200 protein-coding genes, 3 tRNA genes, 2 pseudogenes and 1 riboswitch are annotated in these 227,351 nt (G+C 73.1%); of the genes and pseudogenes, 89 read left to right on the top strand and 116 right to left on the bottom strand.

Annotation, left to right across the window (positions count from 1 at the left end):
- Positions 1–330: 330 nt before the first annotated feature.
- From M1O15_RS08950 to M1O15_RS08940, 3 genes are all read right to left on the bottom strand, one after another.
- Positions 331–1,305, bottom strand: coding sequence for a tetratricopeptide repeat protein (locus tag M1O15_RS08950; RefSeq protein ID WP_248632731.1), 975 nt, complete (start codon positions 1,303–1,305; stop codon positions 331–333).
- 362 nt (positions 1,306–1,667) lie between these two features.
- The gene (locus tag M1O15_RS08945) at positions 1,668–2,327 is read right to left on the bottom strand and encodes a hypothetical protein (RefSeq protein ID WP_248632730.1); all 660 of its coding nucleotides are present in this window, start codon (positions 2,325–2,327) and stop codon (positions 1,668–1,670) included.
- 19 nt (positions 2,328–2,346) lie between these two features.
- Positions 2,347–7,380 (bottom strand): LamG-like jellyroll fold domain-containing protein, encoded by a 5,034-nt coding sequence (locus M1O15_RS08940; RefSeq protein WP_248632729.1) that lies wholly within the window; start codon positions 7,378–7,380, stop codon positions 2,347–2,349.
- A gap of 742 nt (positions 7,381–8,122) precedes the next feature.
- On the opposite strand from M1O15_RS08940, the gene M1O15_RS08935 reads away from it, so the two are divergent.
- On the top strand, positions 8,123–8,761 hold the full coding sequence (locus M1O15_RS08935; RefSeq protein ID WP_248632728.1) for a TetR/AcrR family transcriptional regulator: 639 nt from the start codon (positions 8,123–8,125) through the stop codon (positions 8,759–8,761).
- Here the strand turns inward: M1O15_RS08935 and M1O15_RS08930 are convergent.
- Complete coding sequence (locus tag M1O15_RS08930) at positions 8,709–9,608, bottom strand: AraC family transcriptional regulator (protein ID WP_248632727.1); 900 nt, start codon at positions 9,606–9,608, stop codon at positions 8,709–8,711. The genes M1O15_RS08935 and M1O15_RS08930 overlap by 53 nt on opposite strands.
- Positions 9,609–9,716: 108 nt before the next feature.
- Here M1O15_RS08930 and M1O15_RS08925 point away from each other — a divergent pair, with 108 nt between their 5' ends.
- Entirely contained in the window at positions 9,717–10,877 is a 1,161-nt protein-coding gene (locus M1O15_RS08925; protein WP_308282258.1) for an MFS transporter, read from the top strand.
- 22 nt (positions 10,878–10,899) lie between these two features.
- On the opposite strand, the gene M1O15_RS08920 is transcribed toward M1O15_RS08925, so the two are convergent.
- Positions 10,900–11,907: a GDP-mannose 4,6-dehydratase gene (locus M1O15_RS08920; RefSeq protein ID WP_248632726.1), complete on the bottom strand. Its 1,008-nt coding sequence runs from the start codon at positions 11,905–11,907 to the stop codon at positions 10,900–10,902.
- Positions 11,898–13,034, bottom strand: a complete 1,137-nt coding sequence (locus M1O15_RS08915; RefSeq protein WP_248632725.1) for a UDP-N-acetylglucosamine--N-acetylmuramyl-(pentapeptide) pyrophosphoryl-undecaprenol N-acetylglucosamine transferase — start codon at positions 13,032–13,034, stop codon at positions 11,898–11,900. Before M1O15_RS08915 ends, M1O15_RS08920 begins: the two co-directional genes overlap by 10 nt.
- Positions 13,035–13,099: 65 nt before the next feature.
- Between M1O15_RS08915 and M1O15_RS08910 the strand changes: the two genes are divergently transcribed.
- A complete protein-coding gene (locus M1O15_RS08910; protein ID WP_248632724.1) occupies positions 13,100–13,798 on the top strand; it encodes a response regulator transcription factor in 699 nt (232 codons plus the stop codon).
- Complete coding sequence (locus M1O15_RS08905) at positions 13,795–15,270, top strand: sensor histidine kinase (RefSeq protein WP_248632723.1); 1,476 nt, start codon at positions 13,795–13,797, stop codon at positions 15,268–15,270. Before M1O15_RS08910 ends, M1O15_RS08905 begins: the two co-directional genes overlap by 4 nt.
- Here M1O15_RS08905 and M1O15_RS08900 read toward each other — a convergent pair.
- The 8 genes from M1O15_RS08900 to M1O15_RS08865 form a co-directional block, all read right to left on the bottom strand.
- Positions 15,251–15,742, bottom strand: a complete 492-nt coding sequence (locus tag M1O15_RS08900) for a GNAT family N-acetyltransferase (protein WP_372499408.1) — start codon at positions 15,740–15,742, stop codon at positions 15,251–15,253. The genes M1O15_RS08905 and M1O15_RS08900 overlap by 20 nt on opposite strands.
- Positions 15,743–15,882: 140 nt before the next feature.
- The gene (icmA, locus tag M1O15_RS08895; RefSeq protein ID WP_248632721.1) at positions 15,883–17,583 is read right to left on the bottom strand and encodes a coenzyme B12-dependent isobutyryl-CoA mutase large subunit; all 1,701 of its coding nucleotides are present in this window, start codon (positions 17,581–17,583) and stop codon (positions 15,883–15,885) included.
- A gap of 91 nt (positions 17,584–17,674) precedes the next feature.
- A complete protein-coding gene (locus tag M1O15_RS08890; protein ID WP_248632720.1) occupies positions 17,675–18,001 on the bottom strand; it encodes a DUF3817 domain-containing protein in 327 nt (108 codons plus the stop codon).
- A gap of 66 nt (positions 18,002–18,067) precedes the next feature.
- Positions 18,068–18,577: a MarR family winged helix-turn-helix transcriptional regulator gene (locus tag M1O15_RS08885; RefSeq protein ID WP_248632719.1), complete on the bottom strand. Its 510-nt coding sequence runs from the start codon at positions 18,575–18,577 to the stop codon at positions 18,068–18,070.
- Positions 18,578–18,639: 62 nt separating this feature from the next.
- Positions 18,640–20,676, bottom strand: a complete 2,037-nt coding sequence (gene glxA, locus M1O15_RS08880; protein WP_248632718.1) for a radical copper oxidase GlxA — start codon at positions 20,674–20,676, stop codon at positions 18,640–18,642.
- Positions 20,677–20,679: 3 nt separating this feature from the next.
- Positions 20,680–22,446, bottom strand: a complete 1,767-nt coding sequence (locus M1O15_RS08875; RefSeq protein ID WP_248632790.1) for a glycosyltransferase family 2 protein — start codon at positions 22,444–22,446, stop codon at positions 20,680–20,682.
- Positions 22,447–22,608: 162 nt separating this feature from the next.
- Positions 22,609–22,902 (bottom strand): MTH1187 family thiamine-binding protein, encoded by a 294-nt coding sequence (locus M1O15_RS08870; protein ID WP_248632717.1) that lies wholly within the window; start codon positions 22,900–22,902, stop codon positions 22,609–22,611.
- Complete coding sequence (locus M1O15_RS08865; protein ID WP_248632716.1) at positions 22,899–23,246, bottom strand: DUF3817 domain-containing protein; 348 nt, start codon at positions 23,244–23,246, stop codon at positions 22,899–22,901. Before M1O15_RS08865 ends, M1O15_RS08870 begins: the two co-directional genes overlap by 4 nt.
- Positions 23,247–23,446: 200 nt before the next feature.
- Here M1O15_RS08865 and M1O15_RS08860 point away from each other — a divergent pair, with 200 nt between their 5' ends.
- The 4 genes from M1O15_RS08860 (at position 23,447) to M1O15_RS08845 (ending at position 26,117) form a co-directional block, all read left to right on the top strand.
- Positions 23,447–24,079 (top strand): AIM24 family protein, encoded by a 633-nt coding sequence (locus tag M1O15_RS08860; RefSeq protein ID WP_248632789.1) that lies wholly within the window; start codon positions 23,447–23,449, stop codon positions 24,077–24,079.
- Positions 24,079–24,729 (top strand): AIM24 family protein, encoded by a 651-nt coding sequence (locus M1O15_RS08855; protein ID WP_248632715.1) that lies wholly within the window; start codon positions 24,079–24,081, stop codon positions 24,727–24,729. Before M1O15_RS08860 ends, M1O15_RS08855 begins: the two co-directional genes overlap by 1 nt.
- Complete coding sequence (locus M1O15_RS08850) at positions 24,726–25,508, top strand: AIM24 family protein (RefSeq protein ID WP_248632714.1); 783 nt, start codon at positions 24,726–24,728, stop codon at positions 25,506–25,508. The genes M1O15_RS08855 and M1O15_RS08850 overlap by 4 nt, the downstream gene beginning before the upstream one ends.
- A gap of 132 nt (positions 25,509–25,640) precedes the next feature.
- A complete protein-coding gene (locus tag M1O15_RS08845; RefSeq protein WP_248632713.1) occupies positions 25,641–26,117 on the top strand; it encodes a MarR family winged helix-turn-helix transcriptional regulator in 477 nt (158 codons plus the stop codon).
- Here M1O15_RS08845 and M1O15_RS08840 read toward each other — a convergent pair.
- Both M1O15_RS08840 and M1O15_RS08835 read right to left on the bottom strand, forming a co-directional pair.
- Positions 26,114–27,487: a sensor histidine kinase gene (locus M1O15_RS08840; protein ID WP_248632788.1), complete on the bottom strand. Its 1,374-nt coding sequence runs from the start codon at positions 27,485–27,487 to the stop codon at positions 26,114–26,116. The genes M1O15_RS08845 and M1O15_RS08840 overlap by 4 nt on opposite strands.
- 5 nt (positions 27,488–27,492) lie before the next feature.
- The gene (locus M1O15_RS08835; protein ID WP_248632712.1) at positions 27,493–28,152 is read right to left on the bottom strand and encodes a response regulator transcription factor; all 660 of its coding nucleotides are present in this window, start codon (positions 28,150–28,152) and stop codon (positions 27,493–27,495) included.
- A gap of 121 nt (positions 28,153–28,273) precedes the next feature.
- Here M1O15_RS08835 and M1O15_RS08830 point away from each other — a divergent pair, with 121 nt between their 5' ends.
- Positions 28,274–28,600, top strand: a complete 327-nt coding sequence (locus M1O15_RS08830) for a PepSY domain-containing protein (RefSeq protein WP_248632711.1) — start codon at positions 28,274–28,276, stop codon at positions 28,598–28,600.
- A 491-nt stretch (positions 28,601–29,091) separates the two neighbouring features.
- Here M1O15_RS08830 and meaB read toward each other — a convergent pair whose 3' ends face one another.
- Together meaB and M1O15_RS08820 are read right to left on the bottom strand one after the other, a co-directional pair.
- The gene (gene meaB, locus M1O15_RS08825; RefSeq protein WP_248632710.1) at positions 29,092–30,048 is read right to left on the bottom strand and encodes a methylmalonyl Co-A mutase-associated GTPase MeaB; all 957 of its coding nucleotides are present in this window, start codon (positions 30,046–30,048) and stop codon (positions 29,092–29,094) included.
- Positions 30,049–30,084: 36 nt separating this feature from the next.
- Positions 30,085–31,287, bottom strand: coding sequence for an acetyl-CoA C-acetyltransferase (locus tag M1O15_RS08820; RefSeq protein ID WP_248632709.1), 1,203 nt, complete (start codon positions 31,285–31,287; stop codon positions 30,085–30,087).
- 137 nt (positions 31,288–31,424) lie between these two features.
- Between M1O15_RS08820 and mce the strand changes: the two genes are divergently transcribed.
- From mce to M1O15_RS08780, 8 genes are all read left to right on the top strand, one after another.
- The gene (gene mce, locus M1O15_RS08815; RefSeq protein WP_248632708.1) at positions 31,425–31,862 is read left to right on the top strand and encodes a methylmalonyl-CoA epimerase; all 438 of its coding nucleotides are present in this window, start codon (positions 31,425–31,427) and stop codon (positions 31,860–31,862) included.
- Positions 31,863–32,203: 341 nt separating this feature from the next.
- Complete coding sequence (scy, locus tag M1O15_RS08810) at positions 32,204–36,304, top strand: polarized growth protein Scy (RefSeq protein ID WP_248632707.1); 4,101 nt, start codon at positions 32,204–32,206, stop codon at positions 36,302–36,304.
- A gap of 123 nt (positions 36,305–36,427) precedes the next feature.
- Positions 36,428–37,366, top strand: a complete 939-nt coding sequence (locus M1O15_RS08805) for a coiled-coil domain-containing protein (RefSeq protein WP_248632706.1) — start codon at positions 36,428–36,430, stop codon at positions 37,364–37,366.
- Positions 37,367–37,573: 207 nt separating this feature from the next.
- Positions 37,574–38,575 carry an ABC transporter ATP-binding protein gene (locus tag M1O15_RS08800; protein ID WP_248632705.1) on the top strand — a complete coding sequence of 334 codons (1,002 nt, stop codon included), beginning with the start codon at positions 37,574–37,576 and terminating at the stop codon, positions 38,573–38,575.
- A 3-nt stretch (positions 38,576–38,578) separates the two neighbouring features.
- Positions 38,579–39,358: an ABC transporter permease gene (locus M1O15_RS08795; protein WP_248632704.1), complete on the top strand. Its 780-nt coding sequence runs from the start codon at positions 38,579–38,581 to the stop codon at positions 39,356–39,358.
- Between the two features lie 124 nt (positions 39,359–39,482).
- On the top strand, positions 39,483–40,730 hold the full coding sequence (locus tag M1O15_RS08790) for an ABC transporter ATP-binding protein (protein WP_248632703.1): 1,248 nt from the start codon (positions 39,483–39,485) through the stop codon (positions 40,728–40,730).
- Positions 40,727–41,566: an ABC transporter permease gene (locus M1O15_RS08785; protein WP_248632702.1), complete on the top strand. Its 840-nt coding sequence runs from the start codon at positions 40,727–40,729 to the stop codon at positions 41,564–41,566. The genes M1O15_RS08790 and M1O15_RS08785 overlap by 4 nt, the downstream gene beginning before the upstream one ends.
- A 238-nt stretch (positions 41,567–41,804) precedes the next feature.
- Positions 41,805–42,380 carry a hypothetical protein gene (locus tag M1O15_RS08780; RefSeq protein ID WP_248632701.1) on the top strand — a complete coding sequence of 192 codons (576 nt, stop codon included), beginning with the start codon at positions 41,805–41,807 and terminating at the stop codon, positions 42,378–42,380.
- A 16-nt stretch (positions 42,381–42,396) separates the two neighbouring features.
- Here M1O15_RS08780 and M1O15_RS08775 read toward each other — a convergent pair whose 3' ends face one another.
- A complete protein-coding gene (locus M1O15_RS08775; RefSeq protein WP_248632700.1) occupies positions 42,397–42,726 on the bottom strand; it encodes an Rv1322 family protein in 330 nt (109 codons plus the stop codon).
- Positions 42,727–42,999: 273 nt separating this feature from the next.
- Here M1O15_RS08775 and M1O15_RS08770 point away from each other — a divergent pair, with 273 nt between their 5' ends.
- Positions 43,000–44,049, top strand: coding sequence for an LLM class flavin-dependent oxidoreductase (locus M1O15_RS08770; RefSeq protein WP_248632699.1), 1,050 nt, complete (start codon positions 43,000–43,002; stop codon positions 44,047–44,049).
- A gap of 283 nt (positions 44,050–44,332) precedes the next feature.
- Here the strand turns inward: M1O15_RS08770 and M1O15_RS08765 are convergent, their stop codons facing one another.
- Positions 44,333–44,725, bottom strand: coding sequence for an SCO5389 family protein (locus tag M1O15_RS08765; protein ID WP_248632698.1), 393 nt, complete (start codon positions 44,723–44,725; stop codon positions 44,333–44,335).
- Positions 44,726–44,941: 216 nt separating this feature from the next.
- Here M1O15_RS08765 and nucS point away from each other — a divergent pair, with 216 nt between their 5' ends.
- A complete protein-coding gene (gene nucS, locus M1O15_RS08760; protein WP_248632697.1) occupies positions 44,942–45,604 on the top strand; it encodes an endonuclease NucS in 663 nt (220 codons plus the stop codon).
- Positions 45,605–45,739: 135 nt separating this feature from the next.
- On the opposite strand, the gene M1O15_RS08755 is transcribed toward nucS, so the two are convergent.
- The 4 genes from M1O15_RS08755 to M1O15_RS08740 all read right to left on the bottom strand — a co-directional run bounded on the left by M1O15_RS08755 (position 45,740) and on the right by M1O15_RS08740 (position 51,201).
- Positions 45,740–48,634 carry a P-loop NTPase family protein gene (locus tag M1O15_RS08755; RefSeq protein ID WP_248632696.1) on the bottom strand — a complete coding sequence of 965 codons (2,895 nt, stop codon included), beginning with the start codon at positions 48,632–48,634 and terminating at the stop codon, positions 45,740–45,742.
- Positions 48,635–48,869: 235 nt separating this feature from the next.
- Positions 48,870–49,193 carry an STAS domain-containing protein gene (locus M1O15_RS08750; RefSeq protein WP_248632787.1) on the bottom strand — a complete coding sequence of 108 codons (324 nt, stop codon included), beginning with the start codon at positions 49,191–49,193 and terminating at the stop codon, positions 48,870–48,872.
- A 356-nt stretch (positions 49,194–49,549) separates the two neighbouring features.
- Positions 49,550–50,398 carry a 3-hydroxyacyl-CoA dehydrogenase family protein gene (locus M1O15_RS08745; RefSeq protein WP_248632695.1) on the bottom strand — a complete coding sequence of 283 codons (849 nt, stop codon included), beginning with the start codon at positions 50,396–50,398 and terminating at the stop codon, positions 49,550–49,552.
- A gap of 158 nt (positions 50,399–50,556) precedes the next feature.
- On the bottom strand, positions 50,557–51,201 hold the full coding sequence (locus M1O15_RS08740) for a TetR/AcrR family transcriptional regulator (RefSeq protein ID WP_248632694.1): 645 nt from the start codon (positions 51,199–51,201) through the stop codon (positions 50,557–50,559).
- Positions 51,202–51,326: 125 nt separating this feature from the next.
- Here M1O15_RS08740 and M1O15_RS08735 point away from each other — a divergent pair, with 125 nt between their 5' ends.
- The 3 genes from M1O15_RS08735 to M1O15_RS08725 are packed head-to-tail and all read left to right on the top strand — an operon-like array spanning position 51,327 to position 53,465.
- Positions 51,327–52,109 (top strand): ABC transporter ATP-binding protein, encoded by a 783-nt coding sequence (locus tag M1O15_RS08735; RefSeq protein WP_248632693.1) that lies wholly within the window; start codon positions 51,327–51,329, stop codon positions 52,107–52,109.
- Between the two features lie 24 nt (positions 52,110–52,133).
- Positions 52,134–52,883: an ABC transporter permease gene (locus tag M1O15_RS08730; protein ID WP_248632692.1), complete on the top strand. Its 750-nt coding sequence runs from the start codon at positions 52,134–52,136 to the stop codon at positions 52,881–52,883.
- 9 nt (positions 52,884–52,892) lie between these two features.
- Positions 52,893–53,465 carry a cob(I)yrinic acid a,c-diamide adenosyltransferase gene (locus M1O15_RS08725; protein WP_248632691.1) on the top strand — a complete coding sequence of 191 codons (573 nt, stop codon included), beginning with the start codon at positions 52,893–52,895 and terminating at the stop codon, positions 53,463–53,465.
- A gap of 274 nt (positions 53,466–53,739) precedes the next feature.
- On the opposite strand, the gene M1O15_RS08720 is transcribed toward M1O15_RS08725, so the two are convergent.
- Positions 53,740–54,321, bottom strand: a complete 582-nt coding sequence (locus M1O15_RS08720; protein ID WP_248632690.1) for a hypothetical protein — start codon at positions 54,319–54,321, stop codon at positions 53,740–53,742.
- Positions 54,322–54,484: 163 nt separating this feature from the next.
- On the opposite strand from M1O15_RS08720, the gene M1O15_RS08715 reads away from it, so the two are divergent.
- From M1O15_RS08715 to M1O15_RS08705, 3 genes are all read left to right on the top strand, one after another.
- A complete protein-coding gene (locus M1O15_RS08715) occupies positions 54,485–55,723 on the top strand; it encodes a sensor histidine kinase (RefSeq protein ID WP_372499403.1) in 1,239 nt (412 codons plus the stop codon).
- A gap of 47 nt (positions 55,724–55,770) precedes the next feature.
- The gene (locus M1O15_RS08710; RefSeq protein ID WP_248632785.1) at positions 55,771–56,418 is read left to right on the top strand and encodes a response regulator; all 648 of its coding nucleotides are present in this window, start codon (positions 55,771–55,773) and stop codon (positions 56,416–56,418) included.
- 273 nt (positions 56,419–56,691) lie between these two features.
- A complete protein-coding gene (locus M1O15_RS08705; RefSeq protein ID WP_372499402.1) occupies positions 56,692–58,551 on the top strand; it encodes a glycosyl hydrolase family 18 protein in 1,860 nt (619 codons plus the stop codon).
- 261 nt (positions 58,552–58,812) lie between these two features.
- On the opposite strand, the gene M1O15_RS08700 is transcribed toward M1O15_RS08705, so the two are convergent.
- The 27 genes from M1O15_RS08700 to M1O15_RS08570 all read right to left on the bottom strand — a co-directional run bounded on the left by M1O15_RS08700 (position 58,813) and on the right by M1O15_RS08570 (position 89,216).
- Complete coding sequence (locus M1O15_RS08700; protein WP_248632689.1) at positions 58,813–59,277, bottom strand: DUF2550 domain-containing protein; 465 nt, start codon at positions 59,275–59,277, stop codon at positions 58,813–58,815.
- A gap of 148 nt (positions 59,278–59,425) precedes the next feature.
- Positions 59,426–59,800, bottom strand: a complete 375-nt coding sequence (locus M1O15_RS08695) for a F0F1 ATP synthase subunit epsilon (RefSeq protein ID WP_248632688.1) — start codon at positions 59,798–59,800, stop codon at positions 59,426–59,428.
- 186 nt (positions 59,801–59,986) lie between these two features.
- On the bottom strand, positions 59,987–61,429 hold the full coding sequence (gene atpD, locus M1O15_RS08690) for a F0F1 ATP synthase subunit beta (protein WP_248632687.1): 1,443 nt from the start codon (positions 61,427–61,429) through the stop codon (positions 59,987–59,989).
- Positions 61,429–62,343 carry a F0F1 ATP synthase subunit gamma gene (locus tag M1O15_RS08685; RefSeq protein ID WP_248632686.1) on the bottom strand — a complete coding sequence of 305 codons (915 nt, stop codon included), beginning with the start codon at positions 62,341–62,343 and terminating at the stop codon, positions 61,429–61,431. The genes atpD and M1O15_RS08685 overlap by 1 nt, the downstream gene beginning before the upstream one ends.
- 20 nt (positions 62,344–62,363) lie before the next feature.
- Positions 62,364–63,962 (bottom strand): F0F1 ATP synthase subunit alpha, encoded by a 1,599-nt coding sequence (gene atpA / locus M1O15_RS08680; protein ID WP_248632685.1) that lies wholly within the window; start codon positions 63,960–63,962, stop codon positions 62,364–62,366.
- A gap of 181 nt (positions 63,963–64,143) precedes the next feature.
- The gene (locus tag M1O15_RS08675) at positions 64,144–64,959 is read right to left on the bottom strand and encodes a F0F1 ATP synthase subunit delta (protein ID WP_248632684.1); all 816 of its coding nucleotides are present in this window, start codon (positions 64,957–64,959) and stop codon (positions 64,144–64,146) included.
- On the bottom strand, positions 64,956–65,501 hold the full coding sequence (locus tag M1O15_RS08670) for a F0F1 ATP synthase subunit B (protein ID WP_248632683.1): 546 nt from the start codon (positions 65,499–65,501) through the stop codon (positions 64,956–64,958). Before M1O15_RS08670 ends, M1O15_RS08675 begins: the two co-directional genes overlap by 4 nt.
- 40 nt (positions 65,502–65,541) lie before the next feature.
- A complete protein-coding gene (gene atpE, locus M1O15_RS08665; RefSeq protein ID WP_248632682.1) occupies positions 65,542–65,790 on the bottom strand; it encodes an ATP synthase F0 subunit C in 249 nt (82 codons plus the stop codon).
- A gap of 78 nt (positions 65,791–65,868) precedes the next feature.
- Positions 65,869–66,702: a F0F1 ATP synthase subunit A gene (gene atpB / locus M1O15_RS08660; protein WP_248632681.1), complete on the bottom strand. Its 834-nt coding sequence runs from the start codon at positions 66,700–66,702 to the stop codon at positions 65,869–65,871.
- Between the two features lie 244 nt (positions 66,703–66,946).
- Complete coding sequence (locus M1O15_RS08655; RefSeq protein ID WP_248632680.1) at positions 66,947–67,375, bottom strand: Cg1360 family ATP-synthase-associated protein; 429 nt, start codon at positions 67,373–67,375, stop codon at positions 66,947–66,949.
- Positions 67,376–67,638: 263 nt separating this feature from the next.
- Positions 67,639–68,976: an MraY family glycosyltransferase gene (locus M1O15_RS08650; RefSeq protein WP_248632679.1), complete on the bottom strand. Its 1,338-nt coding sequence runs from the start codon at positions 68,974–68,976 to the stop codon at positions 67,639–67,641.
- A gap of 163 nt (positions 68,977–69,139) precedes the next feature.
- Positions 69,140–70,480, bottom strand: a complete 1,341-nt coding sequence (gene glyA / locus M1O15_RS08645; RefSeq protein ID WP_248632678.1) for a serine hydroxymethyltransferase — start codon at positions 70,478–70,480, stop codon at positions 69,140–69,142.
- A 90-nt stretch (positions 70,481–70,570) separates the two neighbouring features.
- Entirely contained in the window at positions 70,571–71,215 is a 645-nt protein-coding gene (locus tag M1O15_RS08640) for an arsenate reductase/protein-tyrosine-phosphatase family protein (protein WP_248632677.1), read from the bottom strand.
- Positions 71,212–71,859, bottom strand: a complete 648-nt coding sequence (locus M1O15_RS08635) for an L-threonylcarbamoyladenylate synthase (RefSeq protein WP_248632676.1) — start codon at positions 71,857–71,859, stop codon at positions 71,212–71,214. The genes M1O15_RS08640 and M1O15_RS08635 overlap by 4 nt, the downstream gene beginning before the upstream one ends.
- 34 nt (positions 71,860–71,893) lie before the next feature.
- The gene (gene prmC, locus M1O15_RS08630) at positions 71,894–72,775 is read right to left on the bottom strand and encodes a peptide chain release factor N(5)-glutamine methyltransferase (protein WP_248632675.1); all 882 of its coding nucleotides are present in this window, start codon (positions 72,773–72,775) and stop codon (positions 71,894–71,896) included.
- Between the two features lie 69 nt (positions 72,776–72,844).
- The gene (gene prfA / locus M1O15_RS08625; RefSeq protein WP_248632674.1) at positions 72,845–73,912 is read right to left on the bottom strand and encodes a peptide chain release factor 1; all 1,068 of its coding nucleotides are present in this window, start codon (positions 73,910–73,912) and stop codon (positions 72,845–72,847) included.
- A 135-nt stretch (positions 73,913–74,047) separates the two neighbouring features.
- On the bottom strand, positions 74,048–74,272 hold the full coding sequence (gene rpmE / locus M1O15_RS08620) for a 50S ribosomal protein L31 (RefSeq protein WP_248632673.1): 225 nt from the start codon (positions 74,270–74,272) through the stop codon (positions 74,048–74,050).
- A 617-nt stretch (positions 74,273–74,889) separates the two neighbouring features.
- Positions 74,890–75,984 (bottom strand): LCP family protein, encoded by a 1,095-nt coding sequence (locus tag M1O15_RS08615; RefSeq protein WP_248632672.1) that lies wholly within the window; start codon positions 75,982–75,984, stop codon positions 74,890–74,892.
- 269 nt (positions 75,985–76,253) lie between these two features.
- Positions 76,254–76,697 carry a hypothetical protein gene (locus M1O15_RS08610; RefSeq protein ID WP_248632671.1) on the bottom strand — a complete coding sequence of 148 codons (444 nt, stop codon included), beginning with the start codon at positions 76,695–76,697 and terminating at the stop codon, positions 76,254–76,256.
- A gap of 817 nt (positions 76,698–77,514) precedes the next feature.
- A complete protein-coding gene (locus M1O15_RS08605; protein WP_248632670.1) occupies positions 77,515–79,329 on the bottom strand; it encodes a trypsin-like serine protease in 1,815 nt (604 codons plus the stop codon).
- A gap of 273 nt (positions 79,330–79,602) precedes the next feature.
- Positions 79,603–81,696 carry a transcription termination factor Rho gene (gene rho, locus M1O15_RS08600; protein ID WP_248632669.1) on the bottom strand — a complete coding sequence of 698 codons (2,094 nt, stop codon included), beginning with the start codon at positions 81,694–81,696 and terminating at the stop codon, positions 79,603–79,605.
- Between the two features lie 379 nt (positions 81,697–82,075).
- On the bottom strand, positions 82,076–82,993 hold the full coding sequence (gene thrB, locus M1O15_RS08595) for a homoserine kinase (RefSeq protein WP_248632668.1): 918 nt from the start codon (positions 82,991–82,993) through the stop codon (positions 82,076–82,078).
- A gap of 653 nt (positions 82,994–83,646) precedes the next feature.
- Positions 83,647–84,705, bottom strand: a complete 1,059-nt coding sequence (gene thrC / locus M1O15_RS08590; RefSeq protein ID WP_248632667.1) for a threonine synthase — start codon at positions 84,703–84,705, stop codon at positions 83,647–83,649.
- A 6-nt stretch (positions 84,706–84,711) separates the two neighbouring features.
- Complete coding sequence (locus M1O15_RS08585; RefSeq protein ID WP_248632783.1) at positions 84,712–86,043, bottom strand: homoserine dehydrogenase; 1,332 nt, start codon at positions 86,041–86,043, stop codon at positions 84,712–84,714.
- A 155-nt stretch (positions 86,044–86,198) separates the two neighbouring features.
- Entirely contained in the window at positions 86,199–87,590 is a 1,392-nt protein-coding gene (lysA, locus tag M1O15_RS08580) for a diaminopimelate decarboxylase (protein ID WP_248632666.1), read from the bottom strand.
- 34 nt (positions 87,591–87,624) lie between these two features.
- Entirely contained in the window at positions 87,625–88,608 is a 984-nt protein-coding gene (gene nrtL, locus M1O15_RS08575) for an ArgS-related anticodon-binding protein NrtL (RefSeq protein WP_248632665.1), read from the bottom strand.
- Positions 88,609–88,700: 92 nt separating this feature from the next.
- Positions 88,701–89,216 (bottom strand): response regulator, encoded by a 516-nt coding sequence (locus tag M1O15_RS08570; RefSeq protein WP_248632664.1) that lies wholly within the window; start codon positions 89,214–89,216, stop codon positions 88,701–88,703.
- 133 nt (positions 89,217–89,349) lie between these two features.
- Between M1O15_RS08570 and M1O15_RS08565 the strand changes: the two genes are divergently transcribed.
- Positions 89,350–89,421 (top strand) — tRNA-Arg (locus M1O15_RS08565).
- Positions 89,422–89,516: 95 nt separating this feature from the next.
- On the opposite strand, the gene M1O15_RS08560 is transcribed toward M1O15_RS08565, so the two are convergent.
- The 4 genes from M1O15_RS08560 to M1O15_RS08545 all read right to left on the bottom strand — a co-directional run bounded on the left by M1O15_RS08560 (position 89,517) and on the right by M1O15_RS08545 (position 95,278).
- A complete protein-coding gene (locus tag M1O15_RS08560; protein ID WP_248632663.1) occupies positions 89,517–90,203 on the bottom strand; it encodes a DEAD/DEAH box helicase in 687 nt (228 codons plus the stop codon).
- Positions 90,188–92,935, bottom strand: a complete 2,748-nt coding sequence (locus tag M1O15_RS08555; RefSeq protein WP_248632662.1) for a hypothetical protein — start codon at positions 92,933–92,935, stop codon at positions 90,188–90,190. Before M1O15_RS08555 ends, M1O15_RS08560 begins: the two co-directional genes overlap by 16 nt.
- A 140-nt stretch (positions 92,936–93,075) precedes the next feature.
- The gene (locus M1O15_RS08550; protein WP_248632661.1) at positions 93,076–94,581 is read right to left on the bottom strand and encodes an HNH endonuclease; all 1,506 of its coding nucleotides are present in this window, start codon (positions 94,579–94,581) and stop codon (positions 93,076–93,078) included.
- A gap of 160 nt (positions 94,582–94,741) precedes the next feature.
- Positions 94,742–95,278: a DM13 domain-containing protein gene (locus M1O15_RS08545; RefSeq protein ID WP_248632660.1), complete on the bottom strand. Its 537-nt coding sequence runs from the start codon at positions 95,276–95,278 to the stop codon at positions 94,742–94,744.
- A gap of 123 nt (positions 95,279–95,401) precedes the next feature.
- Between M1O15_RS08545 and M1O15_RS08540 the strand changes: the two genes are divergently transcribed.
- Positions 95,402–96,295: a metallophosphoesterase family protein gene (locus M1O15_RS08540; protein WP_248632659.1), complete on the top strand. Its 894-nt coding sequence runs from the start codon at positions 95,402–95,404 to the stop codon at positions 96,293–96,295.
- Complete coding sequence (locus M1O15_RS08535) at positions 96,292–96,951, top strand: 4'-phosphopantetheinyl transferase family protein (protein WP_248632658.1); 660 nt, start codon at positions 96,292–96,294, stop codon at positions 96,949–96,951. Before M1O15_RS08540 ends, M1O15_RS08535 begins: the two co-directional genes overlap by 4 nt.
- A 160-nt stretch (positions 96,952–97,111) precedes the next feature.
- On the opposite strand, the gene M1O15_RS08530 is transcribed toward M1O15_RS08535, so the two are convergent.
- Both M1O15_RS08530 and ku read right to left on the bottom strand, forming a co-directional pair.
- Positions 97,112–97,594, bottom strand: a complete 483-nt coding sequence (locus tag M1O15_RS08530) for a peroxiredoxin (protein WP_248632657.1) — start codon at positions 97,592–97,594, stop codon at positions 97,112–97,114.
- A 202-nt stretch (positions 97,595–97,796) separates the two neighbouring features.
- Positions 97,797–98,873, bottom strand: a complete 1,077-nt coding sequence (gene ku / locus M1O15_RS08525) for a non-homologous end joining protein Ku (protein WP_248632782.1) — start codon at positions 98,871–98,873, stop codon at positions 97,797–97,799.
- Between the two features lie 55 nt (positions 98,874–98,928).
- On the opposite strand from ku, the gene ligD reads away from it, so the two are divergent.
- The 7 genes from ligD to M1O15_RS08490 all read left to right on the top strand — a co-directional run bounded on the left by ligD (position 98,929) and on the right by M1O15_RS08490 (position 107,331).
- Positions 98,929–99,813 carry a non-homologous end-joining DNA ligase gene (ligD, locus tag M1O15_RS08520; protein ID WP_248632656.1) on the top strand — a complete coding sequence of 295 codons (885 nt, stop codon included), beginning with the start codon at positions 98,929–98,931 and terminating at the stop codon, positions 99,811–99,813.
- Positions 99,810–100,763, top strand: coding sequence for an ATP-dependent DNA ligase (locus tag M1O15_RS08515; protein ID WP_248632655.1), 954 nt, complete (start codon positions 99,810–99,812; stop codon positions 100,761–100,763). The genes ligD and M1O15_RS08515 overlap by 4 nt, the downstream gene beginning before the upstream one ends.
- Positions 100,764–100,915: 152 nt before the next feature.
- Positions 100,916–103,234 (top strand): HEAT repeat domain-containing protein, encoded by a 2,319-nt coding sequence (locus tag M1O15_RS08510; protein WP_248632654.1) that lies wholly within the window; start codon positions 100,916–100,918, stop codon positions 103,232–103,234.
- A 48-nt stretch (positions 103,235–103,282) separates the two neighbouring features.
- Positions 103,283–103,522: a zinc-ribbon domain-containing protein gene (locus tag M1O15_RS08505; RefSeq protein ID WP_248632653.1), complete on the top strand. Its 240-nt coding sequence runs from the start codon at positions 103,283–103,285 to the stop codon at positions 103,520–103,522.
- 133 nt (positions 103,523–103,655) lie between these two features.
- Positions 103,656–104,669 (top strand): NAD-dependent epimerase/dehydratase family protein, encoded by a 1,014-nt coding sequence (locus M1O15_RS08500; RefSeq protein WP_248632652.1) that lies wholly within the window; start codon positions 103,656–103,658, stop codon positions 104,667–104,669.
- Positions 104,670–105,271: 602 nt separating this feature from the next.
- Entirely contained in the window at positions 105,272–106,081 is an 810-nt protein-coding gene (locus M1O15_RS08495) for a hypothetical protein (RefSeq protein WP_248632651.1), read from the top strand.
- Positions 106,081–107,331, top strand: coding sequence for an ATP-binding protein (locus tag M1O15_RS08490; RefSeq protein ID WP_248632650.1), 1,251 nt, complete (start codon positions 106,081–106,083; stop codon positions 107,329–107,331). Before M1O15_RS08495 ends, M1O15_RS08490 begins: the two co-directional genes overlap by 1 nt.
- 18 nt (positions 107,332–107,349) lie before the next feature.
- Here M1O15_RS08490 and M1O15_RS08485 read toward each other — a convergent pair whose 3' ends face one another.
- Positions 107,350–108,375 carry a questin oxidase family protein gene (locus M1O15_RS08485; RefSeq protein WP_248632649.1) on the bottom strand — a complete coding sequence of 342 codons (1,026 nt, stop codon included), beginning with the start codon at positions 108,373–108,375 and terminating at the stop codon, positions 107,350–107,352.
- A 186-nt stretch (positions 108,376–108,561) separates the two neighbouring features.
- On the opposite strand from M1O15_RS08485, the gene M1O15_RS08480 reads away from it, so the two are divergent.
- Together M1O15_RS08480 and M1O15_RS08475 are read left to right on the top strand one after the other, a co-directional pair.
- The gene (locus tag M1O15_RS08480) at positions 108,562–110,013 is read left to right on the top strand and encodes an FtsW/RodA/SpoVE family cell cycle protein (RefSeq protein WP_248632648.1); all 1,452 of its coding nucleotides are present in this window, start codon (positions 108,562–108,564) and stop codon (positions 110,011–110,013) included.
- A gap of 37 nt (positions 110,014–110,050) precedes the next feature.
- Positions 110,051–111,511, top strand: coding sequence for a penicillin-binding transpeptidase domain-containing protein (locus tag M1O15_RS08475; RefSeq protein ID WP_248632647.1), 1,461 nt, complete (start codon positions 110,051–110,053; stop codon positions 111,509–111,511).
- A gap of 36 nt (positions 111,512–111,547) precedes the next feature.
- Here the strand turns inward: M1O15_RS08475 and M1O15_RS08470 are convergent, their stop codons facing one another.
- Complete coding sequence (locus M1O15_RS08470; protein WP_248632646.1) at positions 111,548–112,294, bottom strand: hypothetical protein; 747 nt, start codon at positions 112,292–112,294, stop codon at positions 111,548–111,550.
- Positions 112,295–112,734: 440 nt separating this feature from the next.
- On the opposite strand from M1O15_RS08470, the gene M1O15_RS08465 reads away from it, so the two are divergent.
- The 5 genes and pseudogenes from M1O15_RS08465 (at position 112,735) to M1O15_RS08445 (ending at position 116,432) form a co-directional block, all read left to right on the top strand.
- Positions 112,735–113,670 carry an AurF N-oxygenase family protein gene (locus tag M1O15_RS08465; RefSeq protein ID WP_248632645.1) on the top strand — a complete coding sequence of 312 codons (936 nt, stop codon included), beginning with the start codon at positions 112,735–112,737 and terminating at the stop codon, positions 113,668–113,670.
- Between the two features lie 71 nt (positions 113,671–113,741).
- Complete coding sequence (locus M1O15_RS08460) at positions 113,742–114,464, top strand: TetR/AcrR family transcriptional regulator (RefSeq protein ID WP_248632644.1); 723 nt, start codon at positions 113,742–113,744, stop codon at positions 114,462–114,464.
- 83 nt (positions 114,465–114,547) lie between these two features.
- Positions 114,548–114,823: a DUF8847 domain-containing protein gene (locus M1O15_RS08455; protein ID WP_248632643.1), complete on the top strand. Its 276-nt coding sequence runs from the start codon at positions 114,548–114,550 to the stop codon at positions 114,821–114,823.
- A gap of 65 nt (positions 114,824–114,888) precedes the next feature.
- Positions 114,889–115,035 (top strand): annotated as a pseudogene (locus M1O15_RS08450) (cytidine deaminase); the annotation flags it as partial.
- 131 nt (positions 115,036–115,166) lie between these two features.
- On the top strand, positions 115,167–116,432 hold the full coding sequence (locus M1O15_RS08445; RefSeq protein WP_248632642.1) for a C40 family peptidase: 1,266 nt from the start codon (positions 115,167–115,169) through the stop codon (positions 116,430–116,432).
- A gap of 15 nt (positions 116,433–116,447) precedes the next feature.
- Here M1O15_RS08445 and M1O15_RS08440 read toward each other — a convergent pair whose 3' ends face one another.
- The 5 genes from M1O15_RS08440 to M1O15_RS08420 are packed head-to-tail and all read right to left on the bottom strand — an operon-like array spanning position 116,448 to position 122,519.
- Positions 116,448–117,686: a styrene monooxygenase/indole monooxygenase family protein gene (locus M1O15_RS08440; protein WP_248632641.1), complete on the bottom strand. Its 1,239-nt coding sequence runs from the start codon at positions 117,684–117,686 to the stop codon at positions 116,448–116,450.
- A gap of 46 nt (positions 117,687–117,732) precedes the next feature.
- Entirely contained in the window at positions 117,733–118,425 is a 693-nt protein-coding gene (locus M1O15_RS08435; protein WP_372499400.1) for a GTP-binding protein, read from the bottom strand.
- A complete protein-coding gene (locus M1O15_RS08430; protein WP_248632640.1) occupies positions 118,406–118,837 on the bottom strand; it encodes a DUF742 domain-containing protein in 432 nt (143 codons plus the stop codon). Before M1O15_RS08430 ends, M1O15_RS08435 begins: the two co-directional genes overlap by 20 nt.
- Positions 118,834–119,475 (bottom strand): roadblock/LC7 domain-containing protein, encoded by a 642-nt coding sequence (locus M1O15_RS08425; protein WP_248632639.1) that lies wholly within the window; start codon positions 119,473–119,475, stop codon positions 118,834–118,836. Before M1O15_RS08425 ends, M1O15_RS08430 begins: the two co-directional genes overlap by 4 nt.
- Entirely contained in the window at positions 119,472–122,519 is a 3,048-nt protein-coding gene (locus M1O15_RS08420) for a sensor histidine kinase (RefSeq protein WP_248632638.1), read from the bottom strand. Before M1O15_RS08420 ends, M1O15_RS08425 begins: the two co-directional genes overlap by 4 nt.
- Before the next feature lie 426 nt (positions 122,520–122,945).
- Here M1O15_RS08420 and M1O15_RS08415 point away from each other — a divergent pair, with 426 nt between their 5' ends.
- On the top strand, positions 122,946–123,722 hold the full coding sequence (locus M1O15_RS08415; RefSeq protein WP_248632637.1) for a hypothetical protein: 777 nt from the start codon (positions 122,946–122,948) through the stop codon (positions 123,720–123,722).
- A 20-nt stretch (positions 123,723–123,742) separates the two neighbouring features.
- Here M1O15_RS08415 and M1O15_RS08410 read toward each other — a convergent pair whose 3' ends face one another.
- The 3 genes from M1O15_RS08410 to M1O15_RS08400 all read right to left on the bottom strand — a co-directional run bounded on the left by M1O15_RS08410 (position 123,743) and on the right by M1O15_RS08400 (position 125,251).
- Positions 123,743–124,159, bottom strand: coding sequence for a MarR family winged helix-turn-helix transcriptional regulator (locus M1O15_RS08410; RefSeq protein WP_248632780.1), 417 nt, complete (start codon positions 124,157–124,159; stop codon positions 123,743–123,745).
- Between the two features lie 204 nt (positions 124,160–124,363).
- Complete coding sequence (locus M1O15_RS08405; RefSeq protein ID WP_248632636.1) at positions 124,364–124,777, bottom strand: RidA family protein; 414 nt, start codon at positions 124,775–124,777, stop codon at positions 124,364–124,366.
- A 57-nt stretch (positions 124,778–124,834) separates the two neighbouring features.
- Positions 124,835–125,251, bottom strand: a complete 417-nt coding sequence (locus M1O15_RS08400) for an ATP-binding protein (protein WP_248632779.1) — start codon at positions 125,249–125,251, stop codon at positions 124,835–124,837.
- A 152-nt stretch (positions 125,252–125,403) separates the two neighbouring features.
- Between M1O15_RS08400 and M1O15_RS08395 the strand changes: the two genes are divergently transcribed.
- Both M1O15_RS08395 and M1O15_RS08390 read left to right on the top strand, forming a co-directional pair.
- The gene (locus M1O15_RS08395; protein ID WP_248632635.1) at positions 125,404–125,946 is read left to right on the top strand and encodes a GntR family transcriptional regulator; all 543 of its coding nucleotides are present in this window, start codon (positions 125,404–125,406) and stop codon (positions 125,944–125,946) included.
- Positions 125,943–126,725, top strand: coding sequence for a GntR family transcriptional regulator (locus M1O15_RS08390; RefSeq protein ID WP_248632634.1), 783 nt, complete (start codon positions 125,943–125,945; stop codon positions 126,723–126,725). Before M1O15_RS08395 ends, M1O15_RS08390 begins: the two co-directional genes overlap by 4 nt.
- Positions 126,726–126,800: 75 nt before the next feature.
- On the opposite strand, the gene M1O15_RS08385 is transcribed toward M1O15_RS08390, so the two are convergent.
- A complete protein-coding gene (locus tag M1O15_RS08385; protein ID WP_372499399.1) occupies positions 126,801–129,635 on the bottom strand; it encodes a M4 family metallopeptidase in 2,835 nt (944 codons plus the stop codon).
- Between the two features lie 148 nt (positions 129,636–129,783).
- On the opposite strand from M1O15_RS08385, the gene M1O15_RS08380 reads away from it, so the two are divergent.
- Positions 129,784–131,124 carry a helix-turn-helix domain-containing protein gene (locus M1O15_RS08380; protein WP_248632633.1) on the top strand — a complete coding sequence of 447 codons (1,341 nt, stop codon included), beginning with the start codon at positions 129,784–129,786 and terminating at the stop codon, positions 131,122–131,124.
- A gap of 2 nt (positions 131,125–131,126) precedes the next feature.
- On the opposite strand, the gene M1O15_RS08375 is transcribed toward M1O15_RS08380, so the two are convergent.
- Positions 131,127–132,725 (bottom strand): MFS transporter, encoded by a 1,599-nt coding sequence (locus M1O15_RS08375; RefSeq protein WP_248632632.1) that lies wholly within the window; start codon positions 132,723–132,725, stop codon positions 131,127–131,129.
- Between the two features lie 134 nt (positions 132,726–132,859).
- On the opposite strand from M1O15_RS08375, the gene M1O15_RS08370 reads away from it, so the two are divergent.
- The gene (locus M1O15_RS08370) at positions 132,860–133,873 is read left to right on the top strand and encodes an Lrp/AsnC family transcriptional regulator (protein WP_248632631.1); all 1,014 of its coding nucleotides are present in this window, start codon (positions 132,860–132,862) and stop codon (positions 133,871–133,873) included.
- Positions 133,874–133,961: 88 nt separating this feature from the next.
- On the opposite strand, the gene lon is transcribed toward M1O15_RS08370, so the two are convergent.
- A complete protein-coding gene (gene lon / locus M1O15_RS08365; protein ID WP_248632630.1) occupies positions 133,962–136,406 on the bottom strand; it encodes an endopeptidase La in 2,445 nt (814 codons plus the stop codon).
- 232 nt (positions 136,407–136,638) lie between these two features.
- On the opposite strand from lon, the pseudogene M1O15_RS08360 reads away from it, so the two are divergent.
- A pseudogene (locus M1O15_RS08360) lies at positions 136,639–137,829 on the top strand (MFS transporter); the annotation flags it as partial.
- Between the two features lie 167 nt (positions 137,830–137,996).
- On the opposite strand, the gene M1O15_RS31625 reads toward M1O15_RS08360, so the two are convergent.
- Entirely contained in the window at positions 137,997–138,896 is a 900-nt protein-coding gene (locus M1O15_RS31625) for a rhomboid-like protein (RefSeq protein WP_308282255.1), read from the bottom strand.
- Between the two features lie 313 nt (positions 138,897–139,209).
- Between M1O15_RS31625 and M1O15_RS08355 the strand changes: the two genes are divergently transcribed.
- From M1O15_RS08355 to M1O15_RS08340, 4 genes are all read left to right on the top strand, one after another.
- Positions 139,210–139,929 (top strand): spermidine synthase family protein, encoded by a 720-nt coding sequence (locus M1O15_RS08355; protein WP_248632628.1) that lies wholly within the window; start codon positions 139,210–139,212, stop codon positions 139,927–139,929.
- A 143-nt stretch (positions 139,930–140,072) separates the two neighbouring features.
- Positions 140,073–140,819, top strand: coding sequence for a response regulator transcription factor (locus M1O15_RS08350; RefSeq protein WP_248632627.1), 747 nt, complete (start codon positions 140,073–140,075; stop codon positions 140,817–140,819).
- Entirely contained in the window at positions 140,816–142,003 is a 1,188-nt protein-coding gene (locus tag M1O15_RS08345) for a HAMP domain-containing sensor histidine kinase (protein ID WP_248632626.1), read from the top strand. Before M1O15_RS08350 ends, M1O15_RS08345 begins: the two co-directional genes overlap by 4 nt.
- 377 nt (positions 142,004–142,380) lie before the next feature.
- Entirely contained in the window at positions 142,381–146,241 is a 3,861-nt protein-coding gene (locus M1O15_RS08340) for a multifunctional oxoglutarate decarboxylase/oxoglutarate dehydrogenase thiamine pyrophosphate-binding subunit/dihydrolipoyllysine-residue succinyltransferase subunit (protein ID WP_248632625.1), read from the top strand.
- 76 nt (positions 146,242–146,317) lie between these two features.
- On the opposite strand, the gene M1O15_RS08335 is transcribed toward M1O15_RS08340, so the two are convergent.
- The 3 genes from M1O15_RS08335 to M1O15_RS08325 all read right to left on the bottom strand — a co-directional run bounded on the left by M1O15_RS08335 (position 146,318) and on the right by M1O15_RS08325 (position 147,360).
- Positions 146,318–146,887, bottom strand: coding sequence for a DUF1851 domain-containing protein (locus M1O15_RS08335; protein ID WP_248632624.1), 570 nt, complete (start codon positions 146,885–146,887; stop codon positions 146,318–146,320).
- Positions 146,884–147,096: a DUF6191 domain-containing protein gene (locus M1O15_RS08330; protein WP_248632623.1), complete on the bottom strand. Its 213-nt coding sequence runs from the start codon at positions 147,094–147,096 to the stop codon at positions 146,884–146,886. Before M1O15_RS08330 ends, M1O15_RS08335 begins: the two co-directional genes overlap by 4 nt.
- Positions 147,097–147,177: 81 nt before the next feature.
- A complete protein-coding gene (locus M1O15_RS08325; protein WP_003961784.1) occupies positions 147,178–147,360 on the bottom strand; it encodes a DUF6104 family protein in 183 nt (60 codons plus the stop codon).
- Positions 147,361–147,476: 116 nt separating this feature from the next.
- Between M1O15_RS08325 and M1O15_RS08320 the strand changes: the two genes are divergently transcribed.
- From M1O15_RS08320 to M1O15_RS31620, 3 genes are all read left to right on the top strand, one after another.
- Positions 147,477–148,340: a DUF4097 family beta strand repeat-containing protein gene (locus M1O15_RS08320; RefSeq protein ID WP_248632622.1), complete on the top strand. Its 864-nt coding sequence runs from the start codon at positions 147,477–147,479 to the stop codon at positions 148,338–148,340.
- Between the two features lies 1 nt (position 148,341).
- The gene (locus tag M1O15_RS08315) at positions 148,342–149,319 is read left to right on the top strand and encodes a PadR family transcriptional regulator (protein ID WP_248632621.1); all 978 of its coding nucleotides are present in this window, start codon (positions 148,342–148,344) and stop codon (positions 149,317–149,319) included.
- Between the two features lie 250 nt (positions 149,320–149,569).
- Complete coding sequence (locus tag M1O15_RS31620) at positions 149,570–150,958, top strand: ricin-type beta-trefoil lectin domain protein (protein ID WP_248632620.1); 1,389 nt, start codon at positions 149,570–149,572, stop codon at positions 150,956–150,958.
- 13 nt (positions 150,959–150,971) lie between these two features.
- Here the strand turns inward: M1O15_RS31620 and M1O15_RS08305 are convergent, their stop codons facing one another.
- From M1O15_RS08305 to M1O15_RS08290, 4 genes are all read right to left on the bottom strand, one after another.
- Positions 150,972–151,553, bottom strand: coding sequence for a Clp protease N-terminal domain-containing protein (locus M1O15_RS08305; protein ID WP_248632619.1), 582 nt, complete (start codon positions 151,551–151,553; stop codon positions 150,972–150,974).
- Between the two features lies 1 nt (position 151,554).
- Entirely contained in the window at positions 151,555–151,764 is a 210-nt protein-coding gene (locus M1O15_RS08300; protein ID WP_248632618.1) for a helix-turn-helix domain-containing protein, read from the bottom strand.
- A gap of 32 nt (positions 151,765–151,796) precedes the next feature.
- Positions 151,797–153,224, bottom strand: a complete 1,428-nt coding sequence (locus M1O15_RS08295) for a glycoside hydrolase family 5 protein (protein WP_372499398.1) — start codon at positions 153,222–153,224, stop codon at positions 151,797–151,799.
- Positions 153,225–153,298: 74 nt separating this feature from the next.
- A complete protein-coding gene (locus M1O15_RS08290; RefSeq protein WP_248632617.1) occupies positions 153,299–154,297 on the bottom strand; it encodes a GlxA family transcriptional regulator in 999 nt (332 codons plus the stop codon).
- Between the two features lie 150 nt (positions 154,298–154,447).
- On the opposite strand from M1O15_RS08290, the gene M1O15_RS08285 reads away from it, so the two are divergent.
- The gene (locus M1O15_RS08285) at positions 154,448–155,047 is read left to right on the top strand and encodes a cysteine hydrolase family protein (RefSeq protein ID WP_248632616.1); all 600 of its coding nucleotides are present in this window, start codon (positions 154,448–154,450) and stop codon (positions 155,045–155,047) included.
- A 7-nt stretch (positions 155,048–155,054) separates the two neighbouring features.
- Here M1O15_RS08285 and M1O15_RS08280 read toward each other — a convergent pair whose 3' ends face one another.
- The 4 genes from M1O15_RS08280 to M1O15_RS08265 all read right to left on the bottom strand — a co-directional run bounded on the left by M1O15_RS08280 (position 155,055) and on the right by M1O15_RS08265 (position 159,779).
- Positions 155,055–156,017 (bottom strand): zinc-binding dehydrogenase, encoded by a 963-nt coding sequence (locus M1O15_RS08280; RefSeq protein ID WP_248632615.1) that lies wholly within the window; start codon positions 156,015–156,017, stop codon positions 155,055–155,057.
- Positions 156,018–156,102: 85 nt separating this feature from the next.
- On the bottom strand, positions 156,103–157,656 hold the full coding sequence (locus tag M1O15_RS08275) for an alkaline phosphatase D family protein (protein ID WP_248632614.1): 1,554 nt from the start codon (positions 157,654–157,656) through the stop codon (positions 156,103–156,105).
- Positions 157,653–158,225 (bottom strand): phosphoesterase, encoded by a 573-nt coding sequence (locus tag M1O15_RS08270; protein WP_248632776.1) that lies wholly within the window; start codon positions 158,223–158,225, stop codon positions 157,653–157,655. The genes M1O15_RS08275 and M1O15_RS08270 overlap by 4 nt, the downstream gene beginning before the upstream one ends.
- A gap of 327 nt (positions 158,226–158,552) precedes the next feature.
- Positions 158,553–159,779, bottom strand: a complete 1,227-nt coding sequence (locus M1O15_RS08265; protein WP_248632613.1) for an NAD(P)-dependent malic enzyme — start codon at positions 159,777–159,779, stop codon at positions 158,553–158,555.
- Positions 159,780–160,534: 755 nt separating this feature from the next.
- Between M1O15_RS08265 and M1O15_RS08260 the strand changes: the two genes are divergently transcribed.
- Genes M1O15_RS08260 through M1O15_RS08250 form a run of 3 tightly spaced genes read left to right on the top strand, consistent with a single transcriptional unit; the run spans position 160,535 to position 163,273 of the window.
- Complete coding sequence (locus M1O15_RS08260) at positions 160,535–161,527, top strand: ABC transporter substrate-binding protein (RefSeq protein WP_248632612.1); 993 nt, start codon at positions 160,535–160,537, stop codon at positions 161,525–161,527.
- A 43-nt stretch (positions 161,528–161,570) separates the two neighbouring features.
- A complete protein-coding gene (locus M1O15_RS08255; protein WP_248632611.1) occupies positions 161,571–162,515 on the top strand; it encodes an amino acid ABC transporter permease in 945 nt (314 codons plus the stop codon).
- Positions 162,512–163,273: an amino acid ABC transporter ATP-binding protein gene (locus tag M1O15_RS08250; RefSeq protein WP_282576471.1), complete on the top strand. Its 762-nt coding sequence runs from the start codon at positions 162,512–162,514 to the stop codon at positions 163,271–163,273. The genes M1O15_RS08255 and M1O15_RS08250 overlap by 4 nt, the downstream gene beginning before the upstream one ends.
- Positions 163,274–163,351: 78 nt before the next feature.
- Here M1O15_RS08250 and M1O15_RS08245 read toward each other — a convergent pair whose 3' ends face one another.
- On the bottom strand, positions 163,352–164,041 hold the full coding sequence (locus tag M1O15_RS08245) for a class I SAM-dependent methyltransferase (RefSeq protein WP_248632774.1): 690 nt from the start codon (positions 164,039–164,041) through the stop codon (positions 163,352–163,354).
- Between the two features lie 192 nt (positions 164,042–164,233).
- Between M1O15_RS08245 and M1O15_RS08240 the strand changes: the two genes are divergently transcribed.
- Positions 164,234–164,860: a CGNR zinc finger domain-containing protein gene (locus tag M1O15_RS08240; RefSeq protein ID WP_248632610.1), complete on the top strand. Its 627-nt coding sequence runs from the start codon at positions 164,234–164,236 to the stop codon at positions 164,858–164,860.
- On the opposite strand, the gene sodX is transcribed toward M1O15_RS08240, so the two are convergent.
- A complete protein-coding gene (sodX, locus tag M1O15_RS08235) occupies positions 164,767–165,189 on the bottom strand; it encodes a nickel-type superoxide dismutase maturation protease (RefSeq protein WP_248632609.1) in 423 nt (140 codons plus the stop codon). The genes M1O15_RS08240 and sodX overlap by 94 nt on opposite strands.
- A 151-nt stretch (positions 165,190–165,340) precedes the next feature.
- Here sodX and sodN point away from each other — a divergent pair, with 151 nt between their 5' ends.
- On the top strand, positions 165,341–165,739 hold the full coding sequence (gene sodN, locus M1O15_RS08230; protein ID WP_248632608.1) for a superoxide dismutase, Ni: 399 nt from the start codon (positions 165,341–165,343) through the stop codon (positions 165,737–165,739).
- A gap of 161 nt (positions 165,740–165,900) precedes the next feature.
- Positions 165,901–166,716, top strand: a complete 816-nt coding sequence (locus M1O15_RS08225) for a hypothetical protein (protein WP_248632607.1) — start codon at positions 165,901–165,903, stop codon at positions 166,714–166,716.
- A gap of 104 nt (positions 166,717–166,820) precedes the next feature.
- On the opposite strand, the gene M1O15_RS08220 is transcribed toward M1O15_RS08225, so the two are convergent.
- On the bottom strand, positions 166,821–167,771 hold the full coding sequence (locus tag M1O15_RS08220; RefSeq protein ID WP_248632606.1) for a LysR family transcriptional regulator: 951 nt from the start codon (positions 167,769–167,771) through the stop codon (positions 166,821–166,823).
- Positions 167,772–167,951: 180 nt separating this feature from the next.
- Between M1O15_RS08220 and snpA the strand changes: the two genes are divergently transcribed.
- On the top strand, positions 167,952–168,596 hold the full coding sequence (snpA, locus tag M1O15_RS08215) for a snapalysin (RefSeq protein WP_248632605.1): 645 nt from the start codon (positions 167,952–167,954) through the stop codon (positions 168,594–168,596).
- A 143-nt stretch (positions 168,597–168,739) separates the two neighbouring features.
- Here snpA and M1O15_RS08210 read toward each other — a convergent pair whose 3' ends face one another.
- The 4 genes from M1O15_RS08210 to M1O15_RS08195 form a co-directional block, all read right to left on the bottom strand.
- The gene (locus tag M1O15_RS08210) at positions 168,740–169,201 is read right to left on the bottom strand and encodes a DUF6304 family protein (protein WP_248632604.1); all 462 of its coding nucleotides are present in this window, start codon (positions 169,199–169,201) and stop codon (positions 168,740–168,742) included.
- A 130-nt stretch (positions 169,202–169,331) separates the two neighbouring features.
- Positions 169,332–169,916 carry a dihydrofolate reductase family protein gene (locus M1O15_RS08205; protein WP_248632603.1) on the bottom strand — a complete coding sequence of 195 codons (585 nt, stop codon included), beginning with the start codon at positions 169,914–169,916 and terminating at the stop codon, positions 169,332–169,334.
- 109 nt (positions 169,917–170,025) lie between these two features.
- Positions 170,026–171,084, bottom strand: a complete 1,059-nt coding sequence (locus M1O15_RS08200; RefSeq protein ID WP_248632602.1) for a family 2 encapsulin nanocompartment cargo protein polyprenyl transferase — start codon at positions 171,082–171,084, stop codon at positions 170,026–170,028.
- A gap of 115 nt (positions 171,085–171,199) precedes the next feature.
- Positions 171,200–172,642: a family 2B encapsulin nanocompartment shell protein gene (locus M1O15_RS08195; protein ID WP_248632601.1), complete on the bottom strand. Its 1,443-nt coding sequence runs from the start codon at positions 172,640–172,642 to the stop codon at positions 171,200–171,202.
- A gap of 523 nt (positions 172,643–173,165) precedes the next feature.
- On the opposite strand from M1O15_RS08195, the gene M1O15_RS08190 reads away from it, so the two are divergent.
- Both M1O15_RS08190 and M1O15_RS08185 read left to right on the top strand, forming a co-directional pair.
- Complete coding sequence (locus tag M1O15_RS08190; RefSeq protein WP_248632600.1) at positions 173,166–173,756, top strand: N-acetylmuramoyl-L-alanine amidase; 591 nt, start codon at positions 173,166–173,168, stop codon at positions 173,754–173,756.
- Between the two features lie 187 nt (positions 173,757–173,943).
- Positions 173,944–174,900, top strand: coding sequence for a 1-aminocyclopropane-1-carboxylate deaminase/D-cysteine desulfhydrase (locus M1O15_RS08185; RefSeq protein ID WP_248632599.1), 957 nt, complete (start codon positions 173,944–173,946; stop codon positions 174,898–174,900).
- Between the two features lie 69 nt (positions 174,901–174,969).
- Here the strand turns inward: M1O15_RS08185 and M1O15_RS08175 are convergent, their stop codons facing one another.
- A complete protein-coding gene (locus tag M1O15_RS08175) occupies positions 174,970–176,571 on the bottom strand; it encodes a Na+/H+ antiporter (protein ID WP_248632598.1) in 1,602 nt (533 codons plus the stop codon).
- Positions 176,572–176,668: 97 nt separating this feature from the next.
- Between M1O15_RS08175 and M1O15_RS08170 the strand changes: the two genes are divergently transcribed.
- The 3 genes from M1O15_RS08170 to M1O15_RS08160 all read left to right on the top strand — a co-directional run bounded on the left by M1O15_RS08170 (position 176,669) and on the right by M1O15_RS08160 (position 178,683).
- Positions 176,669–176,929 (top strand): UBP-type zinc finger domain-containing protein, encoded by a 261-nt coding sequence (locus M1O15_RS08170; protein ID WP_248632597.1) that lies wholly within the window; start codon positions 176,669–176,671, stop codon positions 176,927–176,929.
- A gap of 333 nt (positions 176,930–177,262) precedes the next feature.
- Entirely contained in the window at positions 177,263–177,676 is a 414-nt protein-coding gene (locus M1O15_RS08165) for an ATP-binding protein (protein WP_105868145.1), read from the top strand.
- On the top strand, positions 177,673–178,683 hold the full coding sequence (locus M1O15_RS08160) for an RNA polymerase sigma factor SigF (RefSeq protein ID WP_372499397.1): 1,011 nt from the start codon (positions 177,673–177,675) through the stop codon (positions 178,681–178,683). Before M1O15_RS08165 ends, M1O15_RS08160 begins: the two co-directional genes overlap by 4 nt.
- Positions 178,684–178,704: 21 nt before the next feature.
- On the opposite strand, the gene M1O15_RS08155 is transcribed toward M1O15_RS08160, so the two are convergent.
- The gene (locus tag M1O15_RS08155; RefSeq protein ID WP_248632595.1) at positions 178,705–179,172 is read right to left on the bottom strand and encodes a hypothetical protein; all 468 of its coding nucleotides are present in this window, start codon (positions 179,170–179,172) and stop codon (positions 178,705–178,707) included.
- Positions 179,173–179,262: 90 nt separating this feature from the next.
- On the opposite strand from M1O15_RS08155, the gene M1O15_RS08150 reads away from it, so the two are divergent.
- Together M1O15_RS08150 and M1O15_RS08145 are read left to right on the top strand one after the other, a co-directional pair.
- Positions 179,263–180,231 carry a diacylglycerol/lipid kinase family protein gene (locus M1O15_RS08150; protein WP_248632594.1) on the top strand — a complete coding sequence of 323 codons (969 nt, stop codon included), beginning with the start codon at positions 179,263–179,265 and terminating at the stop codon, positions 180,229–180,231.
- 318 nt (positions 180,232–180,549) lie between these two features.
- Positions 180,550–180,807: a WhiB family transcriptional regulator gene (locus M1O15_RS08145; protein WP_003953983.1), complete on the top strand. Its 258-nt coding sequence runs from the start codon at positions 180,550–180,552 to the stop codon at positions 180,805–180,807.
- 170 nt (positions 180,808–180,977) lie between these two features.
- Here the strand turns inward: M1O15_RS08145 and M1O15_RS08140 are convergent, their stop codons facing one another.
- Entirely contained in the window at positions 180,978–182,447 is a 1,470-nt protein-coding gene (locus tag M1O15_RS08140; protein ID WP_248632773.1) for a PAS domain-containing sensor histidine kinase, read from the bottom strand.
- A gap of 726 nt (positions 182,448–183,173) precedes the next feature.
- Here M1O15_RS08140 and nagB point away from each other — a divergent pair.
- Positions 183,174–183,959 carry a glucosamine-6-phosphate deaminase gene (gene nagB / locus M1O15_RS08135; RefSeq protein ID WP_248632593.1) on the top strand — a complete coding sequence of 262 codons (786 nt, stop codon included), beginning with the start codon at positions 183,174–183,176 and terminating at the stop codon, positions 183,957–183,959.
- Between the two features lie 99 nt (positions 183,960–184,058).
- Here nagB and M1O15_RS08130 read toward each other — a convergent pair whose 3' ends face one another.
- The 4 genes from M1O15_RS08130 to M1O15_RS08115 form a co-directional block, all read right to left on the bottom strand.
- A complete protein-coding gene (locus M1O15_RS08130; RefSeq protein ID WP_248632592.1) occupies positions 184,059–185,627 on the bottom strand; it encodes a glycoside hydrolase family 3 protein in 1,569 nt (522 codons plus the stop codon).
- Between the two features lie 7 nt (positions 185,628–185,634).
- Positions 185,635–186,516, bottom strand: coding sequence for a carbohydrate ABC transporter permease (locus tag M1O15_RS08125; protein ID WP_248632591.1), 882 nt, complete (start codon positions 186,514–186,516; stop codon positions 185,635–185,637).
- The gene (locus M1O15_RS08120; protein ID WP_248632590.1) at positions 186,513–187,520 is read right to left on the bottom strand and encodes a carbohydrate ABC transporter permease; all 1,008 of its coding nucleotides are present in this window, start codon (positions 187,518–187,520) and stop codon (positions 186,513–186,515) included. Before M1O15_RS08120 ends, M1O15_RS08125 begins: the two co-directional genes overlap by 4 nt.
- Positions 187,521–188,017: 497 nt before the next feature.
- A complete protein-coding gene (locus M1O15_RS08115) occupies positions 188,018–189,319 on the bottom strand; it encodes a sugar ABC transporter substrate-binding protein (protein WP_248632589.1) in 1,302 nt (433 codons plus the stop codon).
- Between the two features lie 304 nt (positions 189,320–189,623).
- On the opposite strand from M1O15_RS08115, the gene M1O15_RS08110 reads away from it, so the two are divergent.
- From M1O15_RS08110 to M1O15_RS08085, 6 genes are all read left to right on the top strand, one after another.
- A complete protein-coding gene (locus tag M1O15_RS08110; protein WP_248632588.1) occupies positions 189,624–190,388 on the top strand; it encodes a GntR family transcriptional regulator in 765 nt (254 codons plus the stop codon).
- A gap of 269 nt (positions 190,389–190,657) precedes the next feature.
- Complete coding sequence (locus M1O15_RS31335; RefSeq protein WP_282576454.1) at positions 190,658–191,002, top strand: DUF3311 domain-containing protein; 345 nt, start codon at positions 190,658–190,660, stop codon at positions 191,000–191,002.
- Positions 190,999–192,663, top strand: a complete 1,665-nt coding sequence (mctP, locus tag M1O15_RS08100) for a monocarboxylate uptake permease MctP (RefSeq protein ID WP_248632587.1) — start codon at positions 190,999–191,001, stop codon at positions 192,661–192,663. The genes M1O15_RS31335 and mctP overlap by 4 nt, the downstream gene beginning before the upstream one ends.
- 98 nt (positions 192,664–192,761) lie before the next feature.
- Positions 192,762–193,256, top strand: a complete 495-nt coding sequence (locus M1O15_RS08095; RefSeq protein ID WP_248632586.1) for a GNAT family N-acetyltransferase — start codon at positions 192,762–192,764, stop codon at positions 193,254–193,256.
- Between the two features lie 236 nt (positions 193,257–193,492).
- Positions 193,493–193,650: riboswitch (cobalamin riboswitch) on the top strand.
- 144 nt (positions 193,651–193,794) lie between these two features.
- On the top strand, positions 193,795–196,206 hold the full coding sequence (locus tag M1O15_RS08090; protein WP_372499395.1) for a ribonucleoside-diphosphate reductase subunit alpha: 2,412 nt from the start codon (positions 193,795–193,797) through the stop codon (positions 196,204–196,206).
- Positions 196,206–197,228: a ribonucleotide-diphosphate reductase subunit beta gene (locus M1O15_RS08085; protein ID WP_248632585.1), complete on the top strand. Its 1,023-nt coding sequence runs from the start codon at positions 196,206–196,208 to the stop codon at positions 197,226–197,228. Before M1O15_RS08090 ends, M1O15_RS08085 begins: the two co-directional genes overlap by 1 nt.
- Before the next feature lie 66 nt (positions 197,229–197,294).
- Here the strand turns inward: M1O15_RS08085 and def are convergent, their stop codons facing one another.
- Both def and M1O15_RS08075 read right to left on the bottom strand, forming a co-directional pair.
- Positions 197,295–197,927 carry a peptide deformylase gene (def, locus tag M1O15_RS08080; protein WP_248632584.1) on the bottom strand — a complete coding sequence of 211 codons (633 nt, stop codon included), beginning with the start codon at positions 197,925–197,927 and terminating at the stop codon, positions 197,295–197,297.
- Positions 197,928–198,063: 136 nt separating this feature from the next.
- Positions 198,064–199,044, bottom strand: coding sequence for a tetratricopeptide repeat protein (locus M1O15_RS08075; RefSeq protein WP_248632583.1), 981 nt, complete (start codon positions 199,042–199,044; stop codon positions 198,064–198,066).
- 422 nt (positions 199,045–199,466) lie between these two features.
- Between M1O15_RS08075 and M1O15_RS08070 the strand changes: the two genes are divergently transcribed.
- Entirely contained in the window at positions 199,467–200,696 is a 1,230-nt protein-coding gene (locus tag M1O15_RS08070) for a glycoside hydrolase family 64 protein (RefSeq protein ID WP_248632582.1), read from the top strand.
- Positions 200,697–200,783: 87 nt separating this feature from the next.
- On the opposite strand, the gene rsrA is transcribed toward M1O15_RS08070, so the two are convergent.
- From rsrA to M1O15_RS08050, 4 genes are all read right to left on the bottom strand, one after another.
- Positions 200,784–201,083, bottom strand: a complete 300-nt coding sequence (gene rsrA / locus M1O15_RS08065; protein ID WP_248632581.1) for a mycothiol system anti-sigma-R factor — start codon at positions 201,081–201,083, stop codon at positions 200,784–200,786.
- The gene (locus M1O15_RS08060) at positions 201,080–201,733 is read right to left on the bottom strand and encodes a sigma-70 family RNA polymerase sigma factor (protein ID WP_248632580.1); all 654 of its coding nucleotides are present in this window, start codon (positions 201,731–201,733) and stop codon (positions 201,080–201,082) included. Before M1O15_RS08060 ends, rsrA begins: the two co-directional genes overlap by 4 nt.
- Before the next feature lie 302 nt (positions 201,734–202,035).
- Positions 202,036–202,686, bottom strand: a complete 651-nt coding sequence (locus tag M1O15_RS08055) for an alpha/beta hydrolase family protein (RefSeq protein ID WP_248632579.1) — start codon at positions 202,684–202,686, stop codon at positions 202,036–202,038.
- Between the two features lie 39 nt (positions 202,687–202,725).
- Positions 202,726–203,541, bottom strand: coding sequence for an SOS response-associated peptidase (locus M1O15_RS08050; RefSeq protein ID WP_248632578.1), 816 nt, complete (start codon positions 203,539–203,541; stop codon positions 202,726–202,728).
- A gap of 147 nt (positions 203,542–203,688) precedes the next feature.
- Here M1O15_RS08050 and M1O15_RS08045 point away from each other — a divergent pair, with 147 nt between their 5' ends.
- The 6 genes from M1O15_RS08045 (at position 203,689) to M1O15_RS08020 (ending at position 208,865) form a co-directional block, all read left to right on the top strand.
- The gene (locus tag M1O15_RS08045; protein WP_248632577.1) at positions 203,689–204,441 is read left to right on the top strand and encodes a M50 family metallopeptidase; all 753 of its coding nucleotides are present in this window, start codon (positions 203,689–203,691) and stop codon (positions 204,439–204,441) included.
- A gap of 83 nt (positions 204,442–204,524) precedes the next feature.
- On the top strand, positions 204,525–205,868 hold the full coding sequence (gene aroA, locus M1O15_RS08040; RefSeq protein WP_248632576.1) for a 3-phosphoshikimate 1-carboxyvinyltransferase: 1,344 nt from the start codon (positions 204,525–204,527) through the stop codon (positions 205,866–205,868).
- 12 nt (positions 205,869–205,880) lie between these two features.
- Entirely contained in the window at positions 205,881–206,891 is a 1,011-nt protein-coding gene (rsgA, locus tag M1O15_RS08035) for a ribosome small subunit-dependent GTPase A (protein ID WP_248632575.1), read from the top strand.
- Positions 206,892–207,024: 133 nt separating this feature from the next.
- Complete coding sequence (locus tag M1O15_RS08030) at positions 207,025–207,348, top strand: DMT family transporter (protein ID WP_248632574.1); 324 nt, start codon at positions 207,025–207,027, stop codon at positions 207,346–207,348.
- 79 nt (positions 207,349–207,427) lie between these two features.
- A complete protein-coding gene (gene hisN, locus M1O15_RS08025) occupies positions 207,428–208,240 on the top strand; it encodes a histidinol-phosphatase (protein WP_248632573.1) in 813 nt (270 codons plus the stop codon).
- A 196-nt stretch (positions 208,241–208,436) separates the two neighbouring features.
- A complete protein-coding gene (locus tag M1O15_RS08020) occupies positions 208,437–208,865 on the top strand; it encodes a CBS domain-containing protein (protein WP_248632572.1) in 429 nt (142 codons plus the stop codon).
- 94 nt (positions 208,866–208,959) lie between these two features.
- On the opposite strand, the gene M1O15_RS08015 is transcribed toward M1O15_RS08020, so the two are convergent.
- A complete protein-coding gene (locus tag M1O15_RS08015) occupies positions 208,960–210,411 on the bottom strand; it encodes a catalase (RefSeq protein WP_248632571.1) in 1,452 nt (483 codons plus the stop codon).
- 126 nt (positions 210,412–210,537) lie between these two features.
- On the opposite strand from M1O15_RS08015, the gene M1O15_RS08010 reads away from it, so the two are divergent.
- Positions 210,538–210,957 (top strand): Fur family transcriptional regulator, encoded by a 420-nt coding sequence (locus tag M1O15_RS08010; RefSeq protein ID WP_248632570.1) that lies wholly within the window; start codon positions 210,538–210,540, stop codon positions 210,955–210,957.
- Positions 210,958–211,089: 132 nt separating this feature from the next.
- Here the strand turns inward: M1O15_RS08010 and M1O15_RS08005 are convergent.
- Positions 211,090–211,163: transfer RNA gene (locus tag M1O15_RS08005), tRNA-Met, on the bottom strand.
- A gap of 67 nt (positions 211,164–211,230) precedes the next feature.
- Positions 211,231–212,079: an SDR family oxidoreductase gene (locus M1O15_RS08000; protein ID WP_248632569.1), complete on the bottom strand. Its 849-nt coding sequence runs from the start codon at positions 212,077–212,079 to the stop codon at positions 211,231–211,233.
- 87 nt (positions 212,080–212,166) lie between these two features.
- On the opposite strand from M1O15_RS08000, the gene M1O15_RS07995 reads away from it, so the two are divergent.
- A complete protein-coding gene (locus tag M1O15_RS07995; RefSeq protein WP_248632568.1) occupies positions 212,167–212,763 on the top strand; it encodes a TetR/AcrR family transcriptional regulator in 597 nt (198 codons plus the stop codon).
- 69 nt (positions 212,764–212,832) lie between these two features.
- Here M1O15_RS07995 and M1O15_RS07990 read toward each other — a convergent pair whose 3' ends face one another.
- The 3 genes from M1O15_RS07990 to M1O15_RS07980 form a co-directional block, all read right to left on the bottom strand.
- A complete protein-coding gene (locus M1O15_RS07990) occupies positions 212,833–214,683 on the bottom strand; it encodes a tetratricopeptide repeat protein (protein WP_248632567.1) in 1,851 nt (616 codons plus the stop codon).
- A gap of 271 nt (positions 214,684–214,954) precedes the next feature.
- A tRNA-Met gene (locus tag M1O15_RS07985) sits at positions 214,955–215,028 on the bottom strand.
- Positions 215,029–215,170: 142 nt separating this feature from the next.
- A complete protein-coding gene (locus M1O15_RS07980; RefSeq protein WP_248632770.1) occupies positions 215,171–218,179 on the bottom strand; it encodes a UPF0182 family membrane protein in 3,009 nt (1,002 codons plus the stop codon).
- 170 nt (positions 218,180–218,349) lie between these two features.
- On the opposite strand from M1O15_RS07980, the gene M1O15_RS07975 reads away from it, so the two are divergent.
- Positions 218,350–218,907 (top strand): PPA1309 family protein, encoded by a 558-nt coding sequence (locus M1O15_RS07975; RefSeq protein ID WP_248632566.1) that lies wholly within the window; start codon positions 218,350–218,352, stop codon positions 218,905–218,907.
- Between the two features lie 85 nt (positions 218,908–218,992).
- Here the strand turns inward: M1O15_RS07975 and M1O15_RS07970 are convergent, their stop codons facing one another.
- The 4 genes from M1O15_RS07970 to M1O15_RS07955 all read right to left on the bottom strand — a co-directional run bounded on the left by M1O15_RS07970 (position 218,993) and on the right by M1O15_RS07955 (position 222,358).
- Complete coding sequence (locus M1O15_RS07970) at positions 218,993–220,081, bottom strand: YlbL family protein (protein WP_248632565.1); 1,089 nt, start codon at positions 220,079–220,081, stop codon at positions 218,993–218,995.
- A gap of 98 nt (positions 220,082–220,179) precedes the next feature.
- Positions 220,180–220,365: a hypothetical protein gene (locus M1O15_RS07965; protein ID WP_248632564.1), complete on the bottom strand. Its 186-nt coding sequence runs from the start codon at positions 220,363–220,365 to the stop codon at positions 220,180–220,182.
- A gap of 273 nt (positions 220,366–220,638) precedes the next feature.
- On the bottom strand, positions 220,639–221,100 hold the full coding sequence (locus M1O15_RS07960) for a molybdenum cofactor biosynthesis protein MoaE (RefSeq protein ID WP_248632563.1): 462 nt from the start codon (positions 221,098–221,100) through the stop codon (positions 220,639–220,641).
- A gap of 148 nt (positions 221,101–221,248) precedes the next feature.
- A complete protein-coding gene (locus M1O15_RS07955) occupies positions 221,249–222,358 on the bottom strand; it encodes an SDR family oxidoreductase (protein WP_248632562.1) in 1,110 nt (369 codons plus the stop codon).
- A 230-nt stretch (positions 222,359–222,588) separates the two neighbouring features.
- Here M1O15_RS07955 and M1O15_RS07950 point away from each other — a divergent pair, with 230 nt between their 5' ends.
- Positions 222,589–224,052 carry a zinc-dependent metalloprotease gene (locus M1O15_RS07950; RefSeq protein WP_248632561.1) on the top strand — a complete coding sequence of 488 codons (1,464 nt, stop codon included), beginning with the start codon at positions 222,589–222,591 and terminating at the stop codon, positions 224,050–224,052.
- Positions 224,049–224,588, top strand: a complete 540-nt coding sequence (locus M1O15_RS07945) for an NUDIX hydrolase (protein ID WP_248632560.1) — start codon at positions 224,049–224,051, stop codon at positions 224,586–224,588. Before M1O15_RS07950 ends, M1O15_RS07945 begins: the two co-directional genes overlap by 4 nt.
- A 96-nt stretch (positions 224,589–224,684) precedes the next feature.
- On the opposite strand, the gene M1O15_RS07940 is transcribed toward M1O15_RS07945, so the two are convergent.
- The 3 genes from M1O15_RS07940 to M1O15_RS07930 all read right to left on the bottom strand — a co-directional run.
- Positions 224,685–225,440, bottom strand: coding sequence for an AIM24 family protein (locus tag M1O15_RS07940; protein WP_248632559.1), 756 nt, complete (start codon positions 225,438–225,440; stop codon positions 224,685–224,687).
- An 18-nt stretch (positions 225,441–225,458) separates the two neighbouring features.
- Positions 225,459–226,139 (bottom strand): AIM24 family protein, encoded by a 681-nt coding sequence (locus M1O15_RS07935; protein WP_248632558.1) that lies wholly within the window; start codon positions 226,137–226,139, stop codon positions 225,459–225,461.
- A gap of 14 nt (positions 226,140–226,153) precedes the next feature.
- Positions 226,154–227,351 (bottom strand): AIM24 family protein (locus M1O15_RS07930; protein ID WP_248632557.1); only part of this gene is annotated, 1,198 nt, incomplete at its 5' end.

The raw sequence follows: 227,351 nt of genomic DNA, 5'->3' as shown, positions 1-227,351 counted from the left end.
AGTAACGGCCAGATAACCGGGCCGCGACAGACCGGCGTCGACCGGACACACAGGGTGTTACCGGCCGGTTCGGCGAAGAAGGAAATGTGGGGAGAAAGCCGGACATTAACGCGGCGTTCATTTACTGCAAGTAACAGCGGCCGCGTTTACCAAGTTTTGGTAAAGCGCGGCCGCGATTTGTCACTGTGTCGCCAAAACGCTCAGCGGGCGGGCCGTCGATCGCGCGTCAGGCGAGTGTCCCGTCGGGCGCCCGGCAAACCAGGCACTCATACCGACGTGTGCCGGGCGCTGGCGCTCATGCCGAGACGTCGGCTGCCCGGCTCGGCTCGGTCAGAAGAGCACCCGGGCGAGGGCGCCGCGAGCCTTGACCACCCGCGGGTCGTCGGCGCCGACCACCTCGAACAGCTCCAGCAGCCGCAGCCGGGCCGTGTTGCGGTCGTCGCCCGCGGTCCGGCGCACGGTCTCCACCAGGCGGCCGAAGGCGTCCTCCACATGCCCGCCGACCAGGTCCAGGTCGGCCGCCTCCAGCTGGGCGCGGACGTCGGACGGGTCGTCGGCGGCGGCCGTGCGCACCGCCTGGGCGTCCAGTCCGCCCACCCGGCCCAGCAGCTCGGCCTGGGCCAGGCCGAGGGTGGCCTCGGAGTTGGTCGGGTCGTCGACCAGCACGTTCTTGTACGCCTGGACGGCACCGGCGAAGTCGCCCGCGTCCAGCGCCTGGACCGCCGCCTCCAGCAGGGCGTCGTACGGGCCGGCCGGCTGGACCGGGGCGGCCGGCTGCTCGCCGGGCACCGCCTCGCCGTCCACCGCGATACCGGTGAGGCCGAAGCGCTCCTCGGCGACCTGCACCAGCTGGTCCAGCGTCTGGCGGATCTGGGCCTCCGGCGCCGCACCCTGGAAGAGCGGCAGCGCCTGCCCGGCGACCACCGCGAACACGGCGGGGATGCCCTGGACGCCGAACTGCTGCATCAGCAGCTGGTTGGCGTCGACGTCGATCTTGGCCAGCACGAAGCGGCCGCTGTACTCGGTGGCGAGCCGCTCCAGCACCGGGCTGAGCTGCTTGCAGGGCTGGCACCACTCGGCCCAGAAGTCGATGACGACGGGCACCTCGGTGGAGCGCTGGAGGACGTCGCGCTCGAAGCCGGCCTCATCGACGTCGATCACCAGGGCGGAGGGCGAGACCGCCGGCGTACCGCCCTGCCGGGCGGCATCGGCGCGGGCCTGCTCGGCCTTGGCCTTGGCCTCTCCGGCCGCCTTCACCGCGGCGAGGTCGACAACGCCGCTCATGGACATGTTCCTAGGCTGCATGGGTACATCCTCCCCCCTCCGCGCGCGTAACCGGTAAGCCGCAGCCGGTGGGCCACGACCGGTGGCCGACGCCGCCGTCCTTCATATGGCTCGGGGTCCCCACCCGGGCCGTGCACCGGGGTCCCCACCCCGGACGTGCGTGGTTGTCGCGCAGAGCCCGTACAGGTCTTCGTACAGAAGCACCGGGCTTTCGCTACGGGTCGTAGCGTAACTGGACGGAGGAGCTCCCGGGGCGGCAGGGCCCGTGAACTGGCTCACAGCCACACGCCTGCGGGCCGAGGCGGCGGACGAAGGACGGCGCCCCGGGGGTGAGTCCCCCGGGGCGCCGTCCTTCTCCGTCGTACCGTGCTCGGCACGGTTCTCTAGTACCGGGTCAGGTACTCCACGTCGGAGACATGGAAGCGGCCGTAGCCGAACGCCGACCCCAGGCTCTCGTACCGGTCGTACTGGCCCTGCGAGATCGGCACCCGGCAGGCGCCGAGCACCCGCAGGAAGAGCCGGAAGCCGAGGTCGGGATCGACCTGGGTGGCGACCAGCTCCAGGCCGCGGACCACCTCGCCGGCCGGTTGGCCGTGGTACGTGGCGGCCTTGGCCTCCAAGGCGGGCGCCGCCGACCTGATGGCCTCCACGACGGCGCGCACCGACTCTCCGGACACGGTGACCGGCTCGACGGTTGGCAGCGAGGCGCCACCGGTCCGCTCCGATCGCCCGGCACCGGCGCAGACCGCCGCCACCCGGCGCAGCCAGTCCCGTGCGTCGACCCCGAAGTAGGCGAGATCGTACCCACCGTCCGAGGCCACCGCCCACAGCGTGGCGATCACCTCGGTGGGCAGGGACGACTCCTCCAGGCGGACCGCGTCCGCCAGGATCACCGAGGCCGCCGCTCCGGGCGGCTCGTCGGTGTGCCCGGCGGCCGCGTCCGCGATGGTCTCCTCGACGGTCCGCTCGTGGGACCACGGCCCGGCGAAGAACTTCGTCAGCCGGCTGAGACCGAAGTCCCAGTCCGATCGGTGCGCTGTCATGGCTGCTCTCAGGTTGCTCTCATTGCGGATAGGCGGTGTACACGACGAAGCCACCGCGTCCCTTGTGGGACCACTTCTTGAGGAGGACCGTCACCTGGTTGCCGGCTGTCGTGATGGTGCGGCCGTCAGGATGGTACGTCTTGCCCAGCGACGGATAGGCGTCCCACTTCCCCGCGATGTCGAAGTAGTCGCCCGGACCCGCGGTGCGCCGCCAGCTCTCCAATTTGGCGAAGGCCGAGTTGCTGCGGACACCTCTGGGGTAGAAGTAGTCCGACACCACCCGGTCCACCGCCTGCTGGGCTATGTCCGCGTTGGTCCACACGGTGTTCGGCCTGCCCGTATCGGCAGCGATCTCGAACGCCCTGGCCGCGTCGGGCTGGACGTGTTTGCTCAACGTGTGCGCCCCGCTGGCGGGCAGGGCCGCCTCGTCGGAGAGGCTCATGCAGTTGTGGACGAGGACGTCCCGGCTGCGCGAACCCCGCGTGCTCACATAGAACGTGTGCAGGTCGTCCACCGTCAGGTCGAACACCAGGCGCGGTGTCAGGCCCGAGCGGTCACGCAGGCCGCTCACCGTGCGCTCCGCCCCGTCGGGACCGCGCAGCCGGTCGCCCGGCCGCAGGTCCGAGACGAGCGTCCAGCCCTCTCCGACGACGTAGATCTTGTGTCCGGCGGTGCTGGTGAGGGATTCACCGGGGCGGAACGAGACGGTGACCAGGCGGTCGGTGTCATGGCGGAAGGTCGCCGTGACCCGCTGCGCCCTCCGTTCCCCGTCGGCGGGGTCGGTCGCGAGCACCCGGTCACCGACTCGCACGGAACTGATCGCCCGGTGTGTCCCGTCCGCCATCAGCACCTGGGTGTCGGCGGGGAAGCTGTTCCTGGCGCAGGAGGTGAACAGGTCCTCCGCCGTGTCGGCCTGACGCTCCAGGTTGGCGAGGACCGCCGGGTCGAGGTCCAGGTTCTTCAGGGCCCGGTAGGCGTCGCCGACGCCCACCCCGGTCTTCATCGCCGCGTCGAGGGCGCGTACCGCGTCCACCGCGTCGGCGATCTTCTTGCCCGGTACGAAGTTGCTGGCTGCCCAGAGGCAACCGCTCACACTGCCCTTCGAGCACTCGACGAAGTCGTCGACGAGCATGTGCCACAGGGTTTGCAGCACCATCTTGTCGAAGATCATCGTGATTTCGAGGCGGCTGAAGTACTTGTCGACGTACGCCGTCTGGTTCTCGTGCTTCTCGCTTCCGAGCCACACGATGGAGTCCGCCGGGCAGGTCGCGGCGGTGACGTCGGCGCCGGCGTCCTCGTCCGCGCACAGGTAGAAGTCGACGGTGACGTTGAAGCGCAGCTTGTACTTCACCGTGCAGCCTTCGAAGCCGATGTCCAGTACGCAGTCGTTCTGCGGCGTCGGCTCCCCGATGTGCTCGATCTTCTGCTTGGTGAACATCTGGCCGATGCCGGTGGCACCGCCCTTGGTCACGGTCTCCCGTTCCTTGGCCTTCTCCGTGCGGACGGCGGCCTCCTGCGCCTCGCGAGCCAGGTCCTGAGCTCGGGCGGCGGACGCCTCGGCGGCCGTGGCGTCGCGTTCGGCCTGGTCGGCGACCCCGCGTGCGTTGGCCGCGTCGGCCTCGGCCGCCGTGGCCGCGCCGCGTGCCGAGGCCGCGTCCAGTTCGGCGGCGTCCGCCGAGTTGCGGGCCTCGGTCGCGTAACCGGTGGCGGTGGACGCCGCGTCGGCTGCCGCCGAGGCATCGCTGACGGCCTGCCGGTTGTACTCGATGGTGTTGGCCTCGGCCTTGAGCGTCGCCTTGACGGCGGCGGCCGCCTCGGCGGCGGAGGCGCGGGCCTTCGCCACGGACGCGGCGGCCCTCACGGCGGCGTCCGCGGCCTGGGAGGCGGCGGTGGCCGCGGCCTTGTCGTCGGCGGAGGCCTTGGCCGCGAGCGCCTTGGCCGTCGCGGCGGCCTTGGCCGCCTCGTCCGCCCTGGCCTTGGCTACGGCGGCCTGCTGCTCGGCCAGTGTCTTCGCCGTCTGACCCACCAGTACGGCCAGGCCGGCCGAGGAGTCGGTCTCACGGAACGGGGTGCCCAGCGAGATGGCGGTGTTCGCCGCCGCGACGGCCGCCACGGCGGCGTCCCGGGCGGCGTCGGCCGCCTGCGAGGCGGCGTAGGCGTACCCCGCGGTGCGTGCGGCGGCGGCCGCGGTGGCGACGGCCTCGATGTGGGCCATGTCCGCGTTGGCCTTGGCCTCGGCGGCCTTGGCCTTTGCGGTGTCGGCGAGCGCCTTGGCCGCGCGCACGTTCTGTGCCGCCGCGTCGGAGGAGGCGATCGCGTCGGCCGCGGCCGAGTGCGCCTTCGCCACCGCGGCGGTGGTGATCGCCACGTCGCGCTGGGCGGCGTCGGAGGCGGCTCGGGCCCTCGATGCCGCCGCTTCCGCCTTGGTCGCGGCCTCACGGGCGTTGGCGGCGGCCGTGGTCGCCGTGTTGGCGGCGGCACGGGCGTTGGACGCGGCCGTGGTGGCGTCGTTCGCCGCCGCACGGGCCTGATCCGCGGCCGTCCGCGACGCGGCCGCCGCGGCCGTACCCTCGTCGGCGTCGGCCTTGGCCTCCAGCGCCCACTGCTTCGCCAGTGCCACGTCCCGGTCGCTCTCGGCGCGCAGGGCGCCGTCACGGGCCTCCTTGGCTCGCCGTTCGGCCGCCAGGGCCTCGTCCTTCTTCGTCGCGGCGGTGGCTCCCGCCGCCTGGGCCGCGCCCAGTGCCCGGCCGGCGGCCTCCCGCTGGGCCCGTGCCTCCTGGTCGGCCGCGGCTGCCTTGGCACGCTCGCGGGCGGCAATGTCCTTCTGGGTCTTGGCCTTGTCCCGCTCGGCCTCGGCGACGGCGCGCTTGGCCTTCGCGTCGGCAGCGGCCAGTTTGGCGGTCTGCTCGGCGCTTTCGGCCTTGGCCTGCGCCGCCTTGGCCTTCGCGGCGTTCTGCGCGGCCTGGGTGGCCTGCTGCTCGGCGCCGGTGGCGGCGGCCTTCGCCTGCGCGGCGGCCTCTTCCGCGGCCGCGCGCTTGAAGGCCGTCTGGGCGGCGTGGGACTGGGTGTCGCCCAGCGCGTAGAGGGCCTTGCTGTCGGCCGCGGTGGCCGAGACCGCGTTCAGCGTCGCCTCGATCGCCTTGGCCGAGGACAGCGCGGCGGAGGCCGAGGCCTTGGCCACCTGCGCGGACTGCCGGGCGTAGGTGAGGCCTCGGCCGTACGGGGTGCCGTTGGCCAGCGCGATGGCCCCGGCGTCGGTCTGCGCCGTGGCGGCCTTGTCCGCCTGGGTCTGAGCCGAGGTGGCCGCGCTCTTGGCGAGCGTCAGCTGGGCGGAGATCGCCTTCTTGGCGTTGGCGATCGCGGTGGTGGCGTTGGTGAAGACGGCGGCCTTGGGATAGCTCGGGTCGGTCTTCGGCTTGCCCTGCCAGTACTTCTGGAAGACCAGCATGCGGCTGACGATGAAGGCCTGGCCCTGCGCCTCGATCATGGCGTCGGACGCCTTGCGCAGGTCCTTGTACGCCTGGATCTCGGCGGCCACGAGGTCACCGCGCTGCTTGGCCTGGCCGGCCTGCTCCGCCTGCCATTCGGCGTCCGCGGTCTCCACCACGTCGCCGAACTTCTTGAACGGGTCGTAGGGGTCGTCGCTCGCGCAGCCGGCCCACTGGGTCTTGAGCTCCTCGACTTCCATGCGGTGTTCGAGGGAGTCGGTCTCCGGGCGGACCGAGGGGAGTCCGCCCAGGCGGATGAACCGGGCGATCTCGTACGCCGACAGCTTCCTGAGGTCGTCCTCCGAGGTGAAGGCGTAGATACCGCCGAACGACTCGTTCTTCGACTCCTCCTTCCGCAGTTTGAGGATGGCGATCGCCTGGTCGAGCGACGCCGTGGAGGGCTTGGTCGGCGGCACCCCGTCGAAGTTCTTCGCCCCGTCGTCGCCCAGGAACCGCAGCATCGTCTGCGCGTAGTCGGGGGCCTGCAGGAACGTCATGTAGTCGTCGTTGTGGACGGCGAACGGCTTGGTGACGCCGGCCCAGCCGGTCTGACGGGTCTCATGGGCGGCGGCGAGTACCCGCAGGTCCTCCTGGTCCTCACGGCGGGCGATGCCGAGCGTGCCGAAGCCCCAGGTGTACACGGCCAGCCGGGCGTTGACCGCGGGGCCCACCAGGCCCTGTGCGGCGGCTGCCTTGACCTTCGGTCCGCCGGCGTGCAACCAGTTGCCGGTGGTGCAGTAGTCGGCGCGCGCCTTCCACTGCGGGATGGCCACCCCGGACGCCTGGAGATCGTTCAGCGCACGGTTCCAGACCCGTACCTCGTCCATCCGGCCCGGAAAGTAACCGGTCGGCTGTCCCGCGGCCATGCCCCGGCCGACCTCGATGTCGCCTTTGGCCCGCCAACCCTTGAGGTGGGGCGCGACGGCCACCCGGGCTCCGTTCACATACAACCGGATCTGGCCGGCCGCCGCGTCGAAGACGCCCGTGAGATGGGTCCAGTCGTCGGAGGTCGCCACGGGAGCCGTGCCGGTGACGGTGTCCCAGGCCGTGGCCGCGGTGTCCTCCTTCGGCATCGCGAAGGAGGGCTTGCCGTCAGTGTTGATCTTCAGCGCGAAGCCGGAGACCTGGTCGCCCGGCTGCGAGATGACCGTGTACGCCTTGCCGGGCTTCTCCGATCGCAGCCACGCCGAAACGGTGAAGGACTGATCCGTGGCCAGGGGCACCGGGACGGTGAGGTAGTCGTCCACGCCATCCAGCCGTAGCGTACGGCCGCCGGACCCACCTCCCCAGATGTCCTCGTTGTCGGTCCGGGGTCCGGCGTAGGCGCCGTTGTGGTGGGCGGCCTCCGGTCCGCCGTCCAGGTCCAGCCCGGTCGGTGTGTACTCCGGTTCACTCCACTCGAAGTCGTAGTGCGCGACTTCGCCCTTGAGCGGGTAGACGGGCGTCTCGGCCTGGGCCGTCGCGGCAGCCCGCTGCGCCGGGGAGGCCTGGGGTACCGCATGGGCGAGGGTCGTCATCGTCGACAGCGCGGCGACGAACGCCGTCGCCGTCGTCAGTCTGGCCACACCGCGCCGGGTGCGGCCTGGTCTTACCGGGACTTTCATCTGCACGGTTCACCGTTTCCTGGTCATCGGAACGCGCCCAGGACAAGGCAGAACCAGCGCGACGCGCGAAGGAGCAGAGCCCCCCGGCGACGCCTTCGCACTCCTCCCCCCGGAGCTGGCGTGATCATTACATTCATGACGCAGCACCACAATGGCTTCGCTTGATCTACGTGGTATGCCCACATATCTGCGCCGCGCCGGCGAGGAGCGAGAACCGGCCAGGGGCGCTCCGGATGACGGTCACCGGAAGTTCGAAGGCGCGCCGGCGGGACAGCGTCCTCATGTCCGCGCCGACCTCAATCGCGGGACCCGGAGCAGTGCCCCCGGTCCCGTACTCCCCCGGCCGCCCGCCCGCCGCGCTCCCCGCCGGTTCGCGGGGCCGCGCGGACCGTGGACGGCCCGATGTCGTCGTTCACTTGTCGCTGGTCCGGGGTCCCCACCCCGGGCCGTGCACCGGGGTCCCCACCCCGGATGCCGGGGCTCAACGGCCCCGGTCTTGCTGTGGTTGTCGCGGGAAGCCTTCGGAAGGCTTTCGCTACGGGTCGTAGCGTAACCGCACGGGAGGAGGGGTGGCGCGGGCGGGGGCCGTGAACTGGCTCACAGCCGCGCCCCCATCGACCTCGGGTTTTGTTGCGGGCGCGTGAACGGGAACACATCTACGCGCCGGTAACACCGGACGTACTGGCCGGTATGGTCGGGCGTCATGTGCAGCACCCTCTCCGGCGGCGGCCGGGCCCCCCGTACCGGCGGCCGCCCCCGCAGCGCCCGGGCCGACGCGGCCATCCTGGAGGCGACCAGGGCGGCGCTGGTCGAGCTGGGCTGGTCCAAGCTGACCATGGGGGACGTGGCCACCCGGGCGGGCGTCGCCAAGACCACCCTCTACCGGCGCTGGGCCGGCAAGAACGAGCTGGTGGTGGACGCGGTCGCGGTGCTCTTCGACGAGCTGGAGCTACCGGACCTCGGCAGCCTCGCGGCCGATATCGAAGACGTGGTGCGACAGTTCGCCGCGCTGCTGGAGCGGCCGGAGACCAAGACGGCGCTGATGGCGGTGATCGCGGAGTCCACCCGGGACGAGCCGCTGCGCGAGCGGATCCGGGAGTCGATCGTGGCCCGGCAGAAGCGGCTGGTGCTGGAGGGCCGGCGGCGGGCGCAGACCCGCGGCGAGCTGCCGGCCGGCGCGGGCCCGGCCACCGGCACCGACGACCTGATCTTCGACGTGATCGCGGGCGCCGTGGTGCACCGCGCCCTGGTGAGCGCCGAACCGGTGGACGCCCAGTGGGTGCGGCGGTTCACCGCGCTGCTGCTGGGGGGCCTGGCGGCGGCGGCCGACGAGACCGGCTGAGGACCGGCTGCCGCCCGGCGGCGCTGCCCGGGGTGTGGCCGAAGGTACGGCGGAAGACCTCGATGAAGGCGCTCGCCGAGGACCAGCCGCAGGCATGGGCGACGGCGGTGACCGGGGCGCCCTCGGCCAGCAGCACCAGGGCGTGGTGCAGGCGCAGTTGGGTGCGCCACTGGGGGAAGGTCATTCCGAGGTCGTGGTGGAAGCGCCGGGACAGGGTGCGTGCGCCGGCGCCCACCGCGCGGCCCAGTTCGGCCAGGGTGCGGCCGTCGGCGGGGTCCGCGCGCAGCAGCTCGCAGAGCGCCGACAGGAGCGGGTCGGTGGGTGCGGGCAGATGCAGTGGCTGCTGGGGCGAGGCGCGCAACTGGTCCAGCAGCACCGCCCGCAGCCGCCGCCGCTCCGGGGTGTCCACGGCCGGAGCGGCAGTGTAGGCGACGATCAGTTCGCGCAGCAGGGGGGCCACCGCGAGGACGGTGGGGGTGTCCAGGCCCAACGGGTTGACGGTGGCGGGCAGTCCGAGCAGGTGCAGGCGGAGTTCGCCGTGCGCCTGGTGGGCGTGGACGGTGCCGGCCGGGATCCAGAGCGCACGGTCGGCCGGGGCCACCCAACTCCCGGCCTCGGTGGTGACGGTGAGCACCCCGCGCCCGGCGTAGACGATCTGGTGCTCGTCATGGCGGTGGGCGTCGATCGCGGCGCCGGGGGTCAGGAACTGGGTCCGGGTGGGGGCGGTTGGGTCGTGGCGGGCCTCATCACGATTCTGCTGGCGGGCCCCACGGCAATTCTCGTGGCGGGCCGCGTGGCAATTCTCGTGGCGGGGCGCGCCATCGGGGGTGTGGCGGTTCTCCGGCATGGTGCGGCAGGTTATCGGAAGCGGGCCACCAGGGTGGCGGGCCAGGCTGGCGGGGTGCGAAGCCAGGGAAGACAGGGAAGACAAGGGCCGGGGGGCCGGAAGAGTCTGGTGCCGCTGCTGGCGGTGGGCCATGCCTGTGTGGACGTCTACCAGGGCGCGGTGGCGTCGCTGGTGCCGTTCTTCGTGGCCGAGCGCGCCTATGGCTATGCCGCGGTCTCGGGGGTGGTGCTGGCCGCCTCGCTGCTGTCCTCGGTGGCGCAGCCGGTGTTCGGCGCGCTGACGGACCGCCGGCCGATGCCCTGGCTGCTGCCGCTGAGCACGCTGCTGGGCGGGGTGGGCATCGCGCTGAGCGCGCTCGGCGGCTCGTACGGCTGGACCCTCGCGTTCGTCGCGGTGTCCGGGGTGGGGGTGGCCGCCTACCACCCGGAGTCGGCCCGGGTGGCCCGGGCGGTGAGCGGGGGCAGCCACCGGGCGATGGGCTGGTTCTCGCTTGGCGGGAATGTCGGCTTCGCGCTGGCCCCGCTGCTGGTGGCGGGGGTGGACGGGGCCGGCGGACTCGCGCTCGCCCCGCTGCTGGTGGTGCCCGCGCTGGTGGGCGCGGTGCTCTGCCTGCCGGTGGTGGGGGAGGGGAGGAGGCAACCGGAAGCGGAAGGGGAGGCACCCGTACGGGTGGCGGACGACCGGGGGTCGTTTCTGCGGCTGTCGCTGGCGGTGGTGTGCCGGTCGGTGGTCTTCGTCGGTCTGGGCACCTTCGTCTCGCTCTACGCGGCCGGACGGTTGGGCGGTGGTACGGCGGCGGGCACGGCGGCGCTGGTGGTGCTGTACGCGGGTGGGGCGGTGGGCTCGTTGCTGGGCGGCGCGCTGGCCGACCGCTGGGGGCGGGTGGCCGTCGCGCGCTGGTCGTATCTGCTGACGGCCGGGGCGCTGGCGGGACTGCTGCTGGTGCCGGGCCCGGCCCTGTACGGGTTCACGGCGCTGACCTCGATGGGGCTGTATGTGCCGTTCTCGCTCCAGGTCACCCTGGCCCAGGACTATCTGCCGTCCCGGATCGGCACCGCGAGCGGGGTGACCCTGGGGCTGACGGTGAGCGTGGGCGGACTGGCCGCGCCGCTGGTCGGCGCCCTGGCCGACGCCACCTCGCTGCGGACGGCGCTGGCTCCGCTGGTCCTGATGCCGCTGCTGGCCTGGCTGTTCTTCCGCACCCTGCCGGAGCCGGTCACCGAGGCCGCCGCTTCCCCCACGGTGGCGGCCGGGGCCCCCGGGTCGTGACTCGGGGGCCCCGGACATCGGATCAGACCTGGTAGCGGTCCGGGGCGAAGAGGTGGAGGTGCTCGGCGACCCACTCGGAGGTGTGCTTCAGGCCTTCCTCCAGGGAGACTTCGGGGCGCCAGCCGGCCCACTCGCGGGCCCGGCGGTTGTCGGAGAGCAGCCGCTCGACCTCGCTGCCGGAGGGGCGCAGCCGTTCGCGGTCGGTGGTGATCTCGACGCCGTCCCGGCCGGAGGCCTCGATCAGCCGCCGTGCCAGATCGCCGATGGCGATCTCCTGCCCGCTGCCCAGGTTGACCACCTGGCCCAGCGCCCGGTCGCAGTCGGCGAGGGCCAGGAAGCCGCGCGCGGTGTCGGCGGCGTAGGTGAAGTCCCGGGTGGGGGTGAGTGAGCCGAGGCGCAGCTCCCGTACGCCCGCGTGGAGTTGGGCCAGGATGGCGGGGATGACCGCGCGGGCGGACTGGCGGGGGCCGTAGGTGTTGAACGGGCGGACGACCGTCACCGGCAGCTCGAAGGCGTGCCAGTGGGAGAGCGCCATCATGTCGGCGCCGATCTTGGAGGCGGAGTACGGGGACTGCGGCTGGAGCGGGTGGTCCTCGCTGATCGGGGCGGTCCGGGCGGTGCCGTAGACCTCGCTGGTGGAGGTGTGCACCAGGCGGCGTACGCCGTGCCGGCGGCAGGCCTCGGCGATGTTCTCGGTGCCGTTGACATTGGTCTGGACGTACGCGCCGGGCGAGTCGTAGCTGTACGGGATGCCGATCAGCGCGGCCAGGTGGAAGACCGTGTCGCAGTCGGCGACCGCGTCCATCACCCGCCCGGGGTCGCGGACGTCCCCGGCGATCAGCTCGATGTCGCCGAGCAGATGGGCCAGGTTGCCCTTCTCCCCGTACGGCTTGTAGTGGGCGAACGCCCGTACCCTCGCGCCGCGTTCGAGGAGCTGGTCGACCAGGGTGGAGCCGATGAAGCCCTCGGCGCCGGTGACCAGCACGGTGCGGCCGGTCCAGTCGATGGCAGGAGTGGGGTTCAGTTCCATGAGGCGTGCTCCTTCAGCAGCGGGACGGTGGGGGCGGCGAGGCGCATGACGTGCTCGGCGAGCAGGTCGGCGGCGCGGGCGTGCGGGCCGGGTTCGGCGGCGCCGCTCATCGCGGCGAGCCGGGCCGGGTCGGCGAGCAGCGGCTCGACCAGGGCGGCGAGCCGGCCGGCGGTGGTCTCGGCGTCGGGCAGCAGCAGCCCGGCACCGGCGTCGGTGAGCACCCGGGCGTTGTGGGTCTGGTGGTCGCCGGGGGCGTGCGGGTAGGGCACCAGCACGGCCGGTACGCCGGTGGTGGCGAGTTCGGCGACGGTGGCCGAGCCGGCCCGGCAGACCACCAGGTCGGCGGCGGCGTAGGCGAGGTCCATCCGGTCCAGATAGGGCACCGCGCGGGCGGTCGGATGGCCGTGCAGCGCGGTCCGGGCGGCGGGCAGCGCGGCGGGGCCGGTCTTGATGAGCAGGTGCAGGCCCTCCCGGTCGCGCCAGCGTTCGGCGAGGCCGAGGGCGGCCTCGGTGAGCCGGGCCGCGCCGAGGCTGCCACCGTTGACCAGGACCAGCCGGGCCCCCTTGGGCACGCCGAGGGCGGCCCGGGCGGCGGGGCGCAGCGCGGCCCGGTCCAGTCCGGCCAGGGCGGCGGCGATCGGCATCCCGGTGGTGATCGCGCCGGGCAGGTGCCCGGTGTCGAAGGCGACCGCGATATGCGGGGTGAGCCGGGCGGCGAACCGGTTGGCCCGGCCGGGCACCGCGTTGGACTCGTGGATGAGGCTGGGCAGTCCGGCCATCCGGGCGCCCAGGACGACCGGGGCGCTGGGGTAGCCGCCCATGCCGACGGCGATCCGCGCGCCCTGGTCGCGCAGCACCGCCCGGGCCTGGGCGGCGGACTTCAGCAGCGCGGCGGGCAGCAGATAGCGGCGGGCGCCGAGCGCCGGGTCGAAGGGGATCATGTCGACGGTGTGCAGCCGGTAGCCGGCCGCGGGTATCAGCTCGCCCTCCAGTCCGCGCCGGGTGCCGACGAAGGAGACGACCGCCTCCGGCACGGCGCGGCGCAGGGCGTCGGCGAGGGCGAGCCCGGGATAGATGTGGCCGCCGGTGCCGCCGGCACCGATGACCACGGACAGTGGTGTGCGCATGGCACGCAACGGTGGCGGGGCGTCCTAAGAGGGTTCTAAGAGGCCGCTGCGGCAGGGTGGGGCCCATGAGCGTGGTGAGCAGGGTGCTGGTCGTGGACGACGAGCCGGAGGTGCGGGCGGCCGTCGAGGACGGGCTGACCGTGGAGGGGTACGAGGTGCGGGGCGCCGCCGACGGGCTGGCGGCGCTCTCCGAGGTGGCGGCCTGGCAGCCGGACGCCATCGTGCTGGACGTGCTGATGCCGGTGCTGGACGGGCTGGCGGTGTGCCGGCGGCTGCGGGCGCTCGGGGACCGCACGCCGGTGATCGTGCTGACCGCGCTGGACGCGGTGAGCGAGCGGGTGGACGGCCTGGACGCCGGGGCGGACGACTATCTGGTGAAGCCGTTCGCGCTGGACGAGCTGGCGGCCCGGCTGCGGGCGCTGCTGCGGCGCACCGCGGTGGAGGGGGCGGAGAGCGGGGACGGCGGTCTCCTGGGGTACGGGGACCTGGTGGTCGATCCGGTGAGCCGGACCGGGCGGCGGGCGGGGCGGCCGCTGGAGTTCAGCCGGACCGAGTTCGCCCTGCTGGAGCTGCTGCTGCTCCACCCCGGACAGGTGCTGCCGCGGGAGCTGATCCTGGAGCGGGTCTGGGGCCGGGACTTCGGCCCGGAGTCCAACTCGCTCGCGGTGTACGTCGGTTACCTGCGCCGCAAGCTGGAGGCGGCCGGGGAGCCGCGCCTGGTGCACACCGTGCACGGGGTCGGCTACCGGCTGGGGGCCGCGTGAGCGCGCGGCGGCGGCTGGGGGCGCGGTGGCGCAGGCGGCGGCCGGTGCGGACCCGGCTGGCGCTGGCGGCGAGCGCGGCGGTGGCGCTGGTCGCGGTCGGGATGTGCCTGGCCGCCTTCGCCGTCATCCGCTACGAGCTGGCCCACCAGCTGGAGCTGAACCTCACCCAGTCGGCGACCCGGACCGTGCAGAGTGAGCGGGACGCCGAGCCGGGCGTACTGGCCGGGGAGTGCCGCTTCCTGGCGGCGCCGGCCTGCGCCCAGGTGGTGCCGGCGGACCCGGCGGACGACCCGGGGCAGCCGTATCTGCTGCCGGTGGACGGCCCGGTGCGCCAGGTGGCGGCCGGGCAGCGGGCCCCGTACTACCGGCAGACGGTCCTCCAGGGCCATCCGGTACGGGTGCTGACCACCCCGCTGCGGCGCGGCCAGGCGCTCCAGGTGGCGCTGCGCTCGGACACCGTGGAGCGCGGGGTGCGGCAGGCCGCGGTGCTGCTCACCGGGGTGGGCGCGGTCGGGGTGGCGGTGGCCGCCGGGGCCGGGTTCTGGGTGTCGCGTACGGGGCTGGCGCCGGTGGCGCGGCTCACCGCGGCGGCCGAGCGGATCGCGGCGACCCGGGACGCCCGGCACCGGATCGAGCTGCCGCCTGGGCCGCCCGGCCGCGAGGACGAGGTGACCCGGCTGGCCGGGGCTTTCAACACCATGCTGGGCGAGCTGGAGGAGTCGGTGGCGGTGCGGCGGCGGCTGGTGGCGGACGCCTCACATGAGCTGCGCACCCCGCTGACCGCGCTGCGGACCAACGCCGAACTGCTGGCGAAGGGCGACCGGTTGACCCCGGCGCAGCGGGAGCGGGCCTCGGCGGCGCTGGGCCGTCAGCTGCGGGAGGTGACCGGGCTGGTGGGCGATCTGATCGAGCTGGCCCGGGACGAGGAGCCCCGGCCGCTGCTGGAGGAGGTGCGTCCGGCGGCGCTGCTGGAGCACACGGTGGCGGCGGCCCGGGCGCACTGGCCGGCGACCGGCTTCGAGCTGCGGGTGGACGAGGAGGCGGCCGCACTGGTGCTGCCGGGGGTGCCGGCCCGGCTGACCCGGCTGCTGACCAACCTGCTGGACAACGCGGCCAAGTTCGGCCCCCGGCTGCCGGGCCCGCCGGTGGAGGTGGAGTTCACCGGGCGGACGGTGACGGTACGGGACCACGGCCCGGGGATCGCCCCGGAGGACCTGCCCCATGTCTTCGACCGCTTCTACCGGGCCGGTTCGGCGCGGGCGCTGCCCGGGTCCGGGCTGGGCCTGGCGATGGCCCGGCAGATCGCCCGGGCCCACGGGGCGGAGCTGACCGCCGCCGACGCGCCCGGCGGCGGCGCGGTCTTCCGGCTGCTCTTCGCCGAGCCGGGAACAGGGCCGGGGCCGGGAACGGGACCGGGAGCGGGAACGGGGCCGGGCGCGGACAGCCCCCCGCTCACAGGGGACGGTGCATGACGTGCAGCCCCACATACCCCTCACGCGGGTGGTGGAAGGCCTCGGGCACGGTGCCGACGATCCGGAAGCCGAGCCGCTCGTAGAGCCGTACCGCATGGGTGTTGGTGGCGGCGACCGCGTTGAACTGCATCCCCCGGTACCCGGCCGCGCGGGCCCAGTCGAGGCTGTCCTCCACCAGCGCCCGCCCCACGCCCCGGCCCCCGTACGCCGGGTCGACCATAAAGCTGGCGGAGGCGACATGGCTGCCCGGGCCCGACTGGTTGCGGTTCATCTTGGCGGTGCCGACGACGGTGCCGGTGCCCTCCTCCACGGCGACGACCGTGCGGTTCGACTCCGGCAGCAGCCACCAGCCGCTCGCCACCTCCCGATCGAGGTCCATCGGGTAGGTGAAGGTGTCCCCGGCGGCGGTGATCTTCCGGAAGAACGGCCAGATGGCCGCCCAGTCACCGGGCTCGGCCCCGCGGATGGTGATGTGCTCCATCCGGCCATCATGACGGGCCTTGACCTCGACTTCACATGAGTTTCCGCAGGTCGCCGAGCTGCCGTGGCCCGGGGGTACGCGGACGGGGCCGCCGCAGACGACCACGGCGGCCCCACCTCGTACAACCGGCTCTAGAACCCCGGCGGCTCGGTGTAGACGCCCCACTCGTCGCGCAGCGCGTCGCAGATCTCGCCGAGGGTGGCCTCGGCCCGTACCGCCTCCAGCATGGGGCCGATCATGTTGGAGCCGTCCCGGGCGGCGGCCAGCATGGCGTCCAGCGAGGCGCGGACCCGGGCGTCGTCGCGGTGGGTGCGGCGCTCGGCGAGGACGCGCACCTGCTCGCGCTCCACCTCGTGGCTGACCCGCAGGATCTCCAGGTCGCCGGTGACCGAGCCGGTGTGGGCGTTGACGCCGACGACCCGCTTGTCGCCCTTCTCCAGGGACTGCTGGTAGCGGAAGGCGGACTCGGCGATCTCGCCGGTGAACCAGCCGTCCTCGATACCGCGCAGGATGCCGGAGGTGATCGGCCCGATCGGGTGCCTGCCGTCCGGGTGGGCGCGCAGTCCGCGCTCGCGGATCTGCTCGAAGATCTTCTCGGCGTCCGCCTCGATACGGTCGGTGAGCTGCTCCACGTACCAGGCGCCGCCCAGCGGGTCGGCCACGTTGGCGACGCCGGTCTCCTCCATCAGCACCTGCTGGGTGCGCAGGGCGATCTCGGCGGCCTGCTCGCTGGGCAGCGCCAGGGTCTCGTCCAGGGCGTTGGTGTGCAGCGAGTTGGTGCCGCCGAGCACGGCCGCCAGCGCCTCCACGGCGGTGCGCACCACGTTGTTGTACGGCTGCTGGGCGGTGAGCGAGACGCCCGCGGTCTGGGTGTGGAACCGCAGCCAGAGCGACTTGTCGCTCTTCGCCCCGTACACCTCCCGCATCCAGCGGGCCCAGATCCGGCGGGCGGCGCGGAACTTGGCGATCTCCTCGAAGAAGTCCAGGTGCGCGTCGAAGAAGAAGGACAGCCCGGGGGCGAACACGTCCACGTCCAGGCCGCGGGAGAGGCCCAGCTCCACATAGCCGAAGCCGTCGGCGAGGGTGTACGCCAGCTCCTGCGCGGCCGTCGCCCCGGCCTCGCGGATGTGGTAGCCGGAGACCGAGAGCGGCTTGTACGCGGGGATGCCGGCCGCGCAGTGCTCCATCAGGTCGCCGATCAGCCGCAGATGGGGCTCGGGCTGGAAGAGCCACTCCTTCTGGGCGATGTACTCCTTGAAGATGTCCGTCTGGAGGGTGCCGTTGAGCACGCCCGGGTCCACGCCCTGGCGCTCGGCGGCGACCAGGTACATGCAGAAGACGGGGACGGCCGGACCGGAGATGGTCATCGAGGTGGTGACGTCGCCGAGCGGGATGTCCCGGAAGAGGACCTCCATGTCGGCGGCGGAGTCGATGGCCACCCCGCAGTGGCCGACCTCGCCGAGCGAGCGCGGGTCGTCGGAGTCGCGGCCCATCAGCGTCGGCATGTCGAAGGCGACCGAGAGCCCGCCGCCGCCGTTGCGGAGGATCATCTTGTACCGCTCGTTGGTCTGCTCGGCGTTGCCGAAGCCGGCGAACTGGCGGATGGTCCAGGTGCGGCCGCGGTAGCCGGTCGGGTGCAGGCCGCGGGTGAAGGGGTACTCACCGGGCCAGCCGATCCGCTCGAAGCCCTCGTAGGTGTCCCCGGGCCGGGGCCCGTAGACCGGCTCCACGGGGTCACCGGAGAGCGTGGTGAAGTCGGCGTCGCGCTTGCGGGCGGCGTCATAGCGGGCCTGCCAGCGTCGGCGGCCGTCCTCGATGGCGTCAGCGTCCATACCCATGAATTTACTAGGACGTCCTAGTAAATGTCGATGGGAAAGCGCCGCGAGCCGTGCCCGCGACGCTTCGGAAGTCCCTGACCTGCGGTTACGCCTTTGCCGCCGCGACCGGATCGGCCGCCAGATGGGCGCGCGCCTCCCGCGTGACCTTCGGCTCCACGAAGAACGAGGCCACCGGGATGCAGCCGGCGGCCAGCACCCACAGCAGCCGGCCGAACGGCCACTTCAGCTTGGACCCGAGGTCGAAGGCGAAGACCACGTAGATGATGAAGAGCACACCGTGGATCTGCGAGATCAGCATGGTGTCGCCGATCTTGAACCCGTACTTCAGGATGATCGCGACGGTGAACACCAGCAGCCACACGGCGGTGACATACGCCATCACCCGGTAGCGGGTCAGCACGTTCTCTTTCATGGCCACGAGCGTAACCGCCCGTTCCGGGCGATCTTCCGCCGCCCCCGGTGGCCCGAAAGGGATCTTCTACTCGTCCTCGAAGTCCCGCGCGGCCACCCGCAGCGGGCGCAGCAGGGCGAAGATCTCGCCGCACTCCTCGGAGTCGTACGCGCCCAGGCCGAAGTCCATCGCCATCAGGTCCCCGGTCGCCGCCTCGACCACCTCGCGCCCCTTGTCGGTGATGGACGCCAGGGTGCCGCGCCCGTCGTTGGGGTTGGGCCGCTTGTCGACCAGGCCGGAGCGGACCAGCCGGTCCACGGTGTTGGTCACCGAGGTCGGGTGCACCATCAGCCGCTCACCGATCTTGGACATCGGCAGCTCGCCCGCCTTGGAGAAGGTGAGCAGCACCAGCGCCTCGTAGCGGGCGAAGGTCAGCCCGTACGGCTTGACCACCGCGTCCACCTCGGCCAGCAGGATCTGGTGCGCCCGCATGATCGAGGTGATCGCGGCCATCGCGGGCACCGGCCCCCAGCGGCGCTGCCAGAGCTCGTCGGCGCGGGCGATGGGGTCGAACGGGAGACTGAGCGACTTGGGCACGCCCCGACCTTACCCACTGGTCATATGCCGGTCAGCCCCGTCTCGTAGATCGGTCGCCCCCCTCATGAGGTGGGACGTTCCGGCGCCGGCACCTTGACCCACTTCGCCACCGAGGGCCGCCCCTGCTTGTCCACCGCGAAGAGCATGTACCAGCCGGGCGGCACCAGGGTCGGGTCCTTCGGGGCGCGGACGGTGAGGGTGCCCGGGCCCCGGGTCAGGGTGAGCGCCACCGAGCGCTGCTCGACGTCGGTGGTGTGGGTGACCGCGCTGGGCCGCATCAGCCGCGCCGAGACGATCCGGCGGGCGTCCTCGGTACGGAAGGTGGCCGCGTACGTCTCCGGATCCAGCTCCTTCGGCCCCGCGCCCAGCACCGGCCGGTGCCCACCGCCCCTCCCCAGCAGATAGGGCGGGGTGTAGACCTCCACCCGCTGCTCGAAGGTGCCCAGCCTGGTGTTGTCCTTGTCGCCGAAGAGCGGGTCCGAGCCGAAGTTCGCGATCCGCCCGTCCGGCAGCAGCAGGGCCTCGGAGTGGTAGTCGCGGCCCACGGTCGGGGCCGCGGCCTCCCGGAAGGCGTCCTTGCGGGGCAGGTAGAACTGCGCCTTCAGGATGTCGCTGCCGCCGCGCCCCCGGTACTGCCGGGAGCCGCCGGTGGTGAAGACGGTGTCGTCGGGCAGCAGCACGCTGCTGAGGTAGCGGGTGCCCTGCGGCAGCCGCGCCCCGGGCCGGAAGGCCGGGCCGGGCGCCTTGCCGGCCCCCTGGGATCCGGTCGCCGCGCCGAGGTCGATCACCGCGGTACGGGGTGTGGACAGCTCTGACTCGCCGACCCCGCCGCCGCCCAGCACCATCAGCTTCTGGTCCTGCACCGGCGGCAGGATCACCGAGGAGGAGGTCTCCAGCTGGTCGGGGTCCTCGATCCCCCGCACCGGCTGGAAGCGGTTGGCCTTCAGATCCCACAGCCCCGGGACGCGGCCCTTCTCGGCGGGGCCGTAGCCCGCGTTGGAGCCGGTGTAGAAGAGCTTGCCGCCCTGGGTGAGGAAGAGGGCCGGGTAGGTCGGGAAGTAGTGGAACGGCCCCTTGCTCCACTCCTTGGTCCTCGGGTCGTAGATCTCGTTGTCGCCGGGGACCACGTCGCCCACGTCGTTGAGCCCGGAGACCGCGAGCACCCGCCCGTCCTCCAGCGTCACCAGGGTCGGGTACCAGCGGGCGTCCTTCATCGGGGCGACCGGGACGTACCGCTCGGCGAGCGGGTCGAACTCGTAGGCCGCCCGGATCCCCTGGAAGTCCTGCTTCTCGGCGCTGATCCGCTGGGCGATGCCGTAGACGTTGCGGGCGTCGGCGCCCTTCAGCCCGACCACCCTGTACTGCGCGGCCTGGGTGGTGAGCGCCTCGGGCCCGTCCTTGCGGGCCTCCACGAAGACCCGGGCCTCGGCCGCGGTCACCTTGGTCGCCCAGGGCTTCATCCCGCCGCCGGAGAAGTAGGTGACCTTGAACTCGCGCTTGGCCCTGGGCACGGTGACGGCGGTGGTGGTGACGTACTCGACGCCGGTCGGCGAGCGGAAGACGGTGCCCTTCCTCAGGGTGACCGCCCGGTCCGGGCTCTCGTTCTTCACCCGCATCCCGCCGCCGGCCTTCCTCACCGCCCCGTCCAGCACCTCGTAGCGAGCGGTGCCGCCGGCCACCAGGAGCCGGCCGTCGGGGAGCTGGCTGTGGCCCGCGCAGAAGAAGTCCTCGGGGGTGGGGATCTTCTTGAAGCTGTTCCTCACCGGGTCCCAGAGCACGGTGTCGAAGCTGCCCGCGTCGAACTTGGCCTGGCTGTTGCCCGATCCGGCGATCAGCAGCACCTTGCCGGTGTGCAGCAGGGCCGCGTGGATGGCGTTCAGCCGGTACTTTCCCGGCACTTCGAGTCGCTGCCAGGAGCCGTAGCGCGCCTGGTAGGCGGGCTGGGCGATCTTGTAGGCGTGGTACTTGGCCTGGGCGAAGGAGAGCGCGGCGGGCGCGTTGAGCCCGGCGAGCAGCAGCAGCGCCAGGCCGCCGAGCAGCGTCCTGCGCAGGTCTCGCTTCCTCTGCCCCGGCCGCGCGGGCGGGCGCCCGTCCGCCATGGGTCAGCTCCCCCCGGTGGTCGTGGCCAGCGCCGCCGCCTCGGGCTCCGGGGCGGGCTCTTCGGTACGGCTACGGGACCGGGTACGAGCCCCAAGTGCCGCCCGGGCCGCCTCCCACCCCCACACCGCGCACGGGGCGAGACAGACCGCCAGGGCGAGCACCGCCCAGGTGCGCATGGCGGCATGGGTGTGGTCCAGGTACACCGAGGCGGCCAGCGAGCCGGCCAGCACCGCCGCCCAGGAGAGGTGGACCCGGAAGGTGGCCGGCCGGTCCGGGCTGGCCGCGCCGCCCTTGGGGGTGACCACGAAGCGGCTGGGGCGGCGCAGCACCGCGTCCAGCAGCGAGCGGGCGTAGATCGGGGCGGAGAGCGCCGACATCACCATCCCGGCCAGCCCGCCGGAGCCCTCCGGTTCGTGCGGGGAGACGTTGTGGCGGCGGTTCCACAGGTAGAGCCCGATCTGCAGGGCGGCGGCGTCGCTGTAGAGCATCAGCCACACCGAGGTGGAGACCTGGGTGCCGGAGGCGCCGAGGCAGAGGAACAGCACGCAGCTGAGCACGCCGAGGAACCAGTTGACGGCCGTCATCGGGTAGTAGACGAGCATCAGCGTGTAGTTGAGCAGCCGGCCGGGCGGCATCCGGCCGAAGCCGCCCGCGTACTGCCGCAGCACGGTCTCGTACGTACCGCGCGACCAGCGCAGCTGCTGGGTGAAGAAGTCCGTCCAGGAGGCGGGTCCCTCGCCGACCGCGAGCACGTCCGGGGTGTAGACCGAGGTCCAGTGCCGGCCGGTCGCCGGGTTCCGCCGCCGGTGCAGTTCGAAGCCGGTGGCCATGTCCTCGGTGATCGAGTCGTACAGCCCGCCGATCTGCCGGACGGCGGCGATCCGCACCGCGTTGTTGGTGCCGACGAACATGGGCGCCCGGTAGCGGTTGCCGGCCCGCTGGATCAGCGCGTGGAAGAGGAACTGCTGCGACTCGGCGGCCTTCGTGACCGGCCCGTCGTAGTTCCCGTACACCTGCGGGCCGACGACGAAGGCCACGTCCGGGTCGCGGAAGTAGCCGAGCATCCGCTCCAGGAAGGCGGGCAGCGGTACATGGTCGGTGTCGACCGAGGCGAAGACGTCGTACGCCTCGCCGTGGGCGGCGATCCAGGCGTTGTAGTTGCCGTGCTTGGTGCGGGCCTTGTGCGCGCCCCTCGCCCGGTTCCAGGCGGGGACGGCGGCCCGGGTGAAGTGGCGGACGCCCAGCTCGGCGCAGAGCGCCCGGGCCCCGGGGTCGTCCCCCTCGTCCAGCAGCCAGACGTCCAGCGGCCCCGTGTGCCGCACCCGCCGAGCGCCCTCCAGGGTGGCCCGGACCATGGCCAGCGGCTCCTTCCCCGGCACGTACGTGGTGAGGAAGGCGACCCGCAGCCCCGGCTCGGCCACCACCGGCACCGGGTCCCGGGCGACCATGGTGGCGTGGGCGATGGACACCACGTTGACCAGCATGAACGTGCAGATCAGCCCGATCGACACCAGCATCACCGCGTCCAGCCGGACCAGCCAGGCCTCGCCGCCCTCCTGCCGCGTCCAGTGGCTCGGCCACACCAGGTAGGCGAGCAGCACGGCGGAGAGCACCGGGGCGGAGCACATCAGCAGCACGGCCCGTATTCGGTGCGGCTCCTTCGACAGCAGGCTGCGGTAGCGGACCCGGTAGGGCGCCGCCGGGTCGGGTTCGGTCAGGGGGCCCGCCAGACGGCTGTAGGTGTCGTAGTCGTAGCCCTCCGGCCGCACGGGCGCCTCCTGCTGGGTGAGCGGGTGGTCACCCTCCACGAAACGCGAGGCGGCGGGGTGTGTCGACCGGGACGCGTCCGAGCGGGCTACCCCGGACGGCCCCGTACATCCGACGGCCCCCGCCCCTTCAGAGCAGGGGCGGGGGCCGTCTCACGGCAGGCGTCACGCGCCCAGATGCCGCTCCACGGTCTCGACCTTCGCCGTGAGCCCGTCGGTGACACCGGGGCGGATGTCGGCCTTCAGGACCAGGGAGACCCGCGGCGCGCGGGCCTCCACGGCCGCGACCGCCCGCCGCACCACGTCCATCACTTCCTCCCACTCGCCCTCCACCGAGGTGAACATGGCATCGGTGCGGTTCGGCAGCCCGGACTCGCGGACCACCCGGACGGCGTCGGCGACGTACTCGCCGACCTCCTCGCCGACGCCGAGCGGGGTGACCGAGAAGGCGACGATCATGCGGCGTTCACCGTGCCCTCGCGGCGGGCCCGGGAGGCGATGACGGCGTCCTGCGCCTCCCGCTTCAGGCGGCGCTCGGCGTAGAAGCCGCCGAACGGCAGCACGGAGAGGACGAAGTAGAGCGCCGCGATCTTGAAGTCCCACTTGGTGCGGTTCCAGGCGTCCAGCCAGAACAGCACGTACAGCACGAACAGCACCCCGTGGATCATGCCCATGACCGGTACGGCGTTGAACTCCGTCGTGCGCTTCAGCACCGAGCAGACGAGCAGCAGCAGGAAGGAGACGGCCTCCGGGGCGGAGACGAGCCGGAGACGGTGGAGGGAGGCGGCGGTCTTGATGTCCACGGTGAGGCACCTTCGACGTCGGAACGGGCAAAGGACGCACCTGTGCGCGCACGACCGATCTTGTGAATCGGCGCACAAGCGTCCGGCCCATTGTGGCAGCCCCCTTTGCCCGCCCTTGACCGGGGTCCCGGCCATCGCCGCCCTCACCCCGCTCGCCCCTGTTCGCGCCCGGGATCTCCGGTTAACGTCCTCCCGTGGCAATGTTCCGACTGCAAGGCAGCAGAGTGCTCGCCGTCGACCTCACCGGGGACACCGTCAAGGCCAAGAACGGCTCGATGGTGGCCTACGAGGGCCGGATGGCGTTCAAGAAGACGACCGGTGGCGGCGAGGGGCTGCGCGGCGTGGTCACCCGCCGGCTGACCGGCGAGCAGATGGAGGTCATGGAGGTGTCCGGCCAGGGCACCTGCTTCTTCGCCGACCGCGCCTCCGAGATCAACCTGGTCAGCCTGCGCGGCGAGAAGATGTACGTGGAGGCCAGCAATCTGCTGTGCACCGACGGCGGGGTGCGCACCGGGACCAGCTTCACCGGGCTGCGCGGCGGGGCCAGCGGGAACGGCCTGTTCACCACCACCCTGGAGGGCACCGGCCAGGCGGCGATCATGTCGGACGGCCCGGCGGTGGTGCTCCGGGTGACCCCGCAGTACCCGCTCTCGGTCGACCCCGGGGCGTACGTCGCCCATCAGGGCAACCTCCGGCAGTCCTTCCAGTCCGGTGTGACCTTCCGCACCCTGCTCGGCGAGGGCGGCGGCGAGGCGTTCCAGATCCGCTTCGAGGGCGACGGACTGGTCTACGTCCAGCCCAGTGAGCGCAACACCGTCGGAGGGGACGTCTGATGCCGTTCCGCGAGATCAACTCCAAGATGGTCGAGGCGGTCGTCTCGCCCGGGCAGCGGATGTTCAGCCAGCGCGGGGCGATGCTCGCCTACCGCGGCGAGGTCTCCTTCACCCCGAACCTGGCCGGCGGCCAGGGCGGGCTGATGTCGATGATCGGCCGGCGCGCGGCCGGCGAGGACACCCCGCTGATGACCGTGGAGGGCAGCGGCACCGTCCTCTTCGGCCACGGCGGCCACCATGTCCAGGTCATCGAGCTGACCGGGGACACCCTCTACGTGGAGGCGGACCGGCTGCTCGCCTTCGACGGCACCCTGCGCCAGGGCACCGTCTTCCTGGGCTCGCAGGGCGGGGTGATGGGCATGGTCCGCGGCCAGGTGTCCGGGCAGGGGCTGTTCACCACCTCCCTCCAGGGCCAGGGCGCGGTCGCGGTGATGGCGCACGGCGGGGTGATCCGGCTGCCGATCACCCCGGACCGCCCGGTGCATGTGGACCCGCAGGCCTATGTCGCGCACCACGGCGACGTACGGAACAAGCTCTCCACCGCGCTGGGCTGGCGGGACATGGTGGGGCGCGGCTCGGGCGAGGCGTTCCAGCTGGAGCTGAGCGGCAGTGGTGCGGTGTACGTCCAGGCGTCGGAGGAGAAGCTGTGAGCACGCCCGCGATGTGGGACCCGATGACGCTGCCGGCCGACGACAACGTCAATCCGTACACCTTCTGCGTGGAGCTGAAGGGCTCCCAGTGGTTCCTGCAGAAGGGCAAGATGATCGCCTACTACGGGTCGATCGAGTTCAACGGCCTGGGCCACGGACGCCTCGACCGCCTGCTCCGCACCAGCTTCCACTCACCCCTCCACGCGAGCGACTGGGTGGTGGCCGAGGGCAGCGGCAAGATGCTGCTGGCGGACCGGGCCTTCGACGTCAACAGCTTCGACCTGGACGAGGGCAATCTGACCATCCGGGCCGGCAACCTCCTCGCGTACCAGCCGTCCCTGGCCCTGAAGCAGTCCATCGTCCCCGGCTTCCTCACCCTCATCGGCACCGGGAAGTTCGTGGCGGCCTCCAACGGCCCGGTGGTCTTCATGGAACCGCCGCTGCGGGTGGACCCCCAGGCCCTCGTCGGCTGGGCCGACTGCCCCTCCCCCTGCCACCACTACGACCACGGCTATATGACCGGGATCATGGGCGGCGTACGGGCGCTGACCGGGCTGGGCGGGGCGTCCGGCGAGGAGCACCAGTTCGACTTCACCGGCGCCGGCACCGTACTGCTCCAGTCCACCGAACAGCTGATGCCCGAGCTGGCGACCGGAGCCACCCCGCACGAGGCCGGCGTCCCCGGCGCGCACCCCGGGCCCGGATCCGGCCACGGCCAGCAGTCCATGCCGCGCCTTCCCGGCCAGCTGGGAGACCTCCAGCGCCGCTTCGGCCTGTGAACGGTAGTCTGCGGAGGGTGACGCCCTCGAACGCCTGCGCCTTTATCCGGGCACCGAGGACGGGTTCGACGTCACCGACCGCACCACCCCGCCCCATTGTTCACTATTCAACTTCTTAGGTAGAATCCATCCATGGAGACCGAGACGGCCACCCCCTGGCTGACCGATGCCGAGCAGTGCGCCTGGCGCACCTACCTGGACGTGGGCAGGCTGCTGAACTACCAGCTGGAGAAGGACCTCCAGCCGTTCGGGCTGACCATCAACGACTACGAGATCCTGGTCAACCTCTCCGAGGCGCCCGACCGGCGCCTGCGGATGAGCGACCTCGCCTCCGTCACCCTCCAGTCCAAGAGCCGCCTCTCCCACCAGATCACCCGCATGGAGAACGCGGGCCTGGTCCGCCGGGAGAACTGCGAGTCCGACCGGCGCGGGCTCTACGCCGTCCTCACCGACCCGGGCATGGAGACCATGCGCAAGGTCGCCCCGCACCACGTCGAGTCGGTCCGCAGCCACCTCATCGACCGGCTCACCCCCGAGGACCTGGACCACCTCCACCAGTCGCTCAAGCCCATCGCCGAACGCCTGCGCGGACTGCGCGGCAAGCCCTAGACCGCCGGCAGCCGCAGCTCGAACCGCGCGCCGCCCGAGGGGGACCGGGCGGCGCGCAGGGTCCCGCCGTGCCGGGCCGCCACATCCCGGGCGATGGCCAGCCCCAGGCCCGCCCCGCCCTCGTCCCGGCTGCGCGCGTCGTCCAGCCGCACGAACCGCTCGAAGATCCGCTCCCGCTCAGCCTCCGGCACCCCCGCCCCGTCGTCCGCGACCGCGAGCAGCACCTCACCGCCGTCCCGCCGGACCTCCACCGCGACCTCCCCCTCCGCATGCCGCTGCGCGTTGTCCAGCAGATTCCCCAGCACCCGCACCAACTGCGCCCGCGACCCGCTCACCTCCGCGGCCCCCTCGGCCGCCACCCGCACCGGCACCCGGTCCCCCGACCGCTGCGCCACCTCGGCCCGCACCAGCGCCGCCAGATCCACCCGCGCCTGCCCCGGCCGCTCCCCCGCGTCCAGCCGCGCCAGCAGCAGCAGGTCCGCCGCCAGCCCCTGCAGCCGTACGGTGTCCTCCACCGCCCCCGGCAGGTCCAGCAGCGCCGGATGGGCCGCCCCCACCTCCAACTGCGTCCGCAGCGAGGCGATCGGGCTCCGCAACTCATGCGAGGCGTCCGCCACGAACCGCCGCTGCCGCTCCACCGAGGCCTCCAGCGCCGCCAGCGTCTCGTTGGTCGTCCGCGCCAGCCGCGCCACCTCGTCATGCGTCCCCGGCTCCGGCACCCGCCGCGACAGATCCGCCGACGCCGTGACCGCCGCCATCTCCCGCCGGATCCCCTCCACCGGCGCCAGCGCCCGCCGGGTCACCAGCCAGGTCGTCCCCGCCACCACCACCAGCAGCGCGGGCAGCGCCGCCAGCATCGCCGTACGCACCCCCGACACCGCCGCCGCCTGCACCGCCGACCCCGCGTACACGGTGGCCTCCCGGCCGTCCCCCGCCTTGACCTCCACCGCCGCGAACCGATAAGCCTCCCGCTCCCCCTCCACCGTCACCTCCCCCGTCGAATACCGGACATCCTCCGAAACCCCACCACCCCCATCCCCCTCCTCCACCGGCCCCACCGGCACCACCCGCACCGACCGGCTCCCCGCCCCCTCGATCGCCTCGATGCCCTCCCCCAGGGCGACCACCCGGCCGTCCGACACCACCTGCACCGGATGCTCCTCCGCCTCGTCCGGCAGATCCAGCTCCCCGAACGGCGTCCCCGCCGCCACCTGCACGGCCACCGACCGCGCCGTCACATTGGCCTGCAACTCCGCCTGACTCGCCAGGCTCCCCCGCAGCACCGCCAGCAGCGCCACCCCCGCCACCGCCAACGCCAGCGCCACCACCAGCGTCGCCCCCAGCGACGTCCTGGCCCGAACCGACCTCAGCAGCCTCACCGCTCCCCCAGCCGATAACCCGCCCCACGCACCGTCCGAATGATCCCCGCCCCCAACTTCCTTCTCAGCGCGCTCACATACACCTCCACGATGTTCGGGTCCCCCTCATAAGCGAAGTCCCAGACGTGCTCCAGAATCTCCCCCTTCGACACCACCTCGCCCCTCCTCGTCACCAACTGCTCCAACACCGCGAACTCCTTGGCCGTCAACCCCACCTCCTCCTCCCCCAACCGCACCCGCCGCGCCGCGGTGTCCACCGTCAGCTCTCCCGCCGTCAGCACCGGCGACGCCGCCCGCCCCCTCCTCCGCAGCAGCGCCCGCACCCGCGCCAGCAGCACCACATAGCTGAACGGCTTGGTCAGATAGTCGTCCGCCCCGGTATCCAGCCCCTCGGCCTCGTCGTACTCCCCGTCCTTCGCCGTCAGCATCAGGATCGGCACGTCGTTCCCGGCCGCCCGCAGCGCCCCGCACACCCGGTAGCCGTTCATCCCCGGCAGCATGATGTCCAGCACCACCAGGTCGTACGGCTCACTCCCGGCCCGGTGCAGCCCCTCCAGCCCGTCGTGCACCACATCCACCGCGAACCCCTCGGCCCGCAATCCCGCCGCCAACGACAGGGCCAGCCGCTTCTCGTCCTCCACGATCAACAGACGCATGGGTAACAGGTTCCCAAACGGAACCTGAAGCGCCCTTCAGCCGCCTTCAGCCTGCGTTCAGCCGCCACGTCGCACGGTGGATCCGTACCTGGAAAGCCCAACCCTCACGGAGGTCCACCCCATGAAGCGCAACCTCGTCATCGCCACGGTCACCGCCGCCCTCCTCGCCGGCGGCACCGCCACCGCGTTCGCCGTCGCCGACGGGGCCGACCAGGGCCCGGCGAAGACCGCGCAGTCCGCCCCCAAGGTGACCGCCGAGCAGGCCCTCAAGGCCGTCGCCGACCGCGGCCAGGTGGTCTCCCTCGACCTGGACGACGACGGCGGCAAGCAGGCCTGGGACGTCGAGCTCCTCAAGGACGGCAAGGTCCAGGACTGGACCGTAGACGCGACCACCGCCAAGGCCACCCAGGACAAGGCCGACGCGGACGACGCCAACGACAACGACTGAGGTCATCCGCCTACCCGCCGGGCGGCGACGTCCGGCGGGTAGGCGCCCTCGGCCCGGGAGGCCATGGGCCGCCGGCCCGGCAGGGCCCGTGCGGGAGGGGTCCGTACGAACCGGTCAGGGCCTTCGGTCCGGGGAGGCATCAGCCACGGCGAATCGGTCAGTGCGCCGCCGGTCGGGTGGGGGTACGCAGGGTCGCGCGCGCAGCCGCCGAGCGTAATGAGGCGGTGAGATTGACCGTCGAACGGTAAGCGCGAGCGGCGAGCACGTGAGCCCGGAGTGCCCACGCCCCCACCCACCGCAGAGCGGACCCGACCACCGGGCCTGGACATGGCCACCGGACCGCAACCACAACAGACCCAACCGCGTCAGCGAGACCACCGAACGCGCGCCCAGCCACCGGCGGCGCAAACGCCCCCACGGCAGCGGACCGACCGGGCAGCCGAACACCGCCGGTGCCGGCGAAAGGGGGCCCGGGGGGCGGAGCCCCCCGGCTACGAACCCGTCAGACCAGACACCAACGTGTCCGCCGCCGCATAAGGATCCAGCTCCCCCGCCACAATCCGCTCCGCCAGAGCCGACAGCCGCTGGTCCCCCCGAAGATCCTCGATCCGCGACCGCAGCGCGGTGACCGCGATGGTCTCCACCTCGCGCGCCGCCCGCGCACGGCGGCGCGCCGCGAGGACCGAGCGCTCCTCCATCCAGGCCCGGTGCTTCTCCAGCGCCTCGACCACCTCGTCGACGCCCTCCCCCCGCGCCGCCACCGTCTTGACGATGGGCGGCCGCCAGTCGCCGGGGGCGCGCGCCTCGCCCAGGCCGAGCATGTGGTTCAGCTCCCGGGCCGTCGCGTCGGCCCCGTCCCGGTCGGCCTTGTTGACCACGTACACGTCGCCGATCTCCAGGATGCCCGCCTTGGCCGCCTGGATGCCGTCGCCCATCCCGGGGGCGAGCAGGACCACCGAGGTGTCGGCCTGGGAGGCGATCTCGACCTCCGACTGGCCGACACCGACCGTCTCCACCAGGACCACATCGCACCCCGCCGCGTCCAGCACGCGGATCGCCTGGGGGGCGGCCCAGGCCAGGCCGCCGAGGTGGCCCCGGGTGGCCATGGAGCGGATGTAGACGCCCGGGTCGGAGGCGTGGTCCGACATCCGGACCCGGTCGCCGAGCAGCGCGCCGCCGCTGAACGGGGAGGACGGGTCGACGGCGAGCACGCCGACCCGCCGCCCCATCCGGCGGTACGCGGAGACCAGCGCCGAGGTGGTGGTGGACTTGCCGACGCCGGGCGAGCCGGTCAGCCCGACGACGTAGGCACCCCCCGCCAGCGGGGCCAGCGCGGCCATGACCTCCCGCAGGTGCGGGGAGGCGCCCTCCACCAGCGAGATGAGCCGGGCCACGGCCCGCGGCCGGCCCTCTCGTGCCTGGGCGACCAACTGGGGGACGTCCACCATGTGCGTACCGCTCCTTACCTGACGAACGTCCGCGGGCTACTTCGCCGGGACGCGGACGATGAGCGCGTCACCCTGACCGCCGCCACCGCACAGCGCCGCCGCCCCGGTGCCGCCGCCGCGCCGCTGGAGCTCCAGGGCGAGGTGGAGCACGATCCGGGCGCCGGACATCCCGATCGGGTGGCCCAGCGCGATCGCGCCGCCGTTGACGTTGACCTTCTCGGCGGTGACGCCGAGGTCCTTCATGGACTGCACGGCCACCGCCGCGAACGCCTCGTTGATCTCGATGAGGTCGAGGTCCTCGACGCCGATGCCCTCCTTCGACACCGCGTGCCGGATCGCGTTGGACGGCTGGGACTGGAGCGAGTTGTCCGGGCCGGCCACGTTCCCGTGCGCGCCGATCTCGGCGAGCCACTCCAGCCCCAGCTCCTCGGCCTTGGCCTTGCTCATCACGACGACCGCCGCGGCCCCGTCGGAGATCTGCGAGGAGGTGCCGGCGGTGATGGTGCCGTCCTTGGTGAAGGCGGGGCGCAGCTTGCCGAGGGACTCGGCGGTGGTGTCGCCGCGGATGCCCTCGTCCTTGGCGAAGAGGACCGGGTCGCCCTTGCGCTGGGGGATCTCCACGGGGGCGATCTCCGCGTCGAAGACGCCGTTCTTCTGGGCGGCGGCGGCGCGCTGGTGGGAGAGCGCGGCGATCTCGTCCTGCTCGGGGCGCTGGATGCCCAGGCGGGTGTTGTGCTTCTCGGTGGACTCGCCCATCGCGATGTTCTCGAAGGCGTCGGTGAGCCCGTCGTGCGCCATGGCGTCGAGCATCTGGATGGCGCCGTACTTGTGGCCCTCGCGGGAGCCGGGGAGCAGGTGGGGCGCGTTGGTCATGGACTCCTGGCCGCCGGCCACCACGATGTCGAACTCGCCGGCGCGGATCAGCTGGTCGGCCAGCGCGATGGCGTCCAGGCCGGAGAGGCAGACCTTGTTGATGGTGAGGGCCGGGACGTTCATCGGGATGCCGGCCTTGACCGCGGCCTGGCGGGCGGGGATCTGGCCGGCGCCGGCCTGGAGGACCTGGCCCATGATCACGTACTGCACCTGCTCGCCGGTGACACCGGCCCGGTCGAGCGCGGCCTTGATGGCGAAGCCGCCGAGGTCGGCACCGGAGAAGGACTTCAGCGAGCCGAGGAGGCGGCCCATGGGCGTACGGGCGCCCGCGACGATGACGGAGGTGGTACCGGTCGTTCCAGACATGGGCGGGACCCCTTGGGGTGTGAAGTGAACGAGGGTTTACTGCCAATGTACTGAGCGGTACGCGCCCGGGTCATCGCCCCGTCGGTGTGACGGCGCGCACGTTGCGTAACCATCCCGCGCGCGCTGCACTGGGTGCCATGCTGACGCGAATCGACCACATCGGGATCGCCTGCCGGGACCTCGACGCCACCGTCGAGTTCTACCGTGCCACCTACGGCTTCGAGGTGTTCCACACCGAGGTCAACGAGGAGCAGGGGGTCCGCGAGGCCATGCTCAGGATCAACGGCACGGACGACGGCGGGGCGTCCTACCTCCAGCTGCTGGAGCCGACCCGGGAGGACTCCGCGGTGGGCAAGTGGCTCGCCAAGAACGGCGAGGGGGTGCACCACATCGCCTTCGGCACCGCGGACGTGGACGGGGACGCGGAGGCCATCCGGGGCAAGGGCGTGCGGGTGCTCTACGAGGAGCCGCGGATCGGCTCGATGGGCTCGCGGATCACCTTCCTGCACCCGAAGGACTGCCACGGCGTGCTGACCGAGCTGGTCACCTCGGCCGAGACGCCCCCGGCGCACTGACCCCCACCCAGCCGCCACCGGGCCCCCACCGAGCCGTCCCGGGGGACAAGGCGCAGGCCACCACCCAGCCGTCCCGGGGACAAGGCGCAGCCCCCCACCGAGCTGTCACCCAGCCCTCCCGGGGACAAGGCCACCAAGCTCCCCTGAGCCGTCCGGAGGACGAAGAGCACTGACCCGCCGATTCCCGGCCCGGTAGAGTGGGCTGCTCCGGGCCGGGGCCGGATCGGGGCCGTGCCATGTCTCCGTATGCGATCTGACACCATTTCCCCCGGGGGACCGTTCGCGGGCGGACGGTGCCCGTGTCACGTCAGTTGCGACCAGGGGACGGATGGGACCGCGCAGTGCGGGGCTACGAACGCGCAGAGAGCCACCGGGCTGACGACCACCTTTCGCGGTTCGAGGCCGAGATGGACCGGCTGAAGACCGAGCGGGAGAAGGCCGTCCAGCACGCCGAGGACCTCGGTTACCAGGTCGAGGTGCTGCGGGCCAAGCTGCACGAGGCGCGGCGCACCATCGCCTCCCGGCCGTCGTACGACAGCGCCGACATGGGCTACCAGGCCGAGCAGTTGCTCCGTAACGCGCAGGCGCAGGCCGAGCAGCTGCGGGTCGACGCGGAGCGTGAGCTGCGCGAGGCCCGGGCGCAGACGCAGCGCATCCTCCAGGAGCACGCCGAGCACCAGGCCCGGCTCCAGGCGGAGTTGCACACCGAGGCGGTGCAGCGCCGGCAGCAGCTGGACCAGGAGCTGGCCGAGCGCCGGCAGACCGTCGAGGCGCACGTCAACGAGAACGTGGCCTGGGCGGAGCAGCTGCGGGCCCGGACCGAGGCGCAGGCCCGCCGGCTGATGGACGAGTCCCGGGCGGAGGCCGAGCAGTCGCTGGCCGCGGCCCGGAGCGAGGCCGTGCGGCTGGCGGAGGAGGCCCGCCAGCGGCTGGGCGCGGAGGCCGAGACGGCCCGCGCCGAGGCGGAGGCGATCCTGCTGCGGGCCCGCCGGGACGCGGAGCGGCTGCTGAACGCGGCCTCCACGCAGGCCCAGGAGGCCACCAGCCACGCCGAGCAGCTGCGCAGCGCCACCACCGCGGAGTCCACCGAGGCCCGGGCGAAGGCCGCGGAGCTGGCCCGGGGCGCCGAGCAGCGGATGAGCGAGGCCGAGGAGAAGCTGCGGGAGGCCCGCGCCGAGGCCGAGAAGCTGGTCGCGGAGGCGAAGGACGCCGCGGCCAAGCGGCTGGCGAGCGCCGATTCGGCGAACGAGCAGCGCACCCGTACCGCCAAGTCGGAGATCGCCCGGCTGGTCGGTGAGGCGACCAAGGAGGCCGAGGCCCTCAAGGCGGAGGCCGAGCAGGCGCTCGCGGACGCCCGGGAGGCGGCCGAGAAGCAGGTCGCGGAGGCCTCGGAGAAGGCCCGTACCGCGGCGGCGGAGGACTCTGCGGCGCAGCTGGCGAAGGCCGCCCGGTCGGCCGAGGAGATCCTGTCGAAGGCGTCCCAGGACGCCCAGGAGACCACCCGCAAGGCCTCCGAGGAGGCGGAGCGGGTCCGCGGGGAGGCGGAGGCCGAGGCGGACCGGCTGCGGGGCGAGGCGCATGACACCGCCGAGCAGCTGAAGGGCGCCGCGAAGGACGACACCAAGGAGTACCGCGCCAAGACCGTCCAGCTCCAGGAGGAGGCGCGGCGGCTGCGCGGGGAGGCCGAGCAGCTGCGCGCGGACGCGATCGCCGAGGGCGAGCGGATCCGCGGCGAGGCGCGGCGCGAGGCGGTGCAGCAGATCGAGGAGGCGGCGAAGACCGCCGAGGAACTGCTGGCCAAGGCGAAGGCGGACGCGGACGAGACGCGGACGGCGGCGACCACCGAGGGCGAGCGGGTCCGCGCGGAGGCGATCGAGCGGGCGACCGGGCTGCGCCGGCAGTCCGAGGAGACGCTGGAGCGCACCCGGGAGGAGGCCGACCGGCTGCGGGCCGACGCCGAGGAGCAGGCCGAGTCGGTGCGTACCGCGGCCGAGGAGGCGGCGGCCGCGCTGCGCGAGGAGACCGAGCGCGGTATCACCGCCCGGCAGGAGGAGGCGGCGGCCGAGCTGGCCCGGCTGCACTCCGAGGCCGAGGCGCGCCTCGCGGCGGCCGAGGAGGCGCTGTCCGAGGCCCGGGCGGAGGGCGAGCGGCTGCGCCGGGAGGCGTCCGAGGAGGCCGAGCGGCTGCGCGCCGAGGCGGCCGAGCGGATGCGGGCGCTGGGCGAGCAGGCCGAGCAGGACGCGGAGCGGCTGCGCACCGAGGCGGCGGCGGAGGCGTCGGCGTCCCGCGCCGAGGCGGAGGGTGTGGCGGTACGGCTGCGTTCGGAGGCCGCGGCGGAGGCGGAGCGGCTGCGCACCGAGGCGCAGGAGACCGCGGACCGGGTGCGCGCGGAGGCGCAGTCGGCGGCCGAGCGGGTGACCGCGGAGGCGGCCGAGGAGCTGGCGGCGGCCCGCGAGGAGGCGAACCGGCGGCGCCGGGAGGCCGAGGAGACCCTCGGCTCGGCGCGTGCCGAGGCCGACCAGGAGCGGGAGCGGGCCCGGGAGCAGAGCGAGGAGCTGCTGGCCTCGGCGCGCAACCGGGTCGAGGAGGCGCAGGCCGAGGCGCTGCGGCTGGTGGAGGAGGCGGACCGGCGGGCCACCGAGCTGGTGGCGGCCGCCGAGGCGACCGCCCAGTCGGTGCGGGACGCGGTGGCCGGGCTGCACGAGCAGGCCGAGGAGGAGATCACCGGGCTGCGTTCGGCGGCCGAGCACGCGGCGGAGCGCACCCGCGGGGAGGCGCAGGAGGAGGCGGACCGGGTCCGTGTCGACGCCTACGCGGAGCGGGAGCGGGCCGCGGAGGACGCGGCGGGGCTGCGCGAGCGCTCCCGTGCGGAGTCGGAGGCGGCCCGGGAGCTGGCCGAGCGGACGCTGGCCGAGGCGGTCGCCGAGGCGGACCGGCTGAAGTCGGACACCGCCGAGTACGCGCAGCGGATGCGGACCGAGGCCTCGGACGCGGTGGCCTCGGCTGAGCAGGACGCCTCGCGGACCCGGGCGGACGCCCGGGAGGACGCCAACCGGATCCGTTCGGAGGCGGCGGAGCAGGCGGACCGGCTGGTCGGCGAGGCGCGCGCGGAGACCGAGCGGCTGACCACCGGGGCCGCCGAGGCGCTGGCCGCGGCCGAGCAGGACGCGGCCCGGCTGCGGTCGGAGGCCGAGCAGGTCAAGGCGGAGGGCGAGCGGCAGGCCGAGGAGCTGCGGGCGGCCGCCCGTGCCGAGGGCGAGCGGGTGCTGGACGAGGCCCGCCAGGCCGCGGACAAGCGGCGCGCGGACGCCGCCGCGCAGGCCGACCAGCTGGTGGCCGAGGCCAGTGGCGAGGCGGAGCGGCTGGGCGAGCGGTCCACCGAGCAGGCCGAGCGGCTGGTGGCGGACGCCACCGCGGAGGCGGAGCGGCTGCGGACCGAGGCGGCGGCGGACGCCGAGCGGGTACGCGGTGAGGCGGCCGGCGAGGCGGAGCGGCTGCGCGCCGAGGCGGCCGAGACGGTCGGCTCCGCGCAGCAGGCGGCGGAGCGGATCCGTACCGAGTCCCAGCGGCTGCGCACCGAGGCGGAGGCGGCGGCCGAACAGCTGCGCGCCGAGGCCCGCGCGGAGGCGGACCGCCAGGTGGACGAGGCCCGTGAGGCGGCGGCCAAGCGCCGCTCGGACGCGGCCGAGCAGGCCGACCAGCTGGTGGCCAAGGCCCAGGAGGAGGCGCTGCGCGCCACCGCGGAGGCCGAGTCGCAGGCCGACACCATGGTGGGCGCGGCCCGCACGGAGGCCGAGCGGATCGTCGCGGAGGCCACCGTGGAGGGCAACTCGCTGGTGGAAAAGGCCCGTACGGACGCCGACGAGCTGCTGGTCGGGGCGCGCGGGGACGCCACCGCCATAAGGGAGCGGACCGAGGAGACGCGCCGCCGGGTCGAGGCGGAGATCGAGGAGCTGCACGAGCGGGCCCGCCGGGAGTCGGCCGAGCAGATGAGGTCGGCGGGCGAGCGGGTGGACAAGCTGGTGAAGGCGGCGACCGAGCAGCGCGCCGAGGCCGAGGAGAAGGCCAAGACCCGCCTGTCGGACGCCGATTCGGAGGCGAGCCGGGTGCGGATCGCGGCCGTGAAGAAGGCCGAGGGGCTGCTGAAGGAGGCCGAGCAGAAGAAGGCCGGGCTGTCCCGCGAGGCGGAGAAGATCAAGGCGGACGCGGAGGCGGAGGCCGAGAAGCTGCTCGCCGACGCCCGGCGCGAGGTGGAGGTCCTGGGGAGGCGCCGTGAGGACATCCAGTCCGAGATCTCCCGGGTGCAGGACGTGCTGGAGGCTTTGGAGTCGTTCGAGTCACCGGGTGCCGGGGGCGGCCGGGACGGCAAGGACACCTCGGGGGTGAAGGCCGGCGCGACGGCGGGGGCTACCCGTTCGGGTGGCAAGTCAATCGAGGAGTAAGCCACTCAAAAGGCTGGACATTCTCCGGATTGAACGGGCATCCGCTCGAAGACACGCCGTCGGGGAGCCTAGGATTCCCCCTAACACCTCAACACCTCACCGGTCTCTTTCGACAGGAACCCCATGAGCGACACATCCTCCCCCTTCGGCTTCGAGCTCGTGCGGCGTGGGTACGACCGCGGTCAGGTGGATGACCGCATTACCAAACTCGTCGCCGACCGTGACAGTGCTCTGGCCCGAATCACCTCTCTGGAAAAGCGCATCGAGGAGCTCCATCTCGAAACGCAGAACGCCCAGGCCCAGGTCAGCGACGCCGAGCCGTCGTACGCCGGTCTCGGCGCCCGCGTGGAGAAGATCCTCCGGCTGGCCGAGGAGGAGGCGAAGGACCTGCGTGAGGAGGCCCGCCGCGCCGCCGAGCAGCACCGCGAGCTCGCCGAGTCGGCGGCCCAGCAGGTGCGCAACGACGCCGAGTCGTTCGCCGCGGACCGCAAGGCGAAGGCCGAGGACGAGGGCGTCCGGATCGTCGAGAAGGCCCAGGGCGAGGCCAACACGCTGCGCTCCGAGGCGCAGAAGGACGCGCAGTCCAAGCGCGAGGAGGCGGACGCCCTCTTCGAGGAGACCCGCGCCAAGGCCGCCCAGGCCGCCGCGGACTTCGAGACCAACCTGGCCAAGCGCCGCGAGCAGTCCGAGCGGGACCTGGCGTCCCGTCAGGCCAAGGCGGAGAAGCGGCTCGCGGAGATCGAGCACCGCGCCGAGCAGCTGCGCCTGGAGGCGGAGAAGCTGCGCACCGACGCCGAGCGCCGGGCCCGCCAGACGGTGGAGACCGCGCAGCGCCAGGCCGAGGACATCGTGGCCGACGCCAACGCCAAGGCGGACCGGATCCGCAGCGAGTCGGAGCGCGAGCTGGCGGCGCTGACCAACCGCCGCGACTCGATCAACGCCCAGCTGACCAACGTCCGCGAGATGCTGGCCACGCTGACCGGTGCGGCGGTCGCCGCCGCCGGCTCCCCGGCGGACGACGAGCCGGTCTCCCGCGGGGTCCCGGCCCAGCAGACCCGCTGACGCCCGCCGACAGCGGCCCGTACGCGGCCGGGGACGACACTCCGTCGTCCCCGGCCGCGCCGCGTTTCCGGGACAGCCGGAACGACGGGCCCGCGGGCGTCCGCGGCACGTCCCGTACGGGGATCGCGCGGGCGTCCGCGGCACGTCCCGTACGGGGATGGTCGCGCGAAGCCCCCACAACGGCCCGGGGCGCGGGATAATCAGGCCATGATCGAGCTAGCAGGGCTTACCAAACGGTTCGGTACGAAGACGGCGGTGGACCATCTCTCCTTCCAGGTCCGCCCCGGGGTGGTGACCGGGTTCCTGGGGCCCAACGGGGCCGGGAAGTCCACCACCATGCGGATGATGCTCGGCCTGGACCATCCGACCAGCGGGACGGTGCGGATCGACGGGAAGCACTACCGGGAGCTGGCGGAGCCGCTGCGGAACATCGGCGCGCTGCTGGAGGCCCGGTCGATGCACCCGGGGCGCAGCGCGTACAACAACCTGCTCTGCCTGGCGCAGTCCAACCGCATTCCGGAACGCCGGGTCGGCGAGGTGCTGGACCTGGTGGGACTGGGCGCGGTGGCGAAGCGGAAGCCCAAGGGCTTCTCCATGGGGATGGGGCAGCGGCTCGGCATCGCCGCGGCACTGCTCGGCGATCCCCGGGTGCTGCTCTTCGACGAACCCGTCAATGGTCTGGACCCGGAGGGAATTCACTGGGTGCGCAATCTGATGAAGGCGCTGGCCGCCGAAGGCCGGACGATCTTCGTTTCCAGCCATCTGATGAGTGAAATGGCGCTGACCGCTGACCATCTCATCGTGATCGGGCAGGGCAAGCTGCTCGCGGACACCTCGATGGCGGAATTCATCCACCAGAACTCCCGCAGTTATGTGCGGTTGCGTTCACCGGAGCCGGTACGGCTGCGGGAGGCGCTGACCGCCGGCGGGCTGGCGGTCGCCGAGGGCCCGGACGGGGTCCTGGAGGTGGACGGGGCGAGCACCGAGCAGGTCGGCGACCTGGCCGGTGCCCAGGGGATCACCCTGCACGAGCTGAGCGCCCAGCGGGCGTCGCTGGAGGAGGCGTTCATGCAGATGACGGCGGGCGCGGTCGAGTACCACGCCCATCACGGTTCCGCCGCCGGCCCGGTCGCCGCCGGGCCCGACGCCGCCGGGCAGGCCGCCGACGGGGCCGAGCCCCGCGGCCCGCGCTGGTCGAAGGAGGGCTGAGCGATGGCTTCGGCGACCGCGGTCCTCCGCTCGGAGTGGACCAAGATCCGGACGGTGTCCTCGACGGTGTGGACGCTGGCGAGCGCGCTGCTGGTCACGGTGGGGGTGAGCGCCGGGCTGTGCGCGCTGTCCAACGCCACCTTCGACGACCTGCCCGAGCCCGAGCGGCTGACCTTCGACCCGGTGCTGATCAGCTTCGCGGGGCTGACGCTCGGGCAGCTGGCGATGGTGGTGTTCGGGGTGCTGGTGGTCGGCACCGAGTACAGCTCGGGCATGATCCGCAGCTCGCTGGCGGCCGTGCCGCGGCGGGCCTCCTTCCTGTTCAGCAAGATCGCCGTGGCGGGGGCGCTGGCCTTCGTGGTCGGGCTGGCCACCAGCTTCCTCTCCTTCTTCCTGGGGCAGGCGCTGCTGGGCGAGCACTCCACCTCGATCGGCGAGGAGAACGTGCTGCGCGCGGTGGTCGGCGGCGGGCTCTACATGGGGCTGATCGCGCTGTTCTCGATGGGTGTGACCGCGATGCTGCGCTCCACCGTGCTGTCGCTGGGCATCCTCGTCCCGTTCTTCTTCCTGGTGTCGCAGATCCTGGCCGCGGTGCCCAAGGCGAAGGAGGTCGCCCGGTACTTCCCGGACCAGGCCGGCAGCAAGATCCTCCAGACCGTCCCCAACGCGATGAACAGCGACCCCGCCCCGTACGGCCCGTGGGCGGGACTGGGGATCATGGTGCTCTGGGTGGCGGCGGCCCTGCTCGGCGGCTACCTGGTGCTGAACAAGCGGGACGCGTAGCCGGGGCGGTGACGGGCTTGGCCGGAACCGTCAACGGCTCGATAGTCTCTTACCTCTTACGGGGGCCATCGGTGCTTGTGCCGCAGGGGCCCGATGACCACGACCTGTTCGATGGGGCTGGAGAATGATCGAGGCAGTCGGCCTGACCAAGCGCTATGGCGCCAAGACGGCCGTGTACAACCTTTCCTTCCAGGTGAGGCCGGGTACGGTGACCGGCTTCCTGGGGCCCAACGGCTCCGGCAAGTCCACGACCATGCGCATGATCCTGGGGCTCGACCAGCCCACTTCCGGCCATGTGACGATCGGCGGCCACCCCTACCGGAAGCTGCCGAACGCCCCCCGCCAGGTGGGCGCGCTGCTGGACGCCAAGGCGGTGCACGGCGGGCGCAGCGCCCGCAGCCATCTGCTGTCCCTGGCGCAGCTGGCCGGCATCCCGGCCCGCCGGGTGGACGAGGTGCTGGGCGTGGTCGGGCTCCAGAGCGTGGCCAAGCGGCGCTCCAAGGGCTTCTCGCTGGGCATGGGGCAGCGCCTCGGCATCGCCGCGGCGCTGCTCGGCGACCCGCAGGTGCTGCTCTTCGACGAGCCGGTCAACGGGCTGGACCCGGAGGGCATCCTCTGGGTCCGCAACCTGATGAAGGCGCTGGCCGCCGAGGGCCGCACGGTCTTCGTCTCCTCGCACCTGATGAGCGAGATGGCGCTGACCGCCGACCACCTGATCGTGATCGGCCGCGGCCAGCTGATGGCCGACATGAGCGTGAAGCAGTTCATCTCGGCGAACTCCGCGGACTTCGCCCGGGTGCGCACCCCCGACACCGAGCCCACCCAGCGGGAGAAGCTGGTCACGGTGCTCGCCGAGGCCGGCGGCCAGGTGCTGTCCGAGCCGGACGGGGCGCTGCGGATCACCGGGCTGCCGCTGCCGAGGATCAGCGACCTGGCGCACGGCGCGGACGTACGGCTGTGGGAGCTCTCCCCGCACCAGGCCTCGCTGGAGGAGGCGTACATGCGCCTGACCCAGGGGGCGGTGGACTACCGCTCCACGGACGACCGGAAGGCCGGGCTGATGCAGCAGCAGCCGCCCGGCTACCTGCCGCCCCAGCCGCAGCCGGTGGTCCCGGAGGTGCCCCAGCAGGGCTGGTACGCCCCGCCGCCGCCCGGGCAGAACCCGTACGCCGGCGGGCAGGGCCCGTACGCGGGTGCCCCCGCCCCGCAGCCGCCCGCGGGTCCGCCGTCCGCGACCGCGCCGGGCGCGCCGGTGTCCGGTGGTCCGGCGCCCGTGCCGGGACCGGCCGTACCGGCGGACGCCCCGCCCGTGCCGCAGGCGCCGCCCGCCGCCGCCCCCGCAGACCTGAGCAAGAACGAGGACCCCCGATGAGCGCCGCGTACCCGCCCTCGCAGCAGCAGTACACCTCCCCCATCCCGGTCCGCCGGGCGCACCTCGGGGACGCGCTGGCCTCCGAGTGGACCAAGATCCGCTCGGTGCGCTCCACCCTGTGGACGCTCGGCGTCATGGTGGCGCTGATGCTGGCGGTGGGGCTGCTCATCGCCTGGGCGGTCTCCAGCGTGGACACCGGCAGCGGTGAGACCGCGACCGGCGGGGAGCCGGTGTTCGTCCTCGGCATCTACGGGGTGCTGCTCGGCTCGCTCTGCGTGGTGACGCTGGGCGTGCTGACCATCGCCTCGGAGTACGGCACCGGGATGATCCGCACCACCCTGACGGCCTGCCCGAGCCGGGGCCGGGTGCTCACCGCCAAGGCCGTGGTGTTCTTCCTGCTGGTCTTCACGGTGACCACGGCCACCGCCACGCTGGTCGCCGCCGCCCAGGTCGGCGTGATCGACGGCCCGGAGCCCACCGGTGAGCAGTGGCTGCGCGCCACCGTCGGCGCCGGACTGTTCGTGGCCACGCTCGGACTGCTGGCACTGGGTGTCGGGGCGCTGGTGCGGCACTCGGCCGGCGCGATCACCATCATGATCGGGGTCATCCTGCTGCCGCTGGTGGCGGGGCTGTTCATGATGGGCACCGAGTCCCTGCGGGGCGTGCAGGAGTTCCTGTTCAAGTACGCCATCCCGAGCCTGCTGATCGGCTTCTACAGCGAGTCCGGGCTGATCGACGGCGGTCCGCACGGCTGGACGCCGCTGGGCATCCTCGCCGGGCTGGCCGCGGTGGTGCTGGGCGGCGCGTATCTGATGCTGAGCAGGCGGGACGTGTAACCGGACACCTGCCCACGGGGTGGGGCCGGGGCGTCTACGGTGACGGGGCCACGCGGTTACGGGGCCGCGCCGGGCCCGAGTACGATGATCCGACCGTACGGATGGGGGTGTCCGCGCGGACCCGGCGGCCCGGCGGTCGCGCCAGGTGCGGACCGCGCCCCGCCGCCGTACCGTCCCCCGCCGTACCGTCCCCGGACCGCTTCCCCGGACAGCCCGAGAGCCAAGGAGACCCGCCCCGATGCATGCCCGCCGCCGGACGCCCACCTGGGCCTGGGTCTCGGTACTCACGGCGGCTGCCCTGGTGGTCGTGGCCGTGCTCGCCGTCCAGGCGCGCGGCAAGGTCCCCGAGGGCGGGGTCGCCTCGGCCAAGCCGGCCTCCTCCCCCTCCGCCTCCCCGGGCGGCTCCCCCGCTCCCCGCCCCACCCCGAAGCAGGACGCCCTGCCGGACGGTTCCGGCGAGGGCCGGCGGGTGGTGTACTCGCTCGGCCGGCAGCGGGTCTGGCTGGTCGGCGAGAACGAGCTGCCGCTGCGCAGCTTCGCGGTCTGGCCGGGCGGCGTCGCCCCGGCCGAGGGCGACCACAAGGTCTCCACCCGCCGTGCCTCGGGGAACGGCTCCGACGGGGTGCCCGTGGAGCATGTCGTCTACTTCGCCAACACCGAGGGCGTCTGGGTGGCCTTCTCGCACGCCGCGGACGGCGCCTCGCCCACCTCCTCGCCCGAGGTGCGCGGCGGCGCGGTGCGGACCAGGGAGTCCGACGGCGAGGCGCTGTGGGAGTTCGCCGCCACCGGTACGCCGGTGCGGGTCGTCGGCTGAGCCCGTCCGCCCCGCCTCAGTGGCGCGGGGCGTTCCTGGACCGCTGCACCCGGCTGGTGCGGCGGTCCTTGGCGTTCCAGCAGGCCTTGTGCCAGTGCCGGCGGTCGTCCACCCCGCCGTACTCCGGCCAGGCCACCACATGCGGTACGCCCGAGGGGATCTCCTGGTCGCAGCCCGGGCAGCGGTAGCGCTTGCCGGTCGCCCCGGCGCCCGCGACCTGGCGGACCGCCCACTCCTCGCCCTGCCAGGACTCGGTGCGCTGGAACCCGCCGTAACGGTCCCCCGGCTCGGCGGCGTCGGCGTTCGACTGGTCGCCGCCTCGGGGGCGGTTGCGGCGCGGGGACACGTCGGGCACCTCTCTCACAGCGCGTACGGACCGGTCCCCCAGCCTAAGGGCCGCACGGGAGGCCATCCGCCCGTTCGCCGACCGCTGCCGGGAGGAATCGTTTTGCCTTCTTGTCCCGACAAGAGGTGATCGCACAAGAGCTCATCCCACCACCCGACTGATCCAACAACCCACTGATCCAACAAAAGTTGCCGCCTGCCCGTTGCCTTTGGCACGTGTCGGCCGTTGCTCTGGGAGGGGAGCCGCGTCGGCCGGTCAAGGAGGCAGTTGGCGATGCGCGTGGGGACTTTCGTACTGGCGGCCCAGTTTCCCGGCCAGGGGCAGGGCGAGACGCTGCACCGGGCGGTGCGGTCCGCCGAGGTGGCCGAGGAGGCGGGGCTGGACTCGGTCTGGCTGGCCGAGCACCACTTCGTGCCGTACGGGGTGTGCCCCTCCGCGGTCACGCTCGCCGCGCTGCTGCTCGGGCGGACCCGCCGGATCCGGGTGGGCACGGCGGTGAGCGTGTTGCCGACGGCGCATCCGGTGGCCCTGGCCGAGCAGGCCGCGCTGCTCCATCTGACCTCCGGCGGCCGGTTCACGCTCGGTGTGGGGCGCGGCGGGCCCTGGGTGGACCTGGAGGTCTTCGGCGCGGGTCTGGACGCCTACGAGCAGGGCTTCCCCGAGTCGCTGGACCTGCTGCTGCGCTGGCTGCGCGAGCCGCGGGTGTCCGCCGAGGGCCCCCGCTACCGCTTCCGCGAGGTCGCCGTGGTCCCCCGCCCGGACGAACTGCTGGACCCGCCCGGGCGGACCGCGTCCGCCGGGCCGGAGGCGATCGTGGCCTGCACCTCCCCGGCGTCCGTACGGCTGGCCGCCGAGCGCGGGCTGCCGATGCTGCTGGGCATGCACTGCGGCGACGAGGACAAGGCCGCCATGACCGCGCTCTGGCGGCAGGAGGCGCTGGCCGCCGGACACGGCCCCGAGGAGGTGGCGCGGACCGCCTCCCGCCATGTGTCGGCGGGCGTGGCGCAGCTGGCCGACCGCACCCAGGACGCGGCGGAGACGCTGCTGAAGTCGCTGCCCGGCTGGCTGAGGCAGGGGCTGGACGCGCATGTCACCGTCGACGGGCGGCAGCGGGCCATGCGCGACCCGGTGGCGTACACCGAACTGCTGTGCCGGCTGCACCCGGTGGGCACCCCGGAGCGGGCGGCCGACCGGCTGGCGGCGACCGCCGAGCGGACCGGCATCACCCGGTTCGCGCTGCTGGTGGAGGGCTCCGGGGACCTGGCGGCCACCGAGGAGAACGTACGGCGGCTGGGCGCCGAGGTGCTGCCCCGGCTCGGCTGACCGGGGCCGGGGCCCGCACCGCCCCGGCCCCGGCTCCTGTGCGGGCCTCGCCGCCGGCAGCCGCCCGTACCACCGGCGTCCGCCCGTACCGCCGGCGACCGCCCTCACTCCGGCACCGTCCCCGCCCCGCCCGGCGAGTACGGCACCGGCCGGTGGCCGCGCCCCTCTGGTGGCCACCGCGCTCGGGCCGGCGTCCCGGCCCGGGTTGACCGCGTGCCTCGGGCGCGCCGCTGTCCGCGGCGCCCGGCGCCCGCCCCGTGGCGCGGGGCGGCGGCACGGTGGGTCAGCAGTCGCGCAGTTCCGGGGACTGGTTCAGCAGCTGGGCCCGTACGGACGTGAAGCGGGCCAGCCGCTCGTCGGCCGAGGGGTCCAGCGGGAACACCGCGACGCGGTGGCAGTTCTGGAAGGCCAGCCGCACACCGAAGTGCCGTTGCAGCGCCCCCCGGATCGCATCACTCGCCAGCGCGCGCAGCAGCTGGCCGCGCGCCTGCTCGTCCGGCGGAGGCGTCTGGTTGTCGGCGAACGCACCGCCGTCCACCTTCAGCTGGGCCACCAGGTTGCTGATCATCTGCCAGGCGAAGGGCAGGGAGGTCCGGACGCAGTCGACGAAGGCGGCTTCGTCGACCTCGCCTCGCTCGGCCTGTTCCAACAGCGCCGGTGAGACGTCGAGCGACATGGGTTCTCCTCTCGGACCCCTGGGACGGGGGTCTTACGGGCAGGGAAGAAGGCACCCGCCGTTACACGCAGCGTGTACGCGCGGCAACCTCCTGTCTCCACGGTAAGCGCGCTGTCCGGACCGCACCAGGCGAACGGGGCCACAACCGGCCACGGAAGAAGGGGATTTCAGGGCCGAATCGCGCATGGCCAGGTCCGTCGAGTAGCGTTGCCGACCATGCGTCTCGTCATTGCCCGCTGCTCCGTGGACTACGCGGGCCGGCTCACCGCCCACCTGCCCTCCGCACCCCGACTGATCCTGGTCAAGGCGGACGGCAGCGTGTCGATCCACGCCGACGACCGAGCGTACAAACCGCTCAACTGGATGTCGCCGCCGTGCACCCTCAAGGAGGGCGACGGCAGTGTGTGGACGGTCGTCAACAAGGCGGGCGAGAAACTGATCATCACGATGGAGGAGATCCTCCACGACTCCTCGCACGAACTGGGCGTCGATCCCGGGCTGGTGAAGGACGGCGTGGAAGCGCACCTCCAGGAACTGCTCGCCGACAGGATCGAGACACTGGGCGACGGTTACACGCTGATCCGCCGCGAGTACCCCACCGCCATCGGGCCGGTGGACATCCTCTGCCGGGACGGCGGCGGCGCCACCGTGGCGGTGGAGATCAAGCGGCGCGGCGAGATCGACGGCGTGGAGCAGCTGACCCGCTATCTGGAGCTGCTCAACCGCGACCCGCACCTCGCGCCGGTCCGGGGCGTGTTCGCCGCCCAGGAGATCAAGCCGCAGGCCCGGGTGCTGGCGACGGACCGCGGCATCGGCTGCGTGGTACTGGACTACGACGGGCTGCGCGGCATCGAGGACGACAAGCTCAAGCTCTTCTAGTACCCACGGGCATGAGTACGGCCCCGGGGCGCCGCGTTGGCGCGTCCCGGGGCCGTTGCCGTCTCTCGGGGGCCTCCCGCGGGGCCCGTTGCCGTCTCTCGGACCCTCAAGGCCCCGTCAGTCGGCAGCCGGCCGTCAGTCGGCCGAGGCGCTGCCGCCCGCGCCGCCGCCGGCCGCCTGGGCGCCTCCGGCGTCGCTGCCGCCGCCGGAGGAGGAGCCCGCACCGCCCTGGTTGCCGCCCACCGGGTCGGTGCCGCCGGTCGGGTCCGTGCCCCCGGTGGGATCCGTGCCGCCGGTGGGGTCGGTGCCGCCCGTCGGGTCCGTGCCGCCGGTCGGGTCCGTGCCGCCGGTGGGGTCGGTGCCGCCCGTCGGGTCGGTGCCCCCGGTCGGGTCGGTGCCCCCGGTGGGATCGGTGCCCCCGGTGGGGTCCGTACCGCCGGTGGGGTCGGTGCCGCCCGTCGGGTCGGTGCCGCCGGTGGGGCCGCTGGTGGTCGGGCCGCTGGTGGTCGGGCCGGGGGTGCCGGTCGACGGGTCGGTGCCGTCCGGGGAGCTCGGCTTGTCCGACGGGGTGGGCGACTCGGTCGTGCCGTCGTCCCCGCCGGGCCCGGAGGTCGCCCCGGAGTCGCCGGAACCGCCCGAGGCGGCGGCGCCCCCGCCGGTGGTGCCGGGCAGCTGCCCGCCCGGGTCGCGGGTCGAGCCCTCGGCGGGCTCGTCGGTGCCCGGGCCGCCGTCGCCGGTGTCCTTGGGGGTGGACCGCTCGGTGATGACCTGCCCCGGGTCGGCCTTGCCGTCGCCGGAGGTCGCGCCCAGGGTGACCACCGTGCCGAGCACGGCCACCAGCAGGGCGCCGGCGCCGACCGCGGCCAGATTGCGCCGGGCGCCGCTCAGCAGGGTGCGCCGCACCCGGGAGCCGCGGCCGGTGGGGCCGGACACCATGGTGGGGGCGCTCACCGACCAGCCGGGCGAGGTGGCGGCCGACCGGGCGGCCGGCAGACCGAGCGGTGTGCCGACCGGGGTGTCGTACGCGGGCACCGGACCCGGCGGCGGGGTCTTGGACAGCCCCGGCAGATACGGCAGTCCGGCCGCCGCCGGTACGCCGCCGGCCGGTGAGGCCGGGCCCTCCTGGCGGGGCGGGACCAGCGCGAGCGGCGCGGGCTCCTCGCCGGGGCGGGCGCGTTCGCAGTCGGCGACCAGGGCGAGGGCGCGCCGGCCGGCCACCGCACCGCGCTTGTCGGCCAGCGCCCCGCGCATGGAAGTGGACGCCTCCAGCTCGGCGCGGGCCCGGTCCAGATTGCCGGCGCAGAGCGCGATGATCCCCAACTCATGGTGGATGTACGCCTCTTCGGCGACCTCACCGGCGATCCGGGCGGCCTCGGAGCCGGCCCGCAGGGCACGCTCCCAGGCGCCCCAGTGCAGGGCCGCGGCGAAGGCGGGCGCGGCGCTGCGGGCGAGCAGCACCACCGAACTGGCGTGCCCGGCCTCGGCGCTCGGCAGCAGCGCGGTCATCGCGGCGAGCACCGAATCGGCCTCGGCGGCGACCCGCTCGGGGCTGACCGAGGGGTGGCCGGTCCACCAGGCGTAGTGCCGGGCGGCGCTGTGCGCGCGGGCGTCGGCGCCCTCCCCGTAGCCGTCGGCGGTGAGCTGGGTGAGCACCCCGGCGGCCAGCCGGTAGCGGGGGCCGGCCGGGCTGAGCAGTCCGCAGCGCAGCAGTTCGCCGAGGGCGGCGTCCGCGTGGGTGTCGCCGACCAGCGCGGGCAGATGCGCGGGGTGCGGGACCTCGCCGCCGAGCGCGACGGCGAAGCGCAGGGTCTCCCGGGCCGCCTCGGTCAGCCGGGAGGCGAGCAGCGGGGCGGGGGCGGCGCCGTCGCCGAGCGAGGGCAGCGGAGCCGCGTGGGTGTCGGCGAAGACGTCGTCCTCGTCGTACTGGGAGAGCGCGTCGGGGTCGGCGGGCGCGGGGCTGAGCTCGTCGCGCTGCCGCAGCAGGGCGGCGGCCTGGACGAACCGCAGCGGCAGCCCCTCGGACTCGAACCAGAGGTCGCCGGTCCAGTTGGCCTCGTCCTCGGTGAGCGGCCGGTCCACGGCGCGCCTGACCAGCTCCACGGCGGCGTCCCGGTCCAGTCCGGGCAGCGGCACCTCGTCCATCCAGGCGCCTTCGGAGGGCTCCACGGTGCCGCTGAGCGCGGCGCACAGGAAGACGCTCTCGGGTACGGCGTCCAGGAGCTCGTCCAGCGCGGCGCCGCCGAACTCCAGGTCGTCCACGACGATGACCGCGTCCAGCCCGGTGAGGGCGGCGGTGAGCCCCTCGCGGTCGGGGCGGTGCCCGGGGGCGTGCAGCACGGCCGCGTGCAGCTCGTACAGCACCTCGGCGGGGGTGCGGCCCACTCCGCTGAGCCGGATGACGCCGTCCTCGGCGAGCTCGGCGCAGTCGGCGGCCACCGCGTCGAGGAGCGCGGTGCGCCCGGAGCCGGCCGGGCCGGTGACCAGGGCGGAGCGGTCGCGGGCGAGCAGCCGCAGCAGCCGCTCCCGCTCCTCCTCGCGGCGCAGCAGGGGCAGCGGCGCCGCGGCGGGGGTGGCGGGCACCGGCGGGCCGCCGGCGCGGGTGTGCTCGGCGCGCTCCTCAGTGGTGCGGCGGCGCGCCTCCTCGGGCTTCCGGCCGGGCGGGCAGTGCTCTATCTCGCTGCCGTCCACCGGGTTGACGGTGAGCAGGAAGCCGCCGGAGACCAGTTGGGTGGTGCGGACCCGGCCGGAGCCGCCACCGAGCGCGCCGGGGACGAGCGGGGACGTGGCCGCCTCGTCCCGCGGTTCGGGGGCGGGGGCGGGGCGGTCATCGGCCTCGGCGGGGCCGGCGGACGCACCGCCGTCGGCGTCCCGGGAGGCGCCGGGCGCCCCGGCGGCGAAGCCGTCGAAGGAGCCGACCGCACCGGCCGCGCCGTCGACGGGGGGCTGGTGGAGGTCGCGGGTGCCGCCGGTAGCGGCGTCGCTGGCGTCGGTGCCGAAGTCGTCGTCCGGTCGCCGGTCGATCGGGTCCAAGGTGCAAGCCCCCATGTAGCGCGGTGCGTCGTCAGCCCATCCCGGCCTTCCCGCACGCCCGCTGCCGCTTCCGGTCCGGTGCCCGCGCTGGTTCTCGTTTTGATGGGCGGGCGTCAAATCCGCACCCTAGACGTTAACCCGATGTGATTGAAGAGCCGGGGTCCCCCCGTGCCCACAACGTCACCGTCTTGTGAGCCGGAAGCGGTACGGGCCGGGCCCGCGCGCCGCCGCCGGGTCAGACCCGGGGCAGCGAGTCGGCGGCGAGGCCGCCCTCGATGGCGAGGATGCGGTGCAGCCGGGTGGCCACCAGCAGCCGCTGCATCTGCGGGGGCACGCCGCGCAGCACCAGCCGGCGGCCGCAGCGCCCGGCCCGCCGGTGGGCGCCCATGATGACGCCGAGGCCGGTGGCGTCCCAGGAGTCGAGTCCGGTCAGGTCGAGCACCAGGTCGCCGGCTCCGTTGTCGACGGCCGAGTGCAGGACCGTACGGGCGTCCGCCGCGCTGCGGACGTCGAGGCGGCCCCCGACGACCAGCTCGGCGTGGTCGCCCCTGATGTGCATATGCGCTCCCGGTGAGTGCTGCGTCTGCGTCGTCACGTCTCCGCCGTCATCCCTGCGCCGGTGTCCGCCCGCCGCCGTGCCGGCGTGCGCCCGACGGGCCGGTGGAACAGCGGGATCGGCGTCATCTCTTCGTGTCCTCGTGGTCCTGTCTTTCTATGCACCAACTGACTGTCCGACAGGCACAGCCGTTGCGCCTTGTAAGCGAACCGATACCGAATTCACCCCAGGGGGTGATGGACGGGCGCTCCGCACCGGAGGAAACCGCCGGGAACCATCGGAAACGTTCAGGAACGTGGCGACGGTCCCCGGTCGGTGTGCGCCCGGCCCCGCCCGGCGCGCTCCGTGCTCGTACGCGCTCAGTGCTTGTAGAAGCCCTGCCCGCTCTTGCGGCCGATGTCACCGGCGTCCACCATCCGGCGCATCAGCTCCGGCGGGGCGAACTTCTCGTCCTGGGACTCGGTGTAGATGTTGCCGGTGGCGTGCAGCAGGATGTCCACGCCGGTCAGGTCGGCGGTGGCCAGCGGCCCCATGGCGTGGCCGAAGCCCAGCTTGCAGGCGGTGTCGATGTCCTCGGCGGTGGCCACGCCCGACTCGTAGAGCTTCGCCGCCTCGACGACCAGCGCGGAGATCAGCCGGGTGGTGACGAAGCCGGCCACGTCGCGGTTGACCACGATGCAGGTCTTGCCGACGGACTCGGCGAACTCGCGGGCGGTGGCGAGGGTTTCGTCGCTGGTCTTGTAGCCGCGCACCAGCTCGCAGAGCTGCATCATCGGCACCGGCGAGAAGAAGTGGGTGCCGACCACGCGGTCCGGGCGCTCGGTCACCGCCGCGATCTTGGTGATCGGGATGGCGGAGGTGTTGGAGGCGAGGACGGCCTCCTCGCGGACGATCTTGTCGAGGGTGCGGAAGATCTCGTGCTTGACCTCCAGCTTCTCGAAGACCGCCTCCACCACCAGGTCGGCGTCGGCGACCGCGTCCAGGTCGGTGGTGGTGGTGATACGGGCCAGGGCGGCCTCGGCGTCGGCGGCGTCCAGCTTGCCCTTGGCCACGAACCGGTCGTAGGACGCCTTGATGCCGTCGGTCCCGCGCGTCAGCGCGGCGTCGGTGACGTCGCGCAGCACCACGTCCCAGCCCGCCTGGGCGGAGACCTGCGCGATTCCGGAGCCCATGAGTCCGGCACCGATGACGGCGAGCTTCCTGGCCACGTTTCTTCCCCTTAACGCCCGTTTGCTTGTCTGCTGCTACGTGCTCTACCTGCTCTCCGGCGGAGGCTATCGGGCCCGGGCGAGCCTGTGGCGGCGAAGAGATACGCGTCACGTCTCATCTGACGGACATCACACCGTGACGGTGCGTCATGACCGTTTCAGGGGCGCCGTACCGCGTATCCGAGCACCCTCGGGGCGAGCAGTTCCTCGATCTCGTCCAGCAGGACGAGGGCGTCCCGGGAGACCTCGGCGGGGTCGCGGCGCTCCAGCATCCGGGCGGAGATCCAGCCCATGACCGTGGTCTGCACCCAGTGCAGCTGGCCCGCCACCAGCTCGGGCAGGAGCGGGCCGTCCTCCTCGGCGGCCTCCGCGCGCACCGCCCGGACCAGGGCGTCCAGGCTCTCCTCCCTGATCCCTCCCAGCCGGGCGCGCAGGGTGGGGGCCTCGCTGACCACCTTCATGAAGTCGGCGTAGCCGGCGAAGAGCCCGACGGCGGGCGAGCAGCCCTCCACGGCCTCGCGCAGCTCCCGCAGCAGGGCCCCGGCGGCGGACTCCCCGGTGCGCCGGCCCCGCACCCAGCGGGCGGGCCGGTCGACGGTGTCCTCGGTCCGGTCGAGGAAGAGGTCCTCCTTGGCCGGGAAGTAGTTGTAGACGGTGTTGACCGAGACGTCGGCGACGCGGGCGATCTCCCCGATGGTCACCGCGTCGAAGCCCCGCTGGAGGAACAGCAGGGTGGCGGTGTCGGAGATGTGCTGCCGGGTCTGCCGCTTCTTGCGCTCCCTGAGCCCCTCGGTCGCCGCCATGGCCTTCCGCTCCCTCGCCCTGCCTCGCCCGCCCGTCCCGCACCGCCGGCGCCATCGTATCTTCCTGCACCCCCTCAAAAATTAGAGTCATTGCAAACTTTAAGCGACTCTGATTTCCTGTCGCCATGACCCTCATCGAGACGGCCGGACTGGCCTATACCTTCGCCACCCCCGGCGGCCCCGTGCGGGCCGTGCGCTCCATCGACCTGACGGTCAGGCCGGGCGAGATCCTGGGCTTACTCGGCCCCAACGGCGCGGGCAAGACCACCACCCTGCGGATGCTCACCACCCTGCTCGCGCCGACCGGCGGCACCGCCACCGTGGCCGGCCGCGACCTGCTGCGGGACCCGGCCGGGGTACGGGAGCGGATCGGCTACGTGGCCCAGGGCGGCGGGCTCGACCCGGCGCTGACCGTCCGCGAGGAGCTGACCACCCAGGGCAGGCTGTACCGGCTGCCGAAGGCCGAGGCGGCCGCCCGTACCGAGGAGCTGGCCGCCGAACTCGGCCTCAGCGCACTGCTGGAGCGCCCCTGCGCGGCGCTCTCCGGCGGGCAGCGGCGGCGGCTGGACATCGCCATGGCGCTCCCGCACCGACCCCGGGTGCTCTTCCTGGACGAGCCGACCACCGGGCTCGACCCCGGCAGCCGGGCCGACCTGTGGGACCTGGTGCGGCGGCTGCGCGACGAGCACGGCACCACCGTGGTGCTGACCACCCACTACCTGGACGAGGCGGACGCGCTGGCCGACCGGCTGGTGGTGATCGACCACGGCCGGGTGGTCGCCGAGGGCGCCCCGGCGGCCCTCAAGGAGCGGTACGCCGGGTCCCCGGCCGCCTCGCTCCAGGACGCCTTCCTCGCCCTCACCGGCCGCCGCCCCGCCCCGGCCACCCCCACCCCCGCCGCCGTCTGACCACCCGCGTCCCCGGAGGTTCCCTTGCTCGTCCACGACACCACGCTGGTCTTCTCGCGCTACGCCCGCCAGACCCTGCGCTCACGGTTCCAGATGCTCTTCGGGGTGCTCATGCCCCTGCTCTACCTGCTCTTCTTCGGGCCGCTGCTCACCGGTCTGCCGCTCGGCGGCGCGGGCGACTCCTGGCAGGTGCTGGTCCCCGGACTGCTGCTCCAACTGGCGCTCTTCGGCTCCTCGTTCGCCGGGTTCGCGATCATCGTGGAGAAGAACACCGGGGTGGTCGAGCGGATGCGGGTGACCCCGGTCAGCCGGCTCGCCCTGCTGCTGGGCCGGGTGCTGCGGGACGGGGCGGTCTTCGTCCTCCAGGCGGTGCTGCTGGTGCTGGTGGCGGTCGCCATGGGGCTGCGCGCACCGCTGGCCGGCGTACTGATCGGCTTCGCCTTCACCGGGGTGCTCACGGTGGCGCTGGCCTCCCTCTCGTACGCGCTGGCGCTGCGGGTGGCCAGGCCGCACGAGTTCGGCCCGGTGGTCAACGCGACGACCATGCCGCTGATGCTGCTCTCCGGGCTGATGCTGCCGATGGCCCTGGCGCCCGGCTGGCTGGACCTGCTTTCCCGGCTGACGCCGCTGCGGTACCTGGTGGACGCGATGCGCGCCGCGTACGTCGGCGACTACACCGGTCCCGCGATGCTCTGGGGCCTGCTGGCCGCCGTCGCTCTCACGACCGCCGGGCTGACCATCGGCGCCCGTCTCTTCCGCCGCGCGGCTCAGTAGGCTGGCCGCATGGTCAATCTGACGCGCATCTACACCCGTACCGGCGACCAGGGCACCACGGCGCTCGGTGACATGAGCCGCACCGCCAAGACCGACCGGAGGATCGCCGCGTACGCCGACGCCAACGAGGCCAACGCGGCGATCGGCACCGCCATCGCGCTGGGCGCCCTGGCCGAGGACGTGGTCAAGGTCCTGGTCCGGGTGCAGAACGACCTGTTCGACGTGGGCGCGGACCTGTCGACACCGGTGGTGGAGAACCCGCAGTACCCGCCGCTGCGGGTGGAGCAGTCCTACGTCGACAAGCTGGAGGCGGACTGCGACCGCTATCTGGAGGAGCTGGAGAAGCTGCGCTCCTTCATCCTCCCCGGCGGCACCCCGGGCGCGGCCCTGCTGCACCAGGCCTGCACCGTGGTCCGCCGCGCCGAGCGCTCCACCTGGGCCGCGCTGGAGGAGCACGGCACGTCGATGAACGCGCTCACCGCCACCTACCTCAACCGCCTCTCCGACCTGCTCTTCATCCTCGCCCGCACCGCCAACAAGGAGGTCGGCGACGTCCTCTGGGTCCCGGGCGGCGAGCGCTGAGACACGCCGCCTCGGCGGCGAGGAACCGGTCTGCGTCCGGCGGGGGTCTGCCGTGGGAGGCGCCGACGCGCCGGAGAGGTCCGCGAGGACCTCGGCCAGTGTGAAGCGCGGCGCGCCCCCTCGCCGGCGAGGGGGCGCGCCGCCTGCCGGGCGAGCAACGACCAGTGTGCCGAACCCGGCAGGCGTGCGCGGCGATTCGCCGCGTCCGGGACGAGCGGTACGGAGGCGGGCCCCCGCACCCGTCCCCGTACCGCCCGCCCCACCGGCCGCCGGGTCACCGCAGCCGTGCGTCCTGCGGCTTCGGCTCGGGCTTCGGTTCCCGGGCGGGGGCCTTCCGGGGCCAGAGGGCGTAGGAGAGGGCGATCAGGCCGTGGATGCCGGCGGCCCGCCAGGCGGTGTGCATCCAGCTGTACAGGGAGGTCGTGCGGGCGGGGTCGTCCACGTAGAGGACGGCCAGCCAGAGCAGGCCGGTGGCGACCGCCGCCGCGGTGAGGGTGCCGAGCCAGACGCGGCCCTCGTGGGCGGCGCGGGCCAGGCCGTAGCGGGGCGGGCCGGGCGGCTTGGGGGCGCCGGCGAAGCGGTGGGCGGCGTGGCCGTCGAGCCACTTCACGGTGCGGTGGCCGTGGCCCGCGGTGTAGCCGATGTAGAGCGCGGCGATGCCGTGCTTGGCGCTGGGGTCGGCCCCGTTCTTCAGGTCCACGGCGGTCGCCACCAGCAGCACCACCTCCAGCAGCGGCTCGCAGAGCAGCAGCGCGGCGCCGGTGCGGGGCATCCGCAGCACATAGCGGGCGCCGAGCCCGGCGGCCAGCAGCACCCAGAAGCCGACCTCGCAGACGATGATGAGGGTGACGATCACGGCGGGTCTCCTTTCCCGGTGCCTCCAGCCTGGCGGGGCGGGGCGGCCGGATCGTCGTCGGCGGTGAGGAGATGGCACTGCATCCTTCGATGGAGCGGGGCGGGGTGGCGGTTCGCCCGGGGCGGGGACGCCGGGGCGGGCGGGCGGCGTGTTGGATGGGGGCGTGAGAGCTTCCCCCGGGGTCCGGCTGCTGCCGGGCCCTCCGCACCGCGACGACGTGCTGCTCGGCGCCGGCGGGCTGGCGGTCGGGCTGCTGCTGTGGTCCCTGGGGCTGTACTCCGGCGGCCCGACCGACTACCGGCCGCTGAGGGCCGGGTGGCTGGTGCTGGTGCCGCTGGTGGCGATGTCCGCGCTGGCGCTGCTACGGCGCAGCCGGCCGCGGTTCGCCCTGGCCGCCGGCACGCTCGCGGTGGCCCTGGACGCCTGGACCCGGGGCAATCTGGCCACCGTCGTCCTCTTCGCCGACCTGGTGTACGCGGCCGTGGTGTACGGGCCGCCGGCCACCGCGCGCCGGCTGCCGTTCTCCATGGCGATGGTCGCCGCCGCCCTGACCCTGGGGTATCTGGCCTGGTACCAGGACGCGGTGGCGTTGCTGGCGGGGCTGGTCACCGCCCTGATCACCTTCGTCCCGGCGATCAGCGGGGCGGTGGTGCGCAACCACCGGGAGGCCGCCGAGGCGGCGCGGCTGCGGGCCGAGCAGACCGCGCTGCTGGCCGAGATGGACCGGGTGCAGGCGGTCACCGCCGAACGGGCCCGGATGGCCCGGGAGCTGCACGACGTGGTGGCCGGCCATCTCTCCGCGATCGCCATCCACTCCACCGCCGCCCAGTCGCTGGACGACGAGCGCACCACCCGGGAGGCGCTGGGGGTGATCCGGGAGAACAGCGTGGCCGGGCTGGCGGAGATGCGCCGGCTGATCGGTCTGCTGCGGGACGGCGGCGGGGAGGGCGAGCAGCCGGCGGCGGCGCCCACGCTGGCCGGGCTGGAGGCGCTGGTCCGGCAGGCCGGGGCGAACGGGGCGGCGGGCGGTCTGACCGTACGGCTGGAGCATGACCCGGCGCCGGGGCCGCGGCTGCCCGCGCCGGTGGAGCTGGCCGCGTACCGGATCGTCCAGGAGTCGCTGACCAACGCGCTCAAGCACGCCGGGCCCGGGCAGGTGGTGGTCTCGCTGGCCGCCTCGGAGCGGGGGCTGGTGGTGGAGGTGGTCAGCCCGCGCGGGGAGCGGCCGGGGCCGCGCGCCCCGGGGTCGGGCGCCGGGCTGATCGGGATGCGTGAGCGGGTCGCGCTGCTGGGCGGGGTGTTCGAGGCGGGCCCGGTGGAGGATCCGGGGAGCGGGGCGCAAGCGTGGCGGGTACGGGCGGAGCTGCCCGTCGCCGAGGAGGACAGGGAGCCGGAGGCGTGAGTACGGAGGAGCGGGGCGCGGGCCCCCGGGGCGCGGAGGCGGCGCCGGTGCGGGTGCTGGTGGCCGAGGACCAGAGCGCGGTACGGGCCGGGCTGGTGCTGATCCTGGGCAGCGCCCCGGACATCGAGGTGGTCGGGGAGGCGGGGGACGGCGAGCAGGCGGTCCGGCTGGCCCGGGAGCTGCGGCCCGACCTGGTGCTGATGGATGTGCAGATGCCCCGGCTGGACGGGGTGTCGGCGACCCGTCAGGTGGTCGCCGAGGGGCTGGCGGACGTGCTGGTGCTGACCACCTTCGACCTGGACGAGTACGTCTTCGGGGCGCTGCGCGCGGGGGCGGCGGGCTTTCTGCTGAAGAACGCCGACGCCCGGGACCTGCTGGAGGCGGTACGGACGGTGGCGCGCGGTGAGGGCCTGATCGCCCCGGCGGTGACCCGCCGGCTGATCGCCGAGTTCGCCGCGCCGAGCCGGCCGCCGCGCGGGGCCACGGGCACCGATCCGGCGGTGCTGGACGCGTTGACCCGGCGGGAGCGGGAGGTGCTGTCCTGCCTCGGCGAGGGGCTGTCCAACGCGGAGATCGCCGTACGCCTGGAGATGGCGGAGGCCACGGTGAAGACCCATGTGAGCCGGCTGCTGGCCAAGCTGGAGCTGCGCAGCCGGGTGCAAGCGGCGGTGCTGGCCCAGGAGTTGGGCGTCTGACCGCGGACCCCCGGTCACCGCTCCCCGGACCGTCCGGACACCCGTCCCCGTACCCTCCGGGCACCTTCCCCAGGACCGTCCGGACACCCCTCCCCCGACCGCCCGGACACCCGTCCCCCGGCCGTCCGGGCGCCCTCCCCCGGACCATCCAAGCAGCTTTCCTTTGGTCTGGACCTATTGACGATTGGTCCAGACCTTCCTACGCTCACGGCGCGCACTCCCACCACGGACCACGGACCCCCACCCTGTCCGTCCGCATCTTGAGGAGCACCGTTGAGCACTCAAGCACGACCGCGCACCAGCAGATTCCGGGCCCGAGCCACGGCCGGACTCACCGCGCTGCTGCTCCCGCTGGCCGCCATGGTCGGCCTCGCCTCCCCCGCCCAGGCCGCCACCTCGGCCACCGCCACCTTCACCAAGACCTCCGACTGGGGCTCCGGCTTCGGCGGCTCCTGGACGGTGAAGAACACCGGCACCACCACGCTGTCCTCCTGGACCGTCGAGTGGGACTTCCCGGCCGGCACCAAGGTCACCTCCGCCTGGGACGCCACCGTCACCAACAGCGGCAACCACTGGACCGCCAAGAACGTCGGCTGGAACGGGACCGTCGCCCCGGGCGCCTCCGTCTCCTTCGGCTTCAACGGCTCCGGTCCCGGCTCCCCGACCGGCTGCAAGCTGAACGGCGGCTCCTGCGACGGCGGGCCCCAGGTCCCCGGCGACAACCCGCCCAGCGCCCCCGGCGCACTCTCCGCCTCCGCCATCACCGACACCTCGGTGAAGCTCTCCTGGGGCGCGGCCACCGACGACAACGGCGTCAAGAACTACGACGTGCTCCGGGACGGGGCCAAGGTCGCCACGGTCACCGGGCTGACGTACACCGACAGCGGGCTCACCGCCGGCACCGACTACTCGTACGCCGTGCAGGCCCGCGACTCCAAGGACCAGACCGGCCCGGTCGGCGCCTCCGTCAAGGTCCGCACCACCGGCGGCGGGACCGACCCGGGCGAGCCGGGCCCCGGCGGCAAGATCAACCTGGGCTACTTCACCAACTGGGGCGTCTACGGGCGCAACTACCACGTCAAGAACCTGGTGACCTCCGGCTCCGCGCAGAAGATCACCCACATCAACTACGCCTTCGGCAACGTGCAGAACGGCAAGTGCACCATCGGTGACGGCTTCGCCGACTACGAGAAGGCCTACACCGCCGACCAGTCGGTGGACGGCAAGGCCGACACCTGGGACCAGCCGCTGCGCGGCAGCTTCAACCAGTTGCGCAAGCTGAAGGCCCAGTACCCGCACATCAAGGTGCTGTGGTCGTTCGGCGGCTGGACCTGGTCCGGCGGCTTCGGCCAGGCCGCGCAGAACCCGGCCGCCTTCGCCCAGTCCTGCTACGACCTGGTGGAGGACCCGCGCTGGGCCGATGTCTTCGACGGCATCGACCTGGACTGGGAGTACCCCAACGCCTGCGGTCTGACCTGCGACACCAGCGGCCCGGCCGCCTTCAAGAACATGATGCAGGCGATGCGCGCCAAGTTCGGCGCCAACAACCTGGTCACCGCGGCCGTCACGGCCGACGGCACCGACGGCGGCAAGATCGACGCGGCCGACTACGGCGGCGCCGCCCAGTACCTCGACTGGTACAACGTGATGACCTACGACTTCTTCGGCGCCTGGGCGGCCAAGGGCCCGACGGCCCCGCACTCGCCGCTGACCTCGTACCCGGGCATCCCGCAGCAGGGCTTCACCTCCGCCGACGCGATCGCCAAGTTCAGGTCGAAGGGCGTGCCCGCCTCCAAGCTGCTGCTCGGCATCGGCTTCTACGGCCGCGGCTGGACCGGCGTCACCCAGAAGGAGCCGGGCGGCACCGCCACCGGACCGGCCGCCGGCACCTATGAGCAGGGCATCGAGGACTACAAGGTCCTCAAGACCTCCTGCCCGGCCAACGGCACCATCGCCGGTACCGCGTACGCGCACTGCGGCACCAACTGGTGGAGCTACGACACCCCGGCGACCGTCACCTCCAAGATGGCCTGGGCCAAGAGCCAGGGCCTGGGAGGCGCGTTCTTCTGGGAGTTCAGCGGTGACACCGCCAACGGCGAACTGGTCTCCGCGATCAGCGGCGGCCTGAAGTGACCCTGGGCGCCTGACGGACCCGGCGGTCCGGGGCGGGGCCGGTGTCAGCGGACACCGGTTCCTCCCGGGCCGCCTTCCGGCGTACGGCGCGGTGTCGCTCCCCCATGGCGGCCCCCGCCCGCCCGGGCGGCCGTCGCCCGCGCCGACGCCAACGCGGCCGCACCCGAAGTGGGTGCGGCCGCGCCACTGTCAGCAACTCAAGCGACGTTCACTCTCCCCCAGACTCCGTCCGGGGGGACCCCCAGTCAGGGGGTGGACGCCTCACGCCACATTGACCCTCTGGCCGGGCGGTGCCGCCTCCAGCCAGGCGAGGAAGCCGGTGAGGGCGTCCTCGCTCATCGCCAGCTCCACATGGTGGCCGTGGTGCAGGCAGCCCAGCACCACCGAGTCCGACAGCAGCGCCAGCTCCTCCTCGCCCTCGGGCATCCGGCGGGCCAGCACCTCGATGCCGGAGCGCTCCAGCGTCCGGCGCGGACGGGGGGCGTAGGAGAAGATCCGGAACCAGGCCACCCGGTCGCCGCCGTAGCGGGCCACGCCGTACACCCAGCCCTTGCCGGAGGGCCCGGTGCCCGGCGGCAGCTCGGCCGGCTCGGGCACCTGCCAGCGCAGACTGCAGTCGAAGGTGCCGCCGGAGCGCTGGATCAGCCGCCTGCGCAGTCCGAAGACGAAGAGCCCGATCACCACCAGCGCGACGACCAGGGCGCTCACCAGCAGAGCGAGGGACATCTCCACCGACCTCCTCGCTCACATCTCGTAGCGGACCGCGTTACACCTGCATACAACCTGCGTACACCTGCATCGACCTCAGCCGCGGTGCGGTCCGGATGATTCCAGACCGCACCGCGGCTGAGGGCACAACCAGTCGGTGACGGGGCTAGTGCGCCGACACCGCGCGCAGCCGGACGTCGGCGCGCCGCTCGGCGGCGGCGTCCGAGTCGGACTTGGCGCGCTCCAGCGCGCGCTCGGCGCGCTGGGTGTCGATCTCGTCCGCCAGCTCCGCGATCTCGGCGAGCAGCGAGAGCTTGTTGTCGGCGAACGAGAGGAAACCGCCGTGGACGGCGGCGACGACGGTCCCGCCGTCACTCGTACGGATGGTCACCGGGCCCGACTCCAGCACACCCAGCAGCGGCTGGTGGCCGGGCATGACGCCGATGTCGCCGGAGGTGGTGCGCGCGATGACCAGGGTGGCCTCGCCGGACCAGACACTCCGGTCCGCGGCGACCAGCTCGACGTGCAGCTCAGCGGCCAAGGGTGGCTCCTCGGGTCTCCACCCGGCCGTCCGGCCGGGTGTCATTCGTCAGTCTAGTGGGGCGCCGGACGCCTGCGGCGCCGGGCTCCGGGTGAAGCGGGGTCGAGCGGGGTCGAACAGGGTGGCCGGGAGTGGACGAGGGGGGCGGGGCGAGCCCCGCCCCCCTCGCTTCACGGCTGGAGCCTCTTACGAGACGCCGAGCTCCTTGGCGTTCTTCTTGAGGTCCTCAAGACCACCGCACATGAAGAAGGCCTGCTCGGGGAAGTGGTCGTACTCGCCGTCGCAGATCGCGTTGAACGCGGCGATCGACTCGTCCAGCGGCACGTCCGAGCCGTCCACGCCGGTGAACTGCTTGGCGGCGTGGGTGTTCTGGGACAGGAAGCGCTCCACCCGGCGGGCACGGTGGACGACGAGCTTGTCCTCCTCGCCGAGCTCGTCGATACCGAGGATCGCGATGATGTCCTGGAGGTCCTTGTACTTCTGCAGGATCCCCTTGACGCGGCTGGCCGCGGCGTAGTGCTCCTGCGTGATGTAACGCGGGTCCAGGATCCGGGACGTGGAGTCCAGCGGGTCCACGGCCGGGTAGATGCCCTTCTCCGAGATCGGACGGGAGAGCACCGTCGTCGCGTCGAGGTGGGCGAAGGTGGTGGCCGGGGCCGGGTCGGTCAGGTCGTCCGCGGGGACGTAGATCGCCTGCATCGAGGTGATCGAGTGACCGCGGGTCGAGGTGATGCGCTCCTGCAGGAGGCCCATCTCGTCCGCCAGGTTCGGCTGGTAGCCCACCGCGGACGGCATGCGGCCGAGCAGGGTGGACACCTCGGAACCGGCCTGGGTGAACCGGAAGATGTTGTCGATGAAGAAGAGCACGTCCTGCTTCTGCACATCGCGGAAGTACTCCGCCATGGTCAGACCGGCCAGGGCGACCCGCAGACGGGTGCCCGGGGGCTCGTCCATCTGGCCGAAGACCAGCGCGGTCTTGTCGAGGACGCCGGCCTCGTCCATCTCGACCATGAGGTCGTTGCCCTCACGGGTGCGCTCACCGACGCCCGCGAAGACCGACACACCGTCGTGCAGCTTCGCCACACGCACGATCATTTCCTGGATCAGCACGGTCTTGCCGACACCGGCGCCACCGAACAGGCCGATCTTTCCACCCTTGACGTACGGGGTGAGGAGGTCGACGACCTTCAGACCGGTCTCGAACATCTCGGTCTTCGACTCGAGCTGGTCGAAGGCCGGGGCCTTGCGGTGGATCGCCCAGCGCTCGGCGTCGGCGACCGTGGACGCCTCGTCGTTGAGCACCTCGCCCAGGGTGTTGAACACCCGGCCCTTGGTGATGTCACCGACGGGCACGGTGATGCCGGTGCCGGTGTCGCGCACCGAGGCCTGGCGGACCAGGCCGTCGGTGGGCTGCATCGAGATGGTGCGGACCAGGCCGTCACCCAGGTGCTGGGCGACCTCCAGGGTCAGCGTCTTGGTCGCGCCGGGGGTCGCCGGGTCCGGGACCTCGACCTTCAGCGCGTTGTAGATCTCCGGCATCGCGTCGACGGGGAACTCCACGTCGACGACCGGGCCGATGACCCGGGCGACGCGGCCCGTGGCGGCGGCCGTCTCAACTGTCGTCGTCATTACCTGTCACTCCCCGCGGCGTCGGCGAGGGCTGCGGAGCCACCGACGATCTCGCTGATTTCCTGGGTGATTTCGGCCTGGCGGGCCGCGTTGGCGAGCCGGGAGAGGTCGTTGACCAGCTCTCCGGCGTTGTCCGTCGCCGACTTCATCGCACGTCGCCGGGCGGCGTGCTCGGAAGCGGCGGCCTGGAGCAGGGCGTTGTAGATGCGGCTCTCGACGTACCGCGGCAGCAGGGCGTCCAGGACGTCCTCGGCCGACGGCTCGAACTCGAACAGCGGAAGGATCTCGCCCTTGGAGCCGGACTCCTCCGCCTTCTCGTCGATGCTGAGCGGCAGCATCCGGTTCTGCACGGGCGTCTGGGTCATCATCGAGACGAACTCGGTGAAGACGATGTGGAGCTCGTCCACCCCGCCCTCGGCCGTGTCCTTGACCACGGCCTCGATGAGCGGCGCGGCGACCCGCTTGGCGTCCGCGTAGTCCGGGCGGTCGGTGAAGCCGGTCCACGAGTCCGCGATCTTGCGCTCGCGGAAGCCGTAGTAGGCGACACCCTTGCGGCCGACGATGTAGGTGTCGACCTCCTTGCCCTCACCGCGCAGCCGCTCGGACAGCTGGTCCGCGGCCTTGATGGCGTTGGCCGAGTAGCCGCCCGCCAGACCGCGGTCGCTCGTGAGGAGCAGCACCGCGGCCCGGGCCGGGTTGTCCTTCTCGGTGGTCAGCGGGTGCGTGGTGTTCGACCCGGTGGCCACCGCCGTGACCGCGCGGGTGAGCTCGGTCGCGTACGGCGTGGAGGCCGCCACCTTGCGCTGCGCCTTGACGATGCGCGAGGCGGAGATCATCTCCATCGCCTTGGTGATCTTCTTGGTCGCCGTGATGGACTTGATACGACGCTTGTAGACCCGGAGCTGCGCTCCCATGAGTCAGGTCCCTTCCGTCGTCACTTCGAGACGTTGGCGGCGGCCGGGGCGTCCTCGGCCAGCAGCTTTCCGTCCGAGGTCTCGAACTGCTTCTTGAAGCCGGCGATGGCGTCGGACACCGAGGTCAGGGTGTCGTCGGACATCTTGCCGCCCTCGCGGATCGAGTCCATCAGGCCCTTGTGCTCGCGGTGCAGGTGCTCCAGCAGCTCGGCCTCGAAGCGGCGGATGTCGTTGACCGGGACGTCGTCCATCCGGCCGGTGGTGCCGGCCCACACGGAGACGACCTGGTTCTCGGTCGGCATCGGCTGGTACTGGGCCTGCTTCAGCAGCTCGACCATGCGCTTGCCGCGCTCCAGCGAGGCCTTGGAGGCCGCGTCCAGGTCGGAACCGAAGGCGGCGAACGCCTCCAGCTCACGGAACTGGGCGAGGTCCACGCGGAGCCGGCCGGAGACCTGCTTCATGGCCTTGTGCTGGGCGGAGCCACCGACGCGGGAGACCGAGATACCGACGTTCAGGGCCGGGCGCTGGCCGGCGTTGAACAGGTCGGACTCCAGGAAGCACTGGCCGTCGGTGATGGAGATGACGTTGGTCGGGATGAACGCCGAGACGTCGTTGGCCTTGGTCTCGACGATCGGCAGACCGGTCATCGACCCCTTGCCCATGTCGTCGGAGAGCTTGGCGCAGCGCTCCAGCAGACGGGAGTGCAGGTAGAAGACGTCACCCGGGTACGCCTCGCGGCCCGGCGGGCGGCGCAGCAGCAGGGAGACGGCACGGTAGGCGTCGGCCTGCTTCGACAGGTCGTCGAAGACGATCAGGACGTGCTTGCCCTGGTACATCCAGTGCTGGCCGATGGCCGAACCGGTGTACGGCGCCAGGTACTTGAAGCCGGCCGGGTCGGACGCCGGGGCGGCGACGATGGTGGTGTACTCCAGCGCGCCGGCGTCCTCCAGGGCACCGCGCACGGAGGCGATGGTGGAGCCCTTCTGGCCGATGGCGACGTAGATGCAGCGGACCTGCTTCTCCGGGTCGCCCGAGCGCCAGTTGTCGCGCTGGTTGATGATCGTGTCGACGGCGAGGGCGGTCTTGCCGGTCTGCCGGTCGCCGATGATCAGCTGGCGCTGACCGCGGCCGATCGGGGTCATGGCGTCGACGGCCTTGTAGCCGGTCTCCATCGGCTCGTGCACCGACTTGCGCTGCATGACCGTGGGGGCCTGCAGTTCGAGGGCGCGGCGGCCCTCGGTCGCGATCTCGCCGAGGCCGTCGATCGGGTTGCCGAGCGGGTCGACGACGCGACCCAGGTAGCCCTCGCCGACGGCGACGGACAGGACCTCGCCGGTGCGGGTGACCGACTGGCCCTCCTCGATGCCGCTGAACTCACCGAGGACGATGGCACCGATCTCGCGCTCCTCAAGGTTGAGGGCGAGGCCGAGGGTGCCGTCCTCGAACTTCAGCAGCTCGTTCGCCATGGCGGAGGGCAGGCCCTCCACCTTCGCGATGCCGTCGCCGGCCAGGCTGACCGTTCCGACCTCCTCGCGCGAGGCCGCGTCCGGCTTGTACGACTGGACGAAGTTCTCCAGTGCGTCCCGGATCTCCTCCGGCCGGATCGTGAGCTCCGCCATCTGGGTTCCCTGCTCTCCTTGTTGGGCCCGAAGTCTTCATGGGGGTCTGGGGCTGTGCTGCCCGGTGCGGCTGGCGCCGCGGGCCCCCAGAGCTTCTGCATCCTGTGCACGGCCCAACCGGGCCGTCGGTACTGCTTCGGTACTGCTTGCTTCTGTACGCGTTGCTTGTGTGCGGCCGGCGTCAGCCGGCCAGGCGCCGTTCCGCCTCGCCGAGGCGGCTGACGACGCTGCCGTCGATCAGCTCGTCGCCCACCCGCACCTGGATCCCGCCGAGGACCGTGGGGTCCACGTCGAGGTTGAGGTGCATCCGGCGGCCGTACAGCGTGGCCAGGGCGGCACCGAGGCGCTGCTTCTGCCCGTCGCTGAGCGGCACGGCCGAGGTGACGACCGCGACCATCCGGTCCCGCCGGGCGGCGGCGAGCTTGGACAGGGACTCCAGTCCCGCTTCCAGGCTACGTCCCCGCGGCGCGGTGACCAGACGGGCGACCAGCCGCTCGGTGACCGGGTTGGCCCGGCCGCCCAGCAGGCTGCGCACCAGCGCGGACTTGGCGGAGGCGGTGGCGGCCTTGTCGGTCAGCGCGGAGCGCAGCTCCTTGTTCGCGCCGACGATCCGGCCGAACCGGAACAGCTCGTCCTCCACGTCGTCCAGGGCGCCGGCCCGCTGCGCCGCGGTGAGGTCGGCGGTGTTCGCCAGCTCCTCGACCGCGTCGACCAGGTCGCGGGACCGCGACCAGCGGGCGCGGACCATGCCGGAGACCAGGTCGACGGTCGCGCCGCCCACCTGACCGCCGAGCAGCCGCCCGGCCAGCACGGCCTTGGCCTCGCCGGGCTGCGCCGGGTCGGTGAGGACCCGGCGCAGCGAGACCTCGCGGTCGAGCAGCGCGGTGACGGCGGCCAGTTCGCCCGCGATCCCCGCCGCGTCGACCGACGTGGCGTCGGTCAGCGCGTCGAGTCGCTCGCGTGCGGCGACCAGTGCCTCGCGGCTCGCTCCGTTCATCGGGCGGCCTCGGCCTTCTCCTCAAGCTCGTCGAGGAAACGGTCGATGGTGCGGCTCTGGCGGGCGTGGTCCTCCAGGGACTCGCCGACCAGCTTGCCGGCCAGGTCGGTGGCGAGCTTGCCCACGTCCTGACGGAGCGAGGTGGCCGCGGACTTGCGGTCCGCCGCGATCTGGGCGTGGCCGGCGGCGATGATCTCCTCGCGCTGGCGCTGACCCTCCGCGCGCATCTCGGCGATGATCGCGGTGCCCTGCTCGGTGGCCTCCTGGCGCAACCGGGCGGCCTCGTGGCGGGCCTCGGCGAGCTGGGCCTTGTACTGCTCCAGAACGCTCTCGGCCTCGGTCTTGGCGGCCTCGGCCTTCTCCATGCCGCCCTCGATCGCCTCGCGGCGCTCTTCCAGAACCTTGTTGATGTTCGGGAGGAGCTTCTTGGCGAGGACGCCGAAGACGATGGCAAAGGCGATGAGGCCGATGACGAGCTCGGGAATCGGCGGGAGGAGGGGGTTCTGGATCTCCTCGGACGCCAGCTGAACCAGGTGGCTCATGTCACTGCCTTTCGTCGAAAGGGAAAGTCCGACGAACCGGTCAGCTGGGGACCGGGTAGACGAACGGCATGACCAGACCGATCAGGGCGAGCGCCTCACAGAGCACGAAGCCCAGGATCTGGTTGGAGCGGATCAGGCCGGCCGCCTCGGGCTGACGGGCCAGGGCCTGGGTGCCGTTGCCGAAGATGATGCCGACGCCGACGCCGGGGCCGATGGCCGCGAGGCCGTAGCCGATCGCACCGAGGTTGCCCTGCATGTTGACGGCGGCGAGGGTGTCGAGAGCAGACATGCCGTTTCTTCCTTCTCTTTCACGGACCGGTGGTGGTTGGCCACCGGACGACAGGGGGTTTGAGGGACCTGCTGGGGATCAGTGGTGCTCGGCGAGAGCGCCCTGAATGTAGTTGCAGGCCAGGAGGACGAAGACGTAGGCCTGGAGCGCCTGGATGAACAGCTCGAAGACCGTCAGCAGGAGCACCATCACGAAGGACACCGACGCGTAGGCGATGCCGATGCCGTTGAGCAGGTACCAGCTGGCGATGGTGAAGATCAGCAGCAGGACGTGCCCGGCGAACATGTTGGCGAAGAGCCGCACCGCGTGGGTGAAGGGCCGGATCAGCAGGTTCGAGAAGAGCTCGATCAGCATGACCGCGGGGAGCACCGCGCCGAGCGACTTGTCGTAGCCGGCGATGTTCTTCCAGCCGCCGACGAAGCCGTGGCGCTTGAAGGTCAGGCTGACCCACATGATGTAGACGATCGCGGCCAGTCCGACCGGGAAGGCGATGACCGAGGTCACCGGGAACTGGGCGAGCGGGACGATCGACCAGATGTTCATGATCCAGATGAAGAAGAACATCGAGACCATGATCGGGACGTACTTCTCGCCCTCGCGCTTGCCGAGGGTCTCGTAGACGACGCCGCGGCGGATGAAGTCGTAGCCCGCCTCACCGACCATCTGGAGCTTGCCGGGGATCAGCTTCGGCTTGTTGAACGCCGCCCAGAAGAAGCCCACGACGACCAGCGTGCTCACCAGCGCCAGGAGCATCGGCTTGTTGAAGTCGATACCGCCGACGGTGAACAGCGGCTCGAAGACAAAGGAGTGCAGGCCGGGGGCCGGAAAGCCGCATCCGTCGAAGATGTGGCAGTCGACCTCGAAGGCGAGCACCTGCGTCGGGTCAGCACTCACCGCGGGCTCCTTCAGCATGGCGCATGGGTACGGCAACCTCGTTGTGTCGGCGCGGCGCACGGCCGCTGTTCGGCACTGGACTGGTGTTACGGATGTGGGGGCGGCGGTCAGGCATCGTGCCTCGCGCTGGGACAGGCGTCGGCTCGGATGCCCGCGCCCGCAGTGCCGCAGTTGGCACCGGACGATAGCAGTTCATCGAACGCGCCTTTATCCCGGCCCTACCCCGCACGGTGACGGCCCCGCCCCTCGGTCTTCCGGAAGGTCACGAGGCGGTGGTCCGCTCGCTCGAACGGCTCGATTCCGGTTCGACGTAGAGGGTCTTGGCCTTCATGTGCGCCACCGTCTGCGCGCCGATCCAGGTGAGGGTGGTCGCGATCAGGGAGAAGGCGAAGGCCCGCGGGTGGAACAGCGTGGTGTTCTTGAAGACGGCGAGAAAGACGAAGAGCAGCAGGATCTGCGTGGTGTAGAGCAGCAGCCCCATCGCCTGGAAGAGATGGGGCAGGGTCCTGGCGGTCCGCTGGAGCACCAGCAGCCCGCCGGCCATGAACAGCACCGTCACCACGGTCGCGACAACGCCGCCGATCGCCCCCTTGCCGCCGGCGACCACACCGCTCACGACGGCGGCGATCGCGCCGACGCCGAGGGTGGGTACGGCTGCGGACAGAAGGGTGCGTGCGTCGTTGGACGGCATGGCGGCATCTCCGCTTGCTTGGTGGGGGCAGGGTGTCGTCATGGACGAGCGTAGGCCCGGTCCGAGGCGTGTCTCGGGGCTGAGGAACCGTCGCACTACGGTCCTTCGGCTCTGTCGCCGGGTCTCGTGAACGGTATCACAAACTATTTGAATAGGTCTTTACCCATAAGGTGTGCTTACTCTCACACATGAGAGTGACCCTGCGCGTGTGTGCACGACAGGGCCGCGCTTTGTCTGGTAATGACCCCCGAAACGCGGTTTCGTCAGCCTCGCGTTCCGGCCTTCCGCCTTTCGTGCGTACCGGAGAGGGCGCTCAGTGCGGTCGCCCCGCTGACCCCCGCCGGGACCGGCTCGCGCTCCTCGCCGCCGTCCTCCGGCGCCTGGTAGGCGTACGGAGGCAGTTCGCCGGCCTCCGTGGCGGCCGGCCGGCGGCGCCGGCGCCGGTAGCGCGGCGGGACGAAGGACTCCGCCCAGCGCGGGGCGCGCGGGGTGAACCGCGGCAGGAGCAGCAGCACCAGGCCGATGGCGCTCAGCGCCACGATCGCCAGCACGATCCACATGGACGCCGAGTGGACCGAGTACGACAGCGTCCCGAAGGCGATCAGCGCCGACCAGAAGTACATGATCAGCACCGAGCGGCTGTGCGAGTGGCCGATCTCCAGCAGCCGGTGGTGCAGATGGCCCCGGTCGGCCGCGAACGGCGACTGCCCGTTCCAGGTGCGGCGCACGATCGCCAGCACCAGGTCGGCCATCGGGATCGCGATGATGGTCAGCGGCAGCAGCAGCGGGATGAAGACCGGCAGCGCCGCGTGGGTGGCCTCCCGGGTCGACCCCTCGAAGATCTTCAGGGTGTCCGGGTCCACCTGGCCGGTGATGGAGATCGCGGAGGCGGCCAGGATCAGGCCGATCAGCATCGAGCCGGAGTCGCCCATGAAGATCCGCGCGGGGTGCATGTTGTGCGGCAGGAAGCCCAGGCACATGCCCATCAGGATGGCCGCGAACATGGTCGCCGGGGCGGCCGCCTCGATGCCGTAGCTGTACCAGAGGCGGTAGGCGTACAGGAAGAACGCGCAGGCCGCGATGCACACCATCCCCGAGGCCAGCCCGTCCAGGCCGTCCACGAAGTTCACCGCGTTGATGGTGATCACCACCAGCGCCACCGTCAGCAGGGTGCCCTGCCACTGGGTCAGCGCCACCGTGCCGATACCCGGGATCGGCAGCCACAGGATGGTGAGGCCCTGCATCACCATGACGCCCGCGGCGATCATCTGGCCGCCCAGTTTGATCAGCGCGTCGATCTCGAACTTGTCGTCCAGCACCCCGATCAGCCAGATCAGCGCGGCGCCCGAGAGCAGCGCCCGGGGCTCGTTGGACAGCTCGAAGACACTGCTGAGGTTGGCCAGGTGGTCGGCGGTCAGCAGCCCCGCGCAGAGCCCGAAGAACATCGCGATCCCGCCGAGTCTCGGCGTCGGCTCGCGGTGCACGTCCCGGGCGCGGATCTCCGGCATCGCGCCGACCGCGATGGCGAACTTCCGCACCGGACCGGTCAGCAGATAGGTCACCGCGGCCGTGACGCAGAGCGTCAGCAGGTAATCACGCACGGGCTGCCCCACAAGTCTCGCCGGCCATCTCAGCCCCACACCCTAGTCCTGCCACCCCACAGGGAAGGACACCCAGGTACGGCGGACGGTTGCGGCACCGGCCACGGCAGGCCGCGTGGCTACGGCGGCAAGGCCTGCGCGTACGCCCCGCAAGGCCGCGCGGCTACGGCGGAGGCATGTCCGCGCGGATCCCCGGGAAGCGCGGGAAGGCCGTCGCCAGCTCCCGTACCCGGCCGCGCAGCCGCCCGGCCGCCTCCGGGTGCGGGCCCTCGGCCAGCGCCAGGGCGCACAGCTCGGCGATGTGGTCCATCTCCCCCGGGCCCATGCCCTGGGTGGTCACCGCGGCGGTGCCCAGCCGCAGCCCGCGCCGCCCGTCCCCGTACGGCAGCGCGCAGCTGTCCAGCACGATCCCGGCCGCCGCCAGCCGGGCCTTGGCCGCCCGCCCGTCCAGCCTCAGCGGCGCCGGGTCGGCGACGATCAGATGGGTGTCCGTGCCCCCGGTGACGATCCCGGCGCCCCGCTCGGCGAGCGCCCCGGCCAGGGCCCGGGCGTTCATCACCACCCGCCCGGTGTACTCGGCGAAGTCCGCCTCCGCCGCCTCCCCGAAGGCCACCGCCTTCGCCGCGATGCTGTGCATCTGGGCGCCGCTCTGGGTGAACGGGAACACCGCCCGGTCGATCCGCTCGGCCGGCTCCGCGCCGCACAGCAGCATCCCGCCGCGCGGCCCGCGCAGCACCTTGTGGGTGGTGGCGCACACCACGTCCGCGTACGGCACCGGGCTGGGCGCCGCCCCGCCCGCCACCAGCCCGATCGGATGGGCGGCGTCCACGATCAGACAGGCGCCGCACTCGTCGGCGATCTCCCGGAAGGCCGCGTAGTCGGGATGGCGCGGATAGCTGATCGACCCGCAGACGACGGCCCGCGGCCGCACCCGGCGGGCCAGGTCGCGCAACTGGTCGTAGTCGATCAGTCCGGTGGCCGGATCGGTGCGGTACGCGGTGAAGCCGAAGCAGCGGCCGGAGAGATTGGCCGGTGAGCCATGGGTGAGGTGCCCGCCGTACGCGAGGCCCAGCGCCAGCACCGCGTCCCCGGGCCTCAGCAGCGCCGCGTACGCCGCCAGCACGGCCGAGGAGCCGGAGTGCGGCTGGACGTTGGCGTGCTCGGCGCCGAACAGCGCGCAGGCGCGGCGTACCGCGATCCGCTCGGCCTCGTCGGCCGCCTCGCAGCCGCCGTGGTGCCGGGCGTCCGGGTAGCCCTCGGCGTACTTGTTCGCCAGCGGGGAGGCGAGCGCGGCCAGCACGGCGGGGGAGGTGAAGTTCTCGGCGGCGACCAGTTGCAGGCCCTCCGCCTGCCGCCGCTCCTCGGCGGCGAGCACGGCCGCCAGCTCGGGGTCCTGGCGGCCCAGGGCGCCTGCCGAGGGCCCGTACGCCGGCTCGCGGGGCGCTCGGGGCCCCGCGGTGCCCGGCTGGGCGGTGGCGCCCGCGTCGGCGGCGGCGGTCGGCATGGTGGCTCCAGGCGGCTGTGCGTGGCCCGTATGCCCAATGTAGGCCGGGGGCGCGGCGGCGGCGCGCTGGAGCGGGGCCGGAGATCCGGCTCAGTGCCGGGTGGGTACGCCGGTGAGCGCGGTGACCACCGGGTCCAGGGCCTGGTTGATCTCGTCGCCGACCGAGCGGAAGTAGGTGATCGGCGCCCCGTAGGGGTCGTTGACCTCGTCCGCCTCGGCGCTCGGCGCCAGCAGCCAGCCGCGCAGCGCGGCGGCGGCCCGTACCAGCGCCCGGGCCCGCTCCACCATGCCCTCCTGCCGGGGGTCCGGCAGGGTCGCCGGGTCTATCGCCCGTACCAGCCGGGTGAACTCCTTCAGCGTGAAGGTGCGCAGCCCCGCCGAGTGGCCCATGGAGATGACCTGCGCCCGGTGGTCGCGGGTGGCGGTGAGCACCAGGTCGGCGCGGATGACGTGCTCGTCCAGCAGCTCGCGGCCGGTGAAGCCGCTGGCGTCGGCGCCGAAGTCGGCGAGCACCGCCTCGGCGTTGGCCTCCATCGGGGCGCCCTCATGGCCCCAGGTGCCCGCGCTCTCCACGATCAGCCCGCCCGCGGTGTCCCCGTTGGGGCTCCCGAGCCGGTGGACCAGGGCATGGCGGGTCAGCCGCTCGGTGATCGGCGAGCGGCAGACGTTGCCGGTGCTGACGTGGAGGATGCGGAACACTTCGGTGCCTATGCCACGCCCCTCAGGGGCGGTCAACTGGCCACCTCGAGGTCGGGTACCACCTTGCGCAGCTCGTCGGCGTCGATGGCGCCGGCCCGCAGCAGCACCGGGTGCTCCCCGGTGACGTCCACGATGGAGGACGGCACGATGCCGGGCGTCGGCCCGCCGTCCAGGTACACCGACACCGAGTCGCCCAGCATGTTCTGCGCGGCGTCGCAGTCCTCCGGGGAGGGGTGGCCGGTGAGGTTGGCCGAGGAGACGGCCATCGGGCCGACCTCGGTGAGCAGTTCGATGGCCACCGGGTGCAGCGGCATCCGGATGGCGACGGTGCCGCGGGTGTCGCCCAGGTCCCACTGGAGGGACGGCTGGTGGCGGGCGACCAGGGTGAGCGCGCCCGGCCAGAAGGCGTCCACCAGCTCCCAGGCCTGCTCGGTGAAGTCGGTGACCAGGCCGTGCAGGGTGTTCGGCGAGCCGATGAGCACCGGGGTGGGCATGGAGCGGCCGCGCCCCTTGGCCGCCAGCAGGTCCGCCACGGCCTCCGAGCCGAAGGCGTCCGCGCCGATGCCGTACACCGTGTCGGTGGGCAGCACCACGAGCTCCCCGCGGCGCACGGCGGACGCGGCCTCGCGCAGACCGGTCGTACGGTCCGTCGCGTCGTTGGTGTCGTAACGCCGTGCCATCAGCGGTGCCTGCTTTCTGTGGTCACTCGGTACGTCACGGCGTCGCCTTCCGGGCCGTGGCGAAGCGGGGGCGGTTGTTGAGGTCGGGGTGGTCGGCGGCGTCGGACCAGCCGGCGCCCTCGTGGAAGATCCAGGGGACCTGGCCGCCCTGGGTGTCGGCGTGCTCGACGACGACCAGGCCGCCGGGGCGCAGCAGCCGGTGGGCGGTGCGTTCGATGCCGCGGATGGTGTCCAGGCCGTCCTCGCCGGAGAAGAGGGCCATCTGCGGGTCGTGGTCGCGGGCCTCGGGGGCGACGTACTCCCACTCGGTGAGCGGGATGTACGGGGGGTTGGAGATCACCAGGTCGACCTGGCCGTCGAGTTCGGGCAGCGCGCTGAGCGCGTCGCCCTGGTGGACGGTGACCCGGGACCCCTCGGCGTTCTTCCGGGTCCACACCAGGGCGTCCTCGGACAGCTCCACGGCGTGCACCCGGGAGCGCGGCACCTCCTGGGCCATGGCCAGCGCGATGGCGCCGGAGCCGGAGCACAGGTCCACGATCAGCGGCTCGACCACGTCCATGGCGCGGACCGCGTCTATCGCCCAGCCGACGACCGACTCGGTCTCCGGCCGGGGCACGAAGACGCCGGGGCCGACCTGGAGCTCCAGATAGCGGAAGAAGGCGCGGCCGGTGATGTGCTGGAGCGGCTCGCGGGCCTCCCGGCGGGCGATGGCCTCCCAGTAGCGGGCGTCGAAGTCGCCGTCCTCGACCAGGTGCAGTTCGCCCCGCCTGACGCCGTGCACGAAGGAGGCGAGCTCCTCGGCGTCGAAGCGCGGCGAGGGCACGCCGGCGTCCGCCAGCCGCTGGGTGGCCTGGGCCACCTCGGCAAGCAGCAGGCTGCGGGGGCCTGGGGTGCGCCCCCCGGTGTGTGGCTGCACGCTGGTCCTCCGGATGGACTTCTCGGCGCGGGCGGGTGCGGGTCCGGTGCGCCGTCTTGCGGGCGGGCTTTACGCGGCGGCGAGCTTGGCGGCGGAGTCCGCGTCGACGCAGGCCTGGATCACGGCGGCGAGCTCGCCGTCGAGGACCTGGTCGAGGTTGTACGCCTTGAAGCCGACGCGGTGGTCGGAGATGCGGTTCTCCGGGAAGTTGTAGGTGCGGATCTTCTCGGAGCGGTCCACGGTGCGGACCTGGCTGCGCCGGGCGTCGGCGGCGTTGCGCTCGGCCTCCTCCTGGGCGGCGGCCAGCAGCCGGGAGCGCAGGATGCGCAGGGCCTGCTCCTTGTTCTGGAGCTGGCTCTTCTCGTTCTGGCAGGAGGCGACCACACCGGTGGGCAGGTGGGTGATGCGCACCGCGGAGTCGGTGGTGTTGACCGACTGGCCGCCGGGCCCGGACGAGCGGTACACGTCGATCCGCAGGTCGTTGGGGTTGATCTCGACGTCGATCTCCTCGGCCTCGGGCGTGACCAGCACACCGGCGGCGGAGGTGTGGATACGGCCCTGGGACTCGGTGGCGGGCACCCGCTGCACGCGGTGCACCCCGCCCTCGTACTTCAGCCGCGCCCACACGCCCTGCCCGGGCTCCTGCGACCCGCGGGCCTTCACCGCGACCTGGACGTCCTTGTAGCCGCCCAGCTCGGACTCGGTGGAGTCGATGATCTCGGTCTTCCAGCCCACGCGCTCGGCGTACCGCAGGTACATCCGGAGCAGGTCCCCGGCGAACAGGGCGGACTCGTCGCCGCCGGCGCCGGCCTTGATCTCCAGGATGACGTCCTTGTCGTCGCTGGGGTCGCGCGGGACCAGCAGCAGCCGCAGCCGGTCGGTGAGCTCCTCGCGCTGCTTCTCCAGCTCCTTGACCTCGGCGGCGAAGTCCGGGTCGTCGGCGGCGAGTTCCTTGGCGGTGGCGATGTCGTCACCGGTCCCCCGCCAGGCGCGGTACGCGGTGACGATCGGGGTCAGCTCGGCGTAGCGCTTGTTCAGCGTACGGGCGCGCCCCTGGTCGGCGTGGACCGCGGGGTCGGCGAGCGTCTTCTCGAGGTCGGCGTGTTCGCCGACGAGGTCCTCGACCGCCTCGAACATTCGGGGGCTCCTGGGGGTGTACGCGGTGGGGGCTGCGGGTGCTGTTCCGGCCCCGCCTGCGGGCTGCTGCGAGACGGCAAACGCCGGTTCCCGCCACCCCTGCCCGGGGCGGCCGGGAACCGGCGCTGTGACGGGCTACTTCGTGCCGGAAGCGGCCTTCTTGCCGAAGCGGGCCTCGAAGCGGGCCACACGGCCACCGGTGTCGAGGATCTTCTGCTTGCCCGTGTAGAACGGGTGGCACTCGGAGCAGACCTCGGCACGGATGGTGCCGTTGCCGATGGTGCTCCGGGTGGTGAACGACGCGCCGCAGGTGCAGCTGACCTGGGTCTCGACGTACTCGGGGTGGATGTCGCGCTTCAAGGTGTCTCCTAGGTTCGGGAGGGCGCCGGGTCGCAGGACGCGGGATGCGGATGCGTGAACCGGGGCCGACGTACCAGTCTGCCAGGACCGGCCGTATCTCCCAAAACCGGGGTGGGGGCGGATCTATTCCGGGCCGCGAGCGGGGCGGAAACCGGACGCGGACGGAGGCGGGATTCGGGCCGTGAGCGGGGCGGAAGCCGGGCCGTGAGCGGGGGCGGCAGTCGGCCGCGGACGGAGGCGGGGGCCGGGCCGCGAGCGGCGGCGGAAACCGGACGCGGACGGAGGCGGCAGCCGGGCCGCGGACGGAGCCGGGGGCGGGCCGCGAGCGGGGCGGAAACCGGGCGCGGACGGAGGCGGAAACCGGGCCGCAGGCCGCGGGCGCGGGACCTGGGCGGTCAGCCGGCCGCGGACGGAGGCGAGGGCCGGGCCGCAGGCCGCGGGCGCGGGACCTGGGCGGCAGCCGGGCCGCGAGCGGGGGCGGAAACCGGGACGCGGACGGCAGCGGAAACCGGGCCGCAGGCCGCAGGCGCGGGACCTGGGCGGCAGCTGGGCCGCACACGCAGCCGGCGGCCCGTGGCGGGGCGCGGGCTCCGGGCCGTCCCCGCCGGTCTCCGTCCCTACTTCAGCACGCCGTCGGCCTGCCCCGTCGCGGCGTCCTTGGTGGCGGAGGCGGGGATGGGCCTGTCCTTGCGCAGGGCGTCCCACACCTGGCGGCTCTGCTTCTCCAGCGGCACCACGCGGTTGGGGTCGCTGGGGTCGTACTGCACCGGCAGGGTGACCATCCTGACGTCGTCGGCGCCCAGTCCGCGCAGCCCGCCGGCGAAGTCGGCCAGCTCCTTGACGGTGTCCAGCTCGGAGTCCGGGGTGATCGTCTTGGTGGCGGTGTCGGCGAGGTCCCAGAGCTTCTTGGGGTTGCTGAACACCCCGACCGAGCCGGCCTGCTCGATGAAGGCCTTCATGAAGGCCTGCTGGAGCTGGATGCGGCCCAGGTCGCTGCCGTCGCCGACGCTCTTGCGGGTGCGGACCAGGCCGAGGGACTGCTCGCCGTCCAGGGTGTGGGTGCCGGCCGCCAGATCCAGATGGCTCTTGCCGTCCTTGATCGGCTTGGTGGTGGTGACCTCCACCCCGCCGAGGTCGTCGATCAGCTTCTTGAAGCCGGTGAAGTCGACCTCGATGTAGTGGTCCATGCGGATGCCGGACATCTGCTCCACGGTCTTCACCGCGCAGGCGGGCCCGCCGGCCTCGAAGGCGGTGTTGAACATGGCGTGCGTCTGCCCGGGCGCGGTGGAGCCGTCGGCGGCCGTGCAGTCGGGGCGCTGGACGATGGTGTCCCGGGGGACGGAGACCACGCTGGCCTTCTTGTGGCCCTCGTAGAGGTGGACGATCATCGCGGTGTCGGAGCGGGCCGCGCCCTCGTCCTTGCCGTAGTCGCCGTTGGCCCCGGCCCGGGAGTCGGAACCCAGGACGAGGATGTCCATGGAGCCGTTGTCCACGTTCTGCGGGCGGTCGTCGCCGTTGAGCGCGGCGTTGATGTCCACGCTGTCGATGTTGCCGTTGAGCGTGTAGTACGCGTAACCGAGCCCGCAGCCGCCGACCAGGACCACACCGGCGGCCGACCAGGCGGCGACGCGAGCCGTCCGGCGCCCCTTGCCCAGCGGCCGGCGGCGGCGTCCGGTGGCGCGTATGCGGCTGCTCTTGCCCTTGTCGGCCATGCTCTCCCCAGTCCTTGCTGTTCCCACTACCCCCCGGCCGGGACAAGCGGACGCTGTCCGGCTTGTCAGACGGGTAAGCGGCCCTCAGGGTTGCACGGGCTCATAAGAGGCCCCGAAGAACGCGCGGCGCCCACCGGGTGGGCCCCGGTGGGCGCGATATGCGGCATGAGCTGCGGTTTCACCCGCTGAGAGGCGCCTGCGGCACATCGGCCGGCGACCGGTGGAGGTGGCGCATGTCGCACCTCTATCGCCTTCCGCCAGGCCCGCGCCTACTTCTTCAGCCGGATCGAGAAGGAGCACCGCAGCGACTGCGTGTACGTCTCCCCGCCCTGCCGGTAGCGGTACCGGCAGCTCGTGCCGTTCTTCTGGACCTTGCCGGTGATCTTCAGCTTGGCCATGTAGACGTAGTCACTGAGCTTGCGGGCCTTGACCGTGAACCCCTGGGAGTGGTCCTTCATCTGATCGAACTCCGGATTCCCTGGATCACCGTCCCGCAGAAGCAGGGGAATCCCCTCGGTGTCGTTCAGGTCGAATGCACCATAGCGGACGACTTCCAACCCCTCGGGAAGATCGGATATCTCAGCACCGACCACCCGAAGATCCTTGCCCGAGGCATTGGAAGGGAGGGGAAGGGCGAACCAGAAGGCATCCCCCTTCTCGGCGAATGAGTAACCGACGGTTCCGTTGGACTGATTTCCTCCGTCGAGGGCCACCCCCTCCCTCTCCTTCGACAGCGGGACAGAGCAGCCGAAGGAGAGGAGGCACATCAGCACCGATAGGGCTACAACTCTCTCAGTTCGAGTAGATGACACCCACGTGAGCACCGGGAGGCGCACTGTTACCCCAAATGTAGTGTTTCCTGCCAACTGAATCCGGAGACGCCGGCGGCACTGGACCCGATGGACGTCGATCCGCTTACCTTCCGGCACTTCCCGACATACTGAGGCCGACATCGACGGTGTTCGACAGCTTGGATGCGAACGCGGTTCGCGCGCCGGTGCGGGGACTCTTCGGCGCAGCGGTGATGTTGCCGGCACCGATGAGCGTGAACACCCGTCTCCGTTGTCGCGACGGTAGTGGCCGTCACGTCGAGGGCGCCGCCGTTGCCGTCTACCACCGCCTGCACCTCGGTCGGCAGTTTCGCGGGCAGGGTCAGTGACCACTCACCGTCCGCGTCAGTCGTCGCGGTGCCCAGATCGGGAAGATCGGTGGAGGATCACTGGCGCACCGAAGTAGGGCTTCTCGTCTCCGGCGCTGGAGAGACAGCGCGCCGCGCCGGCGAGGACGGTACCGCTCAGCCCGACAGCGACGTCTTCGTTCACGAGCGCGGCGGGAGATCCAACCGAGACTGGTGGTTTTCTCGGCATTGAGGAGATGCCCACTGCCGGACGGGCCCCAGTCCACATACCTCGTGAGGTTCATGGTCAGAGCTGCCGGAGATCCGGTGCCCACCTTCATCACCGGCGCTTTGGGACAGGCCACCGCCCACTGCGGAAGGCAGTGGGCGGTGGGGGCAGGGGTGGCGCGTTCTCAGCCGAACAGGTTGTACGCCTGCCAGCCGCTGCCGAAGGCGAGACGGGCGTTGAAGCCGCCGTTGCCCTTGCCGGGGTAGAGCCAGAGCTTGCCGGCGGTGTCGCGGGCGAGCACGTCGGCGTGGCCGTCGCTGTTGACGTCACCGGTGGTGACCAGGGCGTTCATGCTGCCGAAGGCGCCGACCAGCACGGGCGCCGCCCACGGCTTGGCGGCGACGCCGGTGCCCTTGTACAGGTAGGTCTTGCCGTCGCTCTTGCGGGCGAAGATGTCGGCCTTGCCGTCGGCGGTGAAGTCGCCGTGGCCGCGCACCATCGTGAAGGCGCCCCAGCCGGAGCCGACGCTCACCGGCGCGGCGAAGCCGCCGTCGCCCTTGCCGGGGTAGATCCGCATGATGCCGGTGGAGTCGACCGCGATCATGTCCGGCACCTCGTCGCCGGTGACGTCACCGGGGGCGAGGATCTGCTTGTGCTTGCTCCAGCCCTTGGCGACCAGCTTCCGCTGCCCCTCGCCGCCGTCCGGGCCGACGTGTTCCCAGTACACGTCGCCGCCGGCGCTCCGGTACAGCAGGTCCTGGATGCCGTCGCGGTCCAGGTCGGTCTGGAGGAGCAGGGTGAAGCCCTTGAAGCCGCCGAGGTTGTCGACGCGGGTCAGACCGGTGACCTTGGAGTGCCAACTGAACAGCGACTTGTCCGAGGTACGGCGGGCCAGCAGGTCAGCCGTGTGGTCCCCGCTCCAGTTGGTGTCGTCGACCCGGGACTGGATCGGCGCGGAGTACGTGGTGGCCTTGGCGTAGACCCCGAACTTGCCCTTGGCCGAGCAGTCCTGGTCGCCCCAGGAGACGATGCCGGCGAGCTTGCCGCCGACGACCAGCGGACCGCCGGAGTCGCCGTTGCAGGTGGTCTCCGAGGTGGCGTCGGACCCGGTGGGCGCGGCTCCGGCGCACAGCATGTGCCCCTTGATGAAGCCATCCGGGTACGCCGCCGCGCACGAGGCGTCGGAGACGATGTCGGCGTCGGCGACCTTCAGCTTCGGCGAGCCGCTGTCGAGGACGGTGGAGCTGGTGCGGCCCCAGCCGTACACCTTGCCGTCGCGGCCGGCCTGGTAGAGCGCGGAGTCGGTCGGCTGCGCCAGCGGCAGGATCTTCACGTTGCTCGGCACCGGGGTGTCCAGCGTGAGCACGGCGACGTCGTTGTCGAGCGAGTAGTCGTCGTGCAGCGGGTGGTGCCACTGACGGTAGGCGCCGATCGCCGTGCCCCCGTTCAGGCCGGTGGTCTGACCGGAGCTGGGCGGAGTCGCGAGTGTCCGGTCGGTGCCGACCACGACCACGCCCTTGTCGGACCACTTGACGCCCTTGACGCAGTGCGCCGCGGTGGCGATCTTCGTGGGGGCGATGACCGCGCCGCCGCAGAAGTAGCTGTCGCCCGCACCGTCCTCGTAGTAGAGCTGCGCCATCCACGGGGCCGCGGAGATGGTGGTGGTCGAACCGCCGATGATGCGGGCGCTCGGCTTGCCCTCGCCGCCGTCGGTGTTCTCCGCCGCGTCGCGGGCGGCGGCGTCCGGCTGCCGTACGAGGGAGCGCTGGTTCTTCGCACCGGCCTTCAGTATCTTGGCCAGCCGGGCGCTCAGCTCCTGCTGGGAGACCGGCGCGGGCTTCGACGGGCCGGCGCTGAGCTGCGGCGTCGCGCTGGCCTCGGCGGAGCCGGGGCCGGAGACGACGACGCCGACCCCGGTCAGTACGGCGACGGCGGCGAAGGCCGGCAGCGCGAGGCGCAGACGACGCTTGTGCCGGCCACCGCGGGTGCGTATCTGCACTCGGTAGTCCTTCGGTAGGCCCGGCAGGGCACGGCGCCCCGCCGGAGAACGTCTCTCGGACGGCGGGGCACGGCAAGCGTTGCGGGCAGCGCGGCTCGCGGGTCCCTCGGACCCTGCCGCCGCTGCGCAGTGGAAATCCCCCACCCGATCGGCTGATCATACGCGGACCGACCGGCCGTCTGACAGCGGGTTCGCAGGCTCGGGGCGCAGACGGGACCGCCCCGTCACCTCGGGGTGACGGGGCGGTCCGGTGTCGCGGACGGACGGGCTGCGTCAGTCGTTGTTGCCGTTTCCGGCCGACGGGGTCGTCTTCTGGATCTGCATCAGGAACTCGCCGTTCGACTTGTGCTGCTTCATCTTGTCCAGCAGCAGCTCGACGGCCTGCTGCTGGTCCAGGGCGTGCAGCACCCGGCGGAGCTTCCAGACGATGGCGAGCTCGTCGCTGCCGAGCAGGATCTCCTCCTTGCGGGTGCCGGAGGCGTCCACGTCGACGGCCGGGAAGATGCGCTTGTCGGCGAGCTTCCGGTCGAGCTTGAGCTCCATGTTGCCGGTGCCCTTGAACTCCTCGAAGATCACCTCGTCCATCCGGGAGCCGGTGTCGACCAGCGCGGTGGCCAGGATGGTCAGCGAGCCGCCGTCCTCGATGTTCCGTGCGGCACCGAAGAACCGCTTCGGCGGGTAGAGCGCGGTGGAGTCCACACCACCGGACAGGATGCGGCCGGAGGCGGGCGCCGCGAGGTTGTAGGCGCGGCCCAGGCGGGTGATGGAGTCCAGCAGGACGACCACGTCGTGGCCCAGCTCCACCAGGCGCTTGGCGCGCTCGATGGCCAGCTCGGCGACGGTGGTGTGGTCCTCGGCCGGGCGGTCGAAGGTCGAGGAGATGACCTCGCCCTTGACCGACCGCTGCATGTCGGTGACCTCTTCCGGACGCTCGTCGACCAGGACGACCATCAGGTGGCACTCGGGGTTGTTGCGGGTGATCGCGTTGGCGACCGCCTGCATGATCATGGTCTTGCCGGTCTTCGGCGGGGCCACGATCAGACCGCGCTGGCCCTTGCCGATCGGCGACACCAGGTCGATGATCCGCGTGGTCAGCACGCCCGGGTCGGTCTCCAGACGGAGCCGGTCCTGCGGGTAGAGCGGGGTGAGCTTGTTGAACTCCGGGCGGCCTCGGCCGGATTCGGCGGCCATGCCGTTGGCGGAGTCCAGCCGCACCAGCGCGTTGAACTTCTCGCGGCGCTCGCCCTCCTTGGGCTGGCGCACCGCGCCGGTGACGTGGTCGCCCTTGCGCAGCCCGTTCTTGCGGACCTGGGCCAGGGAGACGTACACGTCGTTCGGGCCGGGCAGGTAGCCGGAGGTCCGGATGAACGCGTAGTTGTCGAGGATGTCGAGGATGCCGGCGACCGGGATCAGCACATCGTCGTCGGAGACCTGCGGCTCGGCACCGAACTCGTCGCGCCCGCGGCGGCCGCGGCGGTCGCGGTACCGGCCGCGGCGCCCGCGGCGGCCGCCCTCGTCGTCGAAGTCGTCCTGCGGGCCGGACTGGCCGCCCTGCTGGCCGCCCTGGCGCTGCTGGCGCTGGCCGCCGCCGCCCTGCTGGTCGTCGCCCTTGCCGCGGCCCTGGCGGTCCTGGCGGTCGCGTTGCCGGTCCTGACGGTCCTGGCGGTCACGCTGACGGTCGCGCTGGCGGTCCCGGCGGGAACCCTCGGCACCGTCCTGCTGGCCCTCCTTGGCGCCGGGCTCGCCCTGGACCTCGGTCCGGGCCTCCGCGCGCACCTCGGTGCGGGTGTCGCCCTCGGGGGCGCCGGCCGGCGCGGTGGCGCGGCGGCGGCGGCGCTCGCCCGCGGGCTGCTCCTCGGCCTGCTCGACCGGGGCGGCGGCCTTGGGCGCGCCCTGCCCGGAGGGCTGGCCGGGAATCTCGATCTGCTGCTGGGCGGCGGCCTGCTCGGCGGCCTTGCCGGCCTGGGCCTCGCCCTTGGCGGCCTTCGCGGCGGCCTTGGCGGGCTTGTCGTCGCCCTTGGCGGCCTTGGCCTCCTCGCCCTCACCGGTGCGGGTGCGGGAGGTGGCGCGCCGCTTGGGCTTGGTCTCGGCGCCGGCCGCGGCGTCGGCGGCCTTCGGCGCGGAGGCGCCGCCGGAGGCCTGCGCCTCCTTGATGACCTCGATCAGCTGGCTCTTGCGCATCCGCGCGGTGCCCCTGATGCCGAGGCCCGACGCGACCTGCTGCAGCTCGGCCAGGACCATGCCCTCAAGGCCGGTGCCGGAGCGGCGGCGCCGTGAGGTGGTGCCAGTGGCAGCACCTTCGGCGGGCGCGGCGTTGTCGACGGTGGAGTCGGCAGTCACGCCCATCAGATCGGTGGTGTCGCTCACGAAGGGTCCTTCCCTGGAGCGGACGTCGGCCTTCTGGCTCGGCGACCGGTTGTGCTGTCCGACGGCGGTCCTCGATGGATGGACCGTGTCGGGGCGGTGGTCCCGCCGGGTACGGCGGAGGGAGATGACGTGCTGTCCGGCCCGAGGCCCCCTGCTCGGCCCTCTGCTCGGGATGAGCGAGGGGTGTCGCGCGCCGGTTCCGGAGCGTGCTCAAACTGCTCAGGCAGGCTGCACAGGCAGTGGAGGAGGCTCCCGGAAGAATGGTGGTCCCGGAAGGGGACACTCAGCACCGCGCCATGAAGGCAGCGGGTGCAGACTTGAGGTTAACACTACCGGCTCCAACAAACATTCCCCCTCTCCCACACCGGCAACCGTGCTCCTACGCGGCCAGCGGCAGCACACACGCCCCGGTGGCGTCGAGGGCCAGCCGGGTGGCGGCCCATTCCTCGCCCGCGAACCGCGCGACCTTGTCGGCGGTGCCCTCGTCGGCCAGCGCCAGCACGGTGGGGCCGGCGCCGGAGACCACCGCGGGCACGCCCTCGGCGCGCAGCCGGTGGACCAGGTCGAGGCTCTGCGGCATCGCCGGGGCCCGGTACTCCTGGTGGAGCCGGTCCTCGGTGGCGGCGAGCAGCAGCTCGGGACGCCGGGTCAGGGCCTCGACCAGCAGCGCGGCACGGCCCGCGTTGACCGCGGCGTCGACGTGCGGCACGGTGCGCGGCAGCAGGCCGCGGGCGGTCTCGGTGAGCACCGGCTTCCCGGGGACGAAAACCACCGGAACGACGGAATCGGACGGGTCCATCCTGATCGCACGGGCGGAGCCGCCGTCCGTCCAGGCCAGCGTGAAGCCGCCGAGCAGACAGGCGGCGACGTTGTCGGGGTGGCCCTCGATCTCGGTGGCGAGCTCCAGCAGCGCCGCGTCGTCGAGCCGGGCGTCACCGCCTGTCGTCACCGCGCGGGCGGCAACGATGCCGGCGCAGATCGCGGCGGAGGAGGAGCCGAGGCCCCGGCCGTGCGGGATGCGGTTGGCGCAGACGACCTCCAGGCCGCGCGGCTGTCCGCCGAGCAGGTCGAAGGCGGTGCGCAGGGAGCGTACGAGCAGATGGCTCTCGTCGCGCGGGAGCGTCTCGGCGCCCTCTCCGGCGATGTCGACGTGCAGCCCGGAGTCGGCGACCCGGACGACCACGTCATCGTAGAGCCCCAGCGACAGCCCGAGGGCGTCGAAGCCCGGGCCGAGATTGGCGCTGGTGGCGGGAACGCGCACCCGGACGGCGGCGGCGCGGAACGCGGGACCGGCCATCGGTCGGTGACTCTCCTTGGGGATCTGGCGGCAGTGCGGCGGGGATTTCGTCGGGGCCCGGCGGAGCCCCTTGCGTCGGCCGGTTGCGGCGGGACGCGGACGCACCGCGGCGTATGCGGCGGGACGGGTTCGGTACAGACTATCGAAGGAAGGTTCCGCGGCGACATAGGGCGCACAGGAGGCGCACGATGCGTGTCGCACCCCACCCCGTGCTTCCCGGCCGGACCGCCGTTTCCGGCCATCCGGAGGGTACGGCGCGAGTGCGCGATCACGCACCCGGAGCCCGCCGACCGGCGCGATCCCGACGGTACGGCGTACGGAGCCGGAGGCGGGGCGGGGGGCCCGTACGCAGCCGGTACGGGCACCCGCAGGCGTACGGGCCCGAGGGCGGCGGCCCCGTCGGGCGTACGGGCTCGGGGGCGGCCCCGCAGGCGTACGGGCCCAAGGGCGGCGGCCCGCAGGCGTACGGGCCCGAGGGCAGCAGCCCCGCAGGCGTACGGGCTCGGGGACGGGACCCCGTAGGCGTACGGGCCCGGGGCGGCCCCGTAGGCCTACGGGTCCGGGGGCGGTCCCTCGTACGCCACCGGCGCGCGTGGCGGGCCGGGGCGGGCCTGGCGTGCCGTCTCCGGCTCCCGGCCCGCCCGCGGGCCCCCTCAGACCAGCCCGAGCTTCTCCGCCGCCGCCGTGGCGTCGATCGGGACGGTGACCGGCTGGGGGGCGCCGGCGACGGCCCAGTCGGGGTCCTTGAGCCCGTTGCCGGTGACCGTGCAGACGATCTTCTGGCCCGGGTCGACCTTGCCCTGCTCGGCGGCCTTCAGCAGACCGGCGACCGAGGCGGCCGAGGCGGGCTCCACGAAGACGCCCTCCTGGGAGGCCAACAGCCGGTAGGCGCGCAGGATCTCACGGTCCGTCACCTCGTCGATGAACCCGCCCGACTCGTCCCGCGCGGCCAGCGCGTAGCTCCAGGAGGCCGGGTTGCCGATCCGGATCGCGGTGGCGATGGTCGAGGGGTCCTTGACCACCTCGCCGCGCACCAGCGGCGCCGAACCGGAGGCCTGGAAGCCCCACATACGCGGGGTGCGGGAGGAGACGCCGTCGGCGGCGTACTCCTTGTACCCCTTCCAGTACGCGGTGATGTTGCCCGCGTTGCCGACCGGCAGGACATGGATGTCGGGGGCGTCACCGAGCATGTCCACGATCTCGAAGGCGGCGGTCTTCTGGCCCTCGATACGGACCGGGTTGACCGAATTGACCAGCGCCACCGGGTAGTTGTCCGAGAGCGCGCGGGCCAGTGTCAGGCAGTCGTCGAAGTTGCCGTCCACCTGGAGGATCTTGGCGCCGTGCACCAGCGCCTGGCCCATCTTGCCCAGCGCGATCTTGCCCCGCGGCACGAGCACCGCCGACACCATGCCCGCGCGCACCGCGTACGCGGCCGCCGAGGCCGAGGTGTTGCCCGTGGACGCGCAGATCACGGCCTGCGCGCCCTCCTCCTTGGCCCGCGTGATCGCCATCGTCATGCCGCGGTCCTTGAAGGAGCCGGTGGGGTTGGCGCCCTCGACCTTCAGATGCACCTCGCAGCCCGTGCGCTCGGAGAGCACCTGCGCGGGTACAAGCGGCGTGCCGCCCTCGCGGAGGGTGACGACCGGCGTCGTGTCGGTGACCGGCAGCCGGTCCCGGTACTCCTCGATGATTCCGCGCCACTGGTGGGTCATTGCTGGTTACTCTCCTTCAACCCGCATGATGCTGGCGACACCGCGCACGGTGTCGAGCTTGCGCAGCGCCTCGACCGTCCCCGCGAGGGCGGCGTCGGGCGCGCGGTGGGTGACGACGACGAGGGAGGCCTCGCCGCCCTCGCGTCCCTCGGCGGTGGCACCGTCGGCACCGCCGCTGTCCCGCCCTTGCTGGCGGAGCGTGTCAATGGACACCCCGTGCTCGGCGAAGACGGTCGCGACCTGGGCGAGCACGCCCGGCCGGTCCTCCACGTCGAGGCTGATGTGGTACCGGGTGACGACCTCGCCCATGGAGCTCACCGGCAGCGCCGCGTACGCGGACTCGCCGGGTCCGGTGGCCCCGTTGACCAGGTTGCGGCAGACCGCGACCAGGTCGCCGAGCACCGCCGAGGCCGTCGGCGAGCCGCCCGCCCCGGGCCCGTAGAACATCAGCTGCCCGGCCGCGTCGGCCTCCACGAAGACCGCGTTGTAGGCGCCGCGCACCGAGGCCAGCGGGTGGCTGAGCGGGATCATCGCCGGGTGGACGCGGGCGGTGACCGAGCCCCCGTCGGCGGCCCGCTCGCAGATGGCGAGCAGCTTGATGGTGCAGCCCATCCGCTTCGCCGAGGCGAAGTCCGCGGCCGTCACCTCGGTCATGCCCTCCCGGTAGACGTCGTCCAGCCGCACCCGGGTGTGGAAGGCGATCCCGGCCAGGATGGCGGCCTTGGCGGCGGCGTCAAAGCCCTCGACGTCCGCCGTCGGGTCGGCCTCGGCGTACCCGAGCGCGGTGGCCTCGTCCAGGGCCTCGCTGTACCCGGCGCCGGACCCGTCCATCTTGTCCAGGATGAAGTTGGTGGTGCCGTTGACGATGCCGAGGACCCGGTTGACCTTGTCCCCGGCGAGCGACTCGCGCAGCGGCCGGATCAGCGGAATGGCACCCGCCACCGCCGCCTCGTAGTAGAGATCCCGCCCGGCCGCCTCCGCCGCGGCGTGCAGCGCGGCCCCGTCCTCCGCGAGCAGCGCCTTGTTGGCCGACACCACCGAAGCCCCGTGCTCGAAGGCGGCGGTGATCAACCCCCGAGCCGGCTCGACACCCCCGATGACCTCCACCACCACGTCGATGTCCCCGCGTTTGACCAGCGCGGTGGCATCGGTGGTGATCAGCTCCGCGGGGATGCCCGCGCGGACCTTGGAGGGGCGGCGGACGGCGACCCCGGCCAGTTCGACCGGGGCCCCGATACGGGCGGCGAGGTCGTCGGCATGCGTCGTCATGATGCGCGCCACCTCTGAGCCGACCACTCCACAGCCCAGCAGCGCCACCTTCAGCGGACGCGTACGCATCATCCGACACCCTTCACTTCTTCACTACGTCGGCGGCCTGTCCCGGCCCATCACAGCGGCATCCAGTCTCACTCACCGGACGTGCATTTCCCCCCTACGTCCGGATTATGAGACGTATCTTTCACCAAGCGGCCCGCCCACCGCCAAGCCTTCCCTCACCCGACATCGAGACGAAGCAAATCCTCCTCCGTCTCCCGCCGTACGATCACCCGCGCCTCCCCGTCCTTGACGGCGACGACCGGCGGCCGCAGCGCATGGTTGTAGTTGCTGGCCATCGACCGGCAGTACGCCCCGGTGGCGGCGACCGCGATCAGGTCCCCGGGCGCCAGGTCGGCGGGCAGGAAGGCGTCCCGTACGACGATGTCACCGCTCTCGCAGTGCTTGCCGACCACCCGGCTGAGCATCGGCGCGGCGTCCGAGGTCCGCGACACCAGCGCGACGGTGTACTCCGCGTCGTACAGGGCGGTGCGGATGTTGTCCGACATCCCGCCGTCCACGCTGACATAGGTGCGCAGCCCCTCCAGCGGCTTGACCGTCCCCACCTCGTACAGCGTGAACGCCGTCGGCCCCACGATGGCCCGCCCCGGCTCCACCGAGATCCGCGGCGTCCGCAGCCCCGCGCTCTCGCACTCCCTGGTGACGATCTCCCTGAGCGCCTTGGCGATCTCCTGCGGCTCCCGCGGATCATCGTCCGCGGTGTAGGCGATCCCCAACCCACCCCCCAGATCGATCTCCGGCAGCTCCACCCCGTGCTCATCCCGGATCTGCCCCAGCAACTGCACCACCCGGCGGGCGGACACCTCAAATCCCGCCATGTCGAAAATCTGCGAGCCGATATGCGAGTGGATCCCGATGAGCTCCAGCCCGTCCAGCGTCAGTGCCCGCCGCACCGCCTCCGCCGCCTGCCCACCCGCCAGCGCCAACCCGAACTTCTGGTCCTCGTGCGCCGTCGCGATGAACTCATGCGTATGCGCCTCGACGCCCACCGTCACCCGGATCTGCACCCGCTGCCGCACACCCAGCTCCCGCGCGACATGCGCCACCCGCACGATCTCCTGGAACGAGTCGAGCACGATCCGCCCGACCCCCGCGCGCACCGCCCGCTCGATCTCCCGCACGCTCTTGTTGTTGCCGTGCAGCGCGATCCGCTCGGCCGGCATCCCCGCGGCGAGCGCGGTGGCCAACTCCCCCTCCGAGCAGACGTCCAGGTTGAGCCCCTCCTCGTACAGCCACCGCACCACGGCCCGGGACAGGAACGCCTTGCCCGCGTAGAACACATCGGCATCCGCCCCGAACGCCGCCACCCACCCCCGGCACCGCTCCCGGAAATCGTCCTCGTCCAGGAAGTACCCCGGCGTCCCGAACTCCTCCGCGAGCCGGGTCACCGGAACCCCACCCACCTCCACCACCCCGTCGGCGTTGCGCCGAACAGTCCGAGCCCAGACCTTCCCCTCCAGCTGGTTGAGATCAGCAGGCGGCGCCGAGTAATGCCCCTCAGGCAGAACGTCCCCGTGGCGGGGCCCGGCGGGATGTGCGGAACGGCTCATATCACTCTCACTACGGTCACAGGTGACCCGACGGTCACAGGTGGTCAGGTGCGCTCACGCCGAGCAGGGCCAGGCCGCCGGCCAGCACCGTCCCGGCGGCCTCGGCAAGGGCGAGCCGGGAGCGGTGGGCGGCCGAGGGTTTCTCCTCCCCCATGGGCAGCACCCCGTGCTGGAAGTCCAGCAGCGCATCCGCCACCGCCTCCAGCGCCCGAGCCACCCGATCCGGCGCCCGCAACCGCGCGGCCGCCTCCAGCACCCCCGGATACTCCACGATCAACCCACCCAACCGCGCACCGCCGATCTCGTCCCCGGCCCACTCCCCCGCGAATCCCCACTCCGCGGCGTTCCGCACCAGCGCCCGAGCCCGGGCATGCGCATACCGCACCACAAACAGCGGATTGGATTCCCCCTGTACGAGCAGAGGTGGTCCATCCAGCACCCGGTCCCCCGCCGCCGGCCGCAGCAGCGCCCACTGACACGCGTCCGCACCCAACCCCCTCGGGTCATAGTGCGCACCCCGCACCACCACCGAGACGTCCTTCCCCTCCCGCACCCTCACATCCGCCCCCTGGGCGGCCAGCAGCCCCCGCACCGCCTCCGCATACACCCGCTCCCGCACCCCACCCCCATGCACCAGCTCGACGTCCTCTCCCCGCATCCCCTCCCCGAACCCATACCGCACCCCTCGCACCCCCACCTCACGCAGCGCCGCCCCAACCCCACTCCCCGCCCCGTCCACCGTGACATTCAAGAACCCCGGCCCGGTGACATCCACCCGCCCGATCCCCGGCTCACCCCTCAGCGCGGACGACAGCACCTCCGCCACCGCCAGCGGCGCCATCCCGGCGTCCCGCGCCAGCCGCAGCGCCGCATTGGTCGCCCAGTCCCCGCACCCGCCGGCCCGCGGCCGCTCCACCACCACCCGCTCCGGCACCGCGACCCCCCGCGGCAACGCACCCTCGTCCACCGCGCGACGCACAGCGCGCAGCACGGTCACAGAGAGATCGGCGGGGGTCACAACTCCAGCCTAGGGGAGAAGGAGGCGCACCAAGGAACGGGTTTCGCCATCCGGTCACCCACTCCATTGACCAGCGGAAACACTTCCTCCGCTCAGCCGCCCGGCCCGCCCCCGGCACCGCCACCCGTCCAGGGCTGCCCACCTCCGTGGCTGCCCTCCAGCGGAGGCTCCGGCTGCCGGTTCACCAGCCGCCGGACCAGCGCCACCAGCTCCTCCGGATCGAACGGCTTCGCCAGGTACCCGTCGATGCCGACCTCCCCCACGGCCTCCCACTCCGCCTCCCCCGGCGTGCAGGCACTGACGATCGCCACCGGAAGGTCCCGCGTCCGGGGGTCGTCCCGCAGCATCCGCGCGGTCCGCAGCCCGTCGAGCCCCGGCATCACCACATCGAGCGTGATGGCGTCCGGCCGCACCTCGTGCACCACCGCCAGGCACTCGGCACCATCGGCCGCGGTCACGACCTCGAAGCCCTCCAGCTCCAGGTTGACCCTGATCAACTGCCGGATGACCCTGTTGTCGTCCACGACGAGCACCCGGCCGGACACGCCTGACACAACTCGAGAGTAGGACCCGCCCCACCCCTGCGTCCCGGTTTTCCCCACTTCCACCCCCACCGGTCCCCTCGCCCCACACCCCCGCCCACCCCCGCCCCCACCCCTCCCCCACGCCCGGAAATACCTGTTCACGGGCACCCCGTGGGAGCTGGTAGTGTTCTACCCGTCGCCGAGCAACACGGCGAACGCCCCCGTAGCTCAGGGGATAGAGCAACGGCCTCCGGAGCCGTGTGCGCAGGTTCGAATCCTGCCGGGGGCACTTCGCAGGAAGTGCCAAGGGACCCCGACACCAGCGGAAGCGCTGAGGTCGGGGTCTTTGCGTATGCGTGCGTAGGGTCGGGCCGGGGCGGAGGCTCAGCAGCGGCAGCCGTGGGGGAGGCGGATGGGGGCGTGGGTGCGCATCACTGCCTGTTCCTCGGCTGACAGGGACGGGAGGCTCTGGGCGAGGACGTCGAAGTAGCGATGGCCGCGCCAAGCCTCGTAGTCGCCCACGACGAAGAGACGCCGACGTGCGCGGCTGACGGCCACGTTGAGCAGGTTAGGGGTCGACGCCGCCCAGTTGCGGGGGCCGGATCGGCCTCCCGCACCGAGGACGACGAGGACAACGTTCGCTTCCTTGCCCTGGGTGGTGTGCACCGTGCCGATCCGCTCACGCGGGACCACCCGGCACAGGCTGCGACTGAGCCCGGCCACGACGTCGCGGAAGGGGCTGATGACGAAGATTTCCGTGGGATCGAGGCCCTGGTCCATCAGCCGATGGACGATGACGTTGGCCGCCTCGCCTTCCGCCGGGCTCCACTTCCCCTCCGATGCGCCGGCGGGGACGTGCCACCACACGCTGCGGCGTGCCACCGCGTAGTCATCGGAGCGAGTGACCCCGTGCACCATGAGGCCCTCGTAGGCGATGTCGTTGCTGATGCTGAACCTCGGGTCGTCGCAGCGGCGATGCACACGTAGCGGAGATCCGACCCACACCCGGTCGGCGTCTCCGCCCTCCGATGCGGGCAGGAAGGTTCCGTAGGGGTTCAGCCGGTCCGCCACTCGTTGCGCCGAAGTCCGGGACGGAGACCACTCCTCGGCGACGCCGTACGTCCGGCGGAGTGCTTCCTGCCCGGTGTGCGGGAGGGTGACGACCGGCTCCAGAGCTGGAGCGGGTCTCCCACGATGACCGCGCGCCGGGACCGCCACAGGGCTCCGACCGGCATCTGCGCGGTCGCCTGGCCTGCCTCGTCGATGAGCATCCAACCAAGCGCGCCCGGACCGAGACCGGTGAACATCCGGTCCAGGGACGCGAAGGTGGTGGAGATTACCGGGACGGCAAGGAAGAGGTTCTGCCACGCCGCCAGCACCGTCGTCGGCGGGAGTGTGTTCGGTGCGTCGCCGCACAGGACGTCCATGGCCGCGTCCAGGTTCTTGCGCATGCGGTCGGCGGCACCGAGGAGGAACGCCCGGTGCAGGTCCATGGCGGCGAGGAAGAGTCGCGTACGGGCACGGGTGAACTCCGGATCGGACCAGGGCGAGGAAAGCTCCCGGGCGTCCTCCGGGGTGCGCCCGTCCGCCTCCTCGAGACCCGGCAGGTGACGGCCCCAGCGCTGAACGGCGTCCTGGACGGTCTGCTCCACCGCGGTGGCCCGAGCCTGCGCACCGGCGAACTCCTCGTGCAGCCTCGTCTGTTCCGCGCGGGAGGCCCGTTCGGCTCGCTCACCGGCCTCCACACGGCGGACGGTGTCGTCGAGGGCCGTGCGGGCCTGCCCGACCGCGTCCGCCAGCAGCCGGTGTTCACCGTCCCAGGCTCGTCGGGCCCCTCCCAAGGAGAACACTCCCGCCAGGACACCGGGTCTGGTCTCCTCATGCCTCGCGAGCAGCCCGGCCCGGCTTTCGAGGGCCGCCTGGGCCGCCCAGCACGCGGTGCGGTCCTGGGCCAGCGGTACCTGCGCGGCTCGCACCGCCTGGTCTGCCGCGTCCCTGGCGCGGCGCAGATGCTCCACGGGCGCCCAGCGTTCCTCGTACTCGTCGATGGCATCGCAGGCGCGCCGGCGCTCGTCCTGCAACCGCACTACGGCGCTGCGGGCGTCGCGGAAGTGCCGCACGGACCGGTGCCAGTCGGCCTGGCTGGGCCCCTGCGCCGCTGCTTGTTTCAGCAGTTCACGCATACCGACGATCTCTTCGGCGGGCAGCTCGGCTCCGGCTCCGTCCCGCGCACGCCCGGTCCGCCGAGTCGGGCCGAACCAGTAGGCGTTCCGGAAGTCCTGCCGGTTGGCCTTGTTGCCGAGGCGGGCCGCGAGTGTCCCCCAGGCGGGTGCTCCGTCGAGGAGCAGTCCACCCTGCTCGGGGAAGAACGAGGCCTGGCTCTGCCATTCCTCGGCGATGGACGCGGTGGCGGGCAGCTCCATGGAGACGTTCTCGACCGCCCCGTTGTTGGCCGACGCGGTGACCATCTCGTCACCGGTGAGTTCCGGCCTGAGCGGCTGCAACGAGCGGGGGAAGCTGCCCGTGCTCCAGCGCAGCGGTGCCCCCTGGAAGGCGTCCTCGGGGCGTCGGAGGTCGGCGAGCCGTTCGGCCCGCCGCACCAGCACGGCCGCGATGAGGTCGCGCAGCTGCGTGGTCTTGCCTGTTCCGGGCGGCCCGTTGACCGCGTAGAGGCCTTCGCTGTCGGCGAGCCGCTCCAGAATGGTGTTGACGGCGAACTGCTGGCTGAGCACCAGGGGATGCGCGGTCCTGGCCGGCCAGCGCCCCAGCGGGAAGCGGCCCGGTCGCACCCCTGCGAGGACCACGCCCGGATGCTCGCGCAGGTCGATCCGGTCCTCCGTCCGGATCGCGTGGGTGGCGGTCAGGTAGTCGCGCAGGGCCTGCCCCGGGTCCTCCGCGGTCAGTCGCCGCGCGATGAGGTCGAGGTCCGCGGCGATGAAGCTGTTGAGGAAGTCCGAGCCGCCCGCCCTGCCGACTTTGCGCTTGGACACCAGCCGGGTCTGCACCCGCACCGCGTGGGGCCGCAAGTCCTCCGCCACGTCGAAGCGGTCGGCGAGCCACCGGGTGAGGGCGGAGAGCTCCCGGGTGGTCAGGGGCTTGTCTCCGAGCTTGGGCGCCTCGTCGTCCCCGTCCGCCGCCCGGACGTTGCCTTCGTCCTCACCGCCCGGCAGGTCCGGAACGAACTCCTGGACAGCCCGCAGCGCGCCGTCGGCGAGGAGTCCGGCCGCGGAGTCCCCCAGAAGCGGCGGGACCGCGGGTACGAGCGCCCCTCCCAGGGCGCCGAGAGCGACCCGGCAGAGCAGTCCCGCGAACGGGACAGAGGAGCCCGGGGCAAGATCGACGGTGTCGAGCTTCCCGTCGCCGAGTGCCAGGACGGTGCGCTCGCAGTCCTCCGCCTCCTCCTCGAAGCCATCGAGCCACGAGCGTGCGCGGGGCCCGGGCTTGCGAGCGCGGCCGGTTGCCCACGCGCACGCGGAGAAGGTGAGTGAGTCCTGGATCAACAGGCCTTCGTCGGTGACTTCGAACGCGAGCATCGCGCTGTCGCCGTCGAGCCGTCCGTCGTGCTCCTCCTCGCTGCCGCCGAACACGTCGAGGAGCACATCTCGTACGGACGCGACGGAGTACACACCGCAGTAGACGACGTGCTGCCGTTCCATGTTCCGGTCGACCCGAACACGACGAACCGGGTGCCCGTGTTCCCAGGGCAGCGGGGCTCCCGCGTCGACCGCGTACATCCCGGCTCGCGGCGCGACCTTCCCCACCTTCTGCGGGCTGAACATCTCCACCGCGCGCCAGTAGCGCACGATGTCAGCCCTACGACTCCGTTCGCTGCGCGCCGACATCCGTACTCCCCTGCCTCCGTGCCAGACCGATCACCCTAGCGACGGCGCGTCACCCTGCGGGAGGGCTGCCCTCCGTCCGCCGGGGCGCGCGGTCAGCCGCATCACCATGGTCGGAGGCACAGCTCACGGTGGTAGGCGACGAATTCCGGACTGATCACGTGTTCGGGGTTGATTCTGAGTCGTTCCCACCTGCGCTCCCCAGTCCCCGTCAAGTGGACCGACCAGTCCTCGTCGATGTAGAGGCCGAACCTGTCGAACTGACGGTGGTGGTTGGGACAGAGGCAGAGCATGTTGTCCAGGGTGTCGGTGCCGTCGTGCGGGCGCCCCAGGCCCTGGATGTGGGCGGCTTCGCTGATCAGGCCGTCCCGCGTCTCCAGTACTTCGTCGCACACCTGGCACCGATGACCGTAGAGTTCCTTGACCTGCGCGGGCAGGTCCCGGTCGCGGTCCGGCCGGGAGACAGTGGAGGGACGGCGACCAACGGGGCCGGGCCCGGACGAGTCGTCGCGGCCCTCACCACTGGCGCTCAGGTAGCCCCCGAGGCCGGTGCGCTCGAGCAGCGCCGTCTTGTCCACCTCGGTGCTGTCGAAGTGTTCGGACATCAGACGGGAGACCGCACGGGCCCGGGTTCGTGCCCTCTTCAGAAGCCGGGCGGCATCGCTGCTCAGGCCGGCCCGCGCTCCGGCCGCGCTCAAGGCGCCGGGCGAAGGCGCGGCGCCATCGACATCGACACCCTGGACTTCCCACAGCCTGCTGTTGCGAAGGTGCCAGAACGGGCACTCCGGTGTCCGTGCCTCACCTGCACCACCGAACTCGTCGAGGAGAGGACCGACCTCGTTCTCGAACTCATCCCAGGGAGTCATTCGCTCCCGTCCCGCGGTCAGCCGCCCGACAGCCCACAGCAGAGCGAGCGGTTTCTGGCGGGCGGGCCCATCGGGTGCGGTGTCGGTCCTAAGAGCCGTGATCGCTTGCAGAAGTGCCTGCTGGTCGAGGCCGGACCCCGTGGCGCGGCGGTCCGGACCGGTGGAGCGCTGGCCCGGGACGACCGCCAGCTCCCTGCCGAGGAGCGCATCAATGCGGGTCGCCTTGTCGCCGACCTGCCGGCTGAGCCCCTGGACCCAGGACTTCCTCCACTCGAGCTCTCCGGTGAGTTCCGACACCAGCAGGTCGGTCTCCACGACATCGTCGACCGCGTACATGTGCTCCCAGGCCCTGCCCAGCTTGTCCAGGCCCCAGATCTTCTCCGCCAAGGCGCGGTTGCGGAAGGCCAAAACGACCCTGGCACGGGCGATGACCTTCTTCTCGGAGATGAACAACACCTCGTCACCGGGCCGGATGCTGTCGATCGCCTTGTTCTTCGCGCGTCCACCCGTCGTGGACCATGTCGACCCCCAGAACCGGGCAGGCCGTCCCTGGTAGAGCGTCCCAAGGTCTTCCGCCTCGGGCCCTAGCAGCTGCGCGTACTCGGGATCGGCAAGGTCGACGCCCCGCTCGATCGAATGGGCGTAGTGGGTCGGTCCTCCGTTGATCGCGCGCCCGATCGGCTGCAGCAGCCACTCGCCGGTCGTCACCACGTCGGGTCGTACGGTGCTCTCCGCCTGCGTCATGCACTCCCCCTCCATCGCGATCACATTAGTCACACAGTCAGACAATGCGAGGGCCGGGTGTTTGCTCTGAACCATTCTGGTTGCGCCGCAGCCGTCACAAGGGCGGACATGCGGTCTGATTCAGTGCGACAAGCCGCAGAATGCGGAGAAGAACTCCTGGTTATGTCCGGCGGGTGAGTTCCGCGGCGCCGAAGGAGACGTCGAAGCGGTCGCACCAGATGGTGACGCTGGTGTAGTCGGCGGGGTCGGTGCCGGTGGGGAGGGGGTAGTTCTGGTCGCCCTTGTTGCCTTTGAGCTTGCCCAGGCTGAGGTGCTTGCCGTCGTCGAAGACGAACCAGCCGGCTCGGCCCTTCTTGACGGGAGCGTCGGTGAGCCAGACGCGGAGGTCGGGGCCGCTGCTGGTGTCCAGGCCCTCCAGGCGTACGACGTGTGAACCGTCGCCGAGGCGGACGAGCTTGGCGGTGCCGGAGGTGGTGTGCTCGTGGCTGATGAGGTCGCCGGTCGCCAGGGTCCGGGGAGGGGTGGGGGTGGAGGTGGAGCCGGGGGTGGTGGGGGCGGTGGCCTCGGGGAGGGCTTCGTGGAGGGTCTCGTCCTGCCACAGCTTCCAGGGCTGGAACCAGTACATCCCGAGGCCGGCGGCGGCGAGGGCCACCACCAGCGCGGTGATGGCCCATGGCCTGCTCGGTATCTTGCGCATGCGGTCCCCCTGTGACTGCTGAGTGCCGGGTGTTGTGAGGGGGCAACGTGGGAGGGGGTGGGAAGGTGCCCGAGGGGGGCGCGGTCCCGGGGAGGCGTGTGGGGGGCGGGTTAGGCTGGCGGGATGAGGGGGACCGAGAGCGTGCTGCGTGCGGTCAGCGACCTGCATGTGTCGTATGCGGACAACCGGGCGATCGTGGAGAAGCTGGAGCCCGGCTCGCCGGGTGACTGGCTGATCGTGGCGGGGGACGTCGGGGAGCGGTTCGAGGACGTCGAGTGGGTGCTCGGGCTGCTGCGGGACCGGTTCGAGCAGGTGGTGTGGGCGCCTGGGAACCATGAGTTGTGGACGGTGGAGAAGAAGGACGAGGGGAAGGGGGGTTCGCTGGGGCTGCGGGGGGTGGCGCGGTATGAGGCGCTGGTGGAGATGTGCCGGCGGCTGGGGGTGCTGACGCCGGAGGACCCGTACCCGGTGTGGACCGGCGCGGGCGGGCCGGTGCGGATCGCGCCGCTGTTCACGTTGTACGACTACTCCTGGCTGGCGCCGGGGACGTCAACGGTGGAGGAGTCCCTGGCGTACGCCCATGAGACGGGTGTGGTGTGCACGGACGAGTTCTATCTGCACCCGGACCCGTACGCGTCGCGGGCGGAGTGGTGTGCGGCGCGGGTGGCGGAGAGCGAGCGGCGGCTGGCGGAGGTGGCGGGCGATCTGCCGCTGGTGCTGGTCAACCACTGGCCGCTGGTGCGGGAGCCGACCAGGATCATGACGTACCAGGAGTTCGCGCAGTGGTGCGGGACGGAGCGGACGGCCGACTGGCACACCCGGTTCGGGGTGGAGGCGGTGGTCTACGGCCATCTGCACATCCCCCGGCGGACGGTGTACGACGGGGTGCGGTTCGAGGAGGTCTCGCTCGGCTATCCGCGCGAGTGGCGCCGGTTCGGGCTGCGGGAGGACCTGGCGCGGCAGATCGTGCCGGCGCGGGATGTGCCGGACGAGGTCGCGGGGAGGGTGGGGGCGTGATCGAGGAGCTGCTGCCGGTGGGTGTGGTGAGCGTCCACACTTTCGGGGATCGGCTGGAGACGCCGCTGTTTCCGGAGGAGGAGGCGGTGATCGCTCGGGCCGTCGCCAAGCGGCGGGTCGAGTTCACCACGGTGCGCGCGTGTGCGCGGGAAGCCCTGGCGAAGCTCGGCTACCCGCCGGCGCCGCTGTTGCCCGGGGAGCGGGGGGCGCCCGGCTGGCCGGACGGTGTCGTGGGCAGCATGACGCACTGCGCGGGCTACCGCGCCGCCACGGTGGCGCGGGTCGGCGATGTGGCCGCGCTGGGTATCGACGCGGAGCCGGACGCACCCGTACCGGAAGGGGTGTTGGAGGCCATCGCCCGCCCGGAGGACCTGACGGCCATGGCCGCCCTGCCGGCGGGCGGACCGGCCTGGGACCGGGTGCTGTTCAGCGCCAAGGAGTCCGTGTACAAGGCGTGGTTCCCGCTGGCCCGGCGGTTCCTGGACTTCCAGGAGGCCTCGGTGGCGATCCTGGCGGACGGCACCTTCGAGGCGCGGATCCTGGTGCCGGGGCCGGAGTTGCTGGGCCGGCCGCTGACCGGGTTCTCCGGGCGGTGGATGGCGAAGGGCGGGCTGGTGCTGACGGCGATCGCGGTGGAGGGGGCAGGGGAGGGGTAGGGGTGGCCCTCCGGTGGGCGGGATGCCCCCGGTGGGCGGGATGCCTTGGCTGGGGGGCGGGGTGCCCTCCGGTGGGCGGGGTGCCCTGGCTGGGGGGCGGGGTGCCTCCGGCGCGGACGGCCGGCGGGGTGCCTGCGTTCGGCGCCCCGTCGCGGCGGCCTCAGGTGCGGGCCGCTGCCAGGTGGCGGGAGAGCTCTTCGACGCTCTGGAAGGTGGCGCCCAGCAGGGAGACGTGCTTCCAGCGCAGGATGGAGTCGGCGTCGACCAGGAAGACCGCCCGGCGGAGGCCGATGCCGGGGGCGGTGATGCCGAAGGAGCGGGCCACCGTGCGGTCGGGGTCGGCGAGCAGGGGCATGCGCAGGCCGTGCCGGCGGGCGAAGGACTCATGGCTGTCCACGCCCTGCGGGCTGATGCCCCAGACCTGGGCCCCGAGGTCGGTGAACGCCTCCAAGCCGGAGGAGTAGGAGCACAGCTGCCGGGTGCAGACGGAGGTGTCGTCCCCGGGGTAGAAGGCGAGCACCAGCAAAGTGCCCTGCTCGGCGGAGAGGGTGTAGTCGCGGCGCTGGAAGTCGCCGTCGGCCAGGACACCGCCGGAGAGGGTGAAGTCGGGGACGGGGGAGCCGACTTCGGGGGACTTGGGCATGGGGTCTCCATTCGCGAAGCGCCGCGCGCGGCGGCGCGCACCGGGCCGATACGGGTGCGGGGGCGTACGGGACCAGTGTGCGGTTCCCGTGGCGGTGCGCCGGTACGGAGGTCGGTACGAGGGGGCGGGTCGCGAAGGATTCGGAGTGGGGGGTGGGGCGGATTGGATCGGTCGGTCTGGGGACTGGGTGGGCCCGGCGGGTTCAGGAGGCGCGTTTGCGGCCGGACTTGGCGGCGGGCTTGGTCGGGGACGCGGACTCGGACTTGGCGGCGGCCTTCTTGGCGGTGGTCTTGGCCGCCGACTTCTTCGCGGTCGACTTGGAGGCGGAGGCCGCCTTCTTGGCCGCCGTCTTGCCGGTGGACGAGCCGCTGCCGGAGGCGGACTTGGGCTCCTTGGGCTTGGCGGGGGCCTTCTTGGCGCGGGAGGGGGTGGCGGGCTTCTCCGGCTCGCGGGAGGGGAGTTCGGTGACCGAGGCGCCCTCCTGGGTGCCCTCCTCCTCGCCGCGTGCCTCGCGGGCCGCCCGTACGCTGCTCTCCAGGGCGGCCATCAGGTCGATGACCTGGCCGCCGCGCTCGCCCTTGGGGGCGGGGGTGGGCTCCTCGACGCCCTCGGCCTTGGCGGCGATCATCTGCTCGACCGCCTCCCGGTAGTCGTCGTGCAGTGAGTCGAGGTCCACCTCGCCGAGGGTGTTCATCAGCGCGTCGGCGAGGTCGAGTTCGGCGTCGCGCACCGTGACGTCGGTCTCCGGGGCGACGCCCTCGGGGCGGCGGATCTCGTCCGGCCAGAGCAGCCCGTGCATCACGATCACCTCGTCGACGACCCGCAGCATGCCCAGCCGCTCCCGCCCGCGCAGGGCGAACTTGGCGATGGCCACGCGGTCGCTGCGCTTGAGCGCCTCGCGCAGCAGGGTGTACGGCTTGGCCGCCGGCACCCCGTTGGCGGAGAGGTAGTAGGCGGTGTCCATCTGCATGGGGTCGATCTCGGAGGCCGCCACGAAGGAGACGATCTCGATGGTCTTGGCGGTCGGCAGCGGCAGGGCGGCCAGATCGTCGTCGGTGATCGGGATCATGGTGCCGTCGGCTTCCTCGTACGCCTTGCCGATCTCCGCCGAGGTCACCTCCTCGCCGTCCAGCTCGCACACCTTGCGGTAGCGGATGCGGCCGCCGTCCTCGACGTGCACCTGACGGAAGGAGATGGAGCGGTTCTCGGTGGCGTTCACCAGCTTGATGGGGATGCTGACCAGGCCGAACGAGATCGCGCCGTTCCAGATGGATCGCACTTTCATCCCTTTCGGGTGGGGGATGGTTTGTACGGTTTTATGGGATTCTCATCTTATGACGCCGATCACGGAGGTGGAGGGGCGGCGGCTGGCCCTCAGCAACCTCGACAAGGTCATCCATCCGGCCACCGGGACGACCAAGGGCGAGCTGCTGCACTACTACGCCACCGCCGCGCCCCGTCTCCTCCCCCATCTGCGGGACCGGCCGCTCTCCTTCCTGCGCTATCCGGACGGCCCGGACGGGCAGCTGTTCTTCACCAAGAACCCGCCGCCCGGCACGCCCGACTGGGTGAGGGTCGCCCCGGTGCCCCGTTCCGACGACCCCGGCGCGCACCAGGTGCTGGTCGAGGACCTGCCCTCGCTGATGTGGGCGGCGAACCTGGTGGCCGAGCTGCACACCCCGCAGTGGCGGGCCGCCGCCCCCGCGATCGCCGACCGGCTGGTGCTGGACCTGGACCCGGGGGCGCCGGCGACCGTGGTGGACTGCTGCCGGGTCGCCCTGTGGCTGCGGGAGCGGCTCGCGGCCGACGGGCTGGAGGCGTACGCCAAGACCTCCGGCGCCAAGGGCCTGCATCTGTACGCGGCGCTGGAGCCGGCGCCCTCGGAGCGGGTCTCCGCCTACGCACGGCGCCTGGCGCGGGAGGCGGAGGCGGAGCTGCCGGGTGAGGTCGTCCACCGGATGGCCAAGGCGCTGCGGCCCGGCAAGGTCTTCGTGGACCACAGCCAGAACGCCGCCACCAAGACCACGGCCGCCCCCTACACCCTGCGGGCCCGTCGCTTGCCTGCCGTCTCGGCGCCGGTGACCTGGGAGGAGGTCGGCGCCTGCCGGGACGCCGAGCGGCTGGTGTTCCTGCCCGCCGATCTGCCGGCGCGGTTCGAGCGGTACGGGGATCTGCTGGCCCCGCTGCTCGACCCGGAGCGCGCGGGACGGCTGCCGTGAGGGGGCTCGGGCCCCTGGCGCCGCCGGTGCGGGTCGCGCTGGCCGAGACGGTGGGCGTCCTGCCGCGTGAGGCGGGACTGGCGTACGAGCCGAAGTTCGACGGGCACCGGATGGTGGTGTTCCGGACGGGCGGGGTGAGGGGGAGGGAGGGGGGTGTGGTGCTTCAGGCGCGGTCGGGGCGGATCGTGACCGGCGCGTTCCCCGATCTGGCGGCGGCGGCGCGGCGGCTGCCGGAGGGGACGGTGCTGGACGGGGAGGTGGTGGTGTGGCGGGAGGGCAGGATCGACTTCGCCGCGGTGCAGGGGCGGGCCGCCGCCACCCCGGGCCGGGCGCCGCTACTCGCCGAGCGGCTGCCGGCCTCGTACGCCGCCTTCGATCTGCTGGGGGTGGGCGGCGAGGATCTGCGGTCCCTGCGGTACTCGGTGCGGCGGGAGGGGCTGGTGGGGCTGCTGGGGGGACTGGGGCCGCCGATCCAGCCGGTACCGATGACCACCGACCCGGAACTGGCCGCCACCTGGTTCGAGACACTGCCGGGGATCGGGGTGGAGGGGCTGGTCGTCAAGCGGCTGGACCAGCCGTATCGGCCGGGCGTACGGGCCTGGCGCAAGCTGCGGCACACCGACACCCAGGAGGCGGCGGTGGTCGGCTTCACCGGGCCCGCCGAGCGCCCGGTCTCGCTGGTGGTGGTGCTGCCGGACGACGACACACCGGTGGTGAGCAGCCCGCTGCCGCCCGCGCTCCGGGCCGGTGCGGGGGCGGTGCTGCGCGGGCGGCCGACCGGCGGGGAGGCCACCGCGATGGCGGTGGGGCTCGGCGATGTGGCGTACCGCGAGGTGGAACCGGGCCTGCTGGCGGAGGTGGCGACGGGCACCACCCGGCACACCGTGACCACCGTGCTGCGGCTGCGGGGGCCGGAGGGTGACCCGCCCGGGCGCGGGCCCGTCGGCTGACCGGGGACGGGCGGGGATGGTTTTCGGCCAGGTGCGGCACCCCGTGCCGACTCGCGGAAAAGCCGTTGAAAGGTGTCCGATTGCCGGGGCATCGCTCTCAGGCTTGTGGTGCACTATTGCCCCCAAGTGCAGGGCTGGCGGGGAGGGATGGCATGTTCAGGGGGATCGAGGAGGTCGACTGGGCCTCGTTGAGTCATGCCTACGGACCGGCGGACGACGTACCCGGGCTGCTGCGCGGGCTCGCGTCGGCCGACCCGGGGGAGCGTGAGGCGGCGCTCGACGCCATGTACGGGGCCGTCCACCACCAGGGCGATGTGTACGACTCCACGCTCGCCTGCATCCCGTTCCTGCTGGAGCTGGTGGCGGACCCGGCGGTACGGGACCGGGGCTGCGTGGTGGAGCTGCTGGCCAGCGTGGGCGGCATCGACCTGGACGGCGACGACGAGATGGCCGCGCTCGACCCGGAGGACGAGGGGTTCGAGGACGCGGCGAACTACGCCATGGCCTCGGCCGCGGTCGCCGCCGGGGCGGAGGTGTTCGTGGGGCTGCTCGGGGACCGGGACCCCGAGGTGCGGCTGGCCGTACCGGGGGCGCTGGCCTCGATGCACGGCGACCCGGCCCGGGTGCTAGGCCTGCTGCGGGAGCGGCTGACCACGGAGCCGGAGACCGAGGTGCGGCTCGCGCTGGTCGAGGCGATCGGGCGGCTGGCGCTGCGGTACGCCTCGCTGCGGGACGAGATCACCGACTGGCTGGGCTGGCTGATGGGCGCCGCCCAGGACCCGGCGGTCCGGCTGGCCGCGCTGACCCGGCTGGCCCGCTGCGCCCCGGCCCGGCTGCCGGGGGATGTGGTTGCCCGGGTCACCGAGCTGCTCGCCGCCCTGCGGGAGGCGCCCGCGACGGGAGCGTCCGCGCAGGGGGCGCCCGCGCCGGGAGCGCTGGGACCGTCCGCGCCGGAGCCGTCCGCCGGCGCACGGTACGGCGGGTACGGGGAGCCTGAGGGGCTGGATTTCGCCATCTGGGCGCGGTCCGCCTGGGGCGTGCCGCCGGAGGGTGCGGGCGGCCCCTTCGACGCCCTGCCCGGGGAGGTCTACGGGCCGGGGGCCGACGGGGCCGCCGAGCCGGCGCCGATCCTGCTGGGGCAGGCGCGGCCGTCGCGGGAGGGGCCCCGGGCCGGTGAGCGGGGCGAACGGGGCACTGCCTGGGCGGACGATCTGCTCCGTACCCTGCACGGCGCCCTGAACGACCGGGTCGCCGACCGCACCGCCCTGGTCACCGTGCAGCTGCGCAGTCCCGACCGGGGCCGGCGCGCCGACGCGGTCTGGGTCTGCGGCGAGTTGCTCCGCGTGTGGCGCGGTTCGTACGACGAGGTGGTGGCCCTGATCGGGGCGCAGCTCGCGGAGGCGGACCCCTGGCTGGCCCGGGCCGCCGCGGTCCGACTGGAGGAGCTGTTCGCGCTGGCCCGTCCGGCGTCCGACGCGCTGGCGGAGGCGGCGGCCCTGGCCACCGCCCCGTGGGCGGCCGAGCAGGACGACGGGCTGGGCACGGGCGGCCACGCCCTGCTGGCGCTCGCCCGGGCCGGGGACGCCCGGGCGGTGCCGGGGCTGGCCCGGGCACTGGGGCATCCGGAGCCGGACGGCCGGCTGCTGCGTGCCATCCCCCGGCTGGGCGGGGCGGCGGCCCCGCTGGTGCCGGCGCTGCGGCGCAGGCTGGCCCGGCTGCCGCTGGACGGCAGGCTCGCGGAGACGGCGGAGCCGCTGCTCGCGGCGCTGGCCCGGGTGGGCGGGGCCGAGGCCCTGCCGGAGGTGCTGCGGATGCTGCACGGCGCCCCGGCGGCGCAGCGGGACCGGATGGTGGAGCGGTCGCTGCTGACGCTGGCCGCGATCGGCGCGGAGGCGCGCGGGGCGGCCGCCGGGGAGTTGCGGACCCTGCTGGCGCACGGCTCCCCGGCGGTGGCGGCCGCGGCGGCCCGGGCGCTGTGGGCGGTGGAGGCGGACGCGGACACCGCGGTGCCGGGGCTGCGCGTGCTGCTGCGGTACCCGGACGCCGGGCACCGGCGGCGGGCGGCGCAGGTGGCGGGCGCGATGGGACCTGCCGCCGGGGCGACCGCCGCCGAGCTGCGGAGCTGCATGATGGCGCCGAACGCGTCGGTGCGGGTGGACGCGGCGGCGGCGCTGTGGGCGGTGACGGGCAGCGCGGAGGAGTCGCTGCCGGTGCTGGTGGCGGCCTGGCAGGAGAACCGTCACGTCAGGCCGGCCGTCGCGCGCTGCCTGGCCGAGCGGGGCCCGGTCCCGGCGGAGGCGGCCGCGCTGCTACGGGCCGAGCTGGCCCGGCCGCGCCGGCACAACGCCGCCGAGCAGGTGGCCGGGCAGCTCGCCGGCCACCAGGACATCCACCGGGACGAGGAACTGCTGGCCCTCTGCCGGCGGGCGCTGGGCCACGGCCGGGAGCACGGCGGGGAACGACTCGCCTGACGGGGACGTTGGGCAGGTCGGGAACGCGAGTGGAGAGGGAGGTGCCGGATGCTCGTCCTCTTCGGTACCAAGGCGTATCTGCGCCAACTGGCCGTGCTGAGCCTGGTGTGCGGCGACTGCGGCGCCCGGGTGGCGCATCCGCTGCGCAAGCGGACCACGAAGTTCACCCTGTTCTTCGTACCGCTGTTCCGGGTCTCCACCTCCTACAGCACCCAGTGCACCGCCTGCGGTGCGGAGCGCAAGCTCGACTTCGGGCAGGCGGAGCGGCTGCTCGCCGGGGCGGTGTGACGGCATCCGTTGACGGCGGCGCTCACCGCGCCCGGACGGGCGGGTGGTCCGCTCCGGGCGAACGGGGTCCGCTGTCGGCGAAGTCCGCTGGGGGCAGGGGCCGGGTGGGTGCTTGGCTGGCGCCATGGATGCCATGGAGATGCTGGTTCTGGGTGGAACGGCCTGGCTGGGGCGGGAGTTGTCCCGGCAGGCGGTGGCGCGCGGCCATCGGGTGACCTGTCTGGCCCGCGGGGAGAGCGGGGAGATCGCCGAGGGCGCGGAGCTGGTGGTCGCGGACCGGCGGGACCCGGCCGCGTACGCGCCGCTGCGGGACCGTGACTGGGACGCGGTGGTGGAGGTGTCCTGGCAGCCCGGGTTCGTCCGGGAGGCGCTGGACGCGCTCGGCGGCCGGGCCCGGCACTGGACGTATGTGTCGTCCGTCAGCGCGTATGCCTCGCACGCGGTGGTGGGCGCCGACGAGTCGGCGGCGCTGCTCGACCCGACGGACCGCGCCGAGGTGGACCGGGAGGCCTACGGCGAGGCCAAGGCCGCCTGTGAGCAGGCGTCCACCGCGGCGGTCGGCGACCGGCTGCTGATCGCCCGGGCGGGGCTGATCGGCGGTCCGGGCGACCACACCGGGCGCACCGGCTACTGGGCCGCCCGGGCCGCGCGTGACCCGCACGGGTCCATGCTGGTCCCGGCCACCCCCGAGCTGCCGACCCAGGCCGTGGACGTACGGGATCTGGCGGCCTGGCTGCTGGACGCCGCGACGGCCGGGACCACCGGCACCTTCGACGCGGTGGGCCCGGTCGTCCCGTTCGGGGAGTGGGTCGAGCTGTCCCGCGCCGCCGGGGGCCACACCGGCTCGGTGGTGGGCGCCGGGCGGGACTGGCTGCTGGAGCAGGGGGTGGGGCAGTTCATGGGCGAGGAGTCGCTGGCGATGTGGGCGGTCATGCCGGGCTGGGAGGGCTTCTCGGCACGCAGCGGCGCCGCGGCCCGCGCCGCCGGGCTGCGCAACCGCCCGGTGGCGGAGGTGCTGGCCGACACCCTGGAGTGGGAGCGCGCCGAGGGCCTGGACCGCCCCCGCCGCGCCGGTCTCAGCGCCGGGCGTGAGCGGGAGCTGCTGGACGCGTACCGGGCCGCCGGCCCGGAGGACCGGGGACGCTGAGCGGGGGCCCGGCGGGGCGGGGGGCCCGGCGGGGCGGGGGGCCCGGCGGGGCGGGCGCGGCGCCAGGAGCCGACCGTGTGCGGCGGCCGGGTGCGCCTGCCCGGGAGGCGGCTGGGTGCGGTGGTCGGGCGCGCCCGACCAGGAGACGGCAGGTGCGGCGCCGGGAGACGGCCGGGCGGGCCGACCGGAAGGCGGCCGGGTGCGGCGCCGGGCGGGCCGACCAGAAAGTGGCCGGGTGCGGCTGGCCGGGAAGCGGCCGGGTGCGCCGACTAGGCGCGCCCGACCAGGAGACGGCAGGTGGGGTGCCGGGAGGCGGCCGGGCGGCCGACCGGAAGGCGGCCGGGTGCGGCGCCGGGAGGCGGCCGGGTGCGGCGCCGGGAGGCGGCCGGGTGCGGCGGTCAGGCGCGCCCGACCGGAAGCCGACCGGAAGCCGACCAGGAGACGGTCGGGTGGCGGCTCCGGTCAGGTGGGGTGAGCGGCTGTGGACAAAAGGCACCTAACGTCCACATCAGGTTCCCGCGCCATAAGGTGGGCGGCGGATCAGATCGTCCGCCCCGCCGTCCCCGCCGGAAGGGGTCGCCAGCACGAGGAGCACCGCGCACGTGAGCCGCCGCCCGCCGCCAACGGCCACTCCGCCCCGCTCCCGCAGGACTCGTACGGCGGTCCGGGCCGCTGTCCTGCTGTCGGCGGCGGTCCTCACCGGGTGCGGTGACGCGGGCGGGCTGGAGAGCGCCGGGCCGACGCCCACGGCCGCCGGACCGGTGCGGCTCTGGCCGGACCTGCCGCCGGTCACCGCTCCCCCGTACGACTACGGCGAGGGCGAGACCGAGCGGGTCCCGGAAATCCGGCTGCCGAGCGGGGACGTGCGCGAGGCGGACCCGGTCGCGGTGGTCCAGGCGGAGCTGAAGGCCGATCCGGACCAGTTCCGGGGCGAGGACGGGGTCTACCGGACGACCGTCCGCCGGATCCGCGAGTGCCGCGAGCACCCGGCGCAGTGCCCGGTGCTGCGGCCGTACTACCGGGACCTGACCGGGGACGGGCGGGACGAGCTGATCGTCGCGGTCCGGATGGAGGAGCAGCAGACCGGGCTGCGGGTCTATATGCCGGAGCGCGGCGGGCTGACCCGCATCCTGTCCGACGAGGACCAGGTGGTGGGCGTGCAGATCGCCGGGCGGAGCCTGGTGGTCCGGGCGGTCTCGGCGGGCATCCCCGGCTACGAGTACCGGACCACTTGGACCTGGGAGGCCCGCCAGCGGGCGATGCTCCCGGCGAGCGACGAGATCGTACGGGTCCGGCCGGCCCCCTCCCGTAGCAGCGCCAGGCCGTCCGGCTCCCCGTCCCCGGCCCCGTCCCGTGGCGATACCCCGTCCGGCTCCCCGTCGGCGGAGGCCTCCCCCTCCGGGGCGCGGTGATGCGGATGCCCCGGCTGCCGGCCTGGACGGCGACGCTCACCTGGAAGGCCGCCGCCTTCATCACCGTGATGTGCTGTGCGCTCGCGGCGATGCTGGGCGCGCTGGTGCACGCCTCGGTGACCCGGCAGACCGTGGACACGGCCCGGGAGAAGGCGCTGGGCCGGCTGGAGGACGTCACCCGGGCCTATGAGGCGGGCGACCCGCTGCCCTCGTACGCGGGGGTGGATCCGGCCGGAATGCCGCCCTCGCTGCGGAGGCTGGCCGCCGCCGGCGAGCGCGGCACGGTGGTGGCCGACCACGCCGGCCACCCGACCATGTGGGCCGCCGGGCCGGCGGACGGCCGGGCACTCGGCGTCCGGCTGGACTACTCGCAGAGCGCGGGCACCATCAGCGGGCTGGACCAGGCGATCGTGGGCTCATCGGTGCTGGCCATCGGGGCGACCCTGGTGCTCGGCGCGTTCGCGGTGACCCGGGTGACCCGGCGGCTGCATCTGACGGCGCAGGTGGCGCGGCGGATCAGCCGGGGCGACCTGGACGCCCGGGTGGGCGATCCGCGCACCGGGGACCCGTCCCGCCGGAAGGACGAGGTGGCGACGGTCTCCGGGGCGCTGGACACCATGGCCTCCAGCCTCCAGGGCAAGCTGCAGAGCGAGCAGCGGTTCACCGCGGATGTGGCGCATGAGCTGCGCACCCCGCTGACCGGGCTGTGGGCCGCCGCGGAGCTGCTGCCCGAGGGGCGGCCCGCGGAGCTGGTACGGGACCGGGTGCGGGCGATGCGGGCGCTGACCGAGGACCTGCTGGAGATCTCCCGGCTGGACACCGGCTCGGAGGAACGGGACGCGGAGGTGTGCGCGCTGGGCCCGCTGGCCGAGCGCGCGGTACGGGCGGTGGGTGACGGGGAGGTCCGGGTGCGGGTGGTGCGGGACGCCCGGGTGGAGACGGACCGGCGGCGGCTGGAGCGGGTGCTCGGCAACCTGGTCGCCAACGCCCGCAAGCACGGCCGGCCGCCGGTGGTGGTCGTGGTGAACGGGCCGGTGGTGACGGTACGGGACCACGGACCGGGCTTTCCGCCGTATCTGCTGGAGCACGGGCCGCAGCGGTTCCGCACCGAGAGCGGCAGCAAGGGGCACGGGCTGGGTCTGACCATCGCGGCGGGCCAGTCGGCGGTCATCGGCGCGGAGCTGTCCTTCGCCAACGCGCCGGGCGGCGGCGCGGTCGCCCGGCTGACCCTCCGCGAGCTGACCGACTGACCCACGGGGAAGCGGTGGTCAGTCGTCGGCCGGGGGGATCAGCTCCAGGGCGTGCAGGGCCGCGCCGATGGCCGCCGGGTCGCCCACGGCCAGCGCGGTGTCGGCGAACTTGATGGCGTGGTCGTCGCCGTGCGCCGCCGCCCGGGCCAGCAGTTCCCCGGCGTCGGCCGGGGTCCGGGAGGCGGCCAGGGCCCGGGGAACGGCCGGGGTGTAGGCGGCGGTCACCGCGGCGGAGGCGCTCCAGGCCGCCGCCAGCGAGGCCGGCCACAGTTCCCGGGGCAGCGCGGGCAGAGTGCGCAGTACGGCGTTGGGCGCGGTGGCGGCGTGGACCAGCATGACCGGATCGCCGTGGCCGTGGGTGCCGTAGCGGTGCGTCGCGGCGGCGACCAGTTCGGTGAGCCGCGCCCGCGCCTGCTCCGGGCCGTCGGCGGCGGGCGCCTGGGGCAGCCCGGTGAGCTGGTCCAGCCGGCCGAGGATGCCGCCTTCCTGGTGCGGGACGGGCGGTACGGCGTCCAGGGCGGCCGTGATCCCGGCGGGGGCCGGCCACTCGGTGAGCGGGGGCAGCGGCTGGTGGCGGGCCGCCCAGTAGCCGAGGGCGTGGGCGAGTTCGCCGGTACGGGGTTCGGTCTCCTCGCCGCCGAGCAGGGCGTGCACGGCGTGGCCGGTGCGGATGACCGGGTGGGTGGCGCCGGCCGCGATGCCGGGCAGCAGCCGCGGCCACCACTCGGTGAGCACCTCCCGCCAGGGCCGCTCGGCGGTCTCGCGGCGGAAGTGGTCGGTCCAGTCGGTGATCCGCGCCGGGTCGCCCAGCGCCTCCCGCCAGTTCTCCGGGGTGACCTCCTCGGTGCGGGCGGGCATCTCGTGCAGCCTGCGCTGGTAGTGGTCCAGCCAGCGGTGCACCCGGCGCGACTGCCCGCCCCGTACCAGCGCCTCCACCACCATCGGCCCGTGGTTGCTCAGCCAGCCCTGGAACTCCGGCCCGGTGCGGTGCAGCCGCTCCAGCGCCTCGTCCAGGGTGCCGCTGGTGTCCTCAGTGGTCGTCATCGTCGCCTCGCGGTCCTGGTCGGTGGGCGTTCCGGACGCCGCCCATCCTGCGCCGGGTGGCGGGTGCCCGCCGTCGGGCAGGGGGACCATCGGAGCCGGGACCTTGGACCGAGGGCCCTGGAGGGAGGCCTCACCACAGGAGGCCGCATACCGGACATATCATCCCTCCCTTGCTAGGTTCCCGGCATGACCGCCATCGCACCGACCGGCCACGGCGACGCCATCGGCCCCGGCGGGACGCGCGGGGTGCGCGGGGGCCGGGGGGTGGAGCTGTGCCTCCTCGTCGGCGCCGTGCTGATCGCCGTCTACGGCTATGTCGCCGTCGGCCTCGCCCGGGACGGGGCGGTGCCGCCGGACGCCGCCCGGTACGGGGCCGGGCTGGGGCTGCTCGCGCTGCTCGCGCATCTCACCGTACGGCTGTGCGCCCGGTACGCCGACCCGCTGCTGCTGCCGATCGCCGTACTGCTCAACGGGCTGGGCCTGGTCCTGATCTACCGCCTGGACCTGGAGACCCCGGCCGACCGGGCGGCGCCCACCCAGCTGGTGTGGTCCACCCTGGGGGTGGCGCTGTTCATCGCCGTGGTGGCGGCGCTGCGCGACCACCGCGCGCTCCAGCGGTACGCGTATGTGTGCGGCGCGGCGGCGCTGCTGCTGCTCGCCGTGCCGATCCTCTTCCCCGAGGTGAACGGGGCCCGGATCTGGATCAGGGTGGGGCCGCTCTCGTTCCAGCCGGGCGAGTTCGCCAAGGTGCTGCTGGCGGTGTTCTTCGCCGCCTATCTCGCCGCCAACCGGGACGCCCTGGCCGCCCGGGGCCATCGCGGCCACCGGGACCTGGACGCGCTGCCGGGGGCCGACGGCGGTCCGCGGGGGCGGATGCGGCTGCCGCCCGGCCGGGTGCTCGGCCCGGTGGTGACGATCTGGCTGGTCAGTGTGGGCGTGCTGGTGCTGGAGCGGGACCTCGGCACCTCGCTGCTGTTCTTCGGGATGTTCGTGATCGTGCTGTACGCGGCGACCGGGCGGGCGAGCTGGGTGGCCGTGGGCCTGCTGCTCGCCTCGGCGGGGGCGTTCGCCGTCGGCAGCGTGGAGCCGCATGTGCACGGCCGGGTGGAGGACTGGCTGCACCCCTTCGCCTCCATCGAGGCGGGGCGGGGGCCGGGCCAACTGGCCCAGTCCCTCTTCGCGTTCGCCGCCGGAGGGATGCTGGGCACCGGTCTGGGCCGGGGCGACTCGGTGCTGATCGGCTTCGCCGCCAAGTCCGACTTCATCCTGGCCACCGCCGGGGAGGAGCTGGGGCTGGTCGGGCTGACCGCGCTGTTCCTGCTCTACGCGCTGTTCGTGGCGCGCGGTTACCGCACCGCACTCGCCCTGCGGGACCCGTTCGGGCGGCTGCTGGCCACGGGGCTCGCCACGGTGCCCGCGCTCCAGGTGTTCGTGATCGCGGGCGGGGTGATGGGGCTGATCCCGTTGACCGGGATGGCGATGCCCTTCCTGGCGCAGGGCGGCTCGTCGGTGGTGACCAACTGGATCATCGTGGCGCTGCTGGTCCGGGTCAGCGACTCGGCCCGCGCCCCGGACCCGCCGCCCACCCTGACCGGCGCCCCCGCCTCCGCCGTCGGCCGTGCGGAGGCCCGCCGGTGATCCCCGTCCCTGTCGCAGGTCATACGGAGGCCCGCCGGTGATCCCCTGTATCCGCCGGGCCGCCGGGCTCTGCCTGCTGCTGCTCGCCGCGCTGCTGGTCAACGCCGTCCGGGTGCAGCTGGTCGAGGCCCCGGTACTGGACAAGAACCCCGCCAACCGGCGGCCCGCGCTGGCCCGTTACGCCGAGCCGCGCGGGAACATCCTGGTCGGCGGGCGGCCGGTGACCGGCTCCCGGGACTCCGGGGGGCGGCTGCGCCATGAGCGGACCTACACCGAGGGACCGCTCTACGCCCCGGTCACCGGCTACTCCTCGCAGACCTACGGCACCACCCTCCTCGAACACACCGAGGACACCGTGCTGGCCGGGACCAGCGCGATGCTGACCGCGCTGCCGCTGTGGCGGGAGTTCAGCCGCACCCGCGCGCCCGGCGGGAACGTCGAGACCACCATCGAGGCACCGCTGCAACGGCTCGCCTTCGAGGGCCTGCGGGGCAAGCGCGGGGCGGTCGCCGCCCTGGAGCCGTCCAGCGGGCGGATCCTCGCCCTGGTCTCCAGCCCCTCCTACGACCCGGCGGCGCTCTCCGGTACGGGGAGAAGGACCACCGGGGCGTGGGCCCGGCTCAACGCCCGTAGCGACCAGCCGATGCTCAACCGGGCGCTGCGGCAGACCTATCCGCCCGGCTCCACCTTCAAGCTGGTGACGGCCGCGGCGGCGCTGGAGTCCGGGGTGGTCGAGGACCCGGACGGCCCGACCGGTGCCCCGGAGCCGTATCTGCTGCCCGGCACCCGCACCCGGCTGCCGAACGAGGCGACCGGCTGCGGCAGGGCCTCACTGGCGTACGCGATCCGCTGGTCCTGCAACACGGTGATGGCCCACCTCGGGGTGACGGTGGGGCTGCCCGGGATGCTGGAGGCGGTGGGGCGGTTCGGCTTCAACGACGGCTCGCTGCGGGTGCCCTCGGCGGTGGCCCGGTCCCACTTCGACCGGGAGCTGACGGTGGACCGGCTGGCGCTGTCCTCCATCGGGCAGTACGACACCCGGGCCACCCCGCTCCAGATGGCGATGGTGGCGGCGGCGGTCGCCAACGAGGGCGAGATCGCCCACCCGTACCTGGTGGAGCGGACCACCACGGCCGGCGGCGACACCGTACGGCGCCAGCTGCGCACCTCCTACCGGCGGGCCATGCGCCCGACGACCGCACGGGTGCTCCAGCGGCTGACGGTGGAGGCGGTGGAGCGCGGCTCCGGCCGCCGGGCGGCCATCCCCGGGGCGATCGTCGGCGGCAAGACCGGCACGGCCCAGCACGGCATGGACAACATCGGCACCCCGTACGCCTGGTTCATCGGCTGGGCGAAGGACCCGGACGAGGTGCGGCCGGCGGTGGCCGTCGCGGTGGTGGTGGAGGACGCGGCGGCCAAGCGCCAGGACATCAGCGGCGGCGGCAGCGCGGCGCCGATCGCCCGCGCGGTGATGGCGGCGGCGCTACGGGGACGGTGACGCGGTGGCGGCTCGCTCCGCGTCGGCCGGGGTGCCTCAGCTGATCGGGGTGCGGGTCTCGGTGCGGATCTTCAGGGTGTCCTTGGCGGCCTGGGCCAGGTCGAAGTCGCCCGCCTTGCCGTCCAGCCGGGCGGTGTCCATGAAGGCCACGCCCGCCACGGTGTTCTCGTCCCCCCAGGCGCACATGGGGAACAGCACACGCTGGCCGGCCCCGGCCCCGGCGGCGGAGAGCACCGCGCACTCGACGGTGGTGTCCGCACCGGCCGGGGTGACGTCCTGGGCGGGCTGCTCCACGCGGGCGTTCTCCGCGGTGGCCGCGCCCCGCAGCACCGAGCCGCGCTCCTGGTCCGGCCGCTTGACCTGCCCGTAGAAGCCGGAGAGGACCACCACCTTGCCGCCGCTCGCGCCCTGCGCCGTGTACTGCCCGATGGCCGCGCCGTCGGCCCGGGTGGTCGACGTGGACTCCTGGGTCAGCTTGGAGCCCTCGCTCTCGCTCATGTCCTGGAGCAGGGTGTACTCGCCGTCCAGCAGGGTCTTGGGCACGGTCAGCTTGTACTCGGCGGCCGGAAAGGCGTTCGAGGAGCCGCCGCCGGACGAGCCACCGCGGGAGGAGTCACGGCTGGAGCTGCCGCCGTCGGAGGAACCGCGCTTGGCCGAGTCGCCGCCGCCCACCCCGCTCGCGATCATCTTCACGCCGTAGCCGAGGCAGCCGAGCAGCACCAGCCCGCCGATGACCAGCAGGGCCACCATCCCGCCCCGCTTCCGCCGCGGCGGCGGCCCCATCGGCCCACCCGGCCCGCCGTACGGCCCGCCTCCCGGATACTGCTGCGGCACCCCGCCGTACGGCCCCTGCGCCGGCGGCTGCCCATACGGCCCCGGAGCCGGCTGCTGCCCATAGGGCCCCGGCTGCCCGTACGGCCCGGGCTGGGGCTGCCCACCGGAGTACGGGCCATAGGGGCCGCTCGGCTGATGGGGCGGCTGGTTCGGGGGCTGGTGGGGCGGAGGCGGCGGCATGCTCATGCCGGTCAGACTATGTGACCGCACTGACGGCGATGACGGTGCTGGGCGGCGACGGGCGGCCGGGGCCCGCCCCCCACCGCCCTCCATCGGCCGAGGAAGTCCCGTACGAGGCATTGACGGGCTTGCTGACAAGCAGTCTCATAAGAGGTGACCATCGGTAACCCCACCGATCCCCACCCGACCCGCCGCGAGGTGCACACGACATGACCGCCGTGACCGAACGGGACATCCGCCTGCTCAGCGACGCGCTCGGGCCGCTCCGGGACCGGGAGCAGGTGGCGGCCCGGCTGCTGGAGGCGTCGGCCAAGCACTCCTTCGACCCGGACAAGGAGCTCGACTGGGACTCGCCGCCCGAGCCGGGCAAGTGGTTCTGGCCGCCGGAGCTGCTCTCCCTCTACGACACCCCGCTGTGGCGGCGGATGTCCGAGGAGCAGCGGATGGACCTGGCCCGGCACGAGGCCGCCTCGCTCGCCTCGCTGGGCATCTGGTTCGAGATCATCCTGATGCAGCTGCTGGTCCGTCATATCTACGACAAGTCGGTCACCAGCAATCATGTGCGCTACGCGCTCACCGAGATCGCCGACGAGTGCCGGCACTCGATGATGTTCGCCCGCATGATCGAGAAGGGCGGGGCCCCGGCGTACCAGGTGCCCCGGGTCTACCACAATCTCGCCCGCGTCCTGAAGTCCGTCTCCACCACCCCGGGCTCGTTCGCCGCGACCCTGCTGGGCGAGGAGATCCTGGACTGGATGCAGCGGCTCACCTTCCCCGACGAGCGGGTCCAGCAGATCGTGCGCGGGGTGACCCGCATCCATGTCGTGGAGGAGGCCCGGCACGTGCGCTACGCCCGCGAGGAGCTGCGCCGCCAGATGGTCACCGCCCCGCGCTGGGAGCAGGAGCTGACCCGGCTGAGCTGCGGGAACGCCGCCAAGGTGTTCTCGGTCTGCTTCGTCAACCCGCAGGTGTACGAGAACGTGGGCCTGGACCGCCGCGAGGCCGTCGCCCAGGTGCGGGCCAGCGGCCACCGGCGGGAGGTCATGCAGTCCGGCGCCAAGCGGCTGACCGACTTCTTCGACGACATCGGGGTGCTGCGCGGCCCGGGACGCGCGATGTGGCGCCGTTCCGGGCTGCTGGCCTGAAGCAGGGGGCGGACCGGGTGCGTACGGCCTTCGCCCGCCGGTCCGGGGCGGGCCGGGGTTACGCTGCGGACATGACCAGTGCCGCCACCCCCGCGTACCGACGGCTCAGTGTCGAGGAGCGCCGCCGGCAGCTGCTCGGGGTGGCGCTGTCCCTCTTCGCGCACCAGGCGCCCGAGGAGGTCTCGCTGGACGTGGTCGCCGAGGCGGCCGGGGTGTCCCGGCCGCTGGTGTACCGCTACTTCCCCGGCGGCAAGCAGGAGTTGTACGAGGCGGCGCTCCGCTCGGCCGCCGACGAGCTGGAGCTGTGCTTCGCCGAACCGCCCGCCGGGCCGCCCACCGAGCGGCTGACCCGGGTGCTGGACCGTTATCTGGCCTTCGTGGACCAGCATGACGCCGGGTTCAGCGCGCTGTTGCGGGGCGGCAGCGTGGCCGAGACCTCCCGGACCACCGCGATCGTGGACGAGGTGCGCCGGGCCGCCGCCGACCAGATCCTGCTCCACCTGGGCATGCCCTCCCCCGGGCCCCGGCTGCGGATGATGGTGCGCACCTGGATAGCGGCGGTGGAGGCGGCCTCGCTGATCTGGCTGGACGAGGGCAAGCGCCCGGACGCCGGGGAGCTGCGCGGCTGGCTGGTGGACCATCTGGTGGCGCTGCTCACCGCGACGGCCGCCACCGACCCGGAGACGGCGACGGCGGTCGCCGCGCTGCTCGCCCAGGAGTCGGCGGACGGCCCGGTCGGCACCCTGGCCCGCCGGGTGCTCCCGGTCGTGGCCGACGGGGCCCATCTGCTCTGACGGCGGCCGGGCGGTGAGGCCGCGGTGGGAGCGGGGGCCGGACCTGCGGTGACACCGGGCGGGGCGGCTGTGACACTGGACGGGTGCGTAGCGAGAACACCCCCTTCACCGGCGGCCCGCTGGACGGCGAGGTGCTGCCGGTGCTGACCGGCCCCACCGGCCACCCGCCGGCCTGGTACCAGGTCCCCGTCCCGGCCGAGGACGGCGGCCCGCCCACCGTGTACGCCTACCGCCGGGTCGCCGCCGGCCACACCAGGCGGCTCGGTCTGCGGCGCGGCTGGAAGTACGCGTACGCCCCCGAGGGCCGCCCGCCGCGCGAGATCCGCTGGCCCTGGTCGAAGCCGAGGCGGCAGGCGTGACCGCACCGCTCGACCCGCTCGACCACGCGCTCGTCCGGGCCGCCGCGGAGGTGGCGCGCACCCGCTGCGGCCGGTGCCGTCAGGTGCTGCTGGACTACTTCCCGGGGCTGAGGGTGATCGTCGGCGCGGGCGACCGGGTCCGGGCCGTGCCGGTGGCGGAGCTGCTGCCGGAGAGCTATGTCTGGGCGGACCACCGGCTCGACGCCGGGTGAGCCGGGCCGCCGTCCCGGCGGTGAACGTGGGCCCCGGACGGGTGGCCGTGGTGGGCCGGGTGGCGCAGTCCGTCGCTAGTCATATGATCTGCCGCCGCCTGGTCACGCACCATCCACGCGGAGGTGACGTGATGTCAGGAAGGCTTCTGCGGACGGTCTGCGCCCTCGCGCTGGCGGCCACCCTGCCGACCGCCCCATCGGCGGTGGCGACTCCGGCGCCCGACCCCGTCCCCGAACCCGTTCCCTCGTGGACGGTGGAGGGGCCCGGGCCGGCCGCCGAGGAGGCGCCCGGGTCGGTGGCCGAGGAGGCGCCCGGGTCGGCCGCTGGGATGGCGCCCGAGGCGGCCACCCAGGCGGCGCCGGGGTCGGTGGCGGGGATGCTGGGGCGGCTGCGGACGCTGTACCAGCAGGCCGAGGAGGCCACCGAGGCGTACAACGCCGCCGAGGAGGAGCTGAAGGCCCTCGGCACCCGTACCGACGAGCTGACCGGCGATCTGACCCGGACCCGGGAGGCGTTGGCGCGCGGCCGGGCGGAGGCGGGGCGGCTGGCCCGGGCGCAGTACCAGGGGCGTACCGCCCTGCCGGCCGCGCTGCGGCTGCTCTTCGCCCGCGACCCCGACCGCGCGCTGACCGAGAACCATGTGGTGCGGCGCGCCGCGCGGGAGCGGGCCGCGCTGGTGGCACGGCTGGCCGAGGGCGAGAAGCGGGCCGGGGTGCTGGCCACCGCCTCCCGTACCGCACTGGACCGGGAGCGGACCCTCGCCGCCCGGCACAAGCAGGCCAGGGACGGGGTCACCGCCCGGCTGCGGGAGGTCGAGCGGATGCTGGCCGGGCTGTCGGCCGAGCAGGTGGACGGGCTGGCCGCGCTGGAGGCGGCGCAGACGGCGGGCGCCCAGCGGGCCCTGGTCGACGCCGGTGAGCTGGACCCGGACAGCGGGGCCGCGCCCTCCGCGCTCGGCTCCCGGGCAGTGGCGTACGCGGCGGGCCAGATCGGCAAGCCGTACCTCTGGGGCGCCGAGGGCCCCGGCTCCTTCGACTGCTCGGGGCTGACCTCCCAGGCCTGGGCGTCGGCCGGGCGGGCCATCCCGCGCACCAGCCAGGAGCAGTGGCGCACCCTGCCCCGGGTGCCGCTGCGCTCGCTGCGCCCCGGTGACCTGGTCGTCTACTTCCCCAAGGCCACCCATGTGGCGCTCTACCTGGGCGACGGAAAGGTCATCCAGGCGCCGAGGCCCGGCGGCCGGGTCAAGGTCTCGCCGCTGGCCGCGAACCCGCTGCTCGGCGCCGTACGCCCGGATCCGGCCGACCGCCCGCTGGCCGGCTACACCCCGCCGGAGCTCCCCGCCGGGGCGGCGGCGGGCTCCGACGAGGGGTACGACGCGGAAGGGGGGCGCGCCTAGACCGGCGGGCCGCCGTCAGCCGGCCGCCGCGACCGAGCCGAGGTAGGCCTCGGCCTTCGCCGGCTCGTAGAAGAACTCCTCGAAGTCGGCCGGGTCGTTGAAGCCGTTGGCGAACCGGTCGGCCACGGGCGGGAGTTGGCCGGCGGCGCCGATCAGGTTCAGTACGTGCTCGGGCGGGGCGGCCAGCATGGCGTTGGTCCACTTGGTGACGTGCCGCGCGGTGTCCCAGTACCGGTCGAAGGCGGCCCGCATCCAGGCCTCGTCGAAGGGCGCGCCACCGTGCTCGACGATGGACTCCAGGTAGGAGGCGGCGCACTTGGCGGCCGAGTTGGAGCCCTGGCCGGTGATCGGGTCGTTGGCGACCACCACGTCGGCGACGCCCAGCACCAGCCCGCCGCCGGGCAGGTGCCCCACCGGCTTGCGCACGGTCGGCGCGTAGCGACCCGCCAGGGTGGCGCCGGCGTCGGTCAGTTCGACCTTGGTGGCGCGGGCGTACTCCCAGGGCGTGTACCGCTCCATCAGCTCCAGGGTGAGCGCCAGATGCTCGGAGGGGTCGCGGACGCCCTGGAAGACGTCCAGCGGGCCGCCCGGCAGCCCCTCCCAGAACAGGATGTCGGCGCGGCCGCTGATGGTGAACGTCGGCATCACGAACAGCTCGCCCACACCCGGCACCAGGTTGCAGCGGACCGCGTCGAACTCCGGGTGCTCGGGGCGCGGGCCCAGCCCGTGCACATAGGCCACCGCGAGGGCGCGCTGCGGTTCGGCGTACGGGGAGCGGTCGGCGTCCCGCTCGAACAGCGAGACCAGCTCGCCCTTGCCGGCCGAGACCAGCACCAGGTCGTAGGTGCGGGCGAAGTAGTCCAGGTCGGAGACGGCGGCGCCGTGCACGACGAGCTGCCCGCCGCGCTGGGCGAACACCTCCATCCAGCCGGCCATCTTCACCCGCTGGTCGACGGACTGCGCGTAGCCGTCGAGCCGGCCGACCCAGTCCACCGCCCTGCTCGCGTCCGGGGCGGCGACGGAGACGCCGAGGCCCTCGATCCGGGGCGCCTCGGACTCCCAGAAGTTCAGTCCGAGGTCGCGCTCGTGCTGGAGGGCGGTGTGGAACATGCACTGCGTGGACATGACCCGGCCGGACCGGATCTCGTCGGCGGTGCGGTTGGACATGAGGGTGACCTCGTACCCCCGCGACTGGAGGCCGAGGGCGAGTTGGAGCCCGGACTGCCCGGCTCCGACGACGAGTATCTTCCGCATCGCGGTCTGTTCTCTTTCTCTACGAGGAGGTCTGCGGGGGCGAGTGCTACTCGGGGGTGGTCTCCAGCGCCCGGGCGACCAGCGCGAGCAGCGCCTCGACCACGGTGACCTTCCGCCGGGCGTCCATGACGACCACCGGCACCTCGGGCGGCACGGTCAGCGCCTCGCGGACGTCCTCGGCCTCGAACAGCTCGCTGCCCTCGAAGTGGTTGACGGCCACCACGTACGGCAGCCCGCAGCTCTCGAAGTAGTCGAGGGCGGGGAAGGAGTCGCCGAGCCGGCGGGTGTCCGCCAGCACCACCGCGCCGATCGCGCCGCGCACCAGGTCGTCCCACATGAACCAGAACCGCTGCTGCCCCGGCGTACCGAACAGGTAGAGCACCAGGTCGTCGTCGAGGGTGATCCGGCCGAAGTCCATCGCCACCGTGGTGGTGGTCTTGCCGGGCACCCCGGTGAGGTCGTCGGTCTCCTCGCTCGCCCGGGTCATCAGCGCCTCGGTCTGCAGCGGGGTGATCTCGGAGACGGAGCCCACGAAGGTGGTCTTGCCGACGCCGAAGCCGCCCGCGACCACGACCTTGGTGGCCACCGGGGCGCGGGTGTGGTCGAGCTGCCACGGCTGCACCCCGTCGTCGGGGGCGGAGTCGGAAGCGGGGCCGGGGTCGGCACCGGGGTCGGCGCCGGAGGGCGTTCCCGGCCCTGGGCGGTCCAGCGGCTGTATCTCAGAGACGGCGGAGGCCACTCAGCACCCTTTCCAGCAGCGCGCGATCCGGTCGGCCGGCCCCGTGGCCGGTGCCGTACACGCGGATCCTTCCCTGGTCGGCGAGGTCGCTGAGGAGGACCCGGACCACGCCCAGGGGCATCCTCAGCCGCGCCGAGATCTCGGCCACCGTGCGCATCCGGCGGCACAGCTCCACGATGGCCCGGGTCTCCGGCATCCCCCGGGCGGGGGTGGTGCGGCCGTCGGCCGGCCGGCCGGTGTTCGCCGGCTCCAGCGCGGCGACCAGGGTCTCCACCAGCAGGACGTGGCCGAAGCGGGTGCGGCCGCCGGTGAGCGAGTACGGGCGCACCCGCGCGGGCCGCCGGTCCCCGCCGCGTACCGGCAGCCGGCCGGTGCCCGCGAAGGGCGCGCCGATCGCGCCGACGGCGGTCACCGGGCCTCCCCCAGCGGGGCCGACACCGGCACCGATCCGGGTGACCCGGGCGACTCCGGTGCCTCCGGCGACTCCAGCGACTTGCGCAGCTCGCCCCGGACTTCGGGGGTCAGCACGTGTCCGGCCCGGCCGACGAAGAGGGCCATGTGGTACGCGACCACGCTCATGTCGCAGTCGGGGGTGGCGTGCACCCCGAGCAGGGAGCCGTCGCTGATCGACATGACGAAGACGCTGCCCTCCTCCATGGCGACCATGGTCTGCTTGACCGCCCCGCCGTCCATCAGCTTCGCGGCGCCGATGGTGAGGCTGGCGATCCCGGAGACGATGGTGGCCAGGTCCGCGGTGGAGCCGCGCGGCCCGACGGGGTTGCGGGAGGGCAGCGGGCCGTCCGGCTCCTGCCCGCGCCCGGGTCCGGCGGGCGTCTGGGCGCCTCCGGTGGGGGGCCCGTCATCGCCGGGGTCCGGCACCGGGTCGGAGGAGAGCAGCAGCAGGCCGTCGGAGGAGACCACGGCGACCGAGCGGACCCCCGGCACCTCCTCGACCAGGTTGCCGAGCAGCCACTGGAGGTTTCTCGCCTCGCGGCTCAGCCCGAACACGGCCGTTCCTGTCCCTGTGCTGGTGCCGGTCGTCGCAGTCAACCGCGTGCCTCCTCGACTGTGTCCCCCGTCTCCTCGGTGTGTACGGTCCGCTCGCGCGCCGCCGGGGCGGCCTGGCCGGCCACCGCTTCGGTGATGCGCTCCCCCGCGATCTCGGCCTCGGCGTCCCGCCGCCCGTCCCGTGCGCCCTGCTGGAACCCGCCCAGCCGGCGCCGCAGCGCCTCGGCGTCCACCCCGCCGGTCCGCCCGGCGGGCGGCGCGGACTGCGGTACGGCGCGGGGCGTCCGCTTGGGCAGCCCCTTGTCGGTGACCCGCTCCCACTTCGGCTCATGCGGCCGGTGGTGCTCGTCCTCGTCCACCGGATCGACGGCAAGCGCGTCCTCGGGGGCGGCGGCGGCCCCCGGGGCCTCGTCCGCCCGGGCGTGCGCCTCGTCCGGCGCCCCGGTGGCGGGCCGGGGCAGCCGGACCTGGAGGGTCGTCTCGGCCCGGCCGGCGTCGTCGGGTGCGGCGGCGGACTGCGGGGCATCGGCGGTCTCGACCGGCTCGGCCGGCTCGTCGGCCTGGTCGGGTGCGGTGGCCTCGGCGGCCTCGCCCGTCTCGTCGACCTCGTTGGCCTCGTCGGTCTCGTTGGACCCGTTGGACTCCGGAGGCTCGGCCGTCACGGGCGTCACGGCCGGCTGGTGGTCGGCGGCCGGCTCCTCCGTGACGCCCCGCGCGCCCCGCGCCTCGTGACCGCCGTCGACTCCCGGTGTACCGGCCTCCGGGCGGGGCCGGGCGCCGGGCAGGGTGTGGGAGTTGGCCTCGGCGACCGAGCCGGGCTGGGCCAGCGCGGGGGCGGACGGGTCCGCGGTGACGGACGGGGGCAGTTCGGCGGGCGGGGCCTCGGCGAGCAGGGTGGGCGGCAGCACGGTGACCGCGGTGAGCCCGCCCTGCTGCTGGGCGCGCAGCTCCACCCGTACGCCGTGCCGGGCCGCGAGCAGCGCGGTGACCCGCATCCCCAGCCCCGTACCGGAGTCGCCGTCCGCGTCCGCGGCGATCTCGGTGGGCGTGGCCGGGTCGGCGAGGCAGGCGTTCAGCTCGGCGAGCCGCTCCGGGGGGACCCCTATCCCGGTGTCCTCCACGGAGAGCATGACCTCGCCGCTCTCCAGCAGCCAGCCGGAGAGCTGGACCTTGGCGTCCGGCGGCGAGAACGAGGTGGCGTTCTCCAGCAGTTCCGCGAGCAGGTGGCTGAGGTCGTCGGCGGCGAAGCCGGCCACATGGGCATGCGGCGGCAGGGACTGGAGGACCACCCGCTCGTACCGCTCGATCTCGCTGACCGCGGCCCGGGCCACGTCGACCAGCGGCACCGGGCCCTGGTGGGCGTGGTGGTGCTCATGGCCGGCCAGGACCAGCAGGTTCTCGCTGTGCCGGCGCATGACGGTGGCGAGGTGGTCGAGCCGGAAGAGGGTGGCGAGCCGGTCCGGGTCCTGCTCGCGCTCCTCCAGCTTCTCGATGACCCCGAGCTGGCGCTCGACCAGGCCGAGGGTGCGCAGGGAGAGGTTGACGAAGGTGTGCTCGGCGGTGTCCCGCAGCCGGGTCAGCTCGGCGGTGAGCGAGGCGAGTTCGGCGGTGTGCCCGGCGGCCTCGGCGCGGTGCGCGGCCAGTTCGGCGGCGAGCGCGTCCCGCTCGCGCTCGGCGGCCTCGGCCCGCTTGCGGGCGGCCCGCGCGGCCCCGTCCCGTACCTCCGAAGCCGGAGCCGGAGCCGGGGCGGAAGGGGACGCGGGGGCGGGGGCGGCCGAGGCCCGGTCGGCGAGGACGGCGAGCTTGCCGTGCAGGGTGTTCAGCGACCGTACGACCTGGGCGAACTCGTCGTTGCGGCCGGTGAAGCGGACCGGCTCCTCGGTCTGCGGGGCGGGCGCCTCGGCGAGCCGGGCGGCGCCCCGGCGGAGCACGGAGAGCGGCCGGGTGAGGCTGCGGGCGACGGCGGTGGAGATGGCGATGGCGAGCAGCAGCAGCGCGCCGAGGACGCCGATCCGGAGCTCCAGGCCGGTGACGTCCTCGTCCCGCAGCCGCTCCATCCGGGCGATCTCGTCGGTGGCGAGCGCGGACTCCGCACCGCGCATCTGCTCGATCCGCGCGGTGAGGGAGGCGGCCAGGCCCTCGGGGTCGGTCCCCTGCTCGGAGTCGCTCAGCTCGGGCCGGTCGGTGAGCCGGGCCAGGGCGTCCTCGGCGGCCTTGACCTCGGGGCCGGTGACGGTGGCGGAGAGCGAGTCGCGGGCGGCGGCGGGGGCGGTCTGCCCGAAGTCGCCGAGCGCGGCCTGTTCGCGGACCCGGGACTGCTGGGCGGCGGCGGTGAGTTCGTTCCTGGTGCGCTCGGCGGTCTCGTCGGCCGGGTCGGGCGCGGGGACGAAGGTGCCGGTGGCGGGGTCGTAGACGGTGCGCCCACCGTCCGAGCCGCCCGCGCCGGGGACGGCGAGCGCGGCGAGCAGCAGGCCGCGGGTGGCGGAGGCCTGGTCGGTGGCCTGGCCGAGTTCGGTGAGCGCGCGGGCGCCGGAGCCGGCGTCGGCGGCACGGGCCGGGACGCGGTCGGCCAGTTCGGTGGAGAGCGTCAGCAGCCGGCCGACGACCTTGGTGTACGCGCGGTGGGCGGCCATGGCGGTGTCGGTACCGGTGCGGGCGGTGCGCCGGATGTCCGGCACCTGGCTGAGTTCGCGGCGCAGGTCGGCCGGGGCGGCCTCGCGGATCTCGGCGATCTGGCGGTCCACCCGGGCGCTGAGGGCGGAGTCCACGGCGGGGGCCGCGCCCGTCTCCCCCTCGGGGGCCTTCTCGCGCCCCGCGGCGACATACGCGGTCATGTCGTCGCGCTCGTCGGCGAGGGAGTGGGCGAGGGTGACCGCCTGCCGGTTCAGCTCGGCGCGGGTGACCAGGCTCTGGGAGTCGTTGAGGTCCTGGGAGGCGGTGAGGAGCATGGGGGCGCCGGCGGCGAGGACGGTGAGGCCGGTGAGGGCGACGCCGATGACGAGCCGGCTCCGTACGCGCTTGCGGCGGCCGCCCGGTGCGTGGGGGTCGCCGGGGGTCTCACTGCGCTTCTGCACCGATGCTCGCATTCCTGGAATTCGTCCGCACAACTCGTCCGCAACAACTCGTCCGCACAGCTCATCCGCCCATGAGATGGCCTGCCCGTATGGTCGTCCGGCCATGGGCAGAAGGTGACGGCCGGTCATTCCCGGGCGTCCCACCTCTGGTACGGCTTCAGACCTTGGCAGCGCGGGCGCGGGGGGAGGCACGCGTCAGCCACTTGGCCACCTGAACGAGTGAACAACACTCCGGAGTTGGCGAACAACTCGGGGCGGTGCCCGGCGCGCGGGCGGCCGCGCACGCGGGTTGAAGGTCCGCGCGGCCTTTGGCAGGATGCCCGCCCGCATCCCGGCCGGTGACCGGCCGGTAGCTCCCCCCCACCCCCGCTGACCAGCCGATACCCCGACCCGGCGGGCGCCGGCGGCGATCACCGCCCGCTGCGGCAGACTGCCCGTATGCATGCTGAACTCTCGTCGGCTCCGGCCGCCCCGGAACGCCCCAACGAGGACTGGGTGTCGGTGGCGGCGCCCGCGTCCGGCCACGGGGGCGCGCTGGTGCTGCTGGACGGGGTGACACCGCCGCTGGACGACGACGGCTGCACCCACTCGGTCCCCTGGTTCACCGCCCGGCTGGGCGGCTCGCTGACCGAACTGTGCGCCGCGCGCGAGGATCTGACCCTCCCCGAGATCCTGGCCGAGGCCATCCGCCGGACCGCCGACGCCCACCGCGCCACCTGTGACCTTTCTCACGTTCGTACGCCGCAGGCAACCGTGGTCGTCGCCCGCTGGGACGCGCTGGAGGTGGAGTACCTGGTGCTGGCCGACTCGGTGCTGCTGCTCCGCTCACCCGAGGGCGCGGTGCGGGCGGTGCTGGACGACCGGCTGGCCCGGCTGCCGGCCTCGGCGCTGGTCTCGCACGCGGTGGTCGACTCGACGGTACGCAACCGGGAGGGCGGCTTCTTCACCGCCGCCGCTGACCCCTCGGTGGCGGCCCGCGCGGTCACCGGGACCGTGCCGCGCGCTCAGGTCGCGGCCCTGGGCGCGCTGTCCGACGGGGCCTCCCGCTGGACGGAGGTCTTCGGCGCGGGCGACTGGGCCGACTGCCTGGAGGTGCTGCGCACCGAGGGCACCCGGGCCCTGATCGCCCGGGTCCGCGCCCTGGAGGAGTCCCCGGACGCCCCGGTCCTCGGCAAGCGGCACGACGACGCCACGGCGGCGTACGTGGAGTGGTGAGCGGTGCCCCTCCCCTGACCTCAGTCCTCCGCGCCCGCGTTCAGCTGGTGCAGCAGCCGGGCGAGTTCGGCGACCTCGGTGCGGTCCCAGCCGGCGAGCTTGCGCACATAGCGGGCGCGGCGGGCCTCGCGGACGCGGTGGAAGCGGGTGCGGCCCTCATCGGTGAGCCGGACCAGGGAGGCGCGCCCGTCGGCCGGGTCCGGGTCGCGGGCGACCAGCCCCAGGTCCTCCAGGGCCCTCAACTGGCGGCTCATGGTGGCCTTGCCGACGCCGAAGTACGCGGCGAGGGCGGTGGCGCGCTGGGTGCCGGCGTCGGCGAGCCGGACCAGCAGCCCGTAGGCGGCCGGCTCCAGGTCGGGGTGGACCTCGCGGGCCATCTCGCCGGACGAGGCCCGGGCCCGCCGCAGGAAGACCGCGAGCTCCCGCTCCAGCGCCAGAAACTCCTGGTCCCTCGCCGGGACCGGCGGCTCCCCGCCCGACGCCGTACCCCGCCCCGTACCGCTCTGCTGCACCTCAGCACCCTTCGCGCGCTCCCGGCCCGCCGGACGTCCCCGCCACGGGCGGCCGTCCCCGTGGCGCGCCCAGTATTTCGCAGGCGCGGGCCGCTCGCGTCCGCCCTCCCGGAAGGCGCCGGGATCCGGTCAGCCGGGCAGCGCGACGGTGAGGTCCACCTCGACCAGCTGCCCCTCGAAACCGAGCTGGGCCACCCCGAGCAGCGTGCTCGCGGTGGTGAAGGCGCCGCCGATCACCGACCCGGTGAACCGCTCCCAGGTCTGCCCGAGGACCTCCTGCCGCGGGCTGCGCACATAGATCACCGACCGCACCACGTCCTCCGGCCGCGCCCCGACCGCCTCCAGCGCCTTGAGCGCGTTCGCCGCCACCTGGTCGATCTGCGCCTCGATGCCGCCCGGCACGACCCCGTCCTCGGCGATCGGGCACTGCCCGGCCAGATAGGCGGTCCGCCCCGCCTCCACGACGGTGACATGGTGGTAGCCGGGTGTCCCGTGCAGGGCCTCGGGGTTGAGCCGGGTGATCCGTTCGCCGGGTGTCGTCATGCCCCGAGTCTGCCGCCCGGGCCGGTCCGGGCGCACCGGCTTTGTCCGAGGATGCCTTCAGCCGGAGGAGCTGGCGCCGTCGAGGCGGATGGTCGGCAGCTTGAACTCGGCCCACACGGTCTTGCCCACCACATGATCGATCACCCCGAAGTCGTCCGCGATCTCTCGGACGACCCACAGACCGCGCCCGGTGCACTCGTCGGCGGTGAGGCGCCTGACCTCCGGTTCACCATCGCCGCTGTCGCGGACCTCCACCCGCAGAAGGCCATTGTCCAGAGCCAGCACCACGCTCATTTCACGGCCGGGCGGCACGCCGTGGAGGAGGGCGTTGGTGGTGAGTTCGGAGACGCACAGCCGCACCTCGTACTCCTGGTCTGGGTACCCCCACTCGCCGAGGACCGTCGCCGCGAAGACGCGAGCCTCTCCGACGGACCTCCGCGACCTTGCGAAACGGCGTTGCCGAGACAAAGACATGCGGTGCCACCACCCCTGCACTACTGCCATCAGGACAGCCGAACCGTAGCACCTTTCGCGAATAGCGATAAGGTGAAGACATGTTCGAGGCAGCCTCCGGGTGGCATACCGTTCGGGTGTTGCGACGCAACGTCTGAACCGGGAGGGAAGCGATGGACAGCACCCGCTGGGTGAGCAGGTCGATGCCGTACCTCACGCCCCGGACGGCGGGCCAGGGGGACGCCTGGGGCGCGGAGGCGGCGGCCCGGGGCGGCAGGGGCGGGCAGCGGATCGTGTTCGCGGGCGAGGTCCCGACTCCGCCGGAGGTCGCGGAGCTGCTCGGTACGGCAGAGGGCGCGCCCGTGGTCGTACGGCGCCGGGTGATCCTGCTGGACGAGGTGCCATGCGAGCTGACGGACACGTACTACCCCGTGGACATCGCGCGGGGCACCGCGCTGGCCGGCACCGCGAAGATCAGGGGCGGTGCGGTGACGCTGCTGGCGAGCCTCGGCCACCGCGGGGTGCGGGTCGTGGAGGACGTGACGGCGCGGTTGGCGGACGAGGAGGAGCGGAGGGTGCTGGAGCTTCCGCCGGACCGGCCCGTACTCCGGCTGAGCCGGCAGACGCTCGACGCGGAGGACCGGCCCGTGCAGGCGGATCTGATGACCATGCCCGCCCACCTTCAGCGGCTGCGCTACGAGATCAGGATCGGATGACTGTGCCGACCACCGACACCGAGGGCTTCGACCGCCGTCCGTTGCACGAGCGGATCGCGGCCGATCTGAGGGACGAGATCCTGGGCGGGGATCTGGCCCCGGGAGCCAGTCTGCCGTCGACCGCACGGCTGAAGGAGCGGTTCGACGCGTCCAGCGCGACCGTGCAGAAGGCGCTCCATCTGTTGAAGGGCGAGGGTCTGGTGGTGGGACGCGCGGGAGCGTCCGTCACCGTGCGGGAGCACCGCCAGCGGACGGTGCGGCCCGCCGACTTCATGGCACCGGCCGAGGAGGGCCAGCCGTACCGATGGCTGAGTGTGATGGGGCGCGAGGGTGCTCGGGCGGCCAGCACACTGCTGGACGTACGGGAGGCCGTCCCGCCCGCCGATGTGGCCGAGGCGCTGGGGCTGGAGGCGGAGGGCGTGGCGCTGCTCCGCTCGCAGCTGCTGACCTTGGACGACGAGCCGGCGGAGCTGGTCTTCTCGTACTACCCGGCGGAGATCGCCCGGGGCACCGCGCTCGCCGAGCGCCGAAAGGTCCGGGGCGGTACGCCGACGTTCCTGGCGGGGCTGGGCTTCGCTCCGAGGTTGAGCGTGGACCGGGTCTCGGCCCGGGTGCCCACCCAGGAGCAGTACACGGCACTGCGGCTGCCGGGTGATCTGCCGGTGCTGCGGACGCTGAGGGTGGTGTACGCGGACGGAGGCCGGCCCATCGAGGCGACAGTGATGGTGAAGGCGGGCCATCTGTACGAGCTGCGGTACGAGTTCACCGGCGAGGCCTAGCTTTCGCGCACGCGCCTGACCCCCGGCGCCGTCCGCCGGGGGTCAGGGGTCAGGGGTCAGGGGTGGTGCGGAGGGTCAGCCGCAGGTGCCGGCGGGGCGGGGGCGGGTGGTGAGGGTGGTCCAGCCGGTAGTGCCGTCGAGCCAGACGACCTGGGTGCCGGAGACCGCGGCCGGGGAGACCTGCTCACCGCGGTTGCAGGAGACCCGCTCCTTGCGGGAGCCGTCCGTGGTGAACTGCCAGTTCTTCGGCAGGGTCTCGTTGCGCCAGGTGGTGTCCGGGGTGGTGGCGTTGACGGTGACCGCGGTCTCGGAGACCGTGAGGTCGGAGGCGATCAGCGCGGCCGGCTTGCCCTCGGCGGAGATGTCGTAGGCACCGGTGCCGTCCAGGTTGGCGCGGCGGATGCCGGTCTGGCCCTCGTCGTTGACGTTGGCCTCGGTGAGCCAGAAGACATGGCTGCCGTTGATGCCGGTCTGGCCCAGGGACTCCGGCTCGTCGAGCTGCTCGGTGAGGGTGGCGCGGCCGGTGGAGAGGTCGAGCACCTCCACCCCGAGGCGGTAGGCGCCGGTGGTGGCGTCCGGGTACAGCTTGGCGTAGGCGATCCGGCCGTTCCGGACGGACGGCAGGGCGGTGAGGATCTCCTCGCTGCCGCCGTCGACCGCGGTGGGCCGGGGGTCGCCGGGGCGCAGGTACTGGACGTGCCGGTCGAAGAGGCCGAGGGTCTCGAAGACGACGGTGCCCTTGTCGACGCGGAGGCCGGAGACATCCGAGCTGGTGGAGGAGTAGAGCTTCTTGACGGGGCCGCCGGTCAGGGGACGGGAGAGGATGTCCAGGCCGTCGGGGCCGTACGCGGTCCAGACGACGGTGGTGCCGTCGGTGGCCGGGTTGACGTGGTAGCGCCCGTCGTTGGGGCTGAGCAGCTTGGGCGCGCCGCGGCCGTCGACGCGGCCGGCGTAGACGGAGTACGGCTCGGTGCCGTCGTCGTTGGACTTGGCCGCCGTCCACCAGCCGCCGCCCGCCTGCACGGAGGAGCCGATGGTGTTCAGCCGGCCGAACAGCTCGTCGGAGTCGACGCCGAGGGCCAGCTCCCAGTCGTCGACGATGCCGTGGGCGTTGAAGGAGCGCTTGACGACCGCCAGTTGCTTCGCTGTGGCGCCCACCTCCCTGGCGGCGGCGAGGACGGCGTTGCGGCCGTCGGTGAAGCCGTCCAGCGGGGTGAGGTAGGAGGTGAGGGCCTTGTAGACGATGCGGTCGGCGAGTTCGGCGCCGAGGTCCTGGCGCAGGTCCCACAGCGCGCCGGAGAAGATGGTGGAGTTGAGGTGCACCCCGCCGTTGTCGGTGGAGAAGGTGACACCGAGGAAGTTCCTGGACGTGGTGGCGCCGTCGTTGAGGTCGCGCAGCGCGCAGGCGCGCGGGCCGCCGGTGCGGCACAGGTCCTCGCCGATCAGGCCCGCGTCCGGGTGGTCCATCGGCGTCCCGGAGCGGTCCACGTCGATGGCGTTGCCCAGGTAGTCGGCGATCGCCTCGTTGAGGGCGCCGGACTGGCCCGCGTACACCAGGTTCGCGGTGTTCTCGACCACGCCGTGGGTCATCTCGTGGCCGACCACGTCCAGGTCGGCGGAGAGCGGGCGGTAGGTCTCGTCACCGGAGCCGTACACCATCTTGGTGCCGTCCCAGAAGGCGTTGACATAGGGCATGCCCCAGTCGGTCACGCCCACCAGGGAGTTGACGGCGCCGCCGCGGCCGTCCAGGCCGTCCCGGCCGTGCCGCTGCTTGTAGTAGTCGTAGACCTGCCCGGCCGCCCAGTGGGCGTCCACCGCACCGGACTCGGTGGCGTCCTTGCCGAACTCGGCGGTGGGGGACGAGTACTCCTTGAGCCCGGCCGGCCAGGTGCCCATCACCTCGGCGACGTCCTTGTCCCGGGCGTCCCAGGTGGTGAGCGCGTTCTTGCTGCCGGCCGCCATGCGGGCGTCGTCGGCCAGCAGGAAGCGGCCGTCCGCCGGGCGGACCTCCAGCGGGACACGGGTGCCGTCCAGGCGGGTGCCGGAGCCGGCGGCGGCCGAGGCGGGGGCCGTGCCGGACGCCTTCGGCGCGGGGTCGGCGGCGGTGCGCTCGGGAGCCAGGGTCTTGATGCCGCTGAAGCTGAGCAGCGGGTAGCCGGCCCGGGCGTCCACATAGACCTGCTGGATGACGGGGGCGCCGGTCACCGGGTGGGAGCCGCGCACGGTGACGTGGTACGCGAGGACGCCCTCGCCGCGCGGGACGACGACGAGGCCGGCCGCGTCACCGCGCAGCGGCTGCGGCTCGTCCTTCCTGACCTTCCTGGGCGCGTCGGTGCGGGCCAGCTTGGCGCCGCCGAGCCGCTCCAGGGTGGAGGTGACCGCGCGGCGCACCGCGGTGGACTCGTCCACGGCGGGCTTCACCCCGGCGGTGAGGCCGGTGAAGTACTTGCCGGAGGTGCCGGTGACGACCCGCTTGCCGCCCGCGTTCTCCATCCGGACCACGTACTGGCCGCCGAGCACCGGCACCCCGCGGTGCTTCTGCTGGAGCCGTACGGTCTCCTCGGCGCCCTGCTTGAGGGTCTGCACGGGGGCGAGATCGCGCCCAGGTTCGGCGATCTTGTAGCGGTCCTCCTGGGCGGCGAGGTGGGCCCTGGCCGCGTCCGCCGCGCCGGCCTTGGCGTCCACCGCCTCGCGGATCCCCTCGACCAGGGCGGGCGTCTCGGTCCGCGCCCCCGGGATGACGTCGATGGCCTCGGTGGGCGGCTCCACGTCCGCGGACGGGGTCGCCGCCCCGGCTCCCGGAGCCGCCGTGATCAGCAGGCCCGCGGCGGCCAGCAGCGCCGCCGCCCTGGCCCCCGCCCGTATCGTCCGTGTCCCGCTCGCCGCCGTGTGCGTACTGGGTCTGCGCACAGTTCGTACCCCTCCCACGTGCTGGTCAGCCGTTCAGGTGGTCATGGCCATGCAAGCCGCGCGGTGCACGGGCGGCAACGGTGCGTGAGGGGTGAGAAGTGGACACGCACACTTGTGTGGCTGTGAGGGCGCCGTGAGAATCCCGGTCATGATCCAGGGAGAACTGACCACTCTCGGCCTGGGCCGGACCGAGGAACGCGCCTACGCGGCACTGCTGCGCCATCGGGCGGACGGGGCCGAGGAGTTGGCGCGGCGGCTGGGGCTGCCGCGGCGGCGGCTGGACGCGGCGCTGGACCGGCTCGTACGGCACGGCTTCGCCAGCCCTCCGGACGGGGAGGGCACCGACGGCCTGCCCCGGCCCGCCCAACCGGCCGCCATCCGCTCGCTGATCCACCGCCGCCAGGCCGAACTGCATCTGCGGTCCGCCGAGTTGGAGCGGCTGCGGCTGGCGGCCGAGCGGCTCGAACCACCCCCGGACGCGGGGACGGGCGGGGAGGTGGAGACGGTGAGCGGCCGGGCGGCGGTCGCCGCGTGGACGGCCCGGCTGCTGGCGGGGGCGCGGCGGGAGGTCGCACTGCTGGACCGCGTCCCGTACGCCCTGCGGGACCTGCCGGAGGTGGGGCCGGGGGTGGAGGTACGGGCAGTGCTGGCCGGGCCCCGGCCAGCCGGCGGTTCATCGCCCGACGGCTCGGGGGCCGGTGTGCCCGGTGGCCCCGGACCCCGGCCGGCCGACGGTTTGTCGCCCGACGGCTCCGGGCCCCGGCCGGGCAGCGGCTCGGGGGCGGACGGTGTGTCCGGTGGCCGCAGGCCCCGGCCGGACGACGGCTTCGGGTCCCGGCCGGGCAGCGGCTCGGGGGTGGCCGGTGTGCCCGACGGCTCGGGGGCCGGTGTGCCCGGTGGCTCCAGGCCCCGGTCGGCCACCGGTTCGCCGTCCGACGGCGCTCCGGCCGTTTCGGGGGGCTCCGGCCCGGGGGCCGGTACGCCCGATGGCCCCGGATCCCGGCCGGTCAGCAGCTCGGCGGCCGGTGTGTCCGGTGGCCGCAGGCCCCGGCCGGACGACGGCCGCGGGGCCTCGTTCGCGCTGTTCGGCCCGGGGGTGCGGATGGCGGCCGAGGTGCCGGTGCGGCTGCTGATCGTGGACCGCCGTACCGCCCTGCTGCCCCCGGCCCAGCCGGAGGACCCAGCGGCCGGGGCGCTGCTGGTACGGGACGGTCCGCTCCGGGCGGCGCTGCTCGGGCTGTTCGACACGGCCTGGGAGCGGGCCGCGCCACCGGACCCGGCCCCGGGCGACGGTGCGCTGACCGGCCCGGAGCGGGAGCTGCTGGCCCTGCTGGCGGCGGGGCTGAAGGACGAGGCGATCGCCCGCCGGCTGGGCGTCCATGTGCACACCGCCCGCCGCCGGATCAGCCGTCTGCTGGAGGCCCTGGACGCCCGCACCCGGTTCCAGGCGGGGGCGCGGGCGTCGGTGCGGGGGTGGTTGGAGGCCTAGGGCTACGAGCGGAGGGCGGCGGCCTTGTCGCGGGCCGGGGCCTCCTGGGGCGGGACCGAGGGGCGGGCCTCGTCCCGGGGCGACGGCTGCCGGTCGGCGGGAGCGGACGGCCGGACCAGGGCGAGGACCAGCAGGCCGCCGAGCGCCGCCGCGGCGGCCGAGAGCAGGAAGACCTGGTCCAGGCCGGAGGCGAAGGCCCGGTGGACCAGCTCACGGGCGGCCGGCTGGGCGCTGCCCGGGACGGCGGCCACCAGGTGCTGGGCCTGGCCGCCCGCCAGCGCCGCGGCGGCCTCCTTCGGGTCGGGCACGCTCCCGGCACCGGACAGCACCCGGTCGGCGCGGCCGGTGAAGACGGCGCCCATGACCGCGATGGCCAGGGTCATGCCGAGCTGGCGGAAGGTGTTGACGGCGCCGCCCGCCATCCCGGCCCGGCGCGGCTCCACGGTGGCGGTGGCCGCCGAGACCAGTACGGGGGTGGCCAGGCCCACGCCGATCCCGGTCACCACCAGCCCGGCCACCAGGGAGTCGCGCCCGGCGCCGGCGTCCATCCCGGCCCGGAGCAGCAGCATCCCGGCGGCCACCGCGAGCAGCCCGCCGCCGATCGGCAGCCGGGGGGCCAGCCGCTGGGAGTGCCGCCCGGCCAGGGCGGCCACCAGGAACGAGGCCGCGGCCAGCGGAGTGAGGGCCAGACCGGCGGCGATGGGGCCGAGTCCGAGGACGGACTGGAGCCAGATGGAGACCAGCACCAGGCAGCCGAACGCCCCGCCTTGGAGCAGCAGCGCGCCGCCCATCAGCCCGGCGAAGGACGGCCGCCGCAGCAGCGCCAGGTCGAGCATCGGGGCCCGGCCGCGCCGCTCCGCCCGCAGCTCGACGGCGGTGAAGGCGGCCAGGGCGACGGCGGCGGCCGTGAAGGCGGCCAGCACCTCCGCGGAGGTCCAGCCGGCGTCGCCGCCGCGGATCAGGGCGTAGGTGAGGGAGCCCGCGGCCACGGTGAAGGTGGCCGCACCGGCCACGTCCACCCGGGGGCGGGCGGTGGGCCCGGCCGGGACCGGCGCGGCCGGGATGACGCGCAGGGTCAGCACGATGGCGGCGGCCGCGATCGGCAGGTTGACCAGGAAGATCGACGGCCAGCCGAAGCGCTCGGTGAGCAGCCCGCCGAGCAGCGGCCCGGCGGCGGCAGCGGCCCCGTTGGCGGCGCCCCACACACCGAACGCGGTGCCCCGGTCACGGCCCTGGTAGGAGCCGACCAGCAGGGCGGCGGAGGTGGCGAACATGGCGGCACCGCCGGCGCCCTGCACCACCCGGGCGGCGACCAGCAGCTCCACGCTGGGCGCCAGTCCGCAGGCCAGCGAGGCGACGGCGAAGACGCCGAGCCCGTAGAGGTAGAGCCGGCGGTGGCCGAAGCGGTCGGCCAGCGAGCCGGAGGCCAGCAGCAGGGCGGCGAGCGCCAGCGCGTATCCGTCGATCACCCACTGGAGGGCGGAGAACGAGGCGTCCAGTTCGGCGGAGACGGCCGGGAGGGCCACGTTCACGATGGTGACGTCCACCAGCAGGATGAAGGCGCCCAGGCAGACGGCCACCAGGGGCCACCACTTGCGCATGTCGAGGGTCTCCGTTCGATCGGTGCGAGCGGGGCCGGCGGCGGTTCCGGCCCCGTCCGCGAGTCTGGGCGGAGAGCACGGCCGCCCCGCAGTCAAGGGGCGGGCGGTGCGCGAAATCGACAATGATGGACCCCATGGCGACGTATCTCGACATCGAGGAGACCCCTCGGCCCGATCTGGCCGAAGCGGACCGGGCGCTGGCCCAGGCGCTCCAGCTCAACGGACGGGCCTCCTTCCGGGAGCTGGGGCAGGTGCTGGGCGTCTCCGACCAGACGGTGGCCCGGCAGCTGACCCGGCTGCGCTCCGCCGGGACGCTGCGGCTGCTCGGGCTGACCGATCCGCTCCGGCTCGGTGAGACGCCCTGGTTCGTCCGGGTGCGCTGCACCCCGGACGCGGCCGACTCCATCGGCCGGGCGCTGGCCCGCCGTACCGACACCACCTGGGTGAACCTGATGGCGGGCGGCACCGAGATCAGCTGCTCGGTGCGCACCCCGGACTCCGGCCGGGGCGACGCCCTGCTGCTCCAGCGGCTGCCGCACACCCCGCGGGTGGTGGATGTGACCGCGCACTGCCTGCTGCACATCTTCTTCGGCCAGAACCTCAGCACGATCACCAAGACCGGTCCGCTCCGGCCCGAGCAGGCGGCCGCGCTGGCCCCGGCGCCCCATCGGCAGCCGGGCGGGGACGCCGGTCCGGCCGATGCCGTGCGGCTGGACCAGGGCGACCGGCTGATGCTGGACCTGCTGGCCCGGGACGGCCGGGCCCCGACCGGTGAACTCGCCCGGGCCACCGGCTGGTCGCCGTCGACCGTGCGCCGCCGGATGGCCGAGCTGGTGGCCGAGGGCGTCCTGTACTTCGACATCGACTACCACCCGGACGTGCTGCACCGCTCGTTCCGGGCCGCGCTCTGGCTGGAGGTCGATCCGGCCCAACTGGCCGCCGCGGGCGCGGCCCTGGCCGGCCACCCGGAGATCTCCTTCGCCGCGGCGGTCACCGGGGCGGCCAATCTGTACGCCGCCGTGGACGTGGCCAGCGTGCAGGTGTTCTACCGCTATGTCACCGAGTCGGTGGCGGCGCTGCCCGGGCTGCGGCACACCGTCACCACCCCGATCCACCGCACCCTCAAGGGCGCCGGGCCCTACCGCTGAGCCGGCACCGGGCGGGGACGCGGGAAGGCCCCGCCGTACCCGCGCCACTCGGACGGGGTACGGCGGGGTCACCGGTTTACCTTGCAGGTCAGGCGGCCACCGGCACCTCCGGCGACGCGTTCCCGGCTCCGGCCGTCGCCGGGGCGAGGGCCAGCTCCAGCACCTGGCGGACGTCGGTGACCGGGTGGACCTCCAGCCTGTCCAGGATCTCGGCCGGGACGTCGTCCAGGTCGGCCTCGTTCCGCTTGGGGATCACCACGGTGGTGATCCCCGCGCGGTGCGCGGCGAGCAGCTTCTGCTTCACCCCGCCGATCGGCAGCACCCGCCCGGTCAGGGACACCTCCCCGGTCATCGCCACATCGGTGCGCACCAGCCGCCCGGACAGCAGCGAGGCGAGCGCGGTGGTCATGGTGACGCCCGCGCTGGGGCCGTCCTTGGGCACCGCCCCGGCCGGGAAGTGGATGTGCACGCCCCGGTCCTTCAGCCCGGTGACCGGGAGTTCCAGTTCGGCGCCGTGCGAGCGGAGGAAGCTCAGCGCGATCTGCGCGGACTCCTTCATCACCTCGCCGAGCTGGCCGGTGAGGGTCAGCCCCGCCGCCCCGGTCTCCGGGTCGGCCAGCGAGGCCTCCACGAAGAGGACGTCGCCGCCGGCGCCGGTGACCGCGAGGCCGGTGGCCACCCCGGGCACGGCGGTGCGGCGCTCGGCCGGGTCCTGGGCGGACTCCGGTACGTGGTGGGGGCGCCCCACCAGTCCGCGCAGGTCGCCGTCGGTGACGGTGAACGGCAGCTCCCGCTCGCCCAGTTCGCTCTGCGCGGCGATCTTGCGCAACAGCCGGGCGAGGGAGCGCTCCAGGTTCCGTACGCCGGCCTCGCGGGTGTACTCCCCGGCCAGCTTGCGCAGCGCGCCCTCGTCCAGGACCACCTCGCCGTCGGCCAGTCCGGCCCGCTCCAGCTGGCGCGGCAGCAGGTGGTCGCGGGCGATGACCACCTTCTCGTCCTCGGTGTAGCCGTCCAGCCGGACCAGCTCCATCCGGTCGAGCAGCGCCTCGGGGATGGCCTCCAGGACGTTGGCGGTGGCCAGGAACACCACGTCGCTGAGGTCGAGTTCAACCTCCAGGTAGTGGTCGCGGAAGGTGTGGTTCTGGGCCGGGTCGAGCACTTCGAGCAGGGCGGCCGCCGGGTCGCCGCGGAAGTCGGAGCCGACCTTGTCGATCTCGTCCAGCAGCACCACCGGGTTCATCGAGCCGGCCTCCTTGACGGCCCGCACGATCCGGCCGGGCAGCGCGCCGACGTAGGTGCGCCGGTGGCCGCGGATCTCCGCCTCGTCCCGTACGCCGCCGAGCGCGACCCGGACGAACTCGCGGCCCATGGCGTGCGCCACCGACTGCCCGAGGGAGGTCTTGCCGACCCCGGGCGGGCCGACCAGCGCGAGGACCGCGCCGCCGCGCCGTCCGCCGACCACCCCGAGGCCCCGGTCGGCCCGCCGCTTGCGGACGGCCAGGTACTCGGTGATCCGCTCCTTCACGTCGTCCAGACCGGCGTGCTCGGCGTCCAGTACGGCGCGGGCGCCGCGGATGTCGTAGCGGTCCTCGGAGCGCTCGTTCCACGGCAGCTCCAGGACGGTGTCCAGCCAGGTGCGGATCCAGGAGCCCTCCGGGGACTGGTCGCTGGACCGCTCCAGCTTCTCGACCTCCTTGAGCGCGGCCTCGCGGACCTTCTCCGGCAGGTCGGCGGCCTCGACGCGGGCCCGGTAGTCGTCGCTCTCCTCGCCCTCGCCGCCCTCGCCGTCGAGCTCGCGCAGCTCCTTGCGTACGGCGTCGAGCTGGCGGCGCAGCAGGAACTCGCGCTGCTGCTTGTCGACGCCCTCCTGGACGTCCTTGGCGATGGACTCGGCCACGTCCTGCTCGGCCAGGTGCTCGCGCAGCTGCTCGGTGGCGAGCCGCAGCCGGGCGACCGGGTCCTCGGTCTCCAGCAGGGCGATCTTCTGCTCGACGGTGAGGAACGGGGAGTAGCCGGAGTTGTCGGCGAGCGCGGAGACCCCGTCGATCTGCTGGACGCGGTCCACCACCTGCCAGGCACCGCGCTTGCGCAGCCAGCTGGTGGCCAGGGCCTTGTACTCCTTGACCAGCTCGGCCACCGCGCCCGGTACCTCGGACACGGTCTCCTCGATCCGGGTGCCCTCCACCCACAGCGCGGCGCCCGGCCCGGTGGTCCCGGCGCCGATCCGCACCCGGTCGCGGCCGCGGACGAGCGCCCCGGGGTCGCCGTCGGAGAGCCGGCCCACCTGTTCGACGGTGCCGAGCACGCCGGTGGCGGCGTAGGAACCCTCGATCCGCGGCACCATCAGCACCCGCGGCTTGCCTCCGGCCGGCCCGTCGGTGCGGGCGGCGGCCTGCGCGGCCTCCACGGCGGCTCGTACATCGGGATCGGTCAGGTCCAGCGGCACCACCATCCCGGGCAGCACGACCTCGTCGTCGAGCGGCAGCACGGGCAGGGTGACGGCGGTGGCGTCCGCCCAGGACTCGTTGGCCATGATCTCCCCTTCGGCAGTCAAGTTGAGCCCAGCAAGCTCAATTCATATGTACGGGATCAATGCATGGCGGGCCCGGGATGTTCCCGGATCCTCCCCGGGCGGTGTTCGCTCTGAGCGATCAAGGACTTCCCGCACGGTGGCGAGGCGCCTTCGGACCGCCTGCGCGGCGAGCGCCGCCCCTCCCCTGGGGTGACAGTGGGGAGAAGGGCCGCACTCGACCCCGGGAGCCCTCATGGATCCTGCTGCCGCCGCCCCGGGTGGGGCGCGTACGGAACGGCCGGTGCGGCACGGCGCGGTGCTGTCGGTGACCTGCCTGGCGCTCGCCACCGTCGTCGCGGCCATGGCCTCGCTGAACGTGGCGCTGCCGGACATCGCGCGGGAGACCCACGCCGGCCAGACGGACCTGTCCTGGATCATCGCCGCCTACAGCCTGGTCTTCGCCTCGCTGCTGCTGTTCGCCGGGACGCTGGGCGACCGGTTCGGCCGCCGCCGAGCCCTGCTGGGCGGGCTCACCCTGTTCGCCGCGGCCTCGCTGGCGGCGACCTTCACCACCCACCCCGGGGCGCTGATCGCCCTGCGCGCGGTCATGGGGCTGGCCGCCGCGTTCGTCATGCCGGCCACCCTGTCGACCATCACCAGCACCTTCCCCCGGGAGCAGCGGGCGCGGGCGGTGAGCGTCTGGGCGGCCGTCGCGGGCGCCGGCGCGGTGATCGGGCTGCTGGCCGCCGGGGCGGCGCTGGAGGCCTGGTCCTGGCGGTCGGTGTTCTGGCTCAACGTGGTGCTGGCCGGTATCGCGCTGGCCGGCACCCTCGCCGTGGTGCCGGAGTCGGCCGAACCGGGCCGGCGCCGGATCGACCTGGTCGGGGCGGCCCTCACGGTGGCCGGTCTCGGTGCCCTCGTCTACTCCGTCATCGAGGCCCCCGACCACGGCTGGGGCGCCCCGCGCACCCTGGCCGGCATCGGGATCGGCCTGGTCGTGCTGGCCGGCTTCGTCGTCTGGGAGCTGCGCCGGGCGGACCCGCTGCTCGACCCGCGGCTGTTCCGGCACCCGCACCTCTCCGCCGGGGCGCTCTCGGTGGCCCTGGAGTTCTTCGGCTTCTTCGGCTTCACCTTCGTGCTGATGCAGTACCTCCAGCTGGTGCGCGGCGACAGCGCCCTGGTGGCGGCGGTGAGCGTGCTGCCGATGGCCGCGGTGATGATCCCCAGCACCCGCCTCTCCCCCGTGCTGACCGCCCGCTACGGCGCCCGCGGCCCCTGGGTCCTCGGGCTGCTGGCGGTCGCCGCGGGCCTGGCGGTCCTCGCCCTGCTCGACGCGGACAGCGCCTACGGGCACCTGCCGGCCGGGCTGCTGCCGCTCGGCGTGGGGATGGGGCTGGCGATGACCCCGGCCACCGCCGCCATCACCGACACCCTCCCGGCCCGGCTGCAGAACGTGGGCTCCGCCGTCAACGACCTCTCCCGAGAGCTGGGCAGCGCCCTGGGCATCGCCGTACTGAGCAGCGTGCTGGCCTCCACGTACCGCACCGATCTGGTCGTCTCCGGGCTGCCCGCCCCGGTGGCCGCGACCGCGCGCTCCTCGCTGGCCGCCGCCTACGCGCTCGGCGACCCGGCGCTGATCGCCCGCGCCCGGGACGCGTTCGTCTCCGGAATGCGGCTGGCCCTGCTCACCGGTGCCGCGGCCGCGGTGCTCGCCGCCCTCGCCGTGGCCTTCCTGCTGCGCCACCGCGCCGGGAAGGCCGGACGGGCCGAGGGCACCGGGCCCGGACGGCCTCTCTCGCGCTGACGCGGCACCGCCACGGTCGCGGCCGCCGCCATGGCCGCGGTCGCGGTCGCCGGGCCCCGTACCGCCGCCCGTCCCGGCACCGTCCGCCGCGGTGCCGCCCGGCGGACCAGCGGGCGGCAGGCCAGGCCCACCAGCAGCGCCAGCGGGTGGCCCCAGGCGGTGAGCGGGTCGGTGTACGCCACCAGGTCCTGGGCGAGCAGCACCGCCACCCAGCCGAGCACCAGCACCCGGGCCAGCGGGCCGAGCAGCCCGGCCAGGGCGCCCAGCACGGCGAGCAGGCCGAAGCCCACCCCGTAGTCCAACCGGTGCAGCGAGCTGCTGTGCAGGTGCCCGGCGAGTACGGAGAGCCCGACCGGGATCTCGGTGGCCAGCGTCGCCACCACATGCCCCAGCACGAAGACGGCGGCCGTCCGCCAGGCGCCGATCCGCCGCTCCAGCGCGGTGAGCACGGCGACCAGCCCCACGGCGTACGGCGAGAACGGCCCGCCCGGCAGCCGCGGCACGCCGGCGAGCAGCACCCGCACCGGCGTACGGGCCAGTTGGGCGGCGTCCGGACCGGAGGCCTGGAGCAGCCGGCCGACGGTGCCGGCCTCGCCGTACCGGGCGAACAGCGAGCTGAGCACCAGGACCAGCAGACAGCCGAAGGTGAACGGCGTCCCGGTCGGCGTCGGCAGCAGCCGGACCACCCGGCGCGGCCCGGCAGCCATCCGCGCCAGGGGCGCGTGGCCCGTACCGGGAGGCGGGGCGGGCGCGACCGGATACGGCACGGCCCCACCGCCCGTACCGCGCGTCCGCAACCGCTCCACCGCGTGGCCGCCCTTCGATCCGGCGGGCCCCGCACGGTCCGCCGGGCGGGAGCCTGCCCCCGGGCCCGGGTCCATGCCTGCCGACGGTGATGATCTACGTCACATCCCGCCGGGGCGGGCCATCCCCCTGTGGCCTTCCTCACGGTGCCACGTTTCCGGCCCGGGCCAGAAAAGGGTCAACCACCACCCCCGTACGGCTGGTTACGCTCGGCACATGGCTGAGACGACCCCGGCGAAACCGCTCGCCACGTACGACCCACCCGTGACGCAGGACCCCCCGGTGACGCTCGACCGGCGCGAGGGCCCCTACGGCGAGGTGGTGCTGCGGCAGCGCGGCGAGCTCTTCGAGATCATCGCCAACGGCACGTTCCTGATGGACACCTCCGACGGGCGGTCCGAGCGCCTGCTGGTCGACGCGGCGCGCGACGCGCTCGGCACCCGGGCCCATCCGACGCTGCTCATCGGGGGGTTGGGCGTCGGGTTCTCGCTGGCGCGGGCCGCCGCGGACGCCTGCTGGGGCCGGATCGCGGTGGTGGAGCGGGAGAAGGCGGTCATCGACTGGCACCGCGAGGGGCCGCTCTCCCGGATCACCTCGGAGGCGCTCGCGGACCCGCGCACGGTGCTGCTCCACGAGGACCTGGTGGCCCATGTCCTGGACGCCCCGGACACCTATGACGCGCTCTGCCTGGACGTCGACAACGGGCCGGACTGGACCGTCACCGAGGACAACGGCTCCCTCTACTCGCCCGCCGGTCTGGCCGCCTGCGCGGCCCGGCTCAACCCGGGCGGGGTGCTCGCCGTGTGGTCCGCCCGGCCGTCCGGCGATTTCGAAGACTCCTTGCGGAATGCCGGTTTCAGCGGGGTACGGACCGAAGAGATCCCCGTTGCCCGGGGCGTACCGGACGTCGTCCACCTCGCCGTTCGCCCTGCGTAGCCGGGACGCGGTCGGTGCCTTTACGCTGCTGACCGGGCAGCCGCCGACGGCACCCGTCGCCAGTGGTGCCGTCGGACTCAGCGGCGCTGTCCGGGTACGGCACGGAACTACACGCTCGCGCAGGACGCGACAGGGGCGGGGCGATGGAGCAGACACACACCAGTCCGAACGGCACGGCGGCCGGGGCGGCCACACCGGGCACCCAGCGCCGTGTGCTGGTCGTCGAGGACGACAGCACCATCGTGGAGGCGATCTCCGCCCGGCTGCGCGCCGAGGGCTTCCAGGTGCAGACGGCGACCGACGGGCCGGCGGCGGTGGAGGCGGCCGAGGCGTGGCAGCCGGACCTGATGGTGCTGGACGTGATGCTGCCGGGCTTCGACGGTCTGGAGGTCTGCCGCCGGGTCCAGGCGCAGCGGCCGGTGCCGGTGCTGATGCTCACCGCCCGCGACGACGAGACGGACATGCTGGTCGGTCTCGGAGTGGGCGCGGACGACTACATGACCAAGCCGTTCTCGATGCGGGAGCTGGCGGCCCGGGTCCATGTGCTGCTGCGGCGGATCGAGCGGGCCGCGCAGGCCGCGGCCGCCCCGCGCAGCGGCATCCTGCGCCTGGGCGAGCTGGAGGTGGACCACGCCCAGCGGCGGGTGCGGGTGCGCGGTGAGGACGTGCATCTGACGCCGACCGAGTTCGACCTGCTGGTCTGCCTGGCCAACACCCCCCGCGCGGTGCTCTCCCGCGAGCAGCTGCTGGCCGAGGTGTGGGACTGGGCGGACGCCTCCGGCACCCGGACCGTGGACAGCCACATCAAGGCGCTGCGCCGGAAGATCGGCGCCGAGCGCATCCGCACGGTGCACGGGGTCGGCTACGCGCTGGAGACGCCCGCGCCATGAGCGGGACCGGGGGGCGCCAGGCGGCGGACGGGGTGCCCGGGCAGGCCCGCCCCCGTGCGCGCACCCCGCGCCGGGGCAGGACCGGGGAGCGTTCGGCGCCGTCCCTGCCGGGGTGGTCGCGGCTGGGCACGGTCCCGGTGTCGATCAAGACCAAGCTGGGCACCCTGGTGGTGGTCTCGGTCTTCATCACCACCGGGCTGCTGATGGTGGCCCTGCGCACCGAGACCGAGCTGCGCTTCATCACCGTCTTCTCGGTGATCGCCACGCTGCTGATCACCCAGTTCGTGGCGCACGGGCTGACCGCGCCGCTGGACGAGATGAACCGGGTGGCCGGGGCCATCTCGCACGGCGACTACACCTGCCGGGTGCGGGGCGCGGACCGCCGGGACGAGCTGGGCGACCTGGCCTCCACCATCAACCGGATGGCGGACGACCTGGAGTCGGTGGACCGCAACCGCAAGGAGCTGGTGGCCAACGTCTCCCATGAGCTGCGCACCCCCATCGCGGCGCTGCGCGCGGTGCTGGAGAACGTGGTGGACGGCGTCTCGGCGGCCGATCCGGAGACCATGCGGACCGCGCTGAAGCAGACCGAGCGGCTGGGCCGGCTGGTGGAGACGCTGCTGGACCTGTCCCGGCTGGACAACGGGGTGGTGCCGCTGCGGGCCGGCCGCTTCGAGGTGTGGCCGTATCTGTCCGGGGTGCTGAAGGAGGCGAACCTGGCCGCCGCCCAGCGCCGGCTGAGTTCCGGCTCGGGCCACCACACCCGTACCGACGTCCATCTGCATCTGGACGTCTCCCCGCCGGAGCTGACCGCGCACGCGGACGCGGAGCGGCTGCACCAGGTGGTCGCCAACCTGATCGACAACGCGGTCAAGCACTCCCCGCCGCACGGCCGGGTCACGGTGCGGGCGCGGCGCGGGGCGCTGCCGGAGTCGCTGACCCTGGAGGTCCAGGACGAGGGGCCGGGCATCCCGCAGTCGGAGTGGCACAAGGTCTTCGAGCGGTTCAACCGGGGCGGTGTGCCCTCCCCGCACGGCCCGGGCAGCGACGGCGGCACGGGACTGGGGCTGGCCATCGCGCGCTGGGCGGTGGATCTGCACGGCGGCCGGATCGGGGTGGCCGAGTCGGTGCGCGGCTGCCGGATCCGCGTCACCCTCCCGGGAATTCCGCAGCAGCGCGGTTGACGGTGAAGGTTGACCCCCGGCCTTGACGATCGGGTGTGCGCGGGTGGTCCGGAGGCGGGCGGGGTTGACGTAGGGTCGGTAGCCGCGGTTCCGGTTGCCGCCGTCGGTCGGAGCCCACGCGACGGGGCCCTGACCAGCGGTTGTGTGCCGCGGGAAGGTGGCCGCGCTCCGGATCGCCGGGGGCCGCGGCGAGGCGCCCTCCTACCCGTTTCCGGTCGAACCACGCTTGTTTCCCGCCCTTCATCGCCGTGAAACACGTCTCACGATGTGATCTACACGACGATGACGATGCCCGGCCTGCACGTCCGGGCCGGGGAGGCGTAGCCTTTATTTCCGCTGTCCATCACCTTGCGAAGCGGAAGAGGGCGGTTACCGCCGTGTCGTCTCAGTCCCCCAGTAATGCGAGCACATCGACCGACCAAGACGGCCAGGGCCAGAACCCTGCCGCCGCGTTCGGTGCCAACGAGTGGCTCGTCGACGAGATCTACCAGCAGTACCTCCAGGACCCGAATTCGGTCGATCGCGCCTGGTGGGACTTCTTCGCCGACTACAAGCCGGGCGCCGCCGACGCGGCGGACAAGCCCGCCGAGGCCCCGTCGGGAGCCTCCGCCGCCCAGCCCGCCCAGGGCCAGGTGCCCGCACCGGCCGCCGCACAGCCGGCCGGCGCGCAGCCCGCCCAGGCGCAGGCCGCCGCCCCCCAGGCCGCCCCGGCGCCCGCCGCCCAGCCCGCGCAGGCCAAGCCGGCGCAGGCGCAGGCCGCCGCCCCCGCCGCCAAGCCGCAGGCCGAGCAGCCAAAGGCCGCGCAGCCCAAGGCCGCCGCTCCCGCGAAGCCGAAGGCCCAGCAGGCGCAGGAGTCCACCGAGGCGCCGGCCGGTCCCGAGTTCGTGACCCTGCGCGGGCCCTCCGCCGCGGTCGCCAAGAACATGAGCGCCTCGCTGGAGCTGCCGACCGCCACCTCGGTCCGCGCCGTCCCGGTGAAGCTGCTGTTCGACAACCGCATCGTCATCAACAACCACCTCAAGCGGGCCCGCGGCGGGAAGATCTCCTTCACCCACCTCATCGGGTACGCGATGGTGCAGGCCATCAAGGCCATGCCGTCGATGAACAACTCCTTCGCGGTGAAGGACGGCAAGCCCACCCTGGTCAAGCCGGAGCACATCAACTTCGGCCTCGCCATCGACCTGGTGAAGCCCAACGGCGAGCGCCAGCTGGTGGTGGCCGGCATCAAGAAGGCCGAGACCCTGGGCTTCTTCGAGTTCTGGCAGGCGTACGAGGACATCGTCCGCCGCGCCCGGAACAACAAGCTGACCATGGAGGACTTCACCGGGGTCACGGTCTCCCTGACCAACCCCGGCGGCCTGGGCACCGTCCACTCGGTGCCGCGGCTGATGCCCGGTCAGTCCGTCATCATGGGCGTCGGCTCCATGGACTACCCGGCCGAGTTCCAGGGCACCTCCCAGGACACCCTGAACAAGCTGGGCATCTCCAAGGTGATGACGCTCACCTCGACCTACGACCACCGGGTCATCCAGGGCGCCGCCTCCGGCGAGTTCCTGCGGATCGTGGCCAACCTCCTCCTGGGCGAGGACGGTTTCTACGACGACATCTTCAAGTCGCTGCGGATCCCCTACGAGCCGGTGCGCTGGCTCAAGGACATCGACGCCTCGCACGACGACGACGTCACCAAGGCCGCGCGGGTCTTCGAGCTGATCCACTCCTACCGGGTCCGCGGCCACGTCATGGCCGACACCGACCCGCTGGAGTACCGCCAGCGCAAGCACCCCGACCTGGACATCACCGAGCACGGCCTCACCCTGTGGGACCTGGAGCGGGAGTTCGCGGTCGGCGGCTTCGGCGGCAAGTCCATGATGAAGCTGCGCGACATCCTCGGTGTGCTGCGCGACTCGTACTGCCGCACCACCGGCATCGAGTTCATGCACATCCAGGATCCCAAGCAGCGCAAGTGGATCCAGGACCGCGTCGAGCGCCCGCACTCCAAGCCCGAGCGCGAGGAGCAGCTGCGCATCCTGCGCCGGCTCAACGCGGCCGAGGCGTTCGAGACCTTCCTGCAGACCAAGTACGTCGGCCAGAAGCGCTTCTCGCTGGAGGGCGGCGAGTCCGTCATCCCGCTGCTGGACGCGGTCATCGACTCCGCCGCCGAGTCCCGGCTGGACGAGGTCGTCATCGGCATGGCCCACCGCGGCCGGCTGAACGTGCTGGCGAACATCGTCGGCAAGTCGTACGCGCAGATCTTCCGCGAGTTCGAGGGCAACCTCGACCCGAAGTCGATGCACGGCTCCGGCGACGTCAAGTACCACCTGGGCGCCGACGGCACCTTCACCGGCCTGGACGGCGAGCAGATCAAGGTCTCGCTGGTCGCCAACCCCTCGCACCTGGAGGCGGTCGACCCGGTCCTGGAGGGTGTCGTCCGCGCCAAGCAGGACGTCGTCAACAAGGGCGGCACCGACTTCACCGTGCTCCCGGTCGCCCTGCACGGCGACGCGGCCTTCGCGGGCCAGGGCGTGGTGGCCGAGACGCTCAACATGTCGCAGCTGCGCGGCTACCGCACCGGCGGCACCGTGCACATCGTCATCAACAACCAGGTCGGCTTCACCGCCGCCCCGGAGTCCTCGCGCTCCTCGATGTACGCCACCGACGTGGCCCGCATGATCGAGGCGCCGATCTTCCATGTGAACGGCGACGACCCCGAGGCCGTGGTCCGGGTCGCGCGGCTGGCCTTCGAGTTCCGCCAGACGTTCAACAAGGACGTGGTGATCGACCTCATCTGCTACCGCCGCCGCGGTCACAACGAGGGCGACAACCCGCAGTTCACCAACCCGCAGATGTACAGCCTGATCGACAAGAAGCGCTCGGTGCGCAAGCTCTACACCGAGTCGCTGATCGGCCGCGGCGACATCACCCTGGAGGAGGCGGAGCAGGCGCTCCAGGACTTCCAGGGGCAGCTGGAGAAGGTGTTCGCCGAGGTCCGCGAGGCCACCTCGCAGCCCGGCCCGGCCCATGTGCCGGACGCCCAGGCCGAGTTCCCGGTCTCGGTCAGCACCGGGGTCTCCGCCGAGGTCGTCAAGCAGATCGCCCAGTCCCAGGTGAACGTCCCGGACCGGGTCAAGGTCCACCCGCGGCTGATGCCGCAGCTCCAGCGCCGTGCCGCCTCGGTGGACGACGGCACCATCGACTGGGGCATGGGCGAGACCCTGGCCATCGGCGCGCTGCTGATGGAGGGCGTCCCGGTGCGGCTGTCCGGACAGGACACCCGCCGAGGCACCTTCGGCCAGCGCCACGCGGTCCTGGTCGACCAGGAGACGGGCGAGGACTACACCCCCCTCCAGTACCTCGCCGAGGACCAGGCCCGCTACAACGTCTACGACTCGCTGCTCAGCGAGTACGCGGCGATGGGCTTCGAGTACGGCTACTCGCTGGCCCGCCCGGACGCCCTGGTGATGTGGGAGGCGCAGTTCGGCGACTTCGTCAACGGCGCCCAGACGGTGGTGGACGAGTTCATCTCCTCCGCCGAGCAGAAGTGGGCGCAGACCTCCGGCGTCACCCTGCTGCTGCCGCACGGCTACGAGGGCCAGGGCCCGGACCACTCCTCGGCCCGTCCCGAGCGCTTCCTCCAGATGTGCGCGCAGAACAACATGACGGTCGCCATGCCGACCCTCCCGTCCAACTACTTCCACCTGCTGCGGTGGCAGGTGCACAACCCGCACCACAAGCCGCTGGTGGTCTTCACCCCGAAGTCGATGCTCCGGCTGAAGGCCGCGGCCTCCAAGGCGGAGGAGTTCACCACCGGCGGCTTCCGCCCGGTGATCGGTGACGAGTCGGTGACCGCGGACGCGGTCCGCAAGGTCGTCTTCTGCGCCGGCAAGGTCTACTACGACCTGGAGGCCGAGCGCCAGAAGCGGGGCGACACCAGCACCGCCATCATCCGCGTCGAGCGGCTCTACCCGCTCCCCGGCGCGGAGCTCCAGGCCGAGATCTCCAAGTACCCGAACGCGGAGAAGTACCTCTGGGCCCAGGAGGAGCCGGCCAACCAGGGTGCCTGGCCGTTCATCGCGCTCAACCTGATCGACCACCTGGACCTGGCCGTCGGCGCGGACATCCCGCACGGCGAGCGCCTGCGCCGCATCTCGCGCCCGCACAGCTCGTCCCCGGCCGTCGGCTCCGCCAAGCGCCACCAGGCCGAGCAGGCGCAGCTGGTCGCCGAGGTGTTCGACGCGTAGGGCCTGACGCGTAGGAGCGCCCCCTGCCGGACACCGTCCGGCAGGGGGCGCTCCGTTGTGCCGCTTCACACGCGGCTCAGGCCGGAGTGCTGATCACGGTCCCTTCGGGCAGCCTGCGCACCTGGCGGGCGATGGCGGCGCAGTTGTCGAAGTAGTCCCGCCGGCCGGTGCGCTCCCGGTTGGCCACGGCGTCCTCGCCGCCGAGCAGCAGGGGCACCCGGTAGCCCACGACCTCGTCGAAGGCCAGCGGGTCGGGGTCACCCGGATAGGCCTCCCGCCACTCCCGGAAGGCGCCGGCTCCCAGCCGGTCCTCGACGCCCGCCGCGAGGAAGCCGTCCGGGTCCAGCCCCGTGGACAGGGCCGTGCCCCTCGCCGGGTCGACCACCACGACATCGTCCGCGCCGGCCAGCAGCTCGCGCCCCGACCAGTCGAAGGCGAACGGGACGTAGCATCCCTCGATCCCCGCCACGAGTCGGGCGCAGGCCGCGTAGGAGACACGGGCGGAGGCGGGCGTGTGGAACCGCAGCAGCCCCTCCGCCAGGGTCTTCCCCGCCACCTCGCCGAACAGCCCGTCACCCTCCTCGGGGACGTCGTCCGCCACGGTGTCCGTCACCGGGAACCGCCGCAGCAGGACCTCCAGCGTCACTCCCCGCCCCTCTCCCCGGCCCCCTCCGCGCCTTCGCGCGACCGGGCGCCCGGCACCCGGATGACGACGACCCCGCTGCCGAGGTCTATCGGGCCCCGTCCGGGGTCGGCGTCACCGGCCTCGTCCAGGGTGATCTCCTGGCGGCGCTTCTCCTCCTCGGTGTGGCGCCGGCCCGGGGCGAACAGCTCGTTCAGGGCGCTGCCGAACATGGTCGTCTCCTTCTGGCCGGCCCCCGCCCGCACCGGGCGGCCCCTCCATGGTGCGGCACCGCGCTCCGGGCGCTGCGGGCGCTACTCGTCCTCGTCCTCGTCGTCCAGCCGGGCCAGCCAGGTGGCGAGCCGCTCGACCGGGACCTCGAAGTCCGGGTTCAGATCGACGAAGGTGCGCAGCTGCTCGGCCAGCCACTCGAAGGTGACCTCCTCCTCGCCGCGCCGCTTCTCCAGTTCCTCGATGCCACGGTCCGTGAAGTACATGCGTACAGCCTAGCGAGCGGCCCGCACGGCACTCGGCTCTCTTGACGCCTCCGGTCCGCGATATATCGTATTCATCGGAGAACGCGATATGTTGCGTTGCAAGCCGAGGAGGCGCCATGCCGGAATGGTCGGTCAGCGAGCCCGAGCGGCTCACCTTCGACGACCCCGTCACCCAGCTGCGGGTACGCGTGGTGGACGGCGCCGTCAACGTGGTCGGCGTGGAGGAGGGGCCCGCGCGGCTGGAGGTGTCCGGGGTCTCGGGCCCGCCCCTCACGGTCACCCAGGAGGACGGCGTCCTCACCGTCGCGTACCCGGATCTGGCCTGGAAGGGGCTGCTCTCCTGGCTGGGCGGCAAGGAGTGGGAGCGCAGCGCCGTCGTCTCGGTGGTGGTGCCGGCGGACGCGGCCGTCTCGGTCGGGTACGTCGGGGCGGAGGTCGTGGTCTCCGGGGTACGGGGCAGCGCGGAGGTCCGCGGGGTGCACGGCCCGGCCACCCTGACCGGGATCTCCGGCGAGGTGCGGGCCGAGACGGTGTCCGGGGACGTGGAGGTGCAGGCGGTCACCGGCGGGCTGCGGTTCCGGTCGGTGTCCGGCGGGCTGACCGTGGTGGAGGGTGCGGGCGCCTCGGTACGGGCCGAGTCGGTGAGCGGGGCCGTGGTGGTCGACCTGGACCCGGCCGACGCGCCCAGCGACGTACGGCTGAACACGGTCTCCGGCGAGGTGGCCATCCGGCTGCCGCATCCGGCCGACGCCCGGGTGGAGGCGACCACCGCGGGCGGCAGCGTCTCCAACGCGTTCGAGGACCTCCGGGTGGACGGCCAGTGGGGCGTCAAGCGGATCACCGGCCGGCTCGGCGCGGGCCGGGGCACGCTGAAGGCCACCACGGTCTCCGGCTCCATCGCCCTGCTCCGCCGCCCCGAGTCTCCGGAGGCCTCCACGGCCGCAGACAACCCCGACGCCCCCGAAGGGAAGGTGCTCTGAGATGCCCGTGTTCGCCCATGGCCGCCTGCGGCTGTATCTGCTCAAGCTGCTGGACGAGGCCCCCCGCCACGGCTACGAGATCATCCGGCTCCTTGAGGAGCGCTTCCAGGGGCTGTACGCCCCCTCCGCCGGCACCGTCTATCCGCGGCTGGCCAAGCTGGAGGCGGAGGGGCTGGTCCGGCACACCACCGAGGGCGGTCGCAAGGTGTACGCCATCACCGACGCGGGGCGCGCCGAACTGGCCGACCGCAGCGGTGAGCTGGCCGATCTGGAGGTGGAGATCCGGGACTCGGTGGCCGAGTTGGCCGCGGAGATCCGGGAGGACGTGCGCGGGGCGGCCGGTTCGCTGCGCCAGGAGATGCGGGCGGCGGCCGGGGAGAGCCGGTACGCGGCCGAGGGCGGCGCTGAGGAGCAGCGGGACGCCTGGTGGGCGGCGAAGGACGAGCTGCGCCGGGCCCGGCAGCAGTGGCGGGAGCAGACCCGGCAGGCCCGGGACGAGTCGCGGCGCGCCCGGGAGGACGCCCGCAGCGCCCGCGAGCAGGCCGAGGAGGCCCAGGAGCGGGCTCGCCGGGAGATGCAGCGGATGGCCCAGCAGGTCCAGGAGCAGGTGCAGCAGCATCTGTCGGGCGGCCCCTGGCCGGCCGGGGTCCGCGACGGCCTGTCGGACCTGGCCGGCCGGCTCGGCGGCCTGTTCGCCGGGGCGCCGGCCACGCCCTGGCCGCCGTACACCAAGCCGGACCCCGAGCCCGCCCCCGCCACGGCCGCCGCACCCGAGTGGGGTGCGACGGACCCGGCCGAGGACCCGGCCCGCGCGCTGGAGCGGCTGCTGGACCGGCTCCGCGACGAGGTACGGGACGCCGCCCGCGACCACGGCGTGGACTCCGCCCGACTCGCCGAGGCCCGCCGCCATCTGGCCACCGCCGCGACCCGGGTCACCGCCCTGCTGCGGGAGCCGGAGGACGGGGCCGCGAACGGGTAGCGGGCCGGCCGCCCACCGCACCGCGCGCGAACGGTGAGCATTGTCCGGCGCCCCGCACGGCGGAGGCGGGACGGGGTGGCGGCCGCAGATCGTCGGGCAGCACCCGGAAGCAGGGGTGCCGGTCGCACACGTGCTCCCGGGACCACCGAGCGGGCCATGTGCCCGCCACCGGCAACACCATCGGCAACACCCCCGTGGACGGCCTACCTTGGGGAGACCGCACCCCCTCCCCCCCACCGGAGCCCGCTCTGTGAAAGCCGTACGCCTCCCCCTCCGCGGCGCCCTCCTGCTGCCGGCGGCCCTGCTCCTCGCGCTGCTGCCGTCAGCACAGCCGGCGCCGCTGCCGCAGGCCCGGCCCGCGGCGGCCGCCGGCAGCGCCCCCGTCTCACTGCTGTACGACCCCGGCCCCGCGCACGACTGCTACTCGATGCTCGTCGAGGACCCGCCCGACGGCGACGTAACCCCCGATCCGGCCCGGGTGAGCAGCCGGGGCTGCGGGGCGTTCGCCGGGACCGAGGAGTTCACCCGCAACGAGCCCACCCGCCCCACCTGGGACCTCGGCACCTACGGGTACGGCCGCGGGCAGTGGGGGAGGTCGCCCGGGTACGCGTTCTCGCAGACCCCGCAGAACGGCGGCGCTTCCAAGACGGTCACCATGACCAACGACGCCACCGCGCTCTGCCGGTTCAGGGAGACCAACGTCAGCTACACCTACTCGGGTGCGCAGTTGAGGCCCGGCCCCGACCGCCGGCCGGTCACCATGGCGGACGGGCGGGTGGACGTCTCGTACCGCGCGAAGGTCTCCCAGCGCGGCGGCTTCAGCTGCCAGGGCGGCGAGAGGCGGGCCCTGCTCACCACCGACGTCATCCTGGAGGACAGCTACCACGGGGCCAGCAGGCCCCATGTCATCTCCGTGGTCCACTTCGACCCGGGAAAGTTCCGGCCGGTGCAGCCCGACGGCGTGATGTGGTCCACCCTGCCGAAGGGCGCGACCGAGTGCCCCGCGAGCGGCTGCCGGGTCATGGTGCGCGACACCGAACAGCTGACCGACTCGACGCGGAAGGCGGTGAGCGTCGACTTCAGCCGGCTGTTCCAGCAGTACCAGAGCCATCTGAACCCCCGGAACCTGCCGGCCTCCGCCTTCCGCCTGCGCGGCGTCCAGGTGGTGAGCAGCAACACCGGCAGCGCCACCACCACCGAGGTGAGCGAGGTGGACGCGCGCCTCACCCCCGGCGCGGCGCCCCGGGGGCCGCTCACCTACGGGCTGAAGGGGGCCGGGGGCCGGGCGCTGTGCCTGGACGACTTCGGGAACGACACCACCTCCCCGGCGGTGGTGAGCGTCTGGGAGTGCAACGGGGGCAGCGCGCAGAACTGGACGATGGGCCGGGACGGCACCCTCCGGGTCAACGGCCTGTGCCTGGACGCCGCCGGGGGCGGCACCGCCAACGGCACCGCGGTGCAGCTCTACACCTGCAACGGCGGATCCCACCAGAAGTGGGTGCTCGGCCGGTACGACCAGGTCTACAACCCGGCCTCCGGGCGGTGCCTGGAGGTCGAGGACGCCTCCACCGCCCCGGGGGTGGCCCGGCTGCGGCTCTACGACTGCTGGGGAGGCGTCCACCAGAAGTGGAGGACCTGAGGGGACGGGGGCGCTAGGCCACCGCCCCCTCCCCCGGCTCGCCGCCCTCGGCGCCCTTCGCCAGGGCGCGCTCCAGGGCCCCGTAGGTGGCGCCCTGTTCGGCGAGGACGTCGGCGACCGGACCGGGACGGGCGGCGAGGGCGAGCAGCAGGTGCTCGTCGCCGATGTACCGGTCGCCGCGGCCGAGGGCGACCCGCAGGGAGCGTTCCAGGACGCCCTTGGCCTCGGTGGTGAGCCGGCCGCCGCCCCCGAGGCGGCGCCGGACCCGCCGGTCACCGCGCAGCGCCCCGGTGCCGTGCACCGCCTCCACCCGGGAGACGATCTCGGCCACGTCGATCCCGAGCCCGGCGAGCGCCTCGGCGTCCGCCCTGGTCAGCCCGGCCCGCCGGGCCGCCTCGGCGAGTGCGGCGACCACCTGGTCCCGCCGGGCGGCGACCCCCAGCCGGTCGAGGGCGGCGGCGGACGGGGTGCCCTCCAGGTCCAGCAGGGCGAGCAGCAGGTGCTCCTCGGTGACGGAACCGGCCCCGGCGCGCTCGGCGCGCTCGACGGCGGCCTTGACCACCGTACGGGCCGCCTCGGTGAACCGTTCGAACATCTCAGTGCCTCCCGTGCTTCTTGTGGACGGCCTGGCGGCTGACGCCCAGCTCGGCCGCGATCTCCTGCCACGACCAGCCCTGCGCGCGTGCGCCGCGGACCTGGACGGCTTCCAACTGCTCCAGCAGGCGCCGCAGCGCGGCGACGGCCCGCAGGCCGATCCGGGGGTCCCGGTCGCCCGCGCGTGCGGCGAGATCCGTTGCTTCGGTCATGGTGTCAATGTAGGTTGACACACTCCAAGGCGTCAACCCTCGTTGACAGGCGGGGCGGTCCAGCGGATGTCCACCCTCGCCCCCGGCACCGCCGCCACCCGCACCCGGGCCGACCTCCCCGGCGCCACCACCGCCGTACGCGGCCAGGCGCGGCCCTCCACGGTCACCCGCCACCCGGTCGGGCCGGGCGGCAGGGAGAGCACGGTCGGCCCGGACGCGCGGCCGTCCCCGGCCACGTACCGCACCTTCTCCGGACCGGCGGCCAGCACCCGGCCCGCCACCGCCTCCGCATACGGCGCGGCCGTCTGCTCCTTATGGGTACGCCAGCGCCCCTGGCCGTCCAGCGCGCAGTAGCCGCCGCCGTAGCACCAGACATAGCCCGCCCAGCCGGAGGAGTAGCGGTCCAGCGAGGCGAGCGCGTCCCGGTAGAACCGGCCCATGTTCGGCAGGGAGTTGTTCAGCGGGCCCCACTCCCCCACCACCACCGGCACCCGGTACCGCCGCGGGTAGGCGGTCACCGCGGCCTCATAGGCCTCGATCCACCCGGCCTCCGGGTCGTAGTCGGCGCCCGCCTCCATCGCGGTGTCGTAGAAGTGCGGCGCGTACACCACCTTCGGGTCCCGGATCCGGCCGAGCCCGGTGGGCACCCCCTCCCCCACGATCGGCGTGGGCTCCACGAAGAGCCGACTTCCCCGGTCCACCGAACGGATTGCCGCCGCCAGCCGGTTGTACATCGGGGTCAGCTGCTCCCGCTCGATCCGGCGGGCCGCGTCCGGCAGTTCCTCCCCGGGCCGCAGCTCGCCCATCGGCTCGTTGACCAGGTCGTAGCCGAGCACCGCCGGGTGTCCGCCGAACCGCCCGGCCAGCACCCGCCACATGGCCGCCTGGGCGCGGCGCAGGTCGGCGTCCTCGTAGAGATGGGTGAACGCCCGCTGCACCGCGGGCTCGAAGTACTCGGAGAACCAGTCGTCCGGGCGCGGGGTGAACGGCAGCCCGTCGGTCCTGGTCGCCCACTCCGGGATCCCCCGGTGCCCGAACGCGGGCCCGAACACGTCCTGGTGGGCGTCGATCAGCACCCGGATCCGGTGGCGGTGCGCCCAGCCCAGGATGCGGTCGATCTTCCGCAGATACGCCTCGCTGTACCGCCCGCGCCGGGGCTCCAGGTCGTCCCAGAAGACCAGCAGCCGGGCGAAGCCGAAGCCGCGGGCCCTCAGGTCGCGGAAGTGCTTCTCGGTGATGGCGGCCAGGGCGTCCGCCCCGCGCCCGGACTTGTCCTCGACGTTCCAGCCCCGCAGGGTGAGCACCCGCCCCCGGTCGTCGGTGAGCGGCGGAATGCCCTCGGTGGAAGCAGAGGCGGAAGCGGAGGCGGACGACACAGGCACGGGGGCCGGGGCGGCGGGGGCGGACGGCAGCAGGGCGAGCAGCGCGGCCAGGGCGGCGGCGGGGGCGAGTAGGCGCACGGGGGACCTCCGGCTCGGGTGCCGGAGATCCCATCAGCGGGCCCGAGGCGCCATCAAGGCGCAGACCGGCCAGATCACTCCCCGGTCGGGGGAAGGGACTCGGTACGGAAGCGCCGGCGGTACTCCGTCGGGGTGGTGCCCAGGCGCCGGCGGAACGCGCGCACCAGGGTGCCGGTGGTGCCGAAGCCGCAGACGGAGGCGACGCGTTCGAGGGTGGCGTCGGTGGTCTCCAGCTCGGTCCGGGCCCGTTCCACCCGGGCCGCCTCCACATAGGCGCTCGGGGTGGTGCCGAGCTCGGACTTGAAGATCCGGGTGAGCTGGCGCTCGCCGATGTGCGCGTAGGCGGCGAGGTCGGCGATGCCGAGCGGGCCGGCCAGCTCGCGCATGATGTGGTGGCGCAGCTCCTCGACGCGCCGGGTGGTGGAGACCGGTTCCAGCGGGACGCTGAACTGGCTCTGCCCGCTGGGCCGCTTCAGGTACATCACCAGTTGGCGGGCCACCCGCAGCGCCAGGGTCTCGCCCAGGTCGTCCGCCACCAGGGCCAGCGACAGGTCGAGGCAGGCGCTGATGCCCGCGCCGGTCCACACCCGGCCCTGCCGGACGAAGATCGGGTCCGCGTCCACCTCGACCGCCGGATGGTCGGCGGCCAGCTGCCCCGCGGTCGACCAGTGGGTGGTGGCGCGCCTGCCGTCGAGCAGCCCGGCGGCGGCGAGCAGATGCGCCCCGACGCAGACGGACGCGATCCGCCGTGCGCCGCCCGCCAGTTCCCGTACCCGGTCGACCACCGCCGGGTCGGTGATCGCGCGGACCCGGCCCTCGCCGTCCGTCTCGACCGAGCCGGGCACCAGCAGGGTGTCGATCCGCCGCGCGGCCACCGCGTCGAAGGTGGTGTCCGGGAGGATGCGCACCCCGGCGGCCGTGCGGACCGGCTCCGGGGTCTCGGCGGCCAGCACCACCTCGTACCCCTCCGCCTCGCCCGTCTCCCGCCGCACCAGGGAGAACACCTCCGGCGGCCCGGTGACATCCAGCAGGTCCACGCCCTCGAACAGCACCACGACCACCAGCCGCCGCACGGCTCCCCTCCCCTGTCCCCGGGTCTCTCGATGTCGGTTTCTGCATGTTAGACGGCATTGCCGACACCGGCGGGTCCGCCATAGCGTTTCCGTACGGCCCACCGCCGGTCAACCACCGCACCAGTCAACCGACTCCGAGGAGAACCCAGCATGCCCACGACGACCCTGCGCGCCCTCAACGGCCTCGACCAGACGCCCGCCTCGCTCACCGGCGCCACCCTCGTCCTGGTCGACTACCAGAACACCTACACCACCGGCGTGATGGAGCTGACCGGCTGGCGGGAGGCGCTGGACGCCGCCGCCGAGCTGCTGGGGAAGGCCCGCGCGGCCGGGGCGCGGGTCGTCCATGTGGTCAACGACGGCGGCGAGGGCACCCCGTACGACATCCGCGCCGAGATCGGCCGCATCCACCCCGCCGTGGCCCCGGTCGACGGCGAAGCGGTCGTCGTCAAGCGGACGCCCGACGCCTTCGCCGGCACCGACCTGGGCGGGCATGTGGACGCGGCGGGCCACCCGGACGTGATCGTGGCCGGATTCATGACCCATATGTGCGTGCTGGCCACCGCCGCGGGCGCGTTCCTGCGGGGCAACCGGCCCACGGTGGCGGCCGAGGCCTGCGCGACCCGCCCCCTGCCGTCGGCGAACCGGCAGGGGGCCGAGGTGCCCGCCGAGCAGGTGCACCGGGCCGCGCTCGCCATCGTCACCGACCTCTACGGGGTGGTGGTGGCCTCCTGTGCCGAACTCGGCTGAGCGGTCCTCAGACCGTCAGCACGATCTTGCCGAAGAGGTCGCCGGCCGCCATCCGCTCGAAGCCGTCCCGGGCCCGGTCCAGCGGCAGCACCCCGTCGATCACCGGGCGCACCCCGGTCGCCGCGCAGAAGGACAGCAGGTCCTCCAACTCGTCCTTGGAGCCCATGGTGGAGCCGACCACCTTCAGCTCCAGGAAGAAGATCCGGGTGAGCTCGGCGTGCGAGGGGCGGTCGCCGCTGGTGGCGCCGGAGATCACCAGGGAGCCGCCGGGCCGCAGCGACTTCACCGAGTGCGACCAGGTGGCCGCGCCGACCGTCTCGATCACCGCGTCCACCCGGTGCGGCAGCCGGGCGCCCGGCTCGAAGGCCTCGGCCGCGCCCAGCTCGACGGCCCGCTGCCGCTTGGCCTCGTCGCGGCTGGTGGCGTACACCCGGAGCCCGGCCGCCTTGCCGAGGACGATCGCGGCGGTGGCCACCCCGCCGCCGGCGCCCTGCACCAGCACCGAGTCCCCGGGCCGCACCCCGGCGTTGGTGAACAGCATCCGGTACGCGGTGAGCCAGGCGGTCGGCAGGCAGGCGGCCTCCTCGAAGGAGAGCTCCTTCGGCTTGGGCAGCACGTTCCAGGCCGGGACGGTGACCCGCTCGGCGAAGGTGCCCTGGTAGCGCTCGGTCAGCAGCGAGCGCGGCTCGTCGGGGCCGACGCCGTGGCCGCTCTGCCCGATCACCGAGTGCAGCACCACCTCCCGGCCGTCCTGGTCGATCCCGGCGGCGTCGCAGCCGAGGATCATCGGCAGCTTGTCCTCGCCGAGGCCGACCCCGCGCAGCGACCACAGGTCGTGGTGGTTGAGCGAGGCGGCCCTGACGGTGACAGTGGTCCAGCCGGGACGCGCCTCGGGCTCCGGGCGTTCGCCCAGTTCAAGGCCGTTGAGCGGCTGGTCGCGGTCGATTCTGGCGGCGTAGGCAGCGAACATGGCCCGACCCTAGGGCGGTCACGGGACGCGGCGGAACCACACCGGGGTGTGACACGCGCCGCGTCCCGCTCCTTTCGCGGCGAGGTCAGTCGCGGCGCCACTGGGCCGGGCTGCCCTTGGTCGCCGGGTCCTCGTACGAGCCGGTGCGGCCCCGGTCCACATGGAAGCTGGTCAGGGTGGTGACCGGGGAGAGCGGGTCGCGGCGGTCGGCGATCACCCGCATCCGGGTGGTGAACCGCTCCGGCGTCAGCTCGTAGACGTCGTAGCCGTAGCGGTTGCCCTCGAAGTACTTCAGATGCGGGTTGCCCCGGCCCATCAGCGGCCCGTTGGCGGTGTTCCAGTCGGCCGCGTAGCCGCCGGAGGTCACCGAGTGGGCGGTGAACTCGGTGCCGACCAGCGGGGAGGAGGTGTCGTCGAAGTCCACCCGGAGGTCGTCCACGAAGGCGGAGTGCCAGTCGCCGGTGACCACCACCAGGTCCTCCAGGCCGCTGCTGTGCACATGGCCGAGGATCTCCTTGCGCTCCGCCAGGAAGCCGTCCCACTGGTCGGTGAACATATACGAGCCGCCGGGCCGCCCGCGCAGCTGGCTGAGCATGATCGAGTTGGCCCAGACGTGCCAGGAGTCCGGCGCCCGGTCGATGGTGCCCTTCAGCCAGCCCTTCTGCTCCGCGCCCAGGATGGTGCCGTCGGCAAGGTTCTGCGCCGAGCGGTAGGAGCGCAGGTCCAGGACGGTCAGCTCCAGCAGGTTGCCCCAGCGCCGGGTGCGGTGCAGCACCGGGTCGGGCAGCGCGGACTCGCCGCCGTCGCGGTGCGGCATGTTCTCGTACCAGGCCTGGTACGCGGCGGCCCGCCGCTGCAGGAACGGCGCCCCGCCACCCGTACCGCTGTAGTCGTTGGCCACCTCGTGGTCGTCCCAGGTCAGGAACCAGGGGTGGGCCGCGTGCGCCTCGCGCAGGGAGGCGTCGCCCTTGTACAGGGCGTGCCGGCGGCGGTAGTCGGCGAGGGTGAGGACGGCGGGGCCCTCGTGGTCGCGGACATGGTCGCCGCCGACCGGGCCGTGCTCGTAGATGTAGTCGCCGAGGTGGACCACGAAGTCCACGTCCTCGCGGGCGATGCCGCGGTGGGCGGCGTAGTAGCCGTCGTGGAAGGCCTGGCAGTTGGCGGCGGCGAACCGCACCCGGGAGACGGTGCCGCTGGGCGCGGTCCTGGTCCGCCCCACCCGGCTGGTCTTCCCCAGCGCGCTGAACGCGTACCAGTACGTCCGCCCGGCGGCCAGCCCCTGCACCGGGACGTGCACGCTGTGCCCGAGGGTGGCGGAGGCGGGCGCGCTGCCCCGGGCGACCACCCGGCTCAGCGCCTGGTCCTCGGCCACCACCCACGCCACGGCCACCACCTCGGGCAGCCGCTGCTCGGCGGCGAGCGGCTCCGGGGCCAGCCGGGTCCACAGCACCACCGACCCGGGCTGCGGGTCGCCGGAGGCCACGCCCAGGGTGAAGGGCGCCGGGTCGTAGTCGGCGCCCAGGGCCTCGGCGGCCTCCCGCGCCTGTGCGGGCGACAGCCCGGCCGACAGCGGCCAGACGGTGTTCAGCGCCCCGGCGGCGCCGGCCGCCTTCAGCAGGGTCCGTCGGTCCAGCGTCACTTGCTGCCCCCCGTGAGCGTGAGCGATATCCCGTCCGCGTAGCCGTCGTTGGAGGTGCCGCCGCCGGTGCGGGTGAGCACCAGCAGCAGCCGGGCGGTACGCGCCCCGGGCGGCACCAGCGCCCCGGCGGTCCGCTTGACCAGCCCGGTCCGCCCGCCGCGCTCGCCGGAGGTCACCGGGCCCAGCACGCTGAGCGCCACCGGGGTGCCCTTGCCGTCCCGGAACTCCACCGAGAGCCGGGCCCCGTCCTCCTGGGCGGCGTATCCGCCGAGCCAGGCCTCCACCGCGTACCGCACCCGGCCCGCGTCGATCGCCGCGTGCCCGGTCGCCCCGGACGCGGGCAGGGCGATGTCCTGCACCAGTGCGGTACGCGGGGAGGTCCCGCCCGAGAAGAAGCGGCTGCCGCGCCGGTCCGGCCCGGGATCGCCGGTGCCGGGATAGCCGCCGCCGAAGGTGTACGCGACGAGCGCGGGCGCGCCCTGCGCCACCCGCCACCCGGTCACCGCGGTGACGGGTGCGTCGGTACCTCCGGGTCCGGTCTCGGCGTCGCCGTTGACGACCAGGTTCACTCGCGCCTCCAGGGTGGGGTTCCAGGGCTGTCGCGCCGGGGCATTGCAGCAGCCCCGGGTGAACTCGGGAAGAGCACCGGCGAACATCGCGCGAACCGTCCAAGGGCCAAGGACGGAAGTCCAACCGGGGCCCCCGTATTGACGCCGAGCCTCAGGGGGCGGGCGTGGCCTCGTACACCGCCCGGTGGACGGCACGGGCCAGGCGGGCGCCCCAGGGGGAGCGGGGGGCGGTGAAGGCGTGGAGGGGGTCGCCGGGGCGGGGGGCGCGGGGAGAAAAGGGGGCCGCGCCGCACCCTGCACGGGATGCGGCGCGGCCCTCGGGGGGTGTCAGCGGCGCGCGACGCCCTCGGCGCGGGCGGCGGCGGCCACCGCGGCCGTGACGGCCGGGGCGACCCGCTCGTCGAACGGAGAGGGGATCACGTAGTCCGCGGCGAGCTGGTCGCCGACCACGTCCGCCAGCGCGTTGGCGGCGGCGATCTTCATGCCCTCGGTGATCCGGGCGGCCCGGACCTGGAGGGCACCGGCGAAGATGCCGGGGAAGGCCAGCACGTTGTTGATCTGGTTGGGGTAGTCCGAGCGGCCGGTGGCCACCACCGCGGCGTACTTGTGCGCCACGTCCGGGTGGACCTCCGGGTTCGGGTTGGCCATGGCGAACACGAACGCGCCCGGGGCCATGGAGGCGACGGCCTCCTCGGCGACCGTGCCTCCGCTGACGCCGATGAAGACGTCCGCCCCGGCGAGCGCCGACTCCAGGGTGCCGGAGATGCCCGCCTTGTTGGTGAGCTCGGCCAGCTCCCGCTTGACCGGGGTGAGGTCCTCGCGGTCGCGGCTGACCACGCCCTTGCGGTCGGCGACCGCCACGTCGCCGAGCCCGGCCTCCAGCAGGAACTTGGCGATGGCGACACCCGCCGCACCGGCACCGGAGATCACCGCGCGCAGCTCGCCCAGGCCGCGGCCGGTGAGCTTGGCGGCGTTGCGCAGGGCGGCCAGGGTGACCACCGCGGTGCCGTGCTGGTCGTCGTGGAAGACCGGGATGTCCAGCCGCTCCTGGAGCCTGCGCTCGATGTCGAAGCAGCGCGGCGCCGAGATGTCCTCCAGGTTGACCCCGCCGAAGGAGGGGGCGAGGCGGACGATGGTGTCCACGATCTCGTCGGTGTCGGTGGTGGCGAGCGCGATCGGAACCGCGTCCACCCCGCCGAACTGCTTGAAGAGGATCGCCTTGCCCTCCATCACCGGGAGGGAGGCCTCCGGGCCGATGTCGCCGAGCCCCAGCACCGCGGTGCCGTCGGTGACCACGGCCACCACCTGGGACTTCCAGGTGTAGTCGTGCACGAGCTCGGGCTGCTCGGCGATGGCGGTGCACACCTTGGCGACGCCGGGGGTGTACGCCAGGGACAGGTCGTCCCGGTCGCGCACCGGCACGGTCGCCTGGATCGCCATCTTGCCGCCCCGGTGCAGGGCGAACGCCGGATCGAAGGGTTCGCCGGCGGCACTCTCGGCACTCTGGGTGCCCTTGTCGCTGTCGCTGCGAGGATTCACGATCTCCGCTGCCATTGTGTTGACCCCTTAATTCTTTGCAGTTGAGGGTGGCCACTCCTGGTTGAGGAGGGGTGGGCGGACCCGCGTACGCGCCCCGCGGCGGCGGATGACCCGCCCCCGCGGGGGGAGGTTGCGTACGCGCGGGCGCGCCGCACACGCGCCCTGAGCCCCGGATGAGGGGTGTAAGGGTCTGTTCTACCGGACGGAGGGCACCGACGACGAGTCGGTATGGGCGACGGCACAGCCGGGTCGCCCGGGGGCGGCCGCCCCGGCTCCGCGGGGTCCGTCCGGCGGACCTGCCGAAACCCCGTCACCGTCACCGGCCCCCGTCGCCGGACCCGGTCACGTCAGCGACCCGTCAGCGGCCCCGGGCCACCGGCCGGGGTCGCCGGCCCCGCCACCGCCCCCGTCGAACACGGACTGTGACCGGCGTAACGACTCATCTCCGGAAATGCTGACAAGTCCGCACGACGACCGTTTTGCCGCCGGAATACCGTCCGCATGACGAGATCGGCCGGAGATTTTCCGGCCCGGAAGTCAGGGCCCCGCAGATGGTCCGGCCTTGTCGTACCGGCCTCGCGGGGATCGGGGGTTTCCCGTTATCCGATTTTGACATGCCAAGTCCCCTGCGCCCCCCGGTCCGAATGGCAAGATGCGCGTATTCACACGAGGTCGCGACACCCGAAGGTGTGTGTGCCCGACCGATTGGCTTCCCCTCTTCGCGAGCTCCAGCAGCTCCACGAGCCTTCACCAGCCGGAGGAACCCGACCATGACCGCAAGCACCACCCGTTCGGCCACCGCGAGGACCCGGACGTCGAAGCCGTCCCGGATAGCCGCCCTCGCCGCCGTCGCGGTCGCCGGCTCGATGCTGCTGACCGCCTGCGGCGACCAGACCGAGAGCGGCAAGGTCGCCCCCCAGGAGGAGGGCTCCTCCCAGGCCGCCGTCGCCGCCCCGCTCGCCGACCGCCTGCCCAAGGCGATCCGCGACAAGGGCGTGATCAAGGTCGGTTCGGACATCGCGTACGCCCCGGTCGAGTTCAAGGACAAGGACGGCAAGACCACCGGTATCGACCCGGACCTGGCCGACGCGATGAGCAAGCAGCTCGGGGTGAAGTTCGAGTTCCAGAACGGCACCTTCGACACCCTGATCACCGGTCTGCGCGCCAAGCGCTACGACATCGCCATGTCGGCGATGACGGACACCAAGGACCGCCAGGAGGGTGTCGACTCGGAGACCAAGAAGAAGGTCGGCGAGGGTGTCGACTTCGTCGACTACTTCTCCGCCGGTGTCTCGGTCTACACCAAGAAGGGCGCCGACAAGGGCATCAAGACCTGGTCGGACCTGTGCGGCAAGAAGCTCGTGGTGCAGCGCGGCACGGTCTCGCACGACCTGGCCAAGGCCGAGTCCAAGAAGTGTACGGAGGGCAAGAAGGGCGAGATCGCCATCCAGTCCTTCGACAACGACCAGCTGGCCCAGACCCGGCTGCGCTCCGGTGGCGCCGACGCCGGCTCCTCGGACTTCCCGGTCGCCGCGTACGCGGTGCAGACCTCCGGCGGCGGCAACGACTTCCAGATCGTCGGCGAGCAGGTCGAGGCCGCCCCGTACGGCATCGCCGTCGCCAAGGGCAACGACCAGCTGCGGGACGCGATCAAGTCGGCGATGGACGCCATCATCGCCAACGGCGAGTACAAGAAGATCCTGGACAAGTGGGGTGTCGCCGCAGGCGCGGTGACCGAGGCGAAGATCAACGGCGGCGTCTGAGCGTCCGGCCGCAGAGCACCGCGCAGGCCTGAAAGGCACCACCGTGAGCACTGACATCGACAAGAAGCCGGCGGAGGACACCCCTCCGCCGCCCGGCGGCCCGGAAGCCATCAAGGCGATCCCCGTCCGGCACATCGGCCGCTACATCACCGCGGTCGTCGCGATCGCGCTGTTCGCCGCGATCGTCTACGCCTTCTCGCAGGGCAAGATCAACTGGGACGCCATCCCGGAGTACTTCTTCGAGGACCGGATCCTGGAGGGCGTCGGGCAGACCCTGCTGCTGACCGCCGTCTCCATGGCGATCGGCATCGTCGGAGGCATCCTCCTGGCGGTGATGCGGCTCTCCAAGAACCCGGTGACCTCCTCCATCGCCTGGTTCTACATCTGGTTCTTCCGCGGCACCCCGGTCCTGGTCCAGCTGATCATCTGGTTCAACCTGGGCCTGGTCTTCGAGTTCATCAACATGGGCCCGGTCTACAAGGACGAGTGGGCCGACTTCATGACGCCGTTCCTGACGGCGCTGCTCGGCCTCGGCCTCAACGAGGCCGCGTACATGGCCGAGATCTGCCGCGCGGGACTCCTCGCGGTGGACGAGGGCCAGACCGAGGCCGCGCACGCCCTGGGCATGAGCCACTCCAAGACCCTGCGCCGGATCGTGATCCCGCAGGCGATGCGGGTGATCGTGCCGCCCACGGGCAATGAGGTCATCAACATGCTGAAGACGACCTCACTCGTCTCGACCGTGCAGTTCTACGAGTTGCTGCGGAACGCCCAGGACATCGGCCAGACATCCGGCGCCCCGGTGGAGATGCTCTTCGTCGCCGCCTCCTGGTACCTGATCCTGACCTCAGTCCTCAGCGTCGGCCAGTACTACCTGGAGCGGTACTACGCCCGCGGCTCCAGCCGCAGCCTGCCGCCGACCGTCTTCCAGAAGATCAAGGCCAACGTCCTGTCCCTGTCCAACCGCCCGGCGGGAGGTGCCGCATGACCGCCATGGTGAAGGCCGAGGGCGTCCACAAGTCCTACGGCGCCGCCCACATCCTCAAGGGCATCGACCTGGAGGTGGCCGAGGGCGAGGTGTTCTGCCTGATCGGCCCGTCCGGCTCCGGCAAGTCCACCTTCCTGCGGTGCATCAACCACCTGGAGAAGATCAACGCCGGCCGGCTGTACGTCGACGGCGAGCTGGTCGGCTACCGGCAGAAGGGCGACAAGCTCTACGAGCTGAAGGACAGCGAGGTCGCGCTGAAGCGGCGGGACATCGGCATGGTGTTCCAGCGCTTCAACCTGTTCCCGCACATGACGGCCGTGGAGAACGTCATGGAGGCGCCGGTCCAGGTCAAGGGCGAGAGCCGGGCGGTGGCCCGGGAGCGGGCGAAGAAGCTGCTGGACCGGGTCGGCCTCGGCGACAAGGCCGGCAACTACCCCTCGCAGCTCTCCGGCGGCCAGCAGCAGCGGGTGGCGATCGCCCGGGCGCTCGCCATGGAGCCCAAGCTGATGCTCTTCGACGAGCCGACCTCCGCGCTCGACCCCGAGCTGGTCGGCGACGTCCTGGACGTGATGCGGGACCTCGCCGAGTCGGGCATGACCATGGTGGTCGTCACCCACGAGATGGGCTTCGCCCGCGAGGTCGGCGACTCGCTGGTCTTCATGGACGGCGGCGTGGTCGTCGAGTCCGGCCACCCCCGCGAGGTGCTCACCAACCCCCAGCACGACCGGACGAAGGCGTTCCTGTCCAAGGTGCTGTAGCTCCGAAGCAGCCTCACGGCGGAGGGGCGGTACGGGATCCCCGTACCGCCCCTCCTCCCGTACGTCCCGCTCCCCCGGCTACCGCACCGCCAGCACCAGCGCGTCGCTCGGCGAGGACCAGACCGCGCGGGCCTCGGCGAAGCCGGCCGCGCGCAGGGTGCGGGCGTGCCAGTCGGCGGAGGGGGTGTCACCGTCGGCGTGCTCCCCGTAGATCGCGAACCGCTCGGCGGTCGGACCGGCCAGCGCCGGGTCCTTGGCGGCCAGCTCCCACCAGCCGGCCCAGTCCACCGCGCCGGCCGCCTTGCGCCGTTCCATCGCGGCATACCGGTGGGCCCGCTCGGCCTCGTTGATCCGCGGGGTGGTCTCGTCGATCATCCGGTCGGCGTTCATGAAGGCACCGCCCTCCCGCACCACTCCGGCGAGCTGCCCGTACAGCACGGCCAGCGGCTCGCTGTGCAGCCAGTGGAGAGCCGTGGCCGTGAGTACCGCGTCGTAGGAGCTGTGCGGCAGCGCCCGGGTCCACTCCGGGTCCTTCAGATCCGCCCGGACGAAGGAGACCCGGTCGTCACCGGCGAAGTAGCCCTCGGCGATGGCCAGCAGGGCGGGGTCCAGGTCCACCCCGGTGCTGCTCGCGTCCGGGAACCTTTTCAGCAGCCGGTCCGTGATACTCCCCGTACCGCACGCGAGGTCCAGCACCCTCGGCGCGGTGCCGGCGATCGCCTCGACCATGTCGAGCATGACCCGGAACCGCTCCTCGCGGTCGGGCATGTACCACTCCTGCTGGCGGTCCCAGCTCTCCTGCCAGCCGGCCCAGTCCGCCGCCACACCGTTCCCCGTCCCCGCACCCGTTCCCGTTCCCGCAGACGCCTCCGCCACCGTGGCCCTCCGTAATACCCTCGACTGAGTACCGTCTCTTACTGCCTTCCGCCCGACCCTAGACCGCCGCCGTAAGGACTACAAGTGGAACTGGCCTCTTACTCGGACTACGCCGTACGACTGGTGAACACCGAGGAGCCGGCGCGCGGCTCCGACTCCCTCACCTCGGTCGAGGCGGTCCGCGAACTGTTCGGCGCGGCCTCGCAGATGGCCCGGCGGGTCACCGACTCCGACGTCACCCGCTTCCGCTCCATCCGCGCCCGGCTCCGCGCCGTCTTCACCGCCGCCGACGCGGGCGACCACGGCGGCGCGGTGGACCTGCTCAACTCACTGCTGCTGGAGTTCCCGGTCAGCCCGCAGATCTCCGGCCACGACTTCCTGGACGACGAGGGGCGGCCGCGCTGGCACATGCACCTGGCGGACCACTCCTCCAACGCCACCACCGGGTACGCGGCGATCGCCGCGATGGGCCTCGCCTTCCACCTCACCGAGTACGGGGCGGACCGGTTGGGCCTGTGCCAGGCCGCGCCCTGCCGCAACGCCTATCTGGACACCTCGACCAACCGCTCCCGGCGCTACTGCTCCGACCGCTGCGCCACCCGCGCCAACGTGGCCGCCTACCGGGCCCGCAAGCGCCGGGAGGCGGGCGCGGCGGACACCGGCCGCACCGCCGAGGCCAGCCAGGCGAGCACCGCGCCGGGCGAGCGCTGAAGCCCCGGCCGCATCCCCCGGTAGCGGGCCGCCACCCGCCCGAGCACCAGCTCCTCCGGTACGGGGCCGAAGGCCCGGCTGTCGGTGCCCTCGGCCAGCTCGCTGTCCCCCAGCACCCACCAGCCGCCGGGCCGCCAGCCGGCCAGCCGCTTGACGATCAGCAGGTCCTGCTGGAGCGGATGACGCATCACCGCCACGTCCCCGGTGCGCAGCGGCACCCCGTAGCGGACCAGCAGCCGGTCCCCGTGCACCAGGGTCGGCACCATGGACGGCCCCGCCACCTCGGCGAACCCCAACGCGGGCCCCTGGCCCCTGCGCCGCCCGCTCATCGGCCCCTCTCCTCCGCTCCTTGGAGCTTCCTCCACCGGTCCCATCCTCACCCCGGACTTTTGTCGTAAGCCCACGGGGGCACCCGAGAAAAGCGCCGCCTCAGGGAGTAATGTCCCACCTGAGAAGACGATCACGAGGAAGGACGGCACCATGCTTTCCCGCCTGTTCGCCCCCACGGTGAAGGTCAGCGCGCACTGCGACCTCCCCTGCGGCGTGTACGACCCGGCCCAGGCCCGTATCGAGGCCGAGTCGGTCAAGGCCATCCAGGACAAGATGGCCGGCAACGACGACCCGCACTTCCAGGCCCGCGCCACCACCATCAAGGAGGAGCGCGCGGAGCTGGCCAAGCACCATGTCTCGGTGCTGTGGAGCGACTACTTCAAGCCCCCGCACTTCGAGAAGTACCCGGAGCTGCACCAGCTGGTCAACGACACCCTGAAGGCCCTCTCGGCCGCCAAGGGCTCCAAGGACCCGGCCACCGGCCAGAAGGCCCTGGACCACATCGCCCAGATCGACAAGATCTTCTGGGAGACCAAGCAGGCCGCCTGACCCTGCCGCGCATCACCCCACGGGGCCCGTCCAGCGACATCGGACGGGTCCCGTCGGCGTTCCCGGACGGGAGCGCGGACGGATCGGCCCCGAGTCCCAACTGCCGCCCGTGAAACGGCCGTCGGCGCATGCACGGGGTGACCGGGGGGTAGCGTCGGGCCATGTCGACACCTCCCCCGTCCTCTCCGCCCGGCCCCGGCCCGCACCAGCCCGGCGGCCCGGTGGAGCACAACCCGTACGCGCAGCCGCTCGGGCACCTTCCCGGGCAGCCCGGTCCCGGTGGGCCGTATCCGCCGATACCGCACGGCCCGCCGGCACCGCCCGGTGGGCGCAGACGGGTGCCGGGGTGGGTGTGGGGCCTCGGCGGTGTCCTGGTGGCGTCGGCGGTGTGGGCGGGGGCGCTCTTCGGCAGCGGGGTGCTGGACGACCCCGAGCCGGAGTTCGGCGGGCACCGGTACGCCGCCGACCTCTGCGAGACGTTCCGCTTCGAGGGGTTCGAGGAGCGCTACGACTTCCAGGACGTCGAGGACGGCGACGCGTACGGCTCCCGGCAGCAGGCGGTCGACCAGAGCTCCTGCAGCCGCCGGTTCAACGCCAAGGACGCCGAGGACACCACGCTCGCGGACGGCTATCTCTCCGCGCAGGCCGTATGGCACAAGGGGTCCGACCCGGCGCCGGAGTTCGCCTCGCTGCAGAGCGCGTCCGAGGACCGCTCCACCGACGACTACACCTACGAGGTGGCACCCGCCGGCGACCTGGGCGACGAGGCGTACACGGTGACCACGGTCCGGAAGTCCGGCACCGGGGAGAAGGAGGTCGGCAACATGTCGCTGGCCGCCCGGGACGGGTGGTTCACCCTGGAGCTGTCCTGGAGCTGGTACGGCTCCGACGACGAGGGCGAGGTGCCGACGCGGCAGGAGCTCCGGCGGCTGCTGGACAGCGAGATGCGCTCGGCCCTGGAGGCGCTGCGGAAGTAGCGCGCTGGGCGGGCGGGACGGTGGGGGTCATGGGGGGTTCGGCCTTCTGGGAGGAGTGGGGGTTTCCCAGTGGTGGGGGGATGAAGGGACGGGGGGCGGGCGGGTCAGGCCGCCTGGATCAGGGGGCTGCCGTGGCACATCAGCCACTGGCGGTAGGGGCGGGCGCGCAGGGCGGCGTCCCGGTAGGCGGCGGTGAGTTCGGCGTACGCCGCGGGGCCGGCCTCGGCGCCGGGTCTGCTGTAGAGCAGCAGCCGTACGCCCAGTGGGTCGCCCAGTAACGGCCGTATCGCCATGTCGTCACGCGGCCCCGAGGTCGGCTGGCAGGGCGCCACGGCCTCTCCGGCGACGATCAGCGAGGTGGCCGTGTGGTAGTCGGCGTGCAGGATGGGCGGGTCGATGCCGGCCTCGTCCAGCACCCGGCGCAGCCCGTCCCACTCGCCGTCCACGGTGGGGTCCACCATCCAGCGGTCGCCCGCCAGATCGGCCAGGTCCACCACGGCGGAACCGGCCGCCGGGTGGTCCAGGGCCAGCGAGACGAACTGCGGCTCCCGCTCCACCAGGACGTGCCGCTCCAGGCCCTCCGGGACCCGCAGCGGGCTGCCCTCCACCTCGTGGACGAAGGCCACGTCGAGCTGACCGGCGGCGAGCGCGCGCAGCAGGGCGTTGGCGGAGACGTCCATGTGCAGGGTGATGTCGGTCCCGGGCAGCCGCTGCCGCAGCCGGCGCAGCCAGCCGGCCAGCGCGCGGCTGGCGGTGGAGCCGACCCGCAGCCGGGCCCCGTCCGGGCAGGCCGCCGCCGCCCGGGTCTCGCTGACCAGCACCGCCATCTGCGCCACCAGCGGACGGGCCCGGCTGAGCACGGTCAGCCCCAGCGGGGTGGGCCGGCAGCCGCCCCGGGCCCGGGTGAACAGCTCCGCGCCGAGGGCGTTCTCGATACGGCGCAGCTGGGTCGTCAGGGACGGCTGGCTGACGCCGAGCTGGCGGGCGGCCTTGTGCAGGCTGCCGCTGTCGGCGATGGCGCACAGCGCCCGCAGGTGTCTCACCTCCAGTTCCATATCCGCAGATTAGGACGGGCACCGCACGTCACACCAGACACGCAGGGGGAGTTGGGGGAGGCGATACGCCGGGGTTATCACCCGTTGGCATCATCCGTACGGGGCCAGCTTTCCCCGACACTCCTGTCAGACCGGACGGCCCACCCAACCGTTCCGGCAGTACCCCACAAGGAGCCCCCCATGAAGCTCTCCAAGACCGGGCTGGCCGCTGCCCTGAGTCTCGCCGCCGCGCTGGCCGCCGTTCCGGCGACCGCCTCCGCCGCGCCCGCGCCGGTGGACGCCCCCGCCGCGTACGCCGCCTACAACGGTTCGAGCCAGGAGGCCAAGGCCAACAAGGCGTTCTTCGACGCCGTGCTGAAGTCGGTCGCCGAGAAGCGCGCGGCCAACCCGAGCGCGCTGGCCGTGACGGTCCGCTACTCGGTGGCCAGCGCCCCGAGCTTCCGCAGCCAGATAGCCAACTCCACCCGGATCTGGAACAGCTCGGTCAGCAACGTCCAGCTCCAGGAGACCAGCTCCAGCCCGGACTTCCGCTACTACGAGGGCAACGACTCGCGCGGCTCGTACGCGTCGACCGACGGCCACGGGCGGGGTTACATCTTCCTGGACTACCGGCAGAACCAGCAGTACAACTCCAACCGGGTCACCGCCCACGAGACCGGCCATGTGCTCGGCCTGCCGGACACCTACTCGGGTCCGTGCAGCCAGCTGATGTCCGGCGGCGGCCCCGGCACCTCCTGCACCAACGCGGTGCCGGACTCCCGGGAGCGCGCCCGGGTGAACCAGCTGTGGGCCAACGGCCTGGCGTCGGCGGCCAAGGCGGGCTGACCCCCGCCGCTCGTCACCGGAGCACCGGAGCCCTCACGGCTCCGGTGCTCCGGTGCGTGTGCCTCCGGTACGGGGGTGCTCCCGGTACGGAGTGTGTTCCCGGTACGGGGTGTTCCCGGTACGGGGTGTTCCCGGTACGGGGTTCAGACGGCCGCTTCCACCAGGGCGCCCGTGCGCTCGAAGCGGGTGCCGGGCGGCAGTTGGCGGCGCACCCGGTCCAGGGCCTGCTCGAAGTCCCCGCCCCAGAGGCCGGACTCGTAGGCGGCGCCGCCCCAGTGCAGGGTCAGCTGGAGGTCCACCCGCTCGGGAGAGCCGTCGGACAGGGCCTCGCCGAGGGCCAGCAGGCAGCTGAGGGTGGCGGGTTGGACGGAGCCGTCGGCGAGGATCACCGGCATGGGCAGGTCCCACTCCAACACGCAGCCGGACAGCGGCAGTCCGCCGTTCTCCTCGTCCGCGGTGAGCGCCTCCAGCCGGCTGCCCGTGTACTCCACGCCCCTGACGCGGATGGCGATGCGCCGCCCGCCGTCCGCCGTGATCGCGATCGCTTCCGCGCCGCGGCGGTCCCGGTACCAGCCGGTCCAGACTTCCGTCGACTCCGATGACATGGCGCGGACTGTAGCGGTACGGCGGCCTCCGGCGTGCGGCCGGAGGCCCATCGCGCCGGACTTCGGCCGGTCTTGCCCTTCTTGTCCGGGCGGGCGGGCCGGAAGCGGCCCCGGCCCCGAAGTCGCTCGGCTACCGCTTGCGGACGTAGCGGCGCACCAGCACGCCGTTGGGGAAGGTGTGGACCTCCTCCAGGGCGAAGTCGCTCACCGCGAAGCCGGAGCCGAACATCGGCAGCCCGGAGCCGTAGACCTGGGGGTAGGTCTTGATGACGATCTCGTCGATCTCCTCCCGCAGCACACCGGCGATCTCCGCGCCGCCGCAGAGCCAGATGTCCAGCGGGCCGTCCTCCGCCTTCAGTTCGCGGACCCGCGCCGGCAGGTCCTCGCGGACCAGCTCCACGTTCGGGTACGGGGACTCGGTGAGGCTGCGGGAGGCGACGATCTCACGGAGCGAGCCGTAGGTGCTGGGCAGCCCGGCGTCCAGGCCGACCTGGTAGGTGCCGCGGCCCATGACGACGGTGTCGAACCGCTTGGGCGGCGCGTCCGCCCTCCCCAGCGAGGCGAGGTACGGGGCCGGGAAGGTCTCCGGGTACTCGTCCAGCGTCCAGGTCTGGTACTCGCCCTCCACGAAGCCGTACATGGACGAGGCGTCGCCGCCCGGGTCCCCGATGAAACCGTCGATTGAGCAGGCGATGAGGTAGACGAGCTTGCGCACAGGGCCTCCAGGCGGTCGGGGTGGTCCGTGACCACTTCGGCCACACTACTTCAACTGAAGTGCATAGCGAAAGGGCTTTCGACCCCGCACCGACCGGAGGCCCATGGGCTCAGCGCGAGCGCCGGGTGACGAACTCGGCCAGCGCCAGCAGGTCCCCCGCCGCGGCCAGGTCCGGTACGGCCCCGGAGAGCTGCTGGACGGCGAGTGCCATCCGGTCCGCCGCCTCCGCCTGCGCCCAGTCCCGGCCGCCGGCCCGTTCGACCGCGTCGGCGGCCCGCAGCACCCCGGCGGCGTCCAGCGGGGCACCGGCGTACAGCTCCGCGAGCTCCCGGCCGGCGGGGGTCCCCGACCGGAGCGCGGCGACCACCGGCAGCGACTTCTTGCGCGCGGCCAGGTCCGCCCCGGCGGGCTTCCCGGTGCGCGCCGGGTCGCCCCAGATGCCGATCAGGTCGTCGATGAGCTGGAAGGCCAGTCCGGCCTCCCGGCCGAAGGCGTCCATCGCCGCCACATCCGCCTCGCCGGCGCCCGCGTACAGGGCGCCCAGCGCGCAGGCGCAGCCCAGCAGCGCTCCGGTCTTGGCGGTCGCCATGGCCAGGCACTCGTCGAGCGAGACCTCGTCGGGGCCGCGCTCCTCGAAGGCGCAGTCGGTCTGCTGGCCCGCGCAGAGCTCGATGACACAGGCGGCCAGCCGGGCCGAGGCGGCGGCGGAGGCCGGGTGCGGGTCCTCGGCGAGCATCCGCAGCGCCAGGGCCAGCATGGCGTCGCCGGCGATCAGGGCGTCCGGTATCCCGAAGACGGCCCAGGCGGTGGCCCGGCCGCGGCGGGTGGAGTCCTGGTCCACGATGTCGTCGTGCAGCAGGGTGAAGTTGTGCGCCAGCTCGACCGCGGCGGCGGCCCGGACGGCGGAGGCGGAGTCCCCGCCGAGCGCCCGCGCGGCGGCGAGGACCAGGGCCGGGCGGATGGCCTTGCCACCCGGCGGCCCGGCCACCGGACTGCCGTCGGGCCGGGTCCAGCCGAAGTGGTACAGCGCGATTCCGCGCACCGGCGGCGGCAACGACTCGACGGCGGCCCGCAGTTCGGGGTGCACCGCGCCGCGGACACGGTCGAGGAACGCCGCGGCGCCCCGGTCGCCCTCGGTCGCGGTGTCCCGGTCGGTGGTCATGGTCATGGTCTCTCTCCGTACACCTGGTCTCCGTTCACCTGGCCCCTCCCTTTGGCTTGGAGGGGCGGTGCGGGGCCGGGGGTGGCGCCGCGGCTGGTGGCGCCCGCCCCCGGCCGGCCGGCTACCGCCAGCGGCCGACCTCGACGTTCTCCAGGACGCCGAGCGCGTCCGGGACGAGGATGGCCGCGGAGTAGTAGGCGGTGACGAGGTAGGAGATGATCGCCTGCTCGTCGATGCCCATGAAGCGGACCGAGAGGCTGGGCTCGATCTCGTCCGGGATGCCGGTCTGGTGCAGCCCGACCACGCCCTGCTCGTCCTCACCGGTACGCATGCAGATGATCGAGGTGGTCCGGGCGTCGGAGACCGGGATCTTGTTGCAGGGGAAGATCGGCACGCCCCGCCAGGTGGGGATGCGGTGCCCGCCGACGTCGATCGACTCCGGCACCAGACCGCGGCGGTTGCACTCGCGGCCGAAGGCGGCGATCGCCTTGGGGTGGGCCAGGAAGAGCTTGTTGCCGCGCCGCCGGGAGAGCAGCTCGTCCAGGTCGTCCGGGCTCGGCGCCCCGTCGTGCGGCTGGAGCCGCTGCCCGTAGTCGCAGTTGGAGAGCAGCCCGAACCGCGGGTTGTTGATCAGCTCGTGCTCCTGGCGCTCGCGCAGCGCCTCCACCGTGAGCCGCAACTGCTGCTCGGTCTGGTTCATCGGGTGGTTGTAGAGGTCGGCGACCCGGCTGTGCACCTTCAGCACGGTCTGCGCGACGCTCAGTTCGTACTCGCGCGGGGCGGCCTCGTAGTCGACGTAGGTGTGCGGGATGACCGCCTCGCCGACGTGTCCGGCGGACAGCTCGATGGCCTTCTCGCCGTGCTTGTTGGTGCGCTGCCGGGGCAGGGCCGCCACCCGGTCCAGATGGCCGGCCAGCGATTCGGCGCGGTCGGCGAGGTTGCGCACGTCGGCGCGGGTGAGCTGGAGGACGGTGCACCGGGTGGCCGCCCGGACGGTGGCGTCCCAGCCGGCGTCCGCCTCGGTCAGCGCGGCGTCGCCGAAGTAGGCCCCGTCGGCCAGGACTTCGAGCACCGCCTCGTCCCCGTACGGGCCGGTGCCGATCCGCTCCACCTTGCCGTGCGCGAGCAGATAGAGCCGGTCGTTGTCCGCGCCCTCCTCGGCGATGACGTCCCCGGGCGCGAACTCCCGCTGGGTGCAGCGCTGCGCCAGCTCCTCCAGCGCCGCCTCGTCCTCGTACTCCCGCAGGGCGGGCAGTTCGCGCAGCTCGGCGGGGATGACCGCGACCCGGTCCCCGGTCTGCACGAAGGTGACCCGCCCGTCGCCGACCGCGTAGGTGAGCCGCCGGTTCACCCGGTACGCGCCGCCCTGCACCTGCACCCAGGGGAGCATCTTCAGCAGCCAGCGGGAGGTGATCTCCTGCATCTGCGGTACGGACTTGGTGGTGGTCGCCAGGTTCCTGGCCGCGGCCGTACCGAGACTCTGCTGTGCGGCTCCCCGCTCGGAGTCCGTCTCGCCGCCGACCGAACCGGCCGAGTCGACCGAACCAACCGAACCAACCGTCATGGACTGTTCCCCTCGCACACATCGATCCACATGACCCCTGCTCGCTGGGCACCGCCCAGCGCGGACCGCCCGGGGTGATCACCGGGCGGCCTGCGGCAACGAGCCTGTCAGCGCGACGCGTGACGGCGCCATTACACGAAGGAGTGGGACTGAAACGGGAGCCGGCGGGGCAATACCGCGCGTTTCCACCCGTCCGGCCGCGCTCGGGCGCGGTGGCCGAAAGTGTACGGTCCGGTCAACGCAGCGCGCACGGATGGGGACGGAGGGTGTCCGAGCGGGTAAGGAACCGGTACCAGCCGGATTCCGGTAGCGGTGGTTCCGCCGAATCCCCGCGCTCCCGGGTCCCGTTGCCCCCGCCATCCCCGCGGGGCACCGACCGTCGAGACATCGCCGGCCGCCGTACGTACCACCCTCCGACCCGCTCCCCCGGCCTCCCCGGGGCGCCCCCCACGCACCCGCCGGACCGCCGCGTCCGGTCGCGTCCTCGCCCCGGCGGCCGACAGTCCTATGTAAGGAGGCGGCCATGGCCACACCCATGTCCGCGAGTTCGTTCCTCGACATCCTGCGTGACGAGGGGCTGACCGTCGTCCAGGTCGGCTCCTGGCGCACCCACAACCGCAACCACAAGGGCCCCTGGGGCCCGGTGCACGGGGTGATGATCCACCACACCGTCACCAGAGGAGCCGACGCCACCGTGCGGATCTGCCGGGACGGCTACTCGGGCCTGCCCGGACCGCTCTGCCACGGGGTGATCACCAAGGACGGCCGGGTCCATCTGGTCGGCTACGGCCGTGCCAACCACGCCGGGCTCGGCGACGACGACGTGCTGCGGGCCGTCATCGCGGAGACGGCCCTGCCGGCGGACAACGAGTCCAACACCGACGGGAACCGGCACTTCTACGGCTTCGAGTGCGAGAACCTCGGCGACGGCGAGGACCCCTGGCCCGAGGCGCAGCTGCTGGCCATCGAGAAGGCGTCCGCCGCGATCTGCCGCTGGCACGGCTGGAACGAACGCTCGGTGATCGGCCATCTGGAGTGGCAGCCGGGGAAGATCGACCCGCGCGGCTTCTCGATGAACACCATGCGCACCCGCGTCGGCCGCCGCCTGGGCTGAGCCGGCCGGGCCGCCCGAGCACGTCCCGCGCGCACGGGACACCGCCCGTGCCCGCGGGCCATGGCCGTCCTCGCCGGAGATGCCCGTGACCGGCGGACACCGGCCGTGGTCGCGGGGCACCGGCTGTGCCCGCGGGGCGATGGCCCTGCCCGCGGGCCGATGGCCGGGCCCGCGGGACAATGGCCGGGTGAACGCGCCCCCGCCCCTCGACCCCCGTCTGCCCTCGCCGCTCGACGAGGTGGCGGACGAGCGGTTCGCCCGGCGGGGGGTGCGGCTGCTGCTGAAGCGGGACGATCTGATCCATCCCGCGCTGCCCGGCAACAAGTGGCGCAAACTGGCGCCCAATCTGGCCGCCGCGGCCGGGCGGCCGGTGCTCACCTTCGGCGGCGCCTACTCCAACCACCTGCGGGCGGTGGCGGCGGCCGGCCGGCTGTTCGGCTTCCCCACCACCGGGGTGGTGCGCGGCGACGAGCTCGCCGGCCGGCCGCTCAACCCGTCGCTGGCCCGGTGCGCCGCCGACGGGATGCGGCTGCTCTTCGTGGACCGCGCCACCTACCGGGCCAAGGACGACCCGGAGGTGCTGGCGTCGCTGCTGGACCGGGCGCCCGAGGGCAGCACCGTGGTGCCCGAGGGCGGCAGCAACGCCCTGGCCGTACGCGGCTGCGCCGAGCTGGGCCGGGAGCTGCGCGGCCGGGCCGACGTGGTGGCGGTGGCCTGCGGCACCGGCGGCACCCTCGCCGGACTGGCCGCCGGCCTGGGCCCGGGGCAGCGGGCCCTCGGCATACCGGTGCTGCGCGGCGGCTTCCTGGGCGGTGGGATACGCGCGCTCCAGACCTCCGCGTACGGCGGCCCGGTGGGCGACTGGAGCCTGGACGAGCGCTTCCACGGCGGCGGCTACGCCCGTACCTCCCCTGCCCTGCACGCCTTCGCCGAGGACTTCGGCGCCCGCCACGGGCTCGCGGTGGAACGGCTGTATGTGGCCAAAATGCTGCACGGGCTCACCACCCTCACCGAGGAGGGCGCCTTCCCACCCGGAACCACCCTCGCCGCCGTCATCACCGGCACCCCCGGGCCGGGCGACCCGGGCGGCGACGGAGGCCCGGGCGACGGCGGGAACCCGGGCGGCCCCGCAGTGGCCGGGTAGCCCCGGCCGACCCCGGGGCCGCCCGGCGGGCCCGCGGCTCCGGGTGACCCGGCCGGCAAGGCCCGCGGCTCAGGTCTCGGTGCCCGCCTCCCGGTAGGCCGCGGCTTCCTCCAGGTCCAGGCGGCGGAGCAGGGTGCGCATCATCTCGTCGTCGATGCGGCGCTCGTCGCGCAGCCGGACGAAGACCTCGCGCTCGGCGTCGATCACCTCGCGGGCCAGCCGGCGGTAGGTGTCGTCCGCGGACTCCCCGGTGATCTCGTTGACCGCGCCGAGCCGTTCCCAGACCGCGTTGCGGCGGCGCTCCAGGACCGCACGCAGCCGCTGGGCGAGCGGCTCGGGCAGGGTGTTGCGCTCGTCGGCCAGGAGCTCGTCCAGCCGCTGCCGGGAGGCGGTGGAGGCCTCGCTCTGGGCCTGCGCCTCGGCGAGGGTCTCGGCCTGCGCGTCCCGACCGGGCAGCTTCAGGACCCGGATCAGCGGCGGCAGGGTGAGCCCCTGCACCACCAGGGTCCCGATGACCGTGGTGAAGGTCAGGAAGAGCACCAGGTTGCGGGCCGGGAACGGCTCCCCGTCGGTGGCGACCGGGATGGAGAAGGCGATGGCCAGCGACACCACGCCCCGCATCCCGGCCCAGCCGATCACGATCGGCGAGGTCCAGGGCAGCTGCGAGCGGCGGCCGCGGAGGGTGGGGGACACCAGCCGGATGAGGTACGTGACGGGGAAGACCCAGACGAACCGGGCCACCACCACCGCCAGGAAGACGGCCGCCGCGTACCAGGCGGCCTCCCCGATCCCGTACTCCCCCAGCCCCCGCACCACATAGGCGAGCTGGAGGCCGATCAGCGCGAAGACGGAGGACTCCAGCACGAAGGCGACCACCTTCCACACCGCGTCCTCCTGGAGCCGGGTGGCGAAGTCCACCTGCCAGGAGCGGTGGCCCAGGTAGAGGGCGACCACCACCACGGCGAGCACCCCGGAGGCGTGCACCCGCTCGGCGACCGCGTAGGCGACGAACGGGATGAGCAGCGAGACGGTGTTCTTCAGCAGCGGGTCGCGCAGCCGCCGGCGCAGCCAGTGGATCGGCACCATCAGCACCAGGCCCACCACCACCCCGCCCAGCGCGGCCACGGCGAACTCGGCGATCCCGCCCGCCCAGCTGACCCCTTCCCCCACCGCCGCGGCCAGCGCCACCTTGTACGCGGTGATCGCGGTGGCGTCGTTCACCAGGGACTCGCCCTGGAGGATGGTGGTGATCCGGCCGGGCAGTCCCAGCCGCCGGGCGATCGCGGTGGCCGCGACCGCGTCCGGCGGGGCCACCACCGCGCCCAGCACCAGCGCGGCGGTCAGCGGCAGGTCGGGCACCACCAGGTAGGCCAGGTAGCCGACGGCGACGGTGGCGAACAGGACGTAGCCGACCGACAGCAGCGCGACCGGCCGGATGTTGGCCCGCAGGTCCAGGTACGAGGAGTCCAGCGCGGCGGTGTGCAGCAGCGGCGGGAGCAGCAGGGGCAGCACGATGTGCGGGTCCAGGGTGTAGTCCGGCACCCCGGGCAGGTAGGAGACGCCGAGTCCGACCGCGACCAGCAGCAGCGGTGCCGGGACGGGCGTGCGGCGGGCCGCCCCGGCGATGGCGGCGCTGACCGCGATCAGCGCCACGAGGGGCAGTACGTCCATGGGTTCCTCCCCGCTCTCCCGGCCGGCGCCCCGGCCCCGCGGCCTCGCCCGGCCGCCGCCGTGGCCTCACGGCCGCGACCGTCGTAACCTGGCCATCATGATCGAGTGTCCGCATGTGACGGAACTGCCGCGCCCCGAGCCGGCGCCGCTGACCGACACCTGCCCCGAGTGCCTGGCGGCCGGGACGCATCCGGTGCAGCTGCGCAAGTGCCTGGTCTGCGGGCACGTCGGCTGCTGCGACACCTCGGCCGGCCGGCACGCCACGGGCCACTTCGAGCAGACCGGCCATCCGGTGATGCGCACCTTCGAGCCGGGCGAGGACTGGCGCTGGTGTTTCGAGGACGGTTCCCTGGTCTGATCCGGATCCGGGTCCGGTGGTACGGGCGGTGCGCGGGGCGTCACGGTTCGGCACCGCCGCGGTTCGAGGGCACGGCGCCTGGGTACGTCAACCCTCCGCCGGATTCTCGCGATTGGTGCCCCCGGACCCCTAGCCACAGAGCGTACTCATGTGCTTACCATGAGTGACAAGGGCCAGGATGGGGGCTCTGGCGACACGGCACCATGGATCGCGATAGCGTCACGCGGGTCAGTGGGTCATACGCATCCGCTGTGTCCGCGTTACCGCACCGGTTCCCGGCGGGTTGCCTTCCCCCGGGGCCTTGAGAGAGCTTGTGCCACCTTGGAGGTGAGGGTGTCCCAGATCGCAGGCGAGCCCGGGACCCAGGACTTCGTGGAAGTCCGGCTGCCCGCTGCGGGTGCCTACCTGTCCGTGCTGCGTACGGCCACGGCCGGACTGGCGGCCCGGTTGGACTTCACTCTCGACGAGATCGAGGACCTGCGCATCGCGGTGGACGAGGCGTGCGCGATCCTGCTCCAGCAGGCCGTGCCCGGCTCGGTCCTCAGCTGCGTCTTCCGTCTCGTCGACGACGCGCTCGACGTGACCGTCTCGGCGCCGACGACCGACGGCCGGGCACCGGAGCGCGACACCTTCGCCTGGACGGTGCTCTCCGCGCTGGCCGGCAAGGTCGACTCGTCCGTCGCCGACGACCGGACGGTCTCCATCAGCCTGTACAAACAGCGCGGCGCGGGTCCCGGGCCGGCGTGAGGAACGGGGACGGTCCGGTGCGAGACGAGGAGCGCGAGGAGCGCGGCCCCCGGGCGCTGAGCTCGCCGGAGGGCATCCCGGAACAGCAGGCACGGCCGCACCCGGTGGACGGCCTCGACGACGCGCCCGTGCCGGCGCGTCCGGGGGGCGCCTCCCGGACGGGCCGGCGGGGGAGGGCGGAGCCGATGAGCGAGCAGGCGGACGAGCGGCAGCAGCAGCGTCGCGGCCGGGCCGAGGGGCAGGACCGCCAGGCCGCGGACCGCGGCGGGGCGCGGGACCTGTTCCTGCGGCTGCGGGAGCTGCCGGACGGCTCCCCGGCCCGGGCCGAGCTGCGCAACCAGCTGGTGCGGATGCACCTGCCGCTGGTGGAGCACCTGGCCCGGCGCTTCCGCAACCGCGGGGAGCCGCTGGACGACCTGACCCAGGTCGCCACCATCGGGCTGATCAAGTCGGTCGACCGGTTCGACCCGGACCGGGGCGTGGAGTTCTCCACCTACGCCACCCCGACCGTGGTCGGCGAGATCAAGCGGCACTTCCGGGACAAGGGCTGGGCGGTGCGGGTGCCGCGCCGGCTCCAGGAGCTGCGGCTGTCGCTGACCACGGCCACCGCCGAGCTGTCCCAGCTGCACGGCCGCTCCCCCACCGTGCACGAGCTGGCCGAGCGGCTCGGCATCTCGGAGGAGGAGGTCCTGGAGGGGCTGGAGTCCGCCAACGCGTACTCGACGCTCTCGCTGGACGTCCCGGACACCGACGACGAGTCGCCGGCGGTGGCGGACACCCTGGGCGCGGAGGACGAGGCGCTGGAGGGCGTCGAGTACCGCGAGTCGCTCAAGCCGCTGCTGGAGGGTCTGCCGCCGCGTGAGAAGCGGATCCTGCTGCTGCGGTTCTTCGGGAACATGACCCAGTCGCAGATCGCGCAGGAGGTCGGCATCTCGCAGATGCACGTCTCCCGGCTGCTCGCCCGCACCCTGGCCCAGCTCCGGGAACGGCTGCTGGTCGAGGAGTGATCCGGCCCTTCGGGTACGGGGTCAGGCGCGGGGGCGGATGTTCAGGGCCCGGGTGGTCGTGGGGTGGAAGAGCAGCACCAGCCCGGTGATCGCGAGGGCCCCCAGCAGGATCCCGGCCGGGATGGCGGCGCTGTCCTCCTGGAGCAGCGTCCAGGCCACCGGCAGCGCCATCAGCTGGGTGATCACCGCCGGGCCCCGGCTCCAGCTGCGGCGGCGCAGCAGCCCGCGCGCGGCGATCAGCGGGATGAGCCCGAGGACGATCAGGGTGACGCCGCCGGTCACCGCCTGCGTCATCTTGTCGGGGTGCCCGGTCACGCTGCCCACCAGGACGTACACCCCGCCGGCGAAGAGGGCCAGCGCCTCGGCGGCGGCGATGGCCGCGGCACCGGTCACCCGGGCGGTGCGCCCGGGTGCGGAGTCGTCGGCCGGGTCGGCCAGGGGGTCCGCGTCGGCAGGGGTGCGGTCGGGGGTCTGCTTGGCACTGCTCACCCCCAGAGCGTATCGGCAGGGGGTAGCCGGGCGGGGGCCCGGCCGGGCGGGCTTGGGTTTCGGTACCGCACGGTAGGTAACCTGGCGGGCATGCGCGCACTTCTCGTGGTCAACCCGGCAGCCACCACCACCAGTGCCCGCACCCGTGACGTACTGATCCACGCGCTGGCCAGCGAGATGAAGCTGGAGGCGGTGTCCACCGAGCACCGGGGGCACGCCCGCGACCTGGCCCGGCGGGCCGCCGAGTCCGGGGACGTCGACCTGGTCGTGGCGCTCGGCGGCGACGGCACCGTCAACGAGGTGGCCAACGGGCTGCTGCACCACGGCCCCGACCCGGACCGGCTCCCCCATCTCGCGGTGGTGCCCGGCGGCTCCACCAATGTCTTCGCGCGCGCCCTGGGCCTGCCCAACGATCCGGTGGAGGCGACCGGCGCCATCCTGGACGCGCTGAACGAGCGGCGGGACCGCACGGTCGGGCTGGGACTGGCCTCGGGGACGCCGGACACCGAGGACGAGTCGGTGCCCGCGCGCTGGTTCACCTTCTGCGCCGGCCTCGGCTTCGACGCCGGGGTGATCGGCCGGGTCGAGCAGCAGCGCGAACGCGGCCGGCGCTCCACCCACTCCCTCTACATCCGCCAGGCCGTACGCCAGTTCCTCGGCGAACCGCGCCGCCGGCACGGCACCATCTCGCTGGAGCGCCCCGGGCACGAGCCGGTCGAGGGCCTGGCGCTGTCGATAGTCTGCAACACCTCCCCCTGGACCTATCTGGGCAACCGCCCGGTGTACGCGTCCCCCACCGCGTCCTTCGACACCGCGCTCGACGTGCTCGGACTGGACCGGCTCTCCACCCCTGCGGTCGCCCGTTACGCGACCCAGTTGCTCACCTCCACCCCCGAGCGCGGGCCGCAGGGAAGGCACGCCCTGGCCTTTCCCGACCTGACCGACTTCACCTTGCATTCCAAGGTCCCGATCCCCTTCCAGATGGACGGAGACCACCTCGGCGTGCGTACCAGCGTGACGTTCACAGGCGTTCGCCGTGCACTGCGTGTGATTGTGTGAGTGGAAGGGCCCTTGGCCCTTTATCTCGAACGTACGGACCAGGATCCACCCCATAGAAGTACGTCTGTGACCCACCCGACACCGAGGAATCAAAAAAAATCTTTCGGAGGGGGTTGTATCCGCCTCTGAGGTTTGGGAATCTCTACGTGGCGCTCGGGACGGCCCGCAGGACCGGCCTCCGCTGAGAGCCAGAATCCCTCCTCGAACTCAGGACCTCCACGGTTCCTTCAACCGTCGGCCCTTCCGTTGTCGGGGGATTCGTGAAAGCGTTCACATTCACAAGCAAACCCTGAGTAACACCAAGGAGAGGTAGCAGCCATGGACTGGCGTCACAACGCCGTGTGTCGTGAGGAAGACCCCGAGCTGTTCTTCCCCATCGGCAACACCGGTCCCGCGCTGCTGCAGATCGAGGAAGCCAAGGCTGTCTGCCGGCGTTGCCCCGTCATGGAGCAGTGCCTGCAGTGGGCGCTTGAGTCCGGCCAGGACTCCGGCGTCTGGGGTGGCCTCAGCGAGGACGAGCGACGCGCCATGAAGCGCCGCGCCGCCCGCAACCGGGCGCGCAACGCCAGCGCCTGACCGACGCCACCGCTCCCGGCCTCCGGGCGGCGCCTACAGCGCGTAGGCAACACCCGCCCCCTTCGAGCCGCAGCGCGCAGCAGTAACACCGCAGTACCCCAACAGCATTCGAGCCCCGGCCGCCTGAGACGGCCGGGGCTCGCTGCTGTGCCCGTCCGGGCGCCCGGGGGCTACTTCTGGGGGCGGACGGGGACGTCGAGGACGACCCGGGTGCCGCGCTCCGGGGCCGGGCGCATATCGAAGGTGCCGCCCAACTCCCCCTCCACCAGGGTGCGGACGATCTGGAGGCCCAGGTTCCCGGCGCGCTGGGCGTCGAAGCCCTCGGGCAGTCCCCGGCCGTCGTCCTGGACGGTGATCAGCAGCCGCGCGTCGGCCGCGCGGGCGTCACCGCGTACCGCCGAGACCTCCACGGTGCCCTGCTCCCCCGGGGCGAACGCGTGCTCCAGGGCGTTCTGCAGCACCTCGGTGAGCACCATCGACAGCGGGGTGGCGACCTCCGCCTCCAGGATGCCGAACCGGCCGGTGCGCCGGCAGCCGACCTTTCCGGGGGAGATCTCGGCGACCATCGCGATCACCCGGTCCGCGATCTCGTCGAACTCCACCCGCTCGTCGAGGTTCTGCGACAGCGTCTCGTGCACGATGGCGATCGAACCGACCCGCCGCACCGCCTCGTCCAGCGCCTCCCGGCCCTGGTCGGAGTCCATCCGCCGGGACTGGAGCCGCAGCAGCGCCGCCACCGTCTGGAGGTTGTTCTTCACCCGGTGGTGGATCTCCCGGATGGTGGCGTCCTTGGTGATCAACTCGCGTTCACGCCGACGCAGTTCCGTCACATCGCGCAGCAGCACCAGCGAGCCGATGCGGTTGCCCTTGGGCTTGAGGGGGATGGCCCGCAGCTGGATCACCCCGCCGTTGCCCTCCACCTCGGTCTCCCGGGGCGCGTAACCGCTGGCCAGCTTGACCAGCGCCTCGTCCACCGGACCCCGGGAGGGCGCCAGCTCGGCGGTGATCTGCCCCAGGTGCTGGCCGACCAGATCGGCGGCGAGACCGAGGCGGTGGTACGCGGAGAGGGCGTTGGGCGAGGCGTACTGGACCACCCCGTCCGCGTCCAGCCGCAGCAAGCCGTCCCCGGCGCGCGGGGAGGCGTCCATGTCCACCTGCTGCCCGGGGAACGGGAAGGTCCCGGCGGCGATCATCTGCGCCAGGTCGGAGGCCGACTGGAGGTACGTGAGCTCCAGCCGGCTGGGCGTACGCACGGTGAGCAGGTTGGTGTTCCGGGCGATCACCCCGAGCACCCGGCCTTCCCGGCGCACGGGGATGGACTCCACTCGGACCGGGACCTCCTCCCGCCACTCCGGATCGCCCTCGCGCACGATCCGCCCCTCGTCCAGCGCCGCGTCCAGCAGCGGCCGCCGGCCGCGCGGCACCAGATGGCCGACCATGTCGTCCTGGTAGGAGGTCGGCCCGGTGTTCGGCCGCATCTGGGCGACCGAGACATACCGGGTGCCGTCGCGGGTGGGCACCCAGAGCACCAGATCGGCGAAGGAGAGGTCGGAGAGCAGCTGCCACTCCGACACCAGCAGATGCAGCCACTCCAGGTCGGAGTCGTTGAGAGCGGTGTGCTGGCGGACGAGGTCGTTCATGGAGGGCACGGGAGCGAGCGTACCCGTGCGGGTGAACCGCGCCCCACCCTGGCGGACCCGGCGGGTTCCCCGATCCGGGGTCGTTCGTGAACCTGGTGTTTACCCGGGCCGTGGTGGAGGATGGAGGCTGCCGCCCGCAGGATGGACAGCCCGAATGGTCTAGTCCACAATGGCGGTACAACCGACTTCCACCCTCCCCGCACAGGAGGGTGGACGGGGTCCCGGCGCTCTCTGCCCTGACTGCGCCGAGACCTCTCCAGGCCCGTGGGACCGCACACCCCGCCGGGCCGGGAACTCCGGGCTGCGGTGCCCCGGCGGGCTGAGGGTCCCGCCGACGGCGCCGCGGCCCGCTGTTTTTGAAGTGGCTCGGGCCGGAGCCCCGGAGGCGCCCTTCGCGGGCAGCCCGGGCCGGGGGCCTCGGGGGTGCCCCGCCGAAGTGACCCACCGGCGCCTGGGGCGCCCCCGCGGCGGGGCCCGGCCTGAAGCAGCCCCGGCTGCCGTGCATGTCAGCGCACCGCGCCCCCTGCCTCGTCTCCGCGACCTTCGCCAGGGCTCTGACGGGAGCGGTGGGGACCATGGGGATTAGTCGGGCAGGGGGCTGGTACCCCGCCAGAGAGGGGGCGCGGGCGCCCCGCTCATCGGGGGCGCCAAGGGGCCCCATACACGGAAGCGCCTCTGCTAGATTGGTCTATACCACATGTCATCCAGCTGATCGGCAGGCCCACCGTGGAAGTTGTCATCGTCCCCGACGCCCCGGCAGGCGGCGAGATCATCGCCGAGGGCATCGCCGCCCTGCTGCGCCGCAAGCCCGACGCGCTGCTCGGCGTGGCCACCGGCTCCACCCCGCTGCCCGTCTACGACGCGCTGACCGCGAAGGTGCGGACCGGCGCGGTGGACGCCTCGCGGGCCAGGATCGCCCAGCTCGACGAGTACGTGGGGCTGCCCGCCGGGCACCCGGAGTCCTACCGCTCCACCGTGCTGCGCCAGGTGGTGGAGCCGCTGGGGCTCGGCGAGGACGCCTTCATGGGGCCGGACGGGTCGGCCGAGGACGTGCAGGCCGCCTGTGAGGCGTACGACCGGGCGCTGGCCGAGGCGGGCGGAGTGGACCTCCAGATACTCGGCATCGGGACCGACGGGCACATCGGCTTCAACGAGCCCTGCTCCTCGCTGGCCTCGCGGACCCGGATCAAGACGCTGACCGAGCAGACCCGGGTGGACAACGCCCGCTTCTTCGACGGCGACATCGAGCAGGTGCCGCACCATGTGATCACCCAGGGCATCGGCACCATCCTGGAGGCCCGCCACCTGGTGCTGCTGGCCACCGGCGAGGGCAAGGCGGAGGCGGTGGCGCAGACCGTGGAGGGCCCGGTCGCCGCCGTCGTACCGGCCTCCGCGCTCCAGCTGCACCCGCACGCCACCGTGGTGGTCGACGAGGCCGCCGCCTCCCGGCTGAAGCTGGCCGGGTACTTCCGGCACACGTATGCCGACAAGCCCGCGTGGCAGGGGATCTGAGGTCTGACGCTTACGCGGGTACGAGAGAGGGCCGGGCTCCCCCCACGGGATCCCGGCCCTCTCGGCTGTGCGGCGCCTCGGCGGCGCGACCCGGAGGCGTCAGACGCCTCGGGCGACCACCTCCGCGGCGGCCAGCCCGCAGACCCGGGCGGCGCCGTAGGTGGCGATGTGCAGCGCACCGCGCGGCGGGGCCTGGTTGAGGCCCATCTCGACCACCACCGTGTCCGGGCGGGCGGCCAGCAGGGTGTCCAGGGCCGTGGTCATCCAGCGGTGGCGGTGGGCGTCGCGGAGCACGGCGACGATCGGCCGCTCCCCCGCGTCGGCGAGCACCTGCCCGGCCGCCGTGTCCGGCCCGTACGCGGCGGTGGAGGTGCCGGGCACCAGCCGGGCCAGCTCCGGGCCGAGGCCCCAGGGGGTCTCGTCGCCGACCGCGATGTTCGCCTCCGGGGTGAAGGCGGCGACATGGACCGGGCCGGTGGGCGCGGGCGCGGCGCCGGTGACGGCGAGGGCGCGGCGGGCCGCGACCAGACCGATTCCCGGGGTGGTGGTCGAGTCGGGCGCGACCCCTCCTGCGGTCCGCGCCGGGGCGGTCCCCGGCACGGAAGCCGCGCCCGACTCCGTGGAGGCGCCTCCGGCGGCCCGGTGCGACCGGGTCCAGGAGGCGAGTGCGCGGACCCGCGCCGCCGCGTCGGCGAGCCGCTGCTCGGGCAGCTCTCCGGCGCGTACCGCGGCGACCAGGGCGTCGCGCAGTCGCAGCACGGTGCCCTCGTCGGAGGGTCCGCCGCCGACGCACAGGGCGTCGGCGCCGGCTGCCAGCGCGAGGACGGCGCCGCGCTCCATTCCGTAGACGGCGGAGATGGCCTGCATATCCATGCCGTCGGTGACGATCAGACCGTCGTAGCCCAGTTCCTCGCGGAGCAGTCCGGTGAGGATGCGGGGGCTGAGGGTGGCCGGGCGCTCCGGGTCCAGGGCGGGGAGCACGATATGGGCGCTCATCACCGCCTTGGAACCGGCCGCGATGGCCGCCTTGAACGGGGTGAGTTCGCGGGAGCGCAGGGTGGCCAGGTCGGCGTCGATCCGGGGCATGGCGTGGTGGCTGTCCACGTTGGTGTCGCCGTGGCCGGGGAAGTGCTTGGTGCAGGTGGCCACCCCGGCGGCCTGCATGCCCTCGACGTACGCGACGGTGTGCCGGGCCACCAGCGCGGGGTCGGCGCCGAAGGAGCGGACGCCGATCACCGGGTTGTCCGGGTCGGAGTTGACGTCGGCGGAGGGCGCCCAGTTGAAGTCCACGCCGCAGGCGGCGAGCCGGCCGCCCAGCGCGTACGCCACCTCGCGGGTCAGCGCGGTGTCGTCCACGGCGCCGAGGGCGAGGTTGCCGGGGAAGGAGGAGCCGGTGCGGACCTCCAGCCGGGTGACGTCGCCGCCCTCCTCGTCGATGGCGACCAGGATGTCCGGGTTCTCGGCGCGCAGCCGGGAGGTGAGGGCGGTCACCTGCTCGGCGGAGGCGATGTTGCGGCCGAACAGGGCCACGGCGGCCAGGCCCTCGCCGATCCGGCGCAGCACCCAGTCGGGCGGCGCGTCGGTGCCGTCGAAGCCGGGCTGGAGGACGGTGAGGGCATCCCGGGTGAGGGTGTCGTCGGTGGTGGTGCCCTGAACGAGGGTGGTCACTGGGGCGTCATCCCTTCACGGCGCCGGAGGTGAGACCGGCGGCCATCTTCTTCTGGATGATCATGAAGAACACGACCACGGGCAGCGCGATCATGGTGGAGGCGGCCATCAGGGCCCCGTAGTCGGTACCGCGCTCGGTGGTGAAGGTCATCAGCCACACGTTGAGCGTGTACTTGGAGTCGTCGTTGATCAGGATGTAGGCGAACAGGTACTCGTTCCAGGCGTTGACCAGGGCGAAGATCGAGGCGGCCGCGAGCCCGGGGGCGAGCAGCGGGAAGACCACGCGGACGAAGGCGCCCATCCGCGTACAGCCGTCGACCATCGCCGACTCCTCCAGCTCCACCGGGATGTTGACCACGAAGCCGCGGATCATCACCACCGCGAACGGCAGGGTGGAGACCAGGTAGACCACGATCAGGCCCCAGTACTCGTCCAGTCCGCCCATGGCGTTGAGCTGGGCGTAGATGGGGATGAGCATCGCGGTGGGCGGCAGCATCTGGACCAGGATGAGGACCATCAGCAGGGCCTTGCGCCCGTAGAAGCGGAACCGTCCGATGGCGAGCGCGGCCAGGGTGGCGATGATCATGCCGCCGACCACGGCGGTGACCGAGACGATCAGGCTGGACTGGATCGCGGTCTCGAAGTTCGGCTGCTTCACGGCACGGGTGAAGTTGTCGAAGGTGATCGAGGACGGCCAGAGGGTCTGGTCGTAGGAGCGGATCTCCTGGTTGGGGCGGAGGGCGCTGATGATCAGCCAGTAGACCGGGAAGGCCATCACCACGGCGGTGACCAGGCCGATCACGTCGTAGTGCCAGCGGGACTTGCGGCGGTCCGGACGCAGCCGGGGGCGGTCCTCGGAGGTGGAGGAGGGTGCGGTGGAGGTGCTCATTCGACCTCTCCTGTCTTCATCAGCTGACGCAGGTAGTACACGGCCACCCCGGACAGCAGCACGACGGTGATCAGGGCGATGGCGCTGCCCTGGCTGAACGAGGTGGACTCGAAGGCCTTGGAGAAGGAGTAGAGGCCGAGCGTCTCGTAGTCGGGCTCCGGCTTGTTGCCGCGCAGCAGCCAGATCTGGCCGAAGACGTTGAAGTCCCAGATCACCGAGAGGGTGGCGACCATGGTGAAGACGGGCCGGATCACCGGCCAGGTGACGAAGCGGAAGACCTTGGCGGCGCCGGCGCCGTCCAGGGCGGCGGCCTCCTCCAGCTCCCTGGGCACCTGGGTGAGGGCCGCGTAGAGGGTGATCACCACGAAGGGGATGGCGCCCCAGATGACCAGCAGGGCGATGATGGCGAAGCCCTGCCTGGGGTCGAGGAACCAGTTGTGGCCGAGGAAGTCCTCGCCCGCCACCTTGGCGATCAGGGTGTTGATCAGGCCGTAGTCGGAGTCGGCCAGCCAGCGGAAGATGGAGGCGGCGACCATCAGCGGCATCGACCAGGCGGCGACCAGGGCGAAGGTGAGCACCAGCCGCACCCAGGTGGTCAGCCGGGCCATCAGCAGGGCGAGCAGCAGCCCGATCGCCATGGTGGCGGCCACGCAGACGGCCATGAAGACGACCGTGCGGCCGGTGACCGACCAGAACTCGCCGTCGCCGAGGATGTTGGTGAACTGCTCGAAGCCCACCCAGGGCGGTGCCTCGCCGGTCCACAGCTCCCGGCGCCCCAGGTCCTGGAAGGACATGATGACGGTCTTGACCAGCGGGAAGGCGTAGACCGCGGCGACGGCGAGGATGGCCGGGCCGACGAGCAGATACGGAAGGAGCGCGCCCTTCCGCCGCGGTGGACGGGGGCGGGACTTGCCCGGGGCCGCTCCCAGCGGCGGCGAGGCCGCTTCGGGGGAGCGCGGTACCGGTACCGGAGGACCGGCGGCCTTTTTCTCGGCGACAGTCACCTGGCTGACCTTCCGTGTGTTCGTGCGACCGAAAAGCGGCGGCCGGCGGGGGGCCGGGCCCCTGTGGGCCGGGAGCCCGGCGGGGCCGTGGACGGGGACCCGGGGCCGGGAGCCCGTGGGCTGCGGCCCGAGACCCGTGGGCTGCGGCCCGAGGCCTGTGGGCCCGGGGGTCCTTCGGCCCGTGGCCCGTGTGGACGGCGCCCGCGAGGACAGCGGCCGGCGGGGCCGGGGCCCCGGGGCACGGCCCTGTGGGCCGGGAGCCGGGCGGGCCGCGGACGGGAACCCGAGGCCGGGAGCCCGTGGGCCGGGAGCCCGGTGGGGCCGTGGGCTCCGAACCGGGGCCTGGCGCCCCTGAGTCGGAGCCTCGGTCCCGGGGGCGGGTCGCCCCGCCGGCGCCGGTGGATCCTGGGCCGGCCCCGGGACGGGGGTCCCGGGAGGCCGGCCGCCGCGGGCCGGCCGGAGGCGGGGGACGGGCCCGCCCCGGCCGGCCCGCGGGCTCAGGACTCCTTGTTGATCAGCGCGTTGACCTTCTCGTCGGCCTTCTTGGTCGCGTCGGCCACCGAGGTGCCCTTGAGGATGTCGAGGAGCATGTTCTCCAGGACCTCCTCCTTCTCGATGGAGGTCCAGCCCGGGGCGATCGGGGTGAACCAGGCGTCCGGCACCGCGTTGGCGATCGGCGCGGTCTCCGGCTTGGCCTTCAGCGGCTCCAGCTGCTTGGTGTTGTTGGGCAGGATGTTCTTGCCCGCGAGCACCTCCTGCGACTTCTCGCTGGTGTACATCGCGATCCACTCCTCGGCGAGGTCGGCGGACTTCGACTTGCTGATCACACCGAGGTCCGAGCCGCCGATGAAGGAGGGCAGCGCCTTGCCGTTCGGGCCGGGCATACCGGCCGTGAGGATCTTGCCCTCCAGCTTGGGGTTGCCGTTGTTCTTGCCGTCGATGACCGAGCCGGCCTCCCAGCCGTTGCCGTAGAGCACGGCGGCCTTCTCGTTCGCCATGACGTTGGCGTGGTCCTGCTCGTCCTTGGTCTGGTCGGCCTTGTTGTACTTCTTGACCAGGTCGATGAAGTGCTGGATGCCCTTCTGCGCCTCGGGGCTGGAGAGCGAGGACTTCCACTCCTTGGCGCCCTCGTCGTACTCGGCGATCTTGCCGCCGTACGCGGCCACGTAGGACATCGCGGCGTACCAGTAGCGGCCCGGCAGGTAGAGCGAGGAGAAGCGCTTGTCCTTCTTGCCGTACTCGGCGGACACCTTGTCCATCACCTTGAGGAACTCGTCCTCGGTGGTGGGCAGGGTCTTCGCGCCGCCCTTCTTCAGCATCTCGGTGTTGTAGATGGCGACCCGGGCACCGGCGTAGTAGGGCACGCAGAACTGCTTGCCCTCGTAGGCGCAGGTGTCCTTCAGACCCTGGATCCAGGTGTCGGAGTTGTCGTACTTCTTGGGGTCGATCTCGGCGAGGGCGCCGTTCAGGATGTACGTCATGGTCTCGGTGTTGCCGAGCTCCACGACGTCCGGGAACTTGTCACCGCCGAGCGCGGTGTCGAGCTTCTTGGTCTTGTCCGCCCACTGCTGGTACTGGACGTCGACCTTCACGCCCGGGTACTTCTTGTTGAACTGGGCGTTGACGTCCTTGACGAGCTCCGGCCAGGTGGACTGGGCGTCGACCATCAGCCAGACCGTCAGGTCGCCCTTGCGGTCCTTCGGGTCCTTGGCCGCATCGCTGCCGCCGTCCGAACCACAGGCCGCCACCGACGCCATCATGGCCGCGACACCGATCGCCGCTGCGAGCTTGCGCTTCACGCCACCCTCCTCAAAGGGATGCAGAGTTCCACCCCCACCCCCCGGGATACGCGCGGCATGAGACGGACGCGTGCAAGATCCTGCGTGGGCCTGGGACCTGGCCTTTAGTGGTTTAGACCAGTAACCGGGAGCTTGGCCTAGACCTTTAGGGGTGTCAAGGGTGTATAAGAAGGGCAGTCGGGTCCGTTACGAGACCGACACCTGAGGCGGGGCCCGACCAGCCGTGACCGGTCCGTGCCACCATGTGAGCCAAGTGACGGAGGAGCCGGTGACGGCAACAGCGCAGGAGTCGGGAAGGCGGGTCATGACCACGGACGGGGGCGGCACCGAAGCCGAGAGCGGGACGGCGACCCGCACCGCGCGCGTGCCCAAGTACTACCGGCTGAAGCGGCATCTGCTGGACATGACGCAGACCATGCCGCCCGGCACCCCGGTGCCGCCGGAGCGCACCCTGGCCGCCGAGTTCGACACCTCCCGCACCACCGTGCGCCAGGCCCTCCAGGAGCTGGTGGTCGAGGGCCGGCTGGAGCGCATCCAGGGCAAGGGCACCTTCGTCGCCAAGCCGAAGGTCTCCCAGGCGCTGCAACTCACCTCGTACACCGAGGACATGCGCGCCCAGGGCCTGGAGCCCACCAGCCAGCTGCTGGACATCGGCTATGTGACGGCCGATGACACCCTCGCCGGGCTGCTGGACATCTCCGCCGGCGGGCGGGTGCTGCGCATCGAGCGGCTGCGGCTGGCCAGTGGTGAGCCGATGGCGATCGAGACCACCCATCTCTCCGCCAAGCGCTTCCCCGCGCTGCGCCGCTCGCTGGTGAAGTACACCTCCCTCTACACCGCGCTGGCCGAGGTGTACGACGTGCGCCTCGCCGAGGCCGAGGAGACCATCGAGACCTCGCTCGCCTCCCCCCGGGAGGCCGGGCTGCTCGGCACCGACACCGGGCTGCCGATGCTGATGCTCTCCCGCCACTCCCGCGACGAGAACGGGGAGCCGGTGGAGTGGGTCCGCTCGGTCTACCGGGGCGACCGCTACAAGTTCGTCGCCCGGCTCCAGCGGCCCAACGGCTGACGGTACGAAGACGAAAGGGGCCGCACCCGGACGAACGGGGGCGGCCCCTTTCGGCGTACCCGCTCCCGAGTGAAACGGAACGACACCGTCCGCACCCCGCCGACTCGCGTCAGGGGACCGGTCGAGGCCCCTGCGCGTGCCCGGCGAGATGCGTCCGTTATACGGACGGGGGTTACGCCGGGCGGGACCGGTCGCCTAGATTGCCGACCCATTACCAGCCTGTGACGGGCCGCACAGCGGCAGCTCAGCGAGGGGACGGAGGTGCCGTCATGGCACAGGAGCCGGAGGAGCGGAAGCCGGAGGAACAGGGGCCCAGACCCCCGGGGGACACCGGCGCGCTGCCCGTGGTCACCCCGGTCCGGGTGGTGGTCGCCCTCTGCCTCGCCGCGCCGTTCGCCGCCATGCTCTGGGTGAGCTCGTACGCGCGGGTCGAACCCCGTCTCATCGGGATCCCGTTCTTCTACTGGTACCAGATGGCCTGGGTCGTGCTCTCCACGATCCTGACCATGGCGGCGTACCAGCTGTGGCACCGTGAGCAGCGCGCCCGCAAGGCCGCGCGGCCCGAGCGGTCCGCACAGTCCGAGCGGTCCGCGAAGGGGGGTGCGGCGAAGTGAAGGACGGCGTGAACGGCGTGGCACTCGCCGTCTTCCTCTTCTTCTTCCTGGCCGTCACCGTCATGGGCTTCCTGGCGGCCCGCTGGCGCAGGGCGGAGAACGAGCACAGCCTGGACGAATGGGGCCTGGGCGGCCGCTCGTTCGGCACCTGGATCACCTGGTTCCTGCTGGGCGGCGACCTCTACACCGCGTACACCTTCGTCGCCGTCCCGGCGGCCGTCTACGCGGCGGGCGCGGCCGGCTTCTTCGCCGTGCCGTACACCATCCTGGTCTACCCGCTGATCTTCACCTTCCTGCCCCGGCTCTGGTCGGTCTCGCACAAGCACGGCTATGTGACCACCTCGGACTTCGTCCGCGGCCGGTTCGGCTCCAAGGGACTGTCGCTGGCGGTGGCCGTCACCGGCCTGCTGGCCACCATGCCGTACATCGCGCTGCAACTGGTCGGCATCCAGGCCGTGCTGGACGTGATGGGCATCGGCGGCGGCGAGTCCACGCACTGGTTCGTCAAGGACCTGCCGCTGCTCATCGCCTTCGGTGTACTCGCCGCGTACACCTACTCCTCCGGGCTGCGCGCCCCGGCGCTGATCGCCTTCGTCAAGGACACCCTGATCTACCTCGTCATCGCGGTGGCGATCATCTACATCCCGATCAAGCTCGGCGGCTTCGGGGCGATCTTCGACGCGGCCGGGGACGCCTTCGCCCAGAAGAACCCGGCGACCGGCCAGCCGCGCGGCGCGCTGGTGCCCGGGGAGATGGGCCAGTGGGGGTACGCCACGCTGGCACTGGGCTCGGCGCTGGCGCTGTTCATGTACCCGCACTCGATCACCGCGACGCTCTCCTCGCGCAGCCGGGACGTGATCCGCCGCAACACCACCATCCTGCCGCTGTACTCGCTGATGCTGGGCCTGCTGGCGCTGCTGGGCTTCATGGCGATCGCGGCCGGGGTGAAGGTGACCAACGGGCAGCTGGCCATCCCGCAGCTGTTCGAGGACATGTTCCCGGACTGGTTCGCGGGCATCGCCTTCGCCGCCATCGGCATCGGCGCGCTGGTCCCGGCGGCCATCATGTCGATCGCCGCGGCCAACCTCTTCACCCGCAACATCTACAAGGACTTCATCAAGCCGGACGCCACCCCGGCCCAGGAGACCAAGGTGTCCAAGCTGGTGTCGCTGCTGGTCAAGGTGGGCGCGCTGGTCTTCGTGCTCACCATGGACAAGACGGTCGCCATCAACTTCCAGCTGCTGGGCGGCATCTGGATCCTGCAGACCTTCCCGGCCCTGGTCGGCGGGCTGTTCACCCGCTGGTTCCACCGCTGGGCGCTGCTCGGCGGCTGGGCCGTCGGCATGGTGTACGGCACGGCCGCCGCGTACGGGGTGGCCTCGCCGACCCAGAAGCACTTCGGCGGCTCCTCGGCGGAGATCCCCGGCATCGGCGAGATCGGCTACATCGGCCTCACCGCCTTCGTGCTCAACGCCCTGGTCACCGTGGTGCTCACCTTCGTGCTGCGGGCGGTCAAGGCGCCGGACGGGGTGGACGAGACCCAGCCCTCCGACTACACGGCGGACGCCGGGGACCCGGGCGTCGCCACCGAGCTGCCGGAGCTGGTCGAGGGCCCCGAGGCCGAGAACGGGCAGAGGGGACCGAGCAAGGCCCCGGCATAGGGCCGATGGCCACAGGGGCCACCCGTTTCGCCTACCGCGGGCCGTCGCACCTCCCTCCGGGGAGGCGTGGCGGCCCGCCGCGCTGCACGCTTGCGGTTATGGACATCACCATCAGGGCGGTACGCCCCGAGGAGCACACCGCGCTGGGCGAGGTCACCGCGCGGGCGTACCTGGCCGACGGGCTGCTGGAGTTCGGCGAGGCCGACGAGTACCTGGTCGCGCTGCGCGATGTGGCGCGCCGGGCCGCCGAGGCGGAGGTGCTGGTCGCCGTGGACGACACCGGGCGGGTGCTCGGCGGGGTGGCCCTGGCGGCCGGGGCGGGGGCGGATCTCGCCGGGGCGGGCGAGGCGGAGATCCGGATGCTGGCGGTGGACCGCGAGGCGCGCGGCCGGGGCGCGGGCGAGGCGCTGGTGCGGGCCTGCGTCGACCGGGCCCGGGCGGTGCCCGGTTGCCGGCGGGTGGTGCTCTCCTCGCATCTGGCCATGGCCGCCGCCCAGCGCCTCTACCGCCGGGTCGGCTTCGACCGCACCCCCGCCCGCGACTGGGCGCCCCTCCCCGGCGTCACCCTGCACACCTACGGCCGGGACGTCTGAACGCAGTCGGCAAGGGCACTCGGACGGCCGCGAGGGGGCCATCCGGGTGGCCCGGCGCCACGCCCCGGTCCGGGCGCGCCCCGTGCGGCCCCGGCCTCCGCGGCCGGTCGCCCAGGTGCCCCTTGGCCTGTTCCCGCAGGGTGGCGGGGGCGGACACCACAGGTGTGCGGATGGACACGACTTGTACGGGCCGACACAACATCTGGGGGGTGCTTTCGCGAGCGCCCACCAGATGTATGCTCATTCCTGCTGTCGCCGCAGGGGAATCCGGTGTGAATCCGGAACTGTCCCGCAACGGTGAAACCGGTGTGTTTCCGCCCCGGTACGCGCCCCCAAGCCGTACCGGCCCGGGCGCGCCGTGAGTCCGACGACCTGCCGGCAGCACACTCGGACCGACCGGCCCGGGTGTCCAGACGTCCGGGCCTCGCGGAGTGGGCCGGTGGACGCGAGCCGTGCTGCCCTGTGCCCGGGCAAGCCGCTCTCGCGCTCCCCGCCGCCACGCCATCGAGGCCCCGAGCCGAGCGAGGGAGAGCCCCACGTGACCATCGCGCCAGCCGATCCGGCCTCACGCGTCACGGAACCGGAGCAGACCGCGGGGGTGAGCGCCGACGGTCCCGGTACCGCGCTGCTGCGCACCCTGACCGACCTCACCGCCGACCTGCCCGACACCGACCCCGGCCGGGTCGCCGCCGCCGCGCTGCGTGGCCGGCACGCCGGCTCGGACGAGGCGGAGCTGCGGGAGCTGGCCACCGAGGCCGCCGCCGGGCTGATCTCCGAGGACCCCGCCTACTCGCGGCTCGCCGCCAGGCTGCTGACCCGGACCATCGCCGAGGAGGCGGCCGGCCAGGGCGCGGTGTCGTTCTCGGCCTCGGTGGCGGTGGGGCACCGCGAGGGGCTGATCGCCGACCGCACGGCCGCGTTCGCGGCGCTGCACGCGGACACCCTGGACGCGCTGATCGACCTCGGCGCCGACGACCGCTTCGGCTACTTCGGGCTGCGCACCCTCTACTCCCGCTATCTGCTGCGCCACCCGATCACCCGCAAGGTGATCGAGACCCCGCAGCACTTCATGCTCCGGGTCGCCGCCGGTCTCGCCGAGGACGACTCCGTACGCGCGGTGGACGAGGTGGCCTCCCTCTACCGGCTGATGAGCCGGCTGGACTACCTGCCGTCCTCGCCGACGCTGTTCAACTCCGGTACCCGGCACCCGCAGATGTCCTCCTGCTACCTGCTGGACTCCCCCGCCGACGAGCTGGACTCGATCTACGACCGCTACCACCAGGTGGCCCGGCTCTCCAAGCACGCCGGCGGCATCGGCATCGCCTACTCCCGTATCCGCTCCCGCGGTTCGCTGATCCGGGGCACCAACGGGCACTCCAACGGCATCGTGCCGTTCCTGAAGACGCTGGACGCCTCGGTGGCGGCGGTCAACCAGGGCGGGCGGCGCAAGGGCGCGGCCGCGGTCTACCTGGAGACCTGGCACGCGGACATCGAGGAGTTCCTGGAGCTGCGGGACAACACCGGCGAGGACGCCCGGCGCACCCACAACCTCAACCTGGCGCACTGGATCCCGGACGAGTTCATGCGCCGGGTCAACGCCGACCAGCCCTGGTCGCTGTTCTCCCCGGCCGACGTGCCGGAGCTGGTGGATCTGTACGGCGAGGAGTTCGACGCCGCCTACCGCAAGGCGGAGGCCGCCGGGCTGGCCCGCAAGACCATGCCGGCGCGTGAGCTGTACGGCCGGATGATGCGCACCCTGGCGCAGACCGGCAACGGCTGGATGACCTTCAAGGACGCCTCCAACCGGACCGCCAACCAGACCGCCGAGTCCGGCGCGGTGGTGCACTCCTCCAACCTGTGCACCGAGATCCTGGAGGTCACCGACGACGGCGAGACGGCCGTCTGCAACCTCGGCTCGGTCAACCTCGGCGCCTTCGTCAAGGACGGGGACATCGACTGGGAGCGGCTGGACGCCACCGTGCGCACCGCCGTGACCTTCCTCGACCGCGTGGTGGACATCAACTTCTACCCGACCGAGCAGGCCGGCAACTCCAACTCCAAGTGGCGCCCGGTGGGTCTGGGCGCGATGGGCCTCCAGGACGTCTTCTTCCAGCTGAAGCTGCCGTTCGACTCCCCCGAGGCGCGGGCGCTCTCCACCCGGATCGCCGAGCGGATCATGCTCGCCTCCTACGAGGCCTCCTGCGACCTCGCGGAGCGGCACGGCCCGCTGCCCGCCTGGGAGAAGACCCGGACCGCGCGCGGGGTGCTGCACCCGGACCACTACGACGTGGAGCTGAACTGGCCGGAGCGCTGGACGGCGCTGCGCGAGCGGGTCGCCACCACCGGGATGCGCAACTCGCTGCTGCTGGCGATCGCCCCGACCGCGACCATCGCCTCCATCGCCGGTGTCTACGAGTGCATCGAGCCGCAGGTCTCCAACCTGTTCAAGCGCGAGACCCTGTCGGGTGAGTTCCTCCAGGTCAACGCCTACCTGGTGGCCGAGCTGAAGAAGCTCGGCGTCTGGGACGCGCAGACCCGTGAGGCGCTGCGCGACTCCAACGGCTCGGTGCAGGGCTTCACCTGGGTGCCCGAGGACGTCCGGGCGCTGTACCGCACGGCCTGGGAGATCCCGCAGCGCGGCCTGATCGACATGGCCGCCGCCCGCACCCCGTTCCTGGACCAGTCGCAGTCGCTGAACCTGTTCCTGGAGACGCCCACCATCGGCAAGCTGTCGTCGATGTACGCGTACGCCTGGAAGCAGGGTCTGAAGACCACGTACTACCTGCGCTCCCGCCCGGCCACCCGGATCGCCCGCGCCGCCGGCGGCCAGACCCCGGCCGCCGCCACCGCGCCCACCGGCACCGCCACCATCCCCGTGCAGCAGGCCGCCGACCCGGACGCGGTCGCCTGCTCCCTTGAGAACCCCGAGTCCTGCGAGGCCTGCCAGTGATGAGCACCACGAACGAGACCCAGAAGAACCTGCTCGACCCGGGCTTCGAGCTGACCCTGCGTCCGATGCGCTACCCGGACTTCTACGAGCGCTACCGCGACGCCATCAAGAACACCTGGACCGTGGAGGAGGTCGACCTCCACTCCGACGTGGCCGACCTCGCCAAGCTGTCCCCGGGCGAGCAGCACATGATCGGGCGGCTGGTGGCCTTCTTCGCCACCGGTGACTCGATCGTCGCCAACAACCTGGTGCTGACGCTCTACAAGCACATCAACTCCCCCGAGGCGCGGCTGTACCTCTCGCGCCAGCTGTTCGAGGAGGCCGTGCACGTCCAGTTCTATCTGACGCTGCTCGACACCTACCTCCCCGACCCGGAGGACCGCGCGGCGGCGTTCGACGCGGTGGAGAACATCCCCTCCATCCGCGAGAAGGCCCAGTTCTGCTTCAAGTGGATGGACTCCGTCGAGAAGATCGACCGGCTGGAGACCAAGGCCGACCGCCGCCGCTTCCTGCTGAACCTGATCTGCTTCGCGGCGTGCATCGAGGGCCTGTTCTTCTACGGGGCCTTCGCCTACGTCTACTGGTTCCGCTCGCGCGGCCTGCTGCACGGCCTGGCCACCGGCACCAACTGGGTGTTCCGCGACGAGACGATGCACATGAACTTCGCCTTCGAGGTCGTGGACACCGTCCGCAAGGAGGAGCCGGAGCTCTTCGACGAGGAGCTGACCCAGCAGGTCACCGACATGCTGAAGGAGGCCGTGGAGGCCGAGCTCCAGTTCGGCCGCGACCTGTGCGGTGACGGCCTGCCCGGCATGAACACCGAGTCGATGCGCGAGTACCTGGAGTGCGTCGCCGACCAGCGCCTCCAGCGCCTGGGCTTCGCCCCGGTCTACGGCTCGCAGAACCCGTTCTCGTTCATGGAGCTCCAGGGCGTCCAGGAGCTGACCAACTTCTTCGAGCGCCGCGTCTCCGCCTACCAGGTGGCGGTGCAGGGCTCGGTGGACCTGGACGAGGACTTCTGAGGGTCCGCTGTACGAAGAAGGCCCGCTCCCTGGACGAGGGGGCGGGCCTTCTTTCGTATACGCCGGTCAGTCGTTGGCGACGACCGGGTAGCGCGGGGTGCCCTCGGCCATCTGCTTCAGGGCGTCCTTGCGCTCCCGCTTGGAGAGCCGGTCGATGTACAGGTACCCGTACAGGTGGTCCGTCTCGTGCTGGAGGCAGCGGGCGAAGTAGCCGGTGCCGCGCACCCGGATCGGGTTGCCCTGGACGTCCTGGCCGCGCACCGAGGCGTAGTCGGGCCGGGCCAGCGAGGCGTACGCGGTCGGCACCGAGAGGCAGCCCTCGTTGGAGTCGTCCAGCACCCGCAGCTCGGGGGCCAGCTCGTCCAGCACCGGGTTGCACACCACACCCGTGTGCCGCACGCCCTCGTCGTCCGGGCAGTCGTAGACGAAGACCTTCAGGTCCACCCCGATCTGGTTGGCGGCCAGGCCCACGCCCTCGGCGGTGCGCTGGCTGGCGAACATGTCGTCCACCAGCCGGGCCAGCTCCTCGCCGAACTCGGTGACGTCCTCGCACTCCTTGTGCAGCACCGGGTTGCCGACGACCGTGATGGGGCGGGAGGTGCCGCGCTCGCGGTGGGCGGCCTCGCGCTCCTCGCAGTCCTCGGTGTCGATGACGAAGCCCTCGTCGTCCACCCGCAAAGCCGTCTGCTGCTCCGCCATGTCCGCCACTCGCGCCTTTCTGGATCTCGGAAGCCACCGCCGGTGGCCGGGACCGGTCCGCGGTGAGCGTGTGCCCGTACAGCCTAGTCCGTACGGGACGGCCCGGACGGGCCGTCCCACCCCGAGGGGCCGGGCCTCAGCAGACCTCTTCCAGGTCCCGCCACTCGCGGCTGTCCGGGCTGTCGGCGACCCAGCCGTCCAGCAGCCCACGCACCAGTCCGGGCGGGGCGGCGATCCCGCACTCCCGCTCCGGCACCCACAGCTCGCCCGGCGAACGGTGGCCGAGCGGCCCCGGGTGCCCCGGCTCGCTGCGGTCGTGCGGGTCCAGGTGCTCGCCCTCGCCCTCGGCCGCCGGCATGGTCGACTCCGAGCACGACCGGCACAGCAGCCGCACCGAGGACGACCAGTCCTCGGCCGCGAACCCGGCGTCCGCCGCCAGCGTCTCCAGCGCGTCCCGGTCCGCCTCGGTCGCCGCCTCCAGCAGCACCACCCAGGTCGGCACCGGCGAGGGCGCCCAGAGCTCGATCTCGTCGAACACCGGGAAGCTGTGGCCCGCGCCGGTGGTCCGCTCGCCGTGCGGGACGCCGTCGTGCAGCACGACCTCGCCCCAGCGCCGCCCGGAGGACGGCAGCGGCACCGACAGCACCTCGATCCGGGCCGGATCCAGCCGCCGGCCCCACACCACCTCGGCCTCGCCCTCCGGCGACAGCCGCACCGCGGCGCTGCCCAGCTCCATCCCGGCCGGCTCCCCGCCGGTGACCGCCGACCCGGGCACCTTCAGTCCGTACGCCTGCCAGGCCCGGCGCGCCAGCGGCCAGTCCTGGAGCGCGGTGGCCGCGATCCCCACGTTCCACCAGTCGGGTGCCCCGGCCTCCTTGTCCAGCAGCGCGACCGCCCGCAGCCCCGCCGTACGGGCCTGCTCCCAGTCATGCCGGAACTTGTGCAGCAGCGCCAGGTTGAACCACGACTCCGAGAGCCAGGGCTCCAGATCGGCCGCGCGCGTCAGCAGCGCGCCCGCGTCCTCGTACCGCCCGTCCCCGATCAGCGTGAACGCGCGGTCGGTGGCCTGCCGCCACGAGGCGGAGGGCCGATGCCGTACCTTCCCGAAGATCCTCACGATTCCCGCCTGCCGGTCGCCGAGGGTCTCTGCCCCCGAACACCCTCTTGTTCGCATCCAACCATGCCCGGCAGGACGCCCGCTCATTACCCATGGGTTACCCCAATCTCCGGCGGCAAGCTCGCCGCCGGGGCGCTTTAGGCGACTGCCGACGGTCGACGTGCTCGGTCGCTCGTGCCTCGCTCCCTGCGCGCGACTCCCTTTCGGCAGCCGCGCGCCCCTTTGGCTCGCTTGCCGCGCAGAGGGGACCGCGGTCGTCCCGGAGACCGTGGCTCGCCCTGAACACGGCGGCGAAACGTTCCGTACATCTTGACGAGTTGTTTGGTTCACGCCAATCTGAGAGCGCTCTCAGAGCGCTCTCGTCTCCCCACGGCGCGGGCCTCTCCCCCCACGACCTCGTCATGCCGACGAGGAGGTAACCCATGCCATCAGCAAAGAAGTTGCTTCTCTCCGCAGCCGCCGCGGCGCTCTGCGCCGCGGGGCTGACCGCCACCGGCACCTTCGCCGAGAAGGCGGACGCCGCCCAGGAGCCCGCCAAGGCCGCCGCCCAGGCCGTCCCGGCCACCATCCCGATCACCTTCACCAACAACTCCAGGCGCAGCCAGCCGGTGTACCTCTACAACCTGGGCACCGACCTGGCCAGCGGGCGCCAGGGCTGGGCGGACGCGGGCGGGACCTTCCACCCGTGGCCGGCCGGCGGCAACCCGCCCACCCCGGCGCCGGACGCCTCCATCGCCGGGCCCGCCAACGGGGGCTCGGTGACCATCCGGCTGCCGAAGTTCTCCGGCCGGGTCTACTTCTCGTACGGGAAGAAGCTGGACTTCCGGCTCACCACCGGCGGGCTGGTCCAGCCGGCCGTGCAGAACCCCTCCGACCCCAACCGGAACACCCTGTTCAACTGGTCCGAGTACACGCTCAACGACGGCGGGCTGTGGATCAACAGCACCCAGGTCGACATGTTCTCCGCCCCCTACGCGGTCGGGGTCAAGGGCGGCGACGGGGCCGTCCGCACCACCGGCCACCTCAAGCCCGGCGGCTACCGCGGGGTGATCGACGCGGTGCGCAACCAGCCGGGCGGCTGGGGCGGGCTGATCCAGAACGGACCGGACGGCTCGGTGCTCCGCGTGCTCTCCCCCGGCCACGGCGTGGGCACCGGCGCGCTGCCGGCCACTGTCATGGACGACTACATCAACCGGGTGTGGAGCAGGTACGCCGGCTCCACACTCACCGTGACCCCGTTCGCCCACCAGCCGGACACCAAGTACTTCGGCCGGGTCTCCGGCGGGGTCATGAACTTCACCGACGGCTCCGGCCGGGTGGTCACCTCGTTCCAGAAGCCGGACGCGGACAGCGTGTTCGGCTGCTACAAGCGGCTGGACGCCCCCAACGACCAGGTGCGCGGACCGATCTCGCGGACCCTGTGCGCGGGCTTCAACCGCACCACGCTGCTGACCAACGCCAACCAGCCCGACTCCTCGTCCGCCGGCTTCTACCAGGACGCCTCGACCAACCACTACGCCAAGGCGATCCACTCCCGGATGGCCGACGGCAAGGCGTACGCGTTCGCCTTTGACGACGTCGGCGCGCACGAGTCCCTGGTGCACGACGGCAACCCGCAGCAGGCCTACGTCACCCTGGACCCGCTCGACTGACCAGTCCCGGAGCCATCCGGGCGTCCCGAGACGGCTCGGCCCACCGCGCGGCGGCGCGGTGGGCCGGGCTCTCGTGTGCGGGGGGGCCTACTCCTGGGTGGTGGGCGAGATCTCGTGGTCCGGCACCGGCTCCCCGGCGCGGATCAGCTCGATCCGGCCCATGACCTTGGCCCGCAGGTCGCTCGGCACGTCGTCATGGCCGCAGCACCGCTTGACCAGCTTCTTCACCGCCTGCTCCAGCCCGTACTTCTCCAGGCACGGCGAGCACTCCCCGAAGTGCACCTCGAACTTGGTGCAGTCGCTGTCGGGCATCTCGCGGTCGAGGAACTCGTACAGGTGGTCCAGGATCTCGGAGCACTCCGTCTCGTGCGGCTCTCCGCAGCTCATGAGCCCGAGCCCTTCCGGTCGTTCGACTCCCCGGCGCCGGCGGGCACCAGCCCGCGCTCACGGGCGTAGTCCTCCAGCATTCCGCGCAGCTGGCGCCGTCCGCGGTGCAGTCGGGACATCACGGTGCCGATGGGGGTCCCCATGATGTCCGCGATCTCCTTGTAGGCGAAGCCCTCGACATCGGCGAGGTAGACCGCGATCCGGAACTCCTCCGGGATGGCCTGGAGGGCCGACTTCACATCGGAGTCCGGCAGGTGGTCCAGCGCCTGGGACTCGGCGGACCGCAGTCCGGTCGACATATGCGACTCGGCACGGGCGAGCTGCCAGTCCTCGATCTCCTCGGCCGCGCTGCGCTGCGGTTCCCGCTGCTTCTTGCGGTACGAGTTGATGAAGGTGTTGGTGAGGATGCGGTACAGCCAGGCCTTGAGGTTGGTGCCCTCACGGAACTGGTGGAACGAGCCGTACGCCTTGGCGTAGGTCTCCTGCACCAGGTCCTCGGCGTCGGCCGGGTTGCGCGTCATGCGCAGCGCCGCGGAGTACATCTGGTCCAGGTACTCCAGGGCGTCCCGCTCGAAGCGCGCGTTGCGCTCGGCCGCGGTCTCCTCGTGGCCGCCGTCGGTCCCCGTGTCGGTCCCAGTGACCGGACCCACCTCCTCCAGCGCTGCGGTGGCGAGACCCGGTGCGGACCCGCTCGAATCGGAGAATAGTCGACCTTCCGCCGACCGTCCTTTCCGATTCGCTCCGCCCGGCGTGCGGCCGGGCGCGGTGCGCGCCGAGGGCAGCACCACCCGGACCGCGTCCGCGGCGGCCTCCGGGCGACTCGGGCAGATGGTCGAACCCATGCGTCGGACTCCCTACTCCTGGTGGTGTGTCTGCTACGGCGGCCGGCGCCCCCGCGCACCGACGTCCCCGTCAACACCTCGCCTGCTGTCGGCATTCCCCGCGAGGGCGGTCACAGGCCGCCCACCCACTCCGCCACCCGCCCGGTGATCACGGCCAGGGCCTGGTCCTGACCGACCGGCGCCCGCTTGGGCACCGCGAAGCCGTGGTCCGCGTAGGGCACCTCCACCAGCTCATGGCCGCCCTCGGGGAACTCCGCCGGGCGGCCGAACGGGTCCGCCGCGCCCTGCACCACCAGCACCGGCACCCCGCCGCCGGCGCCGAGCAGCTCGGCGGCCCGGCTGCTTCCCGGGCGGCCCGGCGGGTGGAGCGGGAAGGAGAGCGCGAGCACCGCGTGGGCGCCCAGCTCGTGCGCGGTACGGCAGACGACCCGGGCCCCGGCGCTGCGTCCGCCGGCCACCACCGGGCGCCCGGCCGCCCGCAGCGCGGGCCACAGGTCCCGCCAGGCCTCGTCGAGCCGCTTGGGCGCCGGGGCGAGCTTCCTCCCGGCGACCCGCCAGGGCTGCTCCACCAGGGCGACGCTCACCCCGGCGGCGGGCAGCGCGGCGGCCAGCGCCACCAGGTCCCGCGCCTCGACGCCGCCGCCCGCGCCGTGCCCGAGGGCGAGGACCAGCGCGGCGCCGGGGGCCTCGTACCAGGTGATCCGGGCGTCACCGCCCCCGGTGGGGACGGTCTCGGTGCGGGGCGGAGGTGTCGTGCTCATCCGGCCATCCTGCACCGCCGGACTGCGGGGAGGCGGGATTCAGAAGAGGGTCTGCTCCTCCGGGGCGGGCAGCTCCTCCAGCAGCTCGGGGCCGTTGTTGCGGACGTTGCTGACGGCGGTGGTGACCGGGTAGGCGCGCATCAGGCCCTCGGGCGGCGGGCTGAGCAGTTCGCGCAGCTCCTCGCCGCCGGTGCGCGAGGGGTCGAGCCAGGCGTCCCAGCGGTCGGGGGTGAGCATCAGCGGCATCCGGGGGTGGATGTCGGCCAGCGAGCGCGGGCCCTCGGCGGGGGCGACCCCCAGCGGGCCGGTCTCCGCCTCGGTGGTGATCACCGAGCAGGTCACCCACCAGGCGCTGGGGTGGTCGTCGGGCAGGGTGCGGTCGCGCCAGAACTCGTACAGCCCGGCCAGCGCCAGCACCGAGCCGTCGGCGGGGGTGACGAAGTAGGGCTGCTTGCGGGGCCGCTTCTTCCTGCCCTCCACCTCCAGCTCGCGCTCCTGGGTGCCGGTGACCCACTCGTAGTAGCCGTCGGCGGGCAGCAGGCAGCGGCGCTCGGCGAAGGCCCGCCGGTAGGAGGGCTTCTCATGCACCGTCTCGGCCCGGGCGTTGATCAGGCGGGCGGCGCCCTCGGGGGTCTTGGACCAGGAGGGGACCAGGCCCCACTTCAGGGTGCGCAGCTGGCGGACCGGGCTCCTGTCCTCGGCGCCCTTCACCGGGCGCTCCAGGACGGCGTAGACCTCCTTGGTGGGGGCCACGTTGTAGTCGGGCGCCAGGGTCTCCTCGGGCTCCCACTTCTCCACCTCGAAGACCCCCGCCAGGTCCTCGGGCTTGCGGCTCGCCGCGTACCGTCCGCACATCCCGCTCTCCACCCCTCCGTGTCGTCGCCCTTCGAGCGTACGGGGCCGGGCCTCCGCCCCTACGCCCGTACGGGTGAGAGTGTGGTCCCCCGCACCCGTCACGCGTATGCGGGAACCCCCCGGCCACCGCGAGGAGTCGTCCCCTGTATGAGCCCGTACACGTCTGCGCATCCGACCGCCGCCGCCCCGGACGGCTTCGACCCCGGCTCGCTGTGGGAGCGGCTGTCCGGGCTCCAGCCCGCCCCCGACCTGTGGCTGGTGATCGCCACCGGGGTGGCCTCGCTGGTGGCGGTGGGGCCGTGGGCGCTGTGGCGGATCTCCCGCAACGCGATCACCATCGCCCATGAGGGCGGCCACGGGCTGCTCGCGGTGGTCACCGGGCGGCGGCTGGACGGCATCCGGCTGCACTCGGACACCAGCGGGCTGACGGTGAGCCGGGGCAAGCCGACCGGTCTGGGCATGGTGCTGACCGCGGCGGCCGGCTACACGGCGCCCTCGCTGCTGGGCCTCGGCGGCGCCTGGCTGCTGGCCGCGCACCGGATCACCCTGCTGCTGTGGGTGGCCACCGCGCTGTTGCTGGCGCTGCTGGTGATGGTCCGCAACGCCTACGGGATGCTCACCGTGGTGCTGACCGGCGGGGCGTTCGTGCTGGTGTCCTGGCTGACCACCCCGCAGGTGCAGTCGGCGTTCGCGTACGCGGCGGTGTGGTTCCTGCTGCTGGGCGGGGTGCGGCCGGTGTTCGAGCTCCAGCGGAAGCGGCGGCACGGCGGGGCGCCGGACTCGGACGCCGACCAGCTGGCGCGGCTGACGCACGTCCCGGGGGCGATGTGGCTGTTCCTCTTCCACACGGTGTCGCTCTGCTCGCTGATCGGCGGCGGGCGCTGGCTGCTCGGCCTGTAGGGCCGCAACCCGCGATCGTCGGCCCTTCTCACCAGTCGGTCCGGGCTCCGCCCGCCCCCCGGCGCCCGACTAAAGTGAGGGGCATGGCCGACACCCCCGCCCACCTTGATCTCTGGACCGCCCCGCACGCGAGCGGAGCCGTCGACGCGACCGTCACCGTGCCCGGTTCGAAATCGGTCACCAACCGCGCGCTGGTGCTGGCCGCGCTCGCCTCCGAGCCGGGCTGGCTGCGCCGCCCGCTGCGCTCCCGGGACACCCTGCTGATGGCCCAGGCGCTGCGCACCCTGGGCGTGGGCATCGAGGAGGGCGTCGGCCCGGACGGCACCGGTGAGGCCTGGCGGGTCATCCCGGCGCGGCTGCACGGCCCGGCGGCGGTGGACGTCGGCAACGCGGGCACCGTGATGCGCTTCCTGCCGCCGGTGGCCGCGCTGGCCGACGGCGAGGTCCGCTTCGACGGCGACCCGCGCTCCTACGAGCGCCCGCTGCACGGGGTGATCGACGCGCTGCGCGCGCTGGGCGCCCGGATCGACGACGAGGGGCGCGGCGCGCTGCCGCTGACGGTGCACGGCGCCGGGGCGCTGGAGGGCGGCCCGGTGGAGATCGACGCCTCCTCGTCCTCGCAGTTCGTCAGCGCGCTGCTGCTGTCGGCGCCCCGGTTCAACCAGGGCGTGGAGGTGCGGCACACCGGTTCGCGGCTGCCGTCGATGCCGCACATCCGGATGACGGTGGACATGCTGCGGGCGGTCGGCGCGCAGGTGGACGAGCCGGAGACGGGCGGCGAGCCGGATGTGTGGCGGGTGTCCCCGTCGGCGCTGCTGGGCCGGGACCTCACAGTGGAGCCGGACCTGTCCAACGCGCAGCCCTTCCTGGCGGCGGCGCTGGTCACCGGCGGCCGGGTGGTGATCCCGGACTGGCCGGAGCGGACCACCCAGCCCGGTGACGCGCTGCGGGAGATCTTCACCGCGATGGGCGGTTCCTGCGAGCTGACCGAGCAGGGCCTGGTCTTCTCCGGTACGGGCGCGATCCACGGCATCGACGTGGACCTCGGCGAGGTCGGCGAGCTGACCCCGGGGATCGCCGCGGTGGCCGCGCTGGCGGACTCGCCGTCGGTGCTGCGCGGGGTGGCGCATCTGCGGCTGCACGAGACGGACCGGCTGGCCGCGCTGACCAAGGAGATCAACGGCCTGGGCGGCGATGTCACCGAGACCGCCGACGGGCTGGCCATCCGGCCGCGTCCGCTGCGCGGCGGGGTGTTCCACACCTATGACGACCACCGGATGGCGACCGCGGGCGCGGTGATCGGCCTGGCGGTGCCGGGTGTGGAGATCGAGAACGTGGCGACCACCGCGAAGACCCTGCCGGACTTCCCGGCCATGTGGACCGGGATGCTCGGACTGGAGCCCGTGGGAGCGGACCGGAATGCGTAGGGCCTGACGACGATGCGGCGCTACGGCAAGCACACCGACGAGGACGACATCCGCTCCCGCCCCAACCGCAAGGGCAACCGGCCGCGTACCAGCATCCGGCCCAAGCACGAGGACGCCGCCGAGGGCATGGTCCTCACCGTGGACCGGGGCCGGCTGACCTGCCTGGTCGACGGGCGCACGGTGCTGGCGATGAAGGCCCGTGAGCTGGGCCGCAAGGCGGCGGTGGTCGGCGACCGGGTGTCCCTGGTCGGGGACATGTCCGGGAAGAAGGACACCCTGGCCCGGATCGTCCGGATCGGCGAGCGGGAGTCGGTGCTGCGCCGCACCGCGGACGACGACGACCCGTACGAGCGGGTGGTGGTCGCCAACGCCGACCAGCTGGCGGTGGTCACCGCGCTGGCCGACCCCGAGCCGCGGCCGCGGATGATCGACCGCTGCCTGGTGGCCGCGTACGACGGCGGTCTGGAGCCGCTGCTGGTGCTCACCAAGTCCGATCTGGCCTCGCCCAAGGAGCTGCTGGCGATGTACGGGGCGCTGGACATCCCGTATGTCGTCACCAGCCGGGAGGAGCTGTACGAGGGGGACGGCGCCGACCGGGTGCGCGAGCAGCTGGCCGGGCGGACCACCGCCTTCGTCGGCCACTCGGGCGTCGGCAAGACCACCCTGGTCAACGCGCTGGTGGGCGAGGAGCGGCGGCGGGTGACCGGGCAGGTCAACGCGGTCACCGGGCGCGGCCGGCACACCACCACCTCGGCGCTGGCGCTGCCGCTGGCCGGGGCGGACGGCTGGGTGATCGACACCCCGGGGGTGCGGTCCTTCGGGCTGCACCATGTGGACCCGTCCCGGGTGATCCTCGCCTTCCCCGATCTGGTGCCGGGCACCGAGAACTGCCCCCGGGCCTGCGGCCACGACGAGCCGGACTGCGCGCTGGACGCCTATGTGGCGGAGGGGCACGCGGACCCGGCCCGGCTGGAGTCGCTGCGCCGGCTGCTGGCCACCCGCGAGCGGCGCGAGGGCGACTGAGGCGGCCATCGCCCGTACCGCCGCCGGGTGCGACGCGAGATCGGCCGACGGCCGCACGTCCGCCGGGAGGCCGGGGGGCTGTGTGCATACTCGCTGCCACGACGACCGTCGCGGGACGCGGGAGGTACGCACGATGGCGTGGCTGCTGGTGATCGCCGCCGGGCTGCTGGAGACCGGGTTCGCGGTCTGCCTGAAGCTGTCGCAGGGGTTCACCCGGCTCTGGCCCACGGTGGCGTTCGCCGCGTTCGCGCTGGGCAGCTTCGGGCTGCTGACGCTGTCGCTGCGGAAGCTGGACATCGGTCCGGCGTACGCGGTGTGGACCGGCATCGGCGCGGCGGGCACCGCGATCTACGGGATGCTCTTCCTCGGCGACCTGGTCTCCACGTTGAAGATCATCTCCATCTCGCTGGTCATCCTGGGCGTGATCGGGCTCCAGCTCTCCGGCTCCTCGCACTGAGCGCTTCCGCTCCGAGTGCGGGATCCCGTCCGCCGGACGGGTGATCGTCCGCCCCGGGCCCGGGGTTAGAGTCGGAGACATGGCCGACTACCACGATGACCTCCGACTCGCCCATGTGCTGGCCGACGCCGCCGACGCCGCCACCATGGACCGCTTCAAGGCGCTGGACCTGAAGGTCGAGACCAAGCCGGACATGACGCCGGTGAGCGAGGCCGACCGGGCGGCGGAGGAGCTGATCCGGGGCCAGCTGAAGCGGGCGAGGCCCCGGGACTCGGTGCTCGGTGAGGAGTACGGCCAGGAGGGCACCGGCCCGCGCCGCTGGGTGGTCGACCCGATCGACGGCACCAAGAACTACGTGCGCGGGGTGCCGGTGTGGGCGACCCTGATCGCGCTGATGGAGGCCGGTCCGGGGGGCTTCCAGCCGGTGGTGGGGCTGGTCTCGGCCCCGGCGCTGGGCCGCCGCTGGTGGGCGGCGAAGGACCTCGGCGCGTACACCGGCCGGAACCTCACCTCCGCGTCCCGTATCCATGTGTCGAAGGTCGGGGAGCTGTCGGACGCCTCGTTCGGGTACTCCTCGCTGAGCGGCTGGGAGGAGCAGGGCCGCCTGGACGGCTTCCTGGACCTCACCCGGGCCTGCTGGCGCACCCGCGGCTACGGCGACTTCTGGCCGTACATGATGGTCGCCGAGGGTGCGATCGACCTGGCCGCCGAGCCGGAGCTGTCGCTGTGGGACATGGCGGCGCCCGCGGTCGTGGTGCAGGAGGCGGGCGGCGCCTTCACCGGCCTGGACGGGCAGCCGGGCCCGCACAGCGGAAACGCCGCCGCCTCCAACGGGCTGCTCCACGAGGAGCTGCTGGGGTATCTGAACCGCGGGGCGTCGGCCGCCGAGTAGCGGGGTCGCGGTGGCGGGTGTGCGCCGGGGTGCGCGACGCCCGGCCTCCGCCGCCGCCCGGTTCGCCCCGCGCTCCCCCTTGTTGGCTCCGCCGCGGGCTGCCACTCTGAGAGGGACCCCACTTGTGAACTTGTGAACGGTTTCTCATGGGGAGTTCTCCCGAGGGAGGCCGTCCACCAAGGAGGTGGTTCCATCCATGCTCGTCCGTGACGCCATGAGCCCGATCGTGCTGACCGTCGGCCCCGCCCACACCCTGCGCCAGGCCGCCACCCTGATGGCGGCCCGCCGGGTCGGCGCGGCCCTGGTCCTCGATCATGACACCACCGTCCCCGGCACCAGTGGCCTGGGCATACTCACCGAACGGGACATCCTCATCTCGGTCGGCACCGGTCAGAACCCCGACCTGGAATCGGTCGGCGCGCACACCACCAACAACGTGGTCCTCGCGGCGCCCGGCTGGACCCTGGAGCAGGCCGCCGCCGCGATGGCGCACGGCGGCTTCCGCCATCTGATCGTGGTCGACGGCGACGAACCCGCCGGCATCGTCTCGGTCCGGGACATCATCCGCTGCTGGGCCCCCGCCCGCGCCGAGCCCGACCGGCGCCGGACCGCACTGAGCGCCTGAGGCTCCTTTCGGCCGCACCGGATGCACGCCGGAGGGCCGGCCCCCGTGGCGGGGGCCGGCCCTCTTCGTACGGCAAGCGGTCCAGTGCTGGTGATCAGCCGCGCAGGGCCTGGACCGCGGCCTCCAGCCGCTTGCCGTAGTCCTCGTCCGCCTGGCGGAAGTTGTTGATCGCGCGCTCGGCGATGTCCTCGCGCGAGACCTTGGCGATGAAGCCGGAGAGGTTGGCGATCAGGCGCTCCTTCTCCTCCTCGGTCATCAGCCGGTAGAGGTCCCCCGCCTGGACGAAGTCGTTGTCCTCGGCGTGCACCGGGGCCTCGGTCTGCCCGGTGACCCCGGTCACCGGCACCGGCTGCCACAGCGGACGGCCGGTCTGGACCGGACCGCCGAAGCTGTTCGGCTCGTAGTTCTTGGCGCCCTCGTGGCGGCCGTCGTAGAGGAGCCCGTCCCGGCTGTAGGTGCGGGCCTCGGTGGCGTGCGGGCGGTTGACCGGCAGGTGGTCGGCGTTGATGCCGACGCGGTAGCGGTGCGCGTCGCCGTAGCCGAAGAGCCGGCCCTGGAGCATCTTGTCGGGCGAGGGGCCGATACCGGGCACGAAGTGCGCCGGGGAGAAGATCGACTGCTCGACCTCGGCGAAGACGTTCCGCGGGTTGCGGTTGAGCTCCAGCCGGCCCAGCTCGATGACCGGGTAGTCGGCGTGCGGCCACACCTTGGTCAGGTCGAACGGGTTGAAGCGGTAGGTCGCGGCGTCCGCGGCCGGCATGATCTGCACCCCGACGGTCCAGCTCGGGAAGTCGCCCCGCTCGATCGCCTCGCGCAGGTCGCGCTGGTGGGAGTCGGGGTCCTCGCCGGCGAGCCGGTTGGCCTCGTCCTGGGTGAGGTTCCTGATGCCCTGGTCGGTCTTGAAGTGGTACTTGACCCAGAAGACCTCGCCGGCCTCGTTGTTCCACTGGAAGGTGTGCGAGCCGAAGCCGTCCAGGTGGCGGTACGAGGCGGGGATGCCGCGGTCGCCGAAGAGCCAGGTCACCTGGTGGGTGGCCTCGGGCGACAGGCCCCAGAAGTCCCAGACGTTGTCCGCCTCCTGGGAGCCGGTGTACGGGTCGCGCTTCTGGGTGTGGATGAAGTCGGGGAACTTGACGGCGTCCCTGATGAAGAACACCGGGGTGTTGTTCCCGACCAGGTCGTAGTTGCCGTCCTCGGTGTAGAACTTCACCGCGAAGCCGCGCGGGTCGCGCACCGCGTCCGCCGAGCCCAGGTTGCCGGCCACCGTGGAGAAGCGCAGGAAGACCTCGGTCTCCTTGCCGATCCCGGCCAGGAAGCGGGCCCGGGTGTAGCGGCTGAGGTCGGCGGTGACGGTGAAGGTGCCGTACGCGCCGGCGCCGCGGGCGTGCACCACCCGCTCCGGGATGCGCTCGCGGTTGAAGTGGGCGAGCTTCTCCAGCAGCAGCTGGTCTTGGACCAGCACCGGACCGCCGGCGCCCGCGGTCTCGCTGTTCTGGTTGTCGGCGACCGGCGCCCCGGCCTCGGTGGTGAGCCATCCCTGCGTCATCTGCGCCTCCCGCGTCCTGCCCTGCCTTTTCTGGGCTCGATCCTACAATGGACTTTGTCTAAGTCAAGCTCACTTCCAAGACCACACTTGTTCGGACTTAGGTCCCCTTCCTGTTAGGCTGGCTTCATGAGTGACCTGTTGGAACGCCTACGCGGCCGGGGCTGGCGGATGACCGCACAGCGCCGGGTCGTGGCCGAGGTCCTCGACGGGGACCATGTCCACCTCACCGCCGACGAGGTGCACGCCCGTGCCGTGGAACGGCTCCCTGAGATCTCCCGGGCGACCGTCTACAACACGCTCGGCGAGCTGGTCAGCCTGGGCGAGGTGCTGGAGGTCTCCACCGACCGCCGCGCCAAGCGCTACGACCCCAACGCCCACCGCCCGCACCACCACCTGGTCTGCGCGGGCTGCGGCGCCATCCGGGATGTGCACCCCATCGGCAACCCGCTGGCCGACCTGCCGGCCGCCGAGCGCTTCGGCTTCACCGTCTCCGACGTGGAGGTCACCTACCGCGGCCTCTGCCCGGAATGCGCCGCGGCGGCCTGACCCGTACACCCGAGAGCTCGTCCACGCGAAGAGGGGGCGGACCCGAACAACGGGTCCGCCCCCTTCTCGCGTCATCGACGGGGGAATGCCGAAGGCCCGGTCCTGTTTCCAGGACCGGGCCTTCGGTTTCAGTAGCGGGGACAGGATTTGAACCTGCGACCTCTGGGTTATGAGCCCAGCGAGCTACCGAGCTGCTCCACCCCGCGTCGTTGTGTTCACCACCTTACGGGGTCGCCACCGGCCCATGCAAATCGCCGGTCAGCGGCTGGACGGTCAGCGGCGGAACGCGGTGACGTGGTCGGCCGCCCACCGGCGGAACGTTCGCGGCGCCGTCCCGAGGATGTCGGCCACCGCCGTGGTGAGGTACGCGGGCTGCCCGACCGCCGCGCTCCAGGCGGCGAGCAGCATGTCCACGGCCGCGCTGGGCGCCGTGCCCTCCGACACCCTCCGGAACTCGTCCGGGGCCATCTCCCCGAAGACGATCCGCCGCCCCAGGGCGTCAGCGATGACGGCCACCTGCGCGGCCTGGGTCAGCGATTCCGGGCCGGTGAGGACGTAGTCGGCTCCGGCGTGCCCGTCCTGCCAGAGCGTCCGCGCCGCGACGGCCGCGACGTCCCGGTCGTCCACCGGCGCCGTCTCGGCAGCGCCGTAGGGCCACCGGACGGCCTCGCCGGCCCGGATCACCGGCGCCCACCAGGCCAGCGCGTTCGACGCGAGCATCCCCGGCCGGATGACCGTCGACTCCAGCCCGGTGGCCGCGATCAGCCGCTCGATGCCGGCGTGCAGCGTCGCCATGGGATTGGGCTGCCGGAAGAAGGGGTGCGGCGTCTGGTGCGGGGAGGAGAGGAAGACGACCCGCCGCACCTGGGCCGCCAGCCGCTCGACGACCGCCGCGGCGGTCCGAGGCGGGGCGGTCCAGACGAGGAAGACCGCACCGGCACCCCGCAGTGCCGGGTCGAGCGACCCGGGCACGGTGAGGTCGCCGGTGAAGACCTCGACTTCCGCCGGCAGCGTCACCGCCCTCCCGGGGCGACGGGTGAGGGCGCGGACCGGCACGCCCGCGTCGAGGAGCCGGTCGATGACGAGGCGGCCGATCCGGCCCGTCGCCCCGGTGACGAGCACGGGGGGAATGTCTGTCCGATGCATGCCGCTCATGAAAACGTGACCCGGTTAAAAAAGCAACTCGGCAACAAAGGTTACACTGGTCCGATGAGCGAGCCGACGGGGCTGCGGGCCCGCAAGAAGGAGCGAACGCGCGACGCCATCGGCGACGCGGCCGTCTCACTGTTCCTGGAGCACGGCTTCGACCGCGTCTCGGTCAACGACATCGCCGCGGCGGCCGAGGTCTCCAAGCCGACCCTCTTCCGGTACTTCCCCACCAAGGAGGACCTGGTGCTGCACCGGTTCGCGGACCACCAGGGCGAGGCGGCCCGCGTCGTACGCGAGCGCGGGTCCGGCATCGAGCCCGTGACGGCGCTGCACCGGCACTTCCGGGCCGGCCTCGACCGGCACGACCCCGTCACCGGCCTCAACGACCACCCCGAGGTGGTGGCGTTCCACCGGCTGGTGTTCACCACGCCGAGCCTGGCGGGACGGCTCACGCGCTACCAGCTGGAGGACGAGGAGGCGCTGGCGGACGCCCTCGGTGAGGGCGTCCAGGCACATCTGCGAGCCGCCCAGGTGCTCGCGGTCCAACGGGTGCTCGCCCGGACCAACTGGCACAGGATCGCCGACGGTCGCACCGCCGCCGACGTCCACCCCGAGGCCGTGGCCGACGCCGACCTGGCATTCCACCGACTGCGGTGACGGGGGTGGCGCTCCCGTTCGAAGCCGCTTGACCCACAGCCGGCCGGACCGACCGGCCGGACCCGTGGCTCAGGCCGTCAGCTCCTGGTGCAGCGCCTCGCTCAGCCGGGCCGCGCGCTCGGCCACCTCGGCCGGACCCAGCTCCACCGCGCGGGCGCACCAGCGGCGCCCCTCGGCCAGCTCGCCCCGCCGGGCCGCCAGCAGCGCCAGCCGCAGCGCGGCCCGGCCGTGCCCGGCCCGGGCGGCCCGGGTCCACCACAGGCAGGCCTCCCGCTCCTGGCCGTCCCGGGCCAGCAGCAGCCCGAGGTTGAAGGCGCCGTTGCGGCTGCCCGCCTCGGCGGCCTCCCGGTACCAGCGGGCGGCCTGCCGGTTGTCGCCGCGCTGGGCGGCCAGCATGCCGACCCGCACCTGCGCCCGGCGGTGCCCCTGCTCGGCGGCCCGCTCGTACCACTCCTCGCACTCGGTCTTGGGCGCCCGGGACTCGCCGAGCGCCGGGGCGACGGGCCCGGGCTGGCGCGCGTCCAGCACGGTGGCCAGCCGGAACGCGGCCTCCGCGCTGCCGCCGCCGGCCGCGCACCGCAGATGGCGCTCGGCCTCCTGCTCGTCGCCGTCCCGCAGCCGGGCCATGCCGACCTGGAGGGCGGCCTCGGTGTGCCCGGCGGCGGCCGCCCGCTCGTACCAGCGCAGCGCGGTGCCGTCCTCGTCCCGGCCGGCGTGCAGGATGCCCAGGTTGAAGGCGGCGTCCACGCTGCCCGCCTCGGCGGCCTTGGAGAACCAGGGCTCGGCGCCGCCCGGGTCGCCGCCCTGGAGCAGCAGGATGGCCAGCGCGTTGGCCGCCTCCCGGTGCCCGGCGTAGGCGGCGCGGCGGTACCACTGCTCGGCCTGGGCGGTGCGGTTCTGCCCGGCGAACAGCAGGCCCAGGTTGTACGAGCCGTTGACGTCCCCCGCGTCGGTGGCGGCCCGATACCAGCGCTCGGCGGTCTGGTGCTCGCCGCGGGCCGCGTGCAGGGCGCCCAGCGCGTTGGCGGCGTTGCCGTCGCCGTCCTGGGCGGCGCGCAGCCACCACACGGCGGCGCTGTCCTCGTCGCCGGCGTCGCGCAGCAGGAAGCCCAGCGCGCAGGCGGCCCGGGCCTCGCCGTCCTTGGCGGAGGTCAGGTACCAGCGGCCGGCCTCGCGCAGGTCGCCGCGGCGCTCCAGGATGGCGCCCAGGTGGAGGGCGGCCCGGCGGTGGCCGCGGGCGGCGGCCTGCCGGTACCACTGCTCGGCGCTCTCGCCGCCCTGGCCCACCTCGGTGCCCTCGGCGCCGGGGCGCTCGGCGGCCTTGCGGTCCAGGGCGCGGGCGAGCCGGTAGGCGGCCTCCCGGTGGCCCTGCTCGGCGGCGGCCCGCAGCCAGCGCTCGGCGCCCACGTCGGTGCGGTGCTCCAGCAGGTCGGCCAGGGCGTACGCGCCGAGGGCGTGGCCCTGCTCGGCGGACTGGCGCAGCCAGTATTCGGCGGCGGGCTCGTCGCCCCGCTCGCGGTGGTGGCGGCCCAGCGCGTGCGCGGCGGCGGCCGAGCCGGCCACGGCGGCCACCCGCCACCAGCCGGCGGCCTCGTCGGTGTAGCCGCGCTGGTGCAGCAGGACGCCCAGGTTGTTGGCGGCGGCGCGGTCGCCCTCGGCGGTGGCGGCGCGCAGGTACGGCTCGGCGCCGTCCAGGTCGCCGCGGCGCAGCAGCAGCGCGCCGAGCACGCTCATCGAGGCGGTGTCGCCCTCGTCGGCGGCACGGCGGTGGCGGGCCTCGGCCTCCACTGCGGCCTCGGTCCCGTCCAGGGTGACGGCGTCCATGGCGGCGTCACCGGTGGCCGCCGCGGCGGTCCCGGTCTGCCTCTGCACAAAACGCCCTGTCTCCAACAGAGTTGCCCTGTCCCCCATGATTTCCATCGTCGCACCACCCGCTACCCGGGTACACCTGGTATACCGCAGCCAGTGAGGTCACTTCAGCGTTTTGTCGACATGCCCACAGAGAGACAAGTCAAACACGCGGTGGGTCAACTCCGCCCGGCAGGCTGGATCTTCGCACCCCGCACTGACAAACCCTGCCCCGTTGCCGCGGAGTGTCCCGCCCGGATGTCCGAGGTCCCCGTCACATCCCCGCGACGGCATACGACAAGGGCCCGGATCCCTGTCTGGGATCCGGGCCCTCGCCCTTCAGTAGCGGGGACAGGATTTGAACCTGCGACCTCTGGGTTATGAGCCCAGCGAGCTACCGAGCTGCTCCACCCCGCGTCGTTGTGTTCACAACCCTAGCACGGGTGCGGAGCCGCCCCCGACCACCGTCCGGCCCATGACGTGCGCGGACGCCCGGGCCGGGCCCGGGAGGACGGCGGCGGACCGGGCGTGCACACCCCCGGCCCACCGCCGTCCCCACTCAGTCCCCGGCCGGCTTCTCGCCTGCCGCCGGCTTCTCGCTCGCCGCCGGCTTCTCGCCCGTCGCCGGCTTCTCGCCCGCCGCGGGCTTGTCGCCCGTCGCCGAGGCGCCGTCGGCGGCCGGCTTCTCCGCGTCGATCCGGGCGTCCGCCTCGGCGGCCCGCCGCAGCGCCTCGGAGAGGGCCTCCTGCGCCTTGCCGTACGCCGTCCAGTCCTGCTCGGCCAGCGCCGCCTCACCGTCGGAGAACGCCTTCTGGGCGTCCGCGATGGCCTTCTGGAGGGCGGCCTGACCGGTGGCCGGCGGCTGCTCGGTGTCACCGGGCGGCTGGGTCGGCGGTGTCTGGCCGTCCACCCCGAAGACCGCGTTCAGCCCCTGGGCGAGGGTGTCCTCGAACTTGGTGGTGTCCTTGGTCGTGTCGCCCTCGGGCTGGTCGGCGTCCACATATGACACCGCCACCTTCTTCAGCAGCGGGTAGAGCGCGTTGCGCCCCTGCGCGTACACCGGTTCCACGTAGAGGAACCCGCCGTTGAGCGGAACGGTGAGCAGGTTGCCGTACTGGATGTCGGAGTCGGCGCCCCTGAGGTCGCGTACGAACTGGGCGACCGACGGGAGGCTGTTGAGCTTGGACTGCACCTGGGCCGGGCCCGGCACGTCCGAGGTGACTCTCAGCAGCCTTATCTTGCCGTAGTCCGCGCTGTTGGCATCGGCGTCCACGCTCATGAACGCGCCCAGGTTGGGCCGCCCGCTGGGGGTGAACGTCGTGGTCAGCGAGAACTGCTGCTTGTCCTGGCCGGGCATCTTCAGGCTCAGGTAGTACGGCGGGACCGCGTCGCCGTTCTTGTTGGTCGGGTCGTCCGGCACCTGCCAGGCGTCCGAACCGCTGTAGAACTGCGCCGGGTTCTGGATGTGGTAGCGGGTGAGCAGCTCGCGCTGGACCTTGAACATGTCCTGCGGGTAGCGCAGGTGGTCCTTGAGGTCGTCCGCGATGGCGCTCTTGGGCTGGACCGTGTCGGGGAACGCCTTCATCCAGGTCTTCAGGACCGGGTCCTCGGTGTCCCACTGGTACAGCTTCACCGACCCGTCGTAGGCGTCCACGGTGGCCTTGACCGAGTTGCGGATGTAGTTGACCTGGTTCTGCTGGGCGATGACCGCGCGGGTCTGGTTGCCGGAGGTCAGCGAGTCCGCGGTGGTGTCACCGAGGGTGGTGCGCGAGGCGTACGGGTAGCCGTTGGTGGTGGTGTAGGCGTCCACGATCCACTGGATGCGCCCGCCGACGACGGCCGGGTAGGCGTCGCCGTCGATGGTCAGCCAGGGGGCGACGGCCTCGACGCGCTGCTTGGGCGTGCGGTTGTACAGGATCCGCGAGCCGTCGCCGATGGCGCCGGAGTAGAGGATCTGCGGCTCGCTGAAGGAGACCGCGTAGGCCGCCCGGTTGAACGGGTTGGACAGGTCCACCCCGCTCTTGCCCCGGTAGCTGGTGGTCTTCTCGCCCTCGCCGCCGCTGGCGTCGTAGTCGAGCTCCTTCTGCGGGCCGCCGACGATCGAGTACTGCTCGGTCTTCTCGCCGTAGTAGATCCGCTGCTCGTACGTGCCCAGGTCGCCGCTGCTGGGCAGCCCGGACTCGGTGAAGACCGGGGAGCCGTTGGCGTCGACCGAGGTGCCGGTGGCCGCGATGGCCCCGTAGCCGTGGGTGTAGGTGAAGTGGTCGTTGATCCAGTTCCGCTTGGGGATGCCGCGGATGTTCAGCTCACGCAGACCGACGACGGTGTCCTTGCCCTGGTACCGGTCGACGTCGAGCGTGGTCGGGAACTGGTAGTACTTCCGCCGCTGCTCCAGCTGCTGGAAGGTGGGCGAGACGATGTTCGGGTCGAGCAGCCGGTAGCTGGCGGCCGAGTCCGAGTCGGTCCGCAGGACGTTCTTGTCCTTGACCGTGGACTTGCCGCTGTAGTTCTCCGCCTTGGTGTCGGCGATGTCGTAGGCCTTGCGGGTCGCCTCGATGTTCTTCTGGATGTACGGGGCTTCCTTGGCCTGCTCGTTCGGCTGGACCTGGAACTTCTGCACGATCGCCGGGTAGAGCCCGCCGATCAGGACGGCGGAGAGCACCATCAGCCCGAAGCCGATCACCGGCAGCTGCCAGGTGCGGCGCCACAGGGTGGCGAAGAACAGCACCGCGCAGATCACCGCGATGCAGAACAGGATGGTCTTCGCCGGCAGGTAGGCGTTGGCGTCGACGTACCGCAGACCGGTCCAGTTGCCGGTGGCCTTGAAGTCGCTGGACTTCACGGCCAGCCCGTAGCGGTCCAGCCAGTAGGCGACGGCCTTCAGCGCGACGAAGACGCCGAGCAGCACCGACAGATGGCCGGTGGCGGCGGCGGTGGCCCGCGCCCCGGGGCTGGTGACGCGCAACCCGCCGTAGAGGTAGTGCGTCAGCGCGGCGGCGATCAGCGACAGCACCGCCGCCGCGAAGCCGAAGCCGAGCAGGAAGCGGTACCAGGGCAGGTCGAAGGCGTAGAACGACACGTCCAGGTTGAACTGCGGGTCCTTCTGCCCGAAGGGCACGCCGTTGACCCACATCAGCCAGGTCCGCCACTGACCGGAGGCGGTGGCTCCGGCGATCAGCCCGACCAGGGCGGTGATCGCCAGCAGCACCCACTTGCGGTACGGGGCGAGGCCCATCCGGTACCGGTCCAGGCTCTGCTGCTCCAGCGACATCGCGCTCAGCGGCGGGCGCAGCCGGTAGGCCAGCCACATGTTGACGCCGACGGCGAGCGCCATCAGCAGCCCGAAGACCGCGAACAGGCCGACCTTGGTGAGCAGGGTGGTGGTGAAGACGGAGGAGTAGTCCACCGACCGGTACCACAGCCAGTCCGTCCAGAACCCGGCGAACATGACGAAGAGCATGGCCAGGACGGCCAGCACCCCCAGCGTCATGAGCAGGGTACGGGCCCGCCGGGAGGGCCGGCCGACTCTCATCCGTGGCCCGGTCGGGCCTCCGCCGCGGTCCGGCATCTGGAAAGCCAACGTGCGCCCCTTGTGTTCGCGATCGTGTTCTGAAGCGTGCGCGCCGCCTGCGGCGGTGGCGCCGGTGCGGGCCCAGCGATGGTAGAGCCCACTGATGCAACTTACTGAGGCTTTACCTAGTTCCCGCATCCGGGGCGGGAGGAGGCAGGATATTGGCCATGTCCAATGTTTCCCCCTCCGGTCCCCCGATGGCCGCCAGCCCGCTGACCCGCGCCGTGCTGGAGATCGACGAGTACGCGGCCGGTCTCGGCTGGGACCAGCCCGCCCGGCTCTTCGCCCTGGTCGACACCGAGCGGCTGCGCTCCCAGGAGCCCCGGCTCGCCGCCCAGCTCGGTCTGGAAGGTGAGTCGGCCGCCGCTCCGCTGACCCCGATCGAGCAGGACGAGGTGCCCGCCGACCGCCCGCTGGACGAGTTCCTGGGGACGGTGGCCTGGCCGGAGGCGGTGGCCGGGTGCGCGATGACCGTAGAGCGGCTGATGCTGCCGCCGTCCGCCGCGGCCTCGGTGCCGGACGGTCTGGACGAGGCGGGCCTGGCCGCGTGGGTGGCCCGGCACCCGGACCGCCAGGAGGTCCGGATGACGGTGGCGGTGCTGCGGGACGGCGCCCGGGAGTCGGCGCTGCGGCTGCGCGCCAAGGACTCGGCCACCGAGGTGCTGACCGGCTCCGACCTGGTCCCGGGCCTGGCCGACGCGCTGGCCGCGACCTTCGAGGGCTGAGACCGCCGTACGCGAGAAGCGCACGAAGGGGGTACGGGCGGCGACTTTGCCCGTACCCCCTTCGCGTCCCCGATCGTCCTCGGCGTCAGCCCGCCGAGCAGCTCGGCAGTCCGGAGGTCTCGCCGGCCCGGAGCTTCTCCAGCGAGCTCACCGCGCTCTTGAGGTTCTCGACCTTGATCAGGGTGAGCCCGTCGGGGATGTCGGCGGCGGCGGTGGCGCAGTTGTCGGCGGGGGTGAGGAAGTAGCGGGCGCCCGCGTTCCGCGCCCCGACGAGCTTCATGGTGATGCCGCCGATGGGGCCGACCTTGCCCTCGTCGTCGATGGTGCCGGTGCCGGCGATGAACTTGCCGTCGGTGAGGTCGCCGCGGGTCAGCTTGTCCACCAGCCCGAGCGAGAACATCAGCCCGGCGCTGGGCCCGCCCACATCGGCCAGCTTGATGTCGATGGGGAACGGGAAGGTGTGGTCGACCATGGCCTGGATGCCGACGATGGCCCGGCCGCCCTCCTCGGAGGCGGTGGTGGTGAGCACCACCCGCTCGGTGTCGACCGGCTCCCGGCCGGCCTTCTCGGCGGCCGCCGCGTCCTTGGCGGTGACGATGGTGAACTCCACGTCCTGCTTCGGGCGGTGCTTGGTGACCAGCTTGGACACGTCCTGGGGTTGGCGGACCGGCCGGCCGTCCACTTCCTTGATCACGTCGCCGGCGTGCAGGGTGCCCTCGGCGGGGCCGTCCTTCTGCACCGAGCCGACGACCACCTGGGTGGCGACCGGGAGGCCGAGCTGCCCGAGGGCGGCGACCTTGGCGCTCTCCTGGGACTGGCTGAACTCCTCGGCGTTCTCCTGCGTCGACTGCTCCTCGGTCTTGCCGTCCGGGTAGAGCGTCTCGTGCGGTACCACCACGCTGTCGTGGGCGATCCAGCCGTAGACGGCCTCCGGCAGGTTCATCCGGTAGTCCGCGCCGGTGACCCTGACCGTGGTCATGTTGAGGTGACCGGTGGTGGGGTAGGTCTTGCGGTCGGAGATCTGGAGCACCGGCTCGCCGCGCGCCTCACCCAGGGTGTTCACGGTGGGGCCGGGGCTCATCTCGGAGTACGGCACCGGGAAGAAGACGCCCGCGCAGAGCAGCGCGATCAGGATGAGGGTCGAGGCGAGCATCGTCGCGGTGCGGCGTGGCATGGAACGACAGTACGGGACCGGCCTGTGTGTGCACCCCCGGGGCCGGTCCGTCCGGGGCGGGGACGCGGCGGGGACGCACGGCTACGCGCGTACGCGGGTCAGACCGGTTCGCCGTCGGAGTGGACCTTCTCCATGGCGCTGCTCTCCATGGCGTCGCGGAAGCGGGCGTACCCCGCGAGTTCGGCGACATCGCCGGTGGTGCGGTCGCGGGAGGCCCAGCCTCCCCATATCGCAGCGCCGACGGCGGCGAACAGCGGAATCAGCAACCAGGCCAGAACTGCCATCACGACCTCCCGTCCCCAGTGTGCCGAGCAGTACCCCGCCGTCGGCATGCGCCGCGGGAATCCGAGCGGCATGCATACAAGCGGCTGACTGCATCAGCAGATTAGCCCTTCACGCCTACAACGCTGGTGCCCGGGGGCGGGTTACGCAAATCGGTCGTCCGCCCGCCGTCCGGGTGGTGTCCACGGGGCGGGTACGAGGCGGACGGGCGCGGGGACGCCGGGAAGGCCGCCGGCCGAGGGGGCGTACCGGTGCGCGGGGCGGCGCACCCTACCTCAGCAGGCGCCGACCCACTCCTCGGTGCCGTCCGAGAAACGCTGGTGTTTCCAGATCGGCACCTCGTGCTTGAGGTCGTCGATCAGCTTCCGGCAGGCCGCGAAGGCCTCCGCGCGGTGCGGGCAGGAGACGGCGACCACCACCGCGAGCTCGCCGACCGCGAGCTCGCCGACCCGGTGCACCGCGGCCAGGGCGCGGACCGGGTGGTCGGCGGCCACCTTCTCGGCGACCCGGCGCAGCTCGGCCAGGGCGGTGGGGTGGCCGGAGTAGCCGAGGGCGTCCACGTCGGCGCCGCCGTCGTGGTCGCGCACGGTGCCGACGAAGAGCGCGGTGCCGCCGGCCGCGTCGTCCCCGACGGCCCGGAAGACCTCGTCCAGGGAGAGCGGGGTGTCCCGGATGTCCAGCAGCCGGATCGGGTCCGCGGCCGCGTACTCGCCGGGGTGCTCGTGCGTAGGTGCCATACCGCCATCGTGCCGCACCGCACCGGCCAGGCGGAATTGCGCGTTCGCCCGGCCCGGGCGGCCCCGCCCTTGGAGCCTCCTACAGGGGCGCGGAGGGGCAGCCTCCGTGCGGCGGGGCCGCCCCATCCCGTACCGCCGGACCGCGGTCCTAGATCCCGCGCCTGCGGCGGGCCCTGCGCACCAGGGCGGCGGTGCCGAGCAGGGCGACGGTGGCACCCGCGGCGGCCGGGGCGATGGCGTCCTTGGCGCCGAGCCGCCGGCCCGCGACCGTGTGTCGTCCCTCGGCCTCCGCCAACAGCGCCGCCAGCACCTCCTCGTTGGTCCACTTGGCCCGCCAGCCCGCGTCGTGCAGCCGGCCGACGCTGACCACCCAGGGGTGCATGGTGTACGCGAGGTCGCCGGCCGGGGACGGGGTGAGCCCGATCCGGTGCAGCCGGGCGGCGGCGCCCAGGGCGACCGCGGACGGCAGCTCCATCCGCCGGATGCCGCTCAGCTGCTCGACGTCCTCCTGCTCCAGCCAGCCGTCGCAGCCGACCGCGAACTCGCCCTCGACCTTCTCCAGGGCCGCGTACTCCAGCGCGCTGACCAGGTCCTCGACATGGCAGAACTGCCAGGCGGGGCGGGATCCGGCGACCACCAGCAGCCGCGGCGACTCGAAGTAGCGGGTCAGCGCGGTGTCGGTGCCGCCGACCAGCACGGCCGGGCGCACCACGGTGACGTTCAGCCCCGGGTGGGCGCGCGGCGCCCGGCGGGCCAGGCGCTCGATCTCCAGCAGGTCGCCGACCCCGGTGGCCTCGGCGGTGGCCCGCAGCTCGGCGTCCTCGGAGAGCGGGATGTCGTTGTCGGGCAGCGCCCCGTACACCATCGCCGAGGTGCAGAGCACCACCCGGCGCACCCCGGCGGCGGCCGCCGCGGTCAGCACGGTCTGGGTGCCGCGTACGTTGAACGCGGTGCGGGCGGCCGGGTCGGTCTCCAGGTCGAGGTCGAGCGCCAGGTGCACCACCACGTCCGCGCCGCGCAGCTTCTCGGCGATCGCCGGGTCGCGCACGTCCAGCACATGCCACTGCGCCTCGGCGCACTCGCCGCGCCGCTCGTCGATCGCGAGGACCTTTCTGACCTCCCCGGACGCGGCCAGGCGGCGGGTCAGCAGCTCGCCGGCGCCGGAGGCGGCGCCGGTGACCGCGACGACGGGGCCCCGGCCGGCGGGCTGGGTGGAAGCGTTTCGCGCAGCGCGAACCTGCGGATCTGGGGAACTCACCGGGCGTCTCCAGCGGTTGTCTTCAGTACGTATGTATATGACGCGTACGTACCAGGTGGCGTCCATCCTGCCGCAGGCCGGGGCCCGGCGGAGCACCGAGCCCCGGGCGTGCCCTCCGCGCCCGTACGCCGGGCCCCTCGCGGGTGGCGGGCGAGGACCTAGGCTGGGTGGAGAAGTCGGGCAGTCCCGCCGCCGGCAGAAGCCGGCGGCCCTACGAGCCGAGGAACCCCGTGAGTGACACCCCATTCGGATTCGGCCTTCCGCCGGAGGAGCCGGAGGACGGCGACGACGGCAAGAAGAAGGGAGGCACCGGTGGTGGCCAGGGCGGTGGCCAGGGCGGCGGGGACAACCCGTTCGGCTTCGGCGGCCTGCCGGGCGGCTTCCCCGGTGGCCAGGGCGGGGACAACCCGTTCGCCGCGATGTTCGGCGCGATGAACCCGGGCGACCTCGGCGCGGCCTTCCAGCAGCTCGGGCAGATGCTCAGCTACGAGGGCGGCCCGGTCAACTGGGACATGGCCAAGCAGATCGCCCGCCAGACCGTCGCCCAGGGCACCGCGGACGGCACCAAGGACGCCAGCGTCGGCCCGGCTGAGCGGGCGGCCGTCGAGGAGGCGGTGCGGCTGGCCGACCTGTGGCTGGACGGGGTGACCTCGCTGCCGTCCGGAGCGAGCACGGCGGTGGCGTGGAGCCGCGCCGAGTGGGTGGAGGCCACGCTTCCGGCCTGGCAGCAGCTGGTCGACCCGGTCGCCGAGCGGGTCGGCACGGCGATGGGCGATGTGCTGCCCGAGGAGATGCAGGCCATGGCGGGCCCGCTGATCGGCATGATGCGCTCCATGGGCGGCGCCATGTTCGGCCAGCAGATCGGGCAGGCCGTGGGCACCCTGGCCGGTGAGGTGGTCGGCTCCACCGACGTCGGGCTGCCGCTGGGCCCGGCCGGCAAGGCGGCGCTGCTGCCGCTGAACGTGGCCGCCTTCGGCAAGGACCTGGGCGTCTCCGAGGAGGAGGTCCGGCTCTACCTGGCGCTGCGCGAGGCCGCCCACCAGCGGCTGTTCGCCCATGTCCCGTGGCTGCGGGCGCACCTGTTCGGCGCGGTCGAGGGGTACGCGCGCGGGATCAAGGTGGACACCTCCAAGCTGGAGGACGCGGTGTCCGGGCTCGACCCGTCGAACCCGGAACAGCTCCAGGAAGCCCTCCAGCAGGGCATGTTCCAGCCGGAGGACACCCCCGAGCAGAAGGCGGCGCTGGCCCGGCTGGAGACGGCGCTGGCGCTGGTCGAGGGCTGGGTGGACGCGGTGGTGCACGAGGCCGCCAAGTCCCGGCTGACCTCGGCGGGCGCGCTGCGCGAGACGCTGCGCCGGCGGCGCGCCTCGGGCGGTCCGGCGGAGCAGACCTTCGCCACCCTGATCGGTCTGGAGCTGCGGCCGCGCCGGCTGCGGGACGCCTCCCGGCTGTGGGCCTCGCTCACCGACGCCCGGGGGGTGGACGGCCGGGACCACCTGTGGGAGCACCCGGACAACCTCCCCACCGCCTCCGACCTGGACGACCCGGACGGCTTCGTCCACCGCGAGCACCTGGACTTCTCCGAGCTGGACAAGATGCTCGGCGAGGCCGCGGGCGGGTCCAAGCCCGGCCAGGACCAGGGCGGCGATGCCCCCGGCGGCACGGACGAGGACAAGGGCGACAGCGAGAAGTGACCCTGCACGACGACGCGGCCCTGGTCCTCAAGGCGTACGAGGGCCGGGGCGAGCACCAGTCCGCGCTGCGCCGGATCTACCTGGACCATCTGGCGGCCCACCCCGACGCCCTGTGGAAGGCCTGCGACTCCGGGCATCTCACGGCGAGCGCGCTGGTGGTCGACCCGGAGCGCGGCCGGGTGCTGCTGACCCTGCACCGCAAGCTCGGCAGGTGGCTGCAGATGGGCGGCCACTGCGAGCCCGGTGACGCCTCGCTGGCGGCGGCCGCGCTGCGCGAGGCGACCGAGGAGTCCGGAGTGTCCGGGCTGGCGCTGCTGCCCGGCGGCCCGCTGCGGCTGGACCGGCACACCATTCCGGCGCCCTGCCACTGGCACCTGGATGTGCAGTACGCGGCGATCGCCCCGCCGGACGCGGTGGTGGCGATCAGCGACGAGTCGCTGGACCTGCGCTGGTTCGGCTACCAGGAGGTGGCCGAGGTCGCCGACGACTCGGTGGTCCGCCTGGTGGCGGCGGCCCGGGCGGCCCTGGCCGGCTGACCGTACGGCGATGCCCGTACGGGGAGGGGGACGGCCCCGTCACCGGGACCGTCCCCCTCCCCGTACCTCTCATGCGGCCGCCGGCCGCCGCCCCGCTCAGTTCCAGGCGTTGTTCTGGTTCTGGGCGTGCGAGCCGTGCTGCCCGGCGCCGAACTGGGCGCGCACGCCCTGGCCGATGTCGGCGTGCTGCGGCGGCATGACCTCGCTGGGCTGGACGAGGGCGAAGCCCTGGCCCATGAAGCTCAGCTCCCAGCCCTCCCCGGTGTCGCCGCGGCGGCGGCGCACGCTGGAGGAATGGGTCTGCGCCTGCATCTGCACCCGCAGCCCGGAGGACCAGGCCACGATGGCGTCCGCGTCCACGTTGACGTAGGTCTCGGGCGTGACCCGCATCATCAGCGGCTGGCCGGAGGTCATCAGGGCGACCTGGCCGCGGCCGGAGATGTTCAGCTGGTATTTGCCGGAGCCGGAGATGCCGTACTGGCTGTCCACGGCGATGACCTCGGTGTGCAGGGTGGAGTCGAGCGCCAGCACATAGGCGCTGTCCACGGTCAGGCCGTCCTGGTCGACGTCCACCACATGGATGTACTGCGCCAGGTTGGCCAGGTAGACGGTGCCCTGGCCGGAGCAGCGCATCAGGTCCAGGCCCTCGCCGGTGCGGGCCCGGGCCCGGCGCTGGGTGCCGGTCTGCACCTCGCCGTCGAAGTCGACCAGGCCCTGGTAGGCGACCATGGCGCCCTTGCGGGCGAGGACGTCGTCATGGCCGGTGAGGGCGACCCGCAGCAGCTGCGGGTTCTGCACCGCGTAGCGGTCCTGGGTCTGCTGCTCGGTGTAGCTGAAAAGCGGGCTCTGCATGATCTGTTCCGCTCCCCCTCAGCCCCGGACCCGGAGCCGGTCGGTACTGTCCTCGCTCGGCTGTACGACGACGATGCCCTGGCCGGAGAAGGCCATCTGGTAGGCCTCCCCGCTGCCCCGCCCGATCAGGGAGGAGGCCTTGAAGCTGCGCTTGCCCTTGACCTTCAGCGACGGCGACCAGGCGACCAGCGCGTCCGGATCGACATAGGTCTCGTCGTCGCCGCGTCCGCAGTCGACGACGATCGGGGTGCCGCGGGAGGTGAGCGCCACCCAGCCGGTGCCGGCGATCTGCACGTTCCACAGGCCCTGGCCGGCGAACTTGGCCATGCCCTTGACCTTCTCCACACCCCACTGGAGGTGGGCGTCGAAGGCGAGGAGGTTGGTGCCGTTGACCGAGAGCGCGTCGTTGTCGAGGTTGACGACCACGACGTCGGCTCCGTAGTCGGCGAGGTAGAGCAGGCCGTCTCCGGTGCACTTCATGATCGGCGCGCCCTCGCCGGTCACCCAGGAGGAGGCGATCTGCCGGACGGCGGGCGGGTTGGGCTCGTAGGTGACGAAGCCCTCGTAGGCGACGACGGAGCCGGTGCGGGCGTAGAGGTCCTGGCCGGAGGCCATGGCGACCTTGAGCATGGCGCGGCCGTGGTTCTCCATCCGGGCCGCCACCGGGGTGGGGGCGTAGCCCGCGAGCTGCTGGTTCATGATCCGGGCTCCCTTTAGACCTCGTAGGGCTGGACGACGATGAAGTTGCCGGGGGCGCCCCGGAACTGGAGGTTGACGGTCTCACCGCTGTGGCCCGGGTAGGCGTTGCGCCGCAGCCGGACCTGGCTGGAGAGCACCACCTGGGAGGCGGCCGACCAGGCGACGACCGCGTTGCAGTCGGCGAAGGTGGTCGGGGTGACGGGGAGGACCACCGGGGTGCCGTGGGTCTTGACGATCACGGTGCCGGTGCCCTGGAAGAGCATGGTGAACAGCGCCCCGCCGGGGATGCCGTGGCCCTCGATGCGGCGCACCTCGTGGTGCAGCGACTCGTCGAAGGCGAGGACGTTCTCGGCGGAGACGCAGATCCCGTCGCCCTGGAGCTCGATGGGGTGCAGATGGGCGCTGTCCTCGGCGAGGAAGACCTGCCCCCGGCCGGAGCAGCGCATCAGCTGCATCTCCTGACCGGTGGCGTTGCCGACGATGCGGCCGCTGAAGCCGGCGCCCTTGTAACCGAACTCGACCTTGCCCTGGTACATCACCATGCTGCCCTGGCGGGCCAGCACGGGCGTGCCGCCCATGGCGAGGTCGACCCGCATCAGCTGCTGGTTCTGCGGGGTCCAGCGCTGCCCGGTGGGGGTCTCGCGGTACTTCTGCAGGGCGGCGGCGAGCCCGGGGCCGCCGGGCTGCCCGCCCTGCGGGACGCCGTACTGGCCTCCGCCGCCGGGCGGCTGCTGCCCGAAGGGGGCGGGCTGCCCCTGGCCGTACGGGGCGGGCTGGCCGTAGCCGCCGGACTGCGGGTACCCGTAGCCGCCGGGTGCGGGCGGCTGGCCCTGCCCGGGCACCTGCCCGTACGGCGGGGTGTGGCCGCCGGGCGCGGCGGGGGGCTGCCCGTAGGGCCCCTGCGGGGGCTGCCCGTGCGGTGCGGGCGCCGGGGGCACCAGCGGGGCGGCCATGGTGGGGGCCGAGTGCATGGGCTGCCCCGGCGCGGGCTGGCCGTGCGGCGGGGTGCCGTACCCCGCCGGGGCGGGCGGCGGTGGCGGGGGTGCGTTGAAGGAGGGGGCCGGGGTCTGCTGGCCGACCGGGGCGCCGAAGGACGGGGCGGGGGCGGGGGGGGCGGGGGGGGGGGGGGGGGGGGGGGGGGGGGGGGGGGGGGGGGGGCGGGGGGGGGGGGGGAGGCAGGACGCGGCGTGGGTGGGGCCGGCTAGCAGGTCG

The sequence above is a fragment of the Streptomyces lichenis genome (assembly GCF_023218175.1).
Classification (GTDB): Bacteria; Actinomycetota; Actinomycetes; order Streptomycetales; family Streptomycetaceae; genus Streptomyces; species Streptomyces lichenis.
Note: the sequence above shows the minus strand (reverse complement) of the source record. Positions and strands in the feature narration are given on the sequence as shown.

Excerpts from the sequence above, each read along its gene's own strand:
- M1O15_RS08950 (WP_248632731.1), bottom strand. The coding sequence starts at position 1,305 with ATGCAGCCTAGGAACATGTCCATGAGCGGCGTTGTCGACCTCGCCGCG.
- M1O15_RS08945 (WP_248632730.1), bottom strand. The coding sequence starts at position 2,327 with ATGACAGCGCACCGATCGGACTGGGACTTCGGTCTCAGCCGGCTGACG.
- M1O15_RS08935 (WP_248632728.1), top strand. The coding sequence starts at position 8,123 with ATGTGCAGCACCCTCTCCGGCGGCGGCCGGGCCCCCCGTACCGGCGGC.
- M1O15_RS08930 (WP_248632727.1), bottom strand. The coding sequence starts at position 9,608 with ATGCCGGAGAACCGCCACACCCCCGATGGCGCGCCCCGCCACGAGAAT.
- M1O15_RS08920 (WP_248632726.1), bottom strand. The coding sequence starts at position 11,907 with ATGGAACTGAACCCCACTCCTGCCATCGACTGGACCGGCCGCACCGTG.
- M1O15_RS08915 (WP_248632725.1), bottom strand. The coding sequence starts at position 13,034 with ATGCGCACACCACTGTCCGTGGTCATCGGTGCCGGCGGCACCGGCGGC.
- M1O15_RS08910 (WP_248632724.1), top strand. The coding sequence starts at position 13,100 with ATGAGCGTGGTGAGCAGGGTGCTGGTCGTGGACGACGAGCCGGAGGTG.
- icmA (WP_248632721.1), bottom strand. The coding sequence starts at position 17,583 with ATGGACGCTGACGCCATCGAGGACGGCCGCCGACGCTGGCAGGCCCGC.
- M1O15_RS08890 (WP_248632720.1), bottom strand. The coding sequence starts at position 18,001 with ATGAAAGAGAACGTGCTGACCCGCTACCGGGTGATGGCGTATGTCACC.
- glxA (WP_248632718.1), bottom strand. The coding sequence starts at position 20,676 with ATGGCGGACGGGCGCCCGCCCGCGCGGCCGGGGCAGAGGAAGCGAGAC.
- M1O15_RS08870 (WP_248632717.1), bottom strand. The coding sequence starts at position 22,902 with ATGATCGTCGCCTTCTCGGTCACCCCGCTCGGCGTCGGCGAGGAGGTC.
- M1O15_RS08860 (WP_248632789.1), top strand. The coding sequence starts at position 23,447 with ATGTTCCGACTGCAAGGCAGCAGAGTGCTCGCCGTCGACCTCACCGGG.
- M1O15_RS08855 (WP_248632715.1), top strand. The coding sequence starts at position 24,079 with ATGCCGTTCCGCGAGATCAACTCCAAGATGGTCGAGGCGGTCGTCTCG.
- M1O15_RS08845 (WP_248632713.1), top strand. The coding sequence starts at position 25,641 with ATGGAGACCGAGACGGCCACCCCCTGGCTGACCGATGCCGAGCAGTGC.
- M1O15_RS08835 (WP_248632712.1), bottom strand. The coding sequence starts at position 28,152 with ATGCGTCTGTTGATCGTGGAGGACGAGAAGCGGCTGGCCCTGTCGTTG.
- M1O15_RS08830 (WP_248632711.1), top strand. The coding sequence starts at position 28,274 with ATGAAGCGCAACCTCGTCATCGCCACGGTCACCGCCGCCCTCCTCGCC.
- meaB (WP_248632710.1), bottom strand. The coding sequence starts at position 30,048 with ATGGTGGACGTCCCCCAGTTGGTCGCCCAGGCACGAGAGGGCCGGCCG.
- M1O15_RS08820 (WP_248632709.1), bottom strand. The coding sequence starts at position 31,287 with ATGTCTGGAACGACCGGTACCACCTCCGTCATCGTCGCGGGCGCCCGT.
- mce (WP_248632708.1), top strand. The coding sequence starts at position 31,425 with ATGCTGACGCGAATCGACCACATCGGGATCGCCTGCCGGGACCTCGAC.
- M1O15_RS08805 (WP_248632706.1), top strand. The coding sequence starts at position 36,428 with ATGAGCGACACATCCTCCCCCTTCGGCTTCGAGCTCGTGCGGCGTGGG.
- M1O15_RS08800 (WP_248632705.1), top strand. The coding sequence starts at position 37,574 with ATGATCGAGCTAGCAGGGCTTACCAAACGGTTCGGTACGAAGACGGCG.
- M1O15_RS08795 (WP_248632704.1), top strand. The coding sequence starts at position 38,579 with ATGGCTTCGGCGACCGCGGTCCTCCGCTCGGAGTGGACCAAGATCCGG.
- M1O15_RS08790 (WP_248632703.1), top strand. The coding sequence starts at position 39,483 with ATGATCGAGGCAGTCGGCCTGACCAAGCGCTATGGCGCCAAGACGGCC.
- M1O15_RS08785 (WP_248632702.1), top strand. The coding sequence starts at position 40,727 with ATGAGCGCCGCGTACCCGCCCTCGCAGCAGCAGTACACCTCCCCCATC.
- M1O15_RS08780 (WP_248632701.1), top strand. The coding sequence starts at position 41,805 with ATGCATGCCCGCCGCCGGACGCCCACCTGGGCCTGGGTCTCGGTACTC.
- M1O15_RS08770 (WP_248632699.1), top strand. The coding sequence starts at position 43,000 with ATGCGCGTGGGGACTTTCGTACTGGCGGCCCAGTTTCCCGGCCAGGGG.
- M1O15_RS08765 (WP_248632698.1), bottom strand. The coding sequence starts at position 44,725 with ATGTCGCTCGACGTCTCACCGGCGCTGTTGGAACAGGCCGAGCGAGGC.
- nucS (WP_248632697.1), top strand. The coding sequence starts at position 44,942 with ATGCGTCTCGTCATTGCCCGCTGCTCCGTGGACTACGCGGGCCGGCTC.
- M1O15_RS08750 (WP_248632787.1), bottom strand. The coding sequence starts at position 49,193 with ATGCACATCAGGGGCGACCACGCCGAGCTGGTCGTCGGGGGCCGCCTC.
- M1O15_RS08740 (WP_248632694.1), bottom strand. The coding sequence starts at position 51,201 with ATGGCGGCGACCGAGGGGCTCAGGGAGCGCAAGAAGCGGCAGACCCGG.
- M1O15_RS08735 (WP_248632693.1), top strand. The coding sequence starts at position 51,327 with ATGACCCTCATCGAGACGGCCGGACTGGCCTATACCTTCGCCACCCCC.
- M1O15_RS08725 (WP_248632691.1), top strand. The coding sequence starts at position 52,893 with ATGGTCAATCTGACGCGCATCTACACCCGTACCGGCGACCAGGGCACC.
- M1O15_RS08700 (WP_248632689.1), bottom strand. The coding sequence starts at position 59,277 with ATGTCCCTCGCTCTGCTGGTGAGCGCCCTGGTCGTCGCGCTGGTGGTG.
- atpD (WP_248632687.1), bottom strand. The coding sequence starts at position 61,429 with ATGACGACGACAGTTGAGACGGCCGCCGCCACGGGCCGCGTCGCCCGG.
- M1O15_RS08685 (WP_248632686.1), bottom strand. The coding sequence starts at position 62,343 with ATGGGAGCGCAGCTCCGGGTCTACAAGCGTCGTATCAAGTCCATCACG.
- atpA (WP_248632685.1), bottom strand. The coding sequence starts at position 63,962 with ATGGCGGAGCTCACGATCCGGCCGGAGGAGATCCGGGACGCACTGGAG.
- M1O15_RS08675 (WP_248632684.1), bottom strand. The coding sequence starts at position 64,959 with ATGAACGGAGCGAGCCGCGAGGCACTGGTCGCCGCACGCGAGCGACTC.
- M1O15_RS08670 (WP_248632683.1), bottom strand. The coding sequence starts at position 65,501 with ATGAGCCACCTGGTTCAGCTGGCGTCCGAGGAGATCCAGAACCCCCTC.
- atpE (WP_248632682.1), bottom strand. The coding sequence starts at position 65,790 with ATGTCTGCTCTCGACACCCTCGCCGCCGTCAACATGCAGGGCAACCTC.
- atpB (WP_248632681.1), bottom strand. The coding sequence starts at position 66,702 with ATGCTGAAGGAGCCCGCGGTGAGTGCTGACCCGACGCAGGTGCTCGCC.
- M1O15_RS08655 (WP_248632680.1), bottom strand. The coding sequence starts at position 67,375 with ATGCCGTCCAACGACGCACGCACCCTTCTGTCCGCAGCCGTACCCACC.
- glyA (WP_248632678.1), bottom strand. The coding sequence starts at position 70,480 with ATGCCGACCGCCGCCGCCGACGCGGGCGCCACCGCCCAGCCGGGCACC.
- M1O15_RS08635 (WP_248632676.1), bottom strand. The coding sequence starts at position 71,859 with ATGGCACGGCGTTACGACACCAACGACGCGACGGACCGTACGACCGGT.
- prfA (WP_248632674.1), bottom strand. The coding sequence starts at position 73,912 with ATGTTCGAGGCGGTCGAGGACCTCGTCGGCGAACACGCCGACCTCGAG.
- M1O15_RS08615 (WP_248632672.1), bottom strand. The coding sequence starts at position 75,984 with ATGGCCGACAAGGGCAAGAGCAGCCGCATACGCGCCACCGGACGCCGC.
- thrB (WP_248632668.1), bottom strand. The coding sequence starts at position 82,993 with ATGGCCGGTCCCGCGTTCCGCGCCGCCGCCGTCCGGGTGCGCGTTCCC.
- thrC (WP_248632667.1), bottom strand. The coding sequence starts at position 84,705 with ATGACCCACCAGTGGCGCGGAATCATCGAGGAGTACCGGGACCGGCTG.
- M1O15_RS08585 (WP_248632783.1), bottom strand. The coding sequence starts at position 86,043 with ATGCGTACGCGTCCGCTGAAGGTGGCGCTGCTGGGCTGTGGAGTGGTC.
- lysA (WP_248632666.1), bottom strand. The coding sequence starts at position 87,590 with ATGAGCCGTTCCGCACATCCCGCCGGGCCCCGCCACGGGGACGTTCTG.
- M1O15_RS08550 (WP_248632661.1), bottom strand. The coding sequence starts at position 94,581 with ATGACGCAGGCGGAGAGCACCGTACGACCCGACGTGGTGACGACCGGC.
- M1O15_RS08545 (WP_248632660.1), bottom strand. The coding sequence starts at position 95,278 with ATGCGCAAGATACCGAGCAGGCCATGGGCCATCACCGCGCTGGTGGTG.
- M1O15_RS08540 (WP_248632659.1), top strand. The coding sequence starts at position 95,402 with ATGAGGGGGACCGAGAGCGTGCTGCGTGCGGTCAGCGACCTGCATGTG.
- M1O15_RS08530 (WP_248632657.1), bottom strand. The coding sequence starts at position 97,594 with ATGCCCAAGTCCCCCGAAGTCGGCTCCCCCGTCCCCGACTTCACCCTC.
- ligD (WP_248632656.1), top strand. The coding sequence starts at position 98,929 with ATGACGCCGATCACGGAGGTGGAGGGGCGGCGGCTGGCCCTCAGCAAC.
- M1O15_RS08510 (WP_248632654.1), top strand. The coding sequence starts at position 100,916 with ATGTTCAGGGGGATCGAGGAGGTCGACTGGGCCTCGTTGAGTCATGCC.
- M1O15_RS08505 (WP_248632653.1), top strand. The coding sequence starts at position 103,283 with ATGCTCGTCCTCTTCGGTACCAAGGCGTATCTGCGCCAACTGGCCGTG.
- M1O15_RS08500 (WP_248632652.1), top strand. The coding sequence starts at position 103,656 with ATGGAGATGCTGGTTCTGGGTGGAACGGCCTGGCTGGGGCGGGAGTTG.
- M1O15_RS08490 (WP_248632650.1), top strand. The coding sequence starts at position 106,081 with ATGCGGATGCCCCGGCTGCCGGCCTGGACGGCGACGCTCACCTGGAAG.
- M1O15_RS08485 (WP_248632649.1), bottom strand. The coding sequence starts at position 108,375 with ATGACGACCACTGAGGACACCAGCGGCACCCTGGACGAGGCGCTGGAG.
- M1O15_RS08480 (WP_248632648.1), top strand. The coding sequence starts at position 108,562 with ATGACCGCCATCGCACCGACCGGCCACGGCGACGCCATCGGCCCCGGC.
- M1O15_RS08470 (WP_248632646.1), bottom strand. The coding sequence starts at position 112,294 with ATGGGGCCGCCGCCGCGGCGGAAGCGGGGCGGGATGGTGGCCCTGCTG.
- M1O15_RS08465 (WP_248632645.1), top strand. The coding sequence starts at position 112,735 with ATGACCGCCGTGACCGAACGGGACATCCGCCTGCTCAGCGACGCGCTC.
- M1O15_RS08460 (WP_248632644.1), top strand. The coding sequence starts at position 113,742 with ATGACCAGTGCCGCCACCCCCGCGTACCGACGGCTCAGTGTCGAGGAG.
- M1O15_RS08445 (WP_248632642.1), top strand. The coding sequence starts at position 115,167 with ATGTCAGGAAGGCTTCTGCGGACGGTCTGCGCCCTCGCGCTGGCGGCC.
- M1O15_RS08440 (WP_248632641.1), bottom strand. The coding sequence starts at position 117,686 with ATGCGGAAGATACTCGTCGTCGGAGCCGGGCAGTCCGGGCTCCAACTC.
- M1O15_RS08420 (WP_248632638.1), bottom strand. The coding sequence starts at position 122,519 with ATGCGAGCATCGGTGCAGAAGCGCAGTGAGACCCCCGGCGACCCCCAC.
- M1O15_RS08415 (WP_248632637.1), top strand. The coding sequence starts at position 122,946 with ATGCATGCTGAACTCTCGTCGGCTCCGGCCGCCCCGGAACGCCCCAAC.
- M1O15_RS08405 (WP_248632636.1), bottom strand. The coding sequence starts at position 124,777 with ATGACGACACCCGGCGAACGGATCACCCGGCTCAACCCCGAGGCCCTG.
- M1O15_RS08400 (WP_248632779.1), bottom strand. The coding sequence starts at position 125,251 with ATGTCTTTGTCTCGGCAACGCCGTTTCGCAAGGTCGCGGAGGTCCGTC.
- M1O15_RS08395 (WP_248632635.1), top strand. The coding sequence starts at position 125,404 with ATGGACAGCACCCGCTGGGTGAGCAGGTCGATGCCGTACCTCACGCCC.
- M1O15_RS08390 (WP_248632634.1), top strand. The coding sequence starts at position 125,943 with ATGACTGTGCCGACCACCGACACCGAGGGCTTCGACCGCCGTCCGTTG.
- M1O15_RS08380 (WP_248632633.1), top strand. The coding sequence starts at position 129,784 with ATGATCCAGGGAGAACTGACCACTCTCGGCCTGGGCCGGACCGAGGAA.
- M1O15_RS08375 (WP_248632632.1), bottom strand. The coding sequence starts at position 132,725 with ATGCGCAAGTGGTGGCCCCTGGTGGCCGTCTGCCTGGGCGCCTTCATC.
- M1O15_RS08370 (WP_248632631.1), top strand. The coding sequence starts at position 132,860 with ATGGCGACGTATCTCGACATCGAGGAGACCCCTCGGCCCGATCTGGCC.
- lon (WP_248632630.1), bottom strand. The coding sequence starts at position 136,406 with ATGGCCAACGAGTCCTGGGCGGACGCCACCGCCGTCACCCTGCCCGTG.
- M1O15_RS31625 (WP_308282255.1), bottom strand. The coding sequence starts at position 138,896 with ATGGCTGCCGGGCCGCGCCGGGTGGTCCGGCTGCTGCCGACGCCGACC.
- M1O15_RS08355 (WP_248632628.1), top strand. The coding sequence starts at position 139,210 with ATGGCTGAGACGACCCCGGCGAAACCGCTCGCCACGTACGACCCACCC.
- M1O15_RS08350 (WP_248632627.1), top strand. The coding sequence starts at position 140,073 with ATGGAGCAGACACACACCAGTCCGAACGGCACGGCGGCCGGGGCGGCC.
- M1O15_RS08345 (WP_248632626.1), top strand. The coding sequence starts at position 140,816 with ATGAGCGGGACCGGGGGGCGCCAGGCGGCGGACGGGGTGCCCGGGCAG.
- M1O15_RS08330 (WP_248632623.1), bottom strand. The coding sequence starts at position 147,096 with ATGTTCGGCAGCGCCCTGAACGAGCTGTTCGCCCCGGGCCGGCGCCAC.
- M1O15_RS08325 (WP_003961784.1), bottom strand. The coding sequence starts at position 147,360 with ATGTACTTCACGGACCGTGGCATCGAGGAACTGGAGAAGCGGCGCGGC.
- M1O15_RS08320 (WP_248632622.1), top strand. The coding sequence starts at position 147,477 with ATGCCGGAATGGTCGGTCAGCGAGCCCGAGCGGCTCACCTTCGACGAC.
- M1O15_RS08315 (WP_248632621.1), top strand. The coding sequence starts at position 148,342 with ATGCCCGTGTTCGCCCATGGCCGCCTGCGGCTGTATCTGCTCAAGCTG.
- M1O15_RS08305 (WP_248632619.1), bottom strand. The coding sequence starts at position 151,553 with ATGTTCGAACGGTTCACCGAGGCGGCCCGTACGGTGGTCAAGGCCGCC.
- M1O15_RS08300 (WP_248632618.1), bottom strand. The coding sequence starts at position 151,764 with ATGACCGAAGCAACGGATCTCGCCGCACGCGCGGGCGACCGGGACCCC.
- M1O15_RS08285 (WP_248632616.1), top strand. The coding sequence starts at position 154,448 with ATGCCCACGACGACCCTGCGCGCCCTCAACGGCCTCGACCAGACGCCC.
- M1O15_RS08280 (WP_248632615.1), bottom strand. The coding sequence starts at position 156,017 with ATGTTCGCTGCCTACGCCGCCAGAATCGACCGCGACCAGCCGCTCAAC.
- M1O15_RS08265 (WP_248632613.1), bottom strand. The coding sequence starts at position 159,779 with ATGGCAGCGGAGATCGTGAATCCTCGCAGCGACAGCGACAAGGGCACC.
- M1O15_RS08260 (WP_248632612.1), top strand. The coding sequence starts at position 160,535 with ATGACCGCAAGCACCACCCGTTCGGCCACCGCGAGGACCCGGACGTCG.
- M1O15_RS08250 (WP_282576471.1), top strand. The coding sequence starts at position 162,512 with ATGACCGCCATGGTGAAGGCCGAGGGCGTCCACAAGTCCTACGGCGCC.
- M1O15_RS08245 (WP_248632774.1), bottom strand. The coding sequence starts at position 164,041 with ATGCCCGACCGCGAGGAGCGGTTCCGGGTCATGCTCGACATGGTCGAG.
- sodX (WP_248632609.1), bottom strand. The coding sequence starts at position 165,189 with ATGAGCGGGCGGCGCAGGGGCCAGGGGCCCGCGTTGGGGTTCGCCGAG.
- sodN (WP_248632608.1), top strand. The coding sequence starts at position 165,341 with ATGCTTTCCCGCCTGTTCGCCCCCACGGTGAAGGTCAGCGCGCACTGC.
- M1O15_RS08225 (WP_248632607.1), top strand. The coding sequence starts at position 165,901 with ATGTCGACACCTCCCCCGTCCTCTCCGCCCGGCCCCGGCCCGCACCAG.
- M1O15_RS08220 (WP_248632606.1), bottom strand. The coding sequence starts at position 167,771 with ATGGAACTGGAGGTGAGACACCTGCGGGCGCTGTGCGCCATCGCCGAC.
- snpA (WP_248632605.1), top strand. The coding sequence starts at position 167,952 with ATGAAGCTCTCCAAGACCGGGCTGGCCGCTGCCCTGAGTCTCGCCGCC.
- M1O15_RS08210 (WP_248632604.1), bottom strand. The coding sequence starts at position 169,201 with ATGTCATCGGAGTCGACGGAAGTCTGGACCGGCTGGTACCGGGACCGC.
- M1O15_RS08200 (WP_248632602.1), bottom strand. The coding sequence starts at position 171,084 with ATGACCATGACCACCGACCGGGACACCGCGACCGAGGGCGACCGGGGC.
- M1O15_RS08195 (WP_248632601.1), bottom strand. The coding sequence starts at position 172,642 with ATGACGGTTGGTTCGGTTGGTTCGGTCGACTCGGCCGGTTCGGTCGGC.
- M1O15_RS08190 (WP_248632600.1), top strand. The coding sequence starts at position 173,166 with ATGGCCACACCCATGTCCGCGAGTTCGTTCCTCGACATCCTGCGTGAC.
- M1O15_RS08175 (WP_248632598.1), bottom strand. The coding sequence starts at position 176,571 with ATGGACGTACTGCCCCTCGTGGCGCTGATCGCGGTCAGCGCCGCCATC.
- M1O15_RS08170 (WP_248632597.1), top strand. The coding sequence starts at position 176,669 with ATGATCGAGTGTCCGCATGTGACGGAACTGCCGCGCCCCGAGCCGGCG.
- M1O15_RS08150 (WP_248632594.1), top strand. The coding sequence starts at position 179,263 with ATGCGCGCACTTCTCGTGGTCAACCCGGCAGCCACCACCACCAGTGCC.
- M1O15_RS08145 (WP_003953983.1), top strand. The coding sequence starts at position 180,550 with ATGGACTGGCGTCACAACGCCGTGTGTCGTGAGGAAGACCCCGAGCTG.
- M1O15_RS08140 (WP_248632773.1), bottom strand. The coding sequence starts at position 182,447 with ATGAACGACCTCGTCCGCCAGCACACCGCTCTCAACGACTCCGACCTG.
- M1O15_RS08125 (WP_248632591.1), bottom strand. The coding sequence starts at position 186,516 with ATGAGCACCTCCACCGCACCCTCCTCCACCTCCGAGGACCGCCCCCGG.
- M1O15_RS08110 (WP_248632588.1), top strand. The coding sequence starts at position 189,624 with ATGACCACGGACGGGGGCGGCACCGAAGCCGAGAGCGGGACGGCGACC.
- M1O15_RS31335 (WP_282576454.1), top strand. The coding sequence starts at position 190,658 with ATGGCACAGGAGCCGGAGGAGCGGAAGCCGGAGGAACAGGGGCCCAGA.
- M1O15_RS08095 (WP_248632586.1), top strand. The coding sequence starts at position 192,762 with ATGGACATCACCATCAGGGCGGTACGCCCCGAGGAGCACACCGCGCTG.
- M1O15_RS08085 (WP_248632585.1), top strand. The coding sequence starts at position 196,206 with ATGAGCACCACGAACGAGACCCAGAAGAACCTGCTCGACCCGGGCTTC.
- def (WP_248632584.1), bottom strand. The coding sequence starts at position 197,927 with ATGGCGGAGCAGCAGACGGCTTTGCGGGTGGACGACGAGGGCTTCGTC.
- M1O15_RS08070 (WP_248632582.1), top strand. The coding sequence starts at position 199,467 with ATGCCATCAGCAAAGAAGTTGCTTCTCTCCGCAGCCGCCGCGGCGCTC.
- rsrA (WP_248632581.1), bottom strand. The coding sequence starts at position 201,083 with ATGAGCTGCGGAGAGCCGCACGAGACGGAGTGCTCCGAGATCCTGGAC.
- M1O15_RS08055 (WP_248632579.1), bottom strand. The coding sequence starts at position 202,686 with ATGAGCACGACACCTCCGCCCCGCACCGAGACCGTCCCCACCGGGGGC.
- M1O15_RS08050 (WP_248632578.1), bottom strand. The coding sequence starts at position 203,541 with ATGTGCGGACGGTACGCGGCGAGCCGCAAGCCCGAGGACCTGGCGGGG.
- M1O15_RS08045 (WP_248632577.1), top strand. The coding sequence starts at position 203,689 with ATGAGCCCGTACACGTCTGCGCATCCGACCGCCGCCGCCCCGGACGGC.
- aroA (WP_248632576.1), top strand. The coding sequence starts at position 204,525 with ATGGCCGACACCCCCGCCCACCTTGATCTCTGGACCGCCCCGCACGCG.
- rsgA (WP_248632575.1), top strand. The coding sequence starts at position 205,881 with ATGCGGCGCTACGGCAAGCACACCGACGAGGACGACATCCGCTCCCGC.
- M1O15_RS08030 (WP_248632574.1), top strand. The coding sequence starts at position 207,025 with ATGGCGTGGCTGCTGGTGATCGCCGCCGGGCTGCTGGAGACCGGGTTC.
- hisN (WP_248632573.1), top strand. The coding sequence starts at position 207,428 with ATGGCCGACTACCACGATGACCTCCGACTCGCCCATGTGCTGGCCGAC.
- M1O15_RS08020 (WP_248632572.1), top strand. The coding sequence starts at position 208,437 with ATGCTCGTCCGTGACGCCATGAGCCCGATCGTGCTGACCGTCGGCCCC.
- M1O15_RS08015 (WP_248632571.1), bottom strand. The coding sequence starts at position 210,411 with ATGACGCAGGGATGGCTCACCACCGAGGCCGGGGCGCCGGTCGCCGAC.
- M1O15_RS08010 (WP_248632570.1), top strand. The coding sequence starts at position 210,538 with ATGAGTGACCTGTTGGAACGCCTACGCGGCCGGGGCTGGCGGATGACC.
- M1O15_RS07995 (WP_248632568.1), top strand. The coding sequence starts at position 212,167 with ATGAGCGAGCCGACGGGGCTGCGGGCCCGCAAGAAGGAGCGAACGCGC.
- M1O15_RS07990 (WP_248632567.1), bottom strand. The coding sequence starts at position 214,683 with ATGGAAATCATGGGGGACAGGGCAACTCTGTTGGAGACAGGGCGTTTT.
- M1O15_RS07980 (WP_248632770.1), bottom strand. The coding sequence starts at position 218,179 with ATGCCGGACCGCGGCGGAGGCCCGACCGGGCCACGGATGAGAGTCGGC.
- M1O15_RS07975 (WP_248632566.1), top strand. The coding sequence starts at position 218,350 with ATGTCCAATGTTTCCCCCTCCGGTCCCCCGATGGCCGCCAGCCCGCTG.
- M1O15_RS07970 (WP_248632565.1), bottom strand. The coding sequence starts at position 220,081 with ATGCCACGCCGCACCGCGACGATGCTCGCCTCGACCCTCATCCTGATC.
- M1O15_RS07965 (WP_248632564.1), bottom strand. The coding sequence starts at position 220,365 with ATGGCAGTTCTGGCCTGGTTGCTGATTCCGCTGTTCGCCGCCGTCGGC.
- M1O15_RS07960 (WP_248632563.1), bottom strand. The coding sequence starts at position 221,100 with ATGGCACCTACGCACGAGCACCCCGGCGAGTACGCGGCCGCGGACCCG.
- M1O15_RS07940 (WP_248632559.1), bottom strand. The coding sequence starts at position 225,440 with ATGCAGAGCCCGCTTTTCAGCTACACCGAGCAGCAGACCCAGGACCGC.
- M1O15_RS07935 (WP_248632558.1), bottom strand. The coding sequence starts at position 226,139 with ATGAACCAGCAGCTCGCGGGCTACGCCCCCACCCCGGTGGCGGCCCGG.